Here is a 193,478-nt window from a genome sequence, read left to right as displayed (position 1 = left end):
GACAAAATCCGCAGCGCATCTCGCTTGAATTCCGCCGTGATCTTGACCTGCTTTACTCGAACCATCAAAACCTCCATCAAACCCAAATTTTAGGATGATGGCTCTCCACTTTGCCAGGGCAAGTCCAGACCGGCAAGATCATCGACAGGGTTCTGGCCGAGGAAGGCCGCCCGCCGGAGTCCATCTTCGACTTCGTGCAGGGCATCACTGCCGTCGCACGCGACAAGCCGCATCAGGACGCCCGCCTCGACATGGAGGGCAAGGCCAAGAAGCTGCTCGATCGAGCTGCCTGATTTCCGCGAAGCCGGGGATGCGGTTTTCCGTGTCTCCGGCTTTGCGCTTCCGTGCCTTTCTGGTTTGCCGGTCCGTGGCGCTGCCCCCTTTAGAGGAAGAGGGCGGCGCTTCGCTTCGTGACGGGTTGGAGGTTGAGAGAGAGTTTCTCGGCCGCCCGTCGCGGAGTAAATCCCGATGGCTACTGCCGTTCAGAAGATCATCCTGTCGTCCTCGCGCGACATCCCCTTCAACAAGCTGGTGCTCAGCCAGTCCAACGTCCGGCGCGTGAAGGCCGGCGTCTCGATCGAGGACTTGGCGGCCTCGATCGCTCGTCGCGGTCTGATCCAGAGTCTCAGCGTCTTTCCCGTCGTTGACGCCGAGGGCATGGAGACCGGCATGTTTGAGGTGCCCGCCGGCGGTCGCCGCTTCCAGGCGCTCGAACTGCTGGTGAAGCAGAAGCGTCTCGCCAAGGTCGCGCCCGTCCCCTGCGTGGTCCGCGATCGCGACGGCGCCATCCTCCCCGAGGAGGTGTCGCTCGCCGAGAACATCGAGCGCGCGCCGCTCCATCCGCTCGATCAGTTTCGCGCCTTCCACGACATGCTGACCAAGGGCATGACCGAGGAGGAGATCGCCGCAGCGTTCTTCGTGTCCGTCAACGTGGTCAAACAGCGGCTGCGCCTCGCAACCGTGTCGCCCGCGCTGCACGACGTCTATGCCGACGATGGCATGACGCTGGAGCAGCTCATGGCCTTCACCGTGTCCGGCGACCACGAGCGTCAGACCCAGGTCTGGGACGCGATCAAGGACGCCTGGTCGAAGGAGCCCTATCAGATCCGGCGCATGCTGACCGAGACCACGGTGCGCGCCTCAGACAAGCGCGCCGTCTTCCTTGGAATCGACACCTATGAGGCCGCTGGCGGCGTGATCATGCGCGACCTGTTCCAGGCCGACGATGGCGGCTGGCTGCAGGACGTGGGGCTTCTCGATCGCCTCGTCGCCGAGAAACTGAAGGCCGAGGCCGAGGCGATCGCCGCCGAAGGCTGGAAGTGGATCGAGGTCGCGGTCAGCTTCCCCTACGACGCGGTACGCGGCCTGCGCGAGGTCTCCGGCGCGCCGATCGATCTGTCGGCCGAAGAACAGGCGACCATCGAGGCGCTCACCGCCGAGCAGGCCAGGCTCGAAGCGGAATATCAGGACGCCGACGAGCTGCCCGATGAGGTCGACGAGCGTATGGGCGAGATCGAGACGGCTCTGGCCGCGTTCGACGATCGCCCGGAGCACTTCGACCCGGCCGACATCGCCATCGCCGGCGTCTTCGTCAGCATCGACGCCGACGGATCGCTTTCGGTCGATCGCGGCTTCGTCCGGCCCGAGGATGTGCCTCAAGTCCGGACCGATGGTGAGGAAGGCTCGGAGACGGACATCAAATCCGATGGCACCGCGAGCCCTTCGGTGCAGCGCGCCGTCATCACTATCGGCGGCCGGTCTGTGGAACCGGAAGAGGACGATGAGGACGACAGCATCAAGCCGTTGCCCGAACGCCTCATCGTCGAGCTGACCGCCTACCGCACCCTCGCGCTGCGCAACGCGGTGGCGGAGAATCCGCACATCGCCATGACGGCGCTCCTCCACAAGCTGGTCTCGGACAGCTTTATGAACCGCATGTACACGGGCGCCATGGAGGCAGGGGTAAAGCATATCTTCTTCCCCGTTCAGGACGAGGCGCTGAAGGACAGCCCTTCTGCCCGCGCCGTGCAGGAGCGTCACGACGCCTGGGCCAGCGACATCCCGAAGGACGACGACGCCCTTTGGGATTGGCTCGCTAGTCTCGACGATGCCAGCCGCATGGCTTTGCTGGCGCATTGCGTCAGCTATGGCGTGAACGCGCTCTATGAGCGGCCAAACCCGCACGGCGCGGGCGGCGTGTCGCAGCACACGCTCGACATGAGGCTCGCGCAGGCCGACCGCCTGACGCGGGCGACCGGGCTCGACTTGGTCGAAGCCGGCTGGCGTCCGACCTTCGGCAATTACCTCAGCCGTGTCACCAAGCCGCGCATTCTCGAAGCTGTTCGCGAAGGCGCCGGCGAGCGGGCGGCCGAGCTTATCGGTCATCTGAAAAAGGGCGACATGGCCAAGGAGGCCGAGCGTCTCCTCGCCGACAGCGGCTGGCTGCCCGAGCCGCTTCGACTTGCCGGTGTCGACGGCGATCCGGCACCGGACGCGGACGGCGATGGCAAAACCGAGGGCGCGGCGCTGCCCGACTTCCTGAGTGCCGACGACGAGTCGGAAACGCCGGCCGCTGGCGAGGACGACGAACGTCACCTCATCGCCGCCGAATGATCGGCTCGCGGGGCGGCTTCGGCCGCTCCGCACCTTCCAATCCCATCCACTCAGAGCCCGGCCCAGCGCCGGGCTCTTTTCGTTTCAGGAGCCTGATATGGCCGAATATCTCACCCGCTTCTCCTGCCTGCTGGACGTCGGCTCGGTTGCCAATGTCGCGCGGGCCTTCGACATCTACACCGCGCTGATGGCCGAAAACGGTCGCGAGGACCCGCCCGCCGAACCCTTCCTGCTCTCCCTGACACCCGAGCACGGCGCGACGCGCCTTTGGCTTCGCGACCCCGGAACCGCCGATCCGCAGTTGCTGGTCACCTTCGTCACCCGCTGCGCGGAGACATTCGCACTCACCGGCACCTGGGGGTTTCAGTGGGCCGGCATTGCCTCGGACCCTGTCGTCGACGGTTTCTCCGGCGGCGCCCATCTGCTCGATCTCTCCACCGGCCGCACGATCGAGTGGATCAGCACCGGCCGGTGGCTAGCGGAGGGCGGTGTGCGATGATTCCCGACCATGCGCGCGCCCGGCCTCACGGTCGGGCGCTTTTTTCATGTCAGCGGACGAGAGGAAGAGGACGGCCGGGACGGGTCGAGTCCGGGCGGTCGAGAGAGAGCGCCGGCCGGGCTTGTTCCTTCCGCTCTCCCGAGGTTCCTCCCATGAACATTCTGCCTCCCGTGGCCCTTTCGGCCGCGCCCGTCACCCGTGCGTCCTCGATCCTCGACGTTGCACAGCAGCTTATCGATCATCTCGAACGTGGTCAGCGCATCGACGCCACGTTCCTCCGTGCAGCGATGGAAGCGGCCTTCGGCGCGTCCGACACCAGCGGCGCCTGGGACTGGAAGGCGGCCTATGAGGCCTGCGAGGTCGCGACAGTCCTCTTCCTGCGCAAATACGGAAAGGCACTTTTCCGTAAGGCCGCATCTCCGGCTGCACGTCTTTCCGCTCTTGGGAAGATCGCCGGGCTCCTGCCGACGCATACGCGGCGCTCGGAAGAATCGCAGGCGCTCCAGCAGTTCTCGACGCCGACGCCGCTCGGTCTCGCCGCCGTGGCGGCCGCCGCCATTGCTGCTGGCGACATCGTGCTGGAGCCGTCGGCTGGCACCGGCCTGCTCGCCATCCTGTCCGAGATATCAGGCGGAGCGCTCCTCCTCAATGAGCTGGCCGAAACCCGCGCCGATCTGCTCGCTGCGCTGTTTCCGGACGTTGCCGTCACGCGCTTCGACGCGGCCCAGATTGACGATCATCTCGCGCCGGACGCCACCCCCTCAGTCGTGCTGATGAACCCGCCATTCTCAGTCATGGCAAACGTCTCCGGCCGCGTGGCCGACGCCGCCTATCGCCATGTCGCTTCTGCACTGGCCCGGCTCGCCGATGGCGGGCGGCTGGTGGCGATCACTGGCGCCAACTTCAGCCCCGACCATCCGGCTTGGGCCGCGGCCTTCGTCCGGCTTCAGGAGCGTGGCCGCGTCGTCTTCACCGCGGCCGTGGACGGCTCGGTCTATGCCAAGCACGGCACGACCATCGACACGCGGCTGACGGTCATCGACAAGTTGCCGGCCGACGATCGTTCGGCATTTCCCCCTTCGCCCGGCACCGCGCCCGACGTCGGTACGCTGCTCGGCTGGATCGCGACGCAGGTTCCGCCGCGTCGGACTGCGGCTCTCCCGCCAGTGGCAACTTCAGCGTCTACCGCGACGCCCCGGACCGTTCGCGGAAACCTCGCGCGCACTACTGCGGCACGTTCCGCCACGCCCGCGTCCATCGAGCCCGAAGGCGTCGAACTCCCCTATGAGACCGTGGAGTGGACGCCTGCCGAAATCGGCCGGATCACCGACGCGATCTATGAAGAATACGGATTGCAGGCGATCCGTATCCCCGGGGCGCAGGCCCATCCGACCAAACTTGTGCAATCCGTCGCGATGGCCTCGGTCGCGCCGCCCAGGCCGAGCTACCGACCCCGGCTGCCTGCAAACATCGTCCCGGATGGCCTGCTCTCTGACGCCCAGCTCGAAACCATCATCTACGCTGGCGAGGCGCATGCCGACTTCCTCGCCGGTTCGTGGACGCTCGACGAGACTTTCGACGTCGTCTCGGCAGCGCCCGACGATGCGCCGAACTCTGTGCGCTTCCGCCGCGGCTTCATGCTCGGCGACGGGACCGGCGCCGGCAAGGGCCGCCAGTCGGCCGGCATCATCCTCGACAACTGGATGCAGGGCCGCCGCAAGGCGGTGTGGATCTCCAAATCCGACAAGCTGCTGGAGGACGCGCAGCGCGACTGGTCGGCGCTCGGCATGGAGCGCCTGCTGGTCACGCCGCTGTCGCGCTTTCCGCAGGGCAAGGACATCACACTCTCGGAAGCCGTCCTATTCACCACCTATGCCACGCTACGGTCCGACGATCGCGGGAGTAAGCTTTCCCGCGTCAAGCAGATCGTCGAATGGTTGGGCTCCGACTTCGATGGAGTGATCATTTTCGACGAGAGCCACGCCATGCAGAACGCCGCTGGTGGAAAAGGCGAACGCGGCGACGTCGCCGCCTCGCAGCAGGGCCGTGCGGGCCTGAGGCTCCAGCACGCCTTGCCGAATGCCCGCGTCGTCTATGTCTCGGCAACCGGCGCGACCACCGTCCACAACCTCGCCTACGCCCAGCGCCTCGGTCTCTGGGGCGGCGAGGACTTCCCGTTCTCGACCCGCGCCGAATTCGTCGAAGCAATTGAGAACGGCGGCGTGGCGGCGATGGAAGTGCTGGCCCGCGACCTGCGCTCACTCGGCCTCTACACGGCGCGGTCGCTCTCCTACGACGGCGTCGAGTACGAACTGGTCGAGCATCAGCTTACGCCCGAGCAGACTGGTATCTACGACGCCTATGCCGGGGCCTTCGCCGTCATTCATAACAATCTCGACGCCGCAATGCAGGTTGCCAACATCACCGGCGGCCCTGATGGCAGCGGGGGCACGCTGAACCGGCAGGCCAAGTCCGCCGCCCGCTCGGCCTTCGAATCCGCCAAACAGCGCTTCTTCGGTCATCTCCTCACCAGCATGAAGACGCCGACCCTGATCCGGTCAATCGAGCAGGACCTGGCGGACGGCCAAGCCGCCGTGATCCAGATCGTCTCGACCGGCGAGGCCTTGATGGAACGCCGGCTCGCGGAGATCCCGGCGGAGGAATGGAACGACGTCCGGGTGGACATCACCCCGCGCGAATACGTTCTGGATTATCTCGCCCACTCCTTCCCGGTGCAGCTCTACGAGCCGTTCACCGACAGCGAGGGCAATCTATCGTCGCGGCCGGTGTTTCGCGACGGCCAGCCGGTCGAGAGTCGCGACGCCGTTGCCCGTCGTGACCGTTTGATCGAGAGGCTCGCTTCGCTGCCGCCGGTCCCCGGCGCGCTCGATCAGATCGTCCAGCGCTTCGGAACCGATGTTGTGGCGGAGGTGACGGGACGTTCGCGCCGCATCGTCCGAAAAACCAGCCCCGGCGGCATCGACCGGCTCGCCGTGGAGAACCGCGCCGCTTCGGCCAACCTGGCTGAAACGCAAGCCTTCATGGACGATCAGAAGCGCATTCTGATCTTCTCCGACGCGGGCGGCACCGGGCGCAGCTACCACGCCGACCTATCGTCGCGGAACCAGCGGCTGCGCGTCCACTACCTGCTTGAGCCGGGCTGGAAGGCCGACGCCGCCATTCAGGGCCTGGGCCGCACCAACCGGACCAACCAGGCGCAGCCACCGCTGTTCCGGCCGATCTCGACCGACGTGAAAGCGGAAAAACGCTTCCTCTCAACCATCGCCCGTCGCCTCGACACGCTGGGCGCGATCACGCGCGGCCAGCGCCAAACGGGCGGCCAAGGCCTGTTCCGGCCCGAAGACAATCTGGAAAGCCACTACGCCCGCGACGCCTTGCGGCAGCTCTACCTGTTACTGGTGCGCGGCAAGGTCGACGGCTGCTCGCTCCAGATGTTCGAGGACGCCACCGGCCTCTCGCTGATGGATTCCACCGGCATCAAGGACGAGCTGCCGCCGATCACCACCTTCCTGAACCGGTTGCTGGCGCTGACCATCGACCTTCAGGGCGTCCTGTTCACGGCGTTCGAGCGGCTGCTGAACGCCAAGATCGAAGGCGCCATCGCCTCGGGCAGCTACGACGTCGGACTGGAGACGCTGCAGGCCGAGAGCTTCATCGTCACCGATCGCCGGACCATCCACGTTCATCCCGGCACTGGGGCCGAGGCTCGGCTGCTGACCATCACCCAGCGCCAGCGCAACCGGCCGGTGACGCTGGCCGAGGCGCTCGACCATCTCGATGATCCGGGCGCGAAGCTGCTGGTCAACGAGCGTTCGGGCCGCGCCGCCGTGCAGATCCCGACCACCAGCATCATGCTGGACGATGGCGGGATCGAACGGCGCGTGCGGTTGATCCGACCGATGGAGGCGCACAACATCCCCATCAAGATGATGGATGAGACCCATTGGGTCGATGCTGACCGGGCGGGCTTCACCGCGGCATGGAACGCCGAGGTAGCCGAGGTGCCGGAGTATGCCGAAAGCACCATCCATGTCGTCAGCGGCCTATTGCTGCCGATCTGGAAACGCCTCCCGAGCGAGTCGACGCGGGTGTATCGACTCCAGACCGACGACGGCGAGCGCATCGTTGGCCGCCGTGTCTCCGCCGCCTGGGTGGCCGGCGCGCTCGCCACCGGCACGTCAACCCTGACGCCGGACGACGCCTTCATGGCGCTGATGGATGGCAAGACCATCCTCGACCTGGCCGAGGGGCTTCAACTCCGTCGCGTCCGGGTGATGGGGGCCAACCGCATCGAGCTGTCCGGCTTCACCGACGCTATGCGCGATCGCCTGCGGGCCTATGGCCTGTTCCACGAGATCATCTCGTGGAAGCTGCGGATGTTCGTGCCGACCGATGGGACCGGCGCTGCCATTCTGGCCAAGGTGCTGGAGCGCTATCCCATCGAGCGCATCGGCGAGCGGGAGGCGGCGTGATGGCGCGGCATGACGCCTCCGATCTGGCGATCCGTCTCGGCCGACAAGCCGAGGCGGTGTGCCGTCATTATCTCAAGGCCGGTCATCGCGAGGGCCGCTACTGGCTGGTCGGCGATGTGCGCAATACGCCGGGCCGCTCGATGTTCGTGCGGCTGAAGGGCAGCGAAACCGGCAAGGGCGCCGCCGGCAAATGGACCGACGCCGCCACCGGCGAGCATGGCGATCTCCTCGACGTAATCCGCGAAAGCTGCGGCCTGGTCGACTTCAAGGACGTTGCCGATGAGGCGCGCACGTTCCTGTCGATGCCGCATCCCGAACCGGACCGTCCGCACGGTGGCGGGCGCCAGTCACCTGCGCCGGCGGGATCACCGGAAGCGGCACGGCGGCTCTTCGCCATGGCGCAGCCGATTCCGGGCACGCTCGTAAAGACGTATCTCCGTACACGCGGCATTACGGATTTGCACGGAACCGGCAGTCTGCGTTTCCACCCCCGCTGCTATTATCGCCCTGATGAGCATTCCCCGACAGAGACCTGGCCGGCGATGATCGCATCGGTCACCGATCTCGGCGGGCGTCAGACCGGCGCGCACCGCACCTGGCTCGCGCCGGACGGCTCGAACAAAGCCCCGATCGACACGCCGAGACGGGCGATGGGCGACCTCCTCGGGCGTGCCGTTCGCTTCGGTGTGGCTGGCGACGTGATGGCGGCGGGCGAAGGCATCGAGACGATGCTGTCGCTCAGGATGGCGCTACCCACCATGCCGATGGCGGCGGCGCTCTCGGCGGCGCATCTCTCGGCCATCCTGTTCCCCGACACGCTGCGACGGCTCTACATCGCCCGCGACAATGATCCGGCCGGCGACGGTGCGATGGCGACGTTGATCGAACGGGCGAACGCGGCCGGGATCGAAGCGGTCGTGGTGTCACCGAGCCTGGGCGACTTCAACGAGGATCTCCGCCTGGCGGGGCTGGACAGCCTCCGGGCAGCGGCCCGGGTGCAGATCGCGCCGCAGGACGTCGCACGCTTCATGGCGCTGGCGGCATAGGCCGGCAGGAGAATGCAGACGGCGGGAGCGCCGTCGTCGGCATCGCTCGGATGATCCCCAGGTCGGAGAGAACCGCGCCCCGGCCTTCGAGAGGGCGATCGGCCAGCAAACGGCCCGGACCCGCAATGTCTGCGACGGACTATTTTCCGGCGGCCCTTCGGGCCTTTCCATCGCGAAACAAAATAGCCCGCCTTCGCCATCCTCCGCTGTGCTCCGGCCCTCCGCTTCGCTGCGGATGCAGGTCCGGCCCGCCCGCCGGCTTTCGTCGCATGAAGGCCGCGAGGGTCGCGGTCGAACCGACGGAGCATCCCATGAGCGAGCACGACGACTACGAACCGCACCACGCCTCTTCCCCCACCGACCATGTCCTCAGCGAACTCCAGCTCTACGGCTACCGTCCCTTCACGGATGAACCCGATCCCCGACCGCTTCCGGAGGGCGACCATGTCGCCGGCGCCATCGCCGACATCTTCGACGCCCTGATCGTCACCCTGGACGACACCCGCCTCGAGCCCGACCTCGACGATCTCCTCTGGTCGACCGTCAACCTTTTCCACCGCGCCAACGAACGGATCGAGCGCGAGCTGGACGACAATGAGCAGGCGCAGCGGCGCGGCCAGCGCGAACAGGACGGCAGCGAGGTGAAGGCTGTCGAGCTGGAACGCCTGACGGCCGAGGGCCAGACCCTGATCGAACGCCGCAATGCTTTCGAACTGATGCGCGACCAGGCCGCCGAGCACTATGAGCGCCACACGGGCTCGAACTGGCGACCGCGCAGCGGATCGATGGTCAACCATCGCAACCTGACCTCGGCGATGATCGACAGCCGGGACTTCCTCGCCGCCAAGAAACGCGCCGACAATCAGGTGCTGCTACCCGCCGGTCCGAAGATCGCCTTCACCGGCGGGCTCGACTTCAATGATCACCGCCTGATCTGGGCCAAACTCGATCAGGTCCACGCCAAGCACCCGGACATGGTGCTGCTACACGGCAAATCGCCGAAGGGCGCCGAGAAGATCGCGGCCAAATGGGCCGACACGCGCAAGGTGCCGCAGGTCGGCTTCGCCCCCGACTGGACGAAGCACGCCAAGGCCGCACCGTTCAAGCGCAACGATCAGATGCTCGACGTCCTGCCGATCGGGGTCATCGTCTTCCCCGGCACCGGCATTCAGGACAATCTGGCCGACAAGGCGAGGAAGCTCGGCATCCCGCTGTTCGATTTCCGTCCGAAGGGAGGCGGCGCGTGAGCGCCGTCAATCCAATGTGACGCCCCAAAACTCCAAGACGGAAAGCACTTCCTCCTTCGGGTAATGGAGGAATGCAGCATTCGCGAGGTCAGCCTTCAGCTTGCGCTTTCGCTTGGCAATCTCACGCTCGATCCGTTCCCCGAACGGCGCTGTCCCGGGCGGAAGCAGTCCAGGGCGCTCCGGGCAAGGCCAGCTTTTCGGATAGCCTTCGGGAATCCAGCCGCTCCTGACCTTCTCGGAAGGCTCGGTGACCGATGGATGCTCGCAAGCCCAGCCATAAAGGTGGAAAGCGCAGACCCGCAGCATCGCCTTGATTTCAGGCATCGTGTCCGTGAAGCCTTTGAGCGGGGTCGGCAGCCACACCATATTGGCGACGCAGGAGAAGTAGCGCAGATCCTGGACGACGCTGCTTTGCTGAGCGAACGAGGGATCGTCGTATCCCCAGATGTGACACACGGTCCAGTTCTTCGGCTTCGGCGCCGCGACGCCCAGAGCCGCCACGAGTGCATTGAGCGCGGCGACATTGCCCTCGAACTTCTCAGCGGTGATCTTGGTCGCCTTTTTCGTGTTCGTGTACCGGCGCGACCACGCAGCGTCATAGAGAGGCCGGCCGCGAGCCGTATGCGGCGCCCATACCGGCAGACGCCGGAAAGTCTCCGGATTCACCCACCGGGCCGTACGCTCGATCAGTTCGACCACTGCCGGAAGATCATCTCGAAGGGCGTCGTTGCCGTCTGGTATGTGAAATCCGGCTGCCATCGTTTGCTTGCGCCCTCCTGCCTTCCGACGCGGACGACCAGGACACGGCTCGAATCCAACGCAGTGAATTGCTGTGGGGCGATCCTAGCACTCGGTCGAAGCGAGAAACCATCCCCCGCTTCCATTGCGCTAATCCTTGGTCCAGCCGCTGGCCTGACGCCATCAACCCGTAAAGGGTCGGACTACGCAAAGCGTGCCGCCGCTCCAGCTTCGCCTTCGCGGTGATTGCGGCCATCGGCCGGACACATCGGGCGCCTGTCGCGCAGGAGATGGTCTCCCGCCTCCAAGACAGGAGCCGGTCATATGTCCCTCAATCAAGCTCACGCCTTCGCCTTCAGCCTCGCCGCCACCCTCATGGTCTCGATCGTCATCTTCCAGGCCGGGGACGGCACCATGGGCGTCATGCCCGCTGGCGAATATGACGGCGAAGCCGCCGCCATCGTTCACGAGATCGACCCCTTCGCCCGCTAATCGCGGGCAAGGCGACAGGGCCGCAAGCGGAAGTCCCACGGGATTTCCGCTCCCGCCCTGCCTTCTCTTCGCCTATACTATCAATGCGCCGTGGTGGTGGTGGTGGCGCAACCGTCAGACCTTTATCTCACGGAGAACACCACCATGGTCTTCATCGGCATCCTCTCCAGCATCGCGGCGATCGGCGCCCTGTGCTGGCTTCTATTTACACTAGCTGTCTTCGCGCTGCCGTTCTTCGCGGGCGTCTGCGCCGGGACTTGGGCCTATAACACCGGCGCCGGTTGGCTCGGAGCGATCCTCGTCGGCCTCGCCGCCGCCGCAGTGACGCTCGGCCTCGGCCAGTTCCTGCTCGCCTTCATCCGTCCGCTCTGGATACGGCTCGCGATCGCACTCGCCTTCGTCGCGCCCGCGGCGCTCGCCGGCTACCACGCGACGCATGGCATCGTGAAACACACCATGCCCTCCGACATCTGGCAGCTCATCTTCTCAGTTATCGGCGCAATCGCCGTTGGCGTCACGGCGCTGATCCGGGTGACAGCCATGGCCACGCCCGGGCCAACCGGGCAGACCATCGTGCGAACCTGACATCGGTGCAGGCGGCGGCGGGATGGTCAATTGATGTCTTAGCGGTCGCGCCTTCCTCGTCGCCAGGCTCGCTTGCAATCGCGCTGACCGGATCGACGGTTAACCCAACTGACGCGCCATGCCATCGGTGACGGCGCCGGTGGCAATGCCGTGACAGCGCGCAGACGGTGCGAGTGCCGGGAGGGGGCGATCTCGTGGGCGACGGGCAGGAATCGGCGGAAGGTAGCGTCTGGCGGAGCTGGTTTGACCCGCGGTGTCAGACGTCGCTATGGTCCATCGGTCGGTATGGTCGCCATGTTCTCCTGTGATGCGTCTCTGTCATGTCGACCGCTCCAAAACGGCCTCTTCAATGGGCTGATCTGGCCGAAGGTCGGCTGCGCCTCGATCGCCTATGCCGCAACAGCAGCGTCGAAACTTTCTTCCCCTGCCGGCTGCGCCGTCATTCCTCGCGAAGCAAGAAAGCCCCTCCTTTGCTGTCAGGCCCCTGCGGGGTGCGCCGTCAATCGCCTCCGGCCTCTCGATCGCCATCGAGGCCGCAATGGTGCGGGCTCGCAACAGAGTTCAAGGAGAACTACCATGGCGACCATCGGCACCTTCAAGAAGACCGGCAACAACGAGTTCACCGGCGAAATCGTCACCCTCAGCGTCCAGACCAAGAATGTCCGCATCGTCCCCGAGGCCCGCGCTACGGGTGAGAACGCCCCCAGCCACCGCGTCTTCGTGGGCCGCGCCGAGATCGGCGCCGCCTGGTCCAAGACCTCCAACGAAGGGCGCGCCTATCTGGGCCTGAAGCTCGACGATCCTAGCTTCAACGCCCCGATCTACGCCAACCTCTTCGACGATGAGGAGGAAACCTTCTCGCTGATCTGGTCCCGTCCCAACGGGCGGCGCGGCGACTGAGGTCAGCGCGAGGCCCCGGCCGGAAGGCCGGGGCCTTCGGCTTTACGGCGACCGAATCAGTTGCAGCCATTGTCGGCCGGAAAGCGCCTTTAGAGGCAGTTCTGGCTGGAAGATCGCCACAAGAACGACTATTATAGTCGTAGTTTTGGCGTACGCGTAGGTCCGTGTGGGAGGTGATCATGCATGATCACCTCCCGACAATTTCGGGCCGCACGCGCGTTGCTGGGTTGGACACAGGAGACGCTCGCTGACAAGGCCCGGGTCTCATTGACCGCGCTCAAGCGCCTCGAATCCCCCAGTGGACTTGAGGTCTTTGAGAGCACGCGCGATGAGGTGAGACGGGCTTTCGAACGCGCCGGCATTGTCTTCCTGAACTCCGATCAGGGCAAGGGAGTGCTGCTCGTTGATGCGAAGAAGGAAACCTGACGTTCGACAGGTCGCGGCGTTGCCACCTCGTCCCGCGTCAAGGCCATGCGTCATCGTTCCGATCAAAACACGGTTAACAATCTCTCCCAGCTTGGATACATCTCGCGATCGGGGGATGTTGTGACCAAAGACGATTTTCTCGACCAGCCGCCCGCCGGGACGGTTTTGACCGCCTACGACCAGGCGCATCTGAAGCTGTACGTCCGGCTTCTGGATGCCGACGCTGAAAAAGCCGACTGGCGTGAAGTCGTCGAAGTCCTCTTCGGCCTCGATGCCAAGGCCGAACCGGAGCGCGCTCAGCGCATCTACACCAGCCATCTCGATCGCGCGAAATGGATGACGAAGAGCGGCTTTTGCGAGCTGCTCCAGGGCCGCCTGCACTGAGGTGATGCGTAAACCGCATCACGTTGCGGCCACTTCGTTCTTCCCGCGCTCCGTTCAACCCGGAATCGTATCCACTGCAAAACTCGCGTTGCACAACCTTGCGCGGAGGCAGTGGAGAATGTCCGAGGATGAAAGTTGGCGGTCCGAAGCCGCCTATGACTATATCGACAAGTTGACCCCCAGCGATCTCGCCTGGGAGTTCCTGCGTCGTAACCCTGAATACAGAAAATCCTATCAGGAACTGGTAGCGGTCGGGCGGTTGACCGAGGACATTGCGCGCGAGTTCGCCGAGCAATGGGGCTTGCGATTTCGTCGCCGACCCTCGCAACTCGGCGCTCATCCAGCCGATCTTCTGGACCCCGCAAACCGATCCCGCGACACTCCCGTTCACCGTCGGACCGAACCCGGCGGGAGAACTCCGCCTCCGCGTTGAGGATCTGCACGCCCATGCCACCATCGAGCATGATCCTGGTCTGATCCGGCTCGTACTGCGCGGCGAACCCCACGGCGTGACCCTGTTCAACGTCGATGATGCCCGCCCCCTCGGTGCATTCGTGATGTTCGACGAATTGACGCCCGACCGACTGACTGCGGTCGAGCGTCTCTGGTACGCTATGTTTGGAAAGCGTGTGCCGCCCGATCCGCGCATGACCCCCCAGAGACGTCAGCGCGCCCGCCAGATGCTGCGCGCTGTCGACGCGCGTGAGAGCGGCGCCATCTACCGCACTGTCGCCGAGCATCTCTTCCCCCAGCACAAAATCGACGCAGCATCCTGGGTCGGCGACCCGATCCGGGAGATCACCATCCGTCTCGCCCGCGACGGTATAAAGCTCGTTCGCGGCGGCTACCGGACGCTGCTGCGCCGCCCACGCCGGGATCGCTGATACCCGTTCGCGTGTCGATTTTGGCATCTTACTTCGACATCGTCCGGGGCGCCGTCTTCGCGCCACCGTGCTCGCAACCCGCCGCTTATTCGAAGCGGCCGCCCGCGAGACCACGGAGGTGCGATCATGGCCGAAAGAGCCGCCAATTTACCGCCACGCTACCTGAGAACGCAGGAGGCGGCGCGCTTCCTCGGCCTGTCCGAGCGCACCCTCGAAAAGCACCGGACCTACGGGACCGGCCCGATCTACCGCAAGCTCGGCGGCCGCGTGGTCTATTCCGTCGATGACCTTCAGGCTTGGGCGGATCGCGGTCTCGTCACCTCGACCTCCGATCCGCGCGGCGGCACAGTGCTGCCGGCCAAACGCCAGATCGCCTCGACCGCCACCGCCGGCGGCCGCTTCCCGCGCTGAGGTGGCCGGCCGTGTCGTCCCGCCACACCCAATACGATGAGCGCGCTCAACTCGATCTGTTCCGGGCGCTGCCCGGCGATCTCGCTCCGCGGGATGCGCAGGACCTCATGGCCTACCCGTTCTTCTCCCTCGCCAAGTCAAAACGGTTGGCGCCGATCGACTTCAAGGCCGGCTCGGTGAAGATCCGCGTAGAGGCCGTCCCTGAGCATGGCATGGCCACGATCTGGGACGCGGACGTCCTCATCTGGGCCGCCTCCCAGATCGTCGAGGCGCGCGACCTCGGCCTGAGGCCGTCGCGCCTCATGGCGACCACGCCCTATGAAATCCTGAACTTCATCGGCCGCGGTGTGTCGCTGCGCGACTACGACCGCCTGAAGGCCGCGCTGGACCGGCTTCAATCAACCACGGTCGCGACGTCGATCCGTCAGCCGACCGAGCGGCGGATGCACCGCTTCTCCTGGATCAACGAATGGAAGGAGCGCGCCGATCACCGCGGCCGTCCGCTCGGCCTCGAACTGATCCTCCCGGACTGGTTTTATGGCGCCGTCCTCGACGACGCGCTCGTGCTGACGATCGACCGCAAATACTTCGATCTCACCGGCGGTCTGGAGCGCTGGCTCTACCGCCTGGTCCGAAAGCACGGCGGTCGCCAAGAGTTCGGCTGGAGCTTCGACTTCCCCCACCTTCATGCCAAGTCCGGCAGCCTCTCGCCGCTCAAGCACTTCGCCTACGACCTGCGCGACATCGCCCGTCGCCAGCCGTTGCCGGGCTATCGCCTGACCATCGAGCAATGCGTCGGCGGTCCCGAAATCCTGTCCTTCGTACCCACCGATCCCGACGCGCTCGGCATCCCGCGCCGCCGTCGCCGCTCGACAACTCGTCCTGGGGATAAGCTGTGAATAGTCTCGTGCTATCAGGGACCGGTACTGTCGTGCCTTCGGGGACCGGACTCTCGTGCTATCGGGGACCGGAATCGTCGATTCCTCGCGCTGAATCAGCAGCTTGTGAGCCCCGTAACTTATCTAGCCTAGATTCCTTCGGAATCTTTCTAACGGAACCCGCCTTTTCGCGCCGTGTGGACGAGTCCCCGATCGCCGGGAGACCGTCATGATCGTCGCGCTCCTCAACCAGAAGGGCGGCGTGGGCAAGACGACGCTGGCGCTGCATCTCGCCGGCGAATGGGCGCGCGCTGGCAAGCGCGTCACGCTGATCGATGCCGATCCCCAGGGCTCGGCGCTGGACTGGTCGCAGCAACGCAGCCGGGAGGGATTGCAGCGGCTCTTCGGTGTCGTCGGCCTGGCGCGCGATACCCTGCATCGCGAAGCGCCAGAGCTGGCGCGTGAAGCCGACCATGTCGTCATCGACGGTCCGCCACGCGTCGCCAGTCTCATGCGCTCGGCGCTGCTCGCGGCCGATCTCGTGTTGATACCCGTGCAGCCTTCGCCCCTCGACGGTTGGGCATCGGCGGAGATGCTCGCGCTGCTCAGCGAGGCGCGCATCTACCGCCCGCAGCTCGCCGCCCGCTTCGTGCTGAACCGCTGCGCGGCGCGCACCGTGCTCGCACGAGAGACGGCCGAGACACTGGCGGACCACGACCCGCCTTTGCTGGCGACCACCATCGGTCAGCGCATCGTCTTCGCCGATGTCGTGCAGACCGGCCGGATCGCTGCCGAGCAGGACGCGGATTGTCCGGGCGCACGGGAGATCGCCGCGCTCGCGGCCGAAGTCGCGAGGATTGGCGCATGAGCGAACGATCCCCCAAGCGCGGCTTCGCGTCCCGGCCTGGCGATCCGGAGAGCTGGATCAAGGCGCCCGATCGCCAGACGCAGCGACCTCACCCCGCCGACGACTTCTCGGCCAGGCTGACCATCGACGTCACCGCCGACATGCGCGGCCGGATCAAGATCGCGGCCTTCCAGCGCGGCCAGACGGTCGCCGACATGCTCCGCGCGCTGTTCGAGCGCGAATTCCCACCAGCCCAAGGAGACGCCCAATGACCGGCCTTGCCGCCGCATCCGCGCGCGCTGGCCGCGCCACCGGATTGACGCTCGACGATCTCACCCAGGTCGAACTCGTCTGGATCGAGAAGCAGATCGAGCACTGGATCCGCTTCGGCCGCGAGGTGCGCGAACAGGTCCTCGACCGCCGCCGCCGTATCCTCTTCTTTCCTCCCGGCACGATCTTCGCACTCGTACGCTGGGCCGCCAACGATCACGGCACCGTACTCTCCCGGCTCGACATTCTGCGGGCCGTCGGTCCCGGCGAAGCGTGCCAGACGATTCCGACCGTGACGCCCGGCGGCGACATCCTGCTGCGCGTCGATGGCTGGCCGAAAGTGGAGCGCATGCTCCAGCTCATCGATGCGATCGAGGCGATCGGTATCGATCCGGCCGAGGTCTCGCCCGATCACTGGCGGCACGTCCACAACCGCCTTGCCGCCGGCGAGACGCCGCGCGCCTACACGATGCAGCGCCATCGCGCCTTCCTCTTGGCGCGGAGGATCGGCGTATGACCCGGCTCGGCTACGCCATCACCACGACGGGCGCCGTGTCATTGCTCGGCATCCTGTCGCTCGTGTCCTTCGCACCGAAGCTGATCTGGAACGCGTCGGCCAGCACGCCGATCGGCCTCTACGCCGTCGAGCCCGACCCGTCCCCGGAAGTCACCGATCTGGTCGCCGTGCGCGCGCCCGAGCCACTCGCGAGCTTCCTCGCCGAGGGCGGCTATCTGCCGCGCGGCGTGCCGCTGATGAAGCGTGTCGTCGCGCTTCCGGGGCAGCGGGTTTGCAGGACCGGCCTTGCGATCACAGTCGACGCTTTACCGATCGGCGATGCACTTGATCGGGATCGTCGCGGCAACTCGCTGCCCGTCTGGCAGGGATGCCGCGTCGTCGCCGAGGGCGAGCTGTTCCTGATGAACTGGCAGGTCCGCGACAGCCTCGACGGCCGCTACTTCGGACCGCTTCCCGCCTCCGCCGTCATCGGCCGGTCCATCCCTCTCTACACCGACGAGGACGGCGATGGCCGCTTCGTCTGGCGCGCGCCGACGCGGTGACGGCGAGCCCATGCCCAACCTCACCGCAATCTCAAGGAGCAAATCATGTCCCTGATCGGTCAATTCACCCGCGACGATGGTGGCTTCATCGGCCACTTGGAAACACTCCTGCTGCACCAGGACATCATCATCATTCCGGCCGAGCCGTCCGATGCCGAGAATGCGCCGGATTTCCGCGTGCACGTCGTCGACAGTATGAACAACGAACCCCGAGCCGAACTGGGCGCGGGTTGGAAGCGCACTGGCGAGAAGGCCGGAGACTACGTCGCGCTGCAGCTTGATGATCCATGTTTTCCGCAGCCGATCCGCGCCAACCTGTTCCAGTCGTCCGACGACAAGTCCGCCTGGGGCCTGCACTGGAACCGCCCGCCCAAGCGCGGCGAGCGGGACTGAGCGATGCCGGCCCGACGCCATCGCGCTGTCGTCGGACGGTTTCCCGCCGTCCGGCACACAGCCTTCCTCCTCCTTTCCGGCCTGTTTACCGGCCTGTCGTCGACCGTCCCGGCCGCCGCACAAGACGCATCGGTGGAGCGCGCATCACCTAGCGATCCCTATGCCGGTCATATCGCCAACGCAGCGCGCCGGTTCGGCATTCCGGAGGCGTGGATTCGGGCCGTCATGCGCGTCGAAAGCCGCGGTGATGTGCGCGCGATCTCACCCAAGGGCGCGATGGGGCTGATGCAGATCATGCCAGCGACGTGGGGCGATTTGCGCGCTCGACATGGTCTCGGCGGCGATCCCTACGACCCACGCGACAACATCATGGCGGGCGCTGCGTATCTGCGCGAGATGCACGATCGCTACGGTTCGCCCGGCTTTCTGGCGGCCTATAATGCCGGTCCCGGGCGTTACGAGGAATATCGCGCCACCGGCCGCCCATTGCCGGCCGAAACGCGCGCCTATGTCGCCGCTCTCGCATCGATTATCAGCGGCGGCGATCCGACTGCCCCCGTCACGGTGGCGACCGCCGATCCGCTCGCCTGGACCCGTGCGCCGCTCTTCATCGTGCAGGTCGATAGCAACACGGGTGCAGATCGGCGACAAAACGACGGTGCTCCGGCTGCACCATCCGCGCAGGAGTCCGCGCGCGATCCGGTCCTGCCTGCACCGCTATCGGGCGGCCTATTCGTGGCGCGAACCGATACTGCGGGGCCGCGATGAGTGACTTCGCACTCCCTGCGGCATTGTCGGGCTCGGGCGTGGATTTGGCGTCAGAGGCGGGAAGAGCAGGCAGCACAACCGAACGATGGCGAGATAAAAGCGCGCGATGTGCGGCTTGGTGCGGTCGTGTGTTTTCAGGGGCTTATGGCGCATCGGCGCGAGGTGCGCCTGATCGGCGCAGCCTGCGCATCCTCCATTTCGCCAAGGTTTACCGCGCGTTTGCGCGATGTGCGGAGCCTCGGCCATGAGCGGCGAGGACGATTTCCGTATCCGGCCGGGCCGCATCCGATCCACGCGCGCACAACAGGCGCGCCCCTTCATCGCCCAGGCTCTCGCCGCCGCCCAGCGCGCCGGTGGCAGGGTCTCGCGCTCCGGCCAGATCAGCTCGGGCAACCGCTCGCGGTTCGGCCGCGGCCAGCGCGCGACGGTGCAGGCCAATCGTCTGCTCACCAGCCGATCGCGCGACACGGTGATCAAGACACGCGTCGTCCGGCACACCGCTCGGGCCGCGCCGCTCTCCGCCCACCTCAGCTATCTCCGACGCGAGGGCGTCACCCGGGATGGGGAGAAGGCCAGGCTGTTTGGACCGGAGTCCGAGGACGCCAACCCCAAGGCCTTCGCCGAGCGGACCCAGGACGACAGACATCACTTCCGCTTCATCGTCTCGCCGGAGGACGCGACCGAGATGTCCAACCTCAAGACCTATGCCCGCGACCTGATGGGACAGATGGAGAAGGATCTCGGCTCCAAGCTCGACTGGATCGGCGTCGATCACTGGAACACCGACAATCCCCATGTCCACATCATCCTGCGCGGGCGCACCGATGACGGCCAGGACCTCGTCATTTCGCGCGACTATATCAAGGAAGGCATGCGCGCCCGTGCGCAGGATCTCGTCACCCAGGAGCTGGGGCCGCGCACCGACCAAGAGATTCGCCGAAATCTGGAACGGCAGGTCCAGGCGGAACACTGGACCAATCTCGATCGCCAGATCGCCCGCGACAGCTACCGTACCGGCGTCGTCGATCTCGCCCCGCAGCCAGATCGCCAGCCGGACGAATTCCACGCGATGAAGGTCGGCCGGCTGCGCAAGCTGGAGACGCTCGGCCTCGCAGATCAGGTCGGCCGCGGCCAATGGGTCGTGTCAGAGAATGCCGAGGCGACGTTGCGCGAGCTGGGCGAGCGCGGCGACATCATCAAACGCATTCATCGCGGCCTCACCGAACGTGGCATTGAGCGCAGCGCCGCGAGCTATGTTCTCGCTGGCGAAAGCCTTGACGATCCTGTCGTCGGCCGGCTGATCGATCGCGGTCTCGACGATGAGATGAAGGGCACGGCCTATGCCGTGGTCGACGGTACGGACGGTCGCACCCATCACATCAAGTTGCCCGACCTTGATGCCGCCGGCGACAGCGCGCCGGGCTCGATCGTGGAGCTGCGCAAATTCGACGACGCGCAGGGACGACGTCGCGTCGCGCTCGCTGTCCGCTCCGATCTCGACATCTCCGCCCAGGTCAACGCGACCGGTGCGACCTGGCTCGACCGGCAGGCGATCGCCCGCGATCCCGTCGCGCTCGGCGGCAGCGGCTTCGGCGCGGAGGTTCGCCAGGCGATGGACCGGCGCGCCGACCATCTCGTTGGCCAAGGCCTCGCCGAGCGGCAGTCCCGCGGTGTCAGCTTCTCGCCAGGGCTGATCGACACATTGCGCCAGCGCGAGGTGGAGGCCCTTGGCGAGAAGCTCGCGGCCGAGACCGGCCGACAATTCTCGAAGGTCGGAACGGGCGAGTATGTGGCCGGCACTTACCGCCAGCGTTTTGCGCTCGCCTCCGGCCGCTTCGCCATGATCGACGATGGTCTCGGGTTCCAGCTCGTGCCCTGGTCACCATCCCTCGAACGCCAGCTCGGCCAGCACGTCTCCGGCGTCTCGCGGGGCGCCGGCGGAGTCGACTGGAGTTTCGGTCGAAATCGCGGCCTCGGCATGTAGTCGCAATAAAGAAAGGAGTGCCCGCCATGTCGGCGACCAAAATCCTTTGGGGCCAGATCCTCACCGTCTTCCTGATCGTGCTGATGACAACCTGGGCGGCGACGCAGTGGACGGCCTACCGTCTTGGCTTCCAGCCACAGCTTGGACTTCCATGGTTCGAACTGGCCGGCTGGCCGATCTACTATCCGCCCGCCTTTTTCTGGTGGTGGTATTTCTATGATGCCTATGCTCCGCCGACCTTTGTCGAGGGCGCCTATATCGCCGCTTCCGGCGGCTTCATCGCCATCGCGGTTGCGATCGGCATGTCGGTTTGGCGGGCCCGCGAAGCGAAGAACGCGGAGACCTTCGGTTCCGCCCGTTGGGCCGATGGGGGCGAAGTGCGCGCCGCCGGGCTGCTGGGAGCGGATGGCGTCGTGCTGGGGAAATTCGATCACGACTATCTCCGCCATAACGGTCCCGAGCATGTCCTGTGCTTCGCACCGACAAGGTCCGGCAAGGGCGTCGGCTTGGTCGTGCCGTCACTGTTGACCTGGCCGGGGTCCGCCATCGTCCATGACATCAAGGGCGAGAACTGGACGCTCACGGCAGGTTATCGCGCACATCATGGCCGCGTCCTGCTGTTCGATCCCACCAACACGAAGTCGGCAGCCTACAATCCGTTGCTCGAGGTGCGCCGCGGCGAGTGGGAGGTCCGTGACGTTCAGAACATCGCCGACATCCTCGTCGACCCAGAGGGCTCACTGGAGAAGCGGAACCACTGGGAGAAGACCAGTCATGCGCTGCTGGTCGGCGCGATCCTGCACGTCCTCTACGCCGAGGCCGACAAGACCCTGGCCGGCGTTGCCGCCTTCCTCTCCGATCCGAAGCGGCCGATCGAGTCGACGCTGGCCGCCATGATGAAGACCGCTCACCTGGGCGAGGCCGGCCCGCATCCGGTGATCGCCAGTGCGGCGCGCGAGCTGCTGAACAAATCCGACAACGAGCGGTCGGGCGTGCTGTCGACGGCGATGTCGTTCCTCGGCCTCTATCGCGACCCTGTCGTTGCTGAGGTCACGCGCCGCTGCGACTGGCGCATCGTCGATATCGTCGGCAGCAAGCATCCGACCACGCTCTACCTCGTCGTGCCGCCGTCGGACATCAACCGGACCAAGCCGCTGATCCGCCTGATCCTCAATCAGATCGGACGGCGCCTGACCGAGGATCTGCAAGCCAAAGGAACCCGGCACCGCCTGCTGCTCATGCTCGACGAGTTTCCGGCGCTCGGCCGTCTCGACTTCTTCGAGAGCGCACTGGCGTTCATGGCGGGCTATGGCCTCAAGGCCTTCCTGATCGCCCAGTCGCTGAACCAGATCGAGAAGGCGTATGGACCGAACAACTCGATCTTGGACAACTGCCATGTCCGCGTCAGCTTCGCGACCAATGACGAGCGGACCGCCAAGCGCGTCTCCGACGCGCTTGGCACCGCGACCGAAATGCGCGCCATGAAGAACTATGCCGGTCATCGCCTGTCGCCCTGGCTCGGCCACATGATGGTCTCACGCTCGGAGACAGCCCGGCAACTGATGACACCGGGCGAGATCATGCAGCTACCGCCGTCGGACGAGATCGTCATGGTGGCGGGCACCCCGCCGATCCGCGCGAAGAAGGCGCGATACTATGAGGACCGCCGGTTTCAGGAGCGCATCATGTCGCCGCCGAACCTGATGAAGCCGGCAACGGCCCGACCGGACGACTGGAGCACGCTGCCCCTTCCGGCGACGCCAGCGGTCGCGATGGCCACCAGCGGCGTCGGATCGGAGGACGAGGATACGACCGACTCCGAGCGCCGGCATCAACCCGAACTCAGCCGCGCGAAGCCAGTCGAGCGTAAGGCGCCCATTGACAACGAGTTCGAGATCGAGCCGCGTGACGACGTCGATGAGGATGCTGCACGCCTGTCGCGCATGAATCAGACCATGCGCCAAGTGGCGCGCCAGGCGTCGCTCGATCCCGGCGACGGCATCGAGCTTTAGGAGGCACAATGACGAAGCCTCGCAAGAAGCAGCGACTGTCGGTGTACCTCGAACCGGACGTCATGAAGGCGCTTGCCGCTCATGCCGCTCGACGCGATCAATCTCTCTCGCTGATCGCTGAGGCCGGCATCGCCTCCTTCCTGTCGCCTGACGCCGCCGAACGGCAGGAGGCTGCCACCACCAAACGGCTCGACCAGCTCGACCGGCGAATGGCGCGCATGGAGCGTGACCTTGGAATCGCCGTCGAGACGCTGGCCGTGTTCGTCCGGTTCTGGGTGACCACGACGCCAGCACTGCCCGAGCCCGCCGCTCAGGCGGCACGCGCCAAGGCCGGCGAGCGTTACGAGGCGTTCGTTACAGCGCTCGGTCGCCGACTCGCTCAAGGGCCGAAGCTTAGACAGGAGATCTCAGACGACATCGCGCCCGCGCGCGACGCGAATTAATCACGGGGAAGCTGGAAGCAAGTATTCCTGCGTTCCGCCGTTTCCCTGTCTTTGTACGCCACAGTACGACGGCCACGTCATGGTTGTTGTCAGACCATAATTTCTGCCTCTTCTACTCATTCCCGATCCAGGGCCGCATGTCGCGGACCCGCAAGAGAACGGGGACGACGTGGCGGCCACTCACCGAAAATCGGAGGCGATCCTTCGCGGCGCACGCATGCTGCGCACGGCCCTCGGGCCGGCGATCGCCCGATTTCTGGAAGACCCCGCGATCGTCGAGGTGATGCTCAACCCCGATGGGCGGCTCTGGGTCGACCGGCTTTCCGAAGGGCTCGCCGACACGGGTGAGCTGCTGTCGCCTTCAGACGGCGAGCGGATCATTCGCCTGGTCGCTCACCATGTCGGTGCCGAGGTTCACCCCGGCGCCCCACGTGTCTCGGCCGAGTTGCCCGAGACGGGGGAGCGGTTCGAGGGGCTGTTGCCGCCAGTGGTGTCCGCGCCGGCCTTTGCGATCCGCAAGTCCGCCGTCGCCGTGTTCACGCTCGACGATTACGTCGCCGCGGGGATTATGGCCGCAGCTCAGGCCGAGACACTGCGCCAGGCGGTCGCTGATCGTCGCAACATCCTCGTCGCCGGCGGCACCTCAACCGGCAAGACCACGCTCACCAACGCGCTGCTCGCCGAGGTGTCGAAAACCTCTGAGCGCGTCGTCCTCATCGAGGACACGCGCGAGCTGCAATGCGCAGCGCCGAACCTCGTCGCGATGCGGACAAAAGACGGCGTCGCCTCGCTCTCCGATCTTGTCCGCTCCTCGCTGCGCCTGCGCCCCGACCGCATCCCGATCGGCGAGGTCCGCGGCGCCGAGGCCCTCGATCTCTTGAAGGCCTGGGGCACCGGCCACCCCGGCGGCATCGGCACCATCCACGCCGGCACCGCCCTCGGCGCCCTGCGCCGGATGGAGCAACTGATCCAGGAAGCCGTCGTCACCGTTCCGCGCGCGCTCATCGCCGAAACGATCGATCTGGTCGCCGTCCTGTCCGGCCGCGGCGCCTTGCGCCGCCTCGCCGAACTCGCCCGCATCGAGGGGCTCCGCCCCGACGGCGACTACCGCGTCACCCCCGCAACCCAGCCCCTCACAGGAGACCCGTCATGATCCAGCATGCTTTGCGCATCCGCCGCCACATCGCCACGGCGGTGTCCGTCACCTTCATCACGTTGACGCTCGCGCCCGCCGCCCACGCCTCCGGCTCGTCGATGCCGTGGGAAGCGCCGCTGCAATCCATCCTCGAATCGATCGAAGGGCCGGTGGCCAAGATCATCGCCGTGATGATCATCATCATCACCGGCCTGACTCTCGCCTTCGGCGACACCTCGGGCGGCGCACGGCGCCTGATCCAGATCGTCTTCGGCCTGTCGATCGCCTTCGCCGCGTCCAGCTTCTTCCTGTCGTTCTTCTCGTTCGGCGGCGGAGCGCTGGTCTGATGGCGACGTCGGCCGAGACGGCGAGCGAAGTGACGGGCTTTTCGGTCCCCGTCCATCGCGCGCTGACCGAGCACATCCTGCTCGGCGGTGCGCCGCGCTCGCTCGCCATCCTGAACGGGACGCTGGCGGCGGCGCTCGGGCTCGGCCTTCGCCTCTGGCTGGTCGGCCTTGGCCTCTGGGCCTTGGGGCACTTCGCAGCCGTCTGGGCTGCCAAGCGCGATCCGCAGTTCGTCGACGTCGTGCGCAAGCATCTGCGAATCCCCGGCCACCTGTCGGTTTGAGGAGCGACGCCGATGATGAACCTTGCCGAATATCGCAACCGCAACACCCGGCTCGCCGACTTCCTGCCCTGGGTCGCGCTGGTCGGCGAAGGGATCGTGCTGAACAAGGACGGCAGCTTGCAGCGCACCGCGCGCTTCCGCGGCCCCGACCTCGACAGCGCCGTACCGGCCGAGTTGGTCGCCGTCGCCGGCCGGCTCAACAACGCCTTTCGTCGCCTCGGCTCTGGCTGGGCGATCTTCGTCGAGGCGCAGCGCCACGGCGCCGCGACCTATCCCGCCAGCATGTTCGCCGACAGCGCTTCCGCGCTGGTCGACGCCGAACGCAAGGCCGACTTCGAGGAAGCCGGCGCGCATTTCGAGTCCAGCTACTTCCTCACCTTTCTCTATCTCCCGCCGGCCGAGGATGCGGCCCGCGCCGAGACCTGGCTCTACGAGGGCCGCGATCACGTCGGTGTCGATTCCCACGAGATCCTGCGCGGCTTCGCCGACCGCACCGATCGCATTATCCAGCTCATCGACGCCTTCATGCCGGAATGCGCCTGGCTTGATGACGGCGAGACGCTGACCTATCTGCACTCGACCGTCTCGACGAAGCGGCATCGCGTCCGCGTGCCCGAGACGCCAATGTATCTCGATGCGCTGCTCGCCGATCAGCCGCTTACCGGCGGGTTGGAGCCCAGGCTCGGCGACACGCATGTCCGCATCCTCACCATCGTCGGCTTCCCGACCGCGACCACGCCGGGCATTCTCGACGAGCTGAACCGACTGGCCTTTCCCTATCGCTGGTCGACGCGGGCGGTCCTCCTCGACAAGACCGATGCCACCAAGCTGCTGACCAAGATCCGGCGGCAATGGTTCGCCAAACGCAAATCGATCGCCGCCATCTTGAAGGAGGTGATGACGAACGAGGCCTCCGCCCTCGTGGACACCGATGCGGCGAACAAGGCGGCCGACGCCGACATGGCGCTGCAGGAACTGGGCGCCGACTATGCCGGCCAGGCTTATGTGACCGCCACCATCACCGTCTGGGACGACGATCCTCGCATCGCCGCCGAGAAGCTCCGGATGGTCGAGAAGGTCATCCAGGGCCGCGACTTCACCGCCATGCCCGAGACCATAAACGCGGTCGATGCCTGGCTCGGCTCACTGCCGGGCCATGTCTACGCCAATGTCAGGCAACCGCCGATTTCCACGCTCAATCTCGCCCACATGATGCCGCTGTCGGCGGTATGGGCGGGACCGGAACGGGACGAGCACTTCGATGCACCCCCGCTGCTTTACGGCAGAACCGAAGGCTCGACCCCGTTCCGGCTTTCCATCCATGTCGGCGATGTCGGCCATACGCTGATCGTCGGCCCAACCGGCTCCGGCAAGTCGGTGCTGCTGGCGCTGATGGCGTTGCAGTTCCGGCGCTATCCGCAGAGCCAGGTTTTCGCCTTCGACTTCGGGGGATCGATCCGCGCCGCCGCGCTCGCCATGCGCGGCGACTGGCATGATCTCGGCGGCGGCCTGACCGAAGGCACCAACGACAGCGTGTCTCTTCAGCCGCTCGCCCGCATCGACGACGTCGCTGAACGCGCATGGGCCTCCGACTGGCTGATCGCCATCCTCGGGCGCGAGAGCGTGCCTATCACGCCTGAGGTCAAGGAGCATCTCTGGTCTGCGCTCTCATCTCTGGCCTCCGCGCCGGTCTCCGAGCGCACGCTGACAGGCCTGTCCGTCCTGCTCCAGTCCAACGACCTGAAGCAGGCGCTGGGACCTTATTGCGTCGGCGGCCCCTACGGCCGTCTTCTCGACGCCGAGGCCGAGCATCTCGGCGAGGCGAAGGTTCAGGCGTTCGAGACCGAAGGGCTGATCGGCACCGGCGCTGCCGCCGCCGTGCTCGCCTATCTCTTCCACCGCATCGAGGACCGCCTTGATGGGCGCCCGACGCTGTTGATCGTCGATGAAGGCTGGCTCGCCCTCGACGATGAGGGGTTTGCGGGTCAGCTCCGCGAATGGCTGAAAACACTGCGCAAGAAGAACGCCAGCGTCATCTTCGCGACCCAGTCACTCTCCGACATCGACGGCTCGGCGATTGCGCCGGCGATCATCGAGAGCTGCCAGACCCGCATCCTGCTCCCCAACGAACGCGCGATCGAGCCGCAGATCACCGCCATCTATCGCTGCTTCGGTCTCAATGATCGTCAGATCGAGATCCTCGCTCGGGCGATGCCCAAGCGCGATTACTACTGCCAGTCCCGGCGGGGCAACCGACTCTTCGAACTCGGTCTGTCCGACGTGGCGCTGGCGCTCTGCGCGGCCTCGTCGAAACAGCACCAGACGCTGATCGCGGAGGTTCACGCCCGTAGCGGCACCGAAGGCTTCCTTGCCGAATGGCTCGCGGAAAATCGCCTCGGCTGGGCCGCCGACCTCATCGCCGGTCTCACCAACGTCACCCCCCAAACCGATCCGGAGGCACACCCATGACTCGTTCCGTTCGTTCCCGCTCGCGCGCGCTGTGTATGTCGGCGGCGCTGTTGACCACGTCGATCGCGTTCTCGCCGATCTTCACCACGCCCGCCACCGCGCAGTGGATCGTCTACGATCCGACCAACTATGCGCAGAACGTCCTGACGGCGGCGCGCACTCTGCAGCAGGTCAATCAGCAGATCACCCAGCTTCAGAACGAAGCCACCATGCTGATCAACCAGGCACGCAATCTGGCGAGCCTGCCATATTCCTCGCTCCAGCAGCTTCAGCAGTCGGTGCAGCGCACACAGCAGCTTCTGCAACAGGCCCAGGGCATCGCCCTCAACGTCCAGCAGATCGACCGCGCATTTCAGACCACCTATGGCAACGCGTCGCTGTCCGCGTCCGATCAGGCGCTCGTGGCCGGCGCGCGCGAGCGCTGGCAGAACACGGTCGGAGGCTTGCAGGACGCGATGCGCGTCCAGGCCGGCGTCGTCGGCAACATCGATACCAATCGCGGCGAGATGTCGGCTCTGGTCGGCCAGAGCCAGGGCGCGACAGGCGCCCTGCAGGCGACGCAGGCGGGCAACCAGCTTCTCGCTCTACAAGCGCAGCAGCTTGCGGACCTGACCGCAGTCGTCGCCGCAAACGGCCGAGCGCAGAGCCTGTCCGAGGCCGAGCGCGCCGCCGCGGCCGAGCAAGGACGCGAGCAGCGGCGTCGGTTCCTGACGCCGGGCACCGGCTACCAGCCGGGCAACGCCCGCATGTTCCCGCACGGCAACTGAGGATACGGCCATGGACGGCAAGATGCTGGCCCGGCTTGGCGCTGTCGTGTTCGTGGCCGTCGCGATCACCGCGACCGCGATCGAAATGAACCGCAAAGAGGAAGTGCGGGAGGCGTGGCCGGCTGGCCGGACCACCCAAGCGCAAGGCGATCCGTTGCACAACGAGCTGATCCGCTGCCAGACGCTCGGCGAAGCGGGCCCGCGCGATCCGGCGTGCCTGCGGGCCTGGGCCGAGAACCGCAACCGCTTCCTCGCCCCCGGTGCGCGACCCGTCGAGCGGCTGCCGGATGTACCACCAGCGCCGCGTGGCGACCTCACCCCCGAATCGGGCCGCTACGATCCGCCGATCTTGGCGCCCGCCGCACCGATCGTGCCGTCTCAGCTCGACGAGGCGAGATGACATCATGGGCGGCACCGGCGTTATCGACCATTTCCTTGAGGTCTTCACCCGCTACATCGACAGCGGATTCGGGTTGCTCAGCGGCGAAGTCGCCTTCATCGCCACGACGCTGATCGTCATCGATGTGACGCTGGCGGCGCTGTTCTGGTCCTGGGGCGCCGACGACGACATTCTGGCGCGTCTGGTGAAGAAAACTCTGTTCGTCGGGGTGTTCGCCTACATCATCGGCAACTGGAACAACCTGGCCCGCATCGTCTTCGAGAGCTTCGCCGGCCTCGGCCTGAAGGCCAGCGGCACAGGCTTCACGACCGCCGATCTGCTCCGCCCCGGCAAGGTGGCCCAGACTGGCCTCGATGCCGGACGTCCGCTCCTGGAATCTATCTCCGGCCTGATGGGCTACTGGTCGTTCTTCGAAAACTTCATCCAGATCGCCTGCATGTTTTTGGCCTGGGCGCTGGTGTTGCTCGCCTTCTTCATCCTCGCCATCCAGCTTTTCGTCACCCTGATCGAATTCAAGCTGACGACACTCGCCGGTTTCGTACTGATCCCGTTTGGCCTGTTCGGTAAGTCGGCCTTCATGGCCGAACGTGTGCTTGGGAACGTCATCTCGTCCGGCATCAAGGTGCTGGTGTTGGCCGTCATCATCGGCATCGGCTCCACCTTGTTCTCCGAGTTCACAGCTGGCTTTGGCGGTGCCACGCCCTCGATCGACGAGGCGATGGCCATCGTGCTCGCCGCGCTATCGCTGCTCGGTCTCGGCATCTTCGGTCCCGGCATCGCCAGCGGCATTGTCTCCGGCGGCCCCCAACTCAGCGCCGGTGCGGCGGTCGGTACAGGTCTAGCGGCCGGCGGCATGATCGCCGCCGGAGCGGGCGCGGTCGGCGCCGCCGCATCTGGCGGCGCGGCCCTTGCCGGAGGCGCAGCAGCCGCGGCCCGGGGCGGTGCCGCGATGGCGGGTGGCGCATCCACTGCCTACAGCCTCGGCGCAGCCGGCCAGTCCGGTGTCAGCGGCGTCGCGTCGGGCCTTGGCGGTGTAGCCCGCGCTGGCGGCAGCGCAGCGGTCTCGCCACTGCGCCGTGCCGCGTCACGCGCCGCCGAGAGCATGCGCTCGAGCTTCAATGCCGGTGGCAAGGCCGCGTTCGAAGCGACCGGTGGCTCCTCGACGATGGGATCAGTCGGTGGCGACGCAGCCGGCGACGGCGGCGGCTCGGCCGCTCCGGCAGCGGCGGGCGGGCCGCCCGCATGGGCACAGCGCATGCGCCGCTCCCAACGCATGACCCACGCCGTTCAGGCGACCGCCCACGCCGTGCGCTCCGGTGACGCCCATGGCGGCGGCTCTTCCGTCAATCTCTCCGAAGGCGACCGCTGATGTTCAAACGACCCTCCACCCACTATGGCAAAGCCCCCGAACCCGAGACGCCCTATCAGCGCGCCGCACAGGTCTGGGACGAACGGATCGGGTCCTCGCGCGTCCAGGCGAGGAACTGGCGGCTGATGGCCTTCGGTTCGCTGATCCTCTCCGCTGGCTTCGCAACCGCGCTGGTCTGGCAATCGGCGCGCGGCACGATCGTGCCCTGGGTGGTGCAGGTCGACCGGCTCGGCCAGGCGCAGGCCGTGGCGCCGGCTGTTGCCGACTATCGTCCGACCGACCCCCAGATCGCCTTCCACCTGGCGCGCTTCATCGAGCAGGTCCGCTCGATCCCGGCCGACGCCATCATCGTGCGGCAGAACTGGCTGCGCGCCTACGACTTCACGACCGACCGCGGCGCGGTAGCGCTGAACGACTACGCGCGGGCCAACGACCCATTCACCAAGGTCGGCCGACAGCAGGTCGCGGTGGAAGTCTCGAGCGTCATCCGCGCGTCTCCAGATAGTTTCCGTGTCGCCTGGGTCGAGCGCCGTTACGAGAACGGCCAACTCGCCACTACCGAGCGCTGGACCGCGATCCTGACAATCGTCGTGCAGGTCCCGCGCAACGCCGATCGGCTCAGGGCGAACCCGCTCGGCATCTATGTCAACGCCATCAACTGGTCACGGGAGCTTGGTCAATGAAGCCGTCTTTCCGTAAAGCCGGAAACCCGGCTTCACACATTTCCGCAATCCCGGCTTTGCGCCGAGGCGCATTGCCGCTTCTGCTGCTGGCGACGTCCGCGCTCGCCGGCTGCGCCACCACCAATCCTCCGCCGGAGATCTCCTACGACAACGCCGCGCCTGCGGTGCAGACGGTGGATCCCCCAGCGCCGGTAACAGTCGTGGAACTGCCCCGGCCCCTACCATTGCCCGGGCAGATGAAACCGGTGGAGCGCTCCCGTCAGGCACCCGAACCGACCGATCCGACAGCACGGGTCAACCAGGCCAATGCTGCAGCCCGCATTCAGCCGGTGCGCGACGGCTTCATCAATTCGATGCAGGTCTATCCGTTCACCCAAGGCGCGCTCTATCAGGTCTATACCGCCGTCGGGCAGATCACCGACATTGCGTTGCAGCCCGGAGAGCAGCTCGTGGGCTCCGGCCCGGTCGCCGCCGGCGACACAGTGCGCTGGATCATCGGCGATACGCAGAGCGGCTCCGGGCCAACGCTTCAGGTCCATATCCTGGTGAAGCCGACCCGGCCGGACCTGATGACCAATCTCGTCATCAACACCAATCTTCGCACCTATCACATGGAGCTACGCTCGACCGAGCGCACCTACATGGCTTCGGTCTCCTGGCAATATCCGCAAGACCAGCTCATCGCGCTGCGTAGGCAAAACCAGGAGGCACAGGCCGCACAACCCGTCGCCACAGGGATTGATCTCGCCAACATCAACTTCCGCTACGAGGTGACCGGCGACCGCGCGCCCTGGCGTCCACTGCGCGCCTATGATGACGGCCGTCAGGTGTTCATCGAATTTCCGCGCGGGATCGCGCAAGGCGAGATGCCGCCGCTGTTCGTGGTCGGGCCCGAAGGTAACACGTCGGAGCTCGTCAACTACCGCGTTCGCGGCAACTACATGATCGTCGATCGGCTCTTCGCCGCCGCCGAGTTGCGGTACGGCTCCGGCGACCGCCAGAAGCGCGTCCGCATCGTGCGTACCGATGGGAGGCCGGCGTCGTGAGCGAGACAGAGCCCCGGAAAGAGGAAGGGCCGGACGAGGAGGCTCGGCCGTTGACCGGCGAGCCCGTCGGTCCCGCGCCGATGCGGCTACGCGCCGAACCGCCGCGAGTCACCCGACTGTCGCGAAAGGTGCTGGCCGGTCTCGGCCTGGTCGCGAGCGTCGGGATCGGCGGTGCGCTCATCTATGCCCTTCAGATGCGCGATGGCGGTCGGCCAAACGAGGAGCTCTACTCGACGGAGAACCGCTCGACAGCCGATGGCATCGCCGGCTTGCCCCGCGATTATAGCGGCGTGCCTCAGCTGGGCCCACCGCTTCCGGGCGACCTTGGCCGCCCCATCCTTGGAGCACAGAATCGCGGCCAGCACGTACCGACGCCCGGCGTGGCCCCACCCAACCCCGGCCTCAGTCCGGAAGAGCAGCGGCGCATTCAGGAACTCGAATCGGCGCGCACGGCGCGGCTGTTCGCCGCCACCGAAACTCGGACGGCCGCGGTAGCACCGTCGCAAACTACGCCCGGCGCACAGCCGATGCCCGATCTCACCAGCCTCGGCCTCGCCCCGCCGCCGACGACGCCAACCGCCCAGGATCGGCAAAACGCCTTCCTCAATGCTGCAGCCGATCGGCGCACCGTCGCGGCTGATCGCGTCGCCGCGCCAGCCTCACCAAACGTGCTGCAAGCGGGCGCCGTGATCTCCGCCGCACTGATCACCGGCATCCGTTCGGATCTCCCCGGCCAGATCACCGCCCAGGTGACGGAAAACATCTACGACAGCCCGACGGGTCGCATCCTCCTTGTGCCCCAAGGCACACGCGTCATCGGCCAGTACGATAATAACGTCCAGTTCGGGCAGAGCCGCGTCCTCTTGGTGTGGAATCGGCTGATCTTCCCGAACGGACGGTCGATCGTTCTCGAGCGCCAGCCGGGCGCCGACGCCGAGGGCTACGCCGGCCTACAGGATGGCGTCGATTATCACTGGTGGGACCTCGCCAAAGCTGCGGGCCTCTCGACCCTGCTCAGCGTCGGCGCCGAACTCGCCGTGGACAATGATGATCGCCTGATTCAGGCGATCCGCAACGGCGGTCAGGACACTATCAATGATGCGGGCCAACAGATCGTCCGGCGCCAGCTCAACGTCGCACCCACGCTGACGATCCGCCCAGGCTTCCCGGTGCGCGTCATTGTCACTCGAGACCTGGTTCTAGAACCTTATGGAGGCTCGTGATGCCCAAGCTCAAACTTGGCCCTTTGATTGACGAAAAGCCAGTCAAGATCACGGTGGAACTACCCGCTTCGTTGCATCGAGATTTGGTGGCATACGGAGGCGCCATGGGCCGCGAGCACGGACAAGGGGCGATCGAGCCTTACAAGCTCGTTGTTCCGATGTTGGAGCGCTTTATCGCGACAGATCGCGGCTTCACAAAGCTCCGCCGGGCTCAAACCGCCGGTTGATGCTCACCGCGAAGTCTTAGGCGCTCCGTCAATTGCCTCAGCGCCGGATTCGCGCATTGAGCGGTCCAAACCGCGGTCCATTGCAGGTGATCTGCGGACTGAACAGGCAAGATGCTCAAGTCGGGGGTGTTCGGGCTGATCATGGACTTCACTGCGAGCGTCAGTCCGAAACCCTCTCGCACGAGGTATATGAGATTGTCTCTACCGACTTGCTGCAAAGATAGTTGCGGTCTGCTGCCGAGGCGTCGCAGATGCCACCCCAGAATCTCCGCGACCTTGAGCCCAAAGGCGTCCGAACTGACAAGGATTGTCTCTTCGGTTAGGTCGCTCCATCCGACAGTCGCAAGCCGCGCAAGAGGATGTTCGACCGACGTAACGACGACGAGCGGCTCCTTCCAAACAGGCAACGCATCAAACCCCTCGATCTGCGGCTCTCCGATGACAAAGGCGACATCGAGCCGCCCTCGCGATACGCCCGCGAGGGTGTCATCGAACGAAGCTTCCTCCACTCGGATCTTCACCTTCGGATATTTTCGTCGATAGGTTCTCAGGAGTTCCGGCAAGGGGCCTTGAGTAAGCGTTCCCATCAGGCCGATCCGCAAGTGCCCGTGTTGCCCGGTGTGGGACGACGCCAGTTCCTTGACCGCCCTGTGGAGATGTTCCGCTCCAACACGCGCTTCCTGAAGGAAATGGCTACCAATGGGAGTCAGGACCACCCCAGTACGGCGGCGCTCGAACAGAGCGACGCCGAGCCGCCGCTCGAGAAGCTGTACTCGGCGTGTGAGCGTAGACTGGTTGACCCCGATGGATAGTGCCGCGCGACGGAACGATCCGTGCTCCGCGGCAAGATGAGCATAACGAAGGTATCGCAGGTCAAGCGAGAGATCGGGCACTCTCGGCCCTCCGCTCCGACCTCCGCATGGTCGGCGTGAGCTTGCAGTTCATCCGACGCGATCGCCAGCCTGGGCCGCAGGTGGCCATCCAAAACCAACCTGCCGGTGAGATCCATCTATCCCCAAACTTCCTTCGGAAGCTCTCTTCCATTCCTCTAAACTCCGCATTATAACCTTTATAAGCCATTATGTGCGACTGAGTCCCTTATATAGGGAATTTAGAGGAACTTAAACCCTGCCAGAGGTAACAAAAATGTCGGAAGAGTTCTATACGGTCGAGTTCGCCGCGGAGCAGTTGAAGCTGCATCCAAAGACCGTCCTCAAATTCATTCGTCAGGGTCAATTGCGCGCCACCAAGGTTGGTCGCCAGTATCGCATCTTGCGCTCAGACCTTGCCGCCTTGGTTGGTGATCATCGTGCGGCTCGGGGCGCGTTGCGCGAGGTTAGGTCGACCACGATCGTCGATATCTCCAACGCGGATGCCGAGTTCGCACGGAGGATGGCGGCACTTCTGACCGGCGCCCGCAAGGCAAACGGCCGGTCTGCCGAGCCCATGAGCGTGGACGTCACACACGATCCGGCGAACAAGCAGGTCAAGATCATCATCGTCGCCCGGCCATCGGATGCTGCCGAACTCCTGCAACTCTCCGAAGTCCTGCTGGAAGGCCGTACATGAGTTCCGCCTTCCGAACACCAGAAGGCGCGAAGGCGGTCCGCGAGAGCTATGAGCAGCTTCTGGAGCATTGGCCGTCGCCAAGCCGTCGCCATCTTGTGCCGACCTCAGCGGGTGAGACGTTTGTGATTGAAAGCGGCCCGCTCGATGCACCAGCCGTCGTCCTGTTGCATGGCACTGCTGCGAATTCCGCCATGTGGCTGAGCGACGTTGCCGCGTGGACCCAGCGATTCCACGTGTTTGCTGTCGACATCATCGGCGATGCTGGTCTCAGCGCCTTCAACCGCCCCGCGCTCGATACCGACGCGCATGCGCGATGGCTAGACGAGGTCCTCTCAGCTCTTTCGATCCAGCGCACGTCGCTTGTCGGCATCTCCATGGGCGGCTGGCTCTCGCTCGACTACGCGACGCGCCGTCCTGAGCGCGTGCAGAAGCTCGCCGTCATCAACCCCGCCGGCGTCGGCGAGCCTCGGAACGTGCTCATCTGGGCGCTGCCGCTCTTGATGCTTGGCCGGTGGGGCCGCCGCAAGATGATTGAGCGGATCGCCGGCGCTCCGAGCGGTGCGCCGTCCCCGGATCAAGCGGCAGTGGCTACCTTCCTAGAACTGATCTTCAGCCACTTCCGGCCGCGCACAGCGGCGCTCCCCCGGTTCGACGATGCCGCATTGGATCGGCTATCTATGCCTGTCCTGGCGATCATCGGAGGTAGGGACGTCTTTATCGACGCGCCCGGTACCCGCGCGCGTCTCGAGGCGCATGTTCATGACCTGACGATGTCGTTCCTTCCAGACGCCCATCACTTCGTACCCGGTCAGACTTCGAAGATCGAAGCATTCCTGGCGGCCAAACCGACAGCGTCAGCATAGGAGCGTCGCTTTGAAGGAGAAGATCGATATCAAACTCGTCAAAGCCCTTCGGAAGCGCACCGCAGCCGGAGTGGTGAGTTGCAGAGACGCGCTGATCGACACCGGTGGCGACCTCGATTCGGCAGTGAAACTCCTGCATGAACGGCATCTCTTGCCCGCCGCCATTGAGCGCCGACCTACGGCCGAGGGGCTGATCGCCTTCCTCGTCGATGGCCGTTGCGGCGTCATCGTTGAGCTCGCTGCAGAGACAGACTTCACTGCCCGCAATCCGCTGTTTCAACAAGCAGCGCAAGCTATCGCGCGGACCACGTTCACGGTGGGAGGCGAATTGGCCGATACGCTCGCAGCGCCGTCGCCCGATGGTCAGGGAGACATCGCAGGCTATGTGCGACGACTGGCTGCAACGTTCGGCGAGAACATTCATGTCCGGAGGGCAAGCATCCTCAGGACCGAGAATGGGTTGATCGGCGCATACGCGCACAATCCGCCGGTGCCGGGCCTTGCGAGAATGGTAGCGCTAGTGGCAATCAGCGGACATGCCCCCGGTTCATCTGGCAATTTAGTTGCCAAGAAGCTGGCCATGCACGTCGTCGGCGCCTCGCCACTGTGGTCGAGCGTCAATCATGTTCCGCCGTCGATTCGCGATCAGAAGCGGTTGAGAATCGACGACGAACGTGAGCATAGCCCAGACGAACGCGACGTCAGTTCCGCCATCGAAGCCCGGCTGGAGCGGTTCTACGAGCAGACCGTCCTTCCTCGACAACGCTACCTGCTCGACCCCTCGATGACCGTTGCCGAGTTTCTGGCTGCCGAGGCCGGGTCCGATGCTCACATCGAGGGTTTCGTCTGTTTCCGCATCGGAGAGGACGCCGCGCACGACGCGCGTGTTGCCGAAGCTGCGGAGTTCGAATGGACCTTCGGCAACGATTGGTCTGACGAGCGCCCTTCGAAACTGACCGCCATCGGCAATGAGCGGGTCTTTGAGATCTCGCTTCGTGGACCGAAGCTGCGGGACGATCGTGATGCCGTCGATCTTATCAATGCGGCATGGTCGGGCGGAGCGACCATCATCGCACTGCCTGTGGAGCGTCTGTCGACGGACTTCTTCCCCCTCAGCACAAGGAAAGCCGGAGCGATCCTCCAGAAGTTCTCGAACTTCGGCACACGCGTTGCCATTGTCGGCGACATTTCCTCCGAACTCAGTGCGAGTTCGGCGCTACGCGACTTCGTCTATGAATCCAACCACCGCGGTCAGGTCGTGTTCGTTCCCGACCTGAAAGTGTTGACGCAAGGATTGCGGAAATCACAGCACGACAACGGGGATACCGCATGAAAAGCCAAGCGTCGCGATCATCGGCCGAACGCTGGCAGCCAACAAGCTTTTGAAGGACCGAGAAGATCGCCAATCGCCTTTAGGTAGCCTTCCAACGCAGCACGCCCAGTCTCAGACAGGTGAAAACTTGTAGCAGCCGACAGAAACCCGCCGATGTGTACGCTACAGCCCGAAAATACCGCACGGCATTTCGAGGGGGCTTCCAGTACCGATATCTATCGCTTTCAATCGCCTTAGAGAAGGAGATTGAGAATGCGAAAGACCGAAACTACCCAAATCAGGCGAACAATCCGGCGCCACCAGTTACGCGAGATGGTGCCGATGGCTGACAGCACGATTTATGAAATGGAACAACGTGGCGAGTTCCCTCGTCGGTTCGCGCTCTCGCCACGGTGTATCGTTTGGGACCTGGCCGAGGTCGAGGCCTGGCTGATGGCAAGGCGGGCTGCCCCGATCCGTCGAGCACAGCACCCTGACGTCACCAAGCGCAAAACCCGACCGGTCAAAGGGCGGGATCAAGCTCCATCACGGGCATAGCTGGCGGCAGAAGCGTTGGGGCGTGCTTCCGACCGTCGATCCAGGCGTCCACGGTATCCGCCCACTGCTGCATCATATGCCGGCGCTGCACCTCATACTCGGCCTTGTTGTAAACGCCGCGCGATGAACGCCCGTCCTCGTGCGCCAGGCACTTTTCGATCCAGTCGCTGTTAAAGCCCAGCTCATTTAGCAGCGTCGAGCCCGTCCGCCGCAGATCATGAACCGTGAAAGGCTCCAGCGGCAGCCCCTCCTTCTTGGCCTGTTCGACGACGGCATAGGTGACCCGATTGAAGGTCGCGCGCGACATCGGCGCGTCCGCGTCGTACCGGGACGGCAACAGATATCGGGAGTTGCCGGAGCAGGTCTTGAGGGCGATCATGATGTCCAACGTCTGTCGGCACAGGTAGACGTTGTGCGGCTTCGACCGCTTCATGCGCTCCTTCGGGATGGTCCAGACGGCGTTGTCGAAATCGATCTCGTCCCATACCGCATCCTGCAACTCACTTTTCCGGACCATGGTGAGGAGGAAGAGTTTCATGCCGAGGCGGATTGTCGGTAGCGTCGCGACGTGCTCGAGCTGTTTGAACATGATGCGGATCTCGGCGGGTGAAAGCGCGCGGTCCTTCGGCGTAAAGGTGGCGATCGAGGCCGGACCAACGTCATCGGCCGGATTGGCGACCTTCTCGCCATGCAGAATGGCATAACCGTAGATCTGCTTGAGGATATCCCTAACGTGGATGGCGGTCGCAGGCGCACCCCGCTCGACGATCTTGCCGCAATGGGCGCGCAGGTCATCAGGTGTGATCTCTGTCAGAAGTCGGTTCCGCCAGACGGGCATGAGTTCGCGTTCGAAGATGGAGCGACGCATCGCGCGCGTGCTGTCGGCCATCGTTGCGTTGGTCAGCCATTTCTCGCCGAACTGGCCGAAGCTCTTTGCTTCCTTGATCCGGCGCTTCTCCCGCTGCTTCTCGATGGCGGGGGACCGCCCCTCGGCAATCGCCCGGCGCGCGTCAATGCATAGCTCTCGAGCCCTGGCGAGCGATATCCCGTCGCGGGCATACCTACCGAGATAGACGGTCTCCCGCCTGCCGTTCAGCCGATAGTCGAGCCTGAACGAGATGGCGCCCGACGGCGCGACGCGCACATACATGCCGTCACGATCGGATACCTTGTACATTTTGGCTTTTGGTTTCAAACACTTGAGTGCTGCATCGGTCAACATTTCGGGCCTCCTTGCGGAAAAGTACCGTCACGCGGTTTTTGGAGGCCGATGTCGTCGAAAACGCTTATATTTCAGCGTATTAGTTCGAAAAAAGTACCGTCATGAGCCTCATTGCTCCTGACGGTACTTTCGTTTTTCCGGTTGATCAATGGGGGCAAGGCCCGTCAGCGAGGCCGCCGAACGCGATCTACGCCCACCGATAGATGTCGATAGGTACAGGAGTATTTTATTTTTGTTTACAGTGCGTTAGGTCGTACTTTAGCGCAAATTCGGCGGCGTTCGGATGGGCCTGAATTATTCCCACTCAATCGTGCCGGGCGGTTTGGACGTGATATCATACGTCACCCGGTTGATGCCGCGCACCTCGTTGATGATACGGGTGGCGACGCGACCCAGGAAGCCATGGTCGAACGGATAATAATCCGCTGTCATACCGTCCACCGAAGTCACGGCGCGCAGCGCACAGGCGTAATCATAGGTGCGACCATCGCCCATCACCCCCACCGTGCGCACCGGCAGCAGCACGGCGAAGGCCTGCCAGATGGCATCATAGAGGCCGGCATTGCGGATTTCTTCCAGATAGACCGTGTCCGCCTTGCGCAGGATTTCCAGCTTCTCCCGCGTGATCTCACCGGGGATGCGGATGGCCAGCCCCGGCCCTGGGAACGGGTGACGGCCGACGAAGCTGTGCGGCAGACCCAGTTCGCGGCCCAGTGCGCGGACCTCATCCTTGAACAGTTCGCGCAGCGGTTCCACCAGCTTCAGCTTCATGCGGTCGGGCAGACCGCCGACATTATGGTGCGACTTGATGGTCACCGACGGGCCGCCGGTGAAGGAAACGCTTTCGATCACGTCGGGGTAGAGCGTGCCCTGGGCCAGGAACTCCGCCCCGCCGATCTTGGCGGCCTCTGCATCAAACACCTCGATAAACAGGCGGCCGATGATCTTGCGCTTCTGTTCCGGGTCGGAAACACCTTCCAGCTGGCCCAGGAACATGTCGGACGCATCCACATGCACCAGCGGGATATTGTAATGGTCGCGGAACAGGGTGACCACCTGATCGGCCTCGCCCGCCCGCATCAGGCCGGTATCGACGAAGATACAGGTCAACTGCGTACCAATTGCCTCATGGATCAGCACGGCGGCGACGGAGCTGTCCACCCCGCCGGACAGGCCACAGATCACCTTGGCAGAACCCACCTGTTCACGGATGCGGGCCACGGCTTCGGCGCGGAAGGCCGCCATGGTCCAGTCGCCCTTCAGACCCGCGACCTTGAACAGGAAATTGCGGATCAGCGCGTCGCCATGCGGAGTGTGATACACCTCCGGGTGGAACTGCACGGCGTAGAAACGGCGGGTATCATCCGCGATGATGGCATAGGGGGCGCCTTCCGACGTGGCAACGATGCGGAAACCTTCCGGCAGCTTTGTCACCCGGTCGCCATGGCTCATCCAGACCTGTTCGCGGGCGCCAACGTGCCATACCCCGTCAAACAGGGCGCAATCACCCTTCACATTCACAAAGGCGCGGCCAAATTCGCGGGTGTCACCCGGCTCCACCTTGCCGCCCAGCTGCTCGCACATGGTCTGCTGGCCGTAGCAAATGCCAAAGACCGGCACGCCCAGCGTCCACACCGCATCATGGGCGCGCGGGCTGCCGGCTTCGGTCACGCTGGCCGGCCCGCCGGAGAGGATGATGGCGCGGGGGGCGAAGGCGCGGATACGCTCTTCCCCGGCGCTGAACGGGATGATTTCGCAATAGATGCCGGCTTCGCGCACACGCCGGGCGATCAACTGCGTCACCTGCGATCCGAAATCCAGGATCAGGACGCGGTCGGGATGGGCGGCGATGTCGGGGGCGGCGGCGGCCATGGCGCATATTCCTGGCTAGTGTCGGAAAATGCGCCGCACCCTAACCGAGGGGGCGGGGTGCGGCAAGCAGACGCCAAGCAGGGCAGCCCCCGCTTCAGGGCCCTTACTCCTTGGTGCTGATGGCCGTATAAGCAGGGGGTTTGCTGAGGGTGATGCTGGGATTCTCCCGCCGCAGCTTCTTGTCATTGGGGATCATCACCCGCCCGTCCTTGTCGGCCTTGATGACCCGGCTGCTGGATGCCCCCGCCAGGGTGGCGGTGCAATCCACCCCGCAGAAGACCCGCAATGTCTGGGCCGAGGGCGCCACGAAGGACAGCATCCCCGCTTCCTTGCCGATCAGCTTGTCAAACTGGGCAAAGGCCGCCTGCACATCGGCATAACTGAAATGGCTGCCGTCGCCCGACAGCTTCATGCCCACCTGCACACGGATGGCATAGTTCTTTTCCGACTGGTTGAACTGAACCAGCGTATTGGTCTTCAGCCATTCCGGCTGATAGGGAAGCTGGAAGGCATTGTCGGCATCAACCGGAATATCCTTCACCCCGTCCGGGCTGGCGATGCTGATCGTCACCGGCAGGTTAAGCTGTTTGCCATCTTCCGCCCGGATGGAGGTGCGCAGCGACAGCCGGTCCCGTTCCTTCAGGGAGTAGAACTTGTCCAACTGGTCGAACAATTCCTTGTAGGGCACCTGATGCACCGCCGTCTGGGCGGGGGCAGGGCCGGCCAGCAGTGGTAACACCAGGACCAGGGCGGCCAGCGCAGGGTTCCTCATCGCCTTATCCTCCTTGGATGATTTCACGTGACAGGGGCCATCGGTTCCACCCGCACCTGCCCGCCTTCTGCCACCAGGAAGCTGGCATCGGGTACCTCTGTCCAATGGCCGGGATCTTCATCCAGCGGTTCGGAAAGGACCAGCACCGAATCCCGTCCCCCTCCGTCCAGGCAGAGCTTGCCATCCTGGCAACCTTCGACATGGCCCTGGGTCCAGTAAAGGCTGGGCGAATGTTTGTCGCTGGACCAGCGCACGGCGTAAAGCCGCTGGCCATCGCTGGCCGCCGCCGTCATGCGGAACGGTTCTTCCACCCCTTCGGCCCGCATCAGGCCCAGAATCTGGGCGATGGTGCGGGCAAAGGCACCGGCCGGGTCTTCCATCAACCCATTGCCCAGGGCCAGGAAGAAGAAGGCCTCGCTATCCGTCGATCCTTCGCGGAACCGATAAAGATCGCGGCGGATCAGCCCTTCCACATCCTGGCGCACTTGAGGCCAGCCACCGATCTGGCCATTATGCATGAACAGCCAGTCGCCATAACGAAACGGGTGGCAATTCAGCCGCGAGGTGGCGGTACCGGTCGACGCCCGCACATGGGCAAAGTATAGCGGCGAGCGAATCTGCTCCGCCAGGGATCGCAGATTGGCATCCGACCAGGCGGGCATCGTATCCCGGTAGAGCCCCGGCCGGCTAAGATCGCCATACCAGCCCAGGCCGAACCCATCGCCATTGATGGAAACGACACTGCGCTGGGCGTGCAGCGACTGGCGGATCAGGGAATTGCGGGGCTGGAACAGCAATGTATCCATGGAAATCGGCACGCCCGCATAGGCTAACCAGCGACACATGAAAAGGGGACTCCAAAAGCCAACGGGCAACAGACTGGCCGGTTCTTGTGGCGGAACAAGGGCGGATACCGACAGGACAGCGCATGGGGGGTACCCCCTCAGCCGATGGACCCACAGCCCCCACGCCCCCGTTTCAACAACATCCCGCCGCTGCGCTCAGCAGACATGGCGGGCCAACAACCGGTCTGGAGGACCACCATGAGCAAGGACAACATCAAGGGCAAGCTCAACGAGGTGAAGGGTGAGATCAAGCAGGCCGTGGGCCGCGCCACCGATAATCAACGTCTGGAAAATGAAGGCACCGCCGACAAGGTGAAGGGCAAGGCCCAGCAGGTGGCCGGCCATGCCAAGGAAGCCGTCCGCGACATCACCCGCTGAGCCAGCAGGGGCCGAACCGATCATGCGCGAGACCATGGAAGGGACGGCCCTTGAGCTGAACAGTGCCCCGCCGCCGGACGGCCCCCCCGCGTCCGGCGGGCCGGTGGCGTTGCTGCGCCCTGGGGAGACCTGTTGGCGGCTGGAACGGGCCGACCGGCTGGGCGTGATGATTGATGCGCAGGATTATTTCCGCAGCCTGAAACAGGCTTTGCTGGGCGCGCGCCATCAGGTGCTGTTGATCGCCTGGGATTTCGATACCCGAATCCGGCTGGAACCCGATCGGGACCGGCCAAGCCCCGCCAAGGCCCCGGACAAGCTGGGCCGTTTCCTGGCCTGGCTGATCCGGCGCAAGCCGGGTCTGCAGGTGCATGTGCTGAAATGGCGTTTCAGCGGTATCTGGGGGTTGATGCGGGGCATGACACCGCTCTGGGTCTTGAACCTGATGAGCGACCGACGGCTGCATTACCGGGTGGCGTCTGACCATCCGCTGGGCGCCTGCCATCACCAGAAAATCGTCGTCATTGATGACCGCATCGCCTTTTGCGGCGGCATTGATATGACGGCGGAGCGCTGGGACACGCGCGGTCACCTGGATGACGACCCGCGCCGCCGTGGCCCCGGCCCCAAACGTTACGCGCCCTATCATGACATGACCGCCGCCGTGGATGGTGCCGCCGCCCGCGCGCTGGGCGATCTGGCCCGCCAGCGCTGGTTTCACGCCACCGGTGAACGGCTGCCGGCCCCACCGCCACCCACAGCCTATGAACCGGCCCCCTGGCCCCCTGGCCTGCTGCCTTTGTTGCGCCAGCCCCTGGTCGGTATCGCTCGCACCCAGCCCGCCTTCAGCGGACAGGAAGAAGCACATGAGGTGGAGCGACTCTGGCTGGAGGCCATCCACGCCGCCCGGCGCTATATCTATATAGAGGCGCAATATGTCGCCTGCCGCCGGATTGGTCAGGCCCTGCTGGAACGGCTGGAACAGCCGGACAGGCCGGAGATCGTCATCATCAACCCCACCATCGCCAATGGCTGGCTGGAGGAGGCGGCCATGGGCCGCGCGCGTGACCTTATTCTGGGCGCGCTCTGCGCCGCCGACCCGGAGGGAAGGCGATTCGCCTGTTATGCACCGGTGACGCCCAAAGGGGTGCGCATCTATGTTCATGCCAAGCTGCTGATCGTGGATGACAAGGTGCTGCGTATCGGCTCCTCCAACATGAATAACCGCTCCATGGGGGTGGACACGGAATGCGATCTGGCCGTGGCGCTGGGTGATGGGCCGATGGATCAGGAGGGACGCGGCCGGCTGCGCGACATGCGCGACGGGCTGATCGCCGAACATCTGGGCATCTCCGTCCCGCTGGCCACGCGAACGATTGCCGAAAAAGGCGGCATGATCGCCGCCATTGAGGCTCTACGGCGCGCCGGCGGCAAGACACTGGTTCCCATCCTGTGCCAGGAGGTGACCGCAGCAGAAACCTTCCTGGTGGAGCAGGAATTGCTGGACCCGGAGCGACCACGCTATCCGTTCCAGTCTTTCTTTCACCGGTTGGATTGGGGCTGGGCCCGTCGCCGCAAGGCCCGTCGGCTGCGGCGGGCCGCAAAACCGATAAAATGATATAAACCCTATCCATGTTTTGACGGTCTGCCACACCGTTGTAACGCGCAAGGGTGCCGCGATTTACAGTTTGGGGGGCCTGGGGTTATGGTGCGCCCGCCTTCGTGAAGGTTTGGCGACATTGTTTCGCGGTGGCGCCGCTCACCCCTCCCCTTTCACCCAATGACGGGCAGCACGACATGAAGCTGATCGCCGGTAACAGCAATCAGCCCTTGGCTGAAGCCATTTCCCAGTGCCTTGAGGTTCCGCTGACCAAGGCCACCATCCGGCGTTTTGCCGATAACGAGATCTTCGTTGAGATCAACGAGAATGTCCGCGGTGAGGATGTTTTCGTGGTCCAGTCGACCTCGGCCCCGGCGAACGACCATCTGATGGAATTGCTGGTCACGATCGACGCGCTGCGCCGTGGCTCCGCCCGCCGTATTACGGCGGTGCTGCCCTATTACGGCTATGCCCGTCAGGACCGCAAGACCGGCCCCCGCACGCCGATTTCCGCCAAGCTGGTGGCCAATCTGGTGACGACGGCCGGCGCCAACCGCGTGCTGACGCTGGACCTTCATGCCGGCCAGATCCAGGGCTTCTTCGACATCCCGCTGGATAATCTGGTGGCCGGTGGCGTGTTCACCAAGGACATCCAGGACCGGATCAAGGATGGCAACCTGATGGTTGTCTCCCCCGACGTGGGTGGTGTGGTGCGCGCCCGCGCCATTGCCAGCCGCCTGAATGCCGATCTGGCCATCATCGACAAGCGCCGCGAACGCGCCGGCGTCTCTGAAGTGATGAATGTCATTGGTGATGTGAACGGCCGTGACTGCATCCTGATCGACGATATCGTCGACAGTGCCGGCACGCTGTGCAATGCCGCCGTGGCCCTGAAGGCGCGTGGCGCCACCTCTGTGCGCGCCTATGTCACCCATGGCGTGCTGTCCGGCGGTGCGGTTGACCGCGTTGCCAAGTCCCCGCTGGATGAGCTGGTGACCACCGACAGCATCGTGGCGACGGAAGCCGTGCGCAATGCGCCGAATATCCGTCAGCTCTCGATTGCCAATCTGATGGCCGACGCCATTGAGCGCATCAGCAACGAACGCTCGGTGTCCAGCCTGTTCGACTGATCGGACGGCAGGTAGCGGTTAAAGAGAGGGCGGCAGGCCGATATGGCCAGCCGCCCTTTTTTTGTTCAGGGCTACCTTTCCAATCAGTGGCTCTTTTCCCCTGACTGGACGATCACCCCGTACCAGCCGAGCCCGCGATAGGTTTCATAGCCCGGCGTCAGGGCAAATCCGACCAGACGGCCATACTTGTCGACATAGTGCCCCATCGGCTTGCCACCGGTTTCCAGCGGAAATGTCTCCGTCAACTGGCCTCGCCCATCGGATGAAGCGATGACCCGGCCAGCGGCATCCACCAGCAGGCAACGCGTATGCGCTTCCTCGCTGTGATCCAGCCGCACGCCGGTGGTCACGGCTCGGGCCTGCGGCTCCCAGTCGAAGAAAATGCCCATGGCGCCGATGACATCACCATCCACCGCCCCATCACGCCGCACAGCAGTGGAATAGGTTGCCACCGTGCGGCCATCCAGGGCCGGGTTGGTGGTGACATCAACCACAGCGAAATCCGCTCCGTCCTTGGTGGCCAGCGCCTGCCGGAACCAGGGTTCATTGGCGACATTGGTGCCGACGGCATGGGGGAAGCGGCGGGGTCGGCCGGTGGCAATCACCCGCCCGCTGCGGTCAGCCACCCACAGATCCAGATAGACCGTGTAGCTGTCCAGAATCACCCCCAGGCGCGAACTGGCAAAAACCGTCGCGTCAGGCGTGGGGGCGGCGATACAATCCACCACCGCCTTGTCAGTGGCCCACCAGCGCACATCGCAGGAGCGTTCATAGAGATTACGATCGATGATCTCGATCATGTTGAGCGCCAGATCGGCCAGACGCTGGCCCCGGAAACGAACCATCAGGTCTTCGCCCACGGTGGCCATACGGTCCACCAGCTGGCCGATCTCGCTCCGCAGCTCGCTGGCCACGACACTGACCTGGCGGGAGATGGAATTCACCTCATTCGCCACCACGGCAAAGCCACGCCCGGCATCGCCGGCCCGACCGGCCTCGATCAGCGCGTTGAAGGCCAGCATCTTGGTGGTACGGTTGATATCTTCGATGGCGGAGACCTTCTGGCTCGCCACATCCAGCACGTTCCTCGTCAGATCGATAAGGCTGTTATCCATGAGCCGCCTCTTATGTGCACTGCAACAGCGTGTTTTTCCAGAAAGCAAAAACCGTGCCTGTTACAAGCTACCCGTTAACCTATTGACAAGATTTGACATTAAATAAATGACCGGACGATAGATAATTTCGCATATGCCGCATGAAACAGCAGGAAATAGCTTGCTGCCTTGTAATTAAGCTGTCTTAAATGAAACAAAGTCTGAACATCGCTGTACCTGGCAAGAACAGGGGCTCCTCGCATGGTGGCAACTGGTTCTAACCCCAATACACGTTGATGTTTGTGGCCGTGCGCCGCTCTACGCGCAGCAAAAAGGGCGGCACCACTGGCACCGCCCTGTTCACAACTGACCAAAAAACAGGCCGACCGGATCAGCGGCAGAAGGGCGGCAGCGGCTGCGCGCCGGCTGCCTGTTCCATCACACCCGCCACCCGCAGCAGCGTCACCTCGTCAAACGGACGGCCCAGGATCTGCAGACCCAGCGGCAGCCCATCAGCAGCCAAGCCCGCCGGCACGGAAATGCCCGGCAGCCCGGCCAGGCTGGCCGGCACGGTGAACACGTCATTCAGGTACATGGAAATCGGATCATCCTGCTTTTCGCCGATGGCAAAGGCCGTGCTGGGGGCCGTCGGCGTCAGGATCACGTCGCACTGCTCGTAAGCCTTGGCAAAATCCTCGGCAATACGGGCGCGGACCTTCTGCGCCTTCAGGTAATAGGCGTCATAATAGCCGGCCGAGAGCACATAAGTGCCGATCATGATACGGCGGCGCACTTCCTTGCCGAAGCCTTCACCACGCGTATTCTCGTACATCTCCTGCAGATCCTTGCCCTCGACGCGCAGGCCGAAGCGCACGCCGTCATAACGGGCGAGGTTGGAGGAGCATTCCGCCGGGGCCACCACGTAATAAGTGGCCAGCGCGTACTTGGTGTGCGGCAGGCTGATTTCCACCGGCACCGCGCCGGCTGCCTTCAGCCATTCAATGCCCTGCTGCCAGACGCGCTCTATCTCCGCCGGCATCCCCTCCACCCGGTATTCCTTGGGAATACCGACGCGCAGGCCACGGATATCGCCGGTCAAGGCTGCCTGGAAATCAGGCACCGGCATATCGACGGACGTGCTGTCCTTGGGGTCGAATCCGGCCATGCTCTGCAGCATGATCGCGGCATCGCGCACCGTGCGGGTCATCGGGCCAGCCTGATCCAGCGAGCTGGCAAAGGCGATGGTGCCCCAGCGGGAGCAGCGGCCATAGGTGGGCTTCAGCCCGACAATACCGGTGAAGCTGGCCGGCTGGCGGATGGAACCGCCGGTATCCGTGCCGGTGGCGGCAATAGCAAAACGACCGGACACGGAGGCCGCCGACCCGCCGGAAGAGCCACCGGGCACCAGCTTGCGTTCCGCCGCCGCCGGGTCTTTGCCGGTCCAGGGGTTCAGCACCGGGCCGTAATAGCTGGTGATATTGGCCGAACCCATGGCGAATTCGTCCAGGTTCAGCTTGCCCAGCATCACCGCACCATCGCGGAACAGGTTCGCGGTGATGCTGCTTTCATAGGCCGGCTTGAAGCCGTCCAGGATGTGGCTGGCTGCCGTGGTCAGCACGCCCTTGGTGCAGAACAGATCCTTGATGCCCAGCGGCATCCCGTCCATCGGACCATTGGTCCCGGCACCATAGCGCGCGTCGGATGCCTTGGCCTGGTCGAGCGCGATCTCCGGCGTCTCCGTGATGAAGGCGTTCAGCGGGCGGGCCGCCTCCACCGCCTTCACATAGGCCTCGGTCAGTTCGACCGCGGTGAATTCCTTCTTCTTCAGCCCGTCCAGGGCCTCCGACATGGAAAGATGGGTCAGATTGGTCATTATTCGACGACCTTGGGCACGGAGAAGAAATGTTCGGCGGCGTCGGTGGCGTTCAGCACCACGGCGTCGGGATAGCCACCATCGGTCACCTGATCGGCCCGGCGGCGCAGGGTTTGGGCGGCAACGGAGGTCATCGGCTCAACACCGTTGGTGTCAACCTCGCCCAACTGCTCGACCCAGCCGAGCAGTTTGTTCAGTTCATCCGCCAGATGCGCCTGTTCCTCTTCCGGCACCTTGATGCGGGCGAGGTGGGCGATCTTTGCCACGGTCTTGGCGTCCAGGGTGGCCTTGTCCTGCGACATGGTGCTAAATCTCGTCATAGCTGCGGGCGTCTTGCCCCGGCCGCCCCCATCAGGAAACCGATGATGCGGGCGCGAAAGCGGTTTGGAAGCTAGCACCACGTCATGGCAATCCGCAACCTTGAGGAACTGAAACCCGCAATGCCCCGTCACGCACGGCTGATGGGGCTGGATATCGGGGAGAAGACCATTGGTCTGTCCGTCTGCGATCCGGGCTTCAGCGTCGCATCGCCCATCGGCACCATCCGCCGCACCAAATTCACCCAGGATGTGCAGGAACTGGCCCGCGCCATGAAGGACCGCGACGTGCGCGGCCTGATCATCGGCCTGCCGGTCAATATGGACGGGACGGAGGGGCCGCGCTGTCAGTCGGTGCGAGAATTCGCCCGCCAGATCCTGATGCGCCCGCAAATGTTCGCCCAGGGCGAGCCGGAAGTCGCCTTCTGGGACGAACGGCTGTCCACCAGTGCGGTGGAACGCATGATGATCGAATGGGACATGACCCGCAAGAGGCGGGACGAGGTGGTGGACAAGATGGCCGCCGCCTACATCCTGCAAGGTGCTCTGGATTTCATGAAGCGGGCGGAGCAGGACGCGGCGGGAGACGAAGAGGATGATGCTGAGGGAGAAGATCGCTGACCCGCCTTCGGCCATCTTGACAAGTGAACGAAACCTATCATTTTTATAGGTGAGGGCGTGAATGATGAATCCGACGCAGGCAACCGCCTATCTGAACAGGTTGGCGATTGTTGAAAGTCAGATTTTCATTACACCCCATGCCCGTACCCGTGCGCCCGAAAGGGGAAAGTATCCGCTTCTGGCCAGCCAGATCATTGCCTGTATCCGACATGGGATGGTGACGGAAGGTCCGTATGACGATCCGAAATGGCCCGGAAAGCTGAAATGCACCGTCACGCGCGTGCGCGACGGTGAACATCATGAATGCGTTGTCTCATTCGATCCGGCGGGGCCGCCGGTGGTGGTGATCACCGCCTATGAATGGCGCCGCCGCGTCCGCTGAGAGGCTTAAATGCTGCACTACACCGATTGCGGTCTGGAAAATATCTATCTGGCCAATGGCTATCAGGTGATGGAGACACCGTATGGCAAGGCGGTGTCGGTAGAGAATGCCCGCGAGTTGCACCAGCGCATCGGTTGCGATCTGGTCAATGGGATGCCGCATCTGTCAGGTCGGCAGTTCCGATTCCTGCGCGCCGTGATGGATATGACGCAGGCTGAACTGGCCCGCCCTTTCGGCAATGATGTGCAGACAATTGCCCGCTGGGAGAAACTGTCGCGCGTGCCGAAGCTGGCAAACCAGTTGATTCGCCAGATTTACCTGGAACATGTGGGCGAAAAGCCCAGCTATACCGAAACGGTGGAGCGGGTGCTTTCCCTGCCCGCTGCCAAGCCCCGGCTGCAATACCGCGACGCCGGGGCGGGTTTGTGGCAACAGGATGTCGTGGCGGCCTGACCGGGTCACGCCGCGCGCGGCAGGCCGCCGGGGTCCAGCATCATGGTCAGCGCCGTGCTGCCGCGATCCATGGCTTCCAGGGTCAGGGAGAAGGCATCGGCGGGCGGCAGGTCGAAATCGCACACCACCTCCCCGCAATCAAACGTGACGCGGGCATCCAGCCGGCCGGCGATTCGCAGCATCCGGTGATTATCGCCCAGGCAGAACAGCATCATCCGGCCCATGCCGCGATTGCGGGCCAGCACCATGGCCCGGCGCACCATGGTGCTGCCAACGCCCTGGCCCTGCCAGTCGGGTTCAATAGTGATGGCCAGTTCAGCCCGTTCGCCACGCGACGGGTCGCGGCGCAGTTCCACAGCGGCGCGGACTTCACCACCGATCAAGGCGACCAGGATGGTGGCATGGGCCCAATCGATGCCATCCACATAGGCACGCACCGCATCATCCGACATGCCGCCCATGAATCGGGCCCGGCGATCCCCGCGCGGCAAGCGCAGCAGGTGGTCGGCGTAACGCCCGGCCTCAGCCGGCAAAAGGGTGCGGAAAACGGTCATGGCAGGAACATCCAACGTCATGAAAGGCAAAAGGTTAAAACCCGAACGCCCCATATGCTGACGCAACCATCCCCGCTGGTACCTGCCCACGCAAGGCGGCACCTGTTCTTGTGCGCTGCAATATAAACCTGTGACGCGATGATGCAATAAGGCCAAGCCTCCCCCAGCCATGCCGTTCCTGCATTGCGTCCGGCGTGCCGTGCGTTATCCTGTAATATCAGTTCCCTCAGCGCCGGGCGGCGGCATCCGCCGCCTTGGCTCACGCGGGCACGAGCCCGCGGGCCAGCGGTCGCTGGCCGCCACGGGCCATGACCATGACCCGTGGCATAACGGGCAATCGAACGGCAGAACGATCATGAGCATCTGGGGCAAGGTCATTGGCGGTGCGGCGGGTTTCGCCATCGGCGGGCCGCTGGGTGGCTTGATCGGCGCCGTGGCGGGTCACGCCGTGGACGAGTTGCGCAGCGTGGAGCTGCCCGACGGACCGGACGGCAAGCCGGATCAAACCCAAAGCATCGCCTTTACCGTCGGCGTCATCGTGCTGGGGGCCAAGATGGCCAAGGCCGATGGCGTGGTCTGCCGGATGGAGATCAACGCTTTCCGCGAGGTCTTCAAGGTACCGGAGGCGGAGTTGCGCAATGTCGGCCGCCTGTTCGACATTGCCAAGCGCGACAGTGCCGGCTTTGAAACCTATGCACGGCAATTGGCCGGCATGTTTAAGGACCGGCGCGCGGTGCTGGAGGAGTTGCTGGGCGGCCTGTTCCATATCGCCGTTGCCGATGGCGTGGTGCATGAGGCCGAACTGACCTTCCTGCGCCGGGTGTCGGAGATTTTCGGCTTCCCGCCGGCGGAGTTTGAGCAGATCCGCCGCATCCATGGCGGCACCGCCGCCGGCTATGGCGACCCGCTGGATGATCCCTATGCCGTGCTGGGCGTGCCGGCGGGGGCGGATTTCCCCACGGTGAAGGCAGCCTATCGCCACCTGGCGCGGGAAAACCACCCGGACCGGCTGGTGGCCGACGGGATGCCGCAGGAATTCATCGATCTGGCTCAGGAAAAGATGGCCGCCATCAACGCCGCCTATGACCGGATCGAGAAGGCGGCGCGGGAGAAGGTGTAATCCCCTTCCCTGCCCCCGCCATTGCCAGTAGAACGGGGCCCAAGCATCCCGTTCCAGGAAGTTCCCCACCCATGGCCCCCAATAATCCCGCCCTTGTCGGCCTTGCCGGCGCGTCTGTCCATATGGGCGCCACCGTGCTGTTCGAGAATATCGACGTCGCCGTCTCGCGGGGGGAGAAGATCTGTCTGGTCGGCCGCAATGGCAGCGGCAAATCCACCCTGATGAAGGCGCTGGCCGGCATCATCGATGTCGATAAGGGCGAACGCTTCATCCAGCCCGGTGCCAGGGTGGCCCATCTGGCCCAGGAACCGGATTTCACCGGCTTTGCCACGGTGGCCGAGTTTGTGGCCGGCGGGCAGGATGAACCGGCCCTCTATCGCGTGGAAGCGGTACTGGAAGCGCTGGACCTGCCGGGCGACCGGGCCTGCGCCACCCTGTCGGGCGGTGAGTCGCGCCGGGCCGCACTCGCCCGCGCGCTGGTCGATCAGCCGGACGTGCTGCTGCTGGATGAGCCGACCAACCATCTGGATATCCCCACCATCCTTTGGCTGGAAAAGGAATTGCAGCAGTTCCGTGGTGCCCTGCTGCTGATCTCCCATGACCGGGCCTTCCTGGCCAACCTGTCCAAGCGCATCTTGTGGCTGGATCGCGGCGTGCTGCGCACCACCGAGCAATCTTTCTCCCAGTTTGAAACCTGGCGCGATGAGATCTATCGGGAGGAAGAGGCGACATATCACAAGCTGGACCGCAAGATTCAGGCGGAACTGAAATGGATGTGGGAAGGCGGCATTTCCGGCCGCCGCACCCGCAATATGGGCCGCGTGCGCCGGCTGCAGGGGATGCGTCAGGAACGCGCCGACCGCATCAAATCCCGTCAGGTCAATCTGGGCATCGCCGAAGGCGACGTCTCCGGCAAGCTGGTGATCGAGGCGGAAGCCATCTCCAAATCCTTCCATGGCAGTGCCGGGGAACGGGTGATCTGCCGTGACTTCTCCACCCGTATCCAGCGCGGGGACAAGGTGGGGCTGATCGGCCCCAACGGGGCCGGCAAATCCACCATCCTGAAGATGCTGATCGGCGAACTGACCCCCGACAATGGCAATGTGAAGCTGGGCACCAACCTGCAGACCATCGTCTTTGACCAGCGCCGCGCCCAGTTGGACCCCAATGCCACGCTGAAACAGGTGCTGCTGCCGGAAGGCGGGGACAATATCTGGGTTGGCGGCAAGCCGCGCCATATTGCCAGCTATATGAAGGACTTCCTGTTCGATCCCTCCATGATGGACCAGCCGGTGCGCGTGATGTCCGGTGGGGAGCGCAACCGGCTGCTGCTGGCCAAGCTGTTCGCCCAGCCCAGCAACCTGATGGTGCTGGACGAGCCGACCAACGACCTGGACATGGATACGCTGGACCTGCTGGAAGAGGTGCTGGCCGATTATGACGGCACACTGCTGCTGGTCAGCCACGACCGTGACTTCCTGGACCGGCTGGTCACCAGCACCATCGCCGTGGAAGGCGATGGCAATGTCGCCGAATATGCCGGCGGCTATAGCGATTACCTGATCCAGCGCAAGGAAAACGAGCCGGAGGCCGCCAAGCCCACAGCATCCAAGCCCAGCGCCCCCAGCCAGGCCGCCGCGCCCAAAGCGAAGAAGAAGCTCTCCTTCAAGGAGAACCGGGAGCTGGAGGAACTGCCGGGCCGCATCGACGCGCTGGAAAAGAAGATCAAGCAGTTGGCGACCAAGCTGGCCGACCCTGCCTTCTATGGCAAGGATGCCAAGGGCTTTGCCAAGGCGACCGACGATATCGGCACGGCCCAGGCCGAACTGGCCGCCGCCGAGGAGCGCTGGCTGGAGCTGGAAGCCCTGCGGGAAGAGCTGGAAGGATGAGAAGGGGCCGGGTATCCCCGGCCCCTATCCACCACAAGAGGGTCACGCGGGCGGAGGCACGTCCCAGGGGCCGATCACCAGCGAAACCGTTGCCCCGCCCGGCACATTGGTCAGCGTCTTGGATGGCACGTTGGGACCGGTATAGCTCCCGATCGGGTTCTCATCCATGCTGAAACCATAGACGGCGTTCCCGATCATGATCGGGGCATTATTGTTCGGATCCGTGCGGGAATCCGTGCCCACGAGCGTGCCGTAATGCAGGAACTTGGCATAGAGGTGGCACGTGGATTTGGCCCCATACCAGGCCGATGCATCATTCCACTGGGCCGTTGATTCACCCTTGCTGACGGCTTTGCTGAAGACACCATTCTGGGCCACACCCCGGCACAGGGCTTCCCATATCGTGTCCTGCAACAGCCCCTCGTCCGGTGCAGGTGTTCCCGCGAAGGCCTGTTGAAAGACGTAGAGCGCCGATGCCAGCCCCGGCACCGGCTGCGAGAAGCTGTATGTCAGGTCCGTTTCTGTGGAGGTCAGACTATAGGTGCCAAGCTGGCCGCCCGAGGGAACGGTGCATTCCCCGGAATAGATCCGGCCCCCCAGATCGATGCTGAGATAATTACCGTCAGCGAAGAAGGCGGCCAGCGTCTGGTCCCAATAGGTGGTCAACGTGTCCGTTCCGGTGTTTCCCTGGATCATGCGCGCCTGCAGCATGTCATTGGGGTCGCAGATCGCGAAAAACTGCTGACCGACCAGCAGCGGCTGACTGGTTGAACCGCTGATGGCGGCATCATAAAGCAGCTCCGCAAAGGCGGATGCGCCGGGGGTGCCCGCCGTCACCTCGTTCGCGATAAATGTACTGAAAGCAGCCCCGATCTGTTTGCGACCGAATGACGGATCAGCACCGTAGGAGATGCCGTCATAGGTGAAGGACAGATTCAGCCCGAAGCCGTTCACTGCCGATACATCGAACTGCGCATCATAGCCGAATTCGAAAATATCGAACGGCCCCGGTGCGGCGATGCCGGGCGGGTTGGCATAGGGATAGGCAGTATATTGCATCACATTGCCGACGAATACCGGCAAGGGTGCTGGTTGGGCCGTGGCAACAACAAAAACCAATCGGTTGGAACCGTTGGTCTGTGTAGAGAGTGTCACCGTGTCAATGCTGGAAACCAGGTAGAAATTCACACCCTGATCGATTTGCACGGTAACGCTGCCACTATTATCGGCAAGTCCGGCACCATAGGCACCGGTCAGATCATCATTGATGCATAGATAAAGTGTGCCGACATCGCCTGATGGCATCACCTGCGGCCCGTCGCCGATCAGGAAGGCTGTGCCACTCTCCCCGACCTTACCCACCAGCGCACCCATGGTGACACCGGGCATCGGAAAGGCGGTTTGGCTGCCGGGCACGATCAGGCCGGGGCAGCCATTCGCATCGTATGCGTTGCCGTCATTGGTTTTGGGATCAGCGGTCCAATCACCCGAGACGTAAGTCACCGTCACCGTCTGTCCTGCGGCAACCTGAACGCCGGAATCCTGCCACCCAACATTTGCCTGCACGCTGACGCTGGTGCTGGGGGTGGTGGTAAAGCTTCCATCCTGCTGCAGCGATTGGAATTCACTGCTGCCTTCGTTGATCCAGCCGCAAACCCATGCCCTTGGCGTCCCAATCTTCCCGTCAAGCCCTGTATCATCGGTCAGATTGATCGATATTGGACTTATACCATTTTCTGTGCCAGCCATGACGATCCCCCGCGCCCGATGAAAAGACACGTAACAGTAGATTGGATATATGGTTTAATCTACTATTATTATTTTGTTATCATATTATACCCGCAGCACGAAATCATGCGCCGGGCGCCCGCATCCGCGGGCTTGGCTCGCGCGGGACATGCCAAAAAAAAGCCGCACCCCCTTGCGGGGATGCGGCCAACATATTGAAAACAGAACGCTATCAATCCAGGAAGTAACGGTCCTGCGCCTTCAGATCGGCATCCAGCTCATAAACGATGGGCTTGCCGGTGGGGATTTCGAACTGAACGATGTCCTCATCGCTCATGTCGGACAGATATTTCACCAGACCGCGCAGTGAGTTGCCGTGCGCGGCGATCAGCACGCGCTGGCCGGCCTTCACCTGCGGCGCCACGACATGGACCCAATAGGGCACCACGCGGGCCACGCAATCCTTCAGGCTTTCGGTGCGCGGCAGATGCGCCTTCGGCATCCCGGCATAACGCGCATCGCCATCGGGCAGGCGCTCATCGCCTTCCTCCAGGGCCGGCGGGGCGATGTCATAGGAACGGCGCCAGATCTTGACCTGATCGGCGCCATGCTTGGCCGCCGTCTCCGTCTTGTTCAGGCCCTGCAGGCCGCCATAGTGACGCTCGTTCAGGCGCCAGTTCTTGTGCTGCGGCAGCCACAAACGATCCATGGCTTCCAGGGCCAGGTTGCTGGTCTTGATGGCGCGCGTCAGCACCGAGGTGTGGCAGCAATCAAAATCGAAGCCGGACGCCTTCAGCTTTTCGCCGGCCTGACGGGCCTCTTCCACGCCCTGGGGCGACAGGTCCACATCGGTCCAGCCGGTGAACAGGTCCATCTGGTTCCAGACGCTCTGGCCATGGCGGATCAGGACTAGCTTCGTCATCTCCCACTTCCTTCAAAAAAGTTCCGGCTTGCGGGGGCCGGGTTAGCGGATAGCGCGGTCCTACCACAGCAGCCAGAGCCGTGCCAGCCGCAAGGGCTCAGCCCGCCGCCAGCAGCCAGTCCCGCAGCGGCTGCCAGAGTTTTTCCTTTGCCCCGCTGCTGACCACCATGCCGATATGGCCCAGTGGCGGATGCCAGGTGGTGGCTCCGGGGATCGACCGGGCCAGCGCATCGGCAGCGGCCGGCGGCACAATACGGTCACGCGCCGGCACCACCACCAGCGCCGGCTTATGCCATCCCTCTGGCCGCACCGGCGCGCCGGCCACCAGCCATTCACCCCGCCCCGGCGTGTTGGTGCCGTACCAGTCACCCAGACATTCCCGCGCGATGGCGGCCGGCAGGGTGACGCCGTCATTCAGCCAATCCTCCAGCGCCACGAAATCATCGGCCGCATCGCTGGCCAGATCCATCTCGGCAAAGCGGCTGAATTTCTTCAGAGCCAGCAGCGGGTCCAGCGTGGCAAAGAAAAGCTGCACGGCATCGACCGGCAATTCCCCCAGCAGGTGCAGCGTCGGTTCAAAGGGCGGCAACAGGGTCGCCACCCGCCGCGCGCCCGCCGCATCATCGGCATGGAAATCCCACGGCGTGGCGAGTGCCACATAGGCGGAGACCTGATCAGGCCGGCGCAGGGCCGCCGCCAGGGCCAGCAGCCCGCCCATGCAATAGCCGGCCAGCACCACCGGCCCGCCCACCTGGGCCACCACCTGGTCCAGCGCCCGGCCCAGCCGGCCGGCGATGATATCGGTCAGGGTGAAGGGCCGCTCCAGCGCCCCCGGCTGGCCCCATTCCAGCAGGAAGGGGCGCAACCCCTGCCCGGCCAGCCAGCGCAGCAGGCTTTTCCGGTGCGACAGGTCCAGGATATAGCCGCGATTGATCAGGGAGGGTACGAACAGCACCGGCCGGCCCTGCCCGCCGAAATCCAGCAGCCTTGTCGCCCCTTCCCGCCAGATGGCGGGGGCATCCGTGACATCGCGCTGATAGGGGTGGCGACGATAGCGTTCCAGCCCGGTCATGAAACGGTCGATTCGCCGCCGCATCTCCCGGTCCAGCGCCGCCGGCAGCCCGGCCAGCGGGTCAGGGGGCGGGTTTGGCCCGGGGGCTGCGCCGGGGGGCTGGCTTCTTTCGCGCCACCGGGCGATCAGCGCCATCAGCTCCGCCGCCTGCGGGCGCAGGCTGGGATGCCAGGGCGGCGAGCTGTTGTTCAAGAGCGGCAATCCGGCCGCCGAGCTGAGCAAGATCGTCAGCCCCATCCCCAGATGCAGGCCCAACGGGCGCGGCCCCTGCCGCAGGGGCCCGCTCCCCATTTCCCGGCTGTCGCGCACCCGTTCCCCCCTTGCTGGCCTCTGCTTTCGTCTCAGCCGTGCCGTTCGGCCACAGGCCGGCCATCATATCCGCCCAAGGATTGCGTTCCCCCTTGCCGCCACCGAAACCGGGCGGCATGGACAGGAACGGGTTCAGCATCAGCGCCGACTGGCCGACCGCCTGCATGGTACGCGCCACGCTGTCGGCCATGGTGGGGTCGCTGCACAGCGCCGCCCATTGCTCCTGCCACAGGTCCAGATATCGCCGGGCCAGATCGTCCAGCGATGGCGGTTCGGCCTCACGCATCGATGCCTCCTCTCCTTATCCGCAGCATGGGCGGGACACATACAATAACGCGCTTGGCCGGCTGATCTGAAACAATTGTTTCGCCTGGATCGTTGTGGCGTTGCGGAACGCTTGCGCTGCGACCGCGCAATGACGTACTCCTAGTGATAACAAATCGGTGTTCGAACGGGAGGGTGCGAAGGCAAATGGCTGACAAAGAAGAGGCTAAGCCCGCGCCGGTGACGATCAAGAAGTACGCCAACCGCCGGCTGTACAACACCGCCACCAGCAGCTATGTCACGCTTGATCATCTGTGCCAGATGGTCAAGGACGGAACGGATTTCGTCGTCTATGACGCCAAGACGGGGGATGACATCACCCGCTCGGTGCTGACGCAGATCATCGTGGAAGAGGAATCGAAGGGCCAGAACCTGCTGCCCATCCCATTCCTGCGCCAGCTGATCAGCTTCTATGGCGACAATATGCAATGGCTGGTGCCGCGCTATCTTGAACATTCCATGAAGTCCTTTACGGGCAATCAGGACAAGATGCGGGAATATTTCCAGACCACCTTCGGCAGCATTTTCCCGTTCGGCGGTTTTGAGGAGATGAGCAAGCAGAACATCGCCCTGTTCGAACGGGCCATGCGCATGTTCAGCCCCTTCAACGGCGAAGGCGGTGCGATGGATGCCAGCGGCACGCCGATGGCCGCCACGGGCGACGCGCCTAAGCCGAAGGCCGATGATAAATTTTCCGAACTGCAAAAGCGGCTGGATGAGCTGCAGAGCCAGATGGAAAGCCTGACTCGCCGCAAGGAGTAGGCTTGCGCTTGTGTTACCGGCGGGATTGCCTTGGCATCCCGCACCCCAGAAAAGCGGATCAACCGCCGAACCGGAGAACACCCGCCCCTGCCAGGGCGGGTGTTCTGCTGTCGGGCTGTGATGAAATCGGGACATCCGCGCGGCCCCCATTTCGTCACGGGATCGGGGGGGCGGAACCGTGCGTTGATGGGGGCATGACATATCACCTGCCCATCGGCCGGCCCCGTCCGGCCCGACCGACCCGCCTCCTGCCGGAAGACAGGCTGGAGGCGGGCCCCATCCTCGACGCGGAATGGTGGGAAGACGAACCCGCCGCCGTGATCGGGCCCGTGCCACCCCAACGCGCCCAGCGGCACCGGCCACCGGATCGGGCCAGCCACCGGCTGGCTTGCACGGCCTATCGTCAGGCGGCGCATTTCTACGCGTGATGCGGGCTTTTGGTGATGGAGAAGCAGGGTTTCTGCTCCAACGCCCCCCCTTTTGTGCCTCCCCCGCCAAAGCGGGGGTCCAGGGGCCACAGGGGCCGAGCCGTCGGCTCTTGGCTCCCCCTGGATCCCCGCTTTGGCGGGGAAAGCAATGTTTTGCAAGCCCCCGGTCGCAGTCCCTTAAGGCACCCTGGTCAGGCTGAAGGTTTTTGAGACTCCAGCAAAGAAGGCGGCAGCCCACCCGGACTGCCGCCTTCTTTACATCCAGCCCCAAGGTGCAGCGGGTTACCCCGCCGCCACCTCCCGCGCCGACCGGCCCAGCACCAGCCGGCGGATCAGCACATAGAAAACCGGCGTGAACAGCAGGCCGAAGAAGGTGACGCCCAACATGCCGAAGAACACGGTGGTGCCCAGGCTCTGCCGCATCTCCGCCCCCGCCCCGGTGGCGATCATCAAGGGCAGCACGCCCAGGATGAAGGCGAAGGAGGTCATCAGGATCGGCCGCAGACGCAGGCGGCAGGCCTCGATCACCGCGTCATAGCGGTCTTTGCCCTCCGCCTCCAACTGACGGGCGAACTCCACGATCAGGATGGCGTTTTTCGAGGCCAGGCCCACCAGCACCACAAAACCGATCTGCGACAGGATGTTGTTATCCATCCCCCGCATCATCAGCCCCGCCACCGCCGACAGCAGGCACATCGGCACGATCAGCAGGATGGTGAAGGGCAAGGACCAGCTTTCATACTGCGCCGCCAGCACCAGGAAGACGAAGAAGACGCAGAGCGGGAAGATGTAGAGGGCGGAATTGCCCGCCATCTTTTCCTGATAGGACAGGTCGGTCCAGGCGGCGGCAAAGCCGGGCGGCAGGTTTTCCGCCGCCACCTTGTCCATCGCCTGGATGGCCGAACCGGAACTGAAGCCCGGCAACGTATTGCCCTGCAGCTCCGCCGCCGGGAACAGGTTGTAGCGCAGCACCCGGTCAGGCCCGGTGACAAACCGGGCATCAATGAAGGAGCCCAGTTGCACCATGTCGCCCTTGCTGTTGCGGGTCTGCAACCGGCCGATCTGTTCCGGGTCCAGCCGGTGCTGCCAATCCGCCTGCGCCACCACCTGGAAGGTGCGGCCGAACAGGTTGGTATCATTCACGTAGGATGAGCCCAGATAGACAGAGAGGGTCTGGAACACCGCATTCATCGGCACATTCAGCATCTGCGCCTTCACCCGGTCGACATCCAGGTAAAGCTGCGGTGCCTTGGCGCTGAAGGGAGAGAAGACGCTGGACAGGCCCTGCACCTTGTTGCCGGCCATGGCCACCGCCCACGCGGCGTCTTCCAGCGCTGCCGGCCCGGCATTGGCCCTGTCCAGGATACGCATGGTGAAGCCGCCGGCCGTGCCCAGCCCGCGCACCGGCGGCGGAGGTACGACCACCAGCCGTGCCTCCGGCACCGCCATCAGCCGCTTTTGCAGGTTCTGGATCACCACATTGGCGGTCAGCCCTTGCGGCAACCGTTCCTCGAACGGCAGCAGCGGCGTGAAGATGGCACCGGCATTGGCGGCGATGGTGCGGGTGGCACCGGAGAAGCCGGAGAACTGCACCGTATGGCCCACGCCCGGCGTCTCCCGCGCGATGCGGGATGCCTCCTGCACCACCTTGTCGGTATTGGCCAGCGATGCCCCTTCCGGCAACTGCACCACAACGATGACATAGCCCTGGTCCAGTTGCGGAATGAAGCCCGGCGGCACGCGGGTGAACAGGAAGCCGGCCCCAGCGATCAGCAGCACATAAAGCCCCACCATCACCAGCGGCACCCGCGTCACCCCACCGACCATCCGGCCATAGCGGTCGGACATCCGGTCAAAGCCCCGGTTGAAGGCATTGAAGAACCGGTCAGTCAGGCCGGAAACCAGGGCCAGCCGGCCCCGTGCCTCCGCATGGCCCGTCGTGTGGGATTTCAACAGCAGGGCGCACAAAGCCGGCGAAAGGGTGAGGGAATTGAAGGCGGAAATGATCGTCGCCACGGCGATGGTCACCGCGAACTGGCGATAGAACTGACCCTGGATACCATCGATGAAGGCGGTGGGGATGAACACGGCCGACAGCACCAGCGCGATGGAGACGAGCGCGCCCCCCACCTCATCCATGGTGATGCGGGCCGCTTCCAGCGGGGAATGGCCCAGCCCCAGATTACGCTCCACATTCTCCACCACCACGATGGCATCATCGACGACGATACCCACCGCCAGCACCAACCCGAACAGGGTCAGGTTATTGATGGTGAAGCCCAAGGCCGCCATCACGGCAAAGGTGCCGATCAGCGAGACCGGAATGGCCACCACGGGAATGATGGTGGCCCGCCAGCGCTGCAGGAAGACCAGCACCACCAGCACCACCAGGGCCACCGCCTCGCCAATGGTTTTCACCAGCTCATGCACGGATTCGCCAATGAAGGTGGTGGTGTCATAGACGATGCGATATTCCAGGCCGGGCGGGAAATCCCGGCTCAGCGCCGCAATCTCCTTCTTGATATTGGCGGCCGTTTCGAGCGCGTTGGAGCCGGGCAACTGGGAGACGGCCAGCGCCACGGCCGGCTTGCCATCCAGATAGGAATTGCGCACGTAATCGCGCGCGCCCAGTTCCACCCGCGCCACATCCTTCAGGCGGACGATACGGCCATCGGCGCCGGATTTGACGATGATATTCTCAAATTCCTGCGGCTGGGTCAGCCGGCCCTGCAGGGTGATATTATACTGGTAATCGCGCGGCACGGCCACGGGCGGGGCACCCAGCTGGCCGCCGGCCACCTGCACATTCTGCGCCTGTACCGCCGCCAGCACCTCTGGCGCGGTCATGCCCAGTGAGGCGATCTTCTGCGGGTCCAGCCAGAGGCGCATGGAATAATCGCGCGCGCCGAACATGGAAATATCACCGACGCCGGCCACCCGGCTCAGCGCATCCTTCACCCGCAGCAGGCCGTAATTGGAGATATAGAGCTGGTCATAAGTATCGTCCGGCGAGATCAGGTGGATCACCAGCATCAGGTCGGGCGAGTTCTTGCGGGTAACGATGCCGTTGCGCCGCACCTCTTCCGGCAGGCGCGGTTCCGCCACCGCCACCCGGTTCTGCACCAGCACCTGGGCCTGATCCAGATTGGTGCCCAGCTTGAAGGTGACGGTCAGGTTCATCTGCCCGTCGGAGGTGGATTGGGAGGACATGTAGAGCATCCCCTCCACCCCATTCACCTCCTGCTCGATCGGGGCGGCGACGGTGGCGGCCACCGTCTCGGCATTGGCGCCGGGATATGTCGCCCGCACCGTCACCGTGGGCGGCACCACTTCGGGATATTGCGAGACGGGCAGGCCAAGATAGGCGATGCTGCCGACAGCCACGATGAGAATGGAAATCACCATGGCGAAGATCGGCCGGTCGATGAAGAAACGGCCGATCTTCATGGCTTGGCCCCCGCCTCACCAGCCTGCAATGGCTTTTCCACCGGCGCCACGGTGGCACCGGGGCGCACGCGCAGCAGGCCGGCGGTGACAATGCGCTCATTGGCGGCCAGCCCCTCGCGCACCACGCGCAATCCGTCGATCAGAGGTCCCAGCGTGACCGGGCGCATCACCACCTTGTTATCGGCCCCCACCACCATCACATAGCGGCGGTTCTGATCGGTGCCGATAGCGCTGTCAGGCACCAGCAGCCCCTGATAATCACTGCGCCCGGCCAGCCGCAAGCGGCCGAACATGCCCGGCGTCAGCACACCATCGGCATTGTCGAACACGGCGCGGGCACGGATGGTGCCGGTGCTGTCATCAATCCGGTTATCGATGAAATCCAGCTTGCCCTGGTGAACGTAACCAGCCTCATCCGGCAGGGCCAGTTGCACCGGATGCTGCACCACCCGGCCAGACTGCCGCTCGCCCGACTGGCTCAGCCGCTGATAGCGCAGATATGACGCCTGATCGGCATCGAAATAGAAATAGATCGGGTCCAGCGAGACGACGGTGGTCAGCAGCGTCGATTCCGCCGACCCGCCGCTGACCAGATTGCCCACCGAGACACGGTGGTTAGAGACGCGGCCGGTGACGGGCGCGCGCACCTGGGTGAATTCCAGGTTCAACGCTGCGGCCCGCTGCTCTGCCTCCGCCGCCAGCAGGCTGGCCTGGGCCGCCTGCAGCATTTGCGACCGGGTATCCAGCACCGATTGGGAAACCGCCTGCGTCTGGCGCAGATCGCGCGCCCGGTTCAATTCCCGGTCCGCCAGCGTCACCTGGGATTTGGCCTGCGCTACGGCCGCCTGGGCACCGTCCAGCGCCGCCTGATAGGGGCGCGGATCAATAATGAACAGCAGGTCGCCCTTGTTCACCAGATCGCCATCGCGGAAATTGACGGAGGTGAGATAGCCGCTGACCCGCGCCCGGATCTCCACCCCCTCAACGGCGGTGAAGCGGCCGGTATATTCATCCCATTCATGGATGTTCTTCTGCAGCGGCTGGCTGACCACCACCTGCGGGGCGGCGGGTGCCGCGCCCTGCCCCGTCTCATTCTTTCCACAGCCGGCCAGCGCCAACACGCCCGCCACGCCCATAGCCACGGCAAGCAGCTTGCCCCTGCACATGGATCAATCCCCTGACTTTTCCGAAGTTGGGGAAGAATGACAGGTTATGTGTTGAACGACTTTCCGAATCTTGTCATGGCAGCGGCAAATTCCAGCAAGGCTGCCATTTTTCCGTCGGGAAACAATGTGTGCGCCCCATCACAGACGGGACGCCATTCATGTTGCAGCGCACACCGTTCATTAAACCCGCCAGTCAGCCCTGGATTCAGGAAAAATCTCTTGAAAAACAATGACTGGAAAGCAAACGGCCCGCCGGGAGGGGCGGGCCGTGGCAGCATTAGGCGGGACGGGTCACATGGCCCATCTTGCGGCCGGGCGTGGCCTCCCCCTTGCCATAAAGGTGCAGCCGCGCCCCCGGTTCGGCCACCAGGGAAGGCCAGGTATCGGCATCACTGCCGATCAGATTGGTCATGACACAGGGTGCAAGCAGCCGGGTGGAGCCAAGCGGCAGGCCGCAGACAGCCCGCACCAACTGTTCAAACTGGCTGGTCTCCGCAAACTCGATGGTCCAATGACCGGAATTATGCGGACGCGGGGCCATTTCATTGACCAGCACCCGGCCATCACGGGTGACAAACATCTCCACCGCCAGCAGACCGACAACACCCAGCGCCCCGGTCAGGGCCAGTGCCATCCGTGTTGCCTCCGCCGCCACGTCATCGCTGACATTGGCGGGCACGGTGCTGGTATCCAGGATGCCGCCCTTATGCCGGTTTTCCACCACCGGATAGGCTGCCATCTGCCCATCATGGCCGCGCGCCACAATGACGGAGACCTCGCAGGCGAAATCGACAAAACCTTCCAGCACCGCCATATCCGTACCCAGGGCGGCCCAGGCGGCCGCCAGATCCGTATCGGCGGCAATCCGCACCTGACCCTTGCCGTCATAGCCCATGCGGTTGGATTTCAAGATGGCCGGCGTCCCCAGTTCCGCCACCGCCTGTTTCAGGGCCGCGGCACTGTCCACGGCGCGAAACGGGGCGGTGCCCAGGCCCAGACCATTGGCGAAACTCTTTTCCGCCAGCCGTTCCTGCGCCACCGCCAGCACGGCGGCACCGGGATGCACGGCGACATGGCGGGAGAGGAATTCCACCGTCTCCGTCGGCACATTTTCCCATTCCAGGGTGACGACGGCCACATCGTCGGCAAAGCGCGACAGGGCGCGGCGGTCGTGCCATCCGGCCTGGGTGTGGCTGGCCACCACCTGACCACAGGAACTGTCCATGCCCTCCGGTGCGAAGACATGCACCTTATAGCCCAGGCGGGCAGCGGCCAGCGCCGTCATACGGCCCAACTGGCCAGCACCGAGCATACCGATGACGGAGCCGGGGGGAATCATCGTCATATGGGGGCCCTCAGGAAAGCCGGGATCAAACGGGATCATCGACCGGAATATCGGCAACGCTATCGGTCTGGCGCGCACGCCACGCCGTCAGCCGTGCATCCAGGTCCGGGTCGGACAAGGCCAGGATGGACGCCGCCATCAGGCCGGCATTGATGGCCCCGGCCTTGCCGATTGCCAGCGTGCCCACCGGCACGCCGCCCGGCATCTGCACGATGGAAAGCAAACTGTCCTGCCCCTTCAGCGCGTGGCTTTCCACCGGCACGCCCAGCACGGGCAGCGTGGTCATGGACGCCGCCATGCCCGGCAGATGAGCGGCGCCGCCGGCACCGGCGATGATCACCTTCACCCCGCGCCCCTTGGCGCTGGTAGCATAATCATAAAGCCGCTGCGGGGTTCGGTGGGCCGAAACGATGCGCGCCTCAAACGCCACACCGAGATCGGCCAGCACATTGGCGGCATGTTTCATCGTGGCCCAGTCAGACTGGCTGCCCATGATGATGCCAACGGGCACCTTGGCATCGGCGGAAGAGATGTTGCTGGGCAAGGTACCGGCTCCCTAATCACCGATCGGGTCTTGGAAGCGGCGGATTATAGGCAGCAGCGGGTTCGAAACAACCGCCGGACATGCAACGCCGCCCGGCAGAAAAGCGGGGAAATCAGGCAATAATATCGGGCACCAGCTGGCTTTCCAGCCGGGCAATCAAATCCTTCAACAAAAGCTTGCGCTTCTTCAGCCGCTGGATCTGCAACTGATCCAGGGGAGCCTGACCGGCCAGACGCTGGATGATATCGTCCAGGTCACGATGCTCCATACGGAGCGTCGCCAGCTTCTCCTTCAGCGCATGTTGCTCGTTCATCGGGTTCCGCGTCGCACGTCATTCTCAGGCGATCCAGCGCCCGGCCGACTGCATATCACAAAACGTCGCGCGGGTGGTGAACGCAATTTCAAAACGGGAGCCTTGACCAGAGCGGCGGCCGGACAGGGTCATGAACCGACATGTGGATCGGCCGACATGCGGGCCAGCGGCAGCAGATCGGTCCAGCCATAGGCCACCTCTGACAGGCGCTGGCCGGCAAAGCTGATCGGCTGCTCGGCCAGCAGCACCCCGCCCATCCGTTCATAAAAGAACCGGCTGGGATTGTCGCGCAGCACCCAGACCACAGCCGTATGCAATCCGGCCCCCAGCAGATCCTGCGCCATCGCCCCCAGCAGGCGCCGGCCCCAACCGCGCCCATGCACATGATCGGCCAGATAGACAGCGTAGAATTCCCCGCCATAGCCGGCAAGGCTGGTGCGCTGCGGCCCGCAGGAGGCGAAACCGACAATCCCCTGCCCCTCCCCCTGCACCACATAGGTACGCCGCGCCCGCACGCCCGACGAAAGCAAGGCCCGCCAGCGGCGCGCATGGGTATCGACGGAAAGGCCGATCAGATATTCATCCGGCAACATGCCGGCATAGGTCGACCGCCAGCTATCGACATGAACAGCCGCGATACCGGCGGCATCGGCCGGCTGGGCGGGACGGATCAGCGGCGTTGTGGCCATGGGCGGACCTCCGGGCAAGCCAGACCAAGAGCCCATGCTGCCCCAGATTCGGCCGTCTGACCAGCCCCGGCAGCAAGTCCCAGGACAGCGGCCGGCCGCTTTGGCGCATTGACAAGTGCGGCCGGGTGCGGCTGGATTGGCACAACAAAGCGAGACGAGAGAAACTAAGATGATAATTGAGGAACGCCGCGCCGTGCATCTGCGCATCACCGGCAAGGTGCAGGGTGTCTGGTACCGCGGCTGGACCGTGGAACAGGCGCGGTTACGCCAGTTGGATGGCTGGGTGCGCAATCGCAACGATGGCAGTGTGGAAGCCGTGCTGGCCGGCCAGGGGTCGGATATCGACGCCATGCTGGATGCCTGCTGGCAGGGCCCGCCATCGGCCAAGGTGATCAATGTCCAGGTGACAGAGGCCGACGATCCCGGCCATATCGGCTTCGACCAACAGTCTGACGTCTGAGTGAGCGGTACCTGACAGCGCTTATTGATCGCCGGCCAGACAGCCATGTTCCACCGATTGCGCCGCCAGTTCCTGGAACTGGGCCAGATAGCGCCCATCCGTGGCGATATTGGGGTCACGGATTGTATCGGCATTCAGCTGCCGCATCTGACTGTTGATCCGGTCGCAGGGGCTGGTGCAGGCACCAAGCCCCAGCAAGGCGGCGCCCAGTACCAACGGGCCAGGGCGCAGAAGACGGAAAGAGCGAGAAAAAAGGCGGTGCATCATCACACGCTTCTGACAAAGGGGAAGAATTCAGGCTGACCCTGAACCCACCCCCCGGCCAAAGCGCGGCCGCATGGTGACGGGATTGCGGCAGAAAGCCCCGTCACCCCCACTCGATCATCAATAACGGCGGATCAAACCGACCAGCCGGCCCTGCACATTCACCCGATCCGCGCCAAAAACGCGGGTTTCATAGGAGGGATTGGCGGGTTCCAGCGCAATGGAGTTACCCTTACGGCGCAGCCGCTTCAGCGTCACTTCCTGCTCATCCACCAAAGCCACCACGATGGTGCCATTCTCTGCCATGTCGCAGCGCTGGATGATTACCGTATCCCCATCCAGAATGCCGGCCTCCACCATGCTGTCGCCAGCTACTTCCAGCGCATAATGGTCGCCGGTGGCCAGCAGGGTGGCCGGCACTTCGATGCTGGCGGAACTGTCACGCATCGCCTCAATCGGCAAGCCGGCGGCAATCCGGCCATAGAGCGGTAGCGACACCGCCTCCGCATCATTGCCATTGGCGGAGCGGCCGGGCAGCGCACCCCGGAAATCACCCCGGATGACATTGGGCTTGAACTTGGGTTCCACCGCCACGGCGGCGGCTGACGCCTTGACCGCGCGGGGAAGCGGCGGTTCGGGCAGGCGCAGCACCTCCAGCGCGCGGGCACGATGCGGCAGGCGGCGGATGAACCCCCGTTCCTCCAGCCCGGTGATCAGGCGATGGATGCCGGATTTGGATTTCAGCCCCAGCGCATCCTTCATTTCATCGAAAGAGGGGGAGACGCCGCCTTCATTCAGCTTCTCATTGATGAAGATCAGCAATTCCTGTTGCTTGCGCGTCAGCATCGTTACCCCTCGCCGCTTTCCGGATGCCCTGAACGGTTTCCCGTTAAACTCCCGCAATCATATAGAACAATCCCGGAACGTCAACCGGATGTTCCGCCTTGGTTCCGATTTCTTGCAAACGTTGGCATCGGGATGCGGCGGGGAGCGGGATTTCGCGTTAAGCGATCGGTGGTTACAACGCCTCCAGCGGCATGATCCGCACCGTGTCGCCTGCGGCCACGGGCGGGGCGTGGGGATCGCGCAGAATCAGGCAGTCGGCCCAGGCCAGCCGGCTCAACATGCCGCTATCCTGTTTCGGGAAGGGGGTGGCGACCTCCCGGCCCTGATCATCGCGGGACAGCTTGGCGCGGATGAAATCCGCCCGGCTGTCATTGGCCCCCAGCGCGCCGCCGGTCAGCGCGTCGCGCGTTTCATCCGCCGTCGGTAGCCCCTGCATGGCCAGCAGCAGCGGGCGCAGGAACAGCCAGGCGCAGACCAGAGCGGAGACGGGATTGCCCGGCAGGCCCAGCATGGGCACGCCCTTGATGCGGCCGAACATCAACGGCTTGCCGGGCCGCATGGCGATTTTCCAGAAATCCAGCTCCAGCCCCGCACTGCCCAGCACGGGGCGCACCAGATCATGCTCCCCCACCGAGGCGCCGCCGATGGTCACCAGCAGGTCGGTGCCGCCGGCGGCGGCCGCCAATTCCGCCAGACTGTCGCGGTTGTCGCCGGCAATGCCCAGATCCACCGCCTCCCCGCCCAATTGCCGCACCAGGGCGCAGAGCGCCAGGGAATTGGAGCTGACAATCTGGCCCGGTGCCAACGTGTCGCCGGGCATCACCACCTCATCCCCCGTAGCGAGGATGGAAACGCGGGGACGGCGGCGCACTTTCAGCCAGGGCACATTCATGGAGGCCGCCAGCGCCAGATCGCGCACGGTCAGCCGCCGCCCGGCGGGCACGCCCACATCACCGATGCTGAAATCCTGCCCCGCCGGGCGCACCCAGCGGCCGGGCCCACCACCATCTTGCAGAGTGACGGTGGCGCCGTGATCGTCAGCATCCTCCTGCACCACCACCGTATCGGCACCATTGGGCAACGCCCCGCCGGTGAAGATACGCACCGCCTGCCCCGGCCCCACCGTGCCGGTAAAGGGCCGGCCGGCCGGTGCCTCCCCGATACGGGCCAGGGTAGCCGGGAGCGTGGCGATATCCGCCGTGCGCACGGCCCAACCATCCATGGCGGAAACAGCCGTCGGCGGATGGGTGACCCGCGCCACCACATCGGCCGCCAGTACCCGCCCCAGCCCCTGGGTCAGCGGCACCTGCTCCGCCGGCAGTGGTTCGACATAGGCCAGGATGCGGGCGCGGGCTTCGGAAAGGGGGATCAAGCGGCGGCTCCCTGGATCGCTGGCTGAGTGATATCGATGGCATAAATCAAAGGCGTCAGACCGGCAAGCCGGCGCGCCGTCGCCGCCACCGCATTACCCCCGTTGGGGTCGGGGTTAAGCCGCAAGGTTGCTTTACCGTCGATGCGCGGTTGGGGAACACTTCCCCCGCGCAATGGCGGGCGGATTTTCCCCATGGATGGCCAGACAGCAACGGTGGAGAGCGGCAGTTTCGTCGGCCTGTTCCTGCTGGAACTGCCCGATGACTGGTGGGTGCCGGACGGCTATGGGCTGATCCCCAACGGCACCGTGCCGCTGCATGTGACGGCACCGGACGGGCTGGAAACCAGCCTTTACGCCGATCCCAGCTATCAGCCGCCGGCGGAACGGCTGCGCTCCATCGCTGAGGTGATTGCCCAGGAGATCGGGCCGCTTTCCAGCGTTTCCGGTTTCGGGGGCGAGACAAGGCGAAGCTTCGGGCTGGACCGGCCCGACCTGCTGGGCACGGTCAACCGGGTGGCCACGGCCCCGATCAATGCGGCGGCCTACCTGTTCGATCTGGCCGCCTATGGCATCCAGGCCAGCATCATCGGCGGGACGGAGATGGCGGCCCGGCAGGGCTGGATCGAACGGGCCAGCCTGGGGCGATCCCAGCGCGAGACGCTGGGCATGGTGGAGTTCCTGGCGGCGGAAACCGGTGTGCGGGGTGGACGCCTGTCGCCGCGCGCCGAAGCCGCCGTCACCCGCCTGGCCAGCACCGCCCGCTTCGCCCGCGACACGCTCTCCCCCCTGGTGATGCGGCTGGAACGCGGCACCGGGCTGGCCCGGCCCCGGACGTTCCAAGTGGTGGAACTGGTGGAAGCCAGGGAGGTGGGCACCGCCGCCGGGCTGTCGCAGAAAGAGGTGTTCCGGCACAATGTTAGGGAGGGAATAAAATGGGAAAAAATACAGTCGGCTCGTTACCAATTCACACAAATTTATGTCGTCCGGCGAACCGGCAAGGGATACTACATTTTAGATGCTATTGATACAGGGCCCAGTGGAGGTCCCGTATCAATGAAGTTCTCTCAGTTAGCTGATATCAAAATCGAATCTGCATTGGCGAAGATATCTGAGGCCAAGCTAAAATATGCACCGGGGACAGAGATCGCCAATGTAAAGTCACGACCTCGACTTCTTCAACAAACAAAGCTGACTGGACAGCTCTGGCTGGAAGTGCCAAAGCAAAATAAAAAAATACCCGAGAAAATACTAAAAGCAGCTCGAAAGGCTTCCATCAAAATACGAGACACAGAGGGAAATGTCTATGAGTGATCCGGCATTCAACCCACACCTACACGCCCATCTTAACGCATTGTTATCTGCATCAGGTTTTCCATTTAAATATGCTGATTTATGTAGAAAATACTCAAAAAGCAGCGAAATTGACGTTGACCCGAAGTTAGATTTTAAAAAATTATATGATATTTTTAAAAAAAATGACCCCACTGCAAAACAATTTAAACGTTGGCGTATGATAGAGTTTGGGAGCGAAGAAATTGGCGGCTGGGTATGGACAGGTTCTTTGGTTGTAAAAAAATATGATATACTTGACCCCATGCTAGACAGTGTTCGCGTGGATAGAACAGAGGGTATTGGATCCGTCTGGATAGGATTGGCAAGAGACGCGAATAAACTTTTGCCAGAAGATCAGCGTTTACCGGAAATGGCGATGGTGCGACCGGAATATGACGGCACCATGGAATGCATGGAACGTATGGTGCCGGACCTGATCGCTCTTTTCAGTGAGATGAAGGAGATCATCCGTCACGGCTGGTCGAACCAACCGTAACGCGTACAGACCAACACCCCCTCACCGCACCGGCACCAGCCCATCCCCGATCAGGGTGAAGGCGGCCCAGAAGAAGGGATGGCCGGTGCCGGGACTGGCGGCCAGCCGCATCTGGGCCGTCGCCAGCGCCGCTGCCGCATCGCCACCCGCCGCCGGCAGGCCGGCGAAACTGTCGGTCATCAGGGCCACGGTGGGCTTTGACGGCACCTGCCAATGCGTCACCAGCAGGTTGCGGGCCCCGGCGAAGAAGAAGGCCTCGGCCAGACCGGACAGGGATTCCCCGCCCAACTGGCCCCCACCCGCCGTATTGCAGGCCGACAGCACCACCAGTTCAGCATTCAGCCGCAGGGTCGCCACGTCCGATGCCGTCAACAACCCGTCATCCGCCGGATCGGGGTTGGCGCTGGTGGGCGGGGCCAGAGCCAATCCGGGCTCGGCCTGACAGCGCAGTTCCCCCGGCAGCAGCCCGTGGGTGGCGAAATAGAGCACCCGGTAATCGGACAGGCTGGCCCGGCGCAGCGCCGCCTTGGTGACGGCCGCCCCGGTCAGCAGCGCATCGGGCGTTGCCCCCAGCCCCTGGCCGATCTGGCGGATTTCATCCGCCGTTTCCGGCAGCGGGGCGAGGCTGCGCAGCAGGGCCGGATCGACGGCCCCGCCGGTGCGGCATTCCTTGGCCAGGGCCGCCATGCCATCGGCACGGCCCACCGCCCCCTGGAAGGGCGGTGCGGCGAACCCGATGAAGGGCTTTTGCGCCGTGGAGCGGCTGGCCAGCCGGCGCAGCGACAGGAAGGCCGGAACCGATGGCGCCACCGCAATGGCCCGCCCCCGCGCCAACCACGCCGCCCCGGCGTAATCCCCCGCCGCCGCCGGTGCCGTCACCAGCAGGGCCGGCGGCAGGCTGAGCAGCGGGCCACCCGGCACCAGATCCAGCCGCCGCACCCCGGCCATTTCCGCCGCCACCGGGCCGTAAAGCGCCTGATACAGCCCATGCGCCGCCGCCAGATCGAACGGCAGCAGCCCACCGTCACGCGGCACAAAGACCCGGCGCAGCCCCTGCACCTGCCGGGTCAGCTCCGCCCGCGATAATTCCACCGCATAGGCCGTCACCCCCTGGGGCCGCACCAGAAAGCCAAAGCCGCCCTGATCGGCAAAGGCGAACAGCGACAGCGCCTCCTCTTCCCGCAGGGCGGCGGCCACCTCTGCCCCGGTGGGCGTGGTGAAGCGGGTCAGGCGGTTATAATCGGGGAAGCGGCTGGCCAGCGCCTGATCGGCGGCATCGGCCCGGCGGCCGGCCGCCTCCAGCTCTGTGCGCAGGGATTGTTCACGCGCGGGTGAGCGCTGGCCATCCGGCTTGGCGGTTTCCGCCGCCAGATCCAGCCGCAGCCGGTCGCGCTGGCGGGCGGCTTCCTGCTGGCTGCGCACCGCCTCGGCCGCTGCCGGGTCACTGGTGGCAAAACGCGCGGCGGCGCGGCCAATGGTCTGGCCCACCGCCCCTTCGCGCACCAACTGCACCGCCTGGAACATGGCGGCGTGCAGGGCCGCTGCCTCTGCCGGTTTGGCCTTCGCCACCGCCAGGGATGCCCGCAGATAAGGGGCGATGCGGTCCAGCGGCAATTGGGCTGGCGGCTGGTCGGCACTGCGGATGATGGTAAAGGCCGCCTCGAAACTGACCAGGGCCACCTCGTTCAGCCCGGCCTCTGCCGCCACCCGGCCGCGTTCCAGCAACAGGCTGGCGACGGGCCAGCCTTCGCCGAACAAAGCGCGGCTGGCCGCCGTCGCAGCCGCCAGCTTTTCCAGCCCTTCCCGCGTGCGCCCGGCCATGGCATCAGCCATGCCCTGCTGGGCCAGCAGACGCGGCTGCCACCAGGAGGGCAGACCCGGCGTGCGGTCGAAAATGCGCCGCGCCTCCGCACTGGCCGCTTCCGCCAGCGGGGCCTGACGCAGGCGGATGCCGATGGCGGCCTCCAGCACCAGACTATGGATCAGTTCGGCGCGCGCCGCCGTCAGATTGCCCAGCACGGCGCGGTTCAGGCCGGTGGGGTCATCGCCCTCCAGCTCCGCCACGCGCTGGCGGCGGGCGGCACTGGCGGCCTTGGCCAGGACCAGGGCGGTTTCCGGCCGCCCGGCCGCCAGCGCGTGATAACCGCGATAGGCCGACAATCGCGCCCGCAAGGCCGGATCGAACGACCGCTGGATCAGCGCTTCGGCCCGGTCGAACAGGCCATCCGCCTCCTCATTGCGGCCCTGGTTGCTCACCTCCAGCGCCAGGGCCATCAGCGTGTCGCCAAGGCCCGGCGCGTCCGGCCCCAGGATGCGGGTCTGCATGGCCAGCGCCCGGCGATATGATGCCTCAGCCGCCGCGAAATTCTCCAGGCTGTTGGCCAGCCGGCCCTGGCGGCGGTCGCCATCGAAACGGGTGACCTCCCCCTTGCCAAAGGACCGCTCACCCAGCCCCAAGGCCGCCGTCAGCACCGGGGCGGGGGCGGGCTTGCCGGCTGCCATGGCGATGGCGGCCAGGAAAGGATCGGCCATGGCCGGGATGCCATCGGCCTGATAAAGCCGTCCCTCCAGCGCCAGCACCAGCGACAGATGCGGCCAGCCCCCTTCACGGAGCTGGCAATTCTGCACCATCGCCTCGCCCAAGGGCGTGGGCAGCCATTGCGGTTCCTGGCAACTGGCCTTCAGCGCCAACTGGCTGGCCCAGTCGCTGCGGTCGGACAGGCGGCGCAGATCATCGCGCCCCACCGGCAGGGCGGCGGCGGGGCGGGACCAGAGCTGACCCCCGGCCTCCCCCTCCTCCCCGCAGGCAATGTCCCAGACCTGGGTGCCACCGGCCAGCGGCGGCAAGGCGGTGGCGCGGCATTGCCGGCCGCCGGCATCGGTACCGGCCGGCACGCCGGCGCCGCCGCTGGACGCGGCGGGGCCGTTTGTCCCGGCTGTCAGCGGTACAGCTCCCGGCCCGGCGCATCCGGCCAGCACCAGCGGCAGCAGGGCGCCCAGCGCCAGCATCCAATCCTTCATCTGCCGCTGCATCTTACCAGCCCTGCCCCATCACCGGATAATTCTGGTCCAACCCCGGCGTGCCCGTCACCGGAACCGGCGGCGGTACAGTCTGCCGCACCAGCAGGCCGGGGATCAGCACCTGCGGCGCCGTCACCCGGTCATTCACACTGCCGCTGACAGGGGCGGAACCGGTCGGGGCCGCCGCCTCGGCAAGGCGGTCCGCCGGAGCGTCACTCTGGTTCGCCGGCTGGCCGCCAGCGGCAGCGGGGCTTTCGCCACCGGTGCCGCCGTTGCTGGCGGGTGGATTGCCCGGCTGCAGGACCGCCGCCACGGTGCCGCCACCACCAGGCACCCCGGCATTGGCGACGGCTGGCAGGGGCGGCGGCACATTGCTGATGGCATTCACCTGGGTGACCGGCACCAGCGAGGCGATCGGCCCCGGCAGCTGCCCGGCGGGGGGGGCTGTCACCGTCAACGTCCCCTCCTGATAGGCGATCGTATAATTGGCCGCCACCGCCCCGCTGGCGGTAATGCGGTACGACCCCAGATCGGACAGGCTGGTGGCTGGGGTCGCCACGCCCAACCCGCTGACGATGCCGGCACTGTCATTATTGACGAAGCCGTCATAGATCACGGTGAAAGCGGGGTTCGCCGCCCCCCGTACCCGGCTGGCATCCGCCACCCGGATGGTCAGCGCGGCCGGGATGACCGTCAAGGTACCGGATTGCAGGCTGATCGTATAGTTCGCGGCCGTCGCCCCCGACAGGTTGATCCGATAGGCCCCGACATTGGAAGCCGGCGTGGCATCGGTACTGATCGTCAAGCCACTGACCACTGACGCCGTGTCACCATTCACCAAACCATCATAGCGCGCCGTGAAGGCGGGGTTCGCCGCGCCATAGGTCCGGCTGGCATCGTTGGCACGGATGGTCAAGGCCGCCGGGGTGATATTCAACGCACCCGCCTGATAGCTGATCGTATAGTTTGCCGCCGTCGCACCCGAACCGGTGATGGCGTAGCTACCCACACCCGATGCCGCCGTCGCGCGGGTCGCCAGCGCCAAGCCGCTGACCACCGAGGCCGTGTCACCATTCACCAACCCATCATAGCGCGCCGTAAAGGCGGGGTTCGCCGCGCCATAGGTCCGGCTGGCATCATTGGCCCGGATGGTCAGAGCCGCCGGGGTGATGCCCAGCGCTCCAGCCTGATAGCTGATCGTATAGTTTGCCGCCGTCGCACCCGAACCGGTGATAGCATAGCTGCCCACGCCTGACGAAGCCGTCGAGCTGGTTGCCAGCGTCAAGCCGCTGACCACCGAGGCCGTGTCACCATTCACCAAACCATCATAGCGCGCCGTAAAGGCGGGGTTCGCCGCGCCATAGGTCCGGCTGGCATCATTGGCCCGGATGGTCAAGGCCGCAGGGGTGATGCTCAGCGCACCAGCTTGATAGCTGATTGTGTAATTCGCCGCCGTCGCACCCGAACCGGTGATGGCGTAGCTGCCCACGCCCGACGCCGGCGTCGCGCTGGTTGCCAGCGTCAGGCCACTGACCACCGAGGCCGTGTCACCGTTCACCAACCCATCATAGCGCGCCGTGAAGGCGGGGTTCGCCGCGCCATAGGCGCGGCTGGCGTCATTGGCACGGATGGTCAAGGCCGCCGAGGTGACGCCCAGCGCTCCAGCCTGATAGCTGATCGTGTAATTCGCCGCCGTGGCGCCCGAGCCGGTGATGGCGTAACTCCCCACGCCCGACGACGCCGTGGCACCCGTCGCCAGCGTCAGCCCACTGACCACCAAGGCCGTGTCGCCATTCACCAAACCATCATAGCGCGCCGTGAAAGCGGGGTTCGCCGCGCCATAGGGCCGGCTGGCATCGTTAGCCCGGATGGTCAAGGCGGCCGGGGTGATGCTGAGCGCACCCGCCTGATAGCTGATCGTGTAATTCGCCGCCGTGGCGCCCGAGCCGGTGATGGCGTAACTCCCCACGCCCGACGCGGCCGTCGCACCGGTCGCCAGCGTCAGGCCGCTGACCACTGACGCCGTGTCTCCATTCACCAAACCATCGTAGCGCGCCGTGAAAGCCGGGTTCGCCGCGCCATAGCTCCGGCTGGCATCGTTGGCACGGATGGTCAAGGCCGCCGGGGTGATGCTGAGCGCCCCAGCCTGATAGCTGATCGTGTAGTTCGACGCCGTCGCACCCGAACCGGTGATGGCATAGCTGCCCACACCCGATGCAGCCGTCGCACCCGTCGCCAGCGTCAACCCACTGACCACCGAAGCCGTGTCACCATTCACCAACCCCTCATACCGCGCCGTGAAGGCCGGGTTCGCCGCCCCATAGGCGCGACTGGCATCGTTGGCCTGGATAATCAAGGCCGCAGGCGTGATGCTCAGCGCACCAGCTTGATAGCTGATCGTGTAATTCGATGCCGTGGCACCCGAACCGGTGATGGCGTAACTGCCCACGCCTGACGAAGCCGTTGCGTTCGTCGCCAGGGTTAGGCCGCTGACCACAGAGGCCGTGTCGCCATTCACCAACCCGTCATAGCGCGCCGTGAAGGCCGGGTTCGCCGCCCCATAGGCGCGACTGGCATCATTGGCGCGGATGGTCAAGGCAGCCGGCGTGATGCTCAAGGCACCAGCCTGATAGCTGATGCTGTAATTCGCCGCCGTCGCTCCCGAACCGGTGATGGCGTAGCTGCCCACGCCTGACGCTGCCGTCGCGCTGGTTGCCAGCGTCAGGCCGCTGACAACCGAGGCCGTGTCACCGTTCACCAACCCATCATAGCGGGCCGTGAAAGCAGGGTTCGCCGCGCCATAGGTCCGGCTGGCGTCATTGGCCCGGATGGTCAAGGCCGCAGGCGTGATGCTCAGCGCACCAGCTTGATAGCTGATCGTGTAATTTGATGCCGTGGCACCCGAACCGGTGATGGCGTAACTGCCCACGCCTGACGAAGCCGTTGCGCTCGTCGCCAGGGTTAGGCCGCTGACCACAGAGGCCGTGTCGCCATTCACCAACCCGTCATAGCGCGCCGTGAAGGCCGGGTTCGCCGCCCCATAGGCGCGACTGGCATCATTGGCGCGGATGGTCAAGGCAGCCGGCGTGATGCTCAAGGCACCAGCCTGATAGCTGATGCTGTAATTCGCCGCCGTCGCTCCCGAACCGGTGATGGCATAGCTGCCCACACCCGACGACGCCGTCGCGCTGGTCGCCAGCGTCAACCCACTGACCACCGACGCCGTGTCGCCATTCACCAACCCCTCATACCGCGCCGTGAAAGCAGGGTTCGCCGCGCCATAGGCGCGACTGGCATCGTTGGCCTGGATAATCAAGGCCGCAGGCGTGATGCTCAGCGCCCCCGCCTCATAGCTGATCGTGTAATTCGCCGCCGTCGCACCCGAACCGGTGATGGCGTAGCTGCCAACACCCGACGAAGCCGTCGCGCTGGTTGCCAGCGTCAAGCCGCTGACCACCGAGGCCGTGTCACCATTCACCAACCCATCATAGCGCGCCGTGAAGGCGGAGTTCGCCGCGCCATAGGTCCGGCTGGCATCATTGGCGCGGATCATCAAAGCCGCCGGGGTGATGCTCAGCGCTCCAGCCTGATAGCTGATCGTGTAATTCGCCGCCGTGGCACCCGAACCGGTGATGGCGTAGCTACCCACGCCCGACGCGGCCGTGGCACTGGTCGCCAGCGTCAGGCCGCCGACCACCGACGCCGTATCCCCATTTACCAGCCCATCATAGCGCGCCGTGAAAGCCGGGTTGGCCGCGCCATAGGTCCGGCTGGCATCGTTGGCGGTGATCGCAAGGGCCGCCGGATTGATTGTCAGCGTGCCGGTGGCATAGCTGAAATCATAGCCCTTGCTGTTGGCCAGCGTGCCCTGGCTGATGCTGATCGTATAGGTGCCCACCCCCGACGCGGCGGTGGCACTGGTGCCCAGCAGGGCCGCCCCGCTGATGGTATTGTCCAGCGTGTCCCCCGCCTCAAACCCGGTGACCGTATAGGTGAAGGCGGGATTGGCGGCACCATAGGCGCGTGTAAAGCCATTGGCAGTGACGGTCAGGGTGCCGCTGGCGGCATAAAGCACGAGATTGCCGCTCTGTGTCACGCCGGAGGGCGGATGATCGGCATAGGAGCGGCCGCGCAGCACGGTGCCCGACAGCGTGCCCAGATCGGCCGTGGCGGCAGAGCGGGAATAGATCAGCCAGCGGCCACCGGCCGTCAAGCTGGCCGTGTCGTCGGCCTTGAAATCGCGGGTGCTGGCCAGGATGATATCATGCCCGGCCCCGCTGTTGCGCAGCGTCGCCGCCGCCCCCAGGATCAGGTCAACCCCATCGGCCAGCAGTTGCAGGGTGCCGGCCCCGGCATCCACATCCCCCACCGTCAGGGTGCTGGTGCTGCGGATATCCACCCCGCTGCCGGCCTTGATCGTGCCCAGTTCGCTGATCCGGTTGGCCCCGGTCAGTGACAGGCTGCCCACCGCATCGGCATTCAGCACCCCGACCGTCAGCACGCTGGAGCCGGTCTGGCTGATGCCGCCGCCATTCAGGCTGAGGCTGTTTTCACCGGCATCCACGGCGCCCGACAGGATGATCCGGCCATCGGCCCCATCCATGCGCAGCCTTGTGCGGCCGGTCAGGGCTACATCGCCGACACGCAGTTCCCCCGAACCCTCCAGCTGCCCGATGGTCCGCTGGGTGAAGCTGCTGGAAATGGCCGCCATCTCAGCCGCCGAAACATGCAGGGAACCGGTGACCCCATCCCCCAGCCCGATACTGTCCGCGCTGTCCCGCGTGGCAATGGCGATGGTGCCAGCGCCCAGAATGGCGGCCCCGCCGCTGATGGCCAGATCGCGCAATTCCAGCGACAGCGTGGCATCCGACCCCGCCTGCCCCAGCACCGCGCCATTGCCCAGCCACAGGCCGATGCCCTTTTCACCATGGGCATCGGCGGTGGCGGCACTGTCACCATCGGCGATGATGGTCAGTTCCGATCCGCTGGTGCCGGCGATCAGGGCCCCATCCACCACCACACCCAGGCTGTCGGCACCGGAGGAACCGGTCCCGGCTGTGCCGCCGGTGCCGTTCAGCACCAGCCGGCCGCCATTGATGGTCAGGCGGGTGGCCGCCCCCTGGATCCGCACCCCATCATTGCCGCCATCGTCGCTATCTTCCGGCCCGGCCAGGTCGGTGGTCCCGCCGCTGCCGGTCAAGCGCATGGCTCCCGTGGCGACCGACAGGGCCGCCCCGTCGGCAATGACGATGCCGCTATTATCGCCCTGCCCCCGGCCGACGCTATCGGTGGCGGTGCCGCGCAGGCTCAAGCCGCCGCTCCCCGTGATGGAAAGGCGGGTGCTCGCCCCGCTGACCAGCACGCCATAGCTGCCGCCACCGGTCCCGGATGCCTCCCCATAAAGGCTGATATAGCCGTCGCCGGCGCTGAGCACGCTGCCATTGGTGATGGCGATGCCGTGATTGCCGCCGGAAGCACCGAAATCGCTGCCACGACCGCGCAGGGTGATTTCCCCCTGATCGATGCTGATGGAACTGTTGGACAGGGTGATACCGGCCGCATCGCTGGCCGTGCCGGTGGCGCTGTAGATTTCCAGCAGGCTGGTCGTATCCAGCCCCGGCCCGCCGGACAGGATGACCCAGCCATGATCGGCATGGATGTTGGTATCGGTCAGCACGATGGCGCCCTGGCCGCCGCTATGATGGCCGGCAACCAGGGTGATATCGCCGCTGCTGGTGCGGATATCGGCACCAGTCAGCCGCATGGTGCCGCCGGCGGCGACCACAATATCACCGGCACCGCTGCTCAGCTTGAAGGCCCCGTCGATATTGCCGCGCGCGTCCAGGGTGATGCGGCCGCTGCCGCTGGTGGTGAGCTGGGTGCCGCTGGTCAGGAACTTGATGCTGCCTTCCGCCGCCCCACTGTCCAGACCCGCCTTCAGCGACAGGGAGACATCGGGCAGCATGGTGACGCCGCCCGCCGCCAGATCGCGGATGATGATATTATTGTCGGCTTCCAGATAGACAATGCTGGCGCTGCTGGCCGCCAGGGTTTCCACCGAAACGCCCAGATCGGCGGCCCCGATCCCCGACAGGTCGGCCAGATCGTCAATGATGATATCGGTCGGGTCCAACAGCAGCGTGCCGCCCTTGCCCGCCAGGGCCGCCAGCGAGACCGCACCGGTCAGCCGCACCCCACCCTTGGACGACACCTCAACAAAGCCGCCATCACCGCCGGCCGTCCCGCCCTGGGCGGAAATCGCCCCTTCCGCCTTGGTCGCTTTGCGTGACCAGAGCGTGATGCGGCCGCCATCGCCCTGTGCCTTGGCATCGGCGCTGATCTGGCTGGCCGCATCCATGGCGACGGTCTGCGCCAGCCGGTCCCCCTTGGGCGAACCGCCGATGGCAACGGTGCCGCCGCCCGACGCGCCATCGGCGGACAGGCTGGCAGCGGTCAGCGCGATGGCCCCGCCATCCACCCGGATGCCGCCGCCCTGGCCGCTGGCGGCAGAGGCATCCACCCGGCCCGACAGTTCCACCGAGACGCCATCATCACCAGCGATGATGATGCGGCCGCCGCGTTCCTGTACCGTTTGGGCCTGGACGGTCCCGCTGCTGTTGATCACGCCGGCCATGGCATCGCGCCCGCCGCGTGCCGTCAACAGCACGGTCCCGCCATCGGCACCCAGATGGCCCTGGTTCAGCACCTGGCCAGCGGCACTGCCGGCCGGCACGGCAAAGCTCAACAGCCCATCGCCGGCCAGATCCAGGGTGAAGCTTTCCGCACCGGACAGCACCACATGGCCCAGCCGCGCCTCCACCACGCCCCTATTCTGCACAATGCCGGCGGCCAGGGCGGCATAGCCACCCTCCGCCACCTGGATCACGCCCTGGTTGACGATGCGGGACAGGCTGTCGGCCAGCTCAATCCGCACCGAGCCGCCGGCCAGGAAGGATTGCTCATCCAGCCGGCCCGTGCTGGCCAGAAAGCCGGCGGCATTGATCTGCGCTGTGCTGCCGAAGAAAATCCCCGCCTCATTCAGCAGGAAGACCTGACCATTGGCCGACAGGGTGCCATCGAACCGCGTCGCCGCCCCGCCGGTGACGCGGTTGACCAGCAGGGAACTGCTGCCCGGCTGATTGACCTGCACCTGCTGCCCGGCCGCCGTATCAAAGCGCGACCAGTTGACCAGGGCCCGGTCGCTGGACTGGTTGATGATGGTCTGGGCGCCGTTGGTTTCGATTCCCACCTTGCCCGACACCACGCTGGCCCCTGTCGGGGCAAGGGCCGGGGCCTGCTGCGCCTGGGCCTGCAAGGCCAGCGCGCTGACACCCGACAGCAGCATGAACAGCGGCAAGGCACGGGGGGAAAAGGCATTTTTGCGGGGCACGGGGGCGGAACCTTGCCGGTTGCGGGGGCGCGGAAAGGGCGATGGCCAGACCTTCCCGCCCATTCTTAGCGGTTTTGCCCCCTATGCCGCTTGGTTGGCGCTCTATGAACGGGGATTTATCAACGCCGGTTGAGAAACCTACGGCCCGCCTTTGCCCCCGCCGGCTTTCGTGAAATGACCTGCGCAATCATGCACATGAATGGTTCCCTGAAAATGCCCCGGCACCTGGGATGGACGCTGTTGACGGGTGGCCTGCTGCTGGCCTGTATTCCGGCCGCCCAGGGCCAGTCCGCGCCCCCCACCTTGCCGGGCGCGGTTCAGCCGGGGCGCGGCACCCTGCCGCCAGCGATTGAGGAACAGCAGCGCCGCCCGCCGGAAGCTAAACTGCAATTTTCCATCCCCACGCAGAACCGGTCCCGCCCGGCGCCCAAGGAAGGGCAGGAGCTGCGCTTCACCCTGCGGGCGATCCAGGTGGAGGGGGCCAGCATTGTCGGCCCCGCCTTCTATGATCCGCTGATCCAGCCTTTGCTGGGCCACCCGGTGACCCTGGCCGAGGTGTCGGCCCTGGCCGATGCCATCCAGGACCGTTATGCCGCCCTGGGCTATGTGCTGACACGCGCCTATGTGCCAGCACAGGAACTGGCGGACGGCACCCTGCGCATCCGCGTCATCGAAGGGCATATCGACCGGCTGCTGGTGGAAAAGGGCGATGCCGCCATCACCGACCGGCTGACGGCGATGACAGCGGCGGCGATTGCCACCAAGCCCGCCCGCATCGACCGGCTGGAACGCGCTCTGCTGCTGGCCGATGATCTGCCGGGCACCGATATCAATGCCGTACTGCGGCCGGGGGCGGATTTCGGGGCGGCGGAACTGGTGGTCTCCGTGGCCCGCCAGCCCTGGGGCGGGTCGGCAGGCATCGGCAATCACGGGTCAGACTATGCCGGCCCGTGGAGCCTTTATGCCGATCTCTACGCCAATGGCCTGCTGGGACAGGAAGAACAGATCGGCCTGACGGTTTCCGGCACGCCGGACAGCCGGGAACAGCGGGCAGTGAATGCCCGCTATCAGCAGCCGCTGGGCGGCGATGGCTGGCAACTGGCCAGCCAGGGTTCCTGGTCGCGCGGGCGGCCCGGTGCCTCGCTGCGTCCCTTCGCTGTCCGCACGGAAAGCTGGTCGGCCGGGCAGCGGCTGGCCTATCCCATCATCCGCTCGCGTACCTTGAACCTGCAGGGTGAGGTGGGATGGGCGGCGCAGCAGGCCAAGGTGGATATTCTGGGCTTTCCCTATACGCAGGATGATTGGCGCAGCCTGAAAGGACAATTGACCCTGTCCTGGAGCGGCTGGGCCGGCACGGCTTTTCAGCTTTCCACCGGGCTGACCCAGGGGCTGGATATGCTGGGTGCCTCCCCCAAGGCCGGTAAAATCACGTCGCGCAGCGGCATCGATGCCGGCTTCACCAAGCTGGAAGGACAGGCCACCGGCAGCGTGCGGCTGGCCGAGGGGCTGGCCGCCACGCTGAGCCTGTCGGGCCAATGGACCGATGATGTGCTGGTGGCCGGCGAAGAGTTCGTGCTGGGCGGCAGCCGCTTCGGGCGCGGCTATAATAGCGGCGATCTGGCGGGGCCGCGCGGCATGGCCGCCAGTGCCGAGCTGCAATATCGCCTGCCCTGGTCCGGGCGGGTCGTACAGGCTGCGACCCTCTATGCCTATGCGGATTGGGGGCGGGTGTGGCAATCTGTGGCGCTGGATGCCGATCTCACCTCAATCGGGGGTGGCGTCCGGCTGGCACTGCCGGCCGGATTCAGCCTGTCCGGGGAGGTGGCGGTGCCGTTGACCAAGCTGGACCTGCCCGGCCTGACCGACCCCGATCCGCGTTTCTTCATCGATCTGGCCGTCTCCTTCTGAGGAACTCACCATCATGGCCCTGAACCGCCTGTCCGCCCTTGCCCTGCTGCTGACCGCCGCCACCGCCCTGCCCGCCACTGCCGCCGAACTGGTGGTGGTGGAATCCAGCGCACCGGCCCTGGCCCCCGGTCAGGTGCTGGATAGCGAGGCAGCCTTGTCGCTGCCGGCGGGCAGCCGGCTGGTGCTGGTCTCGGCCGAGGGGGCCACCATCAACCTGCAGGGGCCGTTCAGCGGCAAGCCCGGTAATGGTGCCGGCGGCAGCAGCGGCGGGGTGGCCCAATCGCTGGCCAGCCTGCTGAGCGCGCGGGACAGTGACACCGCCTCCCTTGGTGCCGTGCGCGCCGCCAGCAGCACACAGCCCCTGCCCCGCCCCTGGTTGGTGGATGCCAGCCAGTCCGGCCATGGTTGCCTGCAACCGGGGGCCGCCCCGGTGCTGTGGCGCGCGGCGACGACGGCCACCGACCTGACCCTGGCCCCGGCCGACCGCGCCTGGACCGCCACCACCCCCTGGCCCGCCGGCGCGCAGGATCTGGCCCTGCCGGCCGATGTGCCCTTTGCCGATGGGGCAACCTATCTGTTTGACATGGATGGCAAAAGCAGCGCCGTCACCCTGCACGTGGCACCCGACGCGGTGAAGGGCGACCGGATGCTGGCCGCCTGGATGCTGGCCAAGGGCTGCGAACGCCAGGCCCAGGCCCTGAGCAAGAAACTGGCGGCGAAGTGAAGGGGCTTCGGCTTATCTCAAGGGTCATGTCCCATGCCCTTTGAGATAAAGCAGAAAACCCCTACAGCCCCGCCACCTGCAACGCCGTCGCCTGCCTTGCGGCCAGTGCCTCTGTGCTGAACCCGTCGATCAGTTCCTGGAAATGCTGGAACCAGTTCAGTTCCGCCCGCAGATGCAGGAACACGGAGCCCAGGCCGATGGCCGCCCGGTCCATGAAGACGAATTCGCGCGGAATTTCCACGCCGCCCACGCGGCGCAATTCCTCATGCACCTTGGCGGCGGTGGCCTGGCCATAACGGCCATTATTGGTTTCCTCCAGCGCCCGCACCCGGTCTTCCAGCAGCGGGGCATAGATGAAGCCGGCCCAGATATTCAGTACCTCCACCAGTTCCCGCGTCAGGTTACGGAACCCCCAGCTTTCGTAGGCCGCCGCCGCCCTGTTGGTATCCTGCGTGCGCAACGCCTCATAAAGCTCAATCACCCCCGCCACGAAGGTGGGCGGGAAAATGCGCACGCAGCCGAAATCCAGCAGGTTGATCGTGTGGTCGGCCCGCACCGTGTAATTGCCCAGATGCGGATCGCCATGGATGATGCCATAGCGGTAGAAGGGCACGTACCAGGCCCGGAACATCTGCAAGGCCAATTGGTTGCGCAGTTCCAGCGGTGCATCCTTGAACTGGGTGATCTTCACGCCCTCCACCCATTCCATGGTCAGCAGCCGGCCGCTGCTGAGCTCGGGGCGCAAAGCCGGCACATGCACGCCCGGCACATCGGCCAGTATATGACGGTAAAGCGTCAGGTGGCGCGCCTCGCGGGCGTAATCCAGTTCCTCTTTCAGCCGTTCGGCCAACTCATCTTGAATCTGATCGGTGCGGACCGCCTTGTCATAGCGAGCATAGACGGCGAACAGCAGTTTCAGTTGCTGCAAATCCGCCGCCACGGCGGACTGCATATCGGGATATTGCAGCTTACAAGCCAGCAGCGTGCCATCCAGGGCGGTGGCGCGATGCACCTGCCCCAGCGAGGCCGCCGACGCCGCCTCCTTCTCGAAACCGGCGAGGCGCTGTTGCCAGTCAGCGCCCAGTTCGGCCTGCATCCGCCGCTTCACGAAGGGCCAGCCCATGGACGGGGCATCGGACTGAAGCTGCGCCAGTTCCTGCACATATTCCGCTGGCAAGGCATCGGGAATGGTGGACAGGATTTGCGCCACCTTCATCAGCGGCCCTTTCAAGCCGCCCAATGCTGCCCGCAATTCCGCCGCGTGCGCCTCCCGCTCCAGCTTGATACCCAGGAACCGCTCGCCGGCCAGCTTGGCGGCAAGGCCCCCCATGGTAGTGCCAACCCGGGCATATCGCGCCAGACGGCCCTGCAGAGAACTTTCTTCATCGCGCATGATGGGCATGAGATGGGATTGACAGCGCCCAAGGCAAGGCATCATCCTGAAACATAAAATGATCCATAGATAGATTAATAGATGTAGAGGAGAGCCATGGTCCCGGTCAGGCGCGCCTATGTGGATGGTCCCCATGGACAGATGCATCTGCGGCTGGCCCGACCGGCCGGGGGCGACGACGGGTCGAAGCCGCCCCTGCTCTGCATCCATATGAGCCCGATGAGCGGACGGGTATTCGAGAACCTGCTGGCCCGCCTGGGGCATGACCGGCTGGCCATTGCCTTTGATACGCCGGGCTTCGGCCTGTCGGACGCGCCGGCGGAACCACCTTCCATCGGGGATTATGCTATGGCCCTGCTGGCCGGGCTATCCGCCCTGGATGTGGAAGGACCGGTTGATCTGCTGGGCTATCACACCGGATCGATGATCGCGGTGGAGATGGCCAATCAAGCCCCGGATCGGGTGCGCCGACTGGCCACCGTCGCCGCCCCCATCATCACCGACGAAGAACGCGCCCAGTTCCGCGCCTTCTATCATGAGCGCCCGGCCAAGGCGGATGGCAGCCATATTCTGGATCGCTGGCAGGGTTTCTATTACCACCATAACCGCCCCGGCGTGGATGTGGAGGAGATCTCCGAACGGTTCCCCGATGCGCTACTGGGTGGGCGCAAGGCGGCCTGGGGGCATAAGGCCGCCTTTGCCTATGACATGGCCGGGCGTCTGCCGGGGGTGACACAGCCGCTGCTGGTATTGGTCACCGGCGATGACCTGGATGTGCACAGCCGGCGGGCCGAGGGTATCGCCCCTCATAGCCGCCTGCTGGAAGTGCCCGGCTGGGGGCACGGTTTTCTGGATCTGTATGACGATGACGCCGCCGGCCTGCTGCGCGCCTATCTGGATGCCGGGGATACGGTGCCGCTGGCCGGCCTAACCGCACCGGCCTCGGCCTTGGGACCGCGTTACCCGGAAAAGGTGGGGGCTTTCCGGCCACGCAGCGATGAAGCTTAAGGCTTCTCGATCACCTCTCGCATGTGGCGGATGACATAGCGACGTTGTGACCAGATCGTACGATCCTCCTGCGCGGCATACAGCCCGCTCAGCATCGTCTTGTCCCATTCCGTCATCACGGTCGGCATCGCGCCAGGATCACCGCTGAACAGGTTGAGAATGGTCGGTATGCCCGCAGCAATATCCCCATCGAACTGGCCTAGCGCCAGCATGGCCATATGGTCGGCGACCGCCTCCACCCCCCGCCCTTGAACTTGGCGGGGATCGAGAATCATCAACACACGCAGCATCTCCGACCGTACCGGGATGACGATGCGGGACGCGAAGACGGAGCTGAAAACCGGCGTCACGCGCCCCCCCTCCCCCGCCATCTCTGGTGATAATCCCACGGAACTGGTGGTCACCGTGCGGTACCAGACACGGATAGCGCCACCGGCGTCGCGGGGTTTCGCCAAAATCCGCCGAAACTCCCTCGTCAGGTCGGGCCGGTAGATATTGGGGTAGCGGTTGATCAAGCCCTCAATCAGCGCGTCCGGGTTATCCGTGGCGAAGATGGCAATATTGGGCTTGCAGCCCGGACGGGGGGGTGGCAGTTCCGCCGGGCCCGTGGCGGCCGCTTGCAACCTTTGCTGAACCAGGGCCGCCTGTGCCGGCGGCAGGCCCAGAACGACTGCGCAAACCGGGCGGTACCAGCGGGCCAGTTGCTTGGCCCCCTTTGTCGGCAAGGCTTCGCGGACAAAATCGTCAATCTGGGCGGGTGAAGGATGCCAGGCCTGCACGACCACCTCATCCTCCATCTCCAACCCGGCAAAGGGAGGGGGCTCCGCCGCAAAGGACAAGGATGCGCGCAGGCCCGCCAGCAATAAAATGCCGCCGCACATCAGAGAGAAGCGCATGACCGAACCCCCGGACGAAAAAGAGAATATCAGAATAGTTTAATATCTTAAAACAAGATACCCGATCTGGAGGCGGTGCGATACGGTTCTGCAACCGCCTCCCGGCTTCCCCCGTCCGGTGGCGCCGTCTGGTGGACAGCGATGGCCGATCCCCCCTGCCACATTCGGCAAAGCCCGCATTGTCCATGGTGAAGGGCTGGAACTTCAGCCTTTCCGATAATGACAAGCAGAACAGGGGTGCAGAATGTTCCATGAAGCGATCATGCGGTCACTGACGCGGCGGTCCATTTTCGGCGGCATGGCGGGAATGGGGGCGATGGCGGCTGCCCCGGGCTTCGCCGCCACGCCCCAGCCGGCCAAGGGGAATATCCGCCCGCTGGATATCACCGACCCGCGGGAGAACCTGTACGGATTCGGCAAGATGTGGGGCACGCTGGGGCCGAAATCGGTGCTGTCAGGATATCAGGGCGTGCAATATGCCATCGTTGGCGACAAGCGCGCCGTGCCCCTGTTCGGCTATTGCGGGTTCGGCAATAACCGCAACATCATGCAGGCGGACGGCTCGCTGAAGGTGCTGGGCAAGGAATGCGGCTTCTTCACCGATCTGGCGACGGGGGAGATTATCGACCATTGGGACAATCCCTGGACCGGGGAGCGGGTGGAGGTGTTCCCCTTCATCAATGACCGCTGGCGCGGCTCGCTGACCCTGGAACAGAAGGTCTTCAAGGTCGGCGACAGCGAAACGGTGAATAATGACCATGGCACCCAAGGGGGCACCAAGTCCCAGAAGGGCAAACCCTTCCTGCTGCCCTGGCAGCGCATCGGCGACCAGTATCTGCTGAGCTGGGATTACGCACACGAATACACCAACCCGGTGACGCCGGAGGGCTGGCCCAAGGCTTCCACCGGGCGGCGCGTCAACCCATCGGAACATTTCACCCTGTTCACACCGACCGGGGAGATTGATGACCGCTCCCTGGAAAGCGCCCGCTTCCATGCCGGTTTCATGCGCCAGGCCCCCTGGTGGCCCTGGATGCGCATGGGCCAGAGCGGGGTTCACGGCGTGCTGATGGGCCGGATGCACAGCTACAAGATCACCGGCACGGTAGAGGATATTCCCAAGGCGGTACTGAAACGGGTGGAACGCGCCCACCCCCACCTGCTGGAACAACCGACCGACGGCCCCGACGAAGGCGTGCGCGGCACCCTGGAAGCCTACGCGGAGGATGTGCCGCCGGAGGTACCGGGCTATGTCTCCCCCCTGGCGGAAAAGCGCAAGGCAATGTTGAAAGGGGAAGGAAAGTAGGGATTACGGCGCAGCGGCTGATACCGGCCGCTGTGCCTCCACCCGGCTTCTTTCGTTAAGGGCAAAATCTTTTCCGAAAAAGTATCCAAGATACATTGATGCCACAAATAAAAATCCCAATAATATGCTTACGTACAACTTTCGATTATCGCTTTGAGCTGTAATGTGATTCATTTTTCTCTCCAATTTACCTGAAAAACAAAAGCGACGCTGAAATGGGAGGGAAAGTAGGGATAGCCGCTTATTCCTCCCCACCGGTTGCCAAACGCCGGGCAATGGCCCGGCGCTGGCGACCGGCGGCAACATCGGCGGGGGCGAGGTAGAGTTCCTGCAACAAGGAACGATCCCAATCGGTCAGCGCATCCGGTCGGTTTGCGTCTGCCGCCGGCAAAAACAAGTTCAGGATGGTCGGCAGGCTAGTTGCCACATCGCTGTCAAACGGGCCCAGCGACAGCATGGCCAGATGGTCGCCCACGGCATCCAGCCCGTGGCCCGGCAATTTCCGGTGGTCCATCACGATGATGACACGGCCCAGTTCCAGCCGCGTCATCCTGGAAAGTCGAGAGGCACCGGGCCGCTGTGACTCGGTAACGCTGTAGGCCCCGACACGGGTGGCATCCAGTGCTGCACCATCGGCACTGGCACGCGTAATCCTGTACCAGACACGTACAGCCCCGCTGGCATCACGCGGGCGCGACAGGGCTTTGCGCACGGCAGAGGGTCGTTCAGGCGCGAAGATGGCCGGATAGTCCTTCAACATCCGTGTGATCAGCGCATCCGGGTCATCGGTCAGCAGGATGGCGACATTGGGTTTGCATCCGGGCTTCGGTTCGCCTAGCCCCGCCAATTGCGCCGCCGCCTGGATACGGGCCCCCAGTTTTTCCGCCTGATCGGGAAAGAAGCCACGCGGGGAAACGCAAAGCGGGCGGTGCCAACGGGGGATCTGTTCCATCCGGCCAGCGTCGGCCAGCGCCCCATCCACAAAGCCCTTCAACAACAATTTCCGTTTCCATCGCCGGCAGGTCCGCCAACGGATCAGGCAAGCTGGGGGGCGAGGAACCACCGGCAAGGGCCGCCCCCGTCGGCACCAGCAGCAGCGCGCATAGCAGGATGAAAAGAGCTCTTCGATCCATTTTACCCCTCCCCCTATTCTGCTGCGATCCCACCGGACGGGACCGCTGCCGCCACCGTCACCGGCCGCTGTACCGGCAGCAGACGCCCCCCGACCAAAGCCAGCACCCGCCCGGCCGCCGCGATGGTTTCCGGGCGGTGCGCGATGGTGATGCGGGTGATGCCCAGTTGGGCGATATGGTGGTTCACCTCCCGCTCCTTCTCCACATCCAGATGGCTGGTGCCTTCATCCATGAACAGGATGCGCGGGCGGCGATAGAGCGCGCGGGCCAGCAGCACCCGCTGGCGTTGCCCGCCGGACAGCGCCGCCCCCATATCACCCACCAGCGTATTGTAATTCATCGGCATGGCCATGATGTCGGCATCAATGCCGGCAATGGCGGCGCATTGGCGCATCAGCGGCAGATCGGGCGTGGGGTCGAAGAAGGTGATATTCTCCGCCAGGGAGCCGGAGAGCAGTTGATCATCCTGCATCACCACCCCCATCTGGGCGCGCAGCGCGGTGGGGCCGATATGGTCCGCCGGCACCCCATCAAAACAGATTTCCCCCGCCGCCGGCGGGAACAGCCCCAGCATCACCTTCAGTAAGGTGGTCTTGCCGCCGCCAGAGGCACCGGTAATGGCGATGAATTCCCCCGGTGCCACGTCCAGATCAATGCCGCACAGCACATCCGGTTCCGTTTCGGCATAGCGATAGGTGACGCCGCGCAGGCTGATCCCACCTTGCAGCACATGCGGGATCAAGGGTTCCGGCCCGCCCTCCAGCCCCTTTTCCCGGGGCGACAGGGCGATATCGGCAATGCGGTCCAGATGCAGATCCAGCATCCGGTACTGGATGGCGGTTTCCAGCAGCTTGGTCGCCTTGTCCAGGAACTGGCCCTTATAGCTCATGAAGGCATAGAGCATCCCGACGGTGATCTGGTTTTCCATCGCCAGCGTGGCGCCGATATAGATGGTGACAATATTTTCCAGCCCATAGATCAGGCCGTTGGCACTGCTGAAATTCAGGTTCAACTGGCCCAGCCCCAGCGTGCGCATGATGGTATCGGCATAGCGGTTCTGCCACAGCTCCTCCCGGGCGCTTTCCTGGCCGAAGACCTTGATGGTCTGGATGGCACGGGCACTTTCAATGAAGCTGGATTGTTCCTTGGCGCTGGCGGCAATCACCTCCTCCTCCCGCTGGCGCAGCAGGTGGAAGGAGATGAGGCGCAGCACGACATAAAGCGCCAGCGCCACCAGCACGATGATGGCCAGTTTCACCGAATAGAAGAAGATCATCACCAGGGTGATGATGGCCATCACCCCATCCACCAGGGCCGCCACCAAGCCATTGGTGATCAGGTCGCGGATGGGCTTGGTGGAGCCAAAACGGCTGACCAGATCGCCGATATGGCGTTTTTCAAACCAGCCCAATGGCAGGCGCAGCAGATGGTGGAACAGGTTTGTCACCATCTGATGGTTGACCAGACCGCCCAGCACCAACAGCACCCGCCCGCGCAGCCATTCCGCCACCAGCTTGATCAGGGTGAACAGGCCAAAGCCGATGGCCAGCGCCCACAGCAACTCCCCATCACCCTTCACCACCGCCTCATCCACGGCGATCTGCATATAGAAGGGGCTGGCCACGACGAAAAGCTGCAGCACGACAGACAGCACCAGCGCCTGGGCCAGGGCGGTTTTCATGCCGGCGATCCGGCCCCAGAGGCTGGTCAGCGGCAGGTGTGTGCGTTCCTTGCGTTTCTCAAACGCCGATGTTGGGGTCAGTTCCAGCGCCACGCCGGTGAAATGCTGCGCCAGTTCCGCCAAGCCCATCCGCCGCCGGCCCTTGGCCGGGTCCAGAATGGTGACCTTGTCGCCCTGCACGGCGGCGAGAACCACGAAATGGTTCATGTCCCAATGCAGGATGCAGGGCAGTTTCAGCTTCTTCACCTGCGCTGGCTCCAGCCGCAGCCCCCGCCCGCTGAGGCCCATTTTCTGGGCCATCAGCACAATGCTCTTCATCGTCGTCCCTTTCAGGGAGACGGAGAAGCGGCGGCGCAGGGCGGGCAAATCGATCTCATGACCATGGTGGCTGGCCACCATGGCGAGACAGGCGAGGCCGCATTCGGAGGCTTCGGATTGGATAAGCAACGCCGAGTTCCAGCGATTAGTGTTGTCAACATATTAGAGATATACGGTCAATTATTTGTATTTTTGCTTAAAATAATAAAAAACAAGGATAAGGTAATAATTACAAGGGCTACAGATGCACCCTTGCTTGAGTAACTAAAAATGCAACCAATAAGAAATAATGACGAAGATGGATAAAGAATGTACATTTTATATTTATCATTCTTTCTCATGAAATGAAAATATAATCCACAAATAAAACCGAAAACAAAAAATAATGACCAAATATTATGTTCAGAAAAAAATTTTAAAAATAAAACTAAATTACAAAAAATAGATATAAAATTAATAAAAATCGAAAAGGGGTAATATTGATATTTATTAAAAACTGCTAAATTGTCTCCGCTTTCAAGAGCCTCCTTGGATTGTTTCTCATACCATTTTTTTAAAGTGTTAAACATTTTTTCTCCTATATTTAAAGCATGGTAGATGGATCATTATAATGATCCATCTACCGGAGTTCAGAGAATTTGGCCAAAAACCTTTTCTATTTCAATATCTTGGTGTTCGCCCTCATAAAATGAGAACGAACACAGAAAAATAGCAAGATCCTGAAAAAGAAAATCAGTTTCGAGGCGCAAAATCAGAATACGTCCCAATATCCCAACGCATCTCCAGTGGCAGCTATCAAACCAACCGTAGTAGCGCCGGCAGCAGAACCTTGGAAGAAGGCAATCGCAAGCGGCATAATAAACAATGCTCCACCAGAGACATCGTCCATTTCCTCAAGTGAAATCTCAGAAATGCTTGCACTCATTCCCATTTACTCCTCTCATCCATTCAGAAAAGCAGCAGCTGTAACGCCAGCGTCGAATACAAATCCAGCGTAAGCGGCAACACCTGTAGCCCCATACTCCATTGCAATTATAATTGGAATCGCCAGAAGCAATCCACCATTTACGTCTTCCATATCGTCGAATTCAAGCTCCTGCATCAAGACCTCCAATAAGTTTGATTTCGGATCGTCAATTTTAAAAAATTGACAAATTAAAATTTTTGCACGCCATAATTGTATGATATAAATCTATTTACTATAAAACTTACAATGTTTATTCTTTCTAAAATAATATCAGAGTTTAAAGTCATTTCTGGATTAAGATTAGATTTCAGTGAATTTCCATTTTTGTTTTCTGATTCTAAATTAACAGTAACTCGATAACTTGGCTCTTTCGGCTGTATTGGCCCATTGACCTCCTGCGGCATCGACATTGCCTGCGACACGCTTTCCACCGTCCCGCCGAAGGTTCCAAAATGCTGGTACGGAAAGGCGTCATACATCAACCTGACCTGTTGCCCCGGCTTGACGAACCCGATGGCCCGGCTGGGCACATAGAGTTCGGCCTGCAGCTCGCTGCCATCCTTCAACAAAGCCAGCACCGGCTTTGCCGGGTCCAGGCGCTGGCCCACCCCGGCCTGCAAGGACATCACCCGCCCGGCCATGCTGGCATGGGCAACCCGGCCCCGCTGGGCATCTGTTTCCGCCAGCCGCTGGCGTAACTCCGCCTGACTGGCCGACAGGCGAGAGAGCCGGTCGGCACTATCCAGCGGCACCCGTTCCCGCTCGATCCGGGCCTGGGCCAGTTCCGCCGACAGGGCGGTGATATTCTGTTCAATGGCGGCAAGGTTCTGACGCTGGCTCAACCATGCCTCCTCCCGCGCGCGATATTCCGCCTCGGAGACATAGCCCTTGCCGCGCAGTTCCGACAGTGACTTCAACCGCTCCTCTGTCACCGCCGCCCGCTGCACCTGAAACTGGCGCTGCATGTCCAGGCTGACGCGCTGTTGCGCCAGCCCTGCCACGCGGCTGTCCAGCCGCTCCATCTCCGACCGCACCCGTTGCGATTCGGCCGCGATCTGTTCATCCAACAGGGCCAGTTGCCGGCGCAGGCCCGCCGCCACCGCCTCATCCAAGGTGCCGCCACCGGCCAGGGCGTGGCTGGTATCCAGGATGAACAGGGGGTCCCCCTCCTTCACCACATCGCCATTTTTTACATAGAGATGCGTCAGGATACCGGGCTGCGGGGCCGCCACCCTAGCCATGCCCTCCCGCGGGGCGAGATAGCCGGAAACACGTTCCTTGCGGGCATAGGCGGCAATGTTGGCATAAACCAGCGCCACCGCCACCGACACCGCAATGAAACCCGTCACCGGTGCCCAGCCCCGGTTGTTCAACCCAAGGGGGATTGATTGCGCCTGACCCGACAAAGCGGGAATTGATCTGAATTCCACAGCCATCCGAACCCACCACCGGAGACCGACCCTGTTTGTTTTCTCCCTTTAAGATATATCCAAAAAAACTGCAGTTAATATACAAAATCTCGTTATACGTGCATCCACCCGTATGCGGCCCTATCCCCCAACCCGCCGCACAGCACCCCTGCCCGGCGCTGATCACGGCAATCATTGCCAGATGGCCGCTTCCCCCCTATCTTCCCCGCCAACCCTGTATGCTGGCCCGTACGAGTCCATGACCGACCTGTCGAAAATCCGCAATTTCTCCATCATCGCCCATATCGACCATGGCAAGTCGACGCTGGCCGACCGGCTGATTGAATTCTGTGGCGCCATTGAGGCGCGGGACATGAAGGCCCAACTGCTCGACAATATGGATATCGAGCGGGAGCGCGGCATCACCATTAAGGCGCAGACCGTGCGCCTGGAATATAAGGCCAAGGATGGCGAGACCTATCAGTTGAACCTGATGGACACGCCGGGCCATGTCGACTTCGCCTATGAGGTCAGCCGGTCGCTGGCCGCTTGCGAAGGCTCCCTTCTGGTGGTGGACGCCTCCCAGGGTGTGGAGGCGCAGACCCTGGCCAATGTCTATCAGGCATTGGACGCCAATCACGAAATCGTGCCCGTCCTCAACAAGGTCGATCTGCCCGCCGCCGACGTGCCGCGCGTGAAGACGCAGATTGAGGATGTGATCGGCCTGGATGCGTCTGACGCGGTGGAGATTTCGGCCAAGACCGGCCTGAATATCGAAGGCGTGCTGGAAGCCATCGTCACCCGCCTGCCCCCGCCCAAGGGCGACCGTGACGCGCCGTTGCAGGCGCTGATCGTGGATAGCTGGTACGATGCCTATCTGGGCGTCATCATCCTGGTGCGCGTGGTGAATGGTGAATTGAAGCTGGGCCAGAAGGTGCGCTTCATGGCCACCGGTGCCACCCGCGAACTGGACCGCGTGGGTATCTTCACGCCGAAAAAGATCGCCCTGGAAAAGCTGGGGCCGGGGGAGATGGGCTTCATCACCGCCGCCATCAAGGATATCCGCGACACCAAGGTGGGTGACACCATCACGGAGGAGCGCCGGCTGGCGCCCACCGCCCTGGCCGGCTTCAAGCCCTCCATCCCCGTGGTGTTCTGCGGCCTGTTCCCCGCCGATGCGGCGGAGTTTGAGCATCTGCGCGACAGCCTGGGCAAGCTGGCCCTGAACGATGCCAGCTTCCAGTATGAAACCGAAAGCTCCGCCGCACTGGGCTTTGGCTTCCGCTGCGGCTTCCTGGGCCTGTTGCACCTGGAGATTATCCAGGAACGGCTGGAACGCGAATTCGACCTGGACCTGATCACCACCGCCCCGTCGGTGGTGTACAAGATGCACATGACCAATGGCGAAGTGATTGAAATGCACAACCCGGCCGACATGCCGGATGTGGTGCGGATCGATCATATTGAGGAGCCCTGGATCAAGGCCACCATCATGCTGCCCGATGAATATCTGGGCGGCGTGCTGCAGCTCTGCACCGAACGGCGCGGTGTGCAGAAGGATCTGACCTATGTCGGCGGCCGGGCGATGATCGTCTATGAATTGCCGCTGAACGAAGTGGTGTTCGATTTCTACGACCGGCTGAAGAGCATCAGCCGTGGCTATGCCAGCTTCGATTATCAGCTGGAAGAATACCGCGAAGGCGATCTGGTCAAGATGTCCATCCTGGTCAATGCCGAGCCGGTGGACGCCCTGTCGATGATCGTTCACCGCAGCCAGGCGGAATATCGCGGGCGGCAGCTGTGCGAGCGGTTGAAGGAACTGATCCCCCGCCACCTGTTCAAGATCCCCATCCAGGCCGCCATCGGTGGCAAGGTCGTGGCGCGTGAGACCATCGCCGCCATGCGCAAGGACGTGCTGGCCAAGTGCTATGGCGGCGATATCAGCCGCAAGCGCAAGCTGTTGGACAAGCAGAAGGAAGGCAAGAAGCGGATGCGCCAGTTCGGCGAGGTGGAAATTCCGCAGAGCGCCTTCATCGCCGCCTTGAAGATGGGCGACAATTGACGGCTTGACCGCCAACTAAGGGGCGGGAAATGGAACGGGGGGCGGCACAGCACATGTGCCGCCCCCTTTTTCATGTCCAGCAGCGTGACCAGCGGTCATGATTTCGTACCGCTGGTATAAACAGAGAATCTGAATTTCCAAATCAGAAATAATAACCAATTTAGAACCAATTATATATCCAGCTCGGCGCCCGTCACCGTGACCCCTGGGGCACAGGCGTTGCAGCAAAATCCCAATCCGGCATCGCAACCGTTTGCGACACCCGCCGGATAGCGCTCACGCGCGGCCGGTAACGCCGCCACCCCCACTACCGCGACAAAGGAAATGCTCTGGGGCGAAATCAGCTTGACCGATGAAAGAAAGCGAACGACCCTGTTCCTGCCATGGGGATGCCGCAATGCGCCGGCACCGTCCACCCCACCCGGAAAGCCGGGAAAGGGGGCGGATATGGCCAGCACCGGGCGATCCCTTCGCAGGTGCCGCATGACGGATGATGGAGGAAGGGCAGAGCGATGAAGATACCAATCAAAGCCATTGCCCTGCTGCCGCTTTTCCTGACCCTGCCGGCCGCGATCGCAGAGGAAACCAAGCCCGCCGCCAAACCCACCGATGTTTTCCTGGTCCGTTTCAACCAGATCGAAGCACCCAACAGCGTTTACCAGAGCCCGGATGCCGCCGCCCTGGGTTACCCCGCTGCCCTGGCTGATGCCCCGACAACAGAAAAGCAGGAAGATGCCCGCAAGGCCATGGCCGCCACGCTCGGGCAATGGGCTGGCAAGATCTATGAAGGCATCATGGCCAAAATCACCGGCGACCGGCCGTCGGTGAACAGCCCCAGCCCGATCCAACTGGCAGCCGACCCGCGCGCCTATCAGGCAGCCGGGCTGAAGGCCGACGCCCAGCTTTCCGCCATGGGGTTGAATTCCAAGTTGGGTATGCGGTTGGGCACGGAAGAAATCCGCCAGTCCATCCGGTTCAGCCGTGATTGCGGGGTGGATGTACTGCCCAACAGCGTTTCCGGCGATGTGGCCGGTGGCTTTGGCAATGTCAAGGGCACCGTTCAGGGCAGTTGGGGCAGTGCCTGCGCCACCGGGCAGACCGGCTGGCGCCTGACTGCTGGTGTGGCCGATCTGGGGCACCAGCCCTATTCCACGCTCGGCATGGAATATCGGCCGATGGCCGGCAGCCTGATCGCCAATATGACCGGCATTTCCGCCATGAAGGCCCAATTGGCCGGCACCGGCGGCAGTGTCGGGCTGGAAGCACCTGTCCCGGTTATCCGCGTGGCCAATATGCGGTTGAATGCCGAAGTAAAATGGCACGAAGAACAGGGCACCGCCCTGAAATTCTCAACCAAACTGCGGTTCTGAGCCCCGGAGGTGCCGGGGAATATTTATCGCAGGTGCGGTAAAATCAGCATTTGAAATAAATGCTTCACATCAACTGCAACAAAAATATCATATCCAACTGATATGAGCCCCTGAACTTTAAACATAAAGTTTGGGAGCCCATCATGAAGATTTCCATCCGCAGCGCGCTGCTGGCCAGCGCGCTGTCTGTCGTTACGCTGCCTGCCTTCGCCCAGTCAGCCAGTACGGTCACGCTGAATGGCACCAGCTTCACGAACCAGGGGCTGCAGGGCGTGGGGCGCCTTTCCGCCTCCCTGCGGGACAAGTTCGGGGAGACGTTCGGTTCCGTGTCGGCCATGCAGATTGACCTGCATAGCTGGCGGCGCAATGCCGATGGCTCCTATTCCGGCACGCTCTATACCCTGCCCGACCGTGGCTACAATGTGGCCGACACCACAAATTACATCCCGCGCTACAATGTGGTGTCGCTCAGCTTCAACCCCTATAGCGGCACGGCCAGCCTGCCCGCCGGCAGCGCCCAGCAGAACCAGATCGGCCTGTCTCTGAAGGATACGGTCCTGTTCACCGACGACAAGGGCACACCCTTCAGCGGGCTGGACCCGGCCTCCACCGGCACCGGCCTGACCTATCGCCCCGCCGCCAACGGAAAGCCCAACCTGCCGCTGACGGGCATCGGCAGTCTGGCGCTGGACCCGGAAGGGTTCGTGCGCGTGTCGGACGGCAGCATCTGGGTCAGCGATGAATATGGCCCCTATATTTATCACTTCACCGGCGACGGCAAACTGATCTCCGCCATCGCACCGCCCAACAGCCTGCTGCCACAGCGCAATGGCGCACTGAATTTCGGGGCGGCGGAATCCAATCCTGTCAACCCGACCCGTGGTCGCCAGAACAACCAGGGCCTGGAAGGGCTCTCCATGTCGCCGGATGGCAAGACGTTATGGGTGGCCCTGCAATCGGCCGCCGTGCAGGATCTGGATATCAAAAGCACCAGCAGCACCCGCCGCAACACCCGCCTGCTGGCCTATGATGTCTCCAACAGCGCAAGCCCGGTCCTGAAAGGCGAATATGTCATTCAGCTGCCGATGTATAATAAAGACGGCAACCCCAACGGTACCCTGAACCGCGTCGCGGCACAGTCGGAACTGCTGGCGTTGAACAATACGCAGTTCCTGCTGCTGTCCCGTGATGGCAATGGCTATGGCAGTGGGGCCACGCCCAACAGCAGCCCGACCAGCCTCTATCGCCGCATCGATCTGCTGGATATTACCGGCGCATCCAACATTGCCGGCACCGCCTATGATAATGGCACCTCCATCGCGCCCAAGGGCGTGCTGGTCGCCGATATCAAGCCGGTGCAGTTTGCCAGCTTTGTGGATATCAACGACGCTACCCAGTTGGCCAAGTTCGGTCTGGTCAATGGCGCCAAGAACAATGGCAATTGCCGCACCCAGTGTCTGTCGGAAAAGTGGGAAGCGCTGTCCTTGGTGCCGGCCCTGGACGCTGCCCGACTGGATGATTTCTTCCTGTTCGTCGGCAATGATAATGACTTCGTCACCCAGAACGGCTTCCAGGTCGGCCAGCCCTACAAGGACGCTTCCGGCGTCGAAAATGACACGATGCTGCTGGCCTATCGCCTGACCCTGCCCACCTATGTTGATCCGCTGGCCAGCGAAAGCCAGGCCTTGACCGGTCCGGCCATCGGCCAGGCGCTGGGGGAAACGGCGCTGGCCGCCAATGATGCCGCCACCAGCGATCTGACCGGCCGCACCCAGGCCATCCGCGCCGGCCTGGCCAAACGCGCCGAGGGGAGCTTCGAACTGTCGGCCGGCGGCAACTGGTCGGTCTTTGCCCGCGATGATGGCGATGCCAAGCGCCTGTCCAAGCCGGAAAGCTGGTCCAGCGGCATTGCCGGTGACTATGCCGTTTCCGACACGCTGCGCGTCGGTCTGGCCGTCAATTACGCCCATAGCGATGGCAAGTTCGGCAATCTGGGCGGGGGCAAGGCCACGGTCTGGGCGGTCGGCCCCTATGCCAGCCTGGCGCTGCCGGGCGGGTTCTATGCCGATGCCAGCTATCATTACAGCGACCTGTCGCTGGATGATATCAGCCGCAATACCTTCGCCTACAACCTGCGCGCCACCGGCGAAACGGAGGGCAAGGGCCATCATGTCGGGGTGGAGTTTGGTTCTGTCGAGACGGCCGGCAGCCTGCGCTATGGCCCGATTGTCAGCTTCAACTATAACCGGGTGGAGCTGGATGCCTGGAAGGAAGCCGGTGCGCTGCACCTGAACCTGGATCATCCCAAGCTGGCCGAACAGCAATTGCTGTTCAATGTCGGCGGCCAGATCTCCACCAGCCTGGATATGGGCGGTGGGCGCCTGATCGTGCCGGAACTGCGGGTCAGCTATCAGGAAGACCTGATCCGGGACGAGGGCCAGACCTACACCACCGTGCTGTCTAACCGGCGCAACAGCCCGCTGGGCCGCAACACCGCCATTCTGCCCGATCCGCAGAATAACGGGCTGCGGGTCGGCCTTGGCCTGTCCGTGGCGGTGGCAGACAAAGCCGCCCTCTACGTCTCCGGCAACACGCTGTTCAACGTGGATGACAAGCCGGATTATTCGCTGGGTGCCGGCCTGCGCGTCGGCTTCTGATGCGGTATTGCTCCCTGGGAGGATAAACATTCTCCCAGGGAGCGTCATCCGGCCTGTGAAGCGCGCTCCAGCGGCAGGCCGCATTGCCCGGCACAGGCGTTGATTTCAGAGAATATCCAGTCGCGGAAGGCCCGGATCTTCGGCTCATCCGCGCGGCGTTCCGAACAGGCCAGCCAATAGAACCGGTCAGTCCGGTACATGATCTCGGGGAAGGGCAGCACCAGACGGCCCGCCGCAATATCGGCCCCGAACAGGGCTGGGCAGACCAGCGCCACCCCCTGCCCCATGGCGGCGGCCTGTGCCGTCACCCCATGCACATCGAATTGCGGGCCGCCCGGCAGCTTGTCCACCTTCACCCCCGCCAGGGCGAACCATTGCCGCCACCAGAGGATATCTTCCGGGTGCTGGCAATCCAGCAGGGGCAGGCGCAGCAGGTCGGCCGCCTCCCGCACACCGCCCGCCCGCTCCAGCATTTGCGGGCTGACGGCGGGGGTCAGGGTGAAATCCATCAGCCATTCTGCCCGCACACCCGGCCAGCGACCGGAGCCGGCACGGATGGCAATATCGAATTCCGTTTCCAGATCGCCCACCCGCACCGAGCTATCCAGCCGCACGGCCAGATCCGGCCACAGCAACTGGAAATGGCCCAGGCGCGGCACCAGCCATTGGGTGGCGAAGGTGAACATGCAGGTCACCGCCAGCACCTTGTTTTCTGTTGCCTCTGTCAGGCGGGCCACGGTGCTGCGGATGCGGTCGAACGCATCATCCACCGCCGCCTGCAGCTCCAGCCCCGCCGGCGTCAGTTCCAGCCGGCGGGTCAGGCGGCGGAACAGCTCCCGCCCGATATGCTCTTCCAGCTGGCGCACCTGATAGCTGACCGCCGCCTGCGTTACCGCCAGCTCATCCGCCGCCTTGGTGAAGGAGAGGTACCGGGCGGCCGAGGCAAAGGCGCGCAGGGCATTCAAGGGCGGCAGGCGGCGATCGGACATCAAGACCCCATGGATCAAATCGGCTTTTGCATGACCGCTAGATTACTCGTTTGTCAGCCGGGCTGACCAGTCCCAAACTGGCACCAACGAGCCAACCTATCCTTACCTGCTTTCCAAGGAAATGTCATGATGACCAAGAACATCTTGGGCATGGCGCCACCCTGCGCCTGTCCCGACCACCCTTTGTCAGGTTGCCGTGCCGCCGGTACAGCCTTGCTGCCGCTGATGGTGTCCCTGGCCCGCACCCTGGCGGAATTGCTGAAGGGGGAGACCTATCGCCATGGCCTTTCCCCCCATCTGCGCCGCGATGTCGGCCTGCCGGATTGAGGGGGGCGTCAGGCCTCCACCATCTCCAGCAACGCGCCATCCGGGGCAAAGCAGCCACAGACCAGCCGGCCGCCAAAGCCAGCCCCCCCATCCAGGCTGGCGGTGAAATCCGTCAGGTGCGCCCCCCCCTGCCCATGGGCGGGATCATAGCCGCGCACGATGCGCCGAACGCTGCCATAGGGCTGGTCGATGCGGGGGAAACTGTTGCCGCCCCACCAGAAAATATCCGCCTGCATGTGCAGGGGCTTGGCCGTATCCAGCCCGGCATTGACGAACAGCATCTCTGTCGGCTGGCCCTGCGCATCGGAAGTATAGGCAGCCCGGCGCAGGGCGCTGAACAGGGCACCATGACCCGGTGCATTGCGCATGGCAGCACGCAGATCATTGGTCCAGCGGGCCAGGCTGACGGCGCCATCCCGGGCGGCGGCAATGCCATAGGCGGCCGTGCCACCATAGACGGCCAGCGTCGCCTCCACCCCCTGCCCGATCATCCAATGCAGCACATCCAGCGGGTTGGGCGCGAACTGAAGTTGCAGCAGCTTCTGCCACATCTCTTCCTGCCCGCCGCGCAGATAGACGATATCGCTGGCCAGCACGCTGGGCTTGGCCATCACATGGCGGCGGAAATAGAGCAGCTCATCCAGGGTTTCCCGCACCAGCGCACCCCTTCCCACCATATTGCCCAGATAGACCAGCCGGTCGCCCGCCTGAAAGCGGGCGCCGATATCCTCATGCAACGCCGCCAGCCGGCCGGCATCGCCATGGATGGCGCCGACCGCCCAGATGCGGCGCGGGCGGCCAAGCAGGGCGAATTTCTGGTCAGACATCCGGGAAGGATCACTCTCCATCGGGAAGGGTGGCCAGAGTGTAAAGCCCCGACCGTCACAAAAAAAGGGTCTCCCACATCGGCAGTCCCCTTTCCCACTAAATATCCCGTCCAATGGACCTTGGTGTAGGACATATAGTGGGTTCACCCCGACCAGGGGGCTCCCGAATGAAAAAGGGCGCCCCAAAGGGACGCCCTTCATCGTCGGTCCTGGCGGCCGGCAAACGGCGATCAGGCCGCCTTGCTCAGCACAGCTTCCAGCTTTTCCGTGGCCTTGCGCTCGTCGATCTTTTCGACAACGGCCAGTTCACGGGCCAGACGCTCCAGGGCTGCATGATAAATCTGCCGCTCGCTATAGGACTGATCGGACTGATCTTCCCCGCGATAGAGATCGCGCACCACTTCAGCGATGGAAACCGGATCGCCGGAATTGATCTTCGCCTCATATTCCTGGGCGCGGCGGCTCCACATGATGCGCTTGATCTTGCTGGGGCCCTGCAGGGTTTCCATGGCCGCCTTGATCCGGTCCTTGGAGGACAGGCGACGCAGACCGGAAGCCTTGGCCTTCGCCACCGGAACCTTCAGCGTCATCCGTTCCTTTTCGAACTGGATGGCGTAGAGCGTCACGCTCATCTCGCCAATGCTGTGGGTTTCAATCCCGATAATCTGACCCACCCCGTGGGCGGGATAGACAACGTGATCACCGGTGGTGAAGTCTAGGCTCTGGGACATTCTCGGTTGACTCTCTATCTTCCGCACGGACGCGCGCGCCACGGGAACAAAACTCAACACGCAAAAAAGACGACACATCCGACCGCGCGAACGGGCGGATTGTATCAGTCACTTCTGCTCAGGCGAAACCGGACGGCAGCACATAAAGGCCCATCAAGGGCGGCGCGCCGTTCCTCGCGTCTGACAATATAGACGATGTTACGGAAGCATGACAGGGGCTATGGCCCCTGTTCAGCATAAGTTCCACGCAAAGCGGGTTATGTCGGTCATGCAGACACCGCATAGGGGAGACAAGTCCCCTTACGGAAAGGCCCCCACAAGGGGGCCATGGATGCGGGTGATTGTTCGGCTTTACACCAATGGCATGAAATCATGACCATTGGTCAAGTTTTCATGCCCCTCAATCGCCGGCGTCGCCATCCGGCGACTTGGCTACGCGGCACGTGCTGCGCGGCGACGGTCGCCGCCGTACCATCGGTCAAAAATTTGACCGATGGTATTACTTGCCCGGATTGGGGCTGAAATATTTGGCAAACTTGTCCGGCACACCCTTCCAGTCGTCGGCATCGGCCGGCGCGGTCTTCTTGCGGGTGATGTTGGGCCATTTCTCGGCATAATCGCGGTTCATGCCCAACCACTTCTCCGCGGACGGCTCGGTATCGGGGATGATGGCCTCAGCAGGGCATTCCGGCTCGCACACGCCGCAGTCGATACATTCGTCGGGATGGATGACCAGCGTGTTCTCCCCCTCGTAGAAGCAATCCACGGGGCAGACTTCGACGCAATCCATGAACTTGCACTTGATGCACAGTTCGGTGACGACATACGGCATAACAGGCACTCTCCATCGTCGGTGGCGGCGACAGCCTGAAGCCCTTGGCCCGCCCGCCCCATAGTCCCCACAAATTCCGACCCCGCGCGGCCGGTCCGGTACCGGCAGGTCGGGGCTGCTGTCCCGGCCTGTTCCGTTAAACCTGACACGAGGTGCAGCGCGCCATCTCCATAAACGACATGCCACAGCATCCCGATTATCGCCACACGTTCGTTATAATCCAACGCGTCATTCAGCCGTGCCGTAGCGGCATACCACAGCGTTGGCCTGTGCAATGGATTCTCAACCGCACTGCGTTTCTCTGTTGCTATCAGACATGGGTATGCGTTCTGCATCCGGCAAGCCGGGCTTGGCAGCAGACCTGCCATCGCCTAACTTGTGACGCATGATGGATGATGCCCGCCGCCACGCCCCCGCCACCCAGCGCAACCGCGAACCGATCCTGGCCGTGCTGCGCCAGGAACTGCCCGCCACAGGCGGATGCCTGTTGGAGGTGGCCAGCGGCAGCGGGGAACATGCCGTGTTCATGGCCCCCCGACTGCCCGGTTGGGTCTGGCAGACCAGCGATGCCGATGCCAACGCCCGCGCCAGCATCCAGGCTTGGGCCGCGGCGGAAGGGTTGGACCTGCCAGCACCACTGGCCATTGATGCGCAGGATATGGCCGCGTGGCCGACCGCCCCCTTCCAGGCCCTGCTCTGTATCAACATGATCCACATCGCCCCGTGGGCGGCCGGCATCGGCCTGTTCACAGCGGCAGGGCGGCTTCTGCCCGCAGGCGCACCGCTGATCCTTTACGGCCCCTATAAGCGCGATGGCCGGCACACGGCCGACAGCAACGCCGCCTTTGATGCAGATCTGCAGGCCCGCGACCCGCGCTGGGGCGTGCGCGATCTGGGGGACGTGGCAGCCTTGGCCACCACGCACGGCTTCGGGCCTCCCATTGTGCATGAGATGCCGGCCAATAATCTGACCGTCATTTTCCGGAAATTATAACAGGTCCGGGGCTCACGCCCTGATCAAGGCCACGGCGGCCACGCCGATGCAGGCTGCCATCAGCCCATAGCGGCGCAAGGCCGCAGCCGGCATCTGGCTGGCCTTCTGCGCCATGTCCTGCATGGCCCCCGGTGCGACGGCGTAAAGCAGCCCTTCGATCACGAAAACCAACGCCAGGGCGGTCAGAAAGTCATTCACGATTGAAACCGGTTCCGAAATGAACCAGGGGAGGCGTGCTGCCTCCCCTGGCAACCCTTAGCGCTTCTGTCCGCCCGCAGCACCGGAGGCGCTGTTGAAGTAGCGGAAGAACTCGCTGTCCGGCGACAGCACCAGGGAGGTGTTATCGCCCTTCAACGCCGCCTTATAGGCATCCAGCGAGCGATAGAAAGCGTAGAAGTCCGGGTTCTTGGAAGCCGATTCGGCCAGGATGCGGATGGCTTGATTATCGCCTTCACCGCGCAGAACCTGGCTGTCACGCTGGGCTTCGGCCAGGATCACCGTCCGCTCACGCTCTGCGCGCGACCGGATCTGCTGGGCCTGTTCGTTACCCTGGGCGCGGGCCTCCCGCGCCTCACGGTCGCGTTCGGACCGCATCCGGTCATAGACGGCCTGGCTGGTGGCTTCCGGCAAATCGGCGCGGCGGATGCGGACATCGACAATTTCGACACCGAAACGACGCGCCTCCTGGTTCACCTGTTCCTTGATGTCGGTCATCACTTTCTGCCGTTCGCTGGACAGCACGGCCAGCAGGGTGACATTGCCGAGCACACGGCGCAGGGCGGAATTCACCACCGTGGCCAGCCGCTGTTCAACGACCAGCTCCGACCCGGCGGACTGATAGAACTGCAGCGGGTCGGTGATGCGGTAACGGGCAAAGGCATCCACCTCCAGCCGCTTCTGATCGGCCAGGATCACCTGTTCGACCGGCGGATCGACATCCAGCACGCGGGCATCCACCAGCACGACATTCTGCACCATGGGGATCTTGGCGTGCAGGCCCGGTTCCTTGATGGTGCGCTTCCATTCACCGAACTGCAGCACCAGCGCCTGCTGGGTCTGGTCGACGGTGAACAGTGAAGCCGAAGCAATGATGGCGATGGCAGCGGCGGCCACGCCGAGGGCGACCAGTTTACGGCTCATTCTCCGGCCCTCCTTACTGGCGCGGCGCCGGGGCGGCAGCGCCCGGCGTCTGTTCGCGCAACTGGCGCGTCAGCTCGTTCAGCGGCAGATAGGGCACCACACTGCCAGCACCGCCACGCCCCTGATCAATGATGATCTTGTGGCTGCCGCCCAGCACTTCCTGCATGGTTTCCAGATACATGCGCCGCGCCGTCACCTCCGGCGACTTGGTATAGGCGTCCAGCACCTGGGCGAAGCGCTGGGCATCACCCTGGGCCAGATTGACCACCTGTTCCCGATAGGCGGAGGCCTGCTGGATCAGCTGTTCAGCTTCACCACGGGCGCGGGGGATGATGTCATTACGATAGGCTTCGGCCTCGTTTCGCAGGCGTTCACGATCCTGGCGGGCGCGCTGCACATCGTTGAACGCATCCACCACGGGGGCCGGCGGGTCAACTTTCTGCAGCTGAATTTGGGTCACTTCGATACCGGATTGATATTCGTCCAGCATCGCCTGCAACAGGGCCTTGGTCGATTGTTCGGTATTCTGTCGCGCCTCGGTCAGGGCGGGCTGAATATCGGTGCGGCCGATCACCTCACGCATGGCGCTTTCGGCGGCCTTCTTCACCGTCTGTTCGGGATCGCGGATCTTGAACAGATAGTTCCCGGCGTCCTTGATGACCCAGAGCACGGTGAAATCGATATCGATGATATTCTCATCGCCCGTCAGCATCAGGCTTTCATCGGGCACGTCGCCGCCGGCACGCCGGCCGTCGCCGGCGGAGCGGTAGCCGATCTCCATCCGGTTGACCCGGGTGACCTTGGGCGTCACCGCCATTTCGATCGGGGCCGGCAGGTGATAGCGCAGGCCCGGCTGTTCGGTGCGGACATATTGGCCGAATCGCAGCACCACGCCCTGTTCGTCTGATTCCACCCGGTAGATGCCGGACAGGCCCCAGAGTACGCCCAGCACCGCCAGACCAAGCGCTATACCGCGCCCACCGCCCAGACCGCCGGGCGCCATATTCTTGAAGCGTTCCTGCCCCTTGCGCAGCAGGTCTTCCAGGTCCGGCCCGCCGCCGGGCGGCTGTCCGCCACCCCCGCCATTGCCGCCTGGCGGACGGCCCCACGGGTTGTTCCCGTTGCCGCCGCCACCCGGCGGCGATCCCCAGGGCCCACCGCCGCCGCCTTGACCACCGCCTTGATTGTTCCAGGGCATATTCGTCGACCCTTTGGTAATTTAAGTTACAAACTGCCAGCGCGCATCCCGGACCTGCGGTACCGGGGTGCTTTCCCTGGGCCTGTTGCCACCGTATATATCCCGGCGTCCGCAGAAAAGGCTAATTGGCCCTGGGGTCATAGCGAATATTGGGAAGCGAGTGGGGTTTTCAACCATGGCCACCGTCAATGAGGCGCAAGTTCTTGATGCTTTGCGCAAAGTCGCCGACCCGGACCGGGGGTCCGACATCGTCACGCTGGGGATGATTTCCGGTCTGATGGTGAAAGGCGGCAATGTCGGCTTCTCCATCGAGGTAGACCCCAAGCGCGGCCCGGCGCTGGAACCACTGCGCCAGGCGGCCGAACGCGCCGTGGATGCGCTGCCCGGTGTCACCTCCGTCACCGCCGTGCTGACGGCCCATCGCCCCGCCCCGACGCTGGGGGGGGCCAAGGCCCAGGGCGGCGGGCATGACCATGCCGGCCATGGCCACAGCCATGGCGGCCCCGCCGCTCGGCCCGCCGCGGCTGGCCCCACCAAGATCAACGTGCCCGGCGTGGGCGCCATCATCGCCGTCGCCTCGGGCAAGGGCGGGGTGGGCAAATCCACCACCGCCGTCAATCTGGCGCTGGCGCTGGCCGCCAATGGCCAGCGTGTCGGGCTGCTGGATGCCGATATTTACGGCCCTTCCCTGCCCCGCATGATGGGTATTTCCGGCAAGCCGGAGAGCCCGGATGGCAAGATGTTGACGCCGATGCAGAATTACGGCGTCAAGGTCATGTCCATGGGCTTCCTGGTGGCCGAGGATACGCCGATGATCTGGCGCGGCCCCATGGTGATGGGCGCCATTCAGCAGATGCTGCGCGATGTGGATTGGGGCCAGCTGGATGTGCTGGTGGTGGATATGCCGCCCGGCACCGGCGATGCGCAATTGACCATGGCACAGAATGTACCGCTGGCCGGCGCCGTCATCGTCTCCACCCCGCAGGACATCGCCCTGCTGGATGCCCGCAAGGGCCTGAACATGTTCCGCCGTGTCGATGTGCCCGTGCTGGGCATTGTGGAGAACATGTCCTATTTCTGCTGCCCCAATTGCGGCCATCGCAGCCATATTTTCAGCCATGGCGGGGCCCGCGACGAGGCGGAAAAGCTGGGTGTGGATTTCTTAGGGGAGATGCCGCTGGATATTGTGATCCGGGAGACCAGCGACAACGGCACCCCCATCGTCCATGCCAAGCCGGACAGCGATCATGCCCGGCTCTACCGCGCCATGGCTCTGCGGGTGTGGGAGAAGATCAAGGCCGGCAACCGCCGGACGGGGCCGAAGATCGTGATTGAGTAGGACCAATCCGCCAAGGGTTTGACCCTTGGCGGATATGATCTTGTCAGTGGAGGCGCTGCGTTCGCACACAGCGCTTCCATTCCTGGCTACTTGCCTTGCTTCGCCGCCGGCCATTGCCGGGCAGGCAGTGTCACGTCCGCCTGCTGCACAAAATCAACGGCAGAACGGGCAAGCTGCACCTGATAGGTGCCGCCGCTGATCTTCCAGCCCTTGGCGGTGCTGTCATAAGTGGCCAGCAGGCGGGGATCGATGGTGACTTCCACCTGACGCGATTCGCCCGGTGCCAAGGCCAGCTTGTCGAACCCGACCAGCCGGTGCGGGGCCTCCCAGCCGGCGGTCACACCCGGCGCGGGGCCGATATAGAATTGCGGCACAGCGCTGCCGTGACGCGACCCCTTGTTGGTGACGCGGGCGCGCAGCTTCAGCCCGTCCGTCGTCATTTCCGCCGCCAGCCCCTCATAGGCGAAGCTGGTATAGGAAAGCCCATGGCCGAAGGCGAATAGCGGCTTGTGCCCCTTCAGATCGAACCATTTATAGCCGACCGCCGCCCCTTCCGAATAGGTCACGGGGAAGGAGACATCGGGCTTCTGGTCCGTGCCATCCAGCACCGGGCGGGGCAGCTGGTCGAGCGATTGCGGGAAGGTGACGGGCAGGCGGCCGGTGGCATCCACCTCCCCATAAAGCACGCGGGCGATGGCCTCACCCCCGCGCGTGCCGGGGTACCAGGCCTCCAGCACCGCCGGCACCTGGGCCAGCCAGGGCATCAGCACCGGACCGCCGCTTTGCAGCACCACCACAATCTTGGGGTTGGCCTTGGCCACGGCGGCGATCAGGGCATCCTGCCCATCCGGCAGGGTCAGCGGGAAATCCAGCGCCTCCCCCGTCCATTGATTGGCGAACAGAATCACCAGATCGCTCTCGGCGGCCAGCTTGGCCGCTGCGGCCACATCGGTGCCCGGATCGAATCGCACATCGCCGCTGCGGCGGCGGATCGCCTCCAGCGGGGCGCTGGGATGATAGACGATGGGGCCGGGGAAATCCTTCGGCCCCAGGCCCGGCACCGGGTTGCCGCCACGGGCGAACACGGTGGAAGAACCGCCACCCGACAGCACGCCCTTGTCGGCATGGCCGCCGATCACGGCAATGCGCTTGGCGCTGGCGGCCAGCGGTAGCACGTTGCCGTCATTTTTCAGCAGCACGATGCCTTCTTCGGCATCGGCCTGGGTCACCAGCGCGTGGGCGCCGTAATCGATGGGCTGGACGGAAACCGGGTTATCCACCGCACCGGAGGCGAACAGGGCACGCAGGATACGCCGCACCATATCATCCAGCCGTGCCTGCGGGATGCTGCCATCCTTCAGCGCCTTGCCCAGCAGTTGCGGCCCGAAATAGGGCTTCTTGTCGAAAATATAGCCCGATTCCTGGTCCAGCCCGGCATTGGCCGCCGGGGCCGTGCTGTGGACCGCCCCCCAGTCGGACATCACATAGCCCGGATAGGCCCAGTCCTTCTTCAGCACCTGATTGAGCAGGAAATCACTTTCGCAGGCATAGGGGCCATTATAGCGGTTATAGGCGCACATCACCGAATGGGGCTGACCCTTCTCGATGGCGATCTCAAACGCCAGCAGGTCCGACATGCGGGCCTGATCTTCGGCAATGCGGGCATCCAGCACGAAGCGGCCGGTTTCCTGCGCATTCAGGGCGAAATGCTTGATGGTGGAGATGATCTGGTTGGACTGGATGCCCTTGATCTGGGCGGCCACCATGGTGGCCGCCAGCCAGGGATCTTCCCCGCCATATTCGAAATTGCGGCCATTGCGCGGTTCCCGCACCAGATTGATGCCGCCGGCCAGCATGACATTGAAGCCCGATGCCCGCGCCTCCCGCCCGATCATCGCCCCGCCCTGTTCGGCAAGTGCTGGGTTCCAGGTGGCGGCGGTGGCGATGCCGGCCGGCAGGGAGGTGCGTTCAAGATAAGGCGCCAGCGATTCGCGCTGCGTCGCCACACCGACGCCGGCATCGGTCAGATATTGCGGCGGAATGCCCAGCCGGGCGATGCCGGCCACATACCCCGCCGAGCCCATGCGCACTTCCTTGGGCGGCATGTAGTTCTTGTATTTCAGGGCCGAGCCGAAATGGCCGAAGACGAGGAGTTTCTTTTCGTCCTGGGTCATGGCGGCGAGCGCCAGGGCGGCGCGCTCTTCAGCCGCCAGCGCCGGGTTCAGCCAGGGCTGGTCCTGTGCCGCGGTCGTGGCCGCAGGTGCGGCGGCATTTCCCTGCGCCATGGCCACCGTTGCAGCACCCCCCAGCAAACCCGCCAGCAGCAGCGGCGGGATGATTTTCTTCAGCCTGACGATACGCATTGCCACCCTCTTCGTCCTGTCGTCGATCCATGCCGGCGGGGCAGGCCCCGTTTCCTCCCGGCTTTGCCTGTTGCTCAAGCCCCCTTTATCAGGGTTGGAGCGACCCTAACATCTTGTCTGTCCGTTGTCAGTCCCCTCGGACAACGTTGTCTGATTTTGTGTCGACGCCCCCATGCAGACCCCGGTATGAGAGGGGGACGGTGGCCGCGTCCTTTCGTTTGCACTGCAAAATCATGCTGCAGAGGCGAAATAGACCGTGACTGAGCCGATGAGTGCGCTTCCATTCCCGGTTTGTCCTGTTGGCAAAATCCCACATCCTGCTTTTCCTTATGACAACGATGACATAAAGCCCTTGACACTTTATGGGCGCGCCGTAATCTCTGCCTCACAAAGCGTAAAGCGTGCGGTTGAACAAGCGCGCCGTTCTGGGTGGGAAAAGGCTGATCTCAAGGATCATCAGGGATTGATATCGGATGCCATGGGCTGGGGATGCCCGGGCGTCGCCCCCTTCCTGCGCGTTCGGTGCCTGTCATGACCGCCAGCAAACCGAGGATGATGGGAGGGATTGATGAGGGGCGGATATTCATTGCTGAGCCGCACTGCGGCCGTGGCCCTGCTGGCGGGCGTTTCCCCGCTGGCGCTGGGCGGTACCGCCATGGCCCAGCAGGCCGGCGCGCAGCAGGATGTTCTGGACGAGATCATCGTCACCGGCGTGCGCGCGTCGCAGCAGCGCTCGGTGGACATGAAGCGCAGTGAGACATCCATCGTTGATGCGATCAGCGCGGAAGATATCGGCAAGCTGCCCGACGTGACCATTGCCGACGCGCTGCAGCGCGTGCCCGGCATTCAGATCCGGCGTGAGGCGGGCGAAGGCAGCACGGTGAATGTGCGCGGCCTGCCGCAGGTCATCACCATGCTGAACGGTGAACAGTACCTGTCCGCCGGCAATCTGGGGGAGGCCAAGCCGAACCTGAGCGATGTGCCGGCCCAGTTGATGAATGCGGTGGTGGTCTATAAGTCCACCGACACACGCAATGCCCTGTCGGGCATTTCTGGCACCATCGATCTGCGCACCCGCCGCCCGTCGGACATGCCGGAAGGTATCTCGCTGACCGGTGCGCTGGAAGGCCAGCGCGGCACGGATACCAAGGGCAAGGATTATCTGGCCAATGGCCTGGTTTCCTGGCGTGGGGATCGCATCGGCGCCCTGGTCTCTGCCGCTGGCAGCAAGGCCAATCTGGGCAATAACTATTCCGGCGTTGCCGGCGGCCTGTCCGGCAATAATGATTGGGGCGGCAAGGCCCCCACCGATTTCATCTCCCCGCACGGGTTTGAAAGCTTCCATCGGGAGGCGGAGCGCAAGCGTCTGGCCGTTTCCGGCGCTTTTGAGGCTGATCTGGGTGAAGGCTTCACCTTCATCGCCGAGGCGTTTTACACCAAGATGGACGAGTATAACCGCTCGGCCGGCCTCAATATCTCCAACCGCTGGTCCGGTGATGCCTATGGTATCTGGACCAAGCCGACCGTCAGCACGCCCGTTGGTGTCGGTAAATGGGTGGCGGTCGATGAATATGACATTGACGCCTGGTGGGTGAATTCCTTCTCCGTCAACCGCGTGAACACGTCTGAATCGAAGAATTACAACGCGGAACTGAATTACGATAATGGCGGGCCGTTCAAGTTTGAATTCCGGGCCATGCGCGCGGATGCCGACCGTCTGTCCATGAATGGACAGGCGCAGGGTGACCTGTCCAACTGGCGCTATGCCGATGGCCGCTTCAACCTGTTCCGTGATGCCAATGACCGCACGCGCGGCACCTTCTATCCGAAGGAAATCGCCGACCGCTTCCCCTCCTCGCGCTACACCAACAATATCGTCGGCAGCCTGGGTGGCCGCTATGTCGACCCCAACCCGCTGGGGTATGGCCAGAACCCGCAGCTTCATTACAATATTTCCGGTGGCCATCCGGTATGGACTGGTTTTGACAAGCAGATTTCCGGCGGCCTGGGGGCTGGCAAGACCCTGACCGACTATATGGCCAACAAGGACAGCTACGCCATCGGCGCCTTCTCCTCTGAAGGCAATAACGAGGCATCCAGCGACCTGTCGGTCTATCGCGCCGATGGCCATTATGATTTTGAGGAACCGTTGCTGGGCTTCCTCAACAAGGTGGATGTTGGCATTCGTCGCAGCGACCGTTCGGTCAGCATCGAGCAGTTCCACCTCTTCTCCAATTTCTACAAGGGCCAGGGCGTCAATATGGCGGGCCAGCCTAACACCAGCGGTTGTTCGGCCCAGTGGAAGGCCATCGACGTGGTGATGAACCAGAACCAGTGCCAGGCGGGTGAGTTCGTGCCCGATCCGGTGACGGGCAAGCCGGTCTTCCAGGGCTATACGGTCAATGCGCCGACGCGGCTGGATACCTATAATAATGTCATCTGGGTGAAGGACATGGGCTCCATCACCTCCGGCATTCCAGGGTTCTGGGCCATCGATCCGCGTGATTTCGACGATCCGGAGGCTTTCCACAAGAAGGTGTTCGGCGGTGCTGATCGGGTGATTGTGCCCGGCCAGTCCTATGATGTCGATATGTGGGAGGATAGCGGTTACGTTAACACCCACTTCGCCTATGGTCCGCTGTCCGGTACCGCCGGCCTGAAGATCATCCGCACGGAATTGCAGGTGCGCCAGAACATTACCGGTGAGACCAAGAATTATGGCGACACCAATAATGATGTCGGCGATGTCACCAGCCGCCGCAGCTATTACGATTATCTGCCGGCGGTGAACGCCGCCTATGATGTCGATGATAATCTGCGGCTGCGCTTCAGCTATTCCAAGACCATGCAGCCGCTGGACCTGCTGCGCTATGGCGGCGCGCTGAAGATCAATACGGCGGATGATCCGAAGCTGGGCATTCGTGTGGTCACCAGTGCTGAATCGGCGGGCAATCCCGAGCTTGATCCCTGGCGGTCGAACAATTGGGATGCGGCGGTGGAATATTATATTGGCCGGGCCAGTATGCTGAACCTGTCGGCCTTCCGCCTGAATATCGACAGCTATGTCGTTACCCGCACCACCAATGACGGGCGTTATCCCGACCAGGATGGGGTGATCCGCAATACCGTGCCCGTTACCCGACCGCAGCAGGGCGAGGGCGGCAAGGTGGAAGGGATCGAAGTGGGGGCCAAGCTCTCCTTCAAGGATTTCCTGGACGAGGGCAGCTTCTTCTCCAATTTCGGCCTGGATACGAACTATACCTACTCGCCCAGCGAACAGACCTTGCCGACGGGTGTGAAAGTACCGTTCGACGACAATTCCAAGCATCAGGTCAATGTCGTCGCCTGGTATCAGGATGATAATCTGCAGGCCCGTATCGCCTATAATTACCGCAGCAAGCGGTTGCAGAATGTCTTCACTAACCTGTTCCCGGTCTATCAGCAATCCTCGCAATATGTTGATATGAACGTCAGCTACGCCATCAACGAAAACATCACCGTCTATGCCAACGGGTCCAATGTCCTGGGTGAGCGGGAGGATTACGTGGTGGAGTTCGCCAAAGGCATCACCCAATATGCTTGGCAGAACGAGTATGAGCCCCGCTACACGCTGGGTGTTCGCTTCAAGTGGTGATTGGGTAAGCACCACCGGCGCCCCCCGACCTTGATGGGTCGGGGGGCGTTGTTCTGCTGATGAAGTGTCGGTCTGGCGAGTTTTTCTGCATCACCGTCACCCCGGCGAAGGCCGGGGTCCAGTATCGTAGAGAAAAGCGCCTGTGGCCCCTGGACCCCGGCCTTCGCCGGGGTGACGGAGTGAAGAGCGTAATTAATTGATAATAAATAGTAATTTTTCATGAAAACATTAAGGGCGGCAAACGCCTGTCAGGCCAAACGGGGGGAGGAATGGGGGAGCGCATCCGCGATCTGGTGATTGTCGGCGGGGGGACTGCCGGCTGGATGGTGGCCGCCGCCATGGCGGACCATTTCCGCGGGTCCGGCCCCCGCATCACCCTGGTGGAAAGCAGTACCATCGGCACCATCGGGGTGGGGGAGGCGACGATCCCCACCATCCGCCGCTTTTACCAATCTTTGGGCCTGCGCGATCTGGATGTGCTGAAGGCCACGCATGGCACGGTGAAACTGGGCATCCGTTTTGATGGCTGGACCGGCGATGGTGGCGGCTTCATCCATCCGTTCGGGCTGCACGGCCAGGATCTGCGCGGCATCCCCTTCCATCATTACTGGCTGCGCGCCCGTGCTGCCGGGCTGGGCGGCGCGTTCGGGGATTATTCGCTGGCCGTGGCCCTGGCCCAGGCGGGGCGCTTCACCCTGCCCTCGGCCAATCCGCCCTCTACCCTGTCCGTCTTTGACTGGGCGCTGCATTTCGATGCCGGGCTGTTTGCCGGGCTGATGCGACAGGTGGCCGAACAGCGCGGCGTGCGCCGCATCGATGCCCGCATCGAACAGGTGCAGCAGCGCGGGGAGGATGGCCATATCACCGGCCTGCTGCTGGATGACGGGCGGGTGGTGACGGGCGACCTGTTTGTTGATTGCTCCGGTTTTCAGGGGCTGTTGATCGAAGGGGCGATGCGGGCGGGCTATCAGGATTGGGGGCAATGGCTGCTCTGTGACCGGGCCCTGGCGGCACAAGGTCCGGCCCTGTCCCCGCCACCGCCCTTCACGCGGGTGACGGCGCAACAGGCCGGCTGGCGCTGGACCATTCCGTTGCAGCACCGCACCGGCCATGGCTATGTCTATTCCAGCCGCCATATCGATGATGCGGCGGCAGAGGCGGAATTGCTGGCCGCCATCGGCGGCAAGCCCACCGTCGGCCCGCGCCGTATCGCCTTTACCCCCGGTCGCCGCACCCAGGCCTGGAAGGGCAATTGCGTTTCCATCGGCCTGTCATCGGGCTTTCTGGAACCGCTGGAATCCACCTCCATCGCCCTGATCGAAACCGGCATTGAAAAGCTGAAACAGCTTTTCCCCGACCGCGATATGGACCCGACGCTGGCGACGGAATTCAACGACTGGTCCCAGCGGGAGATGGAGCGGGTGCGCGATTTCATCATCCTGCATTACTGGCTGAACCGGCGGGGGGAGGCGTTCTGGCAGGATTGCCGCGCCGTGGACCTGCCGGACAGTCTGGCCCACAAGGTCGACCTGTTCCGCCGTCGGGGCCATCTGGTGCGCTATCGCTGGGAAATGTTCCACCCGGATAGCTGGCTGGCCATCTTCGCCGGTTTCGGCTTCCTGCCGGAGCGGTTCGATCCGGCGCTGGAGGGCATGGATGCGGCCAGCCTGGACCGGGCGCTGGCCGGAATGCGGCAGGCCATTGCCACGGCGGTGACGGATTGCCCGAGCCATGAAGAATTCATTGACCACTATGCGCGGGTGGCCGCCCCCGCCTTATCCGCCACCACAGCAGGAAACGCCCGATGAAACCGTTGCGCAGGATCGTCATTGCCGGTGGTGGCACGGCCGGTTGGATCACTGCCGCCATGCTGTCGCACCTGCTGAAGGGCAGTACCACGGCGGTGGAACTGGTGGAATCCGAGGAGATCGGCACCATCGGGGTCGGTGAAAGCACCATCCCGCCCTTCATCACCCTGCTGCGCAACCTGGGCATTGATGAGCAGGACTTCATCCGCCAGACCAGTGCCAGTTTCAAGCTGGGCATCCGGTTCCGCGATTGGTACCGGCTGGGCAGCGGCTATTTCCACCCGTTCGGGGCCATTGGCGGCCAGATCGATGTGCATGAATTCTATCAATGCTGGCTACGGGCCAAGGCCCATGGCCACCCCTCTGCCCTGATGGATTTCGCACCGGCCGCCATCATGGCGGATGAATATCGTTTCATGCTGCCCTTCAAGGCGCAGCGCACCATGGTGGGTGCCGCCTCCTACGCGCTGCATGTGGATGCCAAGCGGGTGGCAACCTATCTGCGCCGCTATGCCGAGGAACGCGGGGCGGTGCGCACCGAAGGCCGGATCGAGCGGGTGCGCACCCGCCCCGATGGCGCGATCGAGGCGCTGTGCCTGCGCGGCGGCCGGGAAGTCACAGGCGATTTCTTCATTGATTGCACCGGCTTCCGCTCCCTGCTGGTCGGGCAGACGCTGGGGGTGGGGCTGATCGACTGGTCGGATCAGCTTCTCTGTGACCGCGCCGTGGCGGTGCAGACGGAAAATACCGGCGACACCCATCCGTTTACGTTGTCGGAGGCGCTGGGCCATGGCTGGCGCTGGCGCATCCCGCTGCAGCATCGGGCCGGCAATGGCTATGTCTATTCCAGCCGCTTCCTGTCCGATGATGAGGCGGTGGCGACCCTGCGCAGCAAGTTGCAAGGCCGGCTGTTGACCGAGCCGGCCATCATCCCCTTCAAGACCGGGATGCGGGCGCGGATGTGGGAAAAGAATTGTCTGGCCCTGGGGCTGGCGGCGGGTTTCATCGAACCGCTGGAATCCACCGCCATCCATCTGGTTTATCGGGCGGTGGATCATCTGGCCCGCTTCTTCCCCGATCAGGATTGCGATCCGGCCCTGGCGGCCGAATTCAACCGCCGCATGGGGGCGGAATATGAGGAGGTGAAGGATTTCATCGTCCTGCATTATTGCCTGAGCCAGCGCGACGACACGCCCTTCTGGCAGGCCTGCCGCCAGGCCCCGGTGCCGGCCTCCCTGCGCGCCCGGCTGGACCTGTTCCGGGCCAGCGGCGTGCTGCGCGAAGGGCTGGAGGAGCTGTTCCGCGCCGTGTCCTGGCAGTCCGTTTATGAGGGGATGGGCGTGCGGCCGGCCCGTTATCAGGGGCTGGTGGAGACGCTACCCTTGTCGGTCATTACCGAAACGCTGGACCGTTCCGCCCCACTGTTGCGGGCGCAGGTGCAGGGCCTGCCCAGCCATGATGAATTCCTGCGCACCCATTGCGCAGCGGAACGGGATTTTTAAGGGGGCGGGAGGGCGATTGTAGGGTTTATCGCTATTGTCTGTCTGACTGGCATACATCCTTCCACCGTCATTCCCGCGAAGGCGGGAATCCATACGACTGCGCGGATTTTGGATTCCCGCCTTCGCGGGAATGACGGATAAGGGGGGCGGGAATGCCGTTGAAATTCCTCCTGAATTGCCCCCTCACCGCCGCGAGGGCGGGGCGGTGGAGCGGCGGATCACCACATTGTGCGGCAAGACCCGGTGGGGTATCGGCTTCGGCCCATCGGGCTGGCGGCGGTGGGCCAGCATGGCGATCAACAGTTCGGCTGCCGCGTCCGCCATATCCTGAATCGGCTGGCGCACCGTGGTCAGCGGCGGCCAGACCATTTCCGACAATTGGATATCGTCGAAACCGACGACGGACAGGTCTGTCGGCAGCGACAGGCCCCGGTCATGCGCCACCGACAGCACGCCGGCCGCCATTTCATCATTGCTGGCGAAGATAGCGGTGGGCGGGTTTTTCAGCGTCAGCAACCGCCGCGCCGGGGCCAGCGATGACCGATAGGTGAAGCCGCCCTGTTCTACGACCTCCTCATCCGGCTCCAGCCCATATTCACGCAGGGCATCGCAATAGCCGCCATAGCGCAGATCGGTGCCGGCATGGTTGGGCAGCCCCTTGATGAAGCCGATGCGGCGATGGCCGAAGGCCAGCAGATGCAGCGTGATATCCGCCGCTGCCGCCCGCTCATCAATGCGGACAGAGGCGCTGTCCGCCCGTTCCACCGAAGGGGTGATGCGGACATGGGGGATGTCCGCCTCTGCCAACATTTGCAGCACATCATCATTATCGGTGACCGGGGCGGTCAGCACCACGCCATCCAGGCTCAACTGATGCACCAGATTATGCACCCGTTCAGCAACATCGGCGGCGCTGTAATCAATTTCCTCGATCAGCAGATGGTAACCTTCCGCCCGGCAATGGCGCAGCAGGCCGATCTGGATTTCGCCCGTATAAGGCCCACCCGGATCGCCATAAATATGGGCGATCAGATAGGAACGGTCCCCCTTCAGGCTTTGGGCCGAGCGGTTGGGCTGGAACTTCAGTTCCGCCATCGCCTTCATCACCCGCTCGCGCGTTTCCGCGCTGACATAGCGTTCATTGTTCATGACGCGGGAGACGGTCTTGATGGAGGCGCCGGCAACGCGGGCCACATCAATGATTGTCGGCTTACGCTCGACCAATTTTCCCACCCGTTGGCTTATTCTTTGCCTATGCGTCTCACGCGCGGCAGGGCTTGGCAAGAAAATGATAACGTTGTCATATCTATTGTCAGCGTTTTTCTGCTGCCGGTCCCCCGCTTGACCTGTCCCCCCCGCCAAGGTTATCCAGAACCTGCTCTGGCGGAGCTGAACCGGGGGTGGTCGTGTGCCGCCGGGACAACTAAGTGCTCCGAAACGGGTCGGGAACCCGGTTGAAGGAAGCACCAGATGACAGACCGCAGCCGCCAGATTGCCCTGTTCGACCGCTATGACCAGCCCGCCGTGAACATCACGGCAGAGGCTGAATGCGCCGATTACACCGTTGCCGCCAAGCAAGCCGGCATCCCGCCCTTTGCCCTGATGCTGCACGCCATTGGCCGCGCCAGCCTGGAGATTGAGAATTTCCGGCTGCGCCTGCTGGATGGCGTGCTGAGCCGGGTGGAGGCGCTGACACTTGGCTATACCGTGCTGGGGCCGGGGGATAATCTCAATTTCTCCAGTGTCGCCTATCAGGCGGACCGTGATGGTTTTGTGCAGGATTATCTGGCCGACCGCGCGCTGGCGCGCACGGCAACGGAACTGCGCCTGCTGCCGATGACGCACCGGGATTATCTGTTCGCCACCTGTATGCCCTGGCTGCGCTTTACCGCCATCCAGCACCCGATGGCGCGCTTTGGTGATTGCTCCATCCCCAATATCGCCGTGGGCCGGTTTGACCGGACAGGGGGTCGGCTGCGTTTCCCCCTGGCGGTGCAGGCCCATCACGGCTTGGTGGATGGCATCCATATCCACCGCTTCATCACCCGGGTTCAGGACATCCTGGGGGAAATGGCGGACAATCCGGGGCTCCTGACCCCGCGCGCATAATAACCATAAAGGGAGTTCAGCCGATGACCGACCGTACCAACCGCCAGGGCTTTGCCACCCGGGCCATTCATGCGGGGCAGGCGCCGGACCCGACGACGGGCGCCATCATGGTACCGATCTACGCCACCAGCACCTTTGTGCAGCAAAGCCCCGGCGTGCATAAGGGCTATGAATATGCCCGCAGCCAGAACCCTACCCGCATGGCGTACGAGACTTGCCTGGCCGATCTGGAATCGGGCCATCGCGGCTATGCCTTCGCGTCCGGGCTGGCGGCAGAGGCGACGGTGCTGGAACTGCTGGATGCCGGCAGTCATGTCATCACCTCTGACGATCTTTATGGCGGAACCTACCGGCTGTTGAACCGGGTGCGCGGGCGCACAGCCAACCTGTCCGTTACCGCCGTCGATCTGGCCGATCTGGCGGCGGTGGAAGCGGCCATCCGCCCCGACACAAGGATGCTGTGGGTGGAGACCCCCACCAACCCCTTGTTGAAACTGGCCGATCTGGAGGCGCTGGCGACGCTGGCCCACCGGCACGGGCTGATCACCGTGGCCGATAACACTTTTGCCAGCCCCTGGATTCAGCGACCGCTGGAATTGGGCTTCGACATCGTGCTGCATTCGGCCACCAAATATCTCAACGGCCATTCAGACATGGTGGGCGGCATTGCCGTGGTGCGCGATGCCGGCGATCTGGCCGACCGGCTGGGTTTTTTGCAGAATGCCGTGGGGGCCATCCAGGGGCCGTTTGACAGTTTCCTGGTGATGCGCAGCCTGAAAACCCTGTCCTTACGCATGGAACGCCACAGCCAGAACGCCCTGGCCGTGGCGCAGTGGCTGGAAAAGCATCCTTCGGTGGCACGGGTGCGCTATCCTTACCTGCCCTCCCACCCGCAATATGAACTGGCCCGCCGGCAGATGCGGACCGGTGGCGGCATGGTGACCATTCATCTGAAAGGCGGGCTGGATGCCGCCCGCCAGATGCTGGAACGCACCCAACTGTTCAGTTTGGCGGAAAGCCTGGGCGGGGTGGAAAGCCTGATCGAACATCCCGCCATCATGACCCATGCCAGCGTGCCAGCCGACCAGCGGGCCGCCCTGGGCATCGATGATGGGCTGGTGCGCCTGTCGGTTGGGGTGGAAGATATCGCCGACCTGATCGCCGATCTGGAGCAGGCGCTGGGGGAATAATGGGCGCGTCCTGCGTTTTGCCTGCCGGACAATAAAAAAAGGCACCCGGTTTTAAGGCCGGGTGCCAGTTGTTCAGCAATCCATACACATACCGCCTACATGGCGACTTGCCATACCAAGTTCAGGGTCGGACTTCCCAAGCGAACTCAACATGGCAAGGGCTGTTCGGCATGGCGGCGATGGGGTTCATCTGCAGCCATGTCCAGAATTCCTTGAACGCCAGTTGCGGACGGGCCTGGGCATAGGCACCCAGCTTCGCGGCAACCCGATCCGTCAGCGTACGCGTCACCTGCTCGTAAGCGACTTCCGGCACGCCATGCGCGACCTGGATTTCACCGGTACGAGGGTCAGCCACCCGGAAGGAATGGGCGCCGTCCTGAAACGCGTATGCAACTTTGATCGGTTCGTCGTGATACATGCCTTGATACATCCTGTCCGCTCCCCACTGGAGAACGCACGAAACGTATCAAACCCGATCTATTCGGGAAAGGAAAAATCCATTGCACGATACGCAGTGCAGCAATCCGTCATGGCATATGGGGGAGGCACCAGTTCGACCGACAGGAAATGAAGTGGATGCCGGCAGCCTTGTCGGGTTGTTCCTGGCGGAACAGCTGGATGATTGGCGGGTGCCCGATCGGTACGGGCCGGAAACCAACCTTCACGCCGAAGGCCACGGCCATCTTCCCCCCCATAAGAGGGGTGGCCCATGGGATCACCCAAGCGGCCCCCGATAGACCCCGCTCTTGCCGCCTTCCTTATAGGCGAGCTGGATGGCACCGATCACCATGCCCTTATCCACCGCCTTGCACATGTCATAGATGGTCAGTGCGGCGATGGACACCGCCGTCAGCGCCTCCATCTCCACGCCCGTGCGGCCTTTCAGCTTCACGGTGGCGCTGATGTCCACCTTCGATCCCGCCTCATCCAGGGTGAAATCCACCGACACCTTGGACAAGGCCAGCGGGTGGCAAAGCGGGATCAGGTCGGCGGTTTTCTTGGCGGCCATGATGCCGGCCAACCGCGCCACGCCCAGCACATCACCCTTTTCCATGCCGCCCGCCCGGATCAAGGCCAGGGTTTCCGGCCGCATGGCGATATGGCCGCGCGCGGTGGCGATGCGCACCGTCTCCTCCTTCGCGGAGACATCCACCATGGCGGCGTTGCCGGCCTCATCAAAATGGGTCAGGCGGCCCGTCATGGTTCAGGCCGCCGGTGCGAAGGGGGTGGAAAGCAGGGCGCGGGTGGCGGCCGCCACATCGGGCTTGGCCATCAACGATTCCCCGATCAGGAAGCGACGCGCCCCGGCAGCGGCCAACCGCGACAGGTCTGCCGGGCTGTGGATGCCGCTTTCCGCCACCAGATGCCGGCCAGCCGGCACCATCGCCGCCAGCCGTTCGGTGGTGGCCAGATCGATGGAAAGCGTCTTCAGGTTGCGGTTATTCACCCCCAGCAGACCACCGGGCAGCAGCAAGGCGCGCGCCATCTCCGCCTCGTCATGCACCTCCACCAGCACATCCATGCCGTAGCCGGTGGCGGCATCGTAGAGGTCACGCGCCAGCGCATCATCCAGGCAGGCCATGATCAGCAGGATACAATCGGCCCCCAGCGCCCGGCTTTCGGCGATCTGATAGGGATCGATCATGAAATCCTTGCGCAGGGCCGGCAGGTCCACAGCCGAGCGGGCCGCCTGCAGGAAAGCATCATCGCCCTGGAAATAGGGGATGTCGGTCAGCACCGACAGGCAGGTAGCCCCCGCCTCCTTATACGCCCGCGCCAGGGTCGGCGGGTCGAAATCAGCGCGGATCAGGCCCTTGGAGGGGCTCGCCTTCTTGATCTCCGCGATCAGGGCCCAGCGCCCCTCGGCCACGGTGCGGGAAAGGGCGGCGGCAAAACCGCGCGGTGCCGGCTGGGCGCGGGCGGCTTCCTCCACCAGCGCCAGGGGGCGGGTGGCTTTGGCGCGGGCCACATGCTCGGCCTTGTCGGCACAGATACGGGCCAGAACGTCGGGTGTACTGTTCATTATTCGGTCACCGGAATATGGGTGATGCTGGCCAGACGCTGCAGCGCCATACGGGCCTGCCCGCTGTCAATGGATTCGGCCGCCTTGGCGACGCCCACCTTCAGGTCGGGTGCGGCATCGGCCACCACAAGGGCCGCCGCCGCGTTCAGCAACACAATGTCACGATAGGGGCCCTCGGCCCCGGCCAATACGGCGCGCAGGGAGGCGGCATTTTCCTCCGGCGTGCCGCCGCGCAGATCATCCGCCGTGGCACGGGGCAGGCCCGCCTCCTCTGGCGTGATCTCGAACGTGCGCACCACGCCGTGGCGCAGTTCGGCCACATGGGTGGGGCCGGTGGTGGTGATCTCATCCAGCCCGTCGCTGCCATTCACCACCCAGGCCGTTTGCGAGCCCAGATTATGCAGCACATGGGCCAGCGGCTCGATCCACTGGCGGGCAAACACGCCCAGCAATTGCCGCCTCGCCCCGGCAGGGTTGGACAGCGGCCCCATCAGGTTGAAGATGGTGCGCGTGCCCAGTTCTACCCGTGTCGGCCCGACATTGCGCATGGCCGTATGGTGGCGGGTGGCCAGCAGAAAGCCGATGCCGGCATCAAACAGGGCCCGGCGGACCAGGGCGAAATCGGCATCCAGGTTCACCCCCAGCGCCGACAGCACATCCGCCGCCCCCGATTTCGACGAAATGGCCCGGTTGCCATGCTTGGCCACCGGCACGCCACAGCCGGCAATCACAAAGGCCACGGCGGTGGAGATATTATAGGTATGGGCCCCATCGCCGCCGGTGCCGCAGGTATCAATAATGCCTTCCGGCGCTTCGATGCCGATGGCCTTGGCGCGCATGGCGCGCACGGCCCCGGTAATCTCTGCCACCGTCTCCCCGCGCACACGCAGCGCCATCAGGAAGCCACCCATCTGGGACGGCGTGGCATTGCCGGACATGATGATGGCGAAGGCATGTTCCGCCTCCGCCTCGCTGAGACTGGCACCGGTGGCGACCTTCGCCAGCAGCGCCTTGAAATCGCCCATATCGCCGATCATCGGCCCCCGCCTTCAGGCAACGGTGCGCAGGCGGGGCCCGCGCGTGATGTTGGCCAGTTCCAGGAAATTATCCAGGATCTTGTGACCATTCTCGGACGCGATGCTTTCCGGGTGGAATTGCACGCCATGGATGGGCAGCGTCTTGTGCGACAGCGCCATGATCATCCCATCATCCAGCCATGCCGTGCTTTCCAGACAATCGGGCAGCGTCTCCCTTTCCACGATCAGGGAATGGTAACGTGTGGCCTGGAACGGGCTGGGCAGCCCCTGCATCAGGGTGCGGCCTTCATGGAACACTGTGCCCATCTTGCCATGCATCGGCTGGGGTGCGCGCACCACCTTGCCGCCAAAGGCCTGACCAATGGCCTGATGCCCCAGGCAGACACCCATCAACGGGATCTTGTGTTCAGCGGCAGCATGGATCAGCGGCAGGCAGATGCCGGCCTTGTCGGGGTCACACGGGCCGGGCGACAGCACAATGGCCTGCGGCTTCAGGTCCAGCGCCTGTTCCAGCGGCAGCGCGTCGTTGCGCCACACCTGCACATCAGCGCCCAATTCGCCCAGGTAATGCACCAGATTCCAGGTGAAACTGTCGTAATTGTCGATGAACAGCAGCATGGCAGAACTCATCAGCCTGATTGACGCGCCCCCTTGGCGCGGGCGCACAGCCTATAGGCAGAAGCGGATCATTTCCAGCCCACGCGGTGTTTTAAGCCACGTTACCGGGCGCTGCCCGCCCTGCGGTCACGGCATTGCGGCAGGTCGCCTTTTGTTCCATTACTGGCGGCACGCCATCCCCACTCTATGGCAATGGACCCTTCACGCATGACCAGCCCCCGCCGCCCCAACGGCCCCCGCATCCGCCCGCCGCGCTTTTCCGCCGGCCCCCGCAAGGGTGGCGGGGGCCGTTCCCGCGTCAAACCAGCCGGTGGATTGCGCGGGTGGTGGACGCGGCTGAGTCAGAGGCGACGGCTGCTTTCCGGTCTCGGATTCGCCCTGGCCCTGGGGGTTGGGCTGTTCCTGCTGCTGCAACCCCATGGCGGCTATCGCCCGGTTTCCGCCGGCCCCGCCCTGACCCCGGCAGAGGAAATGGCCGATGCCGAGGGGGAGGATGAAGGTGCCGAAGCCGTTGACGAAGAAGCGGCGGAGCGGGCCGATGTGCCGCAACTGCCCATCAAGGCCCCGGCCGTTCCAGAAAAGCCAACCCCGCAGGCTGCTACCCCTTTGGCGGCGCCCAAACCGATTGAGGCGCAGCCGGCAGCAACACCGACGCCCGCCCCCACCACCCAGGTAGCCGCCCTGCCCCGCCTGCCCCAGCCTCTGCCGGCCAAGCCATCCCCGCCAGCCGGCACGCCCGCCTGGCAGCATTACGCCCGACCGGCCCCAGCACCTGACGGGCGGCCCCGCATCGTCATCGTCATTGATGATATGGGGCTGGATCGCAAACGCAGTGATAAGGTGGTGGCGCTGGATGGCAATCTGACGCTGGCCTGGCTGCCCTATGCCCGAGATCTTCCCCATCAAACACAACAAGCCCATGCCAGGGGCCATGAACTGATCGTGCATATGCCGATGGAGCCATCGGGCAAGGAAGATCCCGGCCCCGGCGCCCTGCTGACCCGGTTCGGGGAAACGGAGCTGCGCCAGCGGCTGGCCACCAACCTGTCCGCCTTCACCGGCTTTGTCGGCATCAACAACCATATGGGCAGCCGCTTCACCGCCGACCGGGACGACATGGCCATTGTGCTGTCGGAATTGTCGGCGCGCGGCCTGATGTTCCTGGACAGCCGCACCACGCCGGACAGCAAGGCCGCCCCACTGGCCGCCCATTATAATGTACCGATTCTGGCCCGTGACGTGTTCCTGGACCATGTGATGACGCCCGATGCGGTGGCCAAATCGCTGGCCCAGGTGGAGGCCATTGCCCGGCGCAAGGGGGTTGCGATTGCCATCGGCCATCCGCATGATGTCACCATCGGTGCCTTGATGAAGTGGCTGCCGACGCTGGAGGCCAAGGGATTCCAGTTGGTGCCCCTGACAGCCGTGCTGCCGGCCGGTCCGCGCATGAACGGCTGAAGCACCCGCCCGTCCGGCAGCTTTGCCGGACTGGGTTGCGGGGAAGTTGCGGGTTAAATGTGGCGGCGCGATTGACTCCGCGCACCTTCACCACTATACAACGCGCTTCGTTCAAGCCGTCCGTTTTCCAGACCGGAGTAAGTACCGTGAAGCGTCCCTTCCAGCCGAGCAAGATCGTGCGCGCCCGCCGTCATGGCTTCCGTGCCCGCATGGCCACCGTCGCCGGCCGCAACATCATCAACAAGCGCCGCGCCCAGGGCCGCAAGCGCCTGTCCGCCTAAGGATATTTGCTGGCATGGCACCCAAGGCCGGGAAAAAGGTCGGTCGCTTGCAAAAGCGGCCTGAGTTCCTGGCCGTTGCGGGTGCCAAGCGCAAATGGGCGACAGCGGGCCTGATTGTTCAGGCCCGCGCCCATGATGACCGGCAGCATCCTGATCCCGGCCAGCCGGCGATCCGAATCGGTCTTACCGCCAGCAAAAAGGTCGGTGGCGCGGTTGAACGAAACCGCGCCCGTCGTCGTTTGCGGGCAGCATTGGCCGAGGTGCTGGCCCCCCATGCCAAAGCCGGGCACGATTACGTGCTGGTGGCGCGGGGGGAAACCGTGCATCGCCCCTATGGTGCGCTGAAAGATGATCTGGCCCAGGCCCTGAAAAGGCTGAAGCTATGGCGGGAAACGCCGGGGGATGTGCCCCGTGTGCCGCCCCGGTCGAAGCCGGCCAAGGAGCAGTGCGAATGAGCCCGGCAGCTTGGCTGCTCCGGGCTTTTGTGCATTTCTACCGCTGGTTCATCTCGCCCCTGCTGGGTCCGCGCTGTCGTTTTCAGCCCACCTGTTCGGCCTATGCGCTGGAAGCGCTGGCCCGCCATGGCGCCATCAAAGGCGGTTGGCTGGCCCTGCGGCGCATCGCCCGTTGCCATCCCTGGGGGGATTCGGGTTATGACCCGGTACCCCCCGTGGGCAGCAGGGCGTCCCCACCGGGGCGTCAGGCGCACAGGTCGGGCGGGAATTGTTGCGGCGGGCATTGATTGCCCGCCCATTTCATGTGAGGAACCTGGGGCCCCGGCCCCATCCGATTTTGCCCTTTGGCGGAACCTGGAACACGCACCCATGACGGATCAGAAGAACCTTATCCTGACCATCGTGATTTCGATCGCGATCCTGTTCGGGTTCCATTTCTTCTATGAGCGGCCGCGACAGTTGGCCGCTCAGGCGGAATTCCAGCGCCAGCAGGCGCTGCAGGCCGATACCACGCCGCAGCCGGCCGCCACCACGCCGGGCGCCCTGCCGGGTGCTGCCGCTGATGCCAGCACGGCGCGCGACCGCGCCGCCGTGCTGGCCGACAATGGCCGTATCGCCCTGTCCACGCCCAGCCTGCATGGCTCCATCAGCCTGCGCGGCGGTCGGATCGATGATCTGACCCTGGCCAAGTACAAGACCACCACCGACAAGAACAGCCCGGAAGTGGTGCTGCTCTCGCCGCTGGGCGCGTCCGACCCCTATTTCGCCGAATTCGGCTGGGTGCCGGCCAGCGGCCAGAACGTCTCCCTGCCCAAGGGTGACAGCGTCTGGACCGCCAGCAGCGATAAGCTGGCCCCCGGCCAGCCGGTGACGCTGAGCTTCGATAATGGCCAGGGACTGGTGTTTGAACGCACCATCGCGGTTGACGAGAACTATATGTTCACCGTCACCGAGCGGGTGCGCAACCAGACCGGTGAACCGGTCAGCCTCTACCCCTATGGTTTCGTGCAGCGCCGTGGCACCCCGCATGAATCGGGCATGTATATCCTGCATGAAGGCCCGCTGGGCGTGCTGAACGGCACGCTGAAGGAATTCAAGTACAAGAACCTGAAGGAAGACGGCAAGACCGAGACCCTGTCGTCGACCGGCGGCTGGATCGGCATCACCGACAAATATTGGCTGGTCAGCCTGATCCCCGACCAGAAGACGGAGATCGAGGCCCGCGTGCTGCATCAGCGCGTCGGCACCGATCTCTATCAGGTGGATTTCCGCGGCACCCAGGCCCTGACCGTGGCCCCCGGTACCACGGCGGAAACCACCAACCGGCTGTTCGCCGGTGCCAAGGTGGTCAATCTGCTGGACCAGTATAGTGAGAAGCTGGGCATCGCCGATCTGAACTATGCCATTGACTGGGGCTGGTTCTATTTCCTGACCATTCCGTTCTTCCATGCGCTGGATTTCCTGGGCCGTGCCTTCGGCAATTTCGGTCTGGCCATCCTGGCATTCACCGTCGTGCTGCGGCTGGCTTTCTTCCCGATCGCCAACAAGCAGTATCAGGCGTTCGCCAAGATGAAGAAGCTCCAGCCCAAGATGGAGGAGCTGAAGAAGAAGCACGGGGATAACCGCGAAGCCCTGTCCATGGCGATGATGGCGCTGTATCGGGAGGAAAAGGCCAACCCGCTGTCGGGCTGCCTGCCGATCCTGTTGCAGATCCCCGTCTTCTTCGCGCTCTACAAGGTTCTGTATGTCACCATCGAAATGCGCCATGCGCCGTTCTATGGCTGGGTGCATGACCTGTCGGCCCCCGACCCGACGACCCTGTTCAACCTGTTTGGCCTGATCCCGTGGGATCCGCCCAGCATGTTGCATATCGGTGTCTGGCCGCTGCTGATGGGCGTGACCATGTACCTGCAGCAGAAGCTGAACCCGTCCAACCCGGACCCGGTGCAGCAGAAGGTGTTCATGCTGCTGCCCTTCATCTTCACCTATATGATGGCCAGCTTCCCTGCCGGTCTGGTGATCTACTGGACCTGGTCCAACTTGCTGTCGATCCTGCAGCAGTGGTTCATCATGCGTCGGATGGGTGTGAAGGCGAGCTGAAATCGGTGGTGGAGGAGTTTGCCTTTCCTCCACCACCGTCATTCCCGCGGAGGCGGGAATCCAGACAACAGCTTAAACTGGACCGCCCGTCTTAGTTGAAGCGTTTGCTGGATTCCCGCCTTCGCGGGAATGACGGAAAAGAGAGTCTTCCCCGCCCCCGGTCCCGCACCGGGGGTCTTTGTTTTATGAAGTACCGCTGTTCCCCCGCGTGAAGGAGTATTCCCCCATGGCCAAACCGCTGACCATCACCCCCAGCCTGATGGGCGACCTGTCGGAAGCCGAGATCGAGGCAGGCCGCCTGCTGTTCGCCCGGGAATGCGACTTCTTCTGGGGCGCAGAGGCTGCTACCACCTTGCCGGAAGCCGTGTTGCCGGAAATCTGCTTTGCCGGGCGGTCCAATGTCGGCAAGTCGTCACTGGTCAATGCCCTGACCGGCCGCAAGACGCTGGCCCGCACCAGTCAGACACCGGGGCGGACCCAGCAGCTCAATTTCTTCAATCTGGGCAGCCGGCTGGTGCTGGTGGATATGCCGGGTTACGGCTATGCCCAGGTCTCCAAGGAACGGTCGGCCGCCTGGACCGATTTCATCCGCGCCTATCTGCGCGGCCGCGTGACGCTGAAACGCGCCCTGGTGCTGGTGGATGCCCGCCATGGGCTGAAGCCGCACGACGTGGACATGATGAAGATGATGGATGAAACCGCCGTCGGCTATCAGATCGTGCTGACCAAGGCCGACACGCTGAAGACCGGCGGGGTGGAGCGCATCCGCGAACAGGTGGCCGTGGCTCTGAAGAAGCATGGCGCCGCCCATCCGGAGGTGCTGGCAACCTCGTCGGAAACCGGCCTGGGCATCCCGGAACTGCGCGCCTTCCTGACCCGCATGGCCGAACCGGCGGTGGGGTAAAAGCAAGGGGCCGGGCAGGCCCCCTTGCTGTATCAGCGCTCAAAGATAGCGCGCCTCAAGATGTGCCTTGAAAATGCCGGCATCCAGCCGCTTGCCGGTGGCATTCAGCAGTAATTCACCGGGTGAATAGCGGCGCCCCCAGCGGTGCACATTCTCTCCCAGCCAGCCGATCAGGGGGCCAAACTCGGCCCGGCCGATCTGTGCATCCAGATCGGGCAGCGCCTGGCGGGCGGCATCGAACAATTGGGCGGCCATCATCGCCCCCAGCGTATAGGTGGGGAAATAGCCCCACAGCCCGCAGGGCCAATGCACATCCTGCATACAGCCCATCGCATCATCCGGCGGGGTGACGCCCAACAGATCGCGCATTCCCTGGTTCCAGGCCTCCGGCAGATCAGCCAGATCAAGCCCGCCCTCAATCATCGCCTGTTCCAGCCGCCAGCGCAGGATGACATGGGCCGGATAGGTCACCTCATCCGCATCGACCCGGATGAAGCTACGCTCCACACGGCGGAAGCGACGGCGCAGATTATCGGCCGACCAGGCCTCCCCTTCCCGGCCGAAGCTGCGGGCCAGCAGCGGCGCCAGCCAGGCCAGGAAGGCCGGATGCCGCCCCACCTGCATATCAAAGCTCAGGCTCTGGCTTTCATGCACGCCCAGGCCCCCGGCCAGCCCGACCGGCTGGGCAGCCCAGGCCGCCGGGCGGCCCATTTCATAGAGCGCGTGGCCAGCCTCATGCAGGCTGGATTTCAATGCCTTGAAGAAATTATCCTCATCAAAGCGGGTGGTGATGCGCACATCCCCCGTGGCCCCGCCACAGAAGGCGTGCAGCGACTGGTCGATCCGGCCGGTAAAGCCCAGCCGTTCCGCCAGCTCGGTGACCAGCCGGCGCTGAGTCTCAATGGGGAACGGCCCCTCATAGGGCTCCGGGGTCGGTTCGGTCGCCTGCCGCTCCTCCACCCGCGCCAGAAAGCCGGGCAGGAAGGCGGCATACTCATCGAAAACCGGGCCGAAATCCGCCACCCGACTGCCCGGCTCATATTGCCCATGCAGGGCATCATACAGCCCGCAGCCCAGCACCCCGGCATAGGCAACCGCCAACTCCCGCTGGCGGTCCAGCACCACCCGCAGGGAGGGCAGCAGCAGGGCGAAATCCTTCTCCGCCTTGGCGGTGCGCCAGATCATCTCGCAGTGGGAGGCGGCGCGGGCATTGGCCTCCACCAGATCGGCGGGGACAGCGCGTGCCAACAGCACCTCCCGCCGCATCTCCGCCAGATTGGCGCTTTGCCAGCCATCCAGATCGGCATTCTCCGCCGCCGCCAGCCAGTCCGGCAGCTTGTCATCCAGCAAGGCAGCATGGATGACCCCCTCCAGCGCCGCCAATTGCTCTGCCCGCGCCGGGGAGGCGGCGGGCGGCATCATGGTGCGACTGTCCCAGTTCAGGATGCCCAACGCCCCCTGCAGGGCGGAACGGCGGGCGAAATGGGCCTCCAGGGCGCGATAGGCGTCGATCATGCGGTCGGGTCATTCCTGCGGCGAAAACTCGCTGCAAGATAAACCCCGACCAGGGTGAGTGCCAGCCCATACCAGGTGAGCGCATAGGAGAGATGGTCGTTCTTGACCTTCAGGATCGTCCGGCCGCCGATGGGATAACCGCCCGGATTGGGCGTAACATCGGCCTGCAGCACCACAGGGGCCAGGGCCGGCACAGCGGCGAAACGGGCAAGTGCCGACAGGTCGTACCAATACCAGTCATTTTGGGCGGGGTTATTTTCCGGCTGCATCCAGGCGCGCGGCTCCGGCGCGCGCAGAATACCGGTGATGGTTACTTTCCCCGCCAGTTCCCCGGCCGGCCGGCTGGCCTGATCGCGCTTGTCCAGGGGAATCCAGCCGCGATCCACCAGCACCACGCCGCCGCCATCGCTGCGCACCAACGGCGTCAGCACATGCAGGCCGGGCAGCATCCGGCCATCCGGCCCCGGATAAAGCCGGGGGCCGATCAGGGCTTCCTTGTCATGTAGGAAATGGCCGGTGACAAAGGCGCGGCGATAATCCCAGGCGGCGGGATCGGCCACCGTGGCCGGCAAGGCCACCGGATCCGCCGTCATCCCCGCCTCAATCCGCGCCAGCAGATCGGTCTTCCAGTGCAGCCGCTGCACCTGCCATGTGCCCAGCCCCACCAGAATGACAAGCGCCACCAAAGCGGCAAGCGTAGGGATCAGGCGGGGGCGAAACTGGCGCGACATCGGACTTCTTCACAAGGTCGGGGGCGGCTATTCCTCCGCTTCCCCATCAAAGGAATCGCGGCGATAACCATATTGCAGGGCAATGGTGACGCCCTTGGCCGGGCGCAGCATCCCCAATGTAGCACCCATGATCACCGGCACCCAGATCAAGGCGTGCAGCCAGAGCGGCCAATCCACCTTCAAGGAGATGATCAGCGCCGCCGGCACAATGGTGAAGCCCAGAATGAAGATCAGAAAAACCGCCGGGCCGTCACCACTGTCATGGCGGGCCATTTCCAGCCCGCACACTGAACATTGGTCAACGACCCGCATGAAGCCGGTATAGAGACGGCCTTTGCCGCAGCGCGGGCACCGGCAAGCCAGGCCCGCGCGCAACAGGAAAGAGAGTTTCTGGTCCAAGGGACGGCGCCTATCAATGCGCCGCCACCCACTTGCCACCCGCACCCCACCAATAGATGGAAATGAACAGGAACAGCCAGACCACGTCGACGAAATGCCAGTACCAGGCCGCCGCCTCAAAGCCGAAATGGCTCTGCGGGGTGAAATGGCCCTTCTTGGTGCGGAAATAGCAGACCGCCAGGAAGACGGTACCGACGAAGACGTGGAAACCATGGAAGCCGGTGGCCATGAAGAAGGCCGAGGAATAGACATTCTCGCCAAAGCCAAAAGCGGCATGGCTGTATTCATACATCTGGAAGCCGGAGAAGACGATGCCCAGCAGTACGGTAATGCCCAGCGCGCGGGCCGCTTCCGGCATCTTGTTCTCAATGATGGCGTGGTGCGCCCAGGTGACCGTGGTGCCGGACAGCAGCAGGATCACCGTCATCAGGAACGGCAGGTCGAACGGGTTGAACGGCGTGATGCCATGCGGCGGCCAGACACCGCCCGTCGCCTCGACGCGGGAATATTGGATGGCCTCGCCATAGAACAGGCTGGCATCGAAGAAGGCCCAGAAGAAGGCGGCAAAGAACATCACCTCCGAGGCGATGAACAGTGACATGCCATAGCGCAGGCCGATCTTCACCACCGGGCTGTGCGCCTTTTCCACCACCGATTCCTTGATGATGTCGCGCCACCAGCCGAACATGCAGCCCAGCACGGCGGTCAAGCCGGCGGCCAGCAGGTACCAGCCATGGCCATGGAACTGCATGACAGCCCCCACCGCCAGCAAACCGGCGGAAAAGGAGCTGAGCAGCGGCCAGGGGCTGGGATTGACCAGGTGATAGGGCTGGGGAATACCTTCCGTGGGAACGCCCCCAGCAGCATGGGCCTTGATATCAGCCATCTCTCTAATCCCTCGACTCTTGAACTCGGTCGCACATTGATTGATCGTGGGCGCAGGTCATTGTTGCCGGCCCTTCATGGCGCTCTCCGCCCCCGCCCCGGCGGATGGCGTCGCCTCCCCTTGCCGACCAGCATTCCCCTCCCCCGCAGGGGGCAGGGCCGCGCTCTGGTCGGCAGCGCGGAAAAACGTGTAGGACAGGGTGATGGTCTTCACATCATCCAGTTCCGGATCATCGGCAATGGCCGGATCGACGAAGAAATTAACCGGCATCTCCACCGACTGGCCAGCTTCCAGCCGTTGTTCGGTGAAACAGAAGCATTGAATCTTCTGGAAATAGATGCCCGCCTTGTCCGGTGTCACATTATAGGCGGCCGTCCCCGTCACAGCCCGGTTTTCCCGGTTATGCGCATGGTAATGAACGGTCGCCGGTTCGCCCACACGCACCTGGATGGAATGGGTTTCGGGTTTGAAATCCCAGCCGATGGAATTATTCACATCGGCGTTGAAGCGGATTTCCACCACCCGATCCAGCACCCGCTCAGAGGCGCCCTTGGCAACCTGGGTGGTGCCACCAAAACCCGTCACCCGGCAGAACAGGCTGTAAAGCGGGACCGAGGCGAAGGACAGCCCGACCATGCTGGCAACCAGCAGGCCCAGCCCCAATGCCATCCGGGCGTTACGCTGTTGCGGGGTGCGGGGTTGCTTCATGGGAAGCTGCCCCCGCTCATCCGAATCATCGCCACAAAATAAACCAGGACAACGAAACCCAGCAGTGCCGCCAGCGTGGCCAGATTCTTCCCCCGCTGGCGACGATGCACCTCCGTATCGGCACCATGGCGGCGGGCGGGCTTCTGATTCATCTCGATACCATCAATCGTCATTGTCATGCGTCTCCTCATGTTGCCAGATGGTCGCCGATCAGCAGGGCGAACAGCAGGAACAGGTAGAGGATGGAAAAGGCGAACATGCGCTTGGCCGGCTTATGGTCCTGGCTGCGCAGGGTGGCGATGGCACAGGCCACGAACAGCCCCCCCAGCAGCAAGGAGCCCGCCAGATAGGCCAGCCCGCCCATGCCCAGGAAATAGGGCGCAGTGGCCAACGGCAGCAGAATCAGCGTGTAGATCAGCATCTGACGCTTGGTTTCTGCCTCCCCCGCCACCACCGGCAGCATCGGCACACCTGCGTGCTGGTAATCCAGCCGGCGGAAGATGGCCAGTGCCCAGAAATGCGGCGGCGTCCAGAAGAAGATCAGCGCGAACAGCACGATGGAGGCGATGGAGACTTCCCCCGTCGCCGCCGCCCAGCCGATCATCGGCGGGAAGGCCCCGGCCGCACCGCCAATGACGATATTCTGCGGCGTGCGCCGCTTCAGCCACATCGTATAGATGAAGATGTAGAAGGCCGACGCCAGCGCCAGCAGACCCGCCGCCACCCAGTTCAACGCCAGCCCCATCAGGGCGACTGACGCGATGGTCAAAACGATGCCGAAGGCCAAAGCCTCCGACGCCGGCACGCGGCCTTGCGGGATGGGCCGGTTCATCGTGCGGTCCATCAGCGCATCAATATCGCGGTCATACCACATATTGATGGCACCGGCCGCACCCGACGCGATGGCAATGCACAGCACCGCCACCAGGGCCAGCAGCGGATGCAGATGGCCGGGCGCCACCACCATGCCGGCAAAGCCGGAAAACACCACAAGCGACATGACCCGCGGCTTCAGCAGAGCCACATAGTCCCGCACGGAACCCCCGGCGAGCGCCGGGCCGTCCAGTGCCTGATTGTCGATCACGCCATCGGTCATTCAGGGGGTCTCTTCACATCGAACCGGATTGGCAGAGTGCGTATCAAAGGTTTGTGAGGGCCGATCCCGTCTGAAGCCGGGACCGGCCCATCGCCTTACTTCACGCGCGGCAGGGTTTCGAACTGATGGAACGGCGGCGGGGAGGACAGGGTCCATTCCAGCGTCGTGCCACCCGTCTCCCAGTAATCGCCCGTCACCCGGCGCCCGGCGAACAGAGTGTAGATCGCCATGATGCAGAAGAAGATGGTGGAGGCGAAGGCCAGATAGGTGCCGTAAGAGGAGACCATGTGCCAGAAATGGTAGGCCTCGTTATAGTCCGGCATCCGGCGCGGCATCCCCGCCAGGCCCAGGAAGTGCTGCGGGAAGAAGATCAGATTGACGCCGATGAAGGTCGTCCAGAAATGCAGGTGCCCGGCCCAGGCGGGATGCTGCCGGCCCGACATCTTGCCGATCCAGTAATAGTAACCAGCGAAGATGGCGAAGACGGCACCCAGCGACAGCACATAATGGAAATGCGCCACCACATAATAGGTATCGTGCAGGGCGATATCCATGCCGCCATTGGCCAGCACCACGCCCGTCACCCCACCCACGGTGAACAGGAAGACGAAGCCAATGGCCCAGACCATGGGCACTTCAAAGCTGATGGAACCGCCCCACATGGTGGCGATCCAGGAGAAGATCTTCACGCCCGTCGGCACCGCGATGATCATGGTAGCCGCCGTGAAGTACGCCCGTGTGTCCACCGAGAGACCAACGGTGAACATATGGTGCGCCCAGACGATGAAGCCGACCACGCCGATGGCGACCATGGCATAGGCCATACCCAGATAGCCGAACACCGGCTTGCGGGAGAAGGTGGAGATGATGTGGGAGATGATGCCGAAGGCCGGCAGGATCATGATGTACACTTCGGGGTGACCGAAGAACCAGAACAGATGCTGGAACAGGATCGGGTCACCACCGCCGGCCGGATTGAAGAAATCCGTGCCGAAATTACGGTCGGTCAGCAGCATGGTGATGGCACCACCCAGCACCGGCACCGACAGCAGCAGCAGGAAGGCCGTGACCAGCATGGCCCAGGCAAACAGCGGCATCTTGTGCAGCGTCATGCCAGGGGCGCGCATGTTGAAGATGGTGGTGATGAAATTCACCGCCCCCAGGATGGACGAGGCGCCGGCCAGATGCAGGGCGAAGATCGCCATATCGACCGACGGGCCGCTATGGTCGTACTGCGCGCTGGAAAGCGGCGGATAGACCGTCCAGCCCGTCCCGGCACCCGGTCCGACAAAGGCCGAGGAGAGCAGCAGCAGGAAGGCCGGCACGATCAGCCAGAAGCTGATATTGTTCAGGCGGGGAAAGGCCATATCCGGCGCCCCCACCATCAGCGGTACAAACCAGTTGCCGAACCCGCCGATCAGTGCCGGCATCACCACGAAGAACACCATGATCAAACCATGGGCGGTGATGAAGACGTTCCATTGCTGGCCGATATCGGCGGAGAAAGCCGTCAAGTACTGAATGCCGGGATCTTGCAGCTCCAGGCGCATGATCACGGAAAACAGGCCGCCGATGACGCCGGCGATGACCGCGAAAAACATGTAGAGCGTGCCAATATCCTTGTGGTTGGTTGAAAACAACCAACGCGCCACAAAGCCCGGCTTGTGATCATGGTGATCGTGGGCATTCGCCCCGCTGACAGCACCCATGGTGTTACCCTCTCCTCCGATCCCGGTTACTGGGCGCCCGCCGCCTGGGCGAGCTGCCGGGGTTCGGACCCGTTGTTATTCAGTGCCTGCTTCTGCTGACCCAGCCATTGCTGGAAGGCTTCCTTGGAAACCGCCTCAATGGCGACCGGCATCTGGCCATGGCCGGTGCCGCAGATCTCCGAGCACTGGCCGTAGAACACGCCTTCGCGGTTGGCGCGGAACCAAGTCTCGTTCAGGCGACCCGGCACCGCATCCTTCTTCATGCCCAGCGAGGGGATGGCAAAGGAATGGATGACGTCAGCACCGGTCACCAGCACCCGCACATCGGTATCCACCGGCACAATGATGCGCTGGTCAACCTCCAGCAGGCGGTGCTGGCCGGGCTTCAGATCCTTGTCCTCGATCATGCGGGCATCGAACGCCACCCCCTCATGATCGGGATATTCGAAGGACCAGTACCATTGGTGGCCGGTCACCTTGACCGTCAGTTCCGGGTTGGGCGCCTTGTCCATGAAATAGAGCAGGCGGAAGGACGGAACGGCGATCAACAGCAGGATGATCACCGGGATACCAGTCCATGCCACTTCCAGCAGCGTGTGGTGGGTGGTGGTGGACGGCACCGGGTTGGCGCGCCGGTTAAACCGGATCATCACGTAAACCAGCAGTGCGGTGACGAACAGGGCAATGGCCGTGATCGTCACCAGCAGCAGGTTGTGGAAATCATGCAGCCGTTCCATCACCGGCGACGCCGCCTCCTGCATCCCCAACTGGGCAGGCGCGGGCACACCGACGAACTTAGCGGCCTCCTGGGCCATCACAGACCCGGCGGTGAAAACCGCCAGCGACAGGCCCGATAACGCGGCACCGATCTTGCGTTTGAACATCCCTCACCACTCTCGTCGTTCCGGGGATTTTGGCATCCCCTTGTATGTCAGCCGAACATCCCACCACCCCGCTCCGCTGCCGGTGGCGCGAAACGGAACCGTTATGCCGATGCTCATCGTTTCGATCGGTTAATCGTTCCGGCGAGCACCTGCAATACGGGACACGCATCCAGTATAATATGCAGACCTAACGGCCCCATATATCGCCCGGGAGCATAACGCGCAAAATGCCAGCGGGGCAAGCTGCTCTGCCACGCTTCCGCCATCATTCACCGGGGCAATCCGTCGCACTTGTAACGGGTTACGGGGCAAACTACCCGGTTTCAGCCTGCTTGCGCCACCAAAGTGGGCGGGAAAAAATTTCCGCCCTGCGGTACGGGCGATCATCCGACACCCTTGCCCGGCAGGCCGCGGATCGCCATTCTTGCTGACTGGAACCTATTGTTTGAAAGCGACTCCATCCATGTCCCTGCTCTCCCTGACCGACGACATCTTCTTCCAAAAGGCCGGCCTTGACCTGGGGCGGACGGAAGCGCTGGTGCGCGAGGCGCTGCACGGTGCCGATGATGGGGAGCTGTTCCTGGAATACGCCCAGAGCGAGAGCTTTGCCTGGGATGACGGCAAGCTGAAGAGTGCCGGTTTCGATACCACCCAGGGCTTCGGCCTGCGCGCCGTGGCGGATGAGGCGACCGGCTATGCCCATGCCTCCGTCCTGACGGAGGATGCCATCCGCCGTGCCACCGCCACGGTTCAGGCCGTTCATCGCGGCCATTCCGGCAGCATGGCAGAGGCCCCCATCGGCACGAACCACCTGCTCTATGCCAGCGACAACCCGCTGGGGCTGGTGCCGTTTGAGGCGAAGGTGAAACTGCTGGCGGAGATCGACGCCTATGCGCGTGGCCGCGATCCGCGCGTGCGGCAGGTTTCCGCCTCCCTGGCCGGGGAATGGCAAGCAGTGCAAATCCTGCGGGCGGATGGCACGCGCGTGGCCGATATCCGTCCGCTGGTCCGGCTGAATGTCTCGCTGGTGGTGGGCGAAGGCGACCGGATGGAGACCGGCTCCTATGGGGCCGGCGGCCGCCGCACCTATGAGGCGTTTCTGGACCCTGCCGTCTGGCGCGGCTATGTGGACGAGGCGTTGCGCGGCGCCCTGGTCAACCTCGACAGCACGGAGGCGCCTGCCGGTGAAATGCCGGTGGTGCTGGGGCCTGGCTGGTGCGGCATCCTGCTGCACGAGGCCATCGGCCATGGGCTGGAGGGCGATTTCAACCGGAAGAAGACCTCGGCCTTTTCCGGCCTCCTGGGCCAGCGCGTGGCGGCACCCGGCGTCACCGTGGTGGATGATGGCAGCATCGAGGGGCGGCGCGGCTCCATCACCGTGGATGATGAGGGCACGCCCAGCCAATGCACCGTGCTGATCGAGGATGGTATTCTCAAAGGCTATATGCAGGACCGGCTGAATGCGCGCCTGATGGGGGTGAAACCTACCGGCAATGGCCGCCGCCAGGGCTTCTCCCATATGCCGATGCCGCGCATGACCAACACCATCATGCGCGGTGGCGACAAGACGCCGGAAGAAATCATCGCCTCGGTGAAGCGGGGTATCTTTGCCGCCAATTTCGCCGGCGGTCAGGTAGATATCGTTTCGGGCAAGTTCGTCTTCTCCGCCAGCGAGGCCTATCTGATCGAAGATGGCAAGCTGGGGCCGGCGGTGAAGGGTGCCACGCTGATCGGTAACGGCCCTGATTCGCTGACCAAGGTGACGATGATCGGCAATGACAGCGCCATGGATCCCGGCATCGGGGTTTGCGGCAAGGCAGGCCAGGGTGTGCCGGTTGGTGTGGGCCAGCCGACCCTGCGCATCGACGGGCTGACCGTCGGCGGCACCAAGGCCGCCTGACAGCAGGTCAAGGCAGCGGCGGCCGGTTTCAGGCCGCCGCTTTCCAGATCAGGCCGGCATCCGATACATGGCACACAGCTTGTTGCCCGCCGGATCGCGCAGATAGGCCAGATAAAGGCTCATCGTACCCAGGCTGCGGGGGCCCGGCGGATCCTCGCAGCTCGTCCCACCGGCAGCGACGCCGGCGGCGTGCCAGGCATCCACCTGCTCCACAGAAGTGGCGCCAAAACCAATCGTGCTGCCATTGGCAAAGGTGGCCGGCTCGCCATTGATCGGCTTGGTGATGCCAAACAAGCCCGTCGGCGCGCGATAGAAGACGCGTCCCTTGGGATCATCCACACCAGGGGCAATCCCAAGCGCGGCCAAGGTCGCATCATAGAAATTCTTCGACGCCTGGATATCATTGGCACCGAGCATGACATGACTGAACAATTCTCGTCTCCCTGTAAAGACACCGCCTGGTTTCAGCGGTTTGTCTGGGCGACGGTATCATAGGAAGAGTGGTTGGATCGCGTCCAGATGAGCAGAGAGAAGCAGCAAAGAAAAGGCCGCCGGATCGCCCCGGCGGCCTTTTTCACATCACGAAACCGTGGCTGCTCAGTGCAGCTTGGCCGGCAGTTCAGCGATTGCCTGGGTGACCAGCGCGCCATCGCGGCCAGCATCCAGATTTTCGATCAACAGCTTCTCGGTGGCGGCCACGGCGATATCAACCGCCAGTTCGCGGACCTGCTGTATCGCCTGATTTTCGGCCTGGGCGATCTTGTCCATTGCCTGTTGTTCACGACGCTTCAGCGCCACTTCCAGATCGCTGGCAGCATGAGCACGGATGCGCTGGGCCTCCTCCCGGGCGGAAGCAAGGATGGATTCGGCTTCCTTCAGCGCATCGCGCTGCTTGCGCTGGAACTGGGCGAGGGCCGCCTGGGCGTCCTCCCGCAGCTTCTGCGCCGCTTCCAGTTCACCGGCGATGCGCTTGCCGCGCTCATCCAGCGAACCCAGGATCGACTTGCCGGCCAGCTTGGCGACCAGCAGCACGAAAATCACAAAGGCAACGCCGAAGAAGAAATTGCTGTCGAAATGCATCACGCACGCTCCTTCAGCACGGCTTCAACGGCGGCTTCCGTCGTCTCCGCAGAGACGGCGACACCAACCAGACGCGAGACGGCCGCCTGGGCCGTTTCACCGGCGATGGTGCGCACATTGCCGAGCGCCACCTGCTTGGCAGCCTGGATGCGCTCCTCCGCCGTGCGGGTCCGCTGGGCCAGATCGGCCGCCAGATCGCCATTACGACGGGCAGCTTCGGCATCGGAGGCAGCAACGGCCTTGGCCATTTCCTGCTGCGCGTTGCCGCGCGCCTCGGTCAACGCCTTCTCATAGGCCTGCATGACCGCCTCGGCTTCCGCCCTCAGCGCGCTGGCCTTTTCCAGGTCGTTGGAAATCTTTTCCTGACGGGCTTCCAGCACCTCGGCCACCCGCGGCAGGGCCACCTTGGACATCAGCCAGAGCAGCAGGCCGAACGTGATGATCAGCCAGAAAATCTGCGACGCGTAGCTCGCCGGATTGAGCTGCGGCAGGCCCTTGGAGTGATGCTCACCCTCAGCGGCGAGCACAGGCCCGGCCACCAGAAGAGCCATCGTCAGGGCCGACGCGGCACCGGCGCACAGGCGCGAAAAGCGTTGGACAGGCATTGAAGCACCCATTCACTGCTGACCGCCGCCACCTTGCAACAGGTGACACACGATCACGCCACACCCAACAGCACCAAGCCAACCGGAACCATAGGCCCGATAGGAAGACCGCCGCTGCCCGGAATTCACAACCCGGCAGCGGCGGCAAACCCGGCGCTGAAGCCATGCCATCCCCGAAGGAACAGCAGGATGAAACCGTCGCTGATTAGGCGAACAGGATCAGGAAGGCGATAACCAGGGCGAACAGGCCAGCGGCTTCCGTCAGGGCGAAACCGATGAAGACGAAAGTCTTGTAGCTGTTCAGAGCGGCCGGGTTACGGGCAGCGGCCTGATACAGGCCAGAGAACAGGTTGCCGAGGCCGATGCCGACGCCCAGCAGAGCGAACATGGCCAGACCAGCACCGATGTACTTAGCGGCCTGGGTGATGGCGAGAGCTTCAGCTTCCATTTTGAAGATCCTCTATGTTGATAGTGTCTTTTTGGGATGAAGACGAGTTGGACAGCCGGATTGCTTAGTGCAGTTCCAGCGAGTCACGCAGATACACGCAGCTCAGCAGCGCGAAGACGTAGGCCTGAATGCCGGCGACCAGAAACTCCAGGCCGAACAGGGCGACATTCATCAGCACAGGCAGGATACCGATGGCAGCACCCGCACCGCCGGTGGCCAACAGGGTCACGGTGAAACCGGCAAAAACCTTCATCATCGTGTGACCGGCCAGCATGTTGGCGAACAGTCGCACGGAAAGGCTGATGGGCCGCACGAAGTAGGAGATCACTTCGATGATGATGATCATCGGCGCCAACCACAAGGGCGTGCCATGCGGCAGGAACAGGTGCAGGAAATGCAGACCATGCCGGGCAAAGCCGATCACCGTCACAATCAAGAAGACGAACAGCGCCATCGTGAAGGTCACGATGATGTGGCTGGTGAAGGTGAAGGAATAGGGGATCAGGCCCAGCACATTGCCGAACAGCACGAACATGAACAGGGAGAAGATCAGCGGGAAATATTTGCGAGCCTGCGGCCCGGCATTATCCCGCACCATCTCCGAGACAAATTCATACAGCACTTCCGCCATGGATTGCAGGCGGCCCGGCACCATCGCACGGCCACGCATACCAAACACCACCAGCGCTGTGCTGACCAGAACGGCCAACACCATGAACAGCGCCGAATTGGTGAAGGAAAGGTCCAGATTGCCAACCGGGAGGCTGACCAAGCGCTTGACCTCGAATTGCTCCAACGGACCAGCCACGATGCCTACTCCCCACCGTCCCGTTCTTCCCGGGACTTGCCGAACCCTGCCGCGTACCCGTGGCCATTAACCACACGATACACATTCATGAAACCCGCAATCGCACCCACGAAGATCATAACGATCATGCCAATGGGTTTGGTATCCAACCAAAGATCAAGCCCGTAGCCGAGGGCGAGCCCCAGCAACACGCCCGCCACCAGTTCCACCCCGATGCGGATACCCAGCGCCATATCCCCGCCTGAACCCGCCGACATCCCCGGTTGGGGCTCAGGCTTATCCAGGCCGGCTTTCTGCCGGGCCTCACGCAAACGGGCGTCCAGTTCCTCCAGCGAGGGGGGAGGGCTATCATGTGACACGAAGCATCTCCCTTCGCCGGGGTTGGCTTGAATACCGTGCGAAAGCGGCGGCACCATACGGGCAGCCCCCAACCCTGTCAAGGGAGGACGCCCTTAGTGGAAATTCATATATATCAATAGTTTAGATAATATGCATAGGTCCGATGCTGCGCTGCATCGCGTCTTTTGCGCTCATTTTGCCGTTTTTTCGCCCGAATTGCCGGTAGTGGGGCTGCCAGCGTTACCATTTGGCAGCCGTTGGCGGATGTCCGTAACGATCTGTGCTGCTGCCGTACCGCGTGGATAAAGGGCAGCCAATGCCCCATCTGCCCCCATCAGATAAAGATAGGCGGAGTGGTCCATCATATATCCCATGCCATCCGGCTCCCCGCCGGATTTGGCATAATAGACGCGGTAGGCCTTGGCGACAGCCGCCACCTGGGCCGGGGTACCGGTCAGGCCGACAATCCCCGGGTGGAACAGGGCAACGTAATCGGCCACGACCTGCGGATTGTCACGTGCGGGATCGATGGTGATGAACAGGGGCTGGAGCTTGGTCTGCTCTTCCGGCGACAGGGCGTCCATCACCTCAGCCATGGTCTGCACCTCGGTGGGACAGATATCGGGGCAATAGGTATAGCCGAAGAAGATCAATAACATCCGCCCGGCATAGTCCTTCTCCGTCACCACACGACCCTGGTGGTCGGTCAAGGTAAAGGGACCACCGACCGCCGCGGTTTGATTGCCCATGCCCGCCGCACCCGCCGCCGCCATCTGGCTGTCATGGCGGATGGTGAGCCAGACCAGCAGCCCCAGCAGAGCCAGACCGGCCAGTGCCAGCGGAACCAGACGGAGGGGGCGGCGGGCAGGTTTCATCATCATGTCCCTTGCGGTGGGCGGTGCATCACCGCCACATTGATGGCCCTATATGGAACCGCGCAGCCGGGGAAGGAAGCGATCATGGCAAGGGGCCGCATCGGCGGGATTATGATGGCACTGGGCCTGTGCCTGACGGGCAGCCTGGCCCAGGCGCAAGCAGCGATGAGCTGTGCGGATGAGGCTTTTCAATGGTCTGACGGCAAGCCCCGCATCAACTTGCGCCATATCTTGTGCGGGGAGATCAAGAAGAACGGCGATCCGGTGGGGCTCCATTCCAAAGCGCTGGTCTCCACCTCCAAAATCATCGCCGGTATCGATGCCCAGCCGACCCAGCCGGATGGGCTTTATGGCGCGACGATTCGTTTCGATAACGGAACGTCCAAGTTTTCAACGTTCTATCCGGACAATTGCACCCCGGCGCAGATCACCGCCTCCATCCGTCATGCCTTTGCCAATCAGAGCGGCCCGGCCAAGCCGTGGGGCTTCCTGGGCTGCTCCGCCCCTGCCGTTCCGACAGCGGAACAATGCACGGGGCCGAAGGGGCAGCGCTTTGTGATTCGCTTTGGCCTGAACAAGGAGGGCGATATCAACACCGCCTTCCCGCTGATCGGGGAAAGCTGCCAATGAGCGGGACGGATTTGACGGCAGAGCAGGCTGACTGGCTAGCCGATTGGCTGGCCAGCGACATGGCGGCTGACGCGGCGGCGCGGGCGGCCTTCGCAGCGGCATTGGCCGGTGACGGACCGGCACCGGCGCGGCGCATCGGCAATCTCTATGCGGCCAGCCTCAGCGAAAAGGGGCTGCTGCTGGAAAATATCCATGACGAGGATCTGGCCCCGGTACTGATTCCCACCCCTGCCGCCCGCCGGGCCTTGCTGGGCGAAGGCTGATTCGGGGGCAGAATCAGGTTAAGGGCAGCAGCGGGGCCAGATCCCCCGCTGCCAGATGTTCCCGTTCCTCGGCCAGTTCCAGCAGCCCGTCGGCCTGCACCATGCCGGTAAACATGCCGGTCAGCGGCTGGGCGATGCTGGAGCCATCCGCCCCCTGCCCCAAGCGCACCGGCAGAAATTCGCGCCGGCCAGCCTTTTTCACATGGGCGAATCCGACGCGGACGGCAAAGCGCGGCGGATTTTCCACCCGCGCACCGGACAGGCGCTGAATCAGGGGACGGGCCACCAGCAGGAAGGTGACCAGCACGGCGGACGGGTTGCCCGGCAAGCCGCAGAATACCGCCCCGCCGATACGGCCCAGCGCCAGCGGCTTGCCGGGCTTGATCGCCAGCTTCCAGAAAGACAGTGCGCCCAGCGCCTCCACCGCCGGACGCACATGATCGGCATCGCCCACCGACATGCCGCCCGAGGTCAGCACCAGATCATGATTCTCTGCCGCCTGCGCCAGCACCCGGCGAATCAGTGTCGCATCATCGGCCAGAATGCCCAGATCGGTGACGGCGCAGCCCTGCCGCGCAAGCAGGGCGCGCAGCAGATAGCGGTTGCTGTCATGGATGGCGGGCGGTGCTGCCGGCTCTCCCGGCTCCCGCAACTCATCCCCGGTGGAGAACAGGGCCACCCGCAGCGGGCGGCGCACCGGCAGGCTGTCCCACCCTTGGGCCGCCGCCAGGGCGATATCGGCAGGGCGCAGGGTGCGGCCCGCCGGAAGCAGCAGCGCGCCCAAAGCGACATCCTGGCCCGCCCGCCGGCAATTGGCCCCCAGCGGCAGGTCGGGCGGCAGGTCCACCCGCCCGTCGGGCAGCAGATGCACCTCTTCCTGGATCGCCACGCTGTCCAGACCGGCGGGAAGCATGGCGCCGGTCAGGATCCGCACGGCGTGACCGGGCGGCACCAGCGGCGGCCGATGGCCCGCCGCCACCTGCCCCGCCAGTGGCAAGGGCCCCGGCAGATCGGCATGGCGCAGGGCATAGCCATCCATGGCGCTGTTATCGAATCCGGGTAAATCGGCGACCGCCCGCAGATCAGCCGCCAGCACCCGCCCCAGAGACACAGCCAGCGGCACGCGTTCTTCACCTGTTACGGCATCGAAACGATCATTGACCAGGGCCAGAACCTTTTCCAGCCGCAGCAGATTCGAACCGGCTTCGAAACAACTTCCACGGGCCTCGCTCATCGCCGCCTCCCCAACCCGCAACGGTCCAGGATCAGGTCGGCGATGGCCTCCACATCATCCAGGTTCAGCACCGGCAGCGGGCAGCCCGGCAGTATCCCATCACTGGCCACGGCGATGATGTTGGGATCGTCGGGGTAGAGCAGTTTCTTGCCATTGGCCGGGCGATGCACCTCCAGCTTGGGATGGCGATCGCGCTTGAAGCCCTCCACCAGAATCAGGTCGACCGGCGACAGTTTGGCCACCAGTTCGGCCAGGCTCAGCTCCGGTGACCCGCGATTCTCATGCATCAGGGCCCAGCGCTGGCCGGATGCCACCAGCACCTCCGACGCGCCGGCCATGCGGTGGACATAGGAATCCTTGCCCGGCTGGTCGATATCAAAGGCGTGATGGGCATGTTTCAGGGTGGAAACCGTGAAACCGCGCTGCGCCACGGCGGGGATCAGCCGCGCCATCAGTGTGGTCTTGCCGCTGCCGCTCCACCCTGACAGGCCGAAAAGATTGGCGGGAAGCGATTGATCTGCCCCCATATTCCCCCCTTCCCCGACCTGCACCGGCCGGGATTATCGCAATGTCAGCACCAACAGGGCGCCGGCCGCCAGCGCCAAGGCCAGCCAGAGCGGGCGGCGCTGGCGCTTATTTTCCGCCGCCTGGGCCTGGGCCAGCAAGGCCAGACTGTCGGGATGCAACCGCATCCCCCCGCCTTCGGCCAACTGGAAGGCCGCGCGTTCCAGATCGCGCACCAGGGTTGGCAGCCGGCCAATAATGCTGGCCACAGCACCGGCCGCATCGGCCACCCGTGCCTCCGGCCCGCGATTTTCCACCATCCAGCGTTCGATCAGCGGCCGCGCCAGTTCCCACATATTCACATGCGGGTTCAGCACCCGGCCCATCCCCTCCGCCGTCAACATGCTTTTCTGCAGCAGCAGCAACTGCGGCTGCGTCTCCATCTGGAATTTTTCTGTGATGGCGAAGAGCTGCGCCAGCAGCCGGCCGATGGAGATATCCGACAGCGGGCGGCCATGCAGCGGCTCCCCGATGGAGCGGCAGGCCTGCTTGAACAGTTCCCGATCCTGATCGGGGGGCACGAAGCCGGCATCGAAATGCACCCGCGCCACCAGATCATAATCCCGGTTCAGGAAACCGATCAGCATATCGGCCAGATAAAGCCTGGTCTGGCGGTCGATGCGGCCCATGATGCCGAAATCCACCGCCACCAGCTTGCCCTGCGCCGTAACGAACATGTTGCCGGGATGCATGTCGGCATGGAAGAAGCCGTCGCGGAACACCTGATTGAAAAAGGCGTCCGCCGCCTGCTGCAACAGCTTGTCCGGCTCCAGCCCCGCCGCCTTGATCTCTTCCAGCTTGTCGATGGAAAAGCCGATGACGCGGGCCTGGGTCATTACCCGCTTGGCGGTGCGATCCCAATCGATGGTCGGCACGTCAAAGGTCGGATCGCTGGCGAAATTTTCCCCCAACTCGGAGGCGGCCGCCGCCTCCATCCGCAAATCCATTTCCAGGGCCACGGTGCGGGCGAAGGTTTCCACCACCGCCACCGGCTTCAGCCGCTTCAGCCGTGGTTGCAGGCGCAGGGCCAGCCCGGCCAGCCACATCATCAGATCCAGGTCGCGCTGAAACGCCTGTTCAATGCCGGGGCGCAGCACCTTCACCGCCACCTGCCGTCCATCCGGCGTTTCGGCGAAATGCACCTGGGCGATGCTGGCCGCCGCCACCGCCTGATCGTCGAAATGGGCAAACAGAACATCCATCGGGCGGACCAACTCCGCCTCAATGATCGCGCGGGCCTCCGACCCCGGGAAGGCCGGCAGCCGGTCGCGCAACTGCGCCAGATCAGCGGCCACCTCCTCCCCCACCAGATCGGCGCGGATGGACAGTACCTGTCCCAGCTTGATGAAGCTGGGGCCCAGTTCCTGCAAGGCGGCGGCCAGCCGCTGGCCGGGGCGGCCCGGTGCCTTCTTGTTATTGATGGCGCGCATCAGCAGCGCCACCAGCGGCGCGCTGTCGCCGAACAGGTCGGGTTGCAGCGCGCCATGGCGGGCCAGCGTGCGACCGATGGAAACCAGACGCAGCAGATTGCGGGTCAAGCGCAGCATGGGGCGGGCGCCTTAAACGCGCCAGCCGGAATGGATACAGGCAATGCCACCCGACAGGTTGCGCGCCCGTGCCTGGGTGAAGCCCGCCGCCTCAATCCGGCGGCACAGGGCCTGTTGTTCGGGGAAGCGGCGGATGCTTTCCACCAGATATTGGTAACTGTCGCGGTCGCCCGCCACCATCTGGCCCAGCCGGGGCAGCAGATGGAAGGAATAGCTGTCATAGATATCCCGCAGCACCGGGATCACCACATGGCTGAATTCCAGGCAGAAGAAGCGGCCACCAGGCTTCAGCACCCGCCGCGCCTCCCGCAGGGCCTTGTCGATATGGGTGACATTGCGCAGCCCAAAGGCGATCGTATAGGCATCCATCGACCGGCTGGCGAAGGGCAGGTCTTCGGCATTGCCGACCGTCCAGTCGATGCCGCCGACGGAACCCTGGTCGATACCCCGGTCCCGCCCCACGCGCACCATCGCCTCCGTCAGATCACAGACGGTGACGGCGGCGTCAGACGCCTTCTTCTTCAGGCGGAAGGCGATATCGCCCGTGCCGCCGGCCACATCCAGCAGTGCCTCACCCGCACGCGGGCGGACCATGTCAACGAAGGCATCCTTCCACAGCCGGTGGATGCCCATCGACATCAGGTCGTTCATCAGGTCATAGCGACTGGCCACGCTGCCGAACACGCCTTGCACCAGCGGTGCCTTTTCGGTCGGGTCGATCTCCCGGAAGCCGAAGAAACGCCCCTCCTCCCCGGCAGGCGGGCGGGGCGGGGTGGCGCTGGGGCCGGCGGTGTTGTGGTCGGTGCGTGCGTCGCTCATGATAGGCGCACCATAGCGGCAAGCCGGCCCGCTGGGAAGCGGGCCGACGCGGACCCCACCTGCGCGGATTGGCGCGGTGACCGGTTGGAACCGCAGCGGCGTTTCCGCTGTTGCCTTTGGCAAGGCAGAAAGAATAGGGGGAGGCACCATCCGTGAAGAAGAATCGCCTGTTCATCGTGATCGCCGCCCTCTGGCTTTGTGCCTTTACCCAATCCCCCAGCCCCGCCGATCTTTATGGTCCCCTGTTCCAGGCTGTGCAGACCCAACGGCTGTTCGGCGACGGCAAAAGTTTCGTGGATGCCGTGCCCAAGCGCCCGCCCGAAGCGATCATGGCGGATTACCGGGCCAATCCGCCCGCCGACGCGGCAGCGCTGCGCCGTTTCGTGCTGAATAATTTCACCCTGCCAACGGATATCGCCACGCCGGCCAACAGCCCGGCAGGCGGGGCTGCACCGGGCCCGCTGCTGGATCACATCGCCACGCTCTGGCCCCATCTGACACGGCCATCGGAAACGCCGCCGCCGGGCTCCTCCGCCCTGGCCCTGCCCGCCCCCTATGTGGTGCCGGGCGGGCGGTTCCGGGAGATTTATTACTGGGACAGCTATTTCACCATGCTGGGGCTGGTGCGCGATGGGCGGATGGATCTGGTACAGTCCATGGTGGCGGATTTCGAGCATCTGCTGGAAACCTATGGCCGCATCCCCAATGGCACCCGCAGCTATTATCTCAGCCGTTCACAGCCGCCCTTCTTCTCCCTGATGGTTAATCTGTTGCCGAAGGGGAATGAGGCAACGCAGCGGCACCATCTGGCCGCCTTGAAACGCGAACATGATTTTTGGATGAGCGGCAGCGATTGCCTTGCAGAACAGGCCCATCAGCCAGACGCCTGCCGGCGGGTGGTGCGGCTGGCCGATGGCAGCCTGCTGAACCGCTACTGGGATGATCGTGACAGCCCGCGCGACGAATCCTATGCCGAGGACGTGGAAACCGCCCGTCAGGCGCCGGACCGACCGGCCGCGGAGGTTTACCGCCATCTGCGGGCCGCCGCCGAAAGCGGCTGGGATTTCAGTTCGCGCTGGCTGGATGACCCGGCGAAACTGTCCAGTATCCGCACCACCGACATCATCCCGGTCGATCTCAACAGCCTGCTCTGGCAGTTGGAGCGTTCCATTGCCCTGCGTTGCGCCCTGTTGGAGGATCGCGCCTGCGCCGATCTGTTCGAACGGCAGGCCGCCGCCCGCCAGGGGGCGATCATCCGCCATCTCTGGCAGCCAGACGAGGGACGCTTTGCCGATTATGATTTCCGCAACGCCCGCCCGGCGCCTGTTCTGTCGGCTGCGACTCTGTTCCCCCTGTTCGCCGGGTTGGCCACCCCATCGCAGGCCGAGGCGGTGGCAGCCCTGACCGAGCGGGAATTGCTGGCACCTGGCGGGCTGCGCACCACACAAATCCGCAACGGCCAGCAATGGGATGCCCCCAATGGCTGGCCGCCGCTGCAATGGGTGGCGGTGGAGGGGTTGGCCCGCTATGGGCACCGCCCGCTGGCACGGGACATTGCCCAGCGCTGGATCGGTACGGTAGACCGCACCTATCGCGCCACCGGCAAGCTGCTGGAAAAATATAATGTCGAGGAGCGCCTGCCCGGCGGTGGTGGGGAGTATCCACTTCAGGATGGCTTCGGCTGGACCAACGGCGTTACCCGCGCTTTGATAGCACGCTACCCGGAATTGAATCCGGATCGATAGGCCAGCCAGTCTACCCCCCTTTCAAACGCCGTCAAATCCGCCGCAACAGGTCGCAGATGGTGCATCATCATGATTGCGGCCCCGGCAATACTTTGTCCGCCTGCCCAGGGTCGTTACTGGGGTGGCGTGGGTAGCAACCGAGACGATGCCTGATGGTTGGCATCGAGGCTCTGCTGCATCTTCAATATCCTTATTATGAGCGCGCCTATGCGGGGGGAATACTCTCTCCCATGCCGGGCCTTGTTCCTGGACATCCCCTTCCACCTGCTCGGCAAGCCAACGGATTTGGCACCGGCGTTTGAGACCGGTGATCGGTTCCGATCACCGGGACTGGGTATTATCTGGAGATGACGCGCCAGGGAGAGGAGGACGAACAAAACAATGAATACGAATATGTGTTTCTATAATTAACCAAAATCAAATTGGAAAAACCTATACGAAAGATCACAATAAACCCAATTATATACGAAAGAACAAAATGCCTACTCACCAAAATTGACATAGATCAAATAATGAAACCACTCTTCTTCTATGATTGCCTGGATTGGCGCAACAGAAGTCAACCAGCTACCTTTAGAGGGGGGGGGGCCGTCATGCAGTTTCGATCCATACAATCTAAAATCGCTTTACTTTCAGCCGCCTGTGTTTTGGGGGCCACCGGGGTGCTGGTCGGTTACGACATCATCGCGTCCGCCAGCACCAACAGCTTCGTGGCAGAGCAGGCAGGTACCCTGTCGGATCGCAAGACCAAGGAAAGCCTTGAAACCCTGGCAAGCACCCAGGCCGGGGCCATCCGGTCCACCCTGGATATGGCCTTTGACGCCGCCCGCAACACGGCCCGCAGCTTCGAGGTGCTGGCCGCCAGCCCCGACAAGGGCGGCGTGCCCCTGGCCCAGCGGCGGGCGCAGTTCAACGCCATCTTGTTGAACATGCTGAAGGATAATCCGCAGTTCAACGGCACCTATTCCGCCTGGGAGCCGGATGCCCTGGACGGACAGGACAATGCCCATCGTGACCGCAAAGATGTCGGCTCCGATGCCACGGGGCGCTTCCTGCCCTATTGGACACGTAATGCCGGGGGCCACATCGCCATCCAGCCACTGGTGGAATATAACAGCAGCGCCCTGCATCCCAACGGGGTGATGAAGGGCGGCTGGTATATCGGCCCGCAGAATGGCGGCGGCGAGAGCATTCTCGATCCCCTGCCCTATATCGTGCAGGGCAGGAACGTTTATCTGGCCACCATGTCAGTGCCGATCATGATCGGCGACAAGTTCCAGGGCGTGGCCGGTGCCGATTTCGACCTGTCTTTCGTGCAGAAACTGGCCGAACGGGTGAAGAGTTCTGTCTTCAACGGTAAGGCTGCCGTCACCATCATCAGCCACAAGGGGCTGATCGTGGCCTCCAGCGAACATCCCGACGCCATCGGCAGTACCTATCAGCGCTTCGACAATAACTGGGCGCAGGATCTGGCGACGATCCAGGCTGGCACCCACCAGGTCAGCGAAGACCGCAGCAACGACACGATCAAGGCCTTCGCCCCCATCCAGTTGGGTCGCACCAAGACCCCCTGGGCCGTGCTGATCGAGGTGCCACGCGCCGTTGCGATGGCCGAAGCCACTGCCCTGACGGCAGCGTTGGAGGATCGCAACAGTCTGGACACCCTGTTGCAGGGCGCCGTTGCCGTCCTGATCGCCCTGGCCAGCATCGGCGGCATGTGGCTGGTGGCGCGCGGCATCGCCCGCCCCATCCGCAACAGCGCCCGCTTTGCCGAAGAGGTGGCCGCCGGCCATCTGGATAACAGCCTGGACGTGGCACAGCTGGATGAAACGGGCACCCTGGCCCGTGCGCTCAACACCATGGCCGGAAATCTGAAACAGGCCGAACAGGACCGGCTGGCCCTGGAAGCAAAGGCAGCCCTGGAGCGCAAGGAGACCCTGGCCGCCATCGCGCGAGAACTGGAAGAAAATGTACGCGATGTGCTGCAAAGCCTGGCCGACGCCGCCGGCCAGATGAATCAAGCCGCCAACAGCATGACGGCCACCGCCGATCGCACCAGCACCCGCGCCGTTACGGTGGCCGCCGGATCGGAACAAGCCAGCGCCAATGTGCAGACCGTCGCCGTGGCAACGGAGGAACTATCAGCCTCCATCCGGGAAATCGCCGGGCAGGCCAGCACCTCAACCAACATTGCCAGCAGTGCGGTGCGCACGGCAGAGGAAGCCAACCAGCAGATTCTGGGGCTGACGGCGGCGGCTGACCGGATCGGCAATGTGGTGGAACTGATTTCCTCCATCGCCGGGCAAACCAACATGCTGGCCCTGAACGCCACCATCGAGGCGGCGCGTGCCGGCGAAGCCGGCAAGGGCTTCGCCGTGGTGGCGGGCGAGGTCAAGCATCTGGCCGCCCAGACGGCTAAGGCGACAGAGGAAATTGCCAGCCAGATCAGCAATGTCCAGCGCATCGCCCGTGAATCGGCGGACAGCATCCGGGGCGTCGGCCAGGTGATCAATGAAATGCGCGGCATCACCACCGGCATCGCCTCTGCGGTGGAGGAACAGAACGCCGCCACCGGGGAAATTGCCCGCAATGTCCAGCAGGCCGCCAATGGCACGCAGGAGGTCAGCAGCACCATCCAGGATGTCAGTCAGGCCGCCTCGGAATCGAAGCAGACGGCCATGCAGGTTCTCACCACCTCTGAAAGCATCAGCACCCAGACAGACCGGCTGGGCCGCGCGGTGGACAGCTTCCTGGCCAAGATAAGGGCCGCGTGAAGCACCCCTATGCCCATGACAAAGCGGCGGTCATCCCAATGACCGCCGTACTCTTTTGCGGATCGGAACATGAAAAAATCCGCTGAACAAATGTTCGCGGCCTTTAACCAGAGGGGAGCAGGCCACCTCCCAGCGGAAATCGATGTCCATGCTGTTGAAGAGTTTCCAGGCCAACACCTTACGCAATGCTCAGCCCATCACGGCGATCAGGCACGGGAAGCCCCGCCGCATCGGAATGTGGGTGATGCCCGTACACCAGGCATGGTCCGGCGATGGAAAAGGTGATCTGGCTGCGGGGGCGGCTTTTAAAACCGTGTATGCGGCTTTACTTCAAGGTGCTGGCTGATCCATTCTCCATCTCTCAGAAGCCAAATGCGACGGGACGATGCCAACCGACGGACCCCAAATCGTTTGGCGTATAGATCAGGCCGCGTCAGCCCCGCCTGCCCGATCTTTCCTGCCTCTGTTGCGCGCCGCTGTGGCGACACGACCCGACCGTTCCGATCTACTGCGCGATCTCGTGGTCGCACTTCGCGATGATCAGCGTTGGGCGGAGATTTTCGATCTTCTGTCGCCACGTATTGAAGAGGGAGGATTGACGCTCACCCTCCGGCAAGAGTTGGCGCAGGCCGCCATTGCCTGTGAACAGCCGGAATTGGCTTTAAAGGTGGTGGACGCAGCGGTTGACGGGACGGAACCTGAACTGCGCCGACAAAGAATCCTTGCCCTCTACGCCTTGGGCCGGATCGAAGAGGCCAGGATGGCGGCAGTCCAGAGGCTGAACGAGAAGCCAGGCGACGGCACAGTGCTGGGAGCCTTCGCGAACGACTGCTTGACGCGCGGCAATGCTGAAGCGCTGGCCGCCATCTGCTGGAAAGCAATCGATGGCGGTGTTGGTTCCACCGTCCACCTGGCTTATCTGTCCGCAGCACTTTCCTTGGCAGGGCCGATGTCGGATGCTCGTCGCCTTGTTGATTTTGATCGCCTGTGCCGTCGGGTCGAACTGGACTCCACCCAGGTCGACAATGAAGAACTGGCGCAGGCGATCCTGATGCATCCGGCACTTGCCCCATCGCCGGAGATCCGACCAACACATGGGCGCAATCTGCGCCTTGAAGGGCTGGCCGGTGTCAAGCATCCGGCAATCCTGAACCTGCTGGCCATCGTTCGCCGGCAGGTCGATGAATATCTGGCGGAACGTTTCAATGAACAGCATCCGCTGATCGCCAATCGCCCGAAAACAGCATGGCTGCAAGGCTGGGCGCTGGTCTTGTCGAACGATGGGCACGAGGAAACGCACATCCATTCGCAGGGCTGGCTGACCGTCATTTATTACGCACGCGTGCCGCAAGGCGTGTCGCCAAACGCGGATACGGACGCGCCGCCCGGATCGCTCACCTTCGGTCCCTGGCCTCCATCCATCGGGGGATCACGCCCGGATTTTCCACACTGGCATGTGAAGCCCCGGGAGGGGACGTTACTGATCTTCCCCTCCTTCTTTGGGCACGGGACGGTTCCCACCGGCGTTGGCGATCCGCGAATCTGCGTGGCACTTGATGTCATTCCGTGCGACCAAGGGGCAACGCCCTTGACCATAGACTGAAGCAGGATCGCAGAATGAACACCGCGCCCGCCCTGAGCGCATTCGAGCGACCTGCTCCCCATCAAGTGATCAGCAACTTTCTTGGCTTCGATATGATCGAGCGGTTGCTGGCCCACGTCGAAGCCAACCAGAACGCCTTTACGTCCACCGAAATTGGGCAAGGGGGGGTCGATACCGAGATCCGCGTTTCGCGGGTTTTGCGGCATTTCGGGGCGTTACATAGCGCGTTGGAGGCCCGTTTTCTGGCGATCATGGAGCCGGCGATCGCCGATCTGCGTATGTCGCCGTTCGATCTGGGGCGGTTGGAGATGGAGCTTGTCGCCCACGGCGACGGTGCCTTCTACCGGCGGCATATCGATACCAGAACCGGTCTTATGGACCGGACGACGGATCGGGCGTTGACAGGGGTGTTCTATTTTCACGTCGAACCCAAAAAATACAGCGGCGGAGCATTGCGGCTGCATTCGATCCTGCCTGTTGGACAGGGTGGGAGTTTCCTGGATATCACACCGGAACAGGACATGCTGCTGCTGTTCCCGTCCTGGGCTCCCCATGAGGTGAGACCAGTCTCCTGCCCGTCCAACGCATTCATGGATCAGCGTTTTGCCATCAATTGCTGGTTCCGGAGCCAGCGCGCGTCATGATTCCGGCCCCCTATGCGGCCAACCCCCTCGCCGACGCGGTGATTCATGTCACAGCCGGGGTGGCGGACCGTATCAATATTGCCACCTATTCGCATATGCGCGGCTTCGTGCAGAGCCAGCTAACCCGGCATGAGACGCCGGGTTTTGACGCCGTTCTTCGTTTTTTGAATGGCGATGCGGCAGGCGGCGCGCCCCTTTCTGCGTATGAGGTGATGACGCTTTGGCAGACTGGCCTGATCATTGTGCCGCAGGAGCGCACCGAACCGTTCATTTTGTCCACTGCCAGCGTGGAGCGGGACGAATATGCCCGACATGGCGTCATCCTGCTTCCCACGCTGATAACGCCCGAAGCGACACGGATCCTGACCGCCTATTACCGAACCGAGTTGGCCGCAGGAAAGTTGACGCATGGTGACCGTCAAGCCAACCGTCACTATGCCCATAACGACCCCGCCGGACGCGTGATGCTGAGCGCGTTGCGGGGGTCGGTTGAACGGATCGTCGGCACCCCGATCAAGAGCAGCTACGCCTACGCCTCGCTTTATTGTGGTGGAACCGATCTGCCATGGCATAGCGACAGGAAGCAATGCCGCCATACGCTCTCCTTGCAAATCGACCATCAGCCATTGCCGCTGGATGGTCGGTCGCCTTGGCCTATTCAGGTCCGCACGGGCCCGGAAGCGCTGCCGCGTGACTGCTTTCAAACGATTGGCGGCGGTATGCTGTTTCGCGGCTGCGAGATTGCACACGGGCGGCCCATGCTGCCCCCTGATCAGAGCAGTTGGGTGCTGCTGCTCCATTATGTCGACATCGGTTTTGACGGGCCGCTCGATTGACTGCGCCAAGGCGCCACCATCACGGGAACGAATCATGCGGCTGATCTGTGGCTTCCTCCATCTCGACGGTCGATCGGCGGAACCTGGCCGATTGGCCGCCATGGTGGCCGCGATGACCGAGCCGGGCCTGACCCCGGCGGTGGCCTGTTTCACCGAAGGGCCGGTAGCGCTCGCTATGCTAGATTTCGCGCCTGCCGCCGCCGCGTCCCAGGTTGTTCAGTCGATGACCACACTGCTGCGGGGCGCAAGCGGTCTCGTGCTTGCAGCCGACTGCAGGCTCTACGAAGGTAAGGATGGCAGGGCTGACGAGGCCGCTGTACTGGAAACCTTGGAGAGCCGGGGGGGCGACGGGGCCGACGGGGGGCTTCGCGGCATCTTCGGCGACTTCGCCTTGGCCGCGTGGAATCCGCGAGATCAGACGCTGCTCTGTGCCCGTGACGGCATGGGTATCCGGCCGCTGTTCATTCATGATCAACCGGATCGGGTGTTTGCCTTCGCTTCGCTGCCGCGGGGCCTCACCGCCAGTGGCTTCGTTGCGAGAGAGTTGGATCAAGCCGCCCTTATCAGCACGCTGTTGGTGCGCGCGACACCAAACAATCGCTCGGTGCTTCGCGGCATTGAACGGCTTGGACCCGGAACATGGTTGCGGCTGTCGGCCCGGCGACGGGAGAGCGGCGTCCATTGGCGGCTCGACCCGGCAACTGCCGGGCGAAACCGGTGCCGCCCGCAAGAGGCCGCCGAGGAGATGGCGGCACTGGTCACACAGGCGGTGCGCGCCCGCTTGCCGGCAACGGGGCCGGTGGCGACCCATTTGAGTGGAGGGCTTGATTCCCCCTCCATCAGCGTCCTCGCTGCCCGGGCGCTGCGTGCAACCGGGCGTCCATTGCTCGCCTATTCATTCCTGCCGACGCCACGCGGAGATTACGCACCCGATGGAGAGGGGCCACTTGTCCAGACGGTGCTGGATCAGGAACCGGACATTGTCAGCATACCCGTGCGCATCGGCTCCTCGTTGGATTACCTGATGCCACGCATGGATTGCGACCAGCCGATGCCGTTCGACCCTGCTGATCCCGACGCATGGATCTGCATGGATGCGGCGACCAGAGGCGCGCAGGTGCTGCTTTCAGGGTGGGGGGGCGACGAGGGGGCATCCTTCAACGGTCGCGGTGCGATGGCTGAGGCGTTGCTGGCCGGGCATTGGGGGCGTTTTGTGCGCGAGATCAGGGCCTGCGCTGTCAGCAGAGATAGCTCCGTGACGAAGGTGCTGCTTGGTGAGGTGCGGAACTATCTGCTGCCAGAGGCGGTTCAGACCGTCATCCAACGCCTGCGCGGCGGGATGCCAGACAGCGCGCCGATGATCCTGACCGAGCTGTTGCGCAGTGAGGCGCTGAGGAGTGTCTTGCCGCCGAAACCGGCGATGCGTTCCAACGCCGTCGCCAACCACCTCACTCTCCTGACCGGGCCAATTCTGACACGGCGCCCAGAGCATTGGGCGTTGACAAGTGCCCGCACCGGTATCGCCGCCGCTTTCCCGCTGCTTGACCGCCGGGTAATCGAATTTGCGCTGACCTTGCCTAGCCAGCATTTTCTGCGCGACGGCGTTTCCCGGCGGTTGTACCGCGACGCCATGATCGGAATTTTGCCGAACAGTATCCTGGAAAACCGGTCCAAGGAGGCCCCGTTTTCGGAAACCCCGCTGGTCGTCGCCCTGCAACGCGACGCGCTGCTCCGTCAACTGCCCGACCTGCGCGGACACCCACGGGTCAACGCGTTGTTCGATCTGGATGCTCTGGAGCGGCGGTTGCGCGCCCTGCCACCCTCGGCGGAAGCCTTGCGCCGCGCAAGCGAACTGGGTGACAGCCCGGCTTTAAATAAGCTAGCGATGATGCTGCCACGTATCCTGCGCTTTATCGCCTACGTGCGGCAGCATCACTGAGTTGCCGGGCGGCATCACGGGCAAGCCTATAGCACCGGCCGCCAATCCGCAGACGGACAGGCGAGACTTTACACCGGTCCCGCATTATCCACCGCAAGCAGGCCGCGCTCCCGAAGAGCACCTAAAAATCGCTCGACCTCCCGGCGGGCCTCCGCTGGATCGACGTCATATTCAGCCGTCAGCGCATCCGTTAGCCCGTCGACAGACATCGGCTCCGCGAGCAGTTCCCAAATGCGGGAACCGACGGCGTTCAAGTTGAAATATCGTCCCTGCTCGACGCTCATCATCAGCAGTTCCTCGTCGATACTGGCTGTGAGGAGGCCATCGGCGCGGCGAAAGGTTCCGCAAATTTTCGTTGAGTTGTTCATGTATGTCTCCAACGTCTCACCCCGACACGGTCCCGGCACAAACCATGTCGCTGGGTGATCCTCTTTCTTCGGTAAGGGCCCATTCACAGATACCCGCACCGTTCCATCATCGGGCGGTGCGCGGCGGTAATGGTATCGCTCTGCGCCTTGCTTAAAACCTCCGCCCAGGCACCAACCCGCCCCGAACGAAAAAAAGGCGCGGCTGAGTTGGAGGGACGTTCAAAAAAGCCCGATTGGCTCTCCTGACGTTGCAACTCACGAAAGTCGGCGAAGCGAACGGCGCGCTCCACCCGTGCCGGCTGAACCTCCAAGCCGGTAAAGGCGACAGCCGCGCCAAAAACCCCGACCGGATCAGCCTGCAGGTCTTCATATCGCAAAAAATGGACAGGAAAGTCGGTTTGGTCGATCCAACTTGCGACGTGGGCACTCCAATCGCCAACCCGCTGCGGCACATGATGGTGACGACCGTTTCGGCTCCAACCAATAATGTTGTCAGGATTGTTCAGCATCCTGATCGCGCCGTCGACCGTAATGTTGTTGTGAAACGTCATCGAGACCGCTACGTCGCGGGGATCGCGGACAATATAGAGGCCAGACCAAAGCTCTCCCCACCCCAGGAGAGGCGCGCCATTCACACAGAAATCGCGCCGATCATGGACCTTTATGCAATTGACCGTGTCGCATCGTTGAGCATAATCCTCCATCACGCTGGCCCGGAGAATATTCGCTTCATCAAGGCGGAGAAGATCCGCATCAATGAAGCTCTCATCCTCCAGAAAATCCTTCATCACCGGATAGGGACTGTTGAGGTTGATCCGGTTGATGGCAAGCGGTGCCGCGTCGTCGGAAAGGTAATTGGCGATCAGAAAGCGGAGCCACGTGTTACCCGATTTCGGATAAGAGGCGAGCCAGACGATCCTGCCTCCAGGCGGTATCATGCCTTGGTGCCGAACTTCGCCAGCACGGCAGCGACGGTATCATCCAGCTGGGTAAAATCCATAGAACGCTCGAACAGAAAAACCTGAACCTGACCGATCAAGACGGCGATCTGCCGGAACAGATCGGCGTCGCGCCCCAGATGGCTGGCCGGCTTTGAGCGATAAACCTCGTCGCGCAGCAACGCGGCAGCATCGACAGGCTCCAACTCAAGCAGGCGCGATGTCGCCGCTGTCCGCAATATGAAAATCGCACTCAGTGGCATAGGATCTTGTGTTGGCACTCGTGGTGGATCAACGTGGAATTTATTCATGCTGGGTCGAACTGGCGGACCTATGCGATCGGTCAACGCGAGCTGTTCGGCAGCATCCATCCACAAACGATGCTGGCGTCCATCTGGCAGAATGGTCGGTACGCCCCCCACATCGAAACGAATAGCAGCGACATCGTCACCGACAAAATCGCACCCCGCCCGGCAGAGCGCCGCCGCCAGCGTCGATTTTCCGGCACCCGTAATGCCACATAAGGCTACGCCCCGGCCCCGATAGGAGACGGTGGCAGCGTGCAAAACAAGCTGTCCGCGCTGGTGAAGCAAGACCCCAAAGGCAGTGCCAAGCAGAAAGGGCGCTGCATCAACCGTTGTCGATAACTCATCCACGTCAACAACGACCTCACTCCCATCCGTGACGAGGAAGCGGGCAACTTGTGGAACCTGAAACAGAAAAGCCGTATCGTTGAGTTGCCAAGTCGGCCCGATGCGCCGCGCTGTGTCAAGTTTGGCTGGCGTCGTTCCACGCCGCACACACACATCCGGCTGTGACACGCTCTCAGTTGCGGTCACCATCCCAGGAAGAGCGAAATCCGACGCAACGGAAAGACCGCAGACGCGATAATGAAACAATGGCTGCATCAAAGACATTAAAGATATCGCGAACCGATCACCCGGCAATCCCGATTCATGACACCGGACCCGTGTTGGGGCTCGATTCATTCGGGCTGTTGCTCTTGGCTTGGGTTGTACTCCCAATACTCTGGTCACGGATTTCTGGAGCAATCCAAGTTTTTTTACCATGAACAGGCGTGGCAATCACCAGATCGGATGTTTCGCGCGAATTCATGGCTTCTACCTTATTAAGCGGTTGGCGTAGCCAATCGTCATTTTAAAGCCTTCAATAAAAGGAATACTCTGGAGGATTGGAGAAAGCAAGCATGTCCGGCGTCAGGTCTTGGCCGTCAATGAACTGGCCCCTGTTTGGGCCGGACAGTCAGGCCTAGCCAGGGAGGCTTGGGGATATCCCTGAGCATGTGCTTATGCTTGAGATCGAGATCATCACGGATGGCGGCCGCCGTCGCCGCTGGACGGCGTCGGAGAAGCTGCGGATTGTGGAGGAGACGCTGGACGGCCGGTCAAGCATCTCCATTGTCGCCCGCCGGCATGGCGTGGCGCCGAACCTGCTGTATCGTTGGCGGCGTCTGATGCTGGAAGGCGGGAGCGTAGCCGTGGCGGATGATGACGATGTGAACAGCAGCAAGGTTGTCCGGCAGCTTGAGGAGCGGGTGCGGGAGCTGGAACGCCAACTCGGCCACAAGGTGCTGGAGGCGGAAATCCTGCGCGATGCGCTGGGGAAGTCGCGCTCAAAAAAAACCGATCTTGCTCGCGCGGTCTCCGCTGCAGGACGGTTCGCGGTGAAGGCGGTGGCTGAAACCCTTGGGGTGGCCCGGTCGAACCTGATCGATCGGCTGGTCGGATGATGCTGGAGGCGGATTTCGATGATTGTATTGAGTTTCAACAATGACTGCAAAATTCTGGCAAGTCATCGCCACACACTTTGAGTGTGCGCTCTAATTTCTTAGAAAATGAAATCACAACGCCGGAAATATATCGAAATCGGAGATTCATTGGCAAAAGAAAAATCGGCAAAAAACGCAGAAATTTCATAAACCTACGCGCCGCATCGCACGGCACCCCGAAAAGCACGCCGCTGGCGCAGGGGAGGGCAATTTGCAGCAACTGGTAGCCCATTGCCGTTTTCCCCCGTCCGTGGGCGCTACAGGGCCTGAAAAGGCATACGGAGGGATGCGGCTGCAATGCAGCGCCAGCGGCTGGGATGGTGTTTATGCTTTGTTCTTTGTAAAATGCAACACCGCTGTCGTCGCACACCTGCTGTTAACCGCTGGGTGAATGCGCCAGCGCCGCGCTAAAGCCGGTTTGCGCATCAGCGTGAAACATCGATTTTGTTGGAAACCTGTCATGCTGCGCTAGCACTACAATAGAGTATCTTTTCGCAGCAACTCAGAAACGGCAACCACTAACCCCTTGATATTGCCAGGGGAAGTGGTGCCCAGGGACGGAATCGAACCGCCGACACGGGGATTTTCAATCCCCTGCTCTACCGACTGAGCTACCTGGGCACTATCGCATCTGCTGTCGGCTTTCGCCGTTTCAGCGCCGGTCGGTGTTGGTCGTGCCGTCCGGTGGAGGCGCTTTTAGAGAGTTGGCTGAGGCCTGTAAAGCACTTTTTTTACAGGCTGCGATTTTTTTCATCCACCTGCTCAGCCTCATCATCATCGGGGGCCACCGGCACGCGATAGGCCTCCCCCAGCCAGCGGGACAGGTCCACATCGGCGCAGCGCTTGGAACAGAAGGGTTTGAAGGCGGCCACCACCGGGCGGCTGCAAATGGGGCAGGCCACCTGTTTGCGGGGGCGGGCAGCCGCCAGATCAATGGGATCGTCACTCATCATCATCGCTTCCATCCAGGGCCAGCAGGTCGGCCAGGGCGGGGCCGCGACGGGCGCGCGTCACCTCCACCAGGCCCAGGCGCGACATGCCGTAAACATGGGTGGCCACCGGGTCGGCGGCCACCGCCTCACTCAAGGCCCGTACCACCGCGTCGCGGTCGCCGGCGCGGCCCATATTGACGAAATCCACCACCACGATGCCGCCAATATTGCGCAGGCGCAATTGGCGGGCGATCTCCGGGCAGGCATCCAGGTTGGTGGCCAGCGGGTTGCCCCGCTCCCCGCCATTCACATCCACCACGGTCAGTGCCTCGGTACGGTCGATGACCAGGGAACCGCCATAGGCCAGCGGCACCCGCCGGCCGGCGGCACGGGCAATTTCGCCATCCACATCGCCCTGATCGAACAGGCGGCGCCCGTCCCCCGGCTTCCAGGGCTTGACCAGGGCCAGCAGATCGGGGGCATCATCGGTCAGCAGCGCCTTCACCGACGCCAGCAGTTCCGCCCCCTCCACCATGATCTCCGCCAAGCCATCACGCGGCAGTTCCGTCACGGCGCGGCGGAGGGCATCGGGCGGGGGGATCAGGGTGCGGGGGGCCGCCCCGCCCAGGGCCAGGCTGGCGGGGCGCCAGCGGGCCAGCAGGGCCTCGGCCTCCGCCAGCACCAGCCCAGGGTCCACCCCCGCCGCCTCCCCGCGCACGATCCAGCCACCCTGGTTGGGCAGTTCAGCGGCGAACAGGGCGCGCAGGGCGTTCACCTGCGGCCCCTTGCCCAGACGCTTGGACAGATGCAGCCCATCGCCCAGCGGCGTATAGACAAGGAAACGGCCCGGCAGGGAGATATCGCCCGTCAGGCTGGCCCCCTTGTCACCATGGGCATCGGCCTTCACCTGCACCAGCACGGATTGGCCGGTGCGCAGCAACTGGCCGATCTTGGCATCACGGCGGGTGGGTCGCACATCAGCGGCAGAGAGCAGACCGGGCACCCGGTCGCCAAAATCAACGAAGGCGGCATCCAGCCCGGCGGCAATGCGGGTGACGCGGCCCAGCGCCACGGCACCCAGCCAGCCGGGATGGTTCGCATGATCGATGGCAAGATCGCTCAAAACGCCATCGCCCAGCAGGGCACAGCGCGTCAGCGCCCCCCGCCGGTCGATCAGCAGCCGGCGCATCAGCCGGCTTTCGGTGCAGTGGCGGCCGCAGCGGCCAGCGCCAGGGCGTCCAGCCCGGCGGCGCGCAGGGTGCCCCCCACCTCCGTCAGCGGTAGGCCCACCACATTGCTGTAGCTGCCACCAATCTGCCGCACGAACAGGCTGCCAATCCCCTGGATGGCATAGCCGCCGGCCTTGCCGCGCCAGTCGCCGGTGGCGATGTAGCTTTCAATCTCATGGGCGGACAGGGTGCGGAAAATCACCGCCGTTTCCACCGTGCGGGACCAGACGCGACCATCGGCACCAATGACGCAGAAACCGGTATGCACCCGGTGCCGCCGGCCTTGCAGCAACGTCAGGCATTGCCGGGCCGTGGCGGCATCATCCGCCTTGGGCAGGATGCGCCGGCCCAGCCCCACCACCGTATCGGCAGCCAGCACGATGGCACCCGGATGGCGTGCCGCCGTCACCGCCGCCTTTTCCCGCGCCAAGCGCAGGGCATGGGGGGCCGGCAATTCGTCCTTCAGGGGGGATTCGTCGATATCCGCCGGATCAACCGCATCCGGCACCAGCCCGATCTGGGCCAGCAATTCCCGCCGCCGGGGGGAGCCGGAGGCCAGCACCAGTTGCGGGCGTCCGGCCAGGGGGCCGGGCCCGTCACCAGCCAGCGCCGGCGTACCTTGCAAGGTCATGAGACAACTTTCCGCTTACTTGAAGCGGAAAGTGATCCGCCCCTTGGTCAGGTCATAGGGCGTCATTTCGACATTGACGCGATCCCCCGCCAGCACACGAATGCGATTCTTGCGCATCTTGCCGGAGGTATGGGCGAGCACTTCATGTTCGTTATCGAGCTTGACGCGAAACATCGCGTTGGGCAGCAGTTCCGTCACCGTGCCGGAGAACTCGATCAGATCTTCCTTGGCCATGTCTTCCTGGGTCTAGGCGCTGAAAAACGGCAAATAGGTGATTGCCGCACGCCACGCGGTCAAGTGTTTTCCACGCACATCTGCAACCCTCCCCACCCATGGCCATGTTTTGACCGAAGTGGACAAACGGGGAGCTGCCATAGGATCGGGCCTGTATCCGGGTTTTCCAGTGCGCCCGATCCATTCGAGGATGGTGCCAAGCTCGCCTTGCAGGGTGACGCCATAGCTGCCGCGCCTCTTGCCGGAGGTGGAATGCAGGGAGATGGTCGCCGCCGCATTCAAGCACCAACTCTATACAGCGTCGTCAAGCTGCGCGAGATGGCCGACCAGATCGGTGCCCTCACCGCCAGCATTTATCGTATCGAAGTAATCATGCCAGCCCGATTGCGCTATCCCACCGACAAGGGCCTCAAGCGCCGCGTCATCAGGGCAGCGCCACACTGCGAAAAATGTATGCGCCACAGAATGCAGCTTGGATTGATCTACCTTGCCCAAGGTAAGCGGTTCCACGCCAAGCGTGGATAGCGCGGGTATGGCGGAACCGATAGCGCTAATGAATTGCTGACGCTCTTGCGGGGAGAGAGCCAGCCATGCTGGTTTTGCGGTGTAAAGTTCGGTCAGATAGTAAGCCATGTTCTGTCCATGTCAGTGTCTGTTATCGGAACGGATTGATCGGAGTGCGCGCCGACAAATACGCGCCGTCGCAGGATTTGAATTTGCCGACGTCCAACGGTCGCATAGAGCCTGAACCCAATCGGGTTGGTCTTTGCTGGCGTCGTTCAGCCAATTGCCGACTGAATCCTGCACATAGCTGGACGGATCGGCTCGGAGTGGCTCGATAACGGTAAGCGCAAGTTCGGGATGCTGCCGCAGCGCAGCGATATGCGCGCACCACACACCGCGTGGCCGGATCGCTTCCGAAGCGAAACGACGGATACGTTCGGACGGGTTGAGTGGCCAGTCGGCGGCCAGCAAGGCAATCGCCTTTTCCAATTCGGCGGCAAGATGAGGACGAACCGCCATCCAGGCCCATTCGCGCACCCCGAAATGAGGGTCGTCGGCATAGGCCCGGATCGCAGCAAGCCGCTGGCAAAGATCCATTCTTTCGGTTGCGCCGATCATAAAGCAGGCCCAGCCGCGCGCCGTATCGGACGGATGGTTAGCGAGCCTTTCCTGAGCGGAAAAGCCTATCCGGTCCGCAATTAGACGGGCGGCAAGCGGCATACGCCGGGAAATGCCGAGTGATGCGGCTTGCCTCATTTCGGTCAGCGCATCGTCGCCGATCTCCGGCAGGATATTGCCCATGAGTGTGGCAAAATCGATCGCAAGGCATTCGGTCAATGTTGTCGCCGCGCTGCCAGCATTGAGCTGTGCCAGACGATCAACCGCTATGCTCTGGACCCCGCCCCGGCTCATGGCTGCGCCTCCTGTCTGGCCCGTGGTCTTTCGCCAGCATCAAGATTTCGCCAGATACGCCGAAGAAGGGCATGAAAGGTCTGTCGCTCCTTGGCGGTAAACCCCGCGAAAAGAGAGGCGATCCATGCGCTATGGCCATCGAGCAGATCGCACGCTGTCTTACGTCCCGGTCCGGTCAGCACGACCGCGATTTTCCGCCGGTCATCAAGGCCGGGTCGGCGCGTAACGAAACCATCGCGCTCAAGGCCATCGAGAAGCCCGGTGATCGTGGCGCGCGTCACGCCCGCCCTTTCGGCCAGCTCGTGAGGCGACAACCCGTCCGGCTGATCATGCAGGAGAAACAGAAGCACGAACTTGCCTTCGGAGAGCCGGAACGGCGCAAGTCGAGTGGCGCAATCTCTGTCAATCGCTCCTGCAAGCGCCAGCACCTCGAAGCACGCGCGCATATTGTCCGTGTCCGCGACGGCCCGGCGCTCGGCTTCCTCCAACAAGGCAAGGTGTTTCTGTTCAAGCATTCTCATACGGCGCCATATAATATGGCACCTAATCAAAGTCAACGCCGTTGTTTCAACCCACGAATGGCACGGCCCCCTCCGTTGACGAACGAAGCGCGGCGGCGAGAGCATTCTTGGCGGACACTGCCACTTGAGCACGCTGGAGAAACTATTAAAAATCGGGCAATTAGCGGCCATGGTGCCGGTCGAAACCAAGCACAGCCGAGGTGCTGCGAGACATCGCGGCACTATGGGGGTCAAAATGGGGTGCCGCTCGCGGCTCCCCTAACCAGTGTGCAGACAACAACAATTTCAGAAATCCGGCCAGCGTAGTGCCGGTTTCCTTTATCTTGCCCTCCTAAAATCCCGCCTTTTCCGCCCAAAACGCCAATTTGCTGATTTTGGCCTGAACGCGCCGATTTCCTGCACGAACGCCTCAAGAAACGCGTGGTCGAAGGCGCATGACCGCGACCACCGATCTGCATTCCAGTTGCTGGGTTCGCCCACCGATCCGTTACGCATTCACCGTGCAATGTTCGGCAACGCAAATGTCGGTCTCGGTCAAAACATGGCAAGGGTCGGGGGTTGCAACGGGAGAAATTGCAGCGACGGGCCCCCGCTCAACCGGGCGGAAAACGGTCCTTCAGACGCTTCAGGATGGTGTCGCGTACCTGCCGATAGGCATCGAGTCGCGTCTCCCGGTTACCCTCCACCAGCGAGGGGTCGAACGTGTGCCAGAATTCCACATCGCACGCCATGGTGCGGGTCATTTCCACCGCCTTATGCTGCGCCTCCGGCGAGAGCGAGATGACCAGATCGAAGCTGTCATCCTGCAACTGGTCGAAGGTCTTGCAATGATGGCGGGACATATCGACCCCCAGTTCCGCCATCACCGCCGTGACGAACGGATCGGTGTCACCTTCCCGCACACCGGCACTGTCCACATAGATGGATTTGCCATACAGCATCTTCAGCAACCCCTCCGCCATGGGGGAGCGGATGGAATTATGCGTGCAGGCAAACAGGACGGAAGAGATTCGGGCGGGGGTAGAGGTGGGCATCTCGGCGTCAGCCCCTGATATGCAGCACGCAGATCAGGGTAAAGATGCGCCGGGCGGTGTTGAAATCCAGCTCCACCTTGCCGGCCAGCCGCTCCCGCAGCAGTTCAGATCCTTCATTATGCAGGCCGCGCCGGCCCATATCGATGGCTTCAATCTGCGAGGGCGAGGCCGTCTTGATCGCCTTGTAATAGCTGTCGCAGATCATGAAATAGTCGCGCACGATGGTGCGGAAGGGGGTCAGCGGCAGGCTGGTCCGGTTCAGCGGCTGATCATCCTCTGACCTGATGTCAAAGATCAGCCGGTTATCCTCCACCGAGAGGAACAGGCGGAACGGCCCATGATCCGGCATCTCCACCAGGGCAAAGCGATTTTCGTCCAGCAGGTCGAAAATCGCCACGGCCCGTTCATGCTCCACCTCCATATTGTGGCGGAGCACGTGTTTTTCGACCAGTTCGACATGAACGATCCGGTGATGGGGCGCATTCATCGCGTCATGGCCTCCTGATGCATCACCAGCTTCTCCCATTTACGCCACCGGTTGGGTCCGGTGGTTTTGGTAAGGGGGCGGGCGGCACTACCGCCCGTCCCCTACCCTGCTGTCAGCCGGCCTTGTTGGCAAGCCGGATTGCAACCGACAAGGCGTGCGCGCCCAGCCCTTCGGCTTCCGCCAGGGCCACGGCGGCAGGGCCGATGGCGGCCAGTGCGGCCGGGGAACAGCCCACCAGCGTCGTCCGCTTCATGAAATCCAGCACATTCAGACCGGAGGAGAAGCGGGCCGACCGCGCCGTGGGCAGCACGTGATTCGGCCCCGCGACATAATCACCGATGGCTTCGGGCGTATGGCGCCCTAAGAAAATCGCCCCGGCATTGCGCACCTTGGCGGCCAGCGCATCCGGGTCGGCCACGGCCAGTTCCAGATGTTCGGGCGCGATACGGTCCACCAGCGGCACCGCCTCATCCAGGTTGGCCACAATGATGATGGCCCCATGGGCATTCCAGCTTTCCCGCGCGATGGCGGCACGCGGCAGGGTCGCCAGATGCGTTTCCACCGCTGCCGCCACCGATTCGGCAAAGCCGGCATCATCGGTGATCAGAATCGATTGGGCCGAGGTATCATGTTCCGCCTGGCTCAACAGGTCGGCGGCAATCCAGGCCGGGTCATTGGCCCCATCGGCCACCACCAGGATTTCCGACGGCCCGGCGATCATGTCGATGCCGACCGTGCCGAAAACCTGGCGCTTGGCAGCAGCGACAAAGGCATTGCCGGGGCCGGTGATCTTGTCCACCGGCGGAATGGTCGCCGTGCCATAGGCCAGCGCCCCCACGGCCTGCGCTCCGCCAATGCGGTAAATCTCCGTCACGCCGGCCAGATGGGCGGCGGCCAGTACCAGCGGGTTCAGCTTGCCATCGGGGGTCGGCACCACCATGGCGATGCGCGGCACACCCGCCACCTTGGCGGGGATGGCATTCATCAGCACGGAACTGGGATAGGCTGCCGTGCCGCCGGGCACATAGATGCCGACAGCCCCCACCGGGGTCCAGCGCGCGCCCAGCCGCACGCCGGCGGCATCGGTGTAGAAGCTGGCCTCCACCGTCTGGCGACGGTGAAACGCCTCAATCCGTTCCGCCGCCAGCCGCAGGGCTGCCAGCGTTTCCGGGTCACACAGCGCGATGGCAGCGCTGATCTCGTCAGCCGTGATACGCAGCCGGTCGGCGGTCAGGTCCAGCCGGTCCCAGCGGCGCGTATAGTCCAGCAGGGCGGCATCGCCGCGCAGCCGCACATCGGCCAGAATGGCGGCGACGGCATTGTTCAGGTCTTCCTGAACTTCGCGCTTGGCGCCCAGCAATTCGGTAAAGGCTGCCTCGAACCCGGCATCGGCGGTGGAAAGATTAACCTTCATTGCCAATGGCCTCCTGGAAACGGTCGATCCAGCCCTGGATTTCGCCATGGCGGGTCTTGAACGCGGCACGGTTGACGACAAGGCGGGAGGAGATATCGGCAATATGCTCAATCTCCACCAAGCCATTGGCTTTCAGCGTCACGCCGGTGGACACCAGATCGACGATGCGGGAGCACAGGCCCAGCGACGGGGCCAGTTCCATGGCGCCATTCAACTTGATGCATTCCGCCTGCACGCCGCGCGCGGCGAAATGCCGGCGGGTGATTTCCGGGTATTTGGTGGCCACGCGCACATGGCTCCAGCGCGAGGGATCATCCGTGGTGGACAGGTCCACCGGCTCGGCCACGGCGATGCGGCATTTGCCGATGCCCAGATCCAGCGGGGTATAGAGTTCGGGATAATCGAACTCCATCAGCACATCGCTGCCGCACACGCCCAGATGGGCCGCGCCGAAGGCCACGAAGGTGGCCACGTCGAAGCTGCGCACCCGGATGATCTGCACATGGGGCAGATTGGTGGCAAAGCGCAGGGCGCGGGATTTCGGATTGTCGAAATCCGGTTCCGGCTCAATGCCCACATGATGCAACAGGGGCCTCACCTCATCCAGGATTCGACCCTTGGGCAGGGCCAGCACCAGCATGTCTTGGGGGGCGGACGGCATCATGTCCTGGACGCTCCAGGTAGGGAAATGGGAGCGACTACATGGCACGCCAAGCCGCCCACGTCCAGACGCGGGGGGCGAAAGGCTGGGGTGCGATCAGTTGGACACGGGATGCGCGGGCCGCGCCACGGCGGGCCATGGCTCGCCGATATCGGCCAGCCGTACCTCCAGCCGCGCCACCGACAGGCGGATATCCCCGCCGCCAGCCAGCCGCAGCAGCAGGCTGGCCCCGTCATCGGCGGGTTCGATCGCCAGCAGGGAGAGAAACTGATCACGCCGGCGCAGATCGAACCCGCGATAGGCGACGCGGGTGACACCCAGGAAACGCAGACCGCAATTCACCCGCTCCCCCGCATGGCCGGCATCGGGCGTGGGGCCGGCGGGTGTCCCCTCCCCTTCCCAGCGGAAGCGATTGGCCACCAGCACAAAACATTGCTCTCCGGGCAGAAAGGCAATGTCGCCGATGGGCACGATGGCGTCCTGCAGAATGGCCGACAGCACCGCCAGATCCTGGGCATCCATCGCGGCCAAACGCAATCCGGTCATCGCTGCTTCTCTCCGGTGATCAGGGGATGGGGCTTAGATGGGTGGGGGTGGTGGGGATTTTAAGGGGGCAGGCCGTTGGGCACACGCTGACCTTTCCACCCCTGCCCCCACCCTCTACCGTCACCCCGGCGAAGGCCGGGGTCCAGTATCGTAGAGCGAGGCGCTTGCGGCACCTGGACCCCGGCCTTCGCCGGGGTGACGGTAGAGAGGGGGGGGGGGGAAGCGGCGCGAAAAAAATATCAAGCAGCAAGAGGCTTTATCCCCCCTCAATCCGCTTCCTTCACCCGCTCCATATCCGCCCCACAGGCGGCCAGCTTATGTTCAATCCGCTCGTACCCGCGATCCAGGTGATAGATGCGGTTGACCACCGTTTCGCCCTGTGCCGCCAGACCGGCCAGCACCAGCGAGACAGAGGCGCGCAGATCCGTCGCCATCACCGGCGCGCCGGTCAGGCGCGGCACGCCGCGCACCAGGGCCGACGAGCCATGGACGGTGATGTTCGCCCCCATGCGCGCCAGTTCCGGCACATGCATGAAGCGATTCTCGAAAATCGTCTCCGTGATCATGGAGGCGCCCTTGGCGACGCACATCAGCGCCATCATCTGCGCCTGCAGATCGGTGGGGAAGCCGGGGAACGGCTCCGTCATCACATCCACGCCCACCAGTTCCCCGGCAGTGGCGGAAACCAGCAGGCCGTTTGCCGTCTCTGACACCTTCACATTGGCGGCAGCCAGCGTCTTGGCCACAGCCTTCAGATCGTCCAGCTTGGCCCCCAGCAATTCCAGCTCACCGCCGGTGATGGCGGCGGCCATGGCGAAGGTGCCGGCCTCGATCCGGTCGGGCAGCACGGCATAGGTCGCCCCATGCAGCCGGTCCTTGCCCTTGATCACCAGCCGGTCGGACCCGATCCCCTCAATCTCCGCCCCCATGGCGATCAGGCAGCGGGCCAGATCGCCAATTTCCGGTTCCCGCGCGGCATTCACCAGCACAGTTTCACCCTTGGCCAGGGTGGCCGCCATCATCAGGTTTTCCGTGGCACCGACGGAGACCTGCGGGAAGACAAATTCCGCCCCCACCAAGCCGCCTTCCGGGGCGCGGGCCAGGATATACCCGCCCTCGATATCGATCTGCGCGCCCATGGCCTGCAGGCCCTTGATATGCAGATCGACGGGACGGGTGCCGATGGCGCAGCCACCGGGCAGGCTGACCTTGGCCTGACCGAATCGCGCCAGCAGCGGCCCCAGCACCAACACCGAGGCGCGCATCTTGCGCACCAGATCATAGGGGGCGGTGGTGTTGAAAATCTCGTTGGCGTCCAGTTCCACCGACCGGCCGCTGGACCCAAAAGCATCGCGCCCGTTGATATGCACCTCCACCCCATGCTGGGCCAGCAGCCGGTTCATGGTGGTGATATCGGCCAGCAGCGGCAAATTGGTCAGGGTCAGCTTCTCATCGGTGAGAAGGCAGGCGGCCTGCAGCGGCAGGGCCGCATTCTTGGCACCGCTGACGGGGATCTGACCCTTGAGCGGCTTGCCGCCGCGGATGAGGAGCTTGTCCATGGGGGTTCGGTTCTGATGTCTGGTGGGGGCGGGCCGGGATTATCGGCCCGCAAAAAGGCGATAGCTGGGCGGGGGCCTGCTCAGATCCGCGCCAGGGTGACGCCGCGCTGCTTCATATATTTGCCAGCCCGGTCGGCATAGGAGACCTCGCACGGGCTGGCCCCCTGGAAGAACAGGAACTGGCACAGCCCTTCATTGGCATAGACCTTGGCGGGCAGCGGCGTGGTGTTGGAAATTTCCAGCGTCACATGGCCTTCCCATTCCGGTTCCAGCGGCGTGACATTGACGATCAGGCCGCAGCGGGCATAGGTGCTCTTGCCCAGGCAGACCACCAGCACATCGCGCGGAATGCGGAAATATTCCACCGTGCGGGCCAGCGCAAAGCTGTTGGGCGGGATGACGCAAACATCGGTCTTGCGATCAACAAAGCTCGTCTCATCGAAGCGCTTGGGATCGACGACAGCATTGTCGACATTGGTGAAAATCTTGAACTCGTCGGCCACGCGCGCGTCATAGCCGTAGGAGGACAGGCCGTAGGAGATGACGCCTTCGCGCTTCTGCGCCTCGATGAACGGCTCGATCATCCCGTTCTTGGTCGCCTGTTCCCGGATCCAGGTATCGGGCATGATCGGCATAATGTCCCCCAATGGCAAAAGGCCCCACATCTTGGGGGCCGCAACAGTTTGTAGCCCAGCGCCCCGCCGGGCTCAAGCAGTGGTACCACCCACATCCCCCTCCGTAGCGGGGGGCGGGTTTGCATCCACATCGTCGCGGGCGCGATTCTGTTCCTTGCGCTTGCGCAGATTATCGCGCAAGGCCTGGGCCAGGCGTTCCTGACGAATATCCTTCTTGGGGGGCACTTTGGTCATGGCGGGGTTGGCTCCTTGAAAACCGGCGGAATTCCAGGCGATTTGACCCGCCGCCGTCAAGGGTGTCAGAAAAAATCCTGCCGCAGCGAATTTTCCGCTTGCGCCGGCGGGCCTGGAGTGGCACATAGCCGCCCACCGCAGCGACGCCAACGTCGGCGCGGTTTGAAAATGTCGCTGCTGCCGTAGCTCAGTCGGTAGAGCGCGTCCTTGGTAAGGACGAGGTCGTTGGTTCGATTCCAATCGGCAGCACCATTTTCAAAAACAAAAGCCCGCCAGCCCGGCAACGGACGGCGGGTTTTGTTTTGGCAGCGGTTAAGCCCTGCTGTTCGGCCGGATCTGTGCTGGTGATAATTCACTTGCACTTGCCCGCCCCGGATGGCAAATAGCCGCCCACCCCACAGCCGATATCCGGTTGCGGGCATTGAAATGTCGCTGCTGCCGTAGCTCAGTCGGTAGAGCGCGTCCTTGGTAAGGACGAGGTCGTTGGTTCGATTCCAATCGGCAGCACCATTTCACCGATCAAACAAAAACCCGCCAGCCCGGTAACGGGCGGCGGGTTTTGTTTTTGGCTTTATGCCTGTTCCCTCACTCGCCGGGCGTCCAACCGGATAACTGATCCTGGCCATAGAGCCATTGCAGCCCATAGACCAGCCCGATGGGAAAGGTGGTTTCATGGATGGTGGCGGGGATCACCATATCCTGGACCTGGAACCCCTTATAGCCGCGCGCCCGCAGCCCCTTGGCCATTTTCTGCTGGTCGCCCACCATGTCGGTTTCCTTATTATAACGCGGGCTGGGCGCCCCCTTCTTCACCCCTTCAAAGGCACCGGTGGCCATGAACAGCCGGGCCTTCAGCTCCTTGTGATTCTTGGCATAGTCGGCTTCCAGCGCCATCAGCGCCTTTTCGGCATACCAGATGGAGGGGCTGGTCAGCAGATAGCTGGAAAAATGCTGCGGCTGGCTGAACAGAATCCACAGGCCCAGCAACCCGCCATAGGATTGGCCGACAAAGGTGCGCCGGGCCGGATCGCTGCGGTAAGTCGCATCGATCAGCGGCAGCACCTGACCGGTGATGAATGCCGCAAAGGCCTTGCCGCCGCCATTGGGGCCGGGCATGGCCGGATTCTCCCAGGGTGTCAGGTCGCGGCGGCGGGCAGCCATACCGTCTTCGCCCTTGGCATTGGGCAGGCCCACCAGAATGGCCTGTTCCAGCTTGCCGGCATTATGCGGCAATCGGGTGACGCCAGAGGCGACCTGAAACGTATAATCCCCATCGGTGAGATAGATCACCGGATAGCGCCGCCCGGCATTTTCCGGCGCATCATATTTTGGCGGCAGCTTCACATAAATATCGTAGGTGCGGCCGTTGGACTTCGCCGTCAGCATATGCACGGCGGAGCGTTCCAGCGCCAGCGGCGGGGCCGCCTGTTGGGCCAGGGCAGGCATGGGAAGGGACAAGGCCAGAAGCGAGAGGGTGAGAGCCCGACGGGAAAGCGGCATCCGGAAACCTGTGAAAGATGGATTGAACAAGCCGGAAGAACTGACCATCGGATTGTGTGACTTCCAAGACTTTCCCGTGACGAAGGTCGTAAAAATATCACAGGTTGGGGCTTACTGCGTCGGGGCCCCGCAATCTTCATGGGGATCGGGAACAAGCCCCCCATCGCCCCCGTTTGCTGGGCGTGAAAGGGGTAAGCGGCGCGCCGCTGCCCCGATAAGCCTAACCCAAGGGGGACTGTAAGATGATGTTGCGCAAATTCACCCAGATCGCCGCCATCCTGATGATCGCCGGCACCCCGCTGGCCCTGACCGCCTGCGACAAGGAAGGGCCGGCTGAGCGGGCTGGCGAGAAGATCGACAAAGCAGCGGAAAAGGCCGCCGACAAAATCGAAAACGCCACCGACAAAGCGGCTGAGAAGATGGAGGAGGCCAAGGACAAGGCCGCCGAGAAGATCGACGAGGCAACCGAGCATAAGAATTAAGATCGGCCCAGGCCCCGGACGCACCCCGTCCGGGGCTTTTTACCGAACAGCCTGCCGCTGCGCCCAGGCCATGCGCAACACCTCGCGCAAGGGGCCCCAGGCCACCAGCCTTTCCCATTCAGCGGGCCCCGCCCAACAAACGGCGCGGGCATCATCGCCGGCCACCGGCTCCCCCGCCCGCCATTCGGCCACCACATCCACGATGGTGTAATGGAACAGCAGGGCACCGGCGGCATCGTGGACGATATTGTCCACCGCCGTCAGCACCGACAGGGCCACCGCCTCCACCCCCGTTTCCTCCCGCACCTCCCGGATGGCGGCCTGAAACAGCGTTTCCCCCAGCTCCTGGCTGCCGCCGGGCAGCGACCATTCCCCTTCCCCGGGCGGTTTGCCGCGCTGGATCAACAGGATCTGATCGCCCTTCCAGACGATGCAGCCGACGCCGACACGGGGATGGGTCAGGGCTGTTGGCATGATGCTCCGGCACCTCTGCAAATTAAAAAGCCCCCGCCGAGAGAACCGGCGGGGGCCTGATTTTCCGGTGGTTCCCCACCAGACATCAATACATGTGCTGGCCACCATTGATGGACAGGGTGGAACCGGTGACGAAACCGGCATCATCCGCCACCAGGAACAGCACACCGCGGGCGATTTCTTCCGCCTTGCCCAGACGGCCGACCGGCACCTTGGCGACGATCTTTTCCAGCACGTTGGGCGGCACGGCGCGCACCATGTCCGTGTCGATATAACCCGGCGCAATGGCGTTCACGGTGATGCCCTTGGCGGCCCCTTCCTGGGCCAAGGCCTTGGTGAAACCATGGATGCCGGACTTGGCAGCGGCATAGTTCACCTGGCCATACTGGCCAGCCTGACCGTTGATGGAACCGATATTGACGATGCGGCCGAAATTGCGGGCGCGCATCCCGTCAATCACGGCGCGGCAGGTATTGAAGCAACTGGACAGGTTGGTCTGGATCACCGCGTTCCACTGTTCAAAATTCATCCGATGCATCACACCATCGCGGGTGATACCGGCATTATTGACCAGCACATCGACGGGGCCCAGCTCCGCCTCGATCTTGGCCACGGACTCATTCACCGCGTTCGGGTCGGACACGTCGAACTTATAGGCAGCAATGCCGGTCCGTTCGGTGAACTGACGGGCGGCCTCGTCATTGCCGGCGTAATTGGCAGCAACAATATAACCGGCATTCTTCAGCGCGACGGAAATCGCCTCGCCAATGCCGCGCGTACCACCCGTTACCAAAGCCACTCGTGCCATTTGTTTCCCCCGTGGTTGTGAATTGCTTGGATATTAAAAGGGTGGCCCCCCGCCGGCGATCAGGCCGGCAGGGGCCGTTTTTGATGCTCAGTCGCGCTCCACGCAGAGCGCGACACCCATGCCGCCGCCAATGCACAGGGTCGCCAGACCCTTCTTGGCGTCGCGGCGGGCCATTTCATGCAACAGGGTCACCAGCACACGGGCACCCGACGCACCGATCGGGTGGCCCAGCGCAATAGCGCCGCCATTGACATTCACCTTGGCCGGATCCCAGCCCAGATCCTTGTTCACGGCCAGGGCCTGGGCGGCGAACGCCTCATTCGCCTCGATCAGGTCCAACTGGTCGATGGACCAGCCGGCCTTGCGCAGCGCTTCGCGCGACGCCGGGATCGGGCCGGTACCCATGATGGAGGGATCGACGCCGGCGGTGGCCCAGCTGACGATGCGGGCCAGCGGCTGCACGCCGCGCTTGGCCGCATTGTCGGCGCGCATCAGCACCAGGGCGGCAGCCCCGTCATTAAGGCCCGAGGCATTGCCGGCGGTGACGGTGCCATCCTTCTTGAAGGCCGGCTTCAGCTTGGCCAGCGTTTCCGCCGTGGTGCCATGCTTGGGATATTCATCGGCATTCACCACCACATCGCCCTTGCGGCTGGCGATGGTGACGGCGGCGATTTCAGCCTGGAAGCGGCCTTCCTTCTGCGCGGCTTCGGCCTTCTGCTGCGAACCGGCGGCAAAGGCGTCCTGCTCCTCGCGGCTGATCTGGAACTTCTCCGCCACATTCTCAGCGGTGACGCCCATGTGATAGCCGTTGAAGGCATCCCAGAGGCCGTCCTTGATCATGGTGTCGACCAGGGCGGCGTCACCCATCTTGGTGCCGCCGCGCATATACATGGCGTGCGGGGACAGCGACATGCTTTCCTGGCCGCCAGCCACCACCACATCGGTATCACCCAGCAGCAGCGACTGATAGCCCAGCGCCACGGCGCGCAGGCCGGACCCGCAGATCTGGTTGATGGCAAAGGCCGTGCGGCTGGACGGGATGCCAGCGGCGATGGCGGCCTGACGCACCGGATTCTGGCCCAGACCGGCGGTCAGCACATGGCCCATCACCACTTCGGAGACTTCGGCCGCGTCGGTCTGTGCGCGGGCCAGCGCCTCCCGGATGGCGACCTCGCCCAGCTTGGCGGCGGGCACGCCCGCAAAGGCGCCGTTGAAAGACCCGATAGGGGTACGGGCCGCACCGGCAATTACCACTTCAACCATGGTTCCTCTCCTTGAAAGCGTGTTTGACAGGTTGTTTCACCCGTCCCTGCCCTCGGGCGTCAGATTAGGCGGAACCGGTCGGCCGGCGCAAGCCGGGCACAGACCAATTCCCGCCCCGCGCGTACTATTGTCATGGATCAATCCTGCTTTCCCAGCAAAGTTTCAGCCGCAACCTTTTCCGGCGCCCGGCACGGGAATACCAATGTAAACAGGGCCCCGCCCTGGGGGGCGTGGCCCACTGTTACTGTACCGCCCAGGCGCACCGTGACGATGGAATAGAGCAGATAGAGTCCCAGGCCCGAACCGCCACTGCCGCGCCTGGTGGTGAAGAAGGGCTCGAAAATCCGCTCCCACAGGATGACGGGAATTCCCTGCCCATCATCGCTGTAAACCAGTTCCACCCGATCCCCCGGCAACACCCGCGCCGACAGGCGCAGATGGCCCGGCCGTTCATCGGGATAACCATGCATGATGCTGTTCATCACCAGATTGGTGATGACCTGCGCCACGGCGCCCGGATAACCATCCAGCTCGATCCCATCGGGAATATCGACATCCACCCTATGCTGGGCGCGGCGCAAATGCGGCGACAGGCTGGCCAGCACCTCCGCGACATAGGGGCCCAGCCGGAAGGTCCGGCGGGCATCGCTGGACTGGTCCACCGCCACATCCTTGAAGGACTGGATCAGCTCGCCAGCGCGCAGGGCATTGCGTTCGATCAGCGTGGAAAGCTCCTCCACCAGCCGCAGATATTCATCCAGCTCATGCCGGCGCAACCTGCCCTCCGCCACCTGTGCCACCAGCTCCCGCGTTTCCGCGCGCAGCTGGGAGGCACCAGTGACGGTCAACCCGACGGGCGTGTTCACCTCATGCGCCACCCCGGCCACCATGCTGCCCAGGCTGGCCATTTTCTCCTGTAACAGCATCTGCGACTGGGCAGCCCGCAGATCGGCCAGCGCCTGTTCCGCCGTGCGCCGTTCAGCCACGGCAGCATCGCGGGCATCACGCAGACGCCGCCGCGTGCGGGTGCGTGCCGACTGTGCCGACAGGGTGGCCAGGATCATCAGCACGATGGCCGTCACCATCAGGGCGAATCGTGAATGAAGATCGGGCGGCACAGGCGGCCGATAGATCTGGCAAAAATAGGTGCCGGTGATCACCAGGGCAAATCCGCCGAAAAACACCAGAATGGCCCGGTTGCCACCGAAATTGCCCGTGGTCACCACGCCCACCAGGAACAGGGGTAGCAGCGGCGAATGCAGCCCCCCGGTCAGGTTCAGCAGATAGGCGATGGCCGTCAGCCCCATCAGGTTGTTGGCCAGGGTCACGGCATGAAAGCGGCCGGTCAGCCGCACCAGCACCAGATTGGCGCCCAGCAGCGTGGCATAGATCATCCAGGCCAGACTGGCCGGGGTGGATGGCCCCTCCTTGGCAATCCAGATGCCGGCAATCACCAGCAGCCCCCCCAGAATCAGCAGGGTGATGCGTACAAAGGCGCGGGCGCGCTGCAACTGGTTTTCGTCAAAGCCAGGCTGGCGCATCCGGGTGGGGATAAACAGGTCGGTGACACGGCGCAGTGCCGCCGCCAACCTTCCCTGCAAACCCAATCGCGCCATCCCGCACCACCTCTCCGGTCAGCCCCATTCCAGGCTGAACGATATCCCGTTAAAGCTCAATCGCAACTGCGCGAATTTTCGTGAAACTTTCGCCATTTATGACAAGCGTAGGCCGGTGGTCACAGCCCATGGTGCTGGCGGGCCATCAGGCACGCCTCGTCCCCCGGCAGGCAGTCACGGCAGACAATCGGCCGCAGCGCATAGATGCCGCAGCCTGTCGCCTCCCCCACCTTGCCGGTGAGCGCGACACAGCGGTCGCCTTCACAGCGCATCCCCGACCCGTTGGCCGCCAGCATCGCCGGGGGAATGCGGGCAATATCCGCGTCATCTTCCAGCGTGAAGCGGGGCCAGTCGGCGGAATAGGCGCAGCAGGCACCACAGGCCTGACAGTCAAAATCGGCCAGCGCCGGCAACCCGTCACAATCATCCATGGCCTGTCCCCGAGCCCGCAAATGGCATCCCCGCAGATAGGTGCATCAGGCTGCTTTTTGCAAGCCTGCCCGTTCGCACATGGCCGCCAGAACCACGAAATCCGGTATTGCCCTTGCAAGCGGCGGAAGGAACGTCCATATCAGGCGGGTCATTCTTCCTACGGACTGCCGGCCTGCTGCCTTCGGGTTTCCAGATCGACGACCCATCTGGACACGTCTGATGCGGTGCGCCGGTGGCGCGCTGCCATCCCAAATCGAAGGAGAGGCACAATGCCGATCGGTTCCGTTAAGTGGTTCAACAGCACCAAGGGTTTTGGTTTCATTCAGCCGGAAAATGGCGGTTCGGACGTGTTCGTCCACATCTCCGCCGTTGAACGCGCTGGCATGTCTTCCCTGAACGAAGGCCAGAAGGTCTCGTTCGAGGAAGAGCGCGATCCGCGCCGGGGCAAGACCTCCGCCGTCAATCTGAAGGCGGTCTGATCGCCGCAAGGCATCGGAATTGGGAAGGGGGACGCCGGGCAACCGGCGTCCCCCTTCTGCTTTGTGCCCTTATTTTATAGGAGTTGGTCCCATGGCCAAGAAAAAGGCACCGGTGGAAACCGGTCACATCCTGTTCGACGTCTACTATCAGGATGGTCAGCGCACCTCCAACCGCAAGGTTCCCCGCGCCCTGGTCGGCGGCCTGGATGGCGAAGATCCCGTGCGCGGCTTCATTGAGGAGCAGGATCGGGAAATCGCCCAGATGTCCGGCAAGCCGCGCGGTCCGATCAAAAGCATCTCCCGCTCGCCAAACTGATCCTGTCGGGGCATTGTGCGGGCATTATCCGTTTCATCTGCTGAAAAACGCCCGCCATGCCTGAGATATTGATTGATGCCGACGCCTGCCCCGTGAAGGAGGAAACCTTCCGGGTGGCCCTGCGCTATGGGCTGACCGTGCATCTGGTCGCCAACAGCCCGCTGCGCGTGCCGATGGAAGGCGATGTGCGGCTGGTGGTCGTCTCCGACGGGTTCGATGCCGCCGATGACTGGATCGTGGAAAAGGCGGCGAAGGACGATATCGTCATCAGCGCCGACATCCAGCTGGCCAAGCGCTGCCTGGACAAGGGGGCCCGCGTCGTCGGCCCCACCGGCCGATCCTTCACCCCGGCCAATATCGGTTCTGCCCTGGCCAGCCGCGCCCTGATGCAGGATTTGCGCGACATGGGGGTAGTACAGGGCGGCAATGCGCCCATGTCCAAATCCGACAAATCGGCCTTCCTGCAGGAACTGGACCGGGTGATCAACGCGGTCAAGCGCGGCCGGCCTTCCTAATACCAGCGGCATGGGCCGCGCGGCGGCGGTCGCCGCCATACCGAGCTGCGACGAGTTCTGCTCACCGCAACTTGGTTTCAGCCCGGCGGTGGCAGCGACCACAGCTCCCGCGTTGTGCGTTCCAGCCGCAGGGCCAGTTCCCGCATCACCGTGATGGCGATATGGGGAAACTCCATCAACATGCGCAAAAACGGGTCGCGGGCAATGCGCAGGGCGCTGACCGGGGCGATGGCCTGGGCGCTGGCAATGCGGGGATGATCACACAGAATGCCGATTTCCCCGACAATGCCGCCTGCCGGCACATCGACAAAGTCCCGCCGGCCGGCCGGCGTGTCCACGACCAGCCTCACCTGCCCTTCCAGAATCAGGAAGGCCGCTTCCGGCGCCTCCTCCTGGCGGAACAGCATGTCACCCGGATTGAAACTGACCCGCTCGCTGGTAAAGGCCAGCAGCTTCAGCTTCGACAACTCAATATCGGCGAAGATGGGCAGGCGGCGTAATGCCTCCACCTCCGCAGCCAAGTTGGCGGCCATTATTCCCCCATGTTCCCCGATGCCGGTTGGTTCCGGTTTTCCCTTTGATTACCATAGTGGTGACCGATGATAGCCGCCTTGTCCAGCTTTGCCGCCCTGCAACAATGAACGCTGCACCGCCCCCTGATCTATTCTTCTGGGCCCAGCCGATGGCGGCGGGCGATGCAGAACGGCTGTTTGCCGCCGCGCAGCGGCTGGCAGCGGGCGGCTGGAACGTGCGGCTTGCCTGGGGTGGGGAAGCCCCACCGATGCCGGGTCCAGCGCTGACCGTCACAGCACTGACCCCGGTTGCCCATTGGCGGGCCGATCAACCAGGGTTGATTCTGGATGGAGATGGCAAGCCGGCGGGCCATGCTTGGAAGAAACAGCGCGCCGCCAGCCTGCTGGCCCTGTTCGCGCGCAGCCGCCCGGCCCTGCTGCTGCTGGACCGGTTTCCCTTCGCCCAGCAGGCGTTCCGGTATGAGCTGCGGCCCATGCTGGAAATAGCCAGCCGCCGCACCCCCAAACCCCGCATCGCCAGCCTGTCCACCGGGAACGGGGCAGCGGAACCGGCGATGCGGGACTTGTTTGACCTGATCATCCGCGACCCGGCTGACCTGCCGGGCCCGTGATCGCTTACGGTTCGGCAGAAACCTGCACCGCCAGCTTGCCGGTATTGCCGCCGCTGAACAGCTTGGCGAAAGAGGTCAGGGTATTTTCCAGCCCCTGATCCAGGTCCACCTTCCATTTGATCTTGCCGGCCGCCACCCAGGGGCCCATTTCGGCATACATTTCCGCCATGCGGGGCGCGTAATCCAGCACCAGGAACCCTTCCATCCGCGCCCGGCGCGACACCAGAATGGACAGGTTGCGCGGCCCCGGCTGCGGCTCGGTGGCATTATACTGGCTGATGGCGCCACAGAAGGGGATGCGCCCCTTGATGTTCAGCAGTTCCAGCACCGTCTCGGTGATTTCCCCGCCGACATTCTCAAAATAAATATCCACGCCCTGCGGCACGGCGGCGCGCAGCTGCTTGCGCCAGCCCTGGGCCTTGTAATTCACCGCCGCATCAAGGCCCAACTCCCCGGTCAGCCAGTTGCATTTTTCCTCCGACCCGGCGATGCCGACGGCGCGGCAGCCCTTCAGCTTGGCAATCTGCCCGACCAGGGAGCCGACGGCACCGGCGGCGGCAGAAACCACCACGGTCTCCCCTTCCTTGGGCTTGCCAATATCCAGCAGGCCGAAATAGGCCGTGGCGCCCGTCATGCCCAGCGGCCCCATATAAGCCAGCAGCGGCAGACCGGGGATATTGGGCACCTTGCCCATGCCTTCACCATTAGTGATGACGTAATCGGCCCAACCCCCCATGCCCATGACAATATCGCCAACCTTGATCCGGTCATGGTTGGAGATATCCACCACGCCCAGCACCAGCCCGCGCATGGTGGTGCCCAGCGGCACCGCCGGCAGATAGCTGTCATACTGCATCCAGACCGCATTGGTCGGGTCCAGCGACAGATAGATCGTGCGCACGCGATATTCGCCCGGCCCCGGCTCCGGTGCCTTTTCTTCCCGCAGGCTCAATACCTCAGCGAAATTGCCGCCCTTGGGGCGGGCGTCCAGCAGCCAGTGCCGGTTCACGGCGGGGTCAAAGGCGGCCATGGTGTCCTCCGTCCATCATTGCACCGGACCGTTGATCCGGCCCTGCCGCAGCATCGTTCAAACAACTGTTCGAGACAACCGATTTTCCATCCGCCGATAGAACGAAGGAATTATATCTAAAACGATTTCAATATCGATATTTGCCGGCTGGGCGCCTGCCCCTGCCCGCTGTAATATGCGGGAAAAATTGAAAAACATCGCAACCAGCAGGCAGGAAACGGACAGACGGGTATGGCCCTTGGTTTACCAAGTTTTGACGAAGCAACGGAACGGCGTTTCGACGAATGGCGGGAAGCCCGGCTGCGCGATGCGCTGGTCTGGCCGATCGGTGCGGGCGCCATCTCCCTGCTGACCTTCGTCATTTGGGATCTGGTCCTGGACCCATCGCGCTTCTGGCTGGTGATGCCGATCCGACTGGCCGCGTCGGCATCGATATTATGGTGCGCCTGGAGCATTTCCCATCGTCCGGCAATGCCCTTGCTACCCATGGCAATGGTCGCGGTGACCGCAGGTACGGGCTGTGTGGGTCTGACCCAGTATCTGTTGGCCGACGGTTTCCTGTACGGCCCGGCCGGGCTGGCGATCTTTCCCACCGTCTCGGCCATCTGCGTCACCCGGGCGCGGCTGGTGCCGCTGGTCAACCTGCCCTCTGCCCTGCTGGTGGGCGGGTTGCTCTGGGCGGATGGGCAGACGGGCTTTCCCCTGTTCAATACGATCAGCTTCTTCGCCACCGGCATCTTTGCCGCCTATGTGCTGGCCCATGCGCTGGAGCGAACCGCCCGCTATGGCTTCCGTCTGGAATTGCAGCTGGAAGCAGAGGCGCGGCTGGACCCGCTGACCGGCATCGCCAACCGCCGTCGACTGGAGGAGCAGGGCGAGCAGGAAGTGGCCCGCGCCCGCCGTTTCCGGCGTCCTTTGTCCATGCTGCTGCTGGATCTGGACCATTTCAAATCCGTCAATGACCGGTATGGCCATGCCATTGGTGATCATGTGCTGCGGGCGGTGGCGCGGCTGGTGGGCAATAATCTGCGCCAGACCGACCTATTCGCCCGCCTGGGCGGGGAGGAGTTCGTTGCCCTGCTGCCGGAAACAGACCTGGAGACGGCGCAGAGTCTGGCCGAACAATTGCGCCACCTGCTTTCCTTCACCCCGTTGCGCCATGAGGGGGCGGAGATCGAGGTGACAGCCAGCATCGGAGTTGCCGCCTATTGCCCGGAACTGGCCAGCGTTGCCGCCATCCTGCGCGCCGCCGACGAGGCGCTCTATGCCGCCAAGGCAGGCGGACGCAATCAGGTGGTGGTGGTGCGCCGGGCAGAGGCGGGGTGAACCAATTTCCGCCGAAAGTCCAGCTGGTCGAGCCTGGCCTTTGTAGCGTTTAATCCTGCTGCGGCCCGAACCGGCGGCCCCAGGACAGGAAACAGCCCATGAGCTTCGCCACCGCCGACCTTGTTGACCAGCATGAACGGGTGATCAGCAGCTGCAGCACGCAGCTGCGTAATTTCGGCGGCCATGCCCGCTTCTTCGGCAAGGTGCGCACGGTGCGGTGCCACCGCGACAATGCGCTGCTGAAATCCCTGCTCTCCAATCCCGGTGACGGGGCGGTGCTGGTGGTGGATGGCGGCGGCACGCTGGCCTCCGCCCTGGTGGGCGATATCATCGCCGGGCTGGCGGTGAAAAATGGCTGGGCCGGCATCGTCGTGCACGGCGCCATCCGGGATTCCGTGGCCATCAGCGCCCTGCCGCTGGGCGTCAAGGCGCTGGGCACCAACCCGCTGAAAAGTGCTAAGATCGGGGCCGGGGAGGCCGACATCACCGTGCATTTCGGTGGCTGCGACTTCACCCCCGGCCAATGGCTTTACAGTGACGAGGACGGCGTCGTGCTGCTGCCGCAGAAGGCCTGAGGTCCGTCCAAGAACTTTCACTTCTTTTCCAATCTCTTAACCGTCATTCCCGCGAAGGCGGGAATCCATACGACAGCGCGGATTTTGGATTCCCGCCTTCGCGGGAATGACAGTGGAGAAAGGTCAAGGGTTCGAAAGACGCGATAACTTTCCGGACAGACACTGAGACTCAGGCCGTCCGCTTTAGCCGGGCAACGAAGAAGCCATCCATGCCGCCCTGGTCTGCCAGATGGCCGGGATGGCAGCGCACGAAGCCTTCCGGCGTCAGCAAGGCGGCCATGCCGCCCACCTCATCGGCCGAGACCGGCACGACCTGCATTTCCGGGCGGCGATAGAGCAGGTTGGTGATCTGCACCTCCCCCTCTTCCGGCTGGAGGGAGCAGGTGCAGTAAACCAGCACGCCGCCCGGCTTCAGCATGTCGACAGCGCGATAGAGCATCCGGGACTGGATGCGGCCCAGCTTCTCCACATCCTCCTCACCCTTCAGCCTTGCGACATCGGGATGGCGGCGAATGGTGCCGGTGGCACTGCAGGGCGCGTCCAGCAGCACAGCATCGGCCGGCTGTTCCGGCCGCCATTCCGTGGCATCGGCCACGACCGTGGTGACCTGACCGGCAAAACCCAGCCGCTGCATATTCTCCGTCAGGCGCAGCAGCCGCTTGTCGGAACGGTCGACGGCGGTGACCTGGGCACCGGCGGCGGCCAGCTGCGCCGTCTTGCCGCCGGGGGCGGCACAGAGATCCAGCGCCCGCTTGCCCGACAAGTCGCCGAACAACCGCGCCGGGATGGCGGCGGCGGCATCCTGCACCCACCAAGCCCCCTCATCGAAGCCCGGCAGTTCCACCACCTGCCCGCCGGCGGAGCGGCGGATGCTGCCGGTGGGCAGCAGCACACCACCCAGCTTTTCTGCCCAGGCAGCAGCATCCGCCTTCACGGTGATATCCAGCGGCGCTTCGTTCAGTTGGCTTTCCACGATGGCGCGGGTGGGGCCGGTGCCGTAATGCTTGCGCCAGGCCAGCCACAGCCAGTCCGGCGTGTTCAGCCGGCCGGCATCCTGTGCCGCCAGCATGGTTTGCCCATCACGCGCCAGCCGGCGCAGGACGGCGTTGATCAGACCCTTATAGGGGTGCTGCTTGCGCTGGATGGCCAGTTCCACGCCCGTATCCACTGCAGCATGGGCCGGCGTATTCAGGAACAGCAGTTGGGCAGCCCCTAAGCGCAGAATGTCCTGCACCACGGCCTTCAACTGCTGGCCCGGCTTGTCCAGACAGGCAGCGATGCAGGCATCGATCTGGCCCAGCCGGCGCAGCACGGTGGCGCAGAGCAGGCGCACAAAGGCGCGGTCGCGCGCTTCCAGCAGGCGGATGCCGCGATGGCCTTCCCAGGCATCATCAAACGGCACGCGGCGCGACAGCACAGCGGAAACCAGATCAAGGGCGGCGACGCGCGCGGCCAGCGCGGCATCGGTGGCAGGGGTCTGTTCAGTCATGGCAGGCGGATTTAACGCGGCGCAAGCCGCTTGTCGAACGCCGATCACGCACGGGTGACCCATGATGCGCGCCGTCCCCCTGGATTTTACCCGGCCCCTCGCCCACCTTATCCACCACGTCGATTCCTTTGATCTGGGAGTATGTTGAATGGGCACGCAAAAGGCCGTTCTGGCCGGCGGCTGTTTCTGGGGGATGCAGGATCTGATCCGCAAGGTGCCGGGCGTGGTGACCACCCGCGTCGGCTATACTGGCGGCGGTCTGGCCAACCCCACCTACAAGGATGTGAAGACCGGCAAGACCGGCCATGCGGAAGCGATCGAAATCAGCTTCGATCCCGAAAAGCTGACCTATCGCCGGCTGCTGGAGTTTTTCTTCCAGATCCATGATCCGACGACGACCAACCGTCAGGGCAATGATATCGGCACCCAATACCGTTCCGCCATCTTCACCCTGGACGACACCCAGGCCGAAACGGCGCGGCAGGTGACGGCGGCGGTGGAGGGCTCCGGCCGCTGGCCCGGCAAGCTCGCCACCGAAATCACGCCCGCCGGTCCGTTCTGGGAAGCCGAAGATTTCCACCAGGATTATCTGGAACGCACCCCCAACGGCTATACCTGCCATTGGGTGCGGCCGGATTGGGTGCTGGATGGGAAGTAAGCGGATAGGGGGCCGTCTTTGGCTCAGGCGGCCCCAACCTTTCTCACCGCTTCAAGTAACGCTCCTCCAGCGCGCGCTGGCGGGTTTTCAGGGATTGTTCCACCCCGTTGACGAACACCCGTTCCGCCAGCACCATCGGTTCCAGCGGGTCACCGCCCCACATCACCAGATCGGCGGGCTTGCCCACCGCGATCTGGCCGGCACTGCCCGCCCCGAACAGCGCCGCCGGGCGGCCGGTAATGGCGGCCAGCGCCTTGTCGCGCGGCATCCCATAGGCCACCGCTGTGCCGGCCTGGAACCGCACCTGATTGGCATAATGGCCATCGGCGCTGCCGGTCAGGATCACCACCACGCCGGCCTTTTCCAGCAGGGCGGCATTGTCCAGCCGCGCATGTTGGATCTCGAACCGGCCCGGCAGGTTGGTGGTCGGCTTGATGATGACGGGCACGCCGGCAGCGGCGATTTCCCCCGCCACCATCCAGCCTTCCTCCGCCCCCATCAGTACCAGCCGCAGCTTTTCCTCCCGCGCCAGCCGCAGGGCGACGCGGATATCGGCGGCGCGGTGGACGGCCAGGAACAAGGGCGCTTCCCCCCGCACCACGGGCAGCAGCGCCTCCAGATCCAACCGCGACAGGCTATATTCCCGCGTACCGCCCTGGTTATAGGCCCCCTTGTTGGCGGCGTAATGGCGCACATCCTCCAGCGCCGCCTTCAGGATGGCAACGGACAGCGCACGGCTGCCGCCGGCACTGCTGGCGGCACTTTCGCCAAAGGGCAGGGCCACGCCCAGGCGGGGCTTCACCACGATGTCCGGGGCGGCCCCTAGATGGATCAGCGCCGGCTGGCCCTGGAACAAAGGTTCATCGACATGGCCCGCCGTCTCCCCGTCATGGATATGGGCACCATCGCCAAAGGCCACGGCGGGCATCACCACGGCGCGGGTGATGCCACCGGCCCGCGCCAGCGGGATCAGGCTGCTGGCCGGGTTGACGGCGTAGGAGGGATCATAGGCCACGCTGATCCGGGGATTGGCGGCATTGCTGTCATTGGTCTCCTTGACGGCACTCACCTCCTCAATCCCGATATCGGAGGAGGAGACGAACAGACCCGGCGTCACCACCTTGCCCTTACCCTCCACCAGCGTCGCCCCCGCCGGCACCGCCGCACCGGGGGCCGCCGCCGTGACAATGCCATCCTTGATAATGATGGTGGCGTCGGGGGTGGACACACCGCTGCCATTCACCAGGGTCGCCCCCTGGATGGCGATGGTTTCCGCCCCCGCCGTCGGGCTCAGGCCGGCCAGCAGCACGGCCCCGCCAAGAAGCATCTGTTTGAAGCCGCGCATCATTTCGCCCCCTTGCCCTGGAAGATTTCCGCCCCCGCCTGCCCCAGCTCAAAATCAGAGCGGGGTTCGGCGGGCGGGTGGGCGCGGTCGAACTGCGGCACGCCATCAATATAAACCAGATCGGCCAGCGTATAGATGCTGAAGGGGTTGCCGTTCCACACCACCACGTCGGCCATCTTGCCCGGCTCCAACGTGCCGGTCTTGTCCTGCACGCCGATGGCCTTGGCGGGGTTGGCGGTGATCCAGCCGATCGCCTCCTCCTCCTTGATGCCAAGGCCCAGATAATTGCCCTCCGCCATGGCCTGGGCGGCTTCCTTGGGCAGGTACTGGATCAATGTTTCGTCATCGGAATGAATGACGGCGCAGGCCCCGGCCCGGTGCACCATGGCGGCATTGGCCGGCACCCCGTCATAGGCTTCCATCTTGAAGCCCCACCAGTGCGCCCAGGTGGCAATGCAGACATTATCCTGCTTCAGCAGGTCGGTGATCTTGTAGGCCTCGGTGGCATGGTGGAAGGCCGCGACGCGATAGCCGAATTCCCGCGCCACCTCCATCATCACCGACATCTCGTCGGCACGGTAGCAATGGTTCTGCACCAGGATATCGCCGGACAGCACGCCGGACAGCGTTTCCAGTTGCAGGTCACGCTTGGGCGGGTCCGGCTGCTTGTCGCCCTTGGCCTCCTGCTTTTCCTTGTAATAGGCGTCCCATTTGCGGCGATATTCCGCCGCTTCGATCCAGGCCGTGCGATACCCCGCCACATTGGCCATGCGGCTACCCGGTGCCCGGCCCTTGTCGCCATAGACGCGCTTGGGATTTTCCCCGCAGGCCATTTTCAGCCCATAGGGGGCGCCGGGGAATTTCATCTCCATCACATTGCGGGCGGTGACATTCTTCACCGTCACGCTGCGCCCGCCGAACAGGTTGGCGGAACCGGGCAGCAGTTGCAGGGTGGTCACGCCGCCGCGCAGCGCCCGTTCAAAGCCGGGATCTTGCGGCCAGACCGAATGTTCAGCCCAGACCTGGGCCGTGTTCGGGTCCGTCATTTCATTCCCGTCGGAATGGGCCTCCACCGCCGGGGAGGCATAGACCCCCAGATGGGAATGCATGTCGATGATGCCGGGGGTGATCCAACGCCCCGCCGCATCCACAATGGTGGCCCCCGCCGGCACGGGCAGGCCCGCCCCCACCGCCTCAATCCGACCATCGCGGATGATAACGGTGCCGTTTTCGATCCGCGCCCCGGTGCCGGTCAGCACCGTCGCCCCGGTCAGCGCCACCAGCCCGCTGGGGGCAGCCTTATAGCGGCTGGGGAACGGGTCGCGGCTGCTGGCCGCATCCAGCCCCGGCGCCAGCGCCTGCTTGTCCCCGCCCTTGTCCTTACCCCCGGAATGCCCGGTTCCCTGTCCGGTGGCGCAGCCAGCCAGCAGCAATGCCAGCCCCGTCACCAACCAGCGACCGCCCCGCGACCGCATCATGTCCGACCCCGTCTTATTCGTGTATGGATCTTGCTTTGGCGGGCAGTGTGACCGGCTATTCACAACCGCGTCAATGGCCTGGACGCCGCCCGCGTCACCGGTTAAGCATTCCGGTCAAAGCGCAACATTGAACCAACAGGGTACGACGCCATGCACTTCATTCTGGAATGTATCGACAAGCCGGATTCGCTGGACCTGCGCATGGCGACCCGCCCGCCGCATCTGGAATATCTGACCGGGCTGTCGGACAAGATCACCATCGCCGGCCCGATTCTCAGCGAAGAGGGCAAGCCCGTCGGCAGCCTGTTGATCCTGGACGTGGCCGACCGGGCCGAAGTGGAGGCGATTGCCGCCGGCGACCCCTATGCCAAGGCTGGTCTGTTCGCCAGCGTAACGATCCGGCCTTACCGCAAGGTTCTGCCGGCCTGATCGACCAGGGGACGACAAGAAGATGGCCCATTGGCTGGTGAAATCCGAACCGTTCAAATATTCCTGGGACCAGTTCGTCAAGGATGGGCGCACCCATTGGGATGGGGTGCGCAACCATCAGGCCGCCAAGAACCTGAAGACCATGGCGGTGGGCGACCGGGTTTTCTTCTACCATTCCAATGAGGGGCTGGAGATCGTCGGCATTGCCGAGGTGGTGGCCACCGCCTATCCCGACCCCAGCGACCCCGCCGGCCGCTTTGTGATGGTAGACCTGAAGCCGGTCACCCCGGTCAAGGCACCGTTGACCTTGAAGCGGATCAAGGATGATCCGGTGCTGTCGGAAATGCAGCTGGTCAAACAATCCCGCCTCTCCGTCTGCCCGGTAACGGATGATCAATGGGCCTATGCCTGCGGCCTGATGGGTGTTCCGGCGTGAGCGGGGGCTGTTTTCTCTGCCATCTGACAGAGATTCCCGACGGCGCGGCACGCGGGTTTGACTGGGATCGCGGCGGCGAACGGCCGGTGCCGATCCTGGTCTTCCGCCGGGGGGAGCAGGTTTACGGCTATCGCAATGCCTGCCCGCATATCGGCGTGCCACTGGAAATGGACCCGGACCGGTTCATGAACCGCGAAGGCACCCATCTGCAATGCAGCACCCATGGTGCCCTGTTCCGGGTGGATGATGGGATGTGCGTGGAAGGCCCCTGTGTGGGCCGGCCGCTGCGGCCCGTGCCGCTGGTGGTGGATGGTGAAGGGCGTGTGATGCCCGCCGGGAGCTGAGCGCCTTACCCCGCCTTGGCCAGTACCGCCTGCATGTCCTGCGTCGCCACCTGGATGCGCCTGGCCAGCAGGCGGGCATCCTGGGCGGCTTCCTGCACGGGGAAGCCGCCGGGGCCGGGGGCCAGACGCAGCAGCGTATCCAGCGCCAGCAGGCTGGTACGCAGCCCCAGGCGGGAAAGCTCCGCCTCCGTTCCGGAAACCTCTGCCACGCATTCCGGCTTTTCGCCCGCCATGCCTCATCCCCCGTTTGGTTGCCCAACCTGTCCGGCTGCGCAACGGCTGGCTTTTTACATATCACAGCACGCGTCCGAATGCACGCGCGCGGGCGGAGAGGACAACCAGCCGCCGGCTTCCTTGTCCACGCGACGAATGTACATGTTCCAAAATAGCTTAGGCTTGCTTACATAAGGTTACCGACGCCGGGTTGGAGGGACGATTGAACCGCCATCCGTTCCGCCGGCCGATGGTCGAGAAGAACCGCAGCCATTGCCCACCGGGCAACCCGGACGGCGCTGCGACAACAGCTGGGAGATTGAACGCCATGAGCAGCCCGACTTTCTTTCCGGTCGCGGAAGAAACCGCCCGCGGCGCCTGGGTTGACGCCGCCAAGTACAAGGAAATGTATGAGCGGTCGATCTCCGACCCGGACGGGTTCTGGGGCGAACATGGCAAGCGGATCGACTGGTTCACCCCCTATACCAAGGTGAAGAACACCAGCTTTGAAGGCGATGTCGCCATCCGCTGGTTCGAAGATGGCACCACCAACGTTTCCTATAATTGCATCGACCGCCACCTGGAAAAGCGCGGTGACCAGACCGCCATCATCTGGGAAGGCGACAACCCCGCCGACAGCGCCCACATCACCTATCGCCAGCTGCATGAAAAGGTCAGCCGGCTGGCCAATGTGCTGAAGGCACATGGGGTGAAGAAGGGCGACCGGGTGACGATCTATCTGCCGATGATCCCGGAGGCGGCCTATGCCATGCTGGCCTGCGCCCGCATCGGCGCCATCCATTCCATCGTCTTTGGCGGCTTCTCCCCCGACAGCCTGAAGGACCGGGTCGAGGGCTGCGAAGGCAAGATCATCATCACTGCCGATGAAGGGCTGCGCGGCGGTCGCAAGGTGCCGCTGAAGGCCAATGTCGACAAGGCGCTGGAGAGCCTGCCCGACGTCTCCTCCGTCATCGTGGTCAAGCGCACCGGCGGCAATGTCGCCTGGAAAGAGGGCCGCGATTACTGGTACGAGGAGGAGATTGCCAAGGTCTCCGCCGATTGCCCGGCAGAGGTGCTGAGCGCGGAAGACCCGCTGTTCATCCTCTATACCTCCGGTTCCACCGGCAAGCCCAAGGGTGTGCTGCACACGACCGGCGGCTATCTGGTCTATGCGTCGATGACGCATCAATATGTGTTCGATTACCATGAGGGCGACATCTACTGGTGCACCGCCGATGTGGGTTGGGTGACCGGTC

General features: G+C 63.7%; 191 protein-coding genes, 3 tRNA genes and 3 pseudogenes (1 of these 197 running past the window's edge). 98 read left to right on the top strand and 99 right to left on the bottom strand.

What is annotated here, in order from left to right; translation table 11 throughout:
* Positions 1–125: 125 nt before the first annotated feature.
* The 6 genes and pseudogenes from GE253_RS12345 to GE253_RS12320 all read left to right on the top strand — a co-directional run.
* Positions 126–293: pseudogene (locus GE253_RS12345) on the top strand (DUF932 domain-containing protein); the annotation flags it as partial.
* Between the two features lie 175 nt (positions 294–468).
* Positions 469–2,613 carry a ParB/RepB/Spo0J family partition protein gene (locus GE253_RS12340; RefSeq protein WP_153204399.1) on the top strand — a complete coding sequence of 715 codons (2,145 nt, stop codon included), beginning with the start codon at positions 469–471 and terminating at the stop codon, positions 2,611–2,613.
* A gap of 97 nt (positions 2,614–2,710) precedes the next feature.
* On the top strand, positions 2,711–3,112 hold the full coding sequence (locus GE253_RS12335; RefSeq protein WP_153204398.1) for a hypothetical protein: 402 nt from the start codon (positions 2,711–2,713) through the stop codon (positions 3,110–3,112).
* Positions 3,113–3,264: 152 nt separating this feature from the next.
* Complete coding sequence (locus GE253_RS12330) at positions 3,265–7,605, top strand: strawberry notch family protein (protein ID WP_153204397.1); 4,341 nt, start codon at positions 3,265–3,267, stop codon at positions 7,603–7,605.
* Positions 7,605–8,651, top strand: a complete 1,047-nt coding sequence (locus GE253_RS12325) for a toprim domain-containing protein (RefSeq protein ID WP_153204396.1) — start codon at positions 7,605–7,607, stop codon at positions 8,649–8,651. The genes GE253_RS12330 and GE253_RS12325 overlap by 1 nt, the downstream gene beginning before the upstream one ends.
* A gap of 311 nt (positions 8,652–8,962) precedes the next feature.
* A complete protein-coding gene (locus tag GE253_RS12320) occupies positions 8,963–9,898 on the top strand; it encodes a DUF2493 domain-containing protein (protein ID WP_153204395.1) in 936 nt (311 codons plus the stop codon).
* Between the two features lie 6 nt (positions 9,899–9,904).
* On the opposite strand, the gene GE253_RS12315 is transcribed toward GE253_RS12320, so the two are convergent.
* Positions 9,905–10,657, bottom strand: coding sequence for a hypothetical protein (locus GE253_RS12315; RefSeq protein ID WP_153204394.1), 753 nt, complete (start codon positions 10,655–10,657; stop codon positions 9,905–9,907).
* A 303-nt stretch (positions 10,658–10,960) separates the two neighbouring features.
* Here GE253_RS12315 and GE253_RS25840 point away from each other — a divergent pair, with 303 nt between their 5' ends.
* The 29 genes and pseudogenes from GE253_RS25840 to GE253_RS12180 all read left to right on the top strand — a co-directional run bounded on the left by GE253_RS25840 (position 10,961) and on the right by GE253_RS12180 (position 33,319).
* A complete protein-coding gene (locus GE253_RS25840; protein ID WP_162833680.1) occupies positions 10,961–11,128 on the top strand; it encodes a hypothetical protein in 168 nt (55 codons plus the stop codon).
* 144 nt (positions 11,129–11,272) lie between these two features.
* The gene (locus GE253_RS12310; RefSeq protein ID WP_153204393.1) at positions 11,273–11,713 is read left to right on the top strand and encodes a hypothetical protein; all 441 of its coding nucleotides are present in this window, start codon (positions 11,273–11,275) and stop codon (positions 11,711–11,713) included.
* A gap of 576 nt (positions 11,714–12,289) precedes the next feature.
* Positions 12,290–12,613 carry a DUF736 domain-containing protein gene (locus GE253_RS12305; protein ID WP_153204392.1) on the top strand — a complete coding sequence of 108 codons (324 nt, stop codon included), beginning with the start codon at positions 12,290–12,292 and terminating at the stop codon, positions 12,611–12,613.
* A gap of 183 nt (positions 12,614–12,796) precedes the next feature.
* Positions 12,797–13,039 (top strand): helix-turn-helix transcriptional regulator, encoded by a 243-nt coding sequence (locus GE253_RS12300; protein WP_153204391.1) that lies wholly within the window; start codon positions 12,797–12,799, stop codon positions 13,037–13,039.
* Positions 13,040–13,159: 120 nt separating this feature from the next.
* Positions 13,160–13,423 (top strand): DUF2285 domain-containing protein, encoded by a 264-nt coding sequence (locus GE253_RS25835; RefSeq protein WP_348770836.1) that lies wholly within the window; start codon positions 13,160–13,162, stop codon positions 13,421–13,423.
* A gap of 4 nt (positions 13,424–13,427) precedes the next feature.
* A pseudogene (locus GE253_RS26665) lies at positions 13,428–13,685 on the top strand (DUF6499 domain-containing protein); the annotation flags it as partial.
* Positions 13,686–13,695: 10 nt separating this feature from the next.
* Complete coding sequence (locus GE253_RS12290) at positions 13,696–14,307, top strand: DUF2285 domain-containing protein (protein WP_153204389.1); 612 nt, start codon at positions 13,696–13,698, stop codon at positions 14,305–14,307.
* 126 nt (positions 14,308–14,433) lie between these two features.
* Entirely contained in the window at positions 14,434–14,718 is a 285-nt protein-coding gene (locus GE253_RS12285; RefSeq protein WP_107123471.1) for a helix-turn-helix domain-containing protein, read from the top strand.
* 11 nt (positions 14,719–14,729) lie between these two features.
* Positions 14,730–15,617: a replication initiator protein A gene (locus GE253_RS12280; protein ID WP_348770835.1), complete on the top strand. Its 888-nt coding sequence runs from the start codon at positions 14,730–14,732 to the stop codon at positions 15,615–15,617.
* Positions 15,618–15,825: 208 nt separating this feature from the next.
* Positions 15,826–16,464: a ParA family partition ATPase gene (gene parA, locus GE253_RS12275; protein WP_153204388.1), complete on the top strand. Its 639-nt coding sequence runs from the start codon at positions 15,826–15,828 to the stop codon at positions 16,462–16,464.
* A complete protein-coding gene (locus GE253_RS12270) occupies positions 16,461–16,715 on the top strand; it encodes a hypothetical protein (protein ID WP_153204387.1) in 255 nt (84 codons plus the stop codon). The genes parA and GE253_RS12270 overlap by 4 nt, the downstream gene beginning before the upstream one ends.
* On the top strand, positions 16,712–17,230 hold the full coding sequence (locus GE253_RS12265; protein WP_153204386.1) for a DUF2840 domain-containing protein: 519 nt from the start codon (positions 16,712–16,714) through the stop codon (positions 17,228–17,230). Before GE253_RS12270 ends, GE253_RS12265 begins: the two co-directional genes overlap by 4 nt.
* On the top strand, positions 17,227–17,772 hold the full coding sequence (locus tag GE253_RS12260; protein ID WP_153204385.1) for a S26 family signal peptidase: 546 nt from the start codon (positions 17,227–17,229) through the stop codon (positions 17,770–17,772). The genes GE253_RS12265 and GE253_RS12260 overlap by 4 nt, the downstream gene beginning before the upstream one ends.
* A gap of 45 nt (positions 17,773–17,817) precedes the next feature.
* Positions 17,818–18,165 carry a DUF736 domain-containing protein gene (locus GE253_RS12255; RefSeq protein WP_153204384.1) on the top strand — a complete coding sequence of 116 codons (348 nt, stop codon included), beginning with the start codon at positions 17,818–17,820 and terminating at the stop codon, positions 18,163–18,165.
* Positions 18,166–18,168: 3 nt separating this feature from the next.
* The gene (locus tag GE253_RS12250) at positions 18,169–18,933 is read left to right on the top strand and encodes a lytic transglycosylase domain-containing protein (RefSeq protein ID WP_153204383.1); all 765 of its coding nucleotides are present in this window, start codon (positions 18,169–18,171) and stop codon (positions 18,931–18,933) included.
* Positions 18,934–19,177: 244 nt separating this feature from the next.
* Positions 19,178–20,917: a VirD2 family relaxase/mobilization nuclease gene (locus tag GE253_RS12245; RefSeq protein ID WP_153204382.1), complete on the top strand. Its 1,740-nt coding sequence runs from the start codon at positions 19,178–19,180 to the stop codon at positions 20,915–20,917.
* 26 nt (positions 20,918–20,943) lie between these two features.
* On the top strand, positions 20,944–22,929 hold the full coding sequence (locus GE253_RS12240; RefSeq protein ID WP_153204381.1) for a conjugal transfer protein TraG: 1,986 nt from the start codon (positions 20,944–20,946) through the stop codon (positions 22,927–22,929).
* Positions 22,930–22,937: 8 nt separating this feature from the next.
* Positions 22,938–23,372: a CopG family transcriptional regulator gene (locus GE253_RS12235; protein ID WP_107123481.1), complete on the top strand. Its 435-nt coding sequence runs from the start codon at positions 22,938–22,940 to the stop codon at positions 23,370–23,372.
* Between the two features lie 169 nt (positions 23,373–23,541).
* Positions 23,542–24,525 carry a P-type conjugative transfer ATPase TrbB gene (trbB, locus tag GE253_RS12230; protein WP_348770834.1) on the top strand — a complete coding sequence of 328 codons (984 nt, stop codon included), beginning with the start codon at positions 23,542–23,544 and terminating at the stop codon, positions 24,523–24,525.
* A complete protein-coding gene (locus tag GE253_RS12225) occupies positions 24,522–24,854 on the top strand; it encodes a TrbC/VirB2 family protein (RefSeq protein ID WP_107123483.1) in 333 nt (110 codons plus the stop codon). The genes trbB and GE253_RS12225 overlap by 4 nt, the downstream gene beginning before the upstream one ends.
* Positions 24,854–25,135 carry a VirB3 family type IV secretion system protein gene (locus GE253_RS12220; protein WP_153204379.1) on the top strand — a complete coding sequence of 94 codons (282 nt, stop codon included), beginning with the start codon at positions 24,854–24,856 and terminating at the stop codon, positions 25,133–25,135. The genes GE253_RS12225 and GE253_RS12220 overlap by 1 nt, the downstream gene beginning before the upstream one ends.
* Before the next feature lie 12 nt (positions 25,136–25,147).
* On the top strand, positions 25,148–27,604 hold the full coding sequence (gene trbE, locus GE253_RS12215) for a conjugal transfer protein TrbE (protein ID WP_153204378.1): 2,457 nt from the start codon (positions 25,148–25,150) through the stop codon (positions 27,602–27,604).
* A complete protein-coding gene (gene trbJ, locus GE253_RS12210; protein ID WP_153204377.1) occupies positions 27,601–28,371 on the top strand; it encodes a P-type conjugative transfer protein TrbJ in 771 nt (256 codons plus the stop codon). Before trbE ends, trbJ begins: the two co-directional genes overlap by 4 nt.
* A gap of 10 nt (positions 28,372–28,381) precedes the next feature.
* Complete coding sequence (gene trbK-alt / locus GE253_RS12205) at positions 28,382–28,771, top strand: putative entry exclusion protein TrbK-alt (protein WP_153204376.1); 390 nt, start codon at positions 28,382–28,384, stop codon at positions 28,769–28,771.
* A gap of 4 nt (positions 28,772–28,775) precedes the next feature.
* Positions 28,776–30,140, top strand: coding sequence for a P-type conjugative transfer protein TrbL (trbL, locus tag GE253_RS12200; protein WP_153204375.1), 1,365 nt, complete (start codon positions 28,776–28,778; stop codon positions 30,138–30,140).
* Positions 30,140–30,823, top strand: a complete 684-nt coding sequence (gene trbF / locus GE253_RS12195; RefSeq protein ID WP_107123489.1) for a conjugal transfer protein TrbF — start codon at positions 30,140–30,142, stop codon at positions 30,821–30,823. Before trbL ends, trbF begins: the two co-directional genes overlap by 1 nt.
* The gene (gene trbG / locus GE253_RS12190) at positions 30,820–31,869 is read left to right on the top strand and encodes a P-type conjugative transfer protein TrbG (RefSeq protein WP_153204374.1); all 1,050 of its coding nucleotides are present in this window, start codon (positions 30,820–30,822) and stop codon (positions 31,867–31,869) included. The genes trbF and trbG overlap by 4 nt, the downstream gene beginning before the upstream one ends.
* Positions 31,866–33,092: a TrbI/VirB10 family protein gene (locus GE253_RS12185; RefSeq protein ID WP_348770833.1), complete on the top strand. Its 1,227-nt coding sequence runs from the start codon at positions 31,866–31,868 to the stop codon at positions 33,090–33,092. Before trbG ends, GE253_RS12185 begins: the two co-directional genes overlap by 4 nt.
* Positions 33,092–33,319, top strand: a complete 228-nt coding sequence (locus tag GE253_RS12180; RefSeq protein WP_107123549.1) for a DUF2274 domain-containing protein — start codon at positions 33,092–33,094, stop codon at positions 33,317–33,319. Before GE253_RS12185 ends, GE253_RS12180 begins: the two co-directional genes overlap by 1 nt.
* Here GE253_RS12180 and GE253_RS12175 read toward each other — a convergent pair.
* Complete coding sequence (locus GE253_RS12175; protein ID WP_107123492.1) at positions 33,304–34,212, bottom strand: LysR family transcriptional regulator; 909 nt, start codon at positions 34,210–34,212, stop codon at positions 33,304–33,306. The two genes, GE253_RS12180 and GE253_RS12175, sit on opposite strands and share 16 nt — an antisense overlap.
* 253 nt (positions 34,213–34,465) lie before the next feature.
* On the opposite strand from GE253_RS12175, the gene GE253_RS12170 reads away from it, so the two are divergent.
* The 4 genes from GE253_RS12170 (at position 34,466) to GE253_RS12155 (ending at position 37,621) form a co-directional block, all read left to right on the top strand.
* A complete protein-coding gene (locus GE253_RS12170) occupies positions 34,466–34,888 on the top strand; it encodes a helix-turn-helix domain-containing protein (RefSeq protein WP_048649004.1) in 423 nt (140 codons plus the stop codon).
* Positions 34,885–35,751 carry an alpha/beta hydrolase gene (locus tag GE253_RS12165; protein ID WP_107123493.1) on the top strand — a complete coding sequence of 289 codons (867 nt, stop codon included), beginning with the start codon at positions 34,885–34,887 and terminating at the stop codon, positions 35,749–35,751. Before GE253_RS12170 ends, GE253_RS12165 begins: the two co-directional genes overlap by 4 nt.
* A 10-nt stretch (positions 35,752–35,761) precedes the next feature.
* Positions 35,762–37,084, top strand: coding sequence for a translation elongation factor Ts (tsf, locus tag GE253_RS26045; RefSeq protein WP_153204372.1), 1,323 nt, complete (start codon positions 35,762–35,764; stop codon positions 37,082–37,084).
* A 252-nt stretch (positions 37,085–37,336) separates the two neighbouring features.
* The gene (locus GE253_RS12155) at positions 37,337–37,621 is read left to right on the top strand and encodes an AlpA family phage regulatory protein (protein WP_153204371.1); all 285 of its coding nucleotides are present in this window, start codon (positions 37,337–37,339) and stop codon (positions 37,619–37,621) included.
* Here GE253_RS12155 and GE253_RS12150 read toward each other — a convergent pair.
* The 4 genes from GE253_RS12150 to GE253_RS12135 form a co-directional block, all read right to left on the bottom strand.
* Positions 37,587–38,843, bottom strand: coding sequence for a tyrosine-type recombinase/integrase (locus GE253_RS12150; protein WP_107123496.1), 1,257 nt, complete (start codon positions 38,841–38,843; stop codon positions 37,587–37,589). The genes GE253_RS12155 and GE253_RS12150 overlap by 35 nt on opposite strands.
* Positions 38,844–39,137: 294 nt before the next feature.
* On the bottom strand, positions 39,138–40,715 hold the full coding sequence (gene guaA / locus GE253_RS12145) for a glutamine-hydrolyzing GMP synthase (RefSeq protein ID WP_153204370.1): 1,578 nt from the start codon (positions 40,713–40,715) through the stop codon (positions 39,138–39,140).
* Positions 40,716–40,818: 103 nt separating this feature from the next.
* Positions 40,819–41,487: a DUF2987 domain-containing protein gene (locus tag GE253_RS12140; protein WP_153204369.1), complete on the bottom strand. Its 669-nt coding sequence runs from the start codon at positions 41,485–41,487 to the stop codon at positions 40,819–40,821.
* 23 nt (positions 41,488–41,510) lie between these two features.
* Positions 41,511–42,332, bottom strand: coding sequence for a class II glutamine amidotransferase (locus tag GE253_RS12135; RefSeq protein ID WP_153204368.1), 822 nt, complete (start codon positions 42,330–42,332; stop codon positions 41,511–41,513).
* Between the two features lie 198 nt (positions 42,333–42,530).
* Between GE253_RS12135 and GE253_RS12130 the strand changes: the two genes are divergently transcribed.
* The 3 genes from GE253_RS12130 (at position 42,531) to GE253_RS12120 (ending at position 45,437) form a co-directional block, all read left to right on the top strand.
* Positions 42,531–42,710, top strand: a complete 180-nt coding sequence (locus tag GE253_RS12130; protein WP_153204367.1) for a CsbD family protein — start codon at positions 42,531–42,533, stop codon at positions 42,708–42,710.
* A 22-nt stretch (positions 42,711–42,732) separates the two neighbouring features.
* Entirely contained in the window at positions 42,733–44,325 is a 1,593-nt protein-coding gene (locus GE253_RS12125) for a phospholipase D-like domain-containing protein (protein ID WP_247878610.1), read from the top strand.
* 179 nt (positions 44,326–44,504) lie between these two features.
* Positions 44,505–45,437 (top strand): ribose-phosphate pyrophosphokinase, encoded by a 933-nt coding sequence (locus GE253_RS12120; RefSeq protein WP_153204366.1) that lies wholly within the window; start codon positions 44,505–44,507, stop codon positions 45,435–45,437.
* Positions 45,438–45,520: 83 nt separating this feature from the next.
* On the opposite strand, the gene GE253_RS12115 is transcribed toward GE253_RS12120, so the two are convergent.
* The 3 genes from GE253_RS12115 to gatC form a co-directional block, all read right to left on the bottom strand.
* A complete protein-coding gene (locus GE253_RS12115; RefSeq protein ID WP_153204365.1) occupies positions 45,521–46,552 on the bottom strand; it encodes a methyl-accepting chemotaxis protein in 1,032 nt (343 codons plus the stop codon).
* 370 nt (positions 46,553–46,922) lie between these two features.
* Entirely contained in the window at positions 46,923–48,404 is a 1,482-nt protein-coding gene (gene gatA / locus GE253_RS12110) for an Asp-tRNA(Asn)/Glu-tRNA(Gln) amidotransferase subunit GatA (protein ID WP_153204364.1), read from the bottom strand.
* Positions 48,404–48,706: an Asp-tRNA(Asn)/Glu-tRNA(Gln) amidotransferase subunit GatC gene (gene gatC / locus GE253_RS12105; RefSeq protein WP_153204363.1), complete on the bottom strand. Its 303-nt coding sequence runs from the start codon at positions 48,704–48,706 to the stop codon at positions 48,404–48,406. Before gatC ends, gatA begins: the two co-directional genes overlap by 1 nt.
* Before the next feature lie 102 nt (positions 48,707–48,808).
* Between gatC and ruvX the strand changes: the two genes are divergently transcribed.
* The 3 genes from ruvX (at position 48,809) to GE253_RS12090 (ending at position 50,177) form a co-directional block, all read left to right on the top strand.
* Positions 48,809–49,342, top strand: coding sequence for a Holliday junction resolvase RuvX (ruvX, locus tag GE253_RS12100; RefSeq protein WP_153204362.1), 534 nt, complete (start codon positions 48,809–48,811; stop codon positions 49,340–49,342).
* Positions 49,343–49,403: 61 nt separating this feature from the next.
* Positions 49,404–49,724 carry a DUF4258 domain-containing protein gene (locus GE253_RS12095; RefSeq protein WP_153204361.1) on the top strand — a complete coding sequence of 107 codons (321 nt, stop codon included), beginning with the start codon at positions 49,404–49,406 and terminating at the stop codon, positions 49,722–49,724.
* A gap of 9 nt (positions 49,725–49,733) precedes the next feature.
* Positions 49,734–50,177, top strand: a complete 444-nt coding sequence (locus GE253_RS12090; protein ID WP_153204360.1) for a transcriptional regulator — start codon at positions 49,734–49,736, stop codon at positions 50,175–50,177.
* 5 nt (positions 50,178–50,182) lie between these two features.
* Here the strand turns inward: GE253_RS12090 and GE253_RS12085 are convergent, their stop codons facing one another.
* Positions 50,183–50,731 (bottom strand): GNAT family N-acetyltransferase, encoded by a 549-nt coding sequence (locus tag GE253_RS12085; RefSeq protein ID WP_173012609.1) that lies wholly within the window; start codon positions 50,729–50,731, stop codon positions 50,183–50,185.
* Between the two features lie 355 nt (positions 50,732–51,086).
* Between GE253_RS12085 and GE253_RS12080 the strand changes: the two genes are divergently transcribed.
* The gene (locus GE253_RS12080; RefSeq protein ID WP_153204358.1) at positions 51,087–51,851 is read left to right on the top strand and encodes a TerB family tellurite resistance protein; all 765 of its coding nucleotides are present in this window, start codon (positions 51,087–51,089) and stop codon (positions 51,849–51,851) included.
* A 71-nt stretch (positions 51,852–51,922) separates the two neighbouring features.
* On the top strand, positions 51,923–53,740 hold the full coding sequence (locus tag GE253_RS12075) for an ATP-binding cassette domain-containing protein (protein ID WP_153204357.1): 1,818 nt from the start codon (positions 51,923–51,925) through the stop codon (positions 53,738–53,740).
* A gap of 42 nt (positions 53,741–53,782) precedes the next feature.
* Here GE253_RS12075 and GE253_RS12070 read toward each other — a convergent pair whose 3' ends face one another.
* The 4 genes from GE253_RS12070 to GE253_RS26235 all read right to left on the bottom strand — a co-directional run bounded on the left by GE253_RS12070 (position 53,783) and on the right by GE253_RS26235 (position 58,057).
* Complete coding sequence (locus tag GE253_RS12070; protein ID WP_153204356.1) at positions 53,783–55,489, bottom strand: hypothetical protein; 1,707 nt, start codon at positions 55,487–55,489, stop codon at positions 53,783–53,785.
* 211 nt (positions 55,490–55,700) lie between these two features.
* Positions 55,701–56,390, bottom strand: a complete 690-nt coding sequence (gene gpmA / locus GE253_RS12065; RefSeq protein WP_153204355.1) for a 2,3-diphosphoglycerate-dependent phosphoglycerate mutase — start codon at positions 56,388–56,390, stop codon at positions 55,701–55,703.
* Positions 56,391–56,487: 97 nt separating this feature from the next.
* Complete coding sequence (locus GE253_RS12060; protein WP_247878628.1) at positions 56,488–57,597, bottom strand: alpha/beta fold hydrolase; 1,110 nt, start codon at positions 57,595–57,597, stop codon at positions 56,488–56,490.
* The gene (locus GE253_RS26235) at positions 57,524–58,057 is read right to left on the bottom strand and encodes a hypothetical protein (RefSeq protein ID WP_247878609.1); all 534 of its coding nucleotides are present in this window, start codon (positions 58,055–58,057) and stop codon (positions 57,524–57,526) included. Before GE253_RS26235 ends, GE253_RS12060 begins: the two co-directional genes overlap by 74 nt.
* A gap of 185 nt (positions 58,058–58,242) precedes the next feature.
* Between GE253_RS26235 and phaR the strand changes: the two genes are divergently transcribed.
* Positions 58,243–58,857: a polyhydroxyalkanoate synthesis repressor PhaR gene (gene phaR, locus GE253_RS12055; protein ID WP_153204353.1), complete on the top strand. Its 615-nt coding sequence runs from the start codon at positions 58,243–58,245 to the stop codon at positions 58,855–58,857.
* A 194-nt stretch (positions 58,858–59,051) separates the two neighbouring features.
* On the top strand, positions 59,052–59,285 hold the full coding sequence (locus GE253_RS12050) for a hypothetical protein (RefSeq protein ID WP_153204352.1): 234 nt from the start codon (positions 59,052–59,054) through the stop codon (positions 59,283–59,285).
* A 282-nt stretch (positions 59,286–59,567) separates the two neighbouring features.
* Here GE253_RS12050 and GE253_RS12045 read toward each other — a convergent pair whose 3' ends face one another.
* The 6 genes from GE253_RS12045 to GE253_RS12020 all read right to left on the bottom strand — a co-directional run bounded on the left by GE253_RS12045 (position 59,568) and on the right by GE253_RS12020 (position 66,789).
* Positions 59,568–62,732, bottom strand: a complete 3,165-nt coding sequence (locus tag GE253_RS12045) for a multidrug efflux RND transporter permease subunit (protein WP_153204351.1) — start codon at positions 62,730–62,732, stop codon at positions 59,568–59,570.
* Positions 62,729–63,898 carry an efflux RND transporter periplasmic adaptor subunit gene (locus GE253_RS12040; protein WP_153204350.1) on the bottom strand — a complete coding sequence of 390 codons (1,170 nt, stop codon included), beginning with the start codon at positions 63,896–63,898 and terminating at the stop codon, positions 62,729–62,731. Before GE253_RS12040 ends, GE253_RS12045 begins: the two co-directional genes overlap by 4 nt.
* A 277-nt stretch (positions 63,899–64,175) precedes the next feature.
* Entirely contained in the window at positions 64,176–65,243 is a 1,068-nt protein-coding gene (locus tag GE253_RS12035; protein WP_153204349.1) for a 5-(carboxyamino)imidazole ribonucleotide synthase, read from the bottom strand.
* Positions 65,244–65,268: 25 nt separating this feature from the next.
* Positions 65,269–65,736 carry a 5-(carboxyamino)imidazole ribonucleotide mutase gene (gene purE / locus GE253_RS12030; RefSeq protein WP_153204436.1) on the bottom strand — a complete coding sequence of 156 codons (468 nt, stop codon included), beginning with the start codon at positions 65,734–65,736 and terminating at the stop codon, positions 65,269–65,271.
* Positions 65,737–65,899: 163 nt separating this feature from the next.
* Positions 65,900–66,100: a DUF465 domain-containing protein gene (locus GE253_RS12025; protein WP_089287350.1), complete on the bottom strand. Its 201-nt coding sequence runs from the start codon at positions 66,098–66,100 to the stop codon at positions 65,900–65,902.
* Positions 66,101–66,228: 128 nt separating this feature from the next.
* A complete protein-coding gene (locus tag GE253_RS12020) occupies positions 66,229–66,789 on the bottom strand; it encodes a GNAT family N-acetyltransferase (protein WP_153204348.1) in 561 nt (186 codons plus the stop codon).
* A gap of 169 nt (positions 66,790–66,958) precedes the next feature.
* Here GE253_RS12020 and GE253_RS12015 point away from each other — a divergent pair, with 169 nt between their 5' ends.
* Positions 66,959–67,249: an acylphosphatase gene (locus GE253_RS12015; RefSeq protein WP_153204347.1), complete on the top strand. Its 291-nt coding sequence runs from the start codon at positions 66,959–66,961 to the stop codon at positions 67,247–67,249.
* Between the two features lie 21 nt (positions 67,250–67,270).
* On the opposite strand, the gene GE253_RS12010 is transcribed toward GE253_RS12015, so the two are convergent.
* From GE253_RS12010 to glp (GE253_RS12000), 3 genes are all read right to left on the bottom strand, one after another.
* Positions 67,271–67,516 carry a hypothetical protein gene (locus tag GE253_RS12010; RefSeq protein ID WP_153204346.1) on the bottom strand — a complete coding sequence of 82 codons (246 nt, stop codon included), beginning with the start codon at positions 67,514–67,516 and terminating at the stop codon, positions 67,271–67,273.
* Positions 67,517–67,633: 117 nt separating this feature from the next.
* The gene (lexA, locus tag GE253_RS12005; protein WP_153204345.1) at positions 67,634–68,359 is read right to left on the bottom strand and encodes a transcriptional repressor LexA; all 726 of its coding nucleotides are present in this window, start codon (positions 68,357–68,359) and stop codon (positions 67,634–67,636) included.
* A gap of 172 nt (positions 68,360–68,531) precedes the next feature.
* A complete protein-coding gene (glp, locus tag GE253_RS12000; protein ID WP_153204344.1) occupies positions 68,532–69,731 on the bottom strand; it encodes a gephyrin-like molybdotransferase Glp in 1,200 nt (399 codons plus the stop codon).
* A gap of 192 nt (positions 69,732–69,923) precedes the next feature.
* On the opposite strand from glp (GE253_RS12000), the gene GE253_RS11995 reads away from it, so the two are divergent.
* Positions 69,924–71,042: a hypothetical protein gene (locus GE253_RS11995; protein WP_153204343.1), complete on the top strand. Its 1,119-nt coding sequence runs from the start codon at positions 69,924–69,926 to the stop codon at positions 71,040–71,042.
* Positions 71,035–71,559 (top strand): hypothetical protein, encoded by a 525-nt coding sequence (locus GE253_RS11990; RefSeq protein ID WP_153204342.1) that lies wholly within the window; start codon positions 71,035–71,037, stop codon positions 71,557–71,559. The genes GE253_RS11995 and GE253_RS11990 overlap by 8 nt, the downstream gene beginning before the upstream one ends.
* A 21-nt stretch (positions 71,560–71,580) precedes the next feature.
* On the opposite strand, the gene GE253_RS11985 is transcribed toward GE253_RS11990, so the two are convergent.
* Positions 71,581–74,592 carry a CHAT domain-containing tetratricopeptide repeat protein gene (locus GE253_RS11985; RefSeq protein ID WP_153204341.1) on the bottom strand — a complete coding sequence of 1,004 codons (3,012 nt, stop codon included), beginning with the start codon at positions 74,590–74,592 and terminating at the stop codon, positions 71,581–71,583.
* 1 nt (position 74,593) lies between these two features.
* Positions 74,594–81,970: an MBG domain-containing protein gene (locus GE253_RS11980; protein ID WP_173012607.1), complete on the bottom strand. Its 7,377-nt coding sequence runs from the start codon at positions 81,968–81,970 to the stop codon at positions 74,594–74,596.
* A 213-nt stretch (positions 81,971–82,183) separates the two neighbouring features.
* Here GE253_RS11980 and GE253_RS11975 point away from each other — a divergent pair, with 213 nt between their 5' ends.
* Both GE253_RS11975 and GE253_RS11970 read left to right on the top strand, forming a co-directional pair.
* Complete coding sequence (locus tag GE253_RS11975) at positions 82,184–83,878, top strand: ShlB/FhaC/HecB family hemolysin secretion/activation protein (protein ID WP_173012606.1); 1,695 nt, start codon at positions 82,184–82,186, stop codon at positions 83,876–83,878.
* 13 nt (positions 83,879–83,891) lie between these two features.
* Complete coding sequence (locus GE253_RS11970) at positions 83,892–84,602, top strand: hypothetical protein (protein WP_153204338.1); 711 nt, start codon at positions 83,892–83,894, stop codon at positions 84,600–84,602.
* A gap of 61 nt (positions 84,603–84,663) precedes the next feature.
* Here the strand turns inward: GE253_RS11970 and GE253_RS11965 are convergent, their stop codons facing one another.
* Positions 84,664–85,995 (bottom strand): AarF/ABC1/UbiB kinase family protein, encoded by a 1,332-nt coding sequence (locus GE253_RS11965; protein WP_153204337.1) that lies wholly within the window; start codon positions 85,993–85,995, stop codon positions 84,664–84,666.
* Between the two features lie 96 nt (positions 85,996–86,091).
* On the opposite strand from GE253_RS11965, the gene GE253_RS11960 reads away from it, so the two are divergent.
* On the top strand, positions 86,092–87,003 hold the full coding sequence (locus GE253_RS11960) for an alpha/beta fold hydrolase (protein ID WP_153204336.1): 912 nt from the start codon (positions 86,092–86,094) through the stop codon (positions 87,001–87,003).
* Here GE253_RS11960 and GE253_RS11955 read toward each other — a convergent pair.
* Complete coding sequence (locus GE253_RS11955) at positions 87,000–87,899, bottom strand: hypothetical protein (protein ID WP_153204335.1); 900 nt, start codon at positions 87,897–87,899, stop codon at positions 87,000–87,002. The genes GE253_RS11960 and GE253_RS11955 overlap by 4 nt on opposite strands.
* 244 nt (positions 87,900–88,143) lie before the next feature.
* Between GE253_RS11955 and GE253_RS11950 the strand changes: the two genes are divergently transcribed.
* Positions 88,144–89,205, top strand: coding sequence for a DUF1838 family protein (locus tag GE253_RS11950; RefSeq protein ID WP_153204334.1), 1,062 nt, complete (start codon positions 88,144–88,146; stop codon positions 89,203–89,205).
* 241 nt (positions 89,206–89,446) lie between these two features.
* Here GE253_RS11950 and GE253_RS11945 read toward each other — a convergent pair whose 3' ends face one another.
* The 6 genes from GE253_RS11945 to GE253_RS11920 all read right to left on the bottom strand — a co-directional run bounded on the left by GE253_RS11945 (position 89,447) and on the right by GE253_RS11920 (position 94,740).
* Entirely contained in the window at positions 89,447–90,199 is a 753-nt protein-coding gene (locus GE253_RS11945) for a hypothetical protein (RefSeq protein WP_153204333.1), read from the bottom strand.
* A 152-nt stretch (positions 90,200–90,351) separates the two neighbouring features.
* Positions 90,352–92,466, bottom strand: coding sequence for a peptidase domain-containing ABC transporter (locus GE253_RS11940; protein ID WP_247878608.1), 2,115 nt, complete (start codon positions 92,464–92,466; stop codon positions 90,352–90,354).
* Between the two features lie 47 nt (positions 92,467–92,513).
* Positions 92,514–92,906, bottom strand: a complete 393-nt coding sequence (locus GE253_RS11935) for a hypothetical protein (RefSeq protein ID WP_153204332.1) — start codon at positions 92,904–92,906, stop codon at positions 92,514–92,516.
* A gap of 182 nt (positions 92,907–93,088) precedes the next feature.
* Positions 93,089–93,262, bottom strand: a complete 174-nt coding sequence (locus GE253_RS11930) for a hypothetical protein (RefSeq protein ID WP_153204331.1) — start codon at positions 93,260–93,262, stop codon at positions 93,089–93,091.
* 15 nt (positions 93,263–93,277) lie between these two features.
* Entirely contained in the window at positions 93,278–93,439 is a 162-nt protein-coding gene (locus GE253_RS11925; RefSeq protein ID WP_153204330.1) for a hypothetical protein, read from the bottom strand.
* A 53-nt stretch (positions 93,440–93,492) separates the two neighbouring features.
* On the bottom strand, positions 93,493–94,740 hold the full coding sequence (locus GE253_RS11920) for an HlyD family efflux transporter periplasmic adaptor subunit (RefSeq protein ID WP_153204329.1): 1,248 nt from the start codon (positions 94,738–94,740) through the stop codon (positions 93,493–93,495).
* A 232-nt stretch (positions 94,741–94,972) separates the two neighbouring features.
* Here GE253_RS11920 and lepA point away from each other — a divergent pair, with 232 nt between their 5' ends.
* The 3 genes from lepA to GE253_RS11905 all read left to right on the top strand — a co-directional run bounded on the left by lepA (position 94,973) and on the right by GE253_RS11905 (position 100,802).
* Complete coding sequence (lepA, locus tag GE253_RS11915) at positions 94,973–96,775, top strand: translation elongation factor 4 (RefSeq protein ID WP_089286265.1); 1,803 nt, start codon at positions 94,973–94,975, stop codon at positions 96,773–96,775.
* 512 nt (positions 96,776–97,287) lie between these two features.
* Positions 97,288–98,145 carry a hypothetical protein gene (locus GE253_RS11910; RefSeq protein ID WP_153204328.1) on the top strand — a complete coding sequence of 286 codons (858 nt, stop codon included), beginning with the start codon at positions 97,288–97,290 and terminating at the stop codon, positions 98,143–98,145.
* Between the two features lie 143 nt (positions 98,146–98,288).
* Complete coding sequence (locus GE253_RS11905; RefSeq protein ID WP_153204327.1) at positions 98,289–100,802, top strand: esterase-like activity of phytase family protein; 2,514 nt, start codon at positions 98,289–98,291, stop codon at positions 100,800–100,802.
* Between the two features lie 44 nt (positions 100,803–100,846).
* On the opposite strand, the gene gcvA is transcribed toward GE253_RS11905, so the two are convergent.
* Complete coding sequence (gene gcvA, locus GE253_RS11900) at positions 100,847–101,791, bottom strand: transcriptional regulator GcvA (RefSeq protein ID WP_153204326.1); 945 nt, start codon at positions 101,789–101,791, stop codon at positions 100,847–100,849.
* Positions 101,792–101,917: 126 nt separating this feature from the next.
* On the opposite strand from gcvA, the gene GE253_RS11895 reads away from it, so the two are divergent.
* Entirely contained in the window at positions 101,918–102,118 is a 201-nt protein-coding gene (locus GE253_RS11895; RefSeq protein ID WP_153204325.1) for a hypothetical protein, read from the top strand.
* An 8-nt stretch (positions 102,119–102,126) separates the two neighbouring features.
* Here the strand turns inward: GE253_RS11895 and GE253_RS11890 are convergent, their stop codons facing one another.
* From GE253_RS11890 to fdxA, 3 genes are all read right to left on the bottom strand, one after another.
* Positions 102,127–102,945 carry a hypothetical protein gene (locus GE253_RS11890; RefSeq protein ID WP_153204324.1) on the bottom strand — a complete coding sequence of 273 codons (819 nt, stop codon included), beginning with the start codon at positions 102,943–102,945 and terminating at the stop codon, positions 102,127–102,129.
* 230 nt (positions 102,946–103,175) lie between these two features.
* A complete protein-coding gene (locus GE253_RS11885) occupies positions 103,176–103,676 on the bottom strand; it encodes a CarD family transcriptional regulator (protein ID WP_089286258.1) in 501 nt (166 codons plus the stop codon).
* A 499-nt stretch (positions 103,677–104,175) separates the two neighbouring features.
* Positions 104,176–104,508, bottom strand: a complete 333-nt coding sequence (gene fdxA / locus GE253_RS11880; RefSeq protein ID WP_153204323.1) for a ferredoxin FdxA — start codon at positions 104,506–104,508, stop codon at positions 104,176–104,178.
* A gap of 385 nt (positions 104,509–104,893) precedes the next feature.
* Here fdxA and GE253_RS11870 point away from each other — a divergent pair, with 385 nt between their 5' ends.
* Positions 104,894–105,502 (top strand): DUF938 domain-containing protein, encoded by a 609-nt coding sequence (locus GE253_RS11870; RefSeq protein WP_153204322.1) that lies wholly within the window; start codon positions 104,894–104,896, stop codon positions 105,500–105,502.
* A 12-nt stretch (positions 105,503–105,514) separates the two neighbouring features.
* On the opposite strand, the gene GE253_RS11865 is transcribed toward GE253_RS11870, so the two are convergent.
* Genes GE253_RS11865 through hflK form a run of 3 tightly spaced genes read right to left on the bottom strand, consistent with a single transcriptional unit; the run spans position 105,515 to position 107,840 of the window.
* Entirely contained in the window at positions 105,515–105,700 is a 186-nt protein-coding gene (locus GE253_RS11865; RefSeq protein WP_348770832.1) for a DUF2065 domain-containing protein, read from the bottom strand.
* Positions 105,701–105,757: 57 nt separating this feature from the next.
* On the bottom strand, positions 105,758–106,642 hold the full coding sequence (hflC, locus tag GE253_RS11860; protein WP_153204320.1) for a protease modulator HflC: 885 nt from the start codon (positions 106,640–106,642) through the stop codon (positions 105,758–105,760).
* Between the two features lie 13 nt (positions 106,643–106,655).
* Positions 106,656–107,840, bottom strand: a complete 1,185-nt coding sequence (gene hflK, locus GE253_RS11855) for an FtsH protease activity modulator HflK (protein WP_153204319.1) — start codon at positions 107,838–107,840, stop codon at positions 106,656–106,658.
* Positions 107,841–108,015: 175 nt separating this feature from the next.
* Between hflK and apbC the strand changes: the two genes are divergently transcribed.
* On the top strand, positions 108,016–109,179 hold the full coding sequence (apbC, locus tag GE253_RS11850; RefSeq protein ID WP_153204318.1) for an iron-sulfur cluster carrier protein ApbC: 1,164 nt from the start codon (positions 108,016–108,018) through the stop codon (positions 109,177–109,179).
* 86 nt (positions 109,180–109,265) lie between these two features.
* Here the strand turns inward: apbC and GE253_RS11845 are convergent, their stop codons facing one another.
* Positions 109,266–111,542 (bottom strand): glycoside hydrolase family 3 protein, encoded by a 2,277-nt coding sequence (locus GE253_RS11845; protein WP_211101429.1) that lies wholly within the window; start codon positions 111,540–111,542, stop codon positions 109,266–109,268.
* 586 nt (positions 111,543–112,128) lie between these two features.
* Here GE253_RS11845 and GE253_RS11840 point away from each other — a divergent pair.
* The 3 genes from GE253_RS11840 (at position 112,129) to GE253_RS11830 (ending at position 118,486) form a co-directional block, all read left to right on the top strand.
* Positions 112,129–115,176: a TonB-dependent receptor gene (locus tag GE253_RS11840; protein ID WP_211101428.1), complete on the top strand. Its 3,048-nt coding sequence runs from the start codon at positions 112,129–112,131 to the stop codon at positions 115,174–115,176.
* Positions 115,177–115,445: 269 nt separating this feature from the next.
* Entirely contained in the window at positions 115,446–116,984 is a 1,539-nt protein-coding gene (locus GE253_RS11835) for a tryptophan halogenase family protein (protein WP_153204316.1), read from the top strand.
* A complete protein-coding gene (locus GE253_RS11830; protein WP_153204315.1) occupies positions 116,981–118,486 on the top strand; it encodes a tryptophan halogenase family protein in 1,506 nt (501 codons plus the stop codon). Before GE253_RS11835 ends, GE253_RS11830 begins: the two co-directional genes overlap by 4 nt.
* 183 nt (positions 118,487–118,669) lie before the next feature.
* Here GE253_RS11830 and GE253_RS11825 read toward each other — a convergent pair whose 3' ends face one another.
* Positions 118,670–119,710, bottom strand: coding sequence for a LacI family DNA-binding transcriptional regulator (locus tag GE253_RS11825; RefSeq protein ID WP_247878607.1), 1,041 nt, complete (start codon positions 119,708–119,710; stop codon positions 118,670–118,672).
* Positions 119,711–119,956: 246 nt separating this feature from the next.
* Here GE253_RS11825 and GE253_RS11820 point away from each other — a divergent pair, with 246 nt between their 5' ends.
* Together GE253_RS11820 and GE253_RS11815 are read left to right on the top strand one after the other, a co-directional pair.
* Positions 119,957–120,595 carry a CatA-like O-acetyltransferase gene (locus GE253_RS11820; protein WP_153204314.1) on the top strand — a complete coding sequence of 213 codons (639 nt, stop codon included), beginning with the start codon at positions 119,957–119,959 and terminating at the stop codon, positions 120,593–120,595.
* Positions 120,596–120,618: 23 nt separating this feature from the next.
* Entirely contained in the window at positions 120,619–121,785 is a 1,167-nt protein-coding gene (locus GE253_RS11815; RefSeq protein WP_153204313.1) for a cystathionine gamma-synthase, read from the top strand.
* A gap of 121 nt (positions 121,786–121,906) precedes the next feature.
* On the opposite strand, the gene GE253_RS11810 is transcribed toward GE253_RS11815, so the two are convergent.
* The 5 genes from GE253_RS11810 to GE253_RS11785 form a co-directional block, all read right to left on the bottom strand.
* Positions 121,907–122,203, bottom strand: coding sequence for a hypothetical protein (locus GE253_RS11810; protein WP_153204312.1), 297 nt, complete (start codon positions 122,201–122,203; stop codon positions 121,907–121,909).
* Between the two features lie 297 nt (positions 122,204–122,500).
* On the bottom strand, positions 122,501–122,986 hold the full coding sequence (gene moaC, locus GE253_RS11800; protein ID WP_153204310.1) for a cyclic pyranopterin monophosphate synthase MoaC: 486 nt from the start codon (positions 122,984–122,986) through the stop codon (positions 122,501–122,503).
* Between the two features lie 3 nt (positions 122,987–122,989).
* Entirely contained in the window at positions 122,990–123,808 is an 819-nt protein-coding gene (trpC, locus tag GE253_RS11795; protein ID WP_153204309.1) for an indole-3-glycerol phosphate synthase TrpC, read from the bottom strand.
* A complete protein-coding gene (trpD, locus tag GE253_RS11790; RefSeq protein ID WP_211101427.1) occupies positions 123,808–124,845 on the bottom strand; it encodes an anthranilate phosphoribosyltransferase in 1,038 nt (345 codons plus the stop codon). The genes trpC and trpD overlap by 1 nt, the downstream gene beginning before the upstream one ends.
* Positions 124,846–124,857: 12 nt before the next feature.
* Positions 124,858–125,463 carry an aminodeoxychorismate/anthranilate synthase component II gene (locus GE253_RS11785; protein ID WP_153204308.1) on the bottom strand — a complete coding sequence of 202 codons (606 nt, stop codon included), beginning with the start codon at positions 125,461–125,463 and terminating at the stop codon, positions 124,858–124,860.
* Between the two features lie 207 nt (positions 125,464–125,670).
* On the opposite strand from GE253_RS11785, the gene GE253_RS11780 reads away from it, so the two are divergent.
* The 6 genes from GE253_RS11780 (at position 125,671) to yihA (ending at position 130,661) form a co-directional block, all read left to right on the top strand.
* Positions 125,671–126,921: a divergent polysaccharide deacetylase family protein gene (locus GE253_RS11780; protein ID WP_173012605.1), complete on the top strand. Its 1,251-nt coding sequence runs from the start codon at positions 125,671–125,673 to the stop codon at positions 126,919–126,921.
* Positions 126,922–127,067: 146 nt separating this feature from the next.
* Positions 127,068–127,202: a 50S ribosomal protein L34 gene (gene rpmH, locus GE253_RS26230; RefSeq protein WP_089287361.1), complete on the top strand. Its 135-nt coding sequence runs from the start codon at positions 127,068–127,070 to the stop codon at positions 127,200–127,202.
* 14 nt (positions 127,203–127,216) lie between these two features.
* On the top strand, positions 127,217–127,657 hold the full coding sequence (gene rnpA / locus GE253_RS11770; RefSeq protein WP_153204306.1) for a ribonuclease P protein component: 441 nt from the start codon (positions 127,217–127,219) through the stop codon (positions 127,655–127,657).
* Positions 127,654–127,944: a membrane protein insertion efficiency factor YidD gene (gene yidD, locus GE253_RS11765; RefSeq protein ID WP_153204305.1), complete on the top strand. Its 291-nt coding sequence runs from the start codon at positions 127,654–127,656 to the stop codon at positions 127,942–127,944. The genes rnpA and yidD overlap by 4 nt, the downstream gene beginning before the upstream one ends.
* An 82-nt stretch (positions 127,945–128,026) precedes the next feature.
* A complete protein-coding gene (yidC, locus tag GE253_RS11760) occupies positions 128,027–129,757 on the top strand; it encodes a membrane protein insertase YidC (RefSeq protein ID WP_153204304.1) in 1,731 nt (576 codons plus the stop codon).
* 226 nt (positions 129,758–129,983) lie between these two features.
* A complete protein-coding gene (gene yihA / locus GE253_RS11755; RefSeq protein WP_089287365.1) occupies positions 129,984–130,661 on the top strand; it encodes a ribosome biogenesis GTP-binding protein YihA/YsxC in 678 nt (225 codons plus the stop codon).
* Positions 130,662–130,700: 39 nt separating this feature from the next.
* Here the strand turns inward: yihA and GE253_RS11750 are convergent, their stop codons facing one another.
* From GE253_RS11750 to coxB, 9 genes are all read right to left on the bottom strand, one after another.
* Positions 130,701–132,176 (bottom strand): carboxypeptidase M32, encoded by a 1,476-nt coding sequence (locus tag GE253_RS11750; RefSeq protein ID WP_153204303.1) that lies wholly within the window; start codon positions 132,174–132,176, stop codon positions 130,701–130,703.
* Positions 132,173–132,907 (bottom strand): SURF1 family protein, encoded by a 735-nt coding sequence (locus GE253_RS11745; RefSeq protein ID WP_153204302.1) that lies wholly within the window; start codon positions 132,905–132,907, stop codon positions 132,173–132,175. The genes GE253_RS11750 and GE253_RS11745 overlap by 4 nt, the downstream gene beginning before the upstream one ends.
* Before the next feature lie 27 nt (positions 132,908–132,934).
* Positions 132,935–133,306, bottom strand: a complete 372-nt coding sequence (locus GE253_RS11740) for a DUF983 domain-containing protein (protein ID WP_247878606.1) — start codon at positions 133,304–133,306, stop codon at positions 132,935–132,937.
* Positions 133,307–133,319: 13 nt separating this feature from the next.
* Positions 133,320–134,192 carry a cytochrome c oxidase subunit 3 gene (locus tag GE253_RS11735; RefSeq protein ID WP_153204301.1) on the bottom strand — a complete coding sequence of 291 codons (873 nt, stop codon included), beginning with the start codon at positions 134,190–134,192 and terminating at the stop codon, positions 133,320–133,322.
* Between the two features lie 57 nt (positions 134,193–134,249).
* Entirely contained in the window at positions 134,250–134,900 is a 651-nt protein-coding gene (locus GE253_RS11730; RefSeq protein ID WP_153204300.1) for a cytochrome c oxidase assembly protein, read from the bottom strand.
* The gene (locus GE253_RS11725; RefSeq protein WP_211101433.1) at positions 134,897–135,073 is read right to left on the bottom strand and encodes a hypothetical protein; all 177 of its coding nucleotides are present in this window, start codon (positions 135,071–135,073) and stop codon (positions 134,897–134,899) included. Before GE253_RS11725 ends, GE253_RS11730 begins: the two co-directional genes overlap by 4 nt.
* Positions 135,074–135,087: 14 nt before the next feature.
* Positions 135,088–135,996, bottom strand: coding sequence for a heme o synthase (cyoE, locus tag GE253_RS11720; protein WP_153204298.1), 909 nt, complete (start codon positions 135,994–135,996; stop codon positions 135,088–135,090).
* 95 nt (positions 135,997–136,091) lie between these two features.
* On the bottom strand, positions 136,092–137,705 hold the full coding sequence (gene ctaD, locus GE253_RS11715; RefSeq protein ID WP_153204297.1) for a cytochrome c oxidase subunit I: 1,614 nt from the start codon (positions 137,703–137,705) through the stop codon (positions 136,092–136,094).
* 26 nt (positions 137,706–137,731) lie between these two features.
* On the bottom strand, positions 137,732–138,589 hold the full coding sequence (gene coxB / locus GE253_RS11710; RefSeq protein ID WP_153204296.1) for a cytochrome c oxidase subunit II: 858 nt from the start codon (positions 138,587–138,589) through the stop codon (positions 137,732–137,734).
* A gap of 463 nt (positions 138,590–139,052) precedes the next feature.
* Here coxB and tldD point away from each other — a divergent pair, with 463 nt between their 5' ends.
* The gene (gene tldD / locus GE253_RS11705) at positions 139,053–140,489 is read left to right on the top strand and encodes a metalloprotease TldD (RefSeq protein WP_153204295.1); all 1,437 of its coding nucleotides are present in this window, start codon (positions 139,053–139,055) and stop codon (positions 140,487–140,489) included.
* Between the two features lie 48 nt (positions 140,490–140,537).
* On the opposite strand, the gene GE253_RS11700 is transcribed toward tldD, so the two are convergent.
* From GE253_RS11700 to GE253_RS11670, 7 genes are all read right to left on the bottom strand, one after another.
* Positions 140,538–140,921 carry a VOC family protein gene (locus GE253_RS11700; protein ID WP_153204294.1) on the bottom strand — a complete coding sequence of 128 codons (384 nt, stop codon included), beginning with the start codon at positions 140,919–140,921 and terminating at the stop codon, positions 140,538–140,540.
* 165 nt (positions 140,922–141,086) lie between these two features.
* Complete coding sequence (locus GE253_RS11695) at positions 141,087–141,569, bottom strand: F0F1 ATP synthase subunit B (protein ID WP_153204293.1); 483 nt, start codon at positions 141,567–141,569, stop codon at positions 141,087–141,089.
* Positions 141,569–142,174, bottom strand: coding sequence for an ATPase (locus GE253_RS11690; RefSeq protein ID WP_244559453.1), 606 nt, complete (start codon positions 142,172–142,174; stop codon positions 141,569–141,571). The genes GE253_RS11695 and GE253_RS11690 overlap by 1 nt, the downstream gene beginning before the upstream one ends.
* A gap of 205 nt (positions 142,175–142,379) precedes the next feature.
* A complete protein-coding gene (locus tag GE253_RS11685; RefSeq protein WP_153204292.1) occupies positions 142,380–142,622 on the bottom strand; it encodes an ATP synthase subunit C family protein in 243 nt (80 codons plus the stop codon).
* Between the two features lie 64 nt (positions 142,623–142,686).
* Positions 142,687–143,430, bottom strand: coding sequence for a F0F1 ATP synthase subunit A (locus GE253_RS11680; RefSeq protein WP_348770831.1), 744 nt, complete (start codon positions 143,428–143,430; stop codon positions 142,687–142,689).
* Between the two features lie 5 nt (positions 143,431–143,435).
* Positions 143,436–143,846, bottom strand: coding sequence for an AtpZ/AtpI family protein (locus GE253_RS11675; RefSeq protein ID WP_153204291.1), 411 nt, complete (start codon positions 143,844–143,846; stop codon positions 143,436–143,438).
* 114 nt (positions 143,847–143,960) lie between these two features.
* Entirely contained in the window at positions 143,961–144,650 is a 690-nt protein-coding gene (locus GE253_RS11670; RefSeq protein ID WP_247878605.1) for an SCO family protein, read from the bottom strand.
* Positions 144,651–144,728: 78 nt separating this feature from the next.
* Here GE253_RS11670 and GE253_RS11665 point away from each other — a divergent pair, with 78 nt between their 5' ends.
* Positions 144,729–145,274, top strand: coding sequence for an EndoU domain-containing protein (locus GE253_RS11665; protein WP_173012604.1), 546 nt, complete (start codon positions 144,729–144,731; stop codon positions 145,272–145,274).
* Entirely contained in the window at positions 145,271–145,537 is a 267-nt protein-coding gene (locus tag GE253_RS11660) for a hypothetical protein (protein ID WP_153204289.1), read from the top strand. The genes GE253_RS11665 and GE253_RS11660 overlap by 4 nt, the downstream gene beginning before the upstream one ends.
* Before the next feature lie 13 nt (positions 145,538–145,550).
* Here GE253_RS11660 and glp (GE253_RS11655) read toward each other — a convergent pair whose 3' ends face one another.
* From glp (GE253_RS11655) to ubiE, 4 genes are read right to left on the bottom strand one after another with little or no spacing between them, the layout of a single operon-like run.
* Positions 145,551–146,771, bottom strand: coding sequence for a gephyrin-like molybdotransferase Glp (glp, locus tag GE253_RS11655; protein WP_153204288.1), 1,221 nt, complete (start codon positions 146,769–146,771; stop codon positions 145,551–145,553).
* A complete protein-coding gene (gene mobB / locus GE253_RS11650; protein ID WP_153204287.1) occupies positions 146,768–147,298 on the bottom strand; it encodes a molybdopterin-guanine dinucleotide biosynthesis protein B in 531 nt (176 codons plus the stop codon). Before mobB ends, glp (GE253_RS11655) begins: the two co-directional genes overlap by 4 nt.
* A gap of 33 nt (positions 147,299–147,331) precedes the next feature.
* Entirely contained in the window at positions 147,332–148,882 is a 1,551-nt protein-coding gene (gene ubiB / locus GE253_RS11645; RefSeq protein WP_153204286.1) for a 2-polyprenylphenol 6-hydroxylase, read from the bottom strand.
* A gap of 12 nt (positions 148,883–148,894) precedes the next feature.
* The gene (ubiE, locus tag GE253_RS11640) at positions 148,895–149,701 is read right to left on the bottom strand and encodes a bifunctional demethylmenaquinone methyltransferase/2-methoxy-6-polyprenyl-1,4-benzoquinol methylase UbiE (protein WP_153204285.1); all 807 of its coding nucleotides are present in this window, start codon (positions 149,699–149,701) and stop codon (positions 148,895–148,897) included.
* 152 nt (positions 149,702–149,853) lie between these two features.
* On the opposite strand from ubiE, the gene treA reads away from it, so the two are divergent.
* The 7 genes from treA to GE253_RS11610 all read left to right on the top strand — a co-directional run bounded on the left by treA (position 149,854) and on the right by GE253_RS11610 (position 159,242).
* Entirely contained in the window at positions 149,854–151,446 is a 1,593-nt protein-coding gene (gene treA, locus GE253_RS11635) for an alpha,alpha-trehalase TreA (RefSeq protein WP_211101426.1), read from the top strand.
* 662 nt (positions 151,447–152,108) lie between these two features.
* Positions 152,109–154,220 (top strand): methyl-accepting chemotaxis protein, encoded by a 2,112-nt coding sequence (locus GE253_RS11630; RefSeq protein ID WP_348770830.1) that lies wholly within the window; start codon positions 152,109–152,111, stop codon positions 154,218–154,220.
* A 142-nt stretch (positions 154,221–154,362) separates the two neighbouring features.
* Positions 154,363–154,566, top strand: coding sequence for a hypothetical protein (locus GE253_RS11625; RefSeq protein ID WP_153204283.1), 204 nt, complete (start codon positions 154,363–154,365; stop codon positions 154,564–154,566).
* Between the two features lie 132 nt (positions 154,567–154,698).
* The gene (locus tag GE253_RS26660) at positions 154,699–155,823 is read left to right on the top strand and encodes a putative 2OG-Fe(II) oxygenase (RefSeq protein ID WP_173012603.1); all 1,125 of its coding nucleotides are present in this window, start codon (positions 154,699–154,701) and stop codon (positions 155,821–155,823) included.
* Positions 155,824–155,837: 14 nt separating this feature from the next.
* Positions 155,838–156,467, top strand: a complete 630-nt coding sequence (locus GE253_RS11615; RefSeq protein WP_153204281.1) for a 2OG-Fe(II) oxygenase — start codon at positions 155,838–155,840, stop codon at positions 156,465–156,467.
* Complete coding sequence (locus GE253_RS25820; RefSeq protein WP_173012602.1) at positions 156,464–157,303, top strand: hypothetical protein; 840 nt, start codon at positions 156,464–156,466, stop codon at positions 157,301–157,303. The genes GE253_RS11615 and GE253_RS25820 overlap by 4 nt, the downstream gene beginning before the upstream one ends.
* A gap of 34 nt (positions 157,304–157,337) precedes the next feature.
* The gene (locus GE253_RS11610) at positions 157,338–159,242 is read left to right on the top strand and encodes an asparagine synthase-related protein (protein WP_173012601.1); all 1,905 of its coding nucleotides are present in this window, start codon (positions 157,338–157,340) and stop codon (positions 159,240–159,242) included.
* A 68-nt stretch (positions 159,243–159,310) separates the two neighbouring features.
* On the opposite strand, the gene GE253_RS11605 is transcribed toward GE253_RS11610, so the two are convergent.
* The 3 genes from GE253_RS11605 to GE253_RS11595 form a co-directional block, all read right to left on the bottom strand.
* Complete coding sequence (locus tag GE253_RS11605) at positions 159,311–159,610, bottom strand: PqqD family peptide modification chaperone (protein WP_153204279.1); 300 nt, start codon at positions 159,608–159,610, stop codon at positions 159,311–159,313.
* Between the two features lie 83 nt (positions 159,611–159,693).
* Positions 159,694–160,548, bottom strand: coding sequence for a sulfotransferase domain-containing protein (locus GE253_RS11600; protein WP_153204278.1), 855 nt, complete (start codon positions 160,546–160,548; stop codon positions 159,694–159,696).
* The gene (locus GE253_RS11595) at positions 160,545–161,465 is read right to left on the bottom strand and encodes a hypothetical protein (protein ID WP_153204277.1); all 921 of its coding nucleotides are present in this window, start codon (positions 161,463–161,465) and stop codon (positions 160,545–160,547) included. The genes GE253_RS11600 and GE253_RS11595 overlap by 4 nt, the downstream gene beginning before the upstream one ends.
* 374 nt (positions 161,466–161,839) lie before the next feature.
* Here GE253_RS11595 and GE253_RS11590 point away from each other — a divergent pair.
* Positions 161,840–162,295 (top strand): annotated as a pseudogene (locus tag GE253_RS11590) (transposase); the annotation flags it as partial.
* Between the two features lie 37 nt (positions 162,296–162,332).
* Here GE253_RS11590 and GE253_RS11585 read toward each other — a convergent pair.
* The 17 genes from GE253_RS11585 to GE253_RS11505 form a co-directional block, all read right to left on the bottom strand.
* Positions 162,333–162,569, bottom strand: coding sequence for a hypothetical protein (locus tag GE253_RS11585; RefSeq protein ID WP_153204276.1), 237 nt, complete (start codon positions 162,567–162,569; stop codon positions 162,333–162,335).
* A 313-nt stretch (positions 162,570–162,882) separates the two neighbouring features.
* Positions 162,883–162,958, bottom strand: a tRNA-Phe gene (locus GE253_RS11580).
* A gap of 110 nt (positions 162,959–163,068) precedes the next feature.
* Entirely contained in the window at positions 163,069–163,287 is a 219-nt protein-coding gene (yacG, locus tag GE253_RS11575; RefSeq protein WP_153204427.1) for a DNA gyrase inhibitor YacG, read from the bottom strand.
* Positions 163,280–164,458: a ribonuclease E/G gene (locus GE253_RS11570; RefSeq protein ID WP_153204275.1), complete on the bottom strand. Its 1,179-nt coding sequence runs from the start codon at positions 164,456–164,458 to the stop codon at positions 163,280–163,282. Before GE253_RS11570 ends, yacG begins: the two co-directional genes overlap by 8 nt.
* Positions 164,458–165,129 (bottom strand): Maf family protein, encoded by a 672-nt coding sequence (locus GE253_RS11565; RefSeq protein WP_153204274.1) that lies wholly within the window; start codon positions 165,127–165,129, stop codon positions 164,458–164,460. Before GE253_RS11565 ends, GE253_RS11570 begins: the two co-directional genes overlap by 1 nt.
* Positions 165,130–165,144: 15 nt before the next feature.
* A complete protein-coding gene (gene infA, locus GE253_RS11560) occupies positions 165,145–165,363 on the bottom strand; it encodes a translation initiation factor IF-1 (protein WP_028097283.1) in 219 nt (72 codons plus the stop codon).
* A gap of 291 nt (positions 165,364–165,654) precedes the next feature.
* Positions 165,655–165,996 carry a DUF6616 family protein gene (locus GE253_RS11555; RefSeq protein WP_153204273.1) on the bottom strand — a complete coding sequence of 114 codons (342 nt, stop codon included), beginning with the start codon at positions 165,994–165,996 and terminating at the stop codon, positions 165,655–165,657.
* Between the two features lie 12 nt (positions 165,997–166,008).
* Positions 166,009–166,779: a DNA alkylation repair protein gene (locus tag GE253_RS11550; RefSeq protein WP_153204272.1), complete on the bottom strand. Its 771-nt coding sequence runs from the start codon at positions 166,777–166,779 to the stop codon at positions 166,009–166,011.
* Positions 166,776–167,294: a MarR family transcriptional regulator gene (locus tag GE253_RS11545; RefSeq protein WP_211101425.1), complete on the bottom strand. Its 519-nt coding sequence runs from the start codon at positions 167,292–167,294 to the stop codon at positions 166,776–166,778. The genes GE253_RS11550 and GE253_RS11545 overlap by 4 nt, the downstream gene beginning before the upstream one ends.
* 599 nt (positions 167,295–167,893) lie before the next feature.
* Complete coding sequence (locus tag GE253_RS11540; RefSeq protein ID WP_153204270.1) at positions 167,894–168,334, bottom strand: arsenate reductase ArsC; 441 nt, start codon at positions 168,332–168,334, stop codon at positions 167,894–167,896.
* A 7-nt stretch (positions 168,335–168,341) separates the two neighbouring features.
* The gene (locus GE253_RS11535) at positions 168,342–168,821 is read right to left on the bottom strand and encodes a UPF0262 family protein (RefSeq protein ID WP_089287404.1); all 480 of its coding nucleotides are present in this window, start codon (positions 168,819–168,821) and stop codon (positions 168,342–168,344) included.
* Positions 168,822–168,933: 112 nt separating this feature from the next.
* Complete coding sequence (gene hisD / locus GE253_RS11530; RefSeq protein ID WP_153204269.1) at positions 168,934–170,235, bottom strand: histidinol dehydrogenase; 1,302 nt, start codon at positions 170,233–170,235, stop codon at positions 168,934–168,936.
* Complete coding sequence (gene hisG / locus GE253_RS11525; RefSeq protein WP_153204426.1) at positions 170,225–170,896, bottom strand: ATP phosphoribosyltransferase; 672 nt, start codon at positions 170,894–170,896, stop codon at positions 170,225–170,227. The genes hisD and hisG overlap by 11 nt, the downstream gene beginning before the upstream one ends.
* A 96-nt stretch (positions 170,897–170,992) precedes the next feature.
* Positions 170,993–171,442 carry a DUF2948 family protein gene (locus GE253_RS11520; RefSeq protein WP_153204268.1) on the bottom strand — a complete coding sequence of 150 codons (450 nt, stop codon included), beginning with the start codon at positions 171,440–171,442 and terminating at the stop codon, positions 170,993–170,995.
* Between the two features lie 266 nt (positions 171,443–171,708).
* Positions 171,709–173,001 (bottom strand): UDP-N-acetylglucosamine 1-carboxyvinyltransferase, encoded by a 1,293-nt coding sequence (murA, locus tag GE253_RS11515; RefSeq protein WP_153204267.1) that lies wholly within the window; start codon positions 172,999–173,001, stop codon positions 171,709–171,711.
* Between the two features lie 80 nt (positions 173,002–173,081).
* Entirely contained in the window at positions 173,082–173,636 is a 555-nt protein-coding gene (gene dcd / locus GE253_RS11510) for a dCTP deaminase (protein ID WP_153204266.1), read from the bottom strand.
* Between the two features lie 72 nt (positions 173,637–173,708).
* The gene (locus tag GE253_RS11505) at positions 173,709–173,870 is read right to left on the bottom strand and encodes a hypothetical protein (protein ID WP_153204265.1); all 162 of its coding nucleotides are present in this window, start codon (positions 173,868–173,870) and stop codon (positions 173,709–173,711) included.
* A 176-nt stretch (positions 173,871–174,046) separates the two neighbouring features.
* Here GE253_RS11505 and GE253_RS11500 point away from each other — a divergent pair.
* Positions 174,047–174,122 (top strand) — tRNA-Thr (locus GE253_RS11500).
* 182 nt (positions 174,123–174,304) lie between these two features.
* Positions 174,305–174,380, top strand: a tRNA-Thr gene (locus tag GE253_RS11495).
* A 75-nt stretch (positions 174,381–174,455) separates the two neighbouring features.
* On the opposite strand, the gene GE253_RS11490 is transcribed toward GE253_RS11495, so the two are convergent.
* Positions 174,456–175,370: an alpha/beta hydrolase-fold protein gene (locus GE253_RS11490; protein WP_173012600.1), complete on the bottom strand. Its 915-nt coding sequence runs from the start codon at positions 175,368–175,370 to the stop codon at positions 174,456–174,458.
* A gap of 242 nt (positions 175,371–175,612) precedes the next feature.
* Here GE253_RS11490 and GE253_RS11485 point away from each other — a divergent pair, with 242 nt between their 5' ends.
* Complete coding sequence (locus GE253_RS11485; protein ID WP_211101424.1) at positions 175,613–175,852, top strand: YtxH domain-containing protein; 240 nt, start codon at positions 175,613–175,615, stop codon at positions 175,850–175,852.
* Positions 175,853–175,891: 39 nt separating this feature from the next.
* On the opposite strand, the gene GE253_RS11480 is transcribed toward GE253_RS11485, so the two are convergent.
* From GE253_RS11480 to GE253_RS11460, 5 genes are all read right to left on the bottom strand, one after another.
* Positions 175,892–176,326 (bottom strand): NUDIX hydrolase, encoded by a 435-nt coding sequence (locus GE253_RS11480; RefSeq protein WP_153204263.1) that lies wholly within the window; start codon positions 176,324–176,326, stop codon positions 175,892–175,894.
* A gap of 85 nt (positions 176,327–176,411) precedes the next feature.
* Positions 176,412–177,134 (bottom strand): acetoacetyl-CoA reductase, encoded by a 723-nt coding sequence (gene phbB / locus GE253_RS11475; RefSeq protein ID WP_153204262.1) that lies wholly within the window; start codon positions 177,132–177,134, stop codon positions 176,412–176,414.
* Between the two features lie 87 nt (positions 177,135–177,221).
* Positions 177,222–178,397: an acetyl-CoA C-acetyltransferase gene (locus GE253_RS11470; RefSeq protein ID WP_153204261.1), complete on the bottom strand. Its 1,176-nt coding sequence runs from the start codon at positions 178,395–178,397 to the stop codon at positions 177,222–177,224.
* Positions 178,398–178,534: 137 nt separating this feature from the next.
* On the bottom strand, positions 178,535–180,013 hold the full coding sequence (locus GE253_RS11465; protein WP_153204260.1) for a HAMP domain-containing sensor histidine kinase: 1,479 nt from the start codon (positions 180,011–180,013) through the stop codon (positions 178,535–178,537).
* A gap of 119 nt (positions 180,014–180,132) precedes the next feature.
* Entirely contained in the window at positions 180,133–180,444 is a 312-nt protein-coding gene (locus GE253_RS11460) for a YkgJ family cysteine cluster protein (protein ID WP_153204259.1), read from the bottom strand.
* A gap of 270 nt (positions 180,445–180,714) precedes the next feature.
* Between GE253_RS11460 and GE253_RS11455 the strand changes: the two genes are divergently transcribed.
* The 3 genes from GE253_RS11455 to GE253_RS11445 all read left to right on the top strand — a co-directional run bounded on the left by GE253_RS11455 (position 180,715) and on the right by GE253_RS11445 (position 181,755).
* Entirely contained in the window at positions 180,715–180,924 is a 210-nt protein-coding gene (locus GE253_RS11455) for a cold-shock protein (RefSeq protein ID WP_089287433.1), read from the top strand.
* A gap of 91 nt (positions 180,925–181,015) precedes the next feature.
* On the top strand, positions 181,016–181,240 hold the full coding sequence (locus tag GE253_RS11450) for a hypothetical protein (RefSeq protein ID WP_153204258.1): 225 nt from the start codon (positions 181,016–181,018) through the stop codon (positions 181,238–181,240).
* 56 nt (positions 181,241–181,296) lie between these two features.
* Positions 181,297–181,755, top strand: coding sequence for a YaiI/YqxD family protein (locus tag GE253_RS11445; RefSeq protein WP_153204257.1), 459 nt, complete (start codon positions 181,297–181,299; stop codon positions 181,753–181,755).
* Between the two features lie 77 nt (positions 181,756–181,832).
* Here the strand turns inward: GE253_RS11445 and GE253_RS11440 are convergent, their stop codons facing one another.
* The gene (locus tag GE253_RS11440) at positions 181,833–182,288 is read right to left on the bottom strand and encodes a Crp/Fnr family transcriptional regulator (protein ID WP_153204256.1); all 456 of its coding nucleotides are present in this window, start codon (positions 182,286–182,288) and stop codon (positions 181,833–181,835) included.
* A gap of 59 nt (positions 182,289–182,347) precedes the next feature.
* Between GE253_RS11440 and GE253_RS11435 the strand changes: the two genes are divergently transcribed.
* Positions 182,348–182,899 (top strand): hypothetical protein, encoded by a 552-nt coding sequence (locus GE253_RS11435; protein ID WP_153204255.1) that lies wholly within the window; start codon positions 182,348–182,350, stop codon positions 182,897–182,899.
* 4 nt (positions 182,900–182,903) lie between these two features.
* Here GE253_RS11435 and GE253_RS11430 read toward each other — a convergent pair whose 3' ends face one another.
* A complete protein-coding gene (locus GE253_RS11430; RefSeq protein WP_153204254.1) occupies positions 182,904–183,929 on the bottom strand; it encodes an NADP-dependent oxidoreductase in 1,026 nt (341 codons plus the stop codon).
* A gap of 231 nt (positions 183,930–184,160) precedes the next feature.
* On the opposite strand from GE253_RS11430, the gene GE253_RS11425 reads away from it, so the two are divergent.
* Positions 184,161–185,255, top strand: a complete 1,095-nt coding sequence (locus GE253_RS11425; RefSeq protein ID WP_153204253.1) for a GGDEF domain-containing protein — start codon at positions 184,161–184,163, stop codon at positions 185,253–185,255.
* A 98-nt stretch (positions 185,256–185,353) separates the two neighbouring features.
* Complete coding sequence (rraA, locus tag GE253_RS11420) at positions 185,354–185,830, top strand: ribonuclease E activity regulator RraA (RefSeq protein WP_153204252.1); 477 nt, start codon at positions 185,354–185,356, stop codon at positions 185,828–185,830.
* A 169-nt stretch (positions 185,831–185,999) separates the two neighbouring features.
* Here the strand turns inward: rraA and GE253_RS11415 are convergent, their stop codons facing one another.
* A complete protein-coding gene (locus GE253_RS11415) occupies positions 186,000–187,319 on the bottom strand; it encodes a transcription antitermination factor NusB (protein ID WP_153204251.1) in 1,320 nt (439 codons plus the stop codon).
* A 148-nt stretch (positions 187,320–187,467) separates the two neighbouring features.
* Here GE253_RS11415 and msrA point away from each other — a divergent pair, with 148 nt between their 5' ends.
* Positions 187,468–187,977 carry a peptide-methionine (S)-S-oxide reductase MsrA gene (msrA, locus tag GE253_RS11410; RefSeq protein ID WP_153204250.1) on the top strand — a complete coding sequence of 170 codons (510 nt, stop codon included), beginning with the start codon at positions 187,468–187,470 and terminating at the stop codon, positions 187,975–187,977.
* Between the two features lie 43 nt (positions 187,978–188,020).
* Here msrA and GE253_RS11405 read toward each other — a convergent pair whose 3' ends face one another.
* Entirely contained in the window at positions 188,021–189,325 is a 1,305-nt protein-coding gene (locus GE253_RS11405) for an amidohydrolase family protein (RefSeq protein ID WP_211101423.1), read from the bottom strand.
* On the bottom strand, positions 189,322–190,800 hold the full coding sequence (locus GE253_RS11400) for an amidohydrolase family protein (protein WP_247878604.1): 1,479 nt from the start codon (positions 190,798–190,800) through the stop codon (positions 189,322–189,324). The genes GE253_RS11405 and GE253_RS11400 overlap by 4 nt, the downstream gene beginning before the upstream one ends.
* A 150-nt stretch (positions 190,801–190,950) precedes the next feature.
* Between GE253_RS11400 and GE253_RS11395 the strand changes: the two genes are divergently transcribed.
* Genes GE253_RS11395 through GE253_RS11385 form a run of 3 tightly spaced genes read left to right on the top strand, consistent with a single transcriptional unit; the run spans position 190,951 to position 192,009 of the window.
* Positions 190,951–191,229, top strand: a complete 279-nt coding sequence (locus GE253_RS11395) for a YciI family protein (protein WP_153204249.1) — start codon at positions 190,951–190,953, stop codon at positions 191,227–191,229.
* 22 nt (positions 191,230–191,251) lie between these two features.
* Complete coding sequence (locus GE253_RS11390; RefSeq protein ID WP_089287446.1) at positions 191,252–191,665, top strand: EVE domain-containing protein; 414 nt, start codon at positions 191,252–191,254, stop codon at positions 191,663–191,665.
* Positions 191,662–192,009: a Rieske (2Fe-2S) protein gene (locus tag GE253_RS11385; RefSeq protein ID WP_348770829.1), complete on the top strand. Its 348-nt coding sequence runs from the start codon at positions 191,662–191,664 to the stop codon at positions 192,007–192,009. Before GE253_RS11390 ends, GE253_RS11385 begins: the two co-directional genes overlap by 4 nt.
* 5 nt (positions 192,010–192,014) lie before the next feature.
* Here the strand turns inward: GE253_RS11385 and GE253_RS11380 are convergent, their stop codons facing one another.
* Positions 192,015–192,242, bottom strand: coding sequence for a hypothetical protein (locus tag GE253_RS11380; protein ID WP_089287448.1), 228 nt, complete (start codon positions 192,240–192,242; stop codon positions 192,015–192,017).
* Between the two features lie 308 nt (positions 192,243–192,550).
* Here GE253_RS11380 and acs point away from each other — a divergent pair, with 308 nt between their 5' ends.
* Positions 192,551–193,478: the beginning of an acetate--CoA ligase gene (gene acs, locus GE253_RS11375; RefSeq protein ID WP_153204247.1), read on the top strand. 1,013 nt of this gene lie beyond the right edge of the window; only the first 928 of its 1,941 coding nucleotides appear in the window; the start codon lies at positions 192,551–192,553; the stop codon falls past the right edge of the window.

The sequence above is a fragment of the Niveispirillum sp. SYP-B3756 genome, from assembly GCF_009495745.1.
Lineage (GTDB): Bacteria > Pseudomonadota > Alphaproteobacteria > Azospirillales > Azospirillaceae > Niveispirillum.
This window is presented reverse-complemented; position numbering and strand designations above follow the sequence as displayed.

Coding starts and splice junctions, on each gene's coding strand:
- GE253_RS12340 (WP_153204399.1), top strand. CDS start 469: ATGGCTACTGCCGTTCAGAAGATCATCCTGTCGTCCTCGCGCGACATC.
- GE253_RS12335 (WP_153204398.1), top strand. CDS start 2,711: ATGGCCGAATATCTCACCCGCTTCTCCTGCCTGCTGGACGTCGGCTCG.
- GE253_RS12330 (WP_153204397.1), top strand. CDS start 3,265: ATGAACATTCTGCCTCCCGTGGCCCTTTCGGCCGCGCCCGTCACCCGT.
- GE253_RS12325 (WP_153204396.1), top strand. CDS start 7,605: ATGGCGCGGCATGACGCCTCCGATCTGGCGATCCGTCTCGGCCGACAA.
- GE253_RS12320 (WP_153204395.1), top strand. CDS start 8,963: ATGAGCGAGCACGACGACTACGAACCGCACCACGCCTCTTCCCCCACC.
- GE253_RS12315 (WP_153204394.1), bottom strand. CDS start 10,657: ATGGCAGCCGGATTTCACATACCAGACGGCAACGACGCCCTTCGAGAT.
- GE253_RS25840 (WP_162833680.1), top strand. CDS start 10,961: ATGTCCCTCAATCAAGCTCACGCCTTCGCCTTCAGCCTCGCCGCCACC.
- GE253_RS12310 (WP_153204393.1), top strand. CDS start 11,273: ATGGTCTTCATCGGCATCCTCTCCAGCATCGCGGCGATCGGCGCCCTG.
- GE253_RS12305 (WP_153204392.1), top strand. CDS start 12,290: ATGGCGACCATCGGCACCTTCAAGAAGACCGGCAACAACGAGTTCACC.
- GE253_RS12300 (WP_153204391.1), top strand. CDS start 12,797: ATGATCACCTCCCGACAATTTCGGGCCGCACGCGCGTTGCTGGGTTGG.
- GE253_RS12285 (WP_107123471.1), top strand. CDS start 14,434: ATGGCCGAAAGAGCCGCCAATTTACCGCCACGCTACCTGAGAACGCAG.
- parA (WP_153204388.1), top strand. CDS start 15,826: ATGATCGTCGCGCTCCTCAACCAGAAGGGCGGCGTGGGCAAGACGACG.
- GE253_RS12270 (WP_153204387.1), top strand. CDS start 16,461: ATGAGCGAACGATCCCCCAAGCGCGGCTTCGCGTCCCGGCCTGGCGAT.
- GE253_RS12265 (WP_153204386.1), top strand. CDS start 16,712: ATGACCGGCCTTGCCGCCGCATCCGCGCGCGCTGGCCGCGCCACCGGA.
- GE253_RS12260 (WP_153204385.1), top strand. CDS start 17,227: ATGACCCGGCTCGGCTACGCCATCACCACGACGGGCGCCGTGTCATTG.
- GE253_RS12255 (WP_153204384.1), top strand. CDS start 17,818: ATGTCCCTGATCGGTCAATTCACCCGCGACGATGGTGGCTTCATCGGC.
- GE253_RS12250 (WP_153204383.1), top strand. CDS start 18,169: ATGCCGGCCCGACGCCATCGCGCTGTCGTCGGACGGTTTCCCGCCGTC.
- GE253_RS12245 (WP_153204382.1), top strand. CDS start 19,178: ATGAGCGGCGAGGACGATTTCCGTATCCGGCCGGGCCGCATCCGATCC.
- GE253_RS12240 (WP_153204381.1), top strand. CDS start 20,944: ATGTCGGCGACCAAAATCCTTTGGGGCCAGATCCTCACCGTCTTCCTG.
- GE253_RS12235 (WP_107123481.1), top strand. CDS start 22,938: ATGACGAAGCCTCGCAAGAAGCAGCGACTGTCGGTGTACCTCGAACCG.
- GE253_RS12225 (WP_107123483.1), top strand. CDS start 24,522: ATGATCCAGCATGCTTTGCGCATCCGCCGCCACATCGCCACGGCGGTG.
- GE253_RS12220 (WP_153204379.1), top strand. CDS start 24,854: ATGGCGACGTCGGCCGAGACGGCGAGCGAAGTGACGGGCTTTTCGGTC.
- trbE (WP_153204378.1), top strand. CDS start 25,148: ATGATGAACCTTGCCGAATATCGCAACCGCAACACCCGGCTCGCCGAC.
- trbJ (WP_153204377.1), top strand. CDS start 27,601: ATGACTCGTTCCGTTCGTTCCCGCTCGCGCGCGCTGTGTATGTCGGCG.
- trbK-alt (WP_153204376.1), top strand. CDS start 28,382: ATGGACGGCAAGATGCTGGCCCGGCTTGGCGCTGTCGTGTTCGTGGCC.
- trbL (WP_153204375.1), top strand. CDS start 28,776: ATGGGCGGCACCGGCGTTATCGACCATTTCCTTGAGGTCTTCACCCGC.
- trbF (WP_107123489.1), top strand. CDS start 30,140: ATGTTCAAACGACCCTCCACCCACTATGGCAAAGCCCCCGAACCCGAG.
- trbG (WP_153204374.1), top strand. CDS start 30,820: ATGAAGCCGTCTTTCCGTAAAGCCGGAAACCCGGCTTCACACATTTCC.
- GE253_RS12180 (WP_107123549.1), top strand. CDS start 33,092: ATGCCCAAGCTCAAACTTGGCCCTTTGATTGACGAAAAGCCAGTCAAG.
- GE253_RS12170 (WP_048649004.1), top strand. CDS start 34,466: ATGTCGGAAGAGTTCTATACGGTCGAGTTCGCCGCGGAGCAGTTGAAG.
- GE253_RS12165 (WP_107123493.1), top strand. CDS start 34,885: ATGAGTTCCGCCTTCCGAACACCAGAAGGCGCGAAGGCGGTCCGCGAG.
- GE253_RS12155 (WP_153204371.1), top strand. CDS start 37,337: ATGCGAAAGACCGAAACTACCCAAATCAGGCGAACAATCCGGCGCCAC.
- GE253_RS12150 (WP_107123496.1), bottom strand. CDS start 38,843: ATGTTGACCGATGCAGCACTCAAGTGTTTGAAACCAAAAGCCAAAATG.
- guaA (WP_153204370.1), bottom strand. CDS start 40,715: ATGGCCGCCGCCGCCCCCGACATCGCCGCCCATCCCGACCGCGTCCTG.
- GE253_RS12140 (WP_153204369.1), bottom strand. CDS start 41,487: ATGAGGAACCCTGCGCTGGCCGCCCTGGTCCTGGTGTTACCACTGCTG.
- GE253_RS12135 (WP_153204368.1), bottom strand. CDS start 42,332: ATGTGTCGCTGGTTAGCCTATGCGGGCGTGCCGATTTCCATGGATACA.
- GE253_RS12130 (WP_153204367.1), top strand. CDS start 42,531: ATGAGCAAGGACAACATCAAGGGCAAGCTCAACGAGGTGAAGGGTGAG.
- GE253_RS12125 (WP_247878610.1), top strand. CDS start 42,733: ATGCGCGAGACCATGGAAGGGACGGCCCTTGAGCTGAACAGTGCCCCG.
- GE253_RS12120 (WP_153204366.1), top strand. CDS start 44,505: ATGAAGCTGATCGCCGGTAACAGCAATCAGCCCTTGGCTGAAGCCATT.
- GE253_RS12115 (WP_153204365.1), bottom strand. CDS start 46,552: ATGGATAACAGCCTTATCGATCTGACGAGGAACGTGCTGGATGTGGCG.
- gatA (WP_153204364.1), bottom strand. CDS start 48,404: ATGACCAATCTGACCCATCTTTCCATGTCGGAGGCCCTGGACGGGCTG.
- gatC (WP_153204363.1), bottom strand. CDS start 48,706: ATGTCGCAGGACAAGGCCACCCTGGACGCCAAGACCGTGGCAAAGATC.
- ruvX (WP_153204362.1), top strand. CDS start 48,809: ATGGCAATCCGCAACCTTGAGGAACTGAAACCCGCAATGCCCCGTCAC.
- GE253_RS12095 (WP_153204361.1), top strand. CDS start 49,404: ATGATGAATCCGACGCAGGCAACCGCCTATCTGAACAGGTTGGCGATT.
- GE253_RS12090 (WP_153204360.1), top strand. CDS start 49,734: ATGCTGCACTACACCGATTGCGGTCTGGAAAATATCTATCTGGCCAAT.
- GE253_RS12085 (WP_173012609.1), bottom strand. CDS start 50,731: ATGACCGTTTTCCGCACCCTTTTGCCGGCTGAGGCCGGGCGTTACGCC.
- GE253_RS12080 (WP_153204358.1), top strand. CDS start 51,087: ATGAGCATCTGGGGCAAGGTCATTGGCGGTGCGGCGGGTTTCGCCATC.
- GE253_RS12075 (WP_153204357.1), top strand. CDS start 51,923: ATGGCCCCCAATAATCCCGCCCTTGTCGGCCTTGCCGGCGCGTCTGTC.
- GE253_RS12070 (WP_153204356.1), bottom strand. CDS start 55,489: ATGGCTGGCACAGAAAATGGTATAAGTCCAATATCGATCAATCTGACC.
- gpmA (WP_153204355.1), bottom strand. CDS start 56,390: ATGACGAAGCTAGTCCTGATCCGCCATGGCCAGAGCGTCTGGAACCAG.
- GE253_RS12060 (WP_247878628.1), bottom strand. CDS start 57,597: ATGGCGCTGATCGCCCGGTGGCGCGAAAGAAGCCAGCCCCCCGGCGCA.
- GE253_RS26235 (WP_247878609.1), bottom strand. CDS start 58,057: ATGCGTGAGGCCGAACCGCCATCGCTGGACGATCTGGCCCGGCGATAT.
- phaR (WP_153204353.1), top strand. CDS start 58,243: ATGGCTGACAAAGAAGAGGCTAAGCCCGCGCCGGTGACGATCAAGAAG.
- GE253_RS12050 (WP_153204352.1), top strand. CDS start 59,052: ATGACATATCACCTGCCCATCGGCCGGCCCCGTCCGGCCCGACCGACC.
- GE253_RS12045 (WP_153204351.1), bottom strand. CDS start 62,732: ATGAAGATCGGCCGTTTCTTCATCGACCGGCCGATCTTCGCCATGGTG.
- GE253_RS12040 (WP_153204350.1), bottom strand. CDS start 63,898: ATGTGCAGGGGCAAGCTGCTTGCCGTGGCTATGGGCGTGGCGGGCGTG.
- GE253_RS12035 (WP_153204349.1), bottom strand. CDS start 65,243: ATGACGATGATTCCCCCCGGCTCCGTCATCGGTATGCTCGGTGCTGGC.
- purE (WP_153204436.1), bottom strand. CDS start 65,736: ATGGGCAGCCAGTCTGACTGGGCCACGATGAAACATGCCGCCAATGTG.
- GE253_RS12025 (WP_089287350.1), bottom strand. CDS start 66,100: ATGAACGAGCAACATGCGCTGAAGGAGAAGCTGGCGACGCTCCGTATG.
- GE253_RS12020 (WP_153204348.1), bottom strand. CDS start 66,789: ATGGCCACAACGCCGCTGATCCGTCCCGCCCAGCCGGCCGATGCCGCC.
- GE253_RS12015 (WP_153204347.1), top strand. CDS start 66,959: ATGATAATTGAGGAACGCCGCGCCGTGCATCTGCGCATCACCGGCAAG.
- GE253_RS12010 (WP_153204346.1), bottom strand. CDS start 67,516: ATGATGCACCGCCTTTTTTCTCGCTCTTTCCGTCTTCTGCGCCCTGGC.
- lexA (WP_153204345.1), bottom strand. CDS start 68,359: ATGCTGACGCGCAAGCAACAGGAATTGCTGATCTTCATCAATGAGAAG.
- GE253_RS11995 (WP_153204343.1), top strand. CDS start 69,924: ATGGATGGCCAGACAGCAACGGTGGAGAGCGGCAGTTTCGTCGGCCTG.
- GE253_RS11990 (WP_153204342.1), top strand. CDS start 71,035: ATGAGTGATCCGGCATTCAACCCACACCTACACGCCCATCTTAACGCA.
- GE253_RS11985 (WP_153204341.1), bottom strand. CDS start 74,592: ATGCAGCGGCAGATGAAGGATTGGATGCTGGCGCTGGGCGCCCTGCTG.
- GE253_RS11975 (WP_173012606.1), top strand. CDS start 82,184: ATGCCCCGGCACCTGGGATGGACGCTGTTGACGGGTGGCCTGCTGCTG.
- GE253_RS11970 (WP_153204338.1), top strand. CDS start 83,892: ATGGCCCTGAACCGCCTGTCCGCCCTTGCCCTGCTGCTGACCGCCGCC.
- GE253_RS11965 (WP_153204337.1), bottom strand. CDS start 85,995: ATGCGCGATGAAGAAAGTTCTCTGCAGGGCCGTCTGGCGCGATATGCC.
- GE253_RS11960 (WP_153204336.1), top strand. CDS start 86,092: ATGGTCCCGGTCAGGCGCGCCTATGTGGATGGTCCCCATGGACAGATG.
- GE253_RS11955 (WP_153204335.1), bottom strand. CDS start 87,899: ATGCGCTTCTCTCTGATGTGCGGCGGCATTTTATTGCTGGCGGGCCTG.
- GE253_RS11950 (WP_153204334.1), top strand. CDS start 88,144: ATGTTCCATGAAGCGATCATGCGGTCACTGACGCGGCGGTCCATTTTC.
- GE253_RS11935 (WP_153204332.1), bottom strand. CDS start 92,906: ATGTTTAACACTTTAAAAAAATGGTATGAGAAACAATCCAAGGAGGCT.
- GE253_RS11930 (WP_153204331.1), bottom strand. CDS start 93,262: ATGAGTGCAAGCATTTCTGAGATTTCACTTGAGGAAATGGACGATGTC.
- GE253_RS11925 (WP_153204330.1), bottom strand. CDS start 93,439: ATGCAGGAGCTTGAATTCGACGATATGGAAGACGTAAATGGTGGATTG.
- GE253_RS11920 (WP_153204329.1), bottom strand. CDS start 94,740: ATGGCTGTGGAATTCAGATCAATTCCCGCTTTGTCGGGTCAGGCGCAA.
- lepA (WP_089286265.1), top strand. CDS start 94,973: ATGACCGACCTGTCGAAAATCCGCAATTTCTCCATCATCGCCCATATC.
- GE253_RS11910 (WP_153204328.1), top strand. CDS start 97,288: ATGAAGATACCAATCAAAGCCATTGCCCTGCTGCCGCTTTTCCTGACC.
- GE253_RS11905 (WP_153204327.1), top strand. CDS start 98,289: ATGAAGATTTCCATCCGCAGCGCGCTGCTGGCCAGCGCGCTGTCTGTC.
- gcvA (WP_153204326.1), bottom strand. CDS start 101,791: ATGTCCGATCGCCGCCTGCCGCCCTTGAATGCCCTGCGCGCCTTTGCC.
- GE253_RS11895 (WP_153204325.1), top strand. CDS start 101,918: ATGATGACCAAGAACATCTTGGGCATGGCGCCACCCTGCGCCTGTCCC.
- GE253_RS11890 (WP_153204324.1), bottom strand. CDS start 102,945: ATGTCTGACCAGAAATTCGCCCTGCTTGGCCGCCCGCGCCGCATCTGG.
- GE253_RS11885 (WP_089286258.1), bottom strand. CDS start 103,676: ATGTCCCAGAGCCTAGACTTCACCACCGGTGATCACGTTGTCTATCCC.
- fdxA (WP_153204323.1), bottom strand. CDS start 104,508: ATGCCGTATGTCGTCACCGAACTGTGCATCAAGTGCAAGTTCATGGAT.
- GE253_RS11870 (WP_153204322.1), top strand. CDS start 104,894: ATGATGGATGATGCCCGCCGCCACGCCCCCGCCACCCAGCGCAACCGC.
- hflC (WP_153204320.1), bottom strand. CDS start 106,642: ATGAGCCGTAAACTGGTCGCCCTCGGCGTGGCCGCCGCTGCCATCGCC.
- hflK (WP_153204319.1), bottom strand. CDS start 107,840: ATGCCCTGGAACAATCAAGGCGGTGGTCAAGGCGGCGGCGGTGGGCCC.
- apbC (WP_153204318.1), top strand. CDS start 108,016: ATGGCCACCGTCAATGAGGCGCAAGTTCTTGATGCTTTGCGCAAAGTC.
- GE253_RS11845 (WP_211101429.1), bottom strand. CDS start 111,542: ATGCGTATCGTCAGGCTGAAGAAAATCATCCCGCCGCTGCTGCTGGCG.
- GE253_RS11835 (WP_153204316.1), top strand. CDS start 115,446: ATGGGGGAGCGCATCCGCGATCTGGTGATTGTCGGCGGGGGGACTGCC.
- GE253_RS11830 (WP_153204315.1), top strand. CDS start 116,981: ATGAAACCGTTGCGCAGGATCGTCATTGCCGGTGGTGGCACGGCCGGT.
- GE253_RS11820 (WP_153204314.1), top strand. CDS start 119,957: ATGACAGACCGCAGCCGCCAGATTGCCCTGTTCGACCGCTATGACCAG.
- GE253_RS11815 (WP_153204313.1), top strand. CDS start 120,619: ATGACCGACCGTACCAACCGCCAGGGCTTTGCCACCCGGGCCATTCAT.
- GE253_RS11810 (WP_153204312.1), bottom strand. CDS start 122,203: ATGTATCACGACGAACCGATCAAAGTTGCATACGCGTTTCAGGACGGC.
- moaC (WP_153204310.1), bottom strand. CDS start 122,986: ATGACGGGCCGCCTGACCCATTTTGATGAGGCCGGCAACGCCGCCATG.
- trpC (WP_153204309.1), bottom strand. CDS start 123,808: ATGAACAGTACACCCGACGTTCTGGCCCGTATCTGTGCCGACAAGGCC.
- trpD (WP_211101427.1), bottom strand. CDS start 124,845: ATGATCGGCGATATGGGCGATTTCAAGGCGCTGCTGGCGAAGGTCGCC.
- GE253_RS11785 (WP_153204308.1), bottom strand. CDS start 125,463: ATGCTGCTGTTCATCGACAATTACGACAGTTTCACCTGGAATCTGGTG.
- GE253_RS11780 (WP_173012605.1), top strand. CDS start 125,671: ATGACCAGCCCCCGCCGCCCCAACGGCCCCCGCATCCGCCCGCCGCGC.
- rnpA (WP_153204306.1), top strand. CDS start 127,217: ATGGCACCCAAGGCCGGGAAAAAGGTCGGTCGCTTGCAAAAGCGGCCT.
- yidD (WP_153204305.1), top strand. CDS start 127,654: ATGAGCCCGGCAGCTTGGCTGCTCCGGGCTTTTGTGCATTTCTACCGC.
- yidC (WP_153204304.1), top strand. CDS start 128,027: ATGACGGATCAGAAGAACCTTATCCTGACCATCGTGATTTCGATCGCG.
- yihA (WP_089287365.1), top strand. CDS start 129,984: ATGGCCAAACCGCTGACCATCACCCCCAGCCTGATGGGCGACCTGTCG.
- GE253_RS11750 (WP_153204303.1), bottom strand. CDS start 132,176: ATGATCGACGCCTATCGCGCCCTGGAGGCCCATTTCGCCCGCCGTTCC.
- GE253_RS11745 (WP_153204302.1), bottom strand. CDS start 132,907: ATGTCGCGCCAGTTTCGCCCCCGCCTGATCCCTACGCTTGCCGCTTTG.
- GE253_RS11735 (WP_153204301.1), bottom strand. CDS start 134,192: ATGGCTGATATCAAGGCCCATGCTGCTGGGGGCGTTCCCACGGAAGGT.
- GE253_RS11730 (WP_153204300.1), bottom strand. CDS start 134,900: ATGAAGCAACCCCGCACCCCGCAACAGCGTAACGCCCGGATGGCATTG.
- GE253_RS11725 (WP_211101433.1), bottom strand. CDS start 135,073: ATGACGATTGATGGTATCGAGATGAATCAGAAGCCCGCCCGCCGCCAT.
- cyoE (WP_153204298.1), bottom strand. CDS start 135,996: ATGACCGATGGCGTGATCGACAATCAGGCACTGGACGGCCCGGCGCTC.
- ctaD (WP_153204297.1), bottom strand. CDS start 137,705: ATGGGTGCTGTCAGCGGGGCGAATGCCCACGATCACCATGATCACAAG.
- coxB (WP_153204296.1), bottom strand. CDS start 138,589: ATGTTCAAACGCAAGATCGGTGCCGCGTTATCGGGCCTGTCGCTGGCG.
- tldD (WP_153204295.1), top strand. CDS start 139,053: ATGTCCCTGCTCTCCCTGACCGACGACATCTTCTTCCAAAAGGCCGGC.
- GE253_RS11695 (WP_153204293.1), bottom strand. CDS start 141,569: ATGCATTTCGACAGCAATTTCTTCTTCGGCGTTGCCTTTGTGATTTTC.
- GE253_RS11690 (WP_244559453.1), bottom strand. CDS start 142,174: ATGCCTGTCCAACGCTTTTCGCGCCTGTGCGCCGGTGCCGCGTCGGCC.
- GE253_RS11685 (WP_153204292.1), bottom strand. CDS start 142,622: ATGGAAGCTGAAGCTCTCGCCATCACCCAGGCCGCTAAGTACATCGGT.
- GE253_RS11675 (WP_153204291.1), bottom strand. CDS start 143,846: ATGGTGCCGCCGCTTTCGCACGGTATTCAAGCCAACCCCGGCGAAGGG.
- GE253_RS11670 (WP_247878605.1), bottom strand. CDS start 144,650: ATGATGATGAAACCTGCCCGCCGCCCCCTCCGTCTGGTTCCGCTGGCA.
- GE253_RS11665 (WP_173012604.1), top strand. CDS start 144,729: ATGGCAAGGGGCCGCATCGGCGGGATTATGATGGCACTGGGCCTGTGC.
- GE253_RS11660 (WP_153204289.1), top strand. CDS start 145,271: ATGAGCGGGACGGATTTGACGGCAGAGCAGGCTGACTGGCTAGCCGAT.
- glp (WP_153204288.1), bottom strand. CDS start 146,771: ATGAGCGAGGCCCGTGGAAGTTGTTTCGAAGCCGGTTCGAATCTGCTG.
- mobB (WP_153204287.1), bottom strand. CDS start 147,298: ATGGGGGCAGATCAATCGCTTCCCGCCAATCTTTTCGGCCTGTCAGGG.
- ubiB (WP_153204286.1), bottom strand. CDS start 148,882: ATGCTGCGCTTGACCCGCAATCTGCTGCGTCTGGTTTCCATCGGTCGC.
- ubiE (WP_153204285.1), bottom strand. CDS start 149,701: ATGAGCGACGCACGCACCGACCACAACACCGCCGGCCCCAGCGCCACC.
- GE253_RS11625 (WP_153204283.1), top strand. CDS start 154,363: ATGTCCATGCTGTTGAAGAGTTTCCAGGCCAACACCTTACGCAATGCT.
- GE253_RS11615 (WP_153204281.1), top strand. CDS start 155,838: ATGAACACCGCGCCCGCCCTGAGCGCATTCGAGCGACCTGCTCCCCAT.
- GE253_RS25820 (WP_173012602.1), top strand. CDS start 156,464: ATGATTCCGGCCCCCTATGCGGCCAACCCCCTCGCCGACGCGGTGATT.
- GE253_RS11610 (WP_173012601.1), top strand. CDS start 157,338: ATGCGGCTGATCTGTGGCTTCCTCCATCTCGACGGTCGATCGGCGGAA.
- GE253_RS11605 (WP_153204279.1), bottom strand. CDS start 159,610: ATGAACAACTCAACGAAAATTTGCGGAACCTTTCGCCGCGCCGATGGC.
- GE253_RS11600 (WP_153204278.1), bottom strand. CDS start 160,548: ATGATACCGCCTGGAGGCAGGATCGTCTGGCTCGCCTCTTATCCGAAA.
- GE253_RS11595 (WP_153204277.1), bottom strand. CDS start 161,465: ATGTCTTTGATGCAGCCATTGTTTCATTATCGCGTCTGCGGTCTTTCC.
- GE253_RS11585 (WP_153204276.1), bottom strand. CDS start 162,569: ATGGGCTACCAGTTGCTGCAAATTGCCCTCCCCTGCGCCAGCGGCGTG.
- yacG (WP_153204427.1), bottom strand. CDS start 163,287: ATGAGTGACGATCCCATTGATCTGGCGGCTGCCCGCCCCCGCAAACAG.
- GE253_RS11570 (WP_153204275.1), bottom strand. CDS start 164,458: ATGCGCCGGCTGCTGATCGACCGGCGGGGGGCGCTGACGCGCTGTGCC.
- GE253_RS11565 (WP_153204274.1), bottom strand. CDS start 165,129: ATGACCTTGCAAGGTACGCCGGCGCTGGCTGGTGACGGGCCCGGCCCC.
- infA (WP_028097283.1), bottom strand. CDS start 165,363: ATGGCCAAGGAAGATCTGATCGAGTTCTCCGGCACGGTGACGGAACTG.
- GE253_RS11555 (WP_153204273.1), bottom strand. CDS start 165,996: ATGGCTTACTATCTGACCGAACTTTACACCGCAAAACCAGCATGGCTG.
- GE253_RS11550 (WP_153204272.1), bottom strand. CDS start 166,779: ATGAGCCGGGGCGGGGTCCAGAGCATAGCGGTTGATCGTCTGGCACAG.
- GE253_RS11545 (WP_211101425.1), bottom strand. CDS start 167,294: ATGCTTGAACAGAAACACCTTGCCTTGTTGGAGGAAGCCGAGCGCCGG.
- GE253_RS11540 (WP_153204270.1), bottom strand. CDS start 168,334: ATGCCCACCTCTACCCCCGCCCGAATCTCTTCCGTCCTGTTTGCCTGC.
- GE253_RS11535 (WP_089287404.1), bottom strand. CDS start 168,821: ATGAATGCGCCCCATCACCGGATCGTTCATGTCGAACTGGTCGAAAAA.
- hisD (WP_153204269.1), bottom strand. CDS start 170,235: ATGAAGGTTAATCTTTCCACCGCCGATGCCGGGTTCGAGGCAGCCTTT.
- hisG (WP_153204426.1), bottom strand. CDS start 170,896: ATGCCGTCCGCCCCCCAAGACATGCTGGTGCTGGCCCTGCCCAAGGGT.
- GE253_RS11520 (WP_153204268.1), bottom strand. CDS start 171,442: ATGACCGGATTGCGTTTGGCCGCGATGGATGCCCAGGATCTGGCGGTG.
- murA (WP_153204267.1), bottom strand. CDS start 173,001: ATGGACAAGCTCCTCATCCGCGGCGGCAAGCCGCTCAAGGGTCAGATC.
- dcd (WP_153204266.1), bottom strand. CDS start 173,636: ATGCCGATCATGCCCGATACCTGGATCCGGGAACAGGCGACCAAGAAC.
- GE253_RS11505 (WP_153204265.1), bottom strand. CDS start 173,870: ATGACCAAAGTGCCCCCCAAGAAGGATATTCGTCAGGAACGCCTGGCC.
- GE253_RS11490 (WP_173012600.1), bottom strand. CDS start 175,370: ATGCCGCTTTCCCGTCGGGCTCTCACCCTCTCGCTTCTGGCCTTGTCC.
- GE253_RS11485 (WP_211101424.1), top strand. CDS start 175,613: ATGATGTTGCGCAAATTCACCCAGATCGCCGCCATCCTGATGATCGCC.
- GE253_RS11480 (WP_153204263.1), bottom strand. CDS start 176,326: ATGCCAACAGCCCTGACCCATCCCCGTGTCGGCGTCGGCTGCATCGTC.
- phbB (WP_153204262.1), bottom strand. CDS start 177,134: ATGGCACGAGTGGCTTTGGTAACGGGTGGTACGCGCGGCATTGGCGAG.
- GE253_RS11470 (WP_153204261.1), bottom strand. CDS start 178,397: ATGGTTGAAGTGGTAATTGCCGGTGCGGCCCGTACCCCTATCGGGTCT.
- GE253_RS11465 (WP_153204260.1), bottom strand. CDS start 180,013: ATGGCGCGATTGGGTTTGCAGGGAAGGTTGGCGGCGGCACTGCGCCGT.
- GE253_RS11460 (WP_153204259.1), bottom strand. CDS start 180,444: ATGGATGATTGTGACGGGTTGCCGGCGCTGGCCGATTTTGACTGTCAG.
- GE253_RS11455 (WP_089287433.1), top strand. CDS start 180,715: ATGCCGATCGGTTCCGTTAAGTGGTTCAACAGCACCAAGGGTTTTGGT.
- GE253_RS11450 (WP_153204258.1), top strand. CDS start 181,016: ATGGCCAAGAAAAAGGCACCGGTGGAAACCGGTCACATCCTGTTCGAC.
- GE253_RS11445 (WP_153204257.1), top strand. CDS start 181,297: ATGCCTGAGATATTGATTGATGCCGACGCCTGCCCCGTGAAGGAGGAA.
- GE253_RS11440 (WP_153204256.1), bottom strand. CDS start 182,288: ATGGCCGCCAACTTGGCTGCGGAGGTGGAGGCATTACGCCGCCTGCCC.
- GE253_RS11430 (WP_153204254.1), bottom strand. CDS start 183,929: ATGGCCGCCTTTGACCCCGCCGTGAACCGGCACTGGCTGCTGGACGCC.
- GE253_RS11425 (WP_153204253.1), top strand. CDS start 184,161: ATGGCCCTTGGTTTACCAAGTTTTGACGAAGCAACGGAACGGCGTTTC.
- rraA (WP_153204252.1), top strand. CDS start 185,354: ATGAGCTTCGCCACCGCCGACCTTGTTGACCAGCATGAACGGGTGATC.
- GE253_RS11415 (WP_153204251.1), bottom strand. CDS start 187,319: ATGACTGAACAGACCCCTGCCACCGATGCCGCGCTGGCCGCGCGCGTC.
- msrA (WP_153204250.1), top strand. CDS start 187,468: ATGGGCACGCAAAAGGCCGTTCTGGCCGGCGGCTGTTTCTGGGGGATG.
- GE253_RS11405 (WP_211101423.1), bottom strand. CDS start 189,325: ATGATGCGCGGCTTCAAACAGATGCTTCTTGGCGGGGCCGTGCTGCTG.
- GE253_RS11400 (WP_247878604.1), bottom strand. CDS start 190,800: ATGATGCGGTCGCGGGGCGGTCGCTGGTTGGTGACGGGGCTGGCATTG.
- GE253_RS11395 (WP_153204249.1), top strand. CDS start 190,951: ATGCACTTCATTCTGGAATGTATCGACAAGCCGGATTCGCTGGACCTG.
- GE253_RS11390 (WP_089287446.1), top strand. CDS start 191,252: ATGGCCCATTGGCTGGTGAAATCCGAACCGTTCAAATATTCCTGGGAC.
- GE253_RS11380 (WP_089287448.1), bottom strand. CDS start 192,242: ATGGCGGGCGAAAAGCCGGAATGCGTGGCAGAGGTTTCCGGAACGGAG.